The organism is Hafnia alvei (assembly GCF_964063325.1).
In the GTDB taxonomy this organism is placed as follows: Bacteria; Pseudomonadota; Gammaproteobacteria; order Enterobacterales; family Enterobacteriaceae; genus Hafnia; species Hafnia alvei_B.
The window spans coordinates 3,911,465-4,142,150 of the sequence record NZ_OZ061315.1 but is presented as its reverse complement, the minus strand read 5'-3'; the positions used below and the strand labels follow the sequence as shown (position 1 = coordinate 4,142,150).

The following is a 230,686-nucleotide window of genomic DNA, read 5'->3' as shown; positions in this document are numbered from 1 at the left end:
TCCTGCGGTGTTCATGAATCTGTACTACCTTTAATCCTGTAGTTGTTCTATCCAATGACAAACAACAAGGAGTGATTTATGAAAGCAATTAAAGCTATTACCGCAGCGATTCTGGTGAGTTCAGTATCTTTTGGCGCTTTGGCAGCAGAGGAAATCACTAAAGAAGAAGCCGCAAAATATACGAAAATTGGTACCGTAAGCACCACGGCAGAAACCACATCGCCCATGGATGCTAAAGAAGTCTTGTCTAAACTGGCAGACGAAAAAGGCGGTAAATACTACGTGATTATTGCTGGCCGTGAGCACGGCAAAATAAGCGCGATTGCGGAAGTATATAAATAGCCCAAGGCAGTACATATTCTCGAGCGGGGATTGTCCCCGCATTTCTTCTCTCACCATGTTGTCTATTTTTACTTCTGCTCGACCCACCGCTTCTCTGTTATTATGTGCGCCTATGAGTACAAGTCCGCTGGCGCTACGAGTCTATAATCGCGTTCAACAGCAAACTTGCTCCCCCTTATTTTTTGTCTGATTAGAGTAACCGTTGTGACCCAATCTTTTGCTTCCCTGACGCTGCCAGCGGCGCAGCTAGAAAACCTCGCTGAACTTGGCTATGCCTCAATGACCCCTGTGCAGGCCGCTGCATTGCCTGCCATTTTAGAAGGGCGTGACGTTCGGGCGCAGGCCAAAACCGGCAGCGGTAAAACAGCCGCTTTTGGTATCGGTCTGCTACAGCAGATTGACGTTACCCAGTTTACGACTCAGGCGCTGGTGCTGTGTCCAACGCGTGAGCTGGCGGATCAGGTCAGCAAAGAGCTGCGCCGCTTAGCGCGTTTCACCCAGAACATCAAAATTTTGACACTGTGTGGCGGCCAGCCAATCAGCCATCAGTTGGATTCATTGGTACATGCGCCACATATTGTGGTGGGTACACCGGGCCGTATTCAGGAACATTTGCGCAAGAAAAGCGTTAGTTTGGATGCGATGAAAGTGCTGGTGTTGGATGAAGCCGACCGCATGTTGGATATGGGCTTTGCCGATGCCATCGACGATGTGATCAGCTACACCCCAACTTCACGTCAAACCCTGCTGTTCTCTGCAACCTATCCGCAGGGGATTGAACGCATCAGCGCACGTATTCAACGTGAGCCTGTGAATATTGAAACCGGCGATGTTTCTGCGCTGCCAGATATCGAACAACAGTTTTATGAAACCTCACGCGGTGAGAAATTAGCGTTGCTCCAAGCGCTGCTGAGCAATCTGCAACCGGCATCATGCGTGGTGTTCTGTAATACCAAACGTGATTGCCAAGACGTCTACGAGGCGTTGTCTGGGCAGAATATTAGCGTACTGGCTCTGCACGGTGATTTAGAACAGCGTGAACGCGATCAGGTTCTGGTGCGTTTCTCTAATCGCAGCTGCCGTGTGTTGGTAGCAACCGACGTCGCCGCGCGTGGGTTAGATATCAAAGAGCTGGAAATGGTCGTGAACTACGAGCTTTCTTTCGATCCTGAAGTTCACGTCCACCGTATTGGCCGTACCGCGCGTGCAGGCCAGAAAGGCCTAGCCGTGAGCTTTGTGGCGCCATCAGAAATGGTGCGTGCTCATGCGCTGGAAGATTATATCGGCTTGAAACCGACTTGGTTGTCTGCGGATAAAATGATGGCATCACCGATGCAGCCATTGGAAGCTGAAATGGTGACGCTGTGCATCGACGGTGGCCGCAAGGCCAAGATCCGCCCTGGCGATATTCTGGGTGCATTGACCGGTGACGCAGGCCTTACCGCCGCCGACGTGGGTAAAATCGATATGTTCCCGATTCATGCCTACGTAGCTATTCGCAAAGCATCAGCTAAGAAAGCCTATAAGCAGCTTCAGGAAGGCAAGATCAAAGGGAAAAACTGCAAGGTTCGTATTTACAAGTAATCCGCCAATTCTCCTTTCTCGCCTCCCTTATCTGATGAGGGAGGCGAATATCCTCTTTTTATCTCTTTAACTCAGTCAATATCACTCTGGTGATAATTTCAGTCTTTATTAAATTAAACCGATAACCATTTTTCTGTCACTCTCGAAAAAAATTGCGCGCTGATAACTGCGACAGTTTAAAAATGTCCGTAATAAAAATATAAATACATTTCTTTTTACATAAAAGTAAAATAAAAACTATCAGGATGATAATGAGAACTCTCTCAACTCACTGCTGATGACTATCATTACGGAAAATAATGTCAGCGATCCTACGCCTGTAGGTTAGTGGCTACATCAATGCGGCTTTTGTCCTATATACATATAATAAACCTAGCTTTATTATGCGGAATGTTGCGTTTTATCTTGTCTGAAGAATTTCAAACAAGACGTAACTATTAAGAAAATCATTAAACATGTTTAATAAATATCACTTTTAAATCTCTCTATAAATGTTTCTAGTCTGTTACTGGAAATGAATGTGTATTTTAAATATCACTTCCAGTGTTTTTAATTATATTTATTTAAATGAAAGCTAAATGAATTTATTTTAGTTATTGTACTTCTGTTATTTAAGCAAATTATGACTTAATATATAAAAATAGATTATTAAAATCTAAACGCAGATTAAACAATTCTTTTAAAAAATAAATTCGCTATAAATAATCCCCGACTTACTTATTTTTTCACATAATATTCTTTCGTTTTGAATAAAAAACAATTAATTAGAATTTAATATCGTTTTTTGTGTTTTTTCAGATAATAAGATATAAATAACAAAAAAATCATTATAATGATTCAAATCCACCGCTAACGTGGTGGTTATTAAATGGTTGTGAAGCGGGTGCTGATAGCCATTTTGTACCTCTTTTATCTATATGATTGTGTATTTATCGCTAGGATGGCAGCCCGCTGAAATGGAATTCAACGACTGAACAGCTAAGACATACATCCCTCAATTATTGTGTTGCTGGCGTTGGCCAAGTTGCATTTTAATGGGAAGCATAAACTGCACGCACTTGTGCAATCCAATGTTTAAAAAATTCTAATGCATATATATGTATTAACAACCTGTATTGCGTTGGGGTTTTCTGTATGTGAAATATCATCTAATACAACGAGGAAAGGATGTTTAACTTACGTTTAATTATATGATTTGTAGGTCGATTTAGTCATGGGGATAATTATTCTAGTCACGTTCCCCATCAAGTTAGAAAGCCAATCAATATTAGCCGTTTATTGTTAATTTTCTTGAGTTATATATGAATAAAAGCAAACCCCCATCTGCCAGTGAAATAAAAATAGGTAAAAGATATATCCGCGCCATTGCACACCTGAATATTGGTATGCAGGTTGTATTCCCCTTGGCCCTGTCATTTACTCCGGTGATGGTCGCAAGAGCTGAAACAGAAGACAAAAAATTCCTCACGACCAGCGCCCCGGCGAAAACTATTCCCTACGTGTTACAGCCTGGGGATACGATTGCTCAGATAGCAGAAAAATATCAGCTCACCGTGGCACAGCTTAAAACGCTGAATCAATATCGAACCTTTGCCCACGGCTTTGAATCAGTGCGCGCTGGGGATGAGATCGACGTTCCCGTCCAATCCAAATGCATCGCCACTGATGCTGGCAGTGATGACAGCGCAGCACTGGCTCAGCGTGCCCAGCAGGCCGGTCACTTTTTACAAAACAATCCCAACAGCGACAGCGCGAAAGATTTGGCGCGCGGCCAAGCGTTGGGTGCAGCGAACAGCAAAGCGAATCAAGAAGTGGCCAGTTGGCTGAACGGCAAGGGAAAGGCGCGGGTAAAATTGGATGCCGACCGTGATTTCTCACTAAAAAACTCTGAGCTGGATGTGCTGTATCCGCTGTGGGAAAACAACGCCCATCAGGTGTTTACGCAGGGTTCGGTGCATCATACCGACAGCCGCAACCAGTCCAATCTGGGGTTGGGCTACCGCTATTTTGAAGGCACCTATTTGCTGGGCGCCAACACCTTCTTCGACCACGACTGGTCACGCAGCCACTCGCGTTTAGGCCTTGGTGCCGAATATCAACGCGATTTTCTCAAAGTGGCCGCCAACGCCTACGTACGTTTGACCAACTGGAAGAACTCACCGGACTTCGATAACTACGAAGAACGCCCGGCTAATGGTTGGGATATTCGTACTGAAGGGTATTTACCTGCCTATCCGGGCATCGGCGGTAAGCTGGTGTATGAACAGTATTATGGCGACCGCGTCGGACTGTTTGGTAAAGATAATCAGCAAAAAGATCCGGTAGCGGTGACGGCCGGCGTTAACTATTCACCTTTCCCGCTGATGAAGTTCAACGTCGATCATCGCATGGGAAAAAGCAATCAAAACGACACCCGCTTTGGCATCGATCTGAACTATGTGTTTGGCGCGCCGTTAGGTCAGCAGTTGGATAGCAGCCTGTTGGCCGCGAGCCGCAGCTTGGCCGCGAATCGTTACGACTTTGTCGAACGTAACAACAACATCGTGTTGGAATACCGCAAAAAAGAGAGCATCAGCCTCCGGTTAGCTTCGCAAATCAGCGGCTACAGCGGTGAAAGTAAATCGCTGGGCGTGTCGGTCAACAGCACCAACGGCGTTGAGCGCATTGAGTGGACCGCGCCAGAACTGCTGAGTCAGGGCGGGCAGATTGTTCAGGTTTCTGAGCAGCAGTTCAACGTGATCATTCCTGAATATCAATATGGCAGCGATGCTAACAACAGCTATATGGTGAGCGGCGTTGCCTACGATAAATCCGGCAATGCATCGCCAAAAGCGGAAAGCTTAGTGGTTGTTGCCTCGGCTGCGGTGAGTACGGTTAACAGCATGCTAACCCCGATGGAGCTACAGCTACCGAACGACGGTACCTCTACGGCTAGATTGACGCTGGTATTGCGTGATGCGAACAATCATCTCATCAGCGGTGTCGCTGATGATATTAAAACCACGTTAAGTCCCGTGGGTCGCGGCCAGCCAGATGTTACGGTGAGTGCTTTTAGTGAAGACATGACCCGCATGGGCACCTATAACGCCACCGTCACGGCGGGCGAAAATATGGGTGAATATAAAATTACGCCTGAAATCCATAATGCCAAACTTGCGTCAGCGACGCTGTATGTCGGCAGAGCACCGGTGATCAGCGGTTTAACCATGAGTGGCAAGCTGGCGTTAGGCGAGCAGCTATCGGGTCATTATCAGTTCGATAGCAACAGCGGCAATGCACAAGATGCCTCTCTTTACCAATGGGGCAATAAAGGGCAAACCACAGGGCTGAATGGCGCTGAGACCATCGTTACTTCAGGTAGCGTGCCGGGCTATACGCTGGTCGCCAGCGATGTTGGGCAGGTAAAAGAGCTGTCGGTTCAGGCGCGTAACGGGGTGGAAACCTTAGGGAATACGCTGACGGTCACTACGGCTCCGGGCAATAGCGGCAACAACACCGAGGGCGGTGGTGAAGGTGGCGTGATTGTTGATGAAACTGTAGCGCCAACCATCAGCAACGTGGCTATCAGCGGTAAGCTGGCGGTCGGCGAAGCACTGAGCGGCAGCTACACCTTTGCGGCCAACACGGGTAACTCAACCGATACTTCCGAGTACCAGTGGGGCGCCAAAGGCTCAACCGCCAACGCAGTAGAAAACGGCAACGGCAAAGCGATTAGCCAAAGCGGCGTAGTGCCAAGCTATACCATCGACAGCAGCGATGCGGGTCAGGTGCTGGAAGTTTCCGTCCGAGCGAAAAACGGTGCCGCTGTGTATGGCAACAGCGCCACGGTGGATACTGCGCAAACGGGCGGCGGCAACAACACCGAGGGCGGTGGTGAAGGCGGCGTGATTGTGGATGAAACTGTAGCGCCAACCATCAGCAACGTGGCTATCAGCGGTAGGCTGGCGGTCGGTGAAGCACTGAGCGGCAGCTACACCTTTGCGGCCAACACGGGTAACTCAACCGATACTTCCGAGTATCAATGGGGCGCCAAAGGCTCAACCGCCAACGCAGTAGAAAACGGCAACGGCAAAGCGATTAGCCAAAGCGGCGTAGTGCCAAGCTATACCATCGACAGCAGCGATGCGGGTCAGGTGTTGGAAGTTTCTGTGCGGGCTAAAAACGGTGCCGATGTGTACGGTAACAGCGCCACGGTGACCACCGCACAAACGGGCGGCGGCAACAACACCGAGGGCGGTGGTGAAGGCGGCGTGATTGTTGATGAAACTGTAGCGCCAACCATCAGCAACGTGGCTATCAGCGGCAAATTAGCAGTCGGTGAAGCACTGAGCGGCAGCTACACCTTTGATGCCAAGACCGGTAACCAAACGGATACTTCCGAGTACCAGTGGGGCGCCAAAGGCTCAACGGCGAGCGTAGTAGAAAACGGTGAGGGCAAAGCGATTAGCCAAAGCGGCGTAGTGCCAAGCTACACCATCGACAGCAGCGATGTGGGTCAGGTGTTGGAAGTTTCCGTCCGAGCTAAAAACGCTGCCGATGTGTATGGCAACAGCGCCACGGTAGACACCGCGCAGACTGGCGGTGGCAATAACACCGAAGGCGGCGACGGCAACGGCAGTATCACCGATGAGACCGCAGAACCGAGCATCAGCAACGTGGCTATCAGCGGCAAGCTGGCGGTGGGTGAAGCGCTGAGCGGCAGCTACACCTTTGATGCCAAGACCGGTAACCCAACGGATACTTCCGAGTATCAGTGGGGCGCCAAAGGCTCAACGGCGAGCGTAGTGGAAAGCGGTGAAGGCAAAGTAATCAGCCAAAGCGGCGTAGTGCCAAGCTACACCATCGACAGTAGCGATGTGGGTCAGGTGTTGGAAGTCTCGGTGCGGGCTAAAAACGCTGCCGATGTGTATGGCAACAGCGCCACGGTAAACACCGCGCAGACTGGCGGCGGCAATAACACCGAAGGCGGCGACGGTAACGGCAGTATCACCGATGAGCAGGCTGCACCAAGCATCAGCAACGTGGCTATCAGCGGCAAGCTGGCGGTTGGCGAAGCGCTGAGCGGCAGCTATGACTTTGATGCTAAGACCGGCAACCCAACGGATACTTCCGAGTACCAGTGGGGCGCCAAAGGCTCAACCGCAAGCGTAGTGGAAAGCGGTGAAGGCAAAGCAATCAGCCAAAGCGGCGTAGTGCCAAGTTACACCTTACAAAGCAGCGATGTGGGTCAGGTGCTGGAAGTTTCCGTCCGAGCTAAAAACGCTGCCGATGTGTACGGCAACAGCGCCACGGTAAACACCGCGCAGACTGGCGGCGGCAATAACACCGAGGGCGGCGATGGCAACGGCAGTATCACCGATGAGCAGGCTGCACCAAGCATCAGCAACGTGGCTATCAGCGGAAAGCTGGCGGTTGGCGAAGCGCTGAGCGGCAGCTACACCTTTGATGCCAAGACCGGTAACCCAACGGATACTTCTGAGTATCAGTGGGGCGCCAAAGGCTCAACCGCAAGCGTAGTGGAAAACGGCAACGGCAGCGCAATCAGCCAAAGCGGCGTAGTGCCAAGCTACACCATCGACAGCAGCGATGTGGGTCAGGTGTTGGAAGTTTCTGTGCGAGCTAAAAACGCTGCCGATGTGTATGGCAACAGCGCCACGGTAGACACCGCGCAGACTGGCGGCGGCAATAACACCGAAGGCGGCGACGGTAACGGTAATATCACCGATGAGCAGGCTGCACCAAGCATCAGCAACGTGGCTATCAGCGGCAAGCTGGCGGTGGGTGAAGCGCTGAGCGGCAGCTACACCTTTGATGCCAAGACCGGTAACCCAGCCGATACGTCCGAGTATCAATGGGGCGCCAAAGGCTCAACCGTAAGCGTAGTGGAAAACGGTGAGGGCAAAGCGATTAGCCAAAGCGGCGTAGTGCCAAGCTACACCATCGACAGCAGCGATGCGGGTCAGGTGCTGGAAGTCTCAGTACGGGCTAAAAACGCTGCCGATGTGTACGGTAACAGCGCTACGGTAGACACTGCGCAAACGGGTGGCGGCAACAACACCGAGGGCGGTGGCGAAGGTGGTGCGATCGTTGATGAAACGGCAGCGCCAAGCATCAGCAACGTGGCTATCAGCGGCAAGCTGGCGGTTGGCGAAGCGCTGAGCGGCAGCTACACCTTTGATGCCAAGACCGGTAACCCAACGGATACTTCCGAGTATCAGTGGGGCGCCAAAGGCTCAACGGCGAGCGTAGTGGAAAGCGGTGAAGGCAAAGTAATCAGCCAAAGCGGCGTAGTGCCAAGCTACACCATCGACAGCAGCGATGTGGGTCAGGTGCTGGAAGTTTCCGTCCGAGCTAAAAACGCTGCCGCTGTGTATGGCAACAGCGCCACGGTAAACACCGCGCAGACTGGCGGCGGCAATAACACCGAGGGCGGCGATGGCAACGGCAGTATCACCGATGAGCAGGCTGCACCAAGCATCAGCAACGTCGCTATCAGCGGCAAGCTGGCGGTGGGTGAAGCGCTGATCGGCAGCTACACCTTTGATGCTAAGACCGGTAACCCAACGGATACTTCCGAGTACCAGTGGGGCGCCAAAGGCTCAACCGCAAGCGTAGTGGAAAGCGGTGAAGGCAAAGCGATTAGCCAAAGCGGCGTAGTGCCAAGCTACACCATCGACAGCAGCGATGTAGGCCAGGTGTTGGAAGTCTCGGTACGGGCTAAAAACGGAGCTGATGTGTACGGTAATAGCGCCACGGTGAACACCGCACAAACGGGTGGCGGCAACAACACCGAGGGCGGTAATAATGGGGAAATTATTATTGAAGCAAGTAATTTCACTGTTAATCTTAGCAAAAGCAAAGTGCAAGTTGGTCAGTCAATAAATATGACGCTAAGTGCAGTAGATAAAAAAGGTGTTCCGCTACAAGGCATTACTTTTGATATCGAAGTATCAAGCGCTGCTAATCGTCAGGATAGAGCGGAAACTGCAACTCTGGAAATGAACGGTAAAAGTAGTACTACATTAATATCAAATAAGACTGATTCCGATGGACAGGTTGTTATTAATTTAACGGATCCTGATGGTAAAGGATTGCAGTATCAGTTGTCTGTAGCGACAGGCGATTTACCATCACAAAAGGCTGCAGTTACGTTTACTGTATTGACAAGTCCTGATTCTCAATACGCTAATTATTGGGGGCATATGTCTGACAGTATTACAGCAGGTGGTAAATCATTTAAAAGACCATACTTGTCATCTGAAGCTAACGATAGCAACAGTGTATCTGCTAACGGTGAATTATGGGCAACCATGAGGAACAATAATGCTCAAAGTTTCTGTGGTACAGGTAAACTCCCTACTCTAAGTAATTACCAATCAATATCAAATAGCGTAAATAATGTAAGTACAACATATGGATGGCCAGATAAATACTATTGGACCAGTACGAATAGGACTGATCAACCAACAAATCATTATCTAGTACAGATTAATTCTGGTAAGCAGGATACCAGTATGCCAGACACAAATTATTTGCCTTTCATTTGCTCGCAATAAATAAGGTGTAACGCCCGGTTGTTATTTTTCTACTTATGAAAAGCAATGTCTGGTGAATAAATCAGGCATTGCTTTAATAAAATAAAAAAACAGTAATATAAATGGTAATTATTTATTAAATATAGTTTTTATTTTTTTTGATGATAGGTGTTGTTCATTAGATTAAGTTACGTGTGATAACGTTTGTGACGAGGTGTGTTTATTTAATGCACATAGTTGATGTGTTATTTTTAGATCGTAATTTATAAGTGTTTTCTAGTAACTTCAAAATCGAATCTCAATTTTCTAAAAAATAAAATCAGAGGAAAGAGAATGAAATTATTTTTTTTGGCATTTATTATGCTTATAATAAATATCCCTTGCATTGCAAAATCTAATATTAACCTTGCCTTTCATATGGGACTCGGTGCCAATGGGTATTATGAAATTGGTGGCACTATGGAAAATAACAGCTCAGAAACGTTGCCATATAGCGCGGTGACTTATATCACAATTGATAAAAACTGTGTGCCAAGCGATGCGAAAATAGCGAATCTTGGCCCAATAAAAGCCAATGGCTCGTTGGAATTTAGGATCCCCGTTAAGGGCATATTATCCTCATACCGCATTTTAAGCGTATCGGCTTGGAATGATATGGGGGTTCCCGTCGATGTTGATGACAAAACGGCGGAGGTCATTAAAAGCCGAGATGCGGAGTTTATGAATAGCTGCAAGCTAAAACGCGCGGGCACTGTCCATTAATTGATACAATATGACACCTTATTATTCTAGAGTCATGGATCACTAAAGACGTCTTGTCTAAGCTGGCAGACCAGAAAGGCGGTAAATACTACGTGAGCATCGTAGGCTGTGTGCACGGCAAAATAAGCGCGATTGCGGATGTATACAAATAGCGTAAGGCTACAGCTACACTGCACGAATTCATTAGCAGGGATTGTCCCCGCATTTTATCTCTCATCACGCTGTCTATTTTTACCTCTGCTTTACCCACCGCTTCTTAGTTACTATGTTCGCCTATGAGTACAAGTTCACTGGTGCGACGAGTCTATAGTCGCGTTAAGCGGCCAACGGGCTCCCCCCTTATTTTTGTTTGATTAAAGTAGCCTGTGTGACCCCATCTTTTGCTTCCCTGACGCTGCCAGATATCGAACAACAGTTTTATGAAACCTCACGCGGTGAGAAATTAGCGTTGCTACAGGCTCTGCTGAGCAATCTGCAACCGGCATCATGCGTGGTGTTAATACCAAACGTGATTGCCAAGACGTCTACGAGGCGTTGTCTGGGCAGAATATTAGCGTACTGGCTCTGCACGGTGATTTAGAACAGCGTGAACGCGATCGGGTGTTGGTGCGTTTCTCTAATCGCAGCTGCCGTATGTTGGTGGCAACCTACTTCGCCGCGCGTCTCCTTTCTAGCCTCCTCCATTCACCAAGGAGGCTCGTCCCCCCATTTATTTCCTTCGTTAACCAAAAATCACTCTGGTTATAATTCTTGATTTTAATAAATAAATTGCTAATCGTTTTTCTCTCTCCAATCATAATGGTGGGATATGATTCACTATGTTTATATTTAAATATTATCTGTGACATAAAATAGAGTCATACTTATCTTTACGTAATGAAAAATGAATTTTCTCTGTATAACAGGCTTTACTCATAAGTATTAACGTTGGTTATTATCAATGCCGGAATTAGCATTTCTATTCTTACACCTGTAGGCCAATGGCTCCAGTGATGCTATGGCGTTCCTATATACACTTAATAATCCTAGGTTTATTATAAGTAATGTGATTTTTCTCGTGTGTTGTATGGATTTAAATGGTCGGTGTATTAGATAGATATGTCGCTAAATATGTACGTTAATTATGATTAAAAAATGATCATAGACCGTTTGTCAGTGAGGATTATCAATTAAAGATGTAGGAAATATATTACTTACAATAATTTACTTAAGACCATAATTTAAATGAAATCTAAATGCTAAATATTTTTTATTGTGATTTTATTATTTTTATAATATGAGAAATTAAATTTTAAATAGATTTATGAAATCTAAACGTTAATGAAACAACCCCCGTTAAAAAATAAATTCGATACAAACAATCCCCGATTTGCTTATTTTTTCAAATAATATTCTTTCATTTTGAATAAAAAACAATTAATCAGAATTTAATATCGTTTTTTGTGATTTTACAGATAATATAATCGCAATATCAAAAAAATCATTATAATGATCCGAAATCAACACTGATGTAGTGGTTATTAATTGATCTAGAACGGGGTATAGATGGCCGTTATGTTCAATATTTATCCATGTAATTATGCATTTATCGCTAGGATGGCAGCCCGCAAAAATGGAATTTCTTAACTAAGAAATCAAAGAATTCATCCCCCAATCAAATTGCTGATGGCGTTGGCTAACGCGATGGCATGAAATGGTTTTCGGTATTTATATTGAAAAGGGGATGGCACGTTTTCAAAAGGAGGTTGAAGACAGCGAAAAAATGGAATGCAATCTCGATAGGGGTGGGCCAAGTCTCGCTGTTTGACTCATTTTTATTATTGGACTCAGTTTGTTTTTTCATCGATAGAGTGACGCTCTGATGCGGAAAGTAGACTGATGTCCTCATGCAATCCAATGTTTAAACAATCCTAATGCGCATATATGTATTAACAACCTGTATTGCGTTGGGGTTTTCTGTATGTGAAATATCATCTAATACAACGGAGAAAGGATGTTTAGCTTACGTTTAATTATATGATTCGCAGGCCGACTGGGCCATTTAATTAGTTTTCTAGTGGTGATCTCCTTCAAGGTAGAAAACCAATCAATATTATTTGTTTATTATTAATTTTCTTGAGTTTTATATGAATAAAAACAAACCTCCATCTGCCAGTGAAATAAAAATAGGTAAAAAATATATCCGCGCCATTGCACACCTGAATATCGGTATGCAGGTCGTATTCCCGTTAGCTCTGTCATTTACTCCGGTAATGGTTGCTCGAGCCGAAACAGAAGACAAAAAATTCCTCGCGACCAGCGCCCCGGCGAAAACTATTCCCTACGTGTTACAGCCTGGGGATTCGATTGCTCAGATAGCAGAAAAATATCAGCTCACCGTGGCACAGCTTAAAACGCTGAATCAATACCGAACTTTTGCCCACGGCTTTGAATCAGTGCGCGCTGGGGATGAGATCGATGTGCCAGTACAGGCCAAAAATAGTGCTGCCGATAAGGCGCGTGATGACAGCGCTGCGTTGGCTCAGCGCGTCCAGCAGGCCGGTCACTTTTTACAAAACAATCCCAACAGCGATAGCGCGAAAGATTTGGCGCGCGGCCAAGCGTTGGGTGCAGCGAACAGCAAAGCGAATCAGGAAGTCGCCAGCTGGCTGAACGGCAAGGGAAAAGTACGAGTAAAACTCGATGCCGACCGTGATTTCTCATTAAAGAACTCTGAGCTGGATGTGCTGTATCCGCTGTGGGAAAACAATGCGCATCAGGTGTTTACGCAGGGCTCGGTACATCATACCGACAGCCGCAACCAGTCCAATCTGGGGTTGGGCTACCGCTATTTTGAAGGCACCTATTTGCTGGGCGCCAACACCTTCTTCGACCACGACTGGTCACGCAGCCACTCGCGTTTAGGCCTCGGTGCCGAATATCAGCGCGATTTCCTCAAAGTGGCCGCTAACGCCTATATGCGTTTGACCAACTGGAAAAACTCACCGGATTTCGATAACTACGAAGAACGCCCGGCTAACGGTTGGGACATTCGTACTGAAGGCTATTTACCTGCCTATCCGGGGATCGGCGGCAAGCTGGTGTATGAACAGTATTACGGCGACCGCGTCGGGCTGTTTGGCAAAGATAATCAGCAAAAAGATCCGGTAGCGGTGACGGCCGGCGTTAACTATTCGCCGTTCCCGCTGATGAAGTTCAACGTCGACCACCGCATGGGTAAAAGCAATCAAAACGACACCCGCTTTGGCATCGATCTGAACTATGTGTTTGGCGCGCCGTTAGGTCAGCAGTTGGATAGCAGCCTGTTGGCCGCGAGCCGCAGCTTGGCCGCGAATCGCTATGACTTCGTTGAGCGTAACAACAACATCGTGTTGGAATACCGCAAAAAAGACACCATCAGCCTCCGGTTGGCCTCGCAAATCAGCGGCTACAGCGGTGAAAGCAAATCGCTGGGCGTGTCGGTCAACAGCACCAACGGCGTTGAGCGCATTGAGTGGACCGCACCAGAACTGCTGAGTCAGGGCGGGCAGATTGTTCAGGTTTCTGAGCAGCAGTTCAACGTGATCATTCCTGAATATCAACATGGTAATGATGCCAACAACAGCTATGTGGTGAGCGGCGTTGCCTACGATAAATCCGGCAATGCATCGCCTAAGGCAGAAAGCTTGGTGATCGTGTCATCAGCGGCGGTGAGCATTCTTAATAGTACGCTCACCCCGATGGAGCTACAGCTACCGAACGACGGTACCTCTACGGCTAGATTGACGCTGGTATTGCGTGATGCGAACAATCACCTCGTCAGTGGTATCGCCGATGACATCAAAACCACGCTAAGTCCCGTGGGTCGCGGTCAGCCAGATGCCACGGTGAGTGCTTTCAGCGAAGACATGACCCGTATGGGCACCTATAGCGCCATCGTGACGGCGGGCGAAAATATGGGCCAATATAAAATCACGCCTGAAATCCATAATGTCAAAATTGCGCCAGCGACGTTGTATGTCGGCAGCACACCGGCAATCAGCGATTTGAGCATAAGCGGCAAGCTGGAGCTGGGTGAGCAGCTAACGGGAGACTATCAGTTCAATAATGGCGGCGGGCACCCGAAAGATATGTCTCTCTACCAGTGGGGCAATAAAGGGCAGACCGCAGGGCTGAATGGCGCTGAGACTATTGTTACTTCAGGCAGCGTGCCGGGCTATACGCTGGTCGCAAACGATGTTGGTCAGGTAAAAGAGCTGTCGGTTCAGGCGCGTAACGGAGTCGATACGTTGGGGAATATCCTGACGGTGACCTCTGAAAACGGCGGCGAAGGCGGCACGGTTATCGATCCAATGGCAGCGCCAAGCATCAGCAACGTGGCTATCAGCGGCGAGCTGTTGGTGGGTAAACAACTGAACGGTCGCTACACCTTTGCGGCGAATACCGGCGATACAACCGACCGCTCGGAATACCAGTGGGGCGTGGAAGGCTCCACGGCAAACGTGGTGGCGAACGAGAACGGCAGCGCGATTGAGCAAAGCGGCACCATCCCAAGCTACACGGTCCAAAGCAGCGATGCGGGTCAGGTACTGGAAATGTCGGTACGTGCCAAAAACGGTGCCAGCGTTTACGGCAACAGCGCCACGGTCACCTCAGTACCGGGTACTGACGGCAACGAAACCGATAAAGGGGGCCCCGGCGGCACGGTTATCGACCCAATGGCTGAACCAAGCATCAGCAACGTGAAGATCGACGGCGAGCTGTTGGTGGGTAAACAGCTGAACGGTCGCTACACCTTTGCGGCGAATACCGGCGATACAACCGACCGCTCGGAATACCAGTGGGGCGTGGAAGGAACGACGGCAGGTGTGATTGCGAACGAGAACGGCAGCGCGATTGAGCAAAGCGGCACCATCCCAAGCTACACGGTCCAAAGCAGCGATGCAGGTCAGGTACTGGAAATGTCGGTACGTGCCAAAAACGGTGCCAGCGTTTACGGCAACAGCGCCACGGTCACCTCAGTACCGGGTACTGACGGCAACGAAACCGATAAAGGGGGCCCCGGCGGCACGGTTATCGACCCAATGGCAGCGCCAAGCATCAGCAATCTGATAATTCGCGGCACGCTAAATTCCGGCCAAACTCTGAAAGGTAGCTACATCTTTGCGGCGAATACTGGAAATACGCTCGACAAGTCAGAATATCTATGGGGAACCGTGGGTACCACGAAAAGCCAAATTGAAAGTAATAAAGGCAAAGTGATTAGTAAAAGTGGCACATTGCCAGACTATGTTATTGCGAATACGGATGTGGGTAAGGTATTAGAAGCCACGGTGCGCGCGAAAAATGGCGCCAGCGTTATTGGTAATATTTCAACTGTGACGACTGCGCAAGCAGGCGGCGGTAATAATACTGATGATGGCTATAAAGGTCAGATAATTGATAAGTATCAATTTAACGTTGTTCCCGGTAATCGAACGCTAGGTGAAACGTTATCTTATCAGTTCTCGCTGAATGCCAAAGGACCTAATGGAACAAACGTTACCGTTCCTTATTCTGAAATAAAATGGAAAACAGAAAATAGCAGTGTTGCGACTGTAAATAGTTCAGGCGTTGTAACCGGTGTTAATGCTGGGAAAACAAATGTGGTGGCCTATGGGTTATATAAAAATAACGAGTTTGAGGCTAAAGCAGTGGTTACCATCACCGCATTGAAATATTCCCCGTATTATGGTGGAACAATAGCTGGCGATAAGAGCGGTAGTGATATTGTTACTCCCCCTGATTACATGATTTCTATGCAGTGCGGATTTGCGGTAGATAGCATGGGTGGCGTGGGTGGCACCGGGGGAAGTCCTCTTATTATCCGGAATGTGAGAGATGTAACGTCAATTACGGTGAAAACAGGTATTTCACGAGACTATGGTAACCGCACCGGTGTAGGTCAAATTATATATAAATATAAGAATGGCTCGCAGGAAAGTTGTGGTGAACAGCCTGCCTCAATTTATGACAACTTAACTACAAGCGTTTACAACATACCAAATGGCTACGTTTTACAGGGCTATGAGGTAAAAGGAAATGAGCTGGTTAATAGGGTTAGATTTGTTGTTTCTGAATCTGGAGAGTAAAAAAAGCTATTTTTAATTTCTAGTTTTATGTTTTAACTATAAAGTGCCTGATTTTTATCAGGCACTTATTTTGTTAAGTATCAATATTTATTTATTAGTAATAATGCTCTATTTAGGTAATGTTTATTGTTCATGGAAGCGTTCGGTGATTTATTGTTTTCCTACATGCGTAGGTGTTTGGTGGCATTCATATAGTTGCGCTCTCATATACTAATTGCTAGGTAAGAATTATCTTATGCTAAGCAAGTCTTTTTATTTTTTGTATGGCTATCACTTTCATTTTTATATTGATGGAGTGAAAAAACAATTTTGTTTTACGAGCTATCTCATTATTTTAAAAGTCATTATTGCTTAATTCGCATTGATTATCATTCTCTCCTATAGAGTTATTTATGAAAAACAAACCCCCATCTGCCAGTGAAATAAAAATAGGTAAAAGATATATCCGCGCCATTGCACACCTGAATATTGGTATGCAGGTTGTATTCCCCTTGGCCCTGTCATTTACTCCGGTGATGGTCGCAAGAGCTGAAACAGAAGACAAAAAATTCCTCACGACCAGCGCCCCGGCGAAAACTATTCCCTACGTGTTACAGCCTGGGGATACGATTGCTCAGATAGCAGAAAAATATCAGCTCACCGTGGCACAGCTTAAAACGCTGAATCAATATCGAACCTTTGCCCACGGCTTTGAATCAGTGCGCGCTGGGGATGAGATCGACGTTCCCGTCCAATCCAAAAGCATCGCCACTGATGCTGGCAGTGATGACAGCGCAGCACTGGCTCAGCGTGCCCAGCAGGCCGGTCATTTTTTACAAAACAATCCCAACAGCGACAGCGCGAAAGATTTGGCGCGCAGCCAAGCGTTGGGTGCAGCGAACAGCAAAGCGAATCAAGAAGTGGCCAGCTGGCTGAACGGCAAGGGAAAAGCGCGGGTAAAATTGGATGCCGACCGTGATTTCTCACTAAAAAATTCTGAGCTGGATGTGCTATATCCGCTGTGGGAAAACAATGCGCATCAGGTGTTTACTCAGGGCTCGGTACATCATACCGACAGCCGCAACCAGTCCAACCTGGGGTTGGGTTACCGCTATTTTGAAGGCACCTATTTGCTGGGCGCCAACACCTTCTTCGACCACGACTGGTCACGCAGCCACTCGCGTTTAGGCCTCGGTGCCGAATATCAGCGCGATTTCCTCAAAGTGGCCGCTAACGCCTACATGCGTTTGACCAACTGGAAAAACTCACCGGACTTCGATAACTACGAAGAACGCCCGGCCAACGGGTGGGATATTCGTACTGAAGGCTATTTACCTGCCTATCCGGGGATCGGCGGCAAGCTGGTGTATGAACAGTATTACGGCGACCGCGTCGGGCTGTTTGGTAAAGATAATCAGCAAAAAGATCCGGTAGCGGTGACGGCTGGCGTTAACTATTCGCCTTTCCCGCTGATGAAGTTCAACGTCGACCACCGCATGGGTAAAAGCAATCAAAACGACACCCGTTTCGGTATCGATCTGAACTATGTGTTTGGTGCGCCGTTAGGTCAGCAGTTGGATAGCAGCCTGTTGGCCGCGAGCCGCAGCTTGGCAGCGAATCGCTACGATTTTGTCGAGCGTAACAACAACATCGTGTTGGAATACCGCAAAAAAGACACCATCAGCCTCCGGTTAGCTTCGCAAATCAGCGGCTACAGCGGTGAAAGTAAATCGCTGGGCGTGTCGGTCAACAGCACCAACGGCGTTGAGCGCATTGAGTGGACCGCGCCTGAACTGCTGAGTCAGGGCGGGCAGATTGTTCAGGTTTCTGAGCAGCAGTTCAACGTCATTATTCCTGAATATCAATACGGCAACGATGCCAACAACAGCTATGTGGTGAGCGGCGTTGCCTACGATAAATCCGGCAATGCATCACCAAAAGCGGAAAGTATGGTTGTTGTTTCCTCGGCGGCGGTAAGTACGGTTAACAGCATGCTAACCCCGATGGAGCTTTAGTTACCGAACGACGGCCACTCAACGGCTGAACTGACGCTGGTGTTGCGCGATGCCAATAACCACCCGATCAGCGGCGTAGCGGGCGATATTAAAACCACGGTCAGCCAGTCTGGTCGTGCCCAGTCCGATGCTACAGTCAGCAGCTTCAGCGAAGATGTGAATCACTTGGGCACCTATAAAGCCACCGTCACGGCGGGCGAAACCATGGGGGAATACAAACTCACGCCTGAAATCCAGAACATCAAAATCGCCCCGGCGACGCTGTATGTGGGCAGAGCGCCGATGATCAGCGGCTTAACCATGAGCGGCAAGCTGGCGTTAGGCGAGCAGCTAGCGGGTCATTATCAGTTCGATAGCAACAACGGCAATACGCAAGATACTTCCCTTTACCAATGGGGGAATAAGGGGCAGACCACAGGGCTGAATGGCGCTGAAACTATCGTTACTTCAGGCAGCGTGCCGAGCTATACGTTGATCGCCAGCGATGTTGGGCAGGTAAAAGAGCTGTCGGTTCAGGCGCGTAACGGGGTGGAAACCTTAGGGAATACGCTGACGGTCACCACGGTTCCGGACGATAGCGGCAACGATACCGAGGGCGGCGACGGCAACGGCAATATCACCGATGAGCAGGCCGCACCAAGCATCAGCAACGTGGCGATGAGCGGCAAGTTGAACGTGGGTGAAGCGCTGAGCGGCAGCTACACCTTTGCGGCCAACACCGGTAATGCAACCGATACGTCGGAATACCAGTGGGGCGTGAAAGGTTCGACGGCAGATGTAGTCGCCAACGGCAGCGCCATCAGCCAGAGCGGCGTGATCCCAAGCTACACCATCGACGGCAGCAATGCGGGTCAGGTGTTGGAAGTGTCGGTACGGGCTAAAAACGGGGCTGATGTGTACGGCAACAGCGCCACGGTAGATACCGCACAAATCGGCGGTGGCAATAATACCGAAGGCGGCGACGGTAACGGCAATATCACCGATGAGCAGGCCGCACCGAGCATCAGCAACGTGGCGATGAGCGGCAAGTTGAACGTGGGTGAAGCGCTGAGCGGCAGCTACACCTTTGCGGCCAACACCGGTAATGCAACCGATACGTCGGAATACCAGTGGGGCGTGAAAGGTTCGACGGCAGATGTAGTCGCCAACGGCAACGGCAGCGCAATCAGCCAGAGCGGCGTGATCCCAAGCTACACCATCAACAGCAGCAATGCGGGTCAGGTGTTGGAAGTGTCGGTACGGGCTAAAAACGGGGCTGATGTGTACGGCAACAGCGCCACGGTAGACACCGCGCAAATCGGCGGTGGCAATAACACCGAAGGCGGCGACGGCAACGGCAATATCACCGATGAGCAGGCCGCACCGAGCATCAGCAACGTGGCGATGAGCGGCAAGTTGAACGTGGGTGAAGCGCTAAGCGGCAGCTACACCTTTGCGGCCAACACCGGTAATGCAACCGATGCGTCGGAATACCAGTGGGGCGTGAAAGGCTCAACCGCCAACGCAGTGGAAAATGGTGAGGGCAACGCCATCAGCCAGAGCGGCGTGCTCCCAAGCTACACCATCGACGGCAGCAATGCGGGTCAGGTGTTGGAAGTGTCCGTCCGAGCGAAAAACGGGGCTGATGTGTACGGCAACAGCGCCACGGTAGATACCGCGCAAATCGGCGGTGGCAATAATACCGAAGGCGGCGACGGCAACGGCAATATCACCGATGAGCAGGCTGCACCGAGTATCAGCAACGTGGCGATGAGCGGCAAGTTGAACGTGGGCGAAGCGCTGAGCGGCAGCTACACCTTTGCGGCCAACACCGGTAATGCAACCGATACATCGGAGTACCAGTGGGGCGTAAAAGGCTCAACGGCCAACGCAGTGGAAAACGGTGAGGGCAACGCCATCAGCCAGAGCGGCGTGATCCCAAGCTACACCATCGACGGCAGCAATGCGGGTCAGGTGCTGGAAGTGTCCGTCCGAGCGAAAAACGGGGCTGATGTGTATGGCAACAGCGCCACGGTAGATACCGCGCAAATCGGCGGTGGCAATAACACCGAGGGCGGCGACGGCAACGGCAATATCACCGATGAACAGGCTGCACCGAGCATCAGCAACGTGGCGATGAGCGGCAAGTTGAACGTGGGCGAAGCGCTGAGCGGCAGCTACACCTTTGCGGCCAACACCGGTAATGCAACCGATACATCGGAGTACCAGTGGGGCGTGAAAGGCTCAACCGCCAACGCAGTGGAAAACGGTGAGGGCAACGCCATCAGCCAGAGCGGCGTAGTGCCAAGCTACACCATCGACAGCAGCGATGCGGGTCAGGTGTTGGAAGTGTCGGTACGGGCTAAAAACGGGGCCGATGTGTACGGCAACAGCGCCACGGTAGACACCGCGCAAATCGGCGGTGGCAATAATACCGAAGGCGGCGACGGCAACGGCAATATCACCGATGAGCAGGCCGCACCGAGCATCAGCAACGTGGCTATCAGCGGCAAGTTGAACGTGGGTGAAGCGCTAAGCGGCAGCTACACCTTTGTGGCCAACACCGGTAATGCAACCGATGCGTCGGAATACCAGTGGGGCGCCAAAGGCTCAACCGCCAACGCAGTGGAAAACGGTGAGGGCAACGCAATCAGCCAGAGCGGCGTGATCCCAAGCTACACCATCGACGGCAGCAATGCGGGTCAGGTGTTGGAAGTGTCCGTGCGGGCTAAAAACGGGGCTGATGTGTACGGCAACAGCGCCACGGTAGATACCGCGCAAATCGGCGGTGGCAATAACACCGAAGGCGGCGACGGTAACGGCAATATCACCGATGAGCAGGCAGCACCGAGCATCAGCGACGTGGTCATGAGCGGCACGCTGAAGGTGGGCGAAGCGTTAAACGGCAGCTATACCTTTGCGGCCAACACCGGTAATGCAACCGATACGTCGGAATACCAGTGGGGCGTGAAAGGCTCAACCGCCAACGCTGTAGAAAACGGTGAGGGCAACGCAATCAGCCAGAGCGGCGTGATCCCAAGCTACACCATCGACGGCAGCAATGCGGGTCAGGTGTTGGAAGTGTCCGTCCGAGCGAAGAACGGGGCCGATGTGTACGGCAACAGTACGACGGTGAACACTGCGCAGACAGGCGACGGCAATAATACTACCGGCGGAGATGCTGGTAAGGTTATTGGGAGTCCCGCACTAAAAAATATTGAGGTTAATGGATATAATTTTGCTCTTAACAGCGGTTTTCCAACCATTGGTTTTAAAGGAGCTCAATTTACATTAAATATTGAATATGCATTGGCGGAGGAGTTCAACTGGGAATCAGATGCGTCATGGGTGTCGGTTAGTAATGGTGTCGTAAGCTTTATCAGTGAGGGGAATAAAAGTAAGGTTATCATCACGGGTACACCCAAGAGTGGTGCGGGAAATATAATTACATTTAGCTTTACGCTAAAAGAATGGTACATCAGCAAAGGTGAGTCACAAACCGTTAATTTTGATGACGCCAGCAAATACTGTAGTAGTAAAGGTTACATTGTACCTACTGCGGGGCAACTGACAGGTTCAGTCTCTTCGGATGGAACTCGCGGTACTCTTGGCGGGCTCTGGAGTGAGTGGGGGAATATTTTAGCATTCGACGCTGACTTCCCAAACCATTCTTGGACGGCTACGATTCCTCAAGCTGGATATTATAGTGCTGTTAACCTGTTCAATGGCGTCCTTGAACAATTGTCATCAGCGAGCTCGACTCAGGCAGTGTGTCAGCGCGATCTTTAATCTTTTGAGCTTATCTTCTCCCTTCGTTGAGCATAGGAGGGAGAACTTAGGGGGGGGTAGTGACAAGTTAATTCAGCTGAACTATCCAACTAAAAATTATTTTTAAATTTGATAACACCCAATGAAAATTCATCGGGTGTTATTCTTTTTGATGTTATATAGCGCCGCTATGTGACTGGTTAAAGGCTTTATGAAGCGATTTGCTAAGTGTTCAACCACTAAATTACTTTAATATGAAGCACTAAATAATGAGGAAAAATATGAAGGTTAAGTTTCTCTCAGCCCTGCTACTTACCACAAGTTTCACTTGTTTTGCTCAATCCGACGTTAATCTAGCCTTTCATATGGGGCTTGGTGCCAATGGGCATTATGAAATTGGTGGCACCATGGAGAATAATAGTTCAGAAACATTGCCGCATAGTGCAGTGACTTATATCACTATTGATAAAAACTGTATGCCAAGCAGTGCGAAGGTAGTCAATCTTGGTCCAATAAAAGCCAATGGAACGTTGGAGTTTAGGGTCCCCGTTGATGGTGTATTATCTTCATACCGAGTTTTAAGCGTATCAGCTTGGAATGATATGGGTGTTCCCGTCGATGTTGATGACAAAACGGCGGAGGTCATTAAAAACCGAGATGCGGAGTTTATGAATAGCTGCAAGCTAAAACGCGCGGGCGGCGCTCATTGATTGATAATTTATGACAAATTAAAAGGGAGTCCGCGTAATCACACGGACTCCCTTTATTGTTACAGAATAATGGTTCATTCATTAATTGTAGAACGAATTATATCTCGCGAAGAAGCAACCAAAAGCTATAAATTGAGTCACTGAGCAAAGTGAGCATAGTCGATACCTCTTTGGATAGCCCTTCCGGTAAATCAGGCAGAGTCATATTATCGTTTTTCTCCCCCGTTTTTAGCCGCTTAACTATAACGCCGATATTTTCTACATTTTGCTGGATAAAACATCCAATTTCGGGGTTAACAGGCGCGTTTTGCTGACACCAAAGCACCACCGAATCGGTATTGATCAGCATGCTTTTCGCCTGTTGTAGGATCTCCTGTAGTTTCTGGCAGGTTGCATCATGGGAACCTTCTGCTTTCATCCAAGTGGGCTCAAGGGCAATCTCGGTGGCTAAATCCTTACACCCTTTAAAGCTCACCATTAACGCGCCTCGTTTATCTTCGGCAGCATTTTTCATGGATAGGCTGGTTTTCATTAAATCCATTAGGCCAGCGAGTTTAAGCTGTAATACTTCGCCATTTCTTTCGGGCTTGATTAAGGTTTGAATCAGCCCTGCGATAATAATGCCTAGAATAACGCCGACAATTCTGTCGCGTACCTCGGTGAGATCGTTGACCGGCGTAAAACCATTGAGTACGGCGAGTGAGAAGGTCAGCAGCATTTGGATGCCAGCATAGCTAATATTCTCTGGGCCAGTGGCAACCCATGAACAAAGCATAAAGATAGGAACTGAAAGTAATAGCAGCCCAAATAGCGTGGTTAAATTTGGCAGAATAAAAACAATGGCAATCAGTGCCGCAATACTTCCGGCAATAGCACCTAATAAACGTAGCGTGATTTTTCGCTGCGTTTTTCCTAAACCGGGCTGGGCCACAACGAGGCAGGTCAGCATGATGGTGTGAATACCAAACCAGTCAGTGGCGGTATAAAAAATATAGCAAATCAGTGCGCTAAGTAATGTTTTTAATGCATAGGTAACATAGATTTTATTTGAGAATGCATCAGGAACGAAGAATGAGAAATTTTTCTTTGGGCTCGGGCTATTGTCGTAAGAGACATTTTTATTTTGATCGTAATTATTTATCACCTTTGCCATTTGGTTTAAGGTGACATTTTCAGCATTCGTATTGATGATCGTTGGTGTATGGCAAACTGAGGGAGTTTTTAAACAGGCTACCATACCTTCGCAAACAGACTTAATACTTAAGGCCGCGTCGCGGGCTTTGGGGTTAATCAATTCCACAGGCAAATGGCACGAAAGAGAGCGTAGTTCAGAAACCATTGTCACCATTGCTAACTGCGCCGTATGATCGTTGGAACTTAGTCGATCGCGGGATTTAGTATATTGCAGTAGTTTATACAGCGATTGTAAATCTTGCCCAATCGAGGCGAGGGTATTTTCTTTTCTCTTGAGTTCATTGCTAGGAGTTAAGAGATCCGCTATATGGTTAAGTTGCGATATAAGCGTTTTATTGAGTAATTTCTCCGGCTCTGAGGGAAGAAATAAAGCATTAATAATGAGAGTGACGGCAATGGCATAGCTCATCGCCACCCATACCCATAAAATGTTTCTGATGATTTCTTCTGAATCTGAGCTTACATCAACAAAGCTTTGTGAAAAAATAACGATTAGAGCAACTAAGTAGAATATCACGCCATATTTTGAGGCTCGCATCATAAATAGACTAATAAAAGCCACCAATGATGCCAGTAAAATGCGTAAAAAAGGCACGTCCCAAGTTATTTTTAAAATTAACAGCGACGCTGCTACGGCCAGCGCGATAGAAATAATAAAAAATAGGCCGGTGAGTTTGGTCACCACAATATTGGTTTGGGTGACAAAAAAGACCACGATAAGTGATAGCGCTAGATCGGGGATCTGTAACGTTTGGCTGAGAATAACCACAATGATACAGGCCACGGTGGTTCGCAGGATCTGATTTGCTCGGCCCGGATAAAACCCAAGCCCCTGATAAAATCGAGAGACGAAGAGGTCAAATGATTTCATTCTGATTTCCTCTAGGGTGCGGTATCTCGATAGACGATGGCAATCGCCGAGGCACCAACGCGAAATAGCGCAGGCTCTGGGTTATCGACGCGAATTTTGACAGGAAAGCGTTGGGATACATGCACCCAGTTGATGGTGCGTGCTACTGAAGGGAGGCCGTTGCTCACGCCGCCATCTTGGGGAGATACGCCGTAGCCTACGGAATCAACGCTGCCGCTAAAGGATTTACCGGTATCACCCATGACGTATATGCGCGCAGGAACGCCATTACAGACATTTTTTAGGTCGGTTTCACGAAAATTAGCCACCACATACCATGCTTGGGTATCAATGAGCGTCATTACCGACTGCTGCGGCGACGCATATTGCCCAATTGTGGTATTCAGGGACGTCACTCGGCCATCGAAAGGCGCACGAATTTCACTGTATTCAAGGTTTAATTGGGCTTTTGCGATATCCACGCAGACAACTTTACGCTGCGCAATGAGTGCATCTACGCTGCTTACCGCTGATTTGGCCTGTTCTACTTCGCTGCGAGAGGCTTTATACATAGCCTCGGCGCTATTTTTTGCCGTTCTAGCTTGATCAAACTCTTCCGCAGAAACGTATCCCTTGCCTTTAAGCGCCAATATACGTTGGTAGGTGCTGAGTGCCTGCAGGTAGTTCTCTTTGGCGCTGACTTCTTTCGCTGAAACGGCCTGAGCATTGTATTGCTGGGCATCAACGGTTCGCTGTGCGAGCTTTATTTGTTCATCTAAGGTAGCAAGCTGAGCGGTGCCAGATTCGATGGCATGTTCATAGGGTCTTGGGTCGATTTTAAACAGCAGATCGCCTTTGGAAACCAGTTGGTTATCTTTAACGGGGATCGTTACTATATGCCCTTCAATAACAGGAACCACATTAATGGTATCGGCATAGATATAAGCATCGTCAGTCTGTGGGGCTTCATCGATCTTTAACATCACAATGCATAGCGCAATTAGCGTTATTAATATGAGAAAAAAAATATAAAATTTATTCTTAAGGGACATTCTGTATTTCTCTTAATGGGTAAAAAATAATAACCAAGTCAACATTGCGCTGAGAGCGGTAACACAGGGATAGACAATCACGGCAGGCTCAAGCCAGCACTGGTGCTCTCCTTTTCTTAATATTGTGTGCATGAGTGTCATAGCGATAACGCCAATGCCTGAACATATCAGCCAGTCAGGAAAAGATGCGCCAAAGAGAACTATTGATGGTGCATAGGAACAACCAGTTAGAGAAAGAATAATACAAACTAAACCGATCGCTTTTGCTGAATGGAACTTGATCCATTTAGTCGCTAATTTCTGCATATAAATTTCTGCATAGGATTTTTCATAAAGTGACGAAGTGGCTAATAGAAATGAAACAGAAGAGATCCTTAAAGAATCTCCTCTGTAGATTATTTTATCGGGTGACTTAGTCTTTCAGTGCCCATATATAATATTGGCCATCTTTCAGCTCGGCACCCTCGAGTTCTTTTTCGAACCCTGGGAATTTTTTGCCCCATTGTGCAATGCTGTAAATATATTGCAGCCATGGTTGCTCAGTGGTGCCGAAGCTTTCGCCTGGCATCACGATCGGAATACCCGGTGGGTAAGGGATCACCCCAACGGCGGAAATACGTCCGGCAAGTCTATCAAGCGACAGTAATTCGCAGCGCCCAGCCATATGATCTTGGAAAGCGGCGCGAGGGAGTTTAACCGGCGTTGGGATATGGCTGAAGGCGGCTGCCTGAAGCTTATCCATCTGGCTGGTTTTCATGTAAGCAAACATCTCATCACACAGATCTTTCATGCCCATACCGGCATAGTTCTCAGCATGAGATGCGGCAAGATCGGGCAGACAGACCGACAGCGGCGTATTGCTGTCGTAGTGTTTTTTGAATTCGATAAGAACGTTGATCAGCGTTCCCCACTTGCCTTTGGTGATCCCCACGGAGAACAGACATAACACCATGAAATCTGTAGTGCGCGATGGAACGATGCCGTGCTGATACAGGAATGCGGTGACAACAGCGGCAGGAATACCGGTTTCCTGCATCTCACCGTTGTCGCCCATGCCTGGTACTAAAATGCCGGCTTTGATTGGGTCGAGCATGCACCAATCGTCTTCCAACTGTTCAAAACCATGCCAATTTTCGCCCGGACGAAGTACCCAGCACTCAGGATCGGTGGTGAGCTGTTCTTTAGACGCACTCATGAACGGCACTTTTTTGCCCGTTGCAGCATCAATCACGTCTGGCGCATTCCACGGAGAGAAGAACCATTCCCCTTTAGCGGCAAAGGCGGCGTGAACTTTGGCGAGTGCAAGACGGAAATCGACCGCCTCATCAATCACTTCCTGAGTCAGCGCTTCGCCTTGCTGGTCATCCATCATGGCTGCACCAATTTCATTGGCCGCGATAATGGCATACAGCGGTGAGGTGGTGGATTGCAGCATGTAAGACTCATTGAAACGCGAGTGTTCAATGGGTTTTTTGCCATTACGAATGTGAATGTAGGAAGCCTGAGAAAGCGCCGCTAAAAGCTTATGAGTCGACTGCGTAGCAAATACCGTTGGACCGGCTGCGTCATGCTCTGCAGGATTTCCACGCATCGCGAAACGATCGCGATAGAGTGGATTAAAGCGTGCATAGGCATACCAAGCTTCATCGAAATGAATAGTATCGACGCTCTCAGCCAGAAGATCTTGAGCCTGTTTTGCGTTGTAGCACATACCGTCGTAAGTACAGTTGGTGACCACGGAATAAACCGGTTTAGGGTCAACGGCAAGCTGTTTCAGTGGATGCGCATCGATTTTCTGCTGGATAGATTCTGGTTGGAACTGTGACTTAGGGATCGGCCCAATGATGCCAAAACGGTTACGTGTTGGAATGAAGAACACCGGGATCCCGCCGGTCATCACCAGCCCTTGCTCGATAGATTTATGACAGTTACGGTCGCAGAGCGCAAATTGGCCCTCTCCAACGACGGCTGACATGACGGCACGGTTAGAACCTGATGTGCCGTTCAGAACGGAATAGCTTTGGTGGGCTCCAAATACTCTGGCAGCATAGGCTTCGGAGTCTTTTATTGGGCCGCTGTGATCGAGCAGCGATCCAAGCGAATCACGTTCAATCCCGGTATCGGTACGGAAAAGATTTTCGCCGAAGAAATCAAGGAACTCACGACCAACCGCCGATTTGGTAAACGCGACACCGCCCTGATGACCGGGGGCAGCCCATGAATATTCAGGCGAGCCGTTGGTGTAGTTGAATAGGGCTTTTGTGAATGGCGGTAATAGCTGGTCGAAATATTTTTTGATTAACGCGATGCTGCGTGAAGCGATGAATTCTGCGGTGTCTTCTTGCATCCAGATAAATTCATTCGCTAACTCCATCGTTTCGAGCGTTAGCGTCTCGAGGCAGGCATGCTCTGCCATCAATAATACCGGCACTGTTTTATTTCGACGACGAACTTCTTGCAACAGTTTTAATGCTTGGCTGTGTGACTCAGTATCGTTCTCTTCAGAAGTCCAATCTACAAATACACAGCAAATAGAGGCGTCAGAGCTGATGCTGGCGATCCCATCGGTGTAGGTTGTTGCAATAACAACCGAGAGATTTCTTTCTTCTAGAGCCTCGATTAAATTACAGATAGCCTGTCCATTAGCGGTCTGTTTATTTGCAATGTTACTATTTACCACTAACACTTTACGTTTTTTGAGATGATTTAATTCAATCATTTTTAGTCCTATCTAGCTATTTATTAAATTCATTGTGTTCTTATTTTTTCGTGACCTAAAAATAATTAGGCCACGTAGTATTGCTATTCCGCCTGAGCGTCCAGTGGGAACGGATTTTTGTGTGTTCGGTTATAATTCAGAGCGTAAAGTGCGGTTACGATCATTAACGCAACAAACGACCACATAACCTCTTGTGCGCCGGAGCCAATAACAGCCCATATGCAATAAACAAAGGCAATAAATGTGATAAAGGTAAATAACCCTTTTTGATTCCCTAAGTGCCCGTGTCCAACCAGCAGCAATGCCGCGCAGGTGTAAAGATAAGGTACTAAGGTGAAAATAACGGATACCGAAGAGACGACACCAAATTGCGCTGCCGCATTAGGTGATATTGAGGCAACTTGGAATATTGTCATAAGTACGCCAAGTACAATCAGGCCTTGTACCGGAACGCCTTTTTTATTCACTTTGGCGAAAATCGGCGGGAATAGGCCATCGTCTGCGGCCGCTTTGGCGGTTTGGCTGGCAAGCAGCGTCCAGCCGCCCAGTGAGCCGAGACAGCCCGCTGCCGCACAGAATGTCACGATGGCGCCTGCGGTTTCACCCAATGCCATACGCGCGGCATCACCGAACGGGGATGTTGATACACGCAATGCCGCATTCGGGATCATACCCATGATGGCGGTGGTTGAGAGCACATAACAAACGGCGGCAATCAGAACACCACCGATAGTGGCGATCGGGACGTTTTTCTTCGGGTTTTTGACAACGGCGGCGGCAACGGACGCGCTCTCTACGCCGATAAATGACCATAGCGTTACGTTTAGAGTGCTTTGAATTGCGCCCAACGTACTTTTTCCGCTGACGTTCCACGCGGCCATATAGGTATCGCCGCTAAACCAGAACCAGCCAAAAATAGCAACTGACAGAATAGGAACCAGTGCTAACACCGTGGCCACAGCCTGCACACGCGTTATCATTTTGGCGCCGATAATGTTCAAAATAACGAAGAACCAGAGGACTAAAACGCAGGTCAGCGTCATGATCATGGGATCTTTTAGCGCAGGGAAGAAGTAGCTGAGATAGCCCACGCCGATAACAACCATCGCAATGTTACCGACCCAACAGGCTAACCAATACAGCAGGTTAGTTTGATATCCGATGAATGGGCCGAACGCTCGACGAGCATAGGCATAAGATCCACCAGGGCTTGCATCCAGCGAAGACATTTTGGCGTACACCATGGATAACGCTAAAGCACCGATGATGGTGACCAACCAGCCATAAATAGCGACGCCCCCTGTGGATGCTAGGTTTGCAGGAAGGAGAAAAACACCCGACCCCATGATATTGCCTGAAACCATTAAAGTGACAGGTATGAGCCCTACTTTATGTGAATCTGATTCAATTGCCATATATAAAACCTTAACGGATCCTATTTGTTTAATTAAATATTGGATGAACAACGTTATTTGAATGAGTATTAATATTATTAGTCATGATGGGGTTTATATTAAATCCTAACTAATATAAATAGACACAGCATTACATAGTGAATAAACGAACAGTTCATAATTGAAATTTATGCAAAAAACTATAGCGGTTGCAGGAGCATAAATATATAAGACTCGGCATTTTGCAAGAGTAGGTAGCGTCCTACGTATGTAGGCGTTAGATTGCGTATGTGTAAGATATATGCAGAAATAATGATAGTGAAATTGGTAGCTAAATAATTCAATGAGGAATATCGACGGTATAAACTAATGGTTTCATTTAGACGCTGTTTATTTTATTAGCATATAATCAACTCAAGTTTACATTCGCGCTATCTAGAACATATTGCTAATCTTAGGTTTATAAGATGACGCTATAGCGTGCTTCTTGTTTGTAATCAATGGGCCTTTCCAAGCAAAGCGAGTTCCTGTAAGGGATGTGTAAGGTTGCCTACATCAATAAAATGATCGAATGCTCACCACGGTAAACGTGATGGCCTCAGCCATGACAGAAATCGCTGTTGAGGTTTTTCGCTATATTTATCAATACAGTATGATTTACGTTTGAGGTGGTAATGGTGAGTGAAAATAACAAGTTGAGCGCGATAATTATAGACGATCATCCTCTGGCGCGAGTGGCAATCAGAAACTTGCTGGAAAATGACGACATCAACGTGATTGCTGAATCTGGAGATGGCGCGGAAGCTCTGCAGGTCATTAAAGAAATGCAGCCAGATATTGTCGTGGTCGATATTGATATCCCTGTTCTGAGCGGTATAGAAGTTGTCGAGAAGCTAAGACGACAGCAAAATAGCTGCATTATCGTGGTGGTTTCTGCTAAAAACGATCGCTTCTATGGCAAGCGTAGCGCTGATGCTGGGGCAAATGCGTTTGTGAGCAAGAAAAAGGGTATGTCTAATATTGTGGCAGCGGTAAAAGCTGCGCGTAATGGCTATAGCTATTTTCCTTTTTCACTAGATAGCTTTGTCGGTAAGTTAACGTCAGAGCAAGAAAAGCTGGATTCTTTATCAACACAAGAAATCAAAGTTATGCGCTATATTTTAAATGGCGTAGACAACATCCATATTGCCACTGAAATGAATATTAGCAGCAAAACGGTGAGTACTTACAAAAGTCGTTTGATGGAAAAACTGGAGTGTAAGTCTCTGATGGAGCTATTCAATTTATCAAATAGAAATAAGATTGGCTGACTTTATGCTACAACGAGCAATCAGACTTACGCTGTTTATCATTGCAACGTTATTCGTTGCTCAGGGTGCATCTGCTAACCAAGAGCCAGTAAGACTGGAGATTTTTAGTAACAGCGGCCCCATGCTCCCTAATCTCAAATTGAGTACTGCCGAGCAACTGTGGCTGGCGGAAAAAAAGACGCTTGTTATTGCCGTTTATTCTCCAGAATCGCCTCCGCTGATGTTGGATAGCTCTTCCGGCCGTTTCCGTGGCATGAATGCTGAATATCTGTCTTTGTTGCAGAGAGCGCTGGGTATTAACGTTAAGATTGACCACTATGAAAGCGAAAAACTTGCGCTAAATGCTGTCAAAGTTGGTAAAGCTGATTTGATGCTGACTTCGCTTAAAACCGGTTTTAACGCCACGGCACCTTTCGTTGCGTCCTTACCGATGATTAGCGCTTATCCGACCTTAGTCACCACCCAAAAAAATGTTATGCAACCGCTGCATACGGATAGTCCGGTAACCATTGCTATTGCAGAGGGTTATCCTAGCGAACAGTTTGTAAAAGCTTCATTTCCGAATGCTAAAATTCTTCACTATGAGACTGCGTATCAAGCGCTCGCCTCGTTATATAATGGAAAAAGCAACTATTTCATTGGTAATAATCTTGCCAGTGGCACGAGTATAATGCGTGATTTCCATCAGACATTAAGTATTATTAAATTCTGGCGTTCCTCGCCGATACATAATCAATTTATCGCTTTAGATACGCAATCACCTTTGATTCCTATTATCAATAATTTTTTAGGTGGCTTGACGAATCCTATTACAAATCATATTTCTCAGCCGTGGTTAGAAAGCGGTAATCCAGCGTTGTTAACAAAATCTTTATCATTAACACCTCAGGAACAGCGTTGGTTAGAGAAGCATCCTAAACTTAAAGTATTGATTAATCCATATTACGCGCCTTTTTCGCTATTAGATGAGAACAATGAAATAAGAGGTGTGACAGGGGATATCCTCAATCTTATTCATTTACAAACAGGGTTAGAGTTCGAAACTGTAACAGCTAATTCCAATACCGAAATGGTTGATAAAATGCTAAACGGTGATTGGAATATACTCCCTACGGCGACATATAGCCCTAGCCGTGAGGAGCTGATTTCATTTACTCATCCTATTATCACGACGCCTTTTGCCGTCGTGGTGAGAACCTCTGCTAGTAATGCTGAGCTGTCACCGGGGATGAAAGTGGCGGTGACAACGATGCATATTCTTACGGAAAAATTGCATACTAAATACCCTGGGATCGAACTTGTGCAGGTCGAAAATACCAGCCTTGGGCTTAATCTGTTGGCTGAAGGGAAAATTGATGCGGTCATATCAACGCAGCTAACCGCCCGCTATATGATAGACCATTATTATCCCAACCAACTCAAATATGAGATCATGGCGGATGAAGCCCCAGCCTTAGTCAGTTTTGCTGTTCCGCGTGGAGATCAAGAATTAAAGCAAATATTGAATAAGGCACTAGATAATATTCCACCTAAAACGATATTATTCATTTCGTCTAAGTGGGTTAAACTTCCTGATATCAAAATTGATACCTGGCATCTTTATAATAAGCAGTTTTATATTGTAATAACGCTGTCTGTTTTTATTATTTTAAGTTTCCTACTGTGGGGCGGGTATCTTTCACGAGAAGTACGCATGAGAAAACAATCTCAGGCGGATTTAGAAAACCAGCTTAGCTTTAGAAAAACATTATCTAATTCGATCCCTATACCGGTTTATACCATTTCTCTCGATGGTGAAGTTCAAAGCTATAACAGTGCTTTTATGTCATTTTTTTCAACTGACCAGAAAAATGTGACCTCTACATCTTTGTTTGATAGTCGTAATCCACTGTCTGATATTTTTTCGGTTCTTAACCGAGACATTCAAAATGGTCTGATCCCTGATAAGGTTATTGAGCACAGCATTATGCTGAACAATGGTCGAGAGGATCGCCATATTATTCATTGGATTACGCTTTGTGTTATGCCATCCGACAATGTTCTGCCAACGCTAATCTGTGGATGGCAGGATGTGACGGAATCGCGACAGTTGCTCGGCGCATTGCAAACTGAAAAGGATAAAGCGATTCAGGCTAATGAGGCGAAAAGTACTTTCTTAGCCAGCATGAGCCATGAAATTCGCACGCCTGTCAGCGCGGTGATGGGGTTTCTTGAATTACTCGCTCTCCATAACCAAAGTCCTGAAGAAGATAAAGAGTCTATCTCGTTGGCCTACGCCACGGCTCAGTCATTGCTGGGGCTAATCGGCGATATTTTAGATATGAATAAAATCGAGTCTGGGAGTTTTGAATTATCGCCAGAATGGGTCAATCTTGAGGTGCTGATTACGACGGTGATGAGAGGCTTCGAAGGTCTTGCCAAGCAGAAACAGCTCAAACTCACCTTTGTTAACCGACTGGTCAAAGGGGAGTATTTACGTCTAGATCCTCAGGCAACCAAGCAATTACTCTCCAATCTGCTAAGCAATGCCATAAAATTCACAGAACACGGTGGGGTTGAGGTCAGCGCAGAGTCCATCGCCACGCGTTCTGGCCAAACCCAGCTTATATTGCGTGTGACAGATACCGGTGCGGGCATTAGCCAAGAAGATCAGGAACGGCTCTTTAAGCCATACAGCCAAACCGAAACGGGTAAACAGCAGACAGGGTCGGGGTTAGGGCTTTTGATTTGTCGCGAGTTAGTGACGCGTATGAATGGAAAGTTGGGGTTGCTGAGTCAGGTTGGACAAGGGACAACGATGACGATCGATCTGGTAACGGCGGTATCTCATGAAGATATCATCAGCTCGGTTGAACTGCAGCCTGCGGTGTACCCAGCCAAGAAACTAAAAATATTAATCGTTGACGATCATCCGGTTAACCGTCTGCTGCTGCGTCGTCAATTAGATACGCTGGGATATAAAGTCGATGAGGCGAGCGATGGAAATGATGCATTAATTTTGATAAATGAACATAGCTATGACTTGGTGATAACAGATGTCAATATGCCGAATATGGATGGGGTTACCTTGACGCGTCATATTCGAGGCTTTGACAGCGATATCGTTATTTGGGGCTTAACTGCAAATGCCCAAGCGCAGGAAAAAGATCGATGCCTTGCAATTGGCATGAATGCATGTCTTTTCAAACCGATCAATTTACAACAATTGGCTTCCGCATTAGCCTCTGTGGGATCAGTAAATATGACTTATCAGCTAGACGAGCTTATTGATATTGCGACACTAAAATCGCTGGCATTAAATGATCCAAAATTAATGCAGCAGATGTTGGAACAATCGATGCTAGAAAATAATAAAGATTTCTTAGCTGCTCAGGAAGCCAAAATGGCGGGTGATTGGACCGCATTCAAAATGCATATGCATCGCATTAATGGCACTGCTCAAATTATTGGTGCGACTAAATTACAGGAATTAGCGGAAAAGTTAGAGAATCATTCAGTTGTTCAGACTGATGATTCTGTCATTGAACATGGAATGAAGCAGCTTGAAGTTGAGCTAAATCGCTTAAGAGAGGCGATTAACAGCTTTTCCCAAGCATGATTGACGCTTGTTTTTTGCGTCATATCTTATGCTTAAGTCGAATCGCGTGGAGACAGTGTTTTACTGCTTAGCCATTATTGCGTGATACGCTAAAAGGGTGCCCGCAGGCTTTGCAAAATGCGGCATCCTCATCATGACCCGTTTTATTACAATTCGAACACCTATGAGTGTGACGGCGGCGTTGCAACAGGTCTGTCATATGTGCCGTTAATACCCCAGTAGGTATGGCGATAATCGAATAGCCAATCAATATAAGAATGGATGCCAGACAGCGTCCTAACGCAGTATGAGGCGTGATATCGCCGTATCCTACCGTTGTCATTGTGACAACTCCCCAATAAACGGCAACGTGAAGGCTGGTAAAGCCATTTTCTGGCCCCTCGATGACGTACATAATCCCGCCAAATAAACACAGTTGGATAAAGACGAAAGTAAAAAATATCAATAACTTTTTGCGTATACCATAAATACTCTCCCACAGTAAATTGACTGACCCCATATAATGCATGATTTTAAATACACGTAATATTCTCATGACCCGTAGCATTCGCAAGAGCGTAAAATACTCACATGCAATATCAGGATATAATAATAAAATATAAAGAGGCAACGTGGTTACTACGTCTACGACCCCGAGAAAACTAAAAACATACGTGCTCATTCTCTTTTCAGATAACAGACGTAAAATATATTCCAAAGTAAATATTGCGGTAAACAAAACCTCAAGGATGAAATAGACGTTTTTTCCTGTAGGGATATTGTTATTAACCTCTGGGTCCGCTGACTCAAGGAAAATAAGAGCAACGCTTGCGATTGATATAGACATCCAAACCCACTCAGCTCTTTTTCCATGCTTAGTGTGAATGTCGAAAAGAAATGAATATAAATTCTGATGCCAACTGCTAGTTTGGTTATTTTTCATATGGTTATTTGTCGTCATGAATGGCTCTATCGGAATCGTTAAATTTTGGATAGAAGATGGAGCCATCGAATTCTTCCACCGGTTTCAACCGATTTGTCTATCGCGAGAAATAATGGCGTGTGATTTTAGCGATTCTTGTACAAGTTATAATTCAGCCGCTGGGCGAAGGATGCCGTCATCTTCTGACCTCGGACGCTGTTGCCCATGGCATCAAGCGGCGGAGAGAATGCCGCGATCCCCATCACGCCCGGAACTACCGTTAAAATTCCGCCACCGACGCCGCTCTTTGCCGGCAAGCCAACGGTATAAGCCCAATCGCCAGAACTTCCATACATCCCCTCCATGGTCATTTCAGCAAGAAGGAAAGGAACATTCGCTGCGGTTAATACTTTTTTCTGGGTAATTGGATTAATGCCGCCGGCGGCAAAAGTGGCCGCCATAGTTGCAAGCTCAACGGTGTTTACTAACGTTGAGCACTGGCGGGTATAAACATCACAGGCCTCCATGGGATCACAGTACATGGCATCTGCAGAATATAGCAGCCAAGCAATGGCTCTATTATGAAAGTTAGTGGTTTGCTCTGAGTGATTAAGCTCTTCGCACAGTGAGATCGGCGCTCCTGCCAGTTGCTGCTGAATATTAAGAATACGCTCCCACCGATGTTCGCTACTATTTGCGTTAAGAAGGCTCACGGTAGACATGGCGCCAGCGTTCACCAAAGGAGATAAGGGCTTTCCGCTATGCAGTTCCAGCGCAATAACTGAATTGAAGGGGAGTCCAGTAGGGTCTGCACCAATTTTGTTTTGTACCTCTGTTGGCCCAACGTCTTCGAGTGCTAAGGCAAGAGAACATACTTTGGAAATAGATTCTAAAGCAAACCGGAAGTCAGAATCTCCTTGAGACAGAATATCGCCATCAACGGTGACAATAGCCATTGAGGAGACGTTACTGGGGATGCTTGCTAAATAAGGAATATAGTTTGCGTTTTCTCCGCCCGCGAGTGTTGAAAATTGGGAGTACGCGTTCACTAATGCTTCTTGTACATTATTTAGAACCATAGTCATAAAGTTAACCCTATAGTGAAATATTTTAGTCTCTAAAGCGTAGGAAACGCCTAATAAATTAGGCGTTTAGGTGAGTTGTATTTATTTGAAGAAAAATACTAACTATTTGCTATCAATTTTCTTTTCGCTGCCAACGACAAAATGATGTGTTGAACGGGCACGTGGGTGCATGAAGAAATGACCCTCTGGTGCGTTGTGAGACTTGATAGGTACTAGCGTTGCATTGGTTGTTTTCCCTTTCTTAGTATGTAATGCATAAACGATGAAAGGAATGGACAATACAATGAGGAAGCTAACAACTAAGAGTTCAACGTAAACATCATTCGCCTCACCGCCCGGTAATGAACTTGGCGGGAAGAATGAAACAATGAAAGCAATTAATGAAATTGCCAGCCCAACCACGGCAATAAGAATTTTGAAGTTCTTGCCGCCAGGGATATGGAAAGCACGTTTTTTATCTGGTTGCTTACGGATTAATTGAATATAACCCAAGAACAGCATGAAGTAGCTGCAGAGATAAATAACCACCGTTAATGACAATGCGATTAGGAACGACATATTGCTGCCGCCACCGGTGTTTGTCAGAATAGTCAACGCGATGGTCGTAATAGCCAATTGAGAAATAACTAAAGCAACGGGCACGCCGTTCTTGTTCACTTTTGCAAAGCTTTTAGGAAGTATGCCCTTTTGTGCGGTGACGAACATACCTCGTGAAGGCCCGACGATCCAAGAAGCGACTTCGGCTAAAACACCCAACATCAGCAGTGCGGCAATGATACGCGTCGCCCATTCAAAGCCGGGGCCGTAATGTGAAATAAGCACGTTGAATGTCTGAACGACGCCGCTAGACAAGTTAATGTCATTATGTGGGATAACGGAAGCAACCGAAAGTCCGCCGATTGAGCTCAAGCAAATAGCAGCAATCATCAGCAGTATCATCGCAATAGGATAATCACGGCCTGGATTTTTCATTTCATTGACGTGAGTTGCTGATGCCTCAACGCCCATATAACTCAGAATAAAGGCAACGAATACCACTAATGTCCCGATCTGTGTGAAATCAGGGAAGAAGGTCGCCGTGCTCATTTCAATTTGTAAAGGTGCACCGCTCGCTAAGTAGCTAATAGCCAAAACAACCAGAATAAGAGCAGGGAGTAAAATACCCGCAAAGAAACCGATTTTCGCAATGCGGGCGGTATATTTTGTACCGCTGAATTGGGTAATGGCTAATGCCCAGAGGATAACTAATCCCGCTATGGTTTTTGTTATCGGATCTTCATTGAGTGCAGGCCATTTTAGAATGAAAGATAAAGCCCCCAAAATAAAGTACAGCATTGGGATAAAACCGACTGCAATTTGCAGATACCCAAATGAAATTGCTGCGAATCCCCAGCGTTCACCGAGGGTCTTAGATACCCAAGTAAAAACGCCGCCTTCTTCCCAACCTTCAACCGTGGCCATCTCTGCCGCGCACAGGCCTACGGGAATAAACCATAGAATACCGCCGAGTAGCAGGAAGAAGACTAAGCTAAACCCTGAGGTTGCAAAGGTGGGATATTCATATACTGCCATAACCATTGATGCCGTTATGGCAAAGAAGCCTAATAACGATAATTGGTTTGTTGCGGGGGAGGCTTTTATATTCGCCATTGTTATTTCCTTGAAACAACAATTACCCTCTCTATCCCGGATGGAATATATTTGTGAAAGGGCAGCTGTTGTCTATTAAATATAGGGAGGCCTAGATCATTTCAATCTAATAAAGTTACTGATTAAATAATCATAGGAAAAGCTAATAGAGTTTAACCGTGATTAAATCCACTGGCTTCTTTTTCAGACAGAGCATGGCTTACTGGGTGTTTTTCGAAATAATCCAGCGCCCGCTTCATATCATCAATCAATAGGCTACCGAGATCGCGGCTAACGCCATGTCGCACTAGGATGCGTTGTACCACAAGGTCTTCACGTTCAGCAGGCATGGAATAGGCCGGCACCTGCCAACCACGGCTGCGCAGTCTGTCTGCCAAGTCGTACAGGGTATAACCATTGGTTGATGCGTTGTCTTTAAGTTTCCAAGCAAGCGCAGGAATGCCTTTTTCACAATCACCATCAAAGATCATTTCGAATGGTCCAAGTTTTTCAATTTCTTGTGCCAAATATTGAGCCGTTGAATAGCAGGCATTATGAATTTTGGCATAGCCTTCACGGCCTAAACGCAAGAAGTTGTAATACTGCGCAATAATTTGACCGCCAGGGCGTGAGAAATTCAGCGCGAAGGTTGGCATGTCGCCGCCAAGATAGTTAACGTTGAAAATGAGTTCTTGAGGTAGGTCAGCCGCTTCACGCCACACAACCCAGCCAGTCCCGAGCGGAGCAAGTCCGAATTTATGGCCGGAAGCATTAATGGATTTTACGCGAGGTAGGCGGAAATCCCACTCAAGATCGGGTGCGCAGAATGGGGCCAAGAAGCCACCACTCGCACCATCGATGTGCATTGGGATATCCAGACCCGTCTCTTTTTGCAATTGGTCGAGGGCATCGTGAACCTGCTTAACAGGCTCATATTGGCACGTGAAAGTGACACCGAGCGTTGGCACGACACCAATTGTATTTTCGTCGACGCGCTTGAGGACTTCTTCTGGGCTCATAATGAGGCGGTCGCCCTGCAGCGGAATTTCACGCAGCTCAACGTCAAAATAACGAGCAAATTTATGCCAGCAAATTTGTACTGGGCCACAGATCAAGTTTGGCTTATCGGTTGATAGACCTAAAGCTGCACGCTTTTTACGCCACTGCCACTTAAGCGCTAATCCACCCAGCATGGCGGCTTCTGATGAACCGATAGTAGAACAGCCCAGCGTGGTTTCAGGTGTTGGAGAGTTCCAAAGATCGGCCAGCATATGCACACAGCGCGTTTCAATTTCGGCCGTCTGTGGATATTCATCTTTATCAATCATGTTCTTATCAATTGATAAATCCATTAGATCGCGAATTTCTTCATCAACCCATGTTTGGCAAAACGTTGCCAAGTTTTGACGAGAGTTGCCATCTAACATTAATTCATCACGAACCGCATTGAAAATATTACGAGGGTCATGCTCTTGGGCGGGGAACTTTGTTTTTGGTAGTGAGGTTGATAATTCAATGGAAGCGTAAACATCGTCTAGGCCATCATTGCATTTCAGCGTTTGTTTATTATTCATATATTACCTCTAAAAGGTTGATGTCATATTTAATCTAGATACTAGATTCACTCCAGTGACATGATTAAACATTATTATTGCTCTCAGTTTTATCAACGAAGATGTTCTTATTTTCGCCATGATAATATTTTGTTTAACGATGTAAGATAGGATTCCTGTAAATGAAGTCATATTCCTACACGCGTAAGATGTCGCCTTTAGTTTTAATTTTTATGCGCAAAATAGTCATTACCTAACAAAGGACCAGACACAAGAAGGTATTTTATCGTAGAGTTTATTCATTATGATTTCAGCTAACCGATGATCGGCTGCAGAGTAAAAAACGATGAGATCGCCTTGGCTGAGTTTGTAATTATTGGCTTCAATAACTTTCTCTAGTGTGTCTTTACATGTACAACGACGAAGCTGAAACAGCCAATCCTGCTTTGTTTTTTTCATGCTAACAATGCTCAAATTTGATTTATTATTCACGTGTAAATATTTTCAATGCTAAATTATTTTATAAGTTGATGAATGTTTTTTTGTTGTATCTACTTTGCATCGCATCTCCATGTGAGAGATACGCATTTTTTGTTATTCTTTAATAGTGGGTTATTTATGATGTCTTTTGTAAGATCTTTTATGTTTATCATATGAATCAGGTTATTGCATGATCTCTTAGCGGTGATGTACTCATGATCTGAATGTAGGGAGGGTATAAACATACAGCTGATAACAAATATATATATAATTTTCACAAAAATACCTTGTCGGATATAACTGGGTTGTCATATACGTTAGTATACGGTTCGGTATAGTGATGCGCATGTTTCGGCAACGGGTCGCAATGAATTTGTTTGCACTGAAAAAATGAAATTTATTAATTTAACGATGAGTTATTTTTATAATGTTAAATCAGAAGCCTCAAAGTAAATAAGCTACTATGGATAGGATAAACACCTTGAATTATATAGTCTATAGGGCTTGCTCTAGATAGGTGTAGTCTAAGGATTACATGTGTAAGATAATTCATAAAATAGTGATTTGAACGATGGTGTAAGATGTTTTTTTAGCGAGTAAATCTCTTTATTAATTTGTAAACTTTGCATAAACAGAGTCTTTTATTTATTTGAGTTTACAATTTAAAAATGTATTGTTCTTTCATCAATAACCCATCATTAATTACTTGAGGTTTTTATGAAAAAATCAATTCTTGTCGCCACTCTTTCTGCTGCGTTGTTTATTCCACTGAGCTCAAGCTTTGCTGCTAATGTGGAAGTGACACCTAAAGACATGAACTGTAAAGAGTTTCTTGACCTTAATCCTAAAGCTATGGCCCCAATTGCCTTCTTTATGCTTGATGATGTAACCGACTACAAAGGTGGTGATTCTGTTTCTTTGCGTGAATCTGCAGTGATTGCTGTGCCGCCGATGGTTGAATTCTGTAAGAAAAACCAAGATAAAAAAGTTTATGAATTCAAAAACAAATTACAGGATTTAGTTGTGCACTAAGATGTAATTCTAACGCCAAGCGCTAAGACTTCTTAGGCTTGGCGAATAATAACGCGCCTTGACTAAAATAAAGGGCGTAGCTAGCACCTGCTAAAATTCATCGACTTCTTATCTCCACCTTAAAAATCTTCCTCTATACTCTTCGGTGTGCATTTTTTTTACCACTCACAGTGGACCTCATTTGTGAGCATCGCGGCGATTCTGGAGGCAGAAGTGAACCCCTTACACGAAAAACTTAAGAAAAATGAATTCTTTAAAACCGGCTTTTTTGTTGCTGGTCAATGGCAGGACGCCTCGGATACCTATGAAGTCACCAACCCTGCAACGGGTGAAGTGGTAGCTAAAGTCGCCAATGCGGGGCAGAAAGAAACTCAGGCAGCGATTCGTGCCGCCAGCGAAGCGTTACCTGCATGGCGTAAAACAACGGCCAAGCAACGCTCTGAAATCCTACAGAATTGGTATCACCTGATCGTTGAAAATAAGCCATTTTTGGCCGAACTGATGGTGGCTGAACAAGGGAAGCCGCTTAAAGAAGCGCTGGGTGAGGTCGATTATGCCGCCAGCTTTATTCAGTGGTTTGCCGAAGAGGCGAAGCGTGCCAACGGTGAGATAATTCCGCCGGTGAAGCCGGGTTCGCGCATTTGGGCGACGCGTGAACCCGTTGGCGTCGTCGCCGCGATTACGCCGTGGAACTTCCCGTTAGCGATGCTAACGCGCAAATTAGGCCCTGCTCTTGCTGCGGGCTGTACCGGTTTGATCAAACCCGCCAATGAAACTCCACTGTGTGCCTTTGCACTGTTAGCGCTGGCACAGAAAGCCGGTGTCCCAGATGGCGTGTTGAACGCGGTATCGGGGGATACGCTGGCTATCAGCGACGTCATAATGGGCAGCAAAGATGTGCGTAAAATCTCATTTACCGGCTCAACGGGCGTGGGTAAAACCTTGGTGCGTAACGCCGCTGAAACCATGAAAAAGGTGTCGATGGAGTTGGGTGGCAATGCGTCCTTCATCGTTTTTGAAGACGCCGATTTAGATGCCGCAATTAAAGGTGTGATGGCAAACAAGTTCCGCAATGCGGGCCAGGTGTGCGTATGCATCAACCGTATTTATCTTCACGACAGCATTTACGATACGTTTGTGAGCCGTTTGGCCGATGAAGTGCGCAAGCTGAAAGTGGGTAACGGCATGGACGACGGTGTGAATGTCGGCCCGTTGGTGAGCGAGAAGGGCGTGGATAAAGTGGAGCAACACGTTAAAGATGCCTTAGAAAATGGCGGGAAAGTGATTGTGGGCGGACAGCGCCACGCGCTGGGCGGCAATTTCTTCCAGCCAACGCTGATTGCTGAAGCTAACGAAGACATGCTGATGGCATCGGAAGAGACCTTTGGCCCTGTTGCTGCTTGTTATCGTTTCAAAACTGAAGATGAAGTGATCAAACGTGCCAACGATACACCGTTTGGTTTAGCGGCTTATTTCTATACTCAGAATCTGTCGCGCGTGTTCCGCGTATCTGAACTGTTGGAAAGCGGGATGATCGGTATTAACGAATGCTCGGTCTCAACTGAACTCGCGCCATTTGGCGGGGTGAAAGAGTCTGGCTTGGGCCGTGAGGGTTCCACGCTGGGTCTGGAAGAGTTTATGGAAGTGAAAACGCTGCACCTCGGTAATCTCTAAATCCTGACGGGCGAACTGCGTGTGCTCACGTATTTCGCCCGCATAAAACAAAACCCCACGCTATTTTCCTATTTGTTCAATCTATACCTACTGGTGTTTCCTTATTCTGCGATTATGATAAGTACGAGGGCTGGTTGTTCAGTTCTGCGTAATCACGTGGATCACGCGGCCTAAATAAAAATGTGGGTTTCATCTGTGCTTCATTTTTCGCAATTATTTTAGTTAGATCCTTTATGCAATGGTTGGGTGAGGATGTATGGCAAAGCGTTTATGGACCGGATTACTGATTATTCTGGCATTGAGCGGGGTGGCTTTTCTTAACAGTCAGGCTGCCAACAGCAGTAGCAGTAATGAAGGGCAATCAGTTTCGACGTCAGAAGATATTGAGCAGCTTACCAAACAGGATCGTGTTATTAGCTATTTACGCGAACACCAACGACTGCCTAGTTTTTACATCACGAAAAAACAGGCGAGGGTGGAAGGATGGGAACCCAGCGCGGGAAATTTATGCAGCGTGCTTCCCGGCAAAGCGATTGGCGGCGATCGTTTTTCTAATCGTGAAAAACGCTTACCGCAAAAAGCAAAACGAGTGTGGCGAGAAGCTGATATCAATTATCGCTGCGGACATCGGCAGGCCGATCGGTTGATCTACTCTAATGATGGGCTGATTTACGTAACGCGAGATCACTATCGCAACTTTACTAAAATGGAGTGATCAGCATGAATAAAGTTAAGTTCGATTTTAGTCATATTGCCGATCTTCCGGCATTTTACCGCCAGTTTAGCCTAGCATTTTCTCTTGATAGTGAGTTTGGCAATAATCTTGATGCGCTCTGGGATGTGGTGACGGCGGGTATCAAACTACCGGTAGAGATTGAGTTCGTAAATTTTAACGGCCATAAAAAACGTCGCTTTGCCGCGCTGGTTCTGCTTTTTGAAGAAGCTGAAGAGGAGCTGGAAGGGGCGCTACGTTTTAATACGGCAGAAAAAAACCTTTAGGGCAAACATACATTCATTAGCAACTGCAGCAGTGCATCCTTCAAGCGGTCATCCGCTTGGCTGAAAGATGCACTGGCAGGGGCGCCATTACTCGCTTTCTTCAGACAGTTCGCGCAGGTATTGGAAAATCTGGCGGGCTGACTTAGGCGGCTTGTTGGTAGCCTTCTCTTTCTTCGCATTGCGGATCAGCGAACGTAGCTGCTGACGATCGGCCTGCGGATAGAGATCCAATACAATCGAAATTGCGTCATCGCCTTCATCAATCAAACGGTCACGAATTTGTTCCAGTTTATGGAACAGTGCGACCTGCTGGTTGTGACGGTTGTTGAGTTTATCTAGCGCAGTCTGGATTGGTTCTGGGTCACGTTGACGCAGCATTTTACCAATCAGCTGTAGCTGACGGCGGCGGCCTTCTTTTTTGATGCGCTGTGCTAGCTCAATGGCAGCACGCAGATCGGCGTCCAGCGGGATTTTATCCAGCGCGTTTTTGCCGAGATCGACCAGCTCTGCGCCAAGATCTTTCAGGGCTTCTGCATCGCGTTTGATCTCGCTTTTGCTGACCCAGATGATCTCGTCGTCTTCATCTTTATCAATGTCGTTTTCGGGTACTTCGTCTAACCAGTCTTCGTCTGGATGCTTCTGCATATCTGATTCCTTAAAAAAAGACGCTAATCCTATCAGGTTGTAGCGATTGTGCGAAATTGATCTCAGTTCCTGATAAACTCAGAGACAGCTAAGCTTTAGAAACTGGCACGTTAAGGTGCCTATCATAACGGCCTACGGCGATGATTGCGCCGGTGGTTTAATCCATTTCTGATAATTATGGCAGATTGATGAAAGTAATCACTCAGGTTGCAGAACAACGCAAGACGCTGGAAAACGCGGTTGCACAGGCGTTGGAACTGGCTAAAGTCGGTGCCGATGCCGCCGAAGTGGCCGTCACCAAAACCACCGGCATCAGTATTAGCACTCGTTTTGGCGAAGTTGAAAATGTTGAATTTAACAGCGATGGTGCTTTAGGCATCACCGTTTATCACCAGCAGCGCAAGGGGAGCGCGTCGTCGACTGACCTGAGCCCTGATGCGATTGCCCGCACCGTGCAGGCCGCGCTCGATATTGCGCGCTATACCTCTCCCGATCCGTTTGCTGGCCCGGCAGATAAAGAGCTGCTGGCGTTTGATGCGCCGGATCTAGATCTGTTCCACCCTGCCGAATTGGACGCGGAACGCGGCATTGAATTAGCGGCGCGTGCCGAGCAGGCTTCTTTGCAGTTTGACCCGCGTATTACGAATACCGAAGGCGGCAGCTTTAACAGCCACTATGGCATCAAAGTTTTTGGTAACAGCCACGGTATGCTGCAAAGCTACAGCTCCAGCCGTCATTCGCTTTCTAGCTGTGTGATTGCCGAGCACGAAGGTGATATGGAACGCGACTATGCATATACCATTGCGCGTGATATCAACGATCTGAAAACGCCTGAATGGGTTGGTGAGGAGTGCGCTCGCCGTACGCTTTCACGTTTAGCGCCACGTCGTCTGCCGACCATGGAAGCGCCGATCATGTTTGCTGCCGAAGTGGCTACGGGGCTATTTGGTCATCTCGTAGGTGCAATTAGCGGCAGCAGCGTTTATCGCAAATCAACCTTCTTACTCGATAGCCTTGGCAAGCAGATCCTGCCTGAATGGCTGACCATCAATGAACAACCGCATCTGTTGAAAGGAATGGCCTCTACGCCGTTTGACAGCGAAGGTGTGCGCACCGTGGAACGTAATATTGTCGAAAATGGTGTGTTACAGACTTGGCTGATGACCAGCTATTCAGCACGTAAGCTGGGTATGCAAAGCACTGGGCATGCGGGTGGTATTCATAACTGGCGTATCGCGGGCCAAGGTTTGGGCTTTGAGGATATGCTGAAGAAAATGGGTACCGGCTTCTTAGTGACAGAGCTGATGGGCCAAGGCGTGAGCGGTGTAACCGGTGATTATTCTCGCGGAGCGGCTGGTTTCTGGGTTGAGAATGGTGAAATCCAGTATCCAGTAAGCGAAGTGACGATTGCCGGTAATCTGAAAGATATGTGGTCGAATTTGGTCACCATGGGTGATGACATCGAACTACGCAGTAATATCCAGTGCGGCTCGGCGCTGCTGGAAGCGATGAAGATTGCGGGGGAGTAGGGTTTAGGGGCGATACAGAATTTGTTGTATTGATGATAGGTTTCGAACGCTAGTTAGCAAATATATCTCCATTTAAGTGCTGACGTGAGCGTCCGAGAAAAGGTTGCTAGCGCGCAACCTCTTCACTCTCGCGCTTTTTCCTGAGTTGTTTGGCCGACCGGTTTCGGAGCGTGCATCCCTGCACGCCCTCAACCTTTCACCATCATCCCTGATGGCGAATCTAAAATGTGCTTCATGGAACACTAAAAATACAAAACCGGTTATTTTTGTTTTTAAAGGTTAAGTCATGGTAGTTCGAGCAACGTCGACAGGATGTCGACGTTAGGTTTGGGGCCACCCGACTCGGACGCCTTCTAACCAAGTCATATGTGAAAGCCGTTACCGATAGGCGGTCGAAACCTTTCTCAAAATCTTCAAATTACGCACAATTACCCCGTCAATAAACGTAAATTCCTCTTTCATATCTTGCACATCCCGCCCCTACTCTCTATGTTGATAAACGTGAGCAAATGTTATCAATAAGTAAGGATAAAATAAGATGCGTAAAACATTACTGATGTTGGCAAGTGCGGCAATGTTGATGGGGAGTTCTTTGGCCTATGCAGCTGGAGAAGATGTGGGTGATGCAATGGATACCATCGCCAGCAACTATAAAACCGCGTTAAAGACGGATAACCCGCAAGAGTTTAAAAAAGCGCTGGAAGGCATGAAGGCAGGAGCTCAAGAAGCACAGAAGGGGACTCCGCCTAAGCTGGAAAAAGAGCCTGCTGATGGTGCAAAAATGACAGATTTTCGTCATGGGTTAGATATTCTGATTGGCCAAATCAACGATGCTGAGAAGCTCGCTGATGCAGGGCAGTTTGAGCAAGCGAAAGCCGCCGCTGAGAAATTTAAAGATACGCGCAACGCTTACCATAAGAAGTATAAGTAATTATGGCGCTGGGGATGCGTTGGGATGGGGTCGTGCGCGTCACCCATTGGGGCGTAGCGCTGGGCTTTTTGCTTAACCGCCTACATGTCACCAAGCCGGGCAGCGATTGGCATCAGGGGATTGGGCTTGCCGTGGCGAGCCTAGTTATCCTACGCCTGCTGTGGGGGCTGACGTTCGCCAAAGGCCCCGCGCGTTTGTCTGCCATCGTTCCAACGCCCTCATCTCTGAAGAACCATTTTCGCGAGCTGAAAATGCGAACTTCCCCAGCGGGGTTACATCATAATCCGCTAGGCGCTATTGGGATTTGGCTGTTCTGGATCTTGTTGCCACTGGTTGCACTCACCGGCTGGGCACAAGATACGGATTTCATCGATCTCTATCCGGTTGATGATTGGCATTATTGGTTAGTTAACGCTGTCACTGCGCTGGTTTGTGTGCATATTGTGGCGGTGATTGTGATGTCGATTTGGTTGCGTAAAGACTTGGTGCGCGCCATGTTGCCGGGTAAACGATGAGCGACTCTGTAAACGTCCAACCCTCTCTTCGAGTGATGAAAGGGTTGGCGTAGCGCGATGATTAAAGCTTCACGCTGTTAATCGAGTATTTGAAAGTGTCTGGCTTCAAGCTATCCAATTTTGTATCTCCAACCTGGGCTTGTGGATACATCAGGTAAGCCGCCTGATCTTGGGTACCTGGAAGTTTGAGGTCATGGGCATGGTTGTAGGCCATCCAGTTCATCTCCCAACCGCCAAACATCCAGTCGTTGGCTTTTTGTACCTTAGGATCGCTAAACGGTAGACCACCGGCTTGTTCTTCCAGCATCACTTTGCGCACATCGGCAGGATCGACCGGGATCCAACCATAACCTTCCATATAAAACTCCGCGCGGCAGTGCTGGGCTTTGGTGATATCGCCATCTTTGCCTAGGCTGTTAAAGCCCATGTCTGACTTACCTAAGCGCACGCCGTAGGCATCGCGAGCAGGAATACCAACCGAGCGCGCTAGCGCCACAAACAGCGCATTGATGTCGGCGCATTTACCGGAAAGATTACCGCTGTCGAGCATTTGCTTAACGTTACCGTCGCCGCAGCCCTGCGTTTTGGGATCGCGCTGGGTATTGGCCACCACCCAGTCATAGATCATTTTGGCGCGATCGATGTTGTTGTCGCCGCGTCCTTGAATGATTTTGTTGGCTGTTTTAGCCACGATGCCGTCGGTTGGTAAATAGCGCGTTGGCTGCAAATAGAGCGCCATTTCTTCTGCTGTTAGCTTAACGGGATTGGCCGGAGGGGTTTTAAGATCGATATGGCGATTGCGCGTGCTCACGCTTTGCGTCATGGTCACGCTATGTTGACCGGCGGTTGTGGTGGGCCAACTGACATGCAGCACCAGCGTATTATATGGCTTTATCAGCATCAGCTTGGCTTTGCCATCGTCTGATACTTTCCAATGCGGCGTTTGAGCCCGCTGGTAGTCGCCTAAGCGGGTAGCGGGCAATGGCAGCCACAGCTGCACCGCTTCGTTGGTGGCCGGAATATCGACCTGTGTTGTGACGCGATAGTGGTTCCAATCTTTGGTTTCATTTGCTGCGTTAGCGTGGCTAATGCCCATAAGGGCCGAGGCAATGAAAGGAGCGGCAGCGCTAAGGCGAAGAAAACGACGTCTGTTCATGAGTTTCCCAAATTTATGTTGTAGGAAAAGGAAGCCAGCGAGTCTGATGTGGCTTCCCTATTTTCATCCGCCGTTTCTGTTTGCCTGAAGCCAACCGCTAACCCAGCGAGGTGAGAGAGATATTTTACCCGTTAAAAATGATTACGAGCGGTGATGATTAACGATGATACTCACCGGCCGCTTCGGGCTGGTACTGTAATTCCAAGACTTCGATATGGGTTTTCTGGCCGTTTGGCAGTTCCCATGTAATGGCATCGCCTACGCGCAAGCCGAGTAATGCCGCGCCAATAGGTGCCATAACAGACAGCTGAGTCGCGCTGTCTTTCAGGCTCGCAGGATAAACCAGCGTGCGCACATGCTCTTCTTTGGAAGAGAGGTCGCGGAATTTCACCCGGCTGTTCATGGTTACCACGTCAGCAGGCATGTTTGCAGGGCTGAGCATTTCAGCGCGATCGAGCTCATTGTTTAATGCTTCAGCGACCGGCAGGCTGGCGAAAGCAGGCTGCTCAAGCAGCGTGTCTAAGCGGGCAGCATCGAGTTCGTTCAGAATAATGGCTGGTCGTGACATAGTTCTCTCCATGTAAGGTAGACAGGAGGCTTTCCTGTTCTTGTTGTCTTGTGTCAAAAGAAAACCCTCGCGCCCGTAAGCGCAAGGGTTCAGAGTTCTTCTAAATTTCTATAACGTGATAATAGATAGCTTGCCAGATTTTTAAAAGTGAGCTGTATCACGAATCGGACAGTCTATATCCGACGCATTGATAGTATCAAAATCTATCCGGGTTTATAACCTCTCAACTGTTTTTTCCTGATAAATCAGGGAATAAAATATTTTCCACTGCCGAACTTTAAACGAAATTTGAACTGGAAATGGCTTTTGGCATTAATTTCCAGTTTGAATTGGAAAAAGACCCTCTGCTCACTTTTATTTATCCGCTGTAGGGTACAAACATCAACAGAGATAACGCTCCGGTTGAAATGAATAATAGGGGAGAGAAGGCGTGGCAGAACAACAACTCTCAGTGGATGAGAAAAAAGTAGAATCAGAAACTAATACGACGCTTGAAAAAGTTGTCAGCCTGCTTACGGATAAAGGTATTTATCCTAATGACGTGCAAAAACAGATGTTATTTTCTCACGTTAAAGCCATGGTGTTACGTTCTCATACGGGTGAAGCATTACCTGAAGTCGATATTTCTCTCTTCGATGAAATTTCGCCTTTATCTCTAAATTTAGCAGAGCAGGTTGTTAGCTGGTTTAATAATCTGGCCTATGAAGAAGCGCATTTATTATCTGTCCACTTTGAAGTGGCCAAAGAAAACGAATTAAGTTGTGTAACGGGAGAATAATCATGACTGCAATTAAGGTGGTAATCGGTGATCGTCTGGGTAAAGGTCAGAAAGTGGGACAGGGTGTCGAAGCTGCTGGCGGTGTTGCAGTTGTCATCCCAGGGGTTGCGGCTGATATGAAGCTGGGCGACGTAATGAAGCAGGAAGAAGCGAATCTGGGGATCTCTTTCTGCGGCAGCGGCGGCGCTGGTGCAATTACGGCTCAAACTAAGCATGGTTACAAAGCAAAATACGGTATGCGTTCGGTTGAAGAAGGCGTAACCGCAATTAACGAAGGCTATAACGTGCTGGGTTTTGGTTTTATGGATAAAGAAGAGTTAGGCCAGAGATTAGTTGAAGCGTATGCCAAAAAATACGGTGGCTAATTTATGAAAGAAAATATCACGACGACGGTCTCCGTCAGTGGTAAAAGTGATACCAAGCAAAAAGCTTTTGCCGCCGCTTTAAGTAGCGTTCAGGGTGCATTACTGCGGGAATCCAAAAAAGTATTCCTGAGAATTGAACCAGTCTATATTAAAGTCATTAGGGCAGAAGAGAAAATAACGACCGAAAAGTTTCTTTTCTTTTTCTTGCCAAGAAAGAAATACCTCTATTCTGTAACCATTGACGTTACGGTAAATATGACAACGGTTGATACCGATAAAATTGATTTTAAATTAGCACCCTAAATATTTGATGCTGCGTCAAATATAACGGTATGTAACTACTCCAGTGTATTATCACAATAGGAGAATATTAATTATTTAATGTTCTCCTGTACTCCATCGTTTTCAGCATGCATGCCAAAAGCGGCAGTTTGAAAGACGACGGGTATATAACATTATAAGGAATATGCTGATGTTTCTAATTATCCTCCTGAAGTCGATTATTATCGGCGGATTGGTTGGCGTGGGGGTTGGCGCAGGGGCCGCGCGTATGTTTCATGCGCCCACGGTTCAGGGTATGGGGGCGTTCCGTACTTTAGGCGAGTTGAATTCCTGCGAAGGCGATCCGGCTTCCCACTTCTCTTTTGGCTTGGGCTTCTTCTTTAACGCCTGGGCATCTTCCGTTGCCGCCGGTGCATTCACGCAGGACGTCGATCACCGCATCATCCCTAACTGGGGTGCCGCTGTATTGTTGATGAAAAACCGCGACTTAGCTACCACCATGCACGACCCTAAAAAGATGGCGATTGCCTGCGGCATCATCGGTGTGATTGTGGTTGCCTTCCTGAACTCAACGGCTTCGGCGGTACCTGCCGCGTTGCAAATCACCGCGGTGAAAGTGCTGGTGCCTGCGGCGAACCTGCTGGTGAATACCGTGATGCCAGTGATTTTCTGGTTAGCTGCCATTGATGCAGGGCGTCGCTCTGGCTTCTGGGCCACGATTTTCGGTGGTTTGGCGCAGCTTATCATGGGGAACGCCGTACCGGGGTTGGTATTGGGCATCCTGATTGGTAAAGGCGTGGAGGAGAGCGGCTGGAACAAGGTTACTAAGATCATGATGGCGGTTATCGTGCTGCTGTTTGTGCTGAGCGGTTTCTTCCGTGGTTTCGACATGAAAATGCTGGAGTCCTTCCATCTTGGTGTGCCGTTCTGGTTAGACCAAATCCACAATACCCTTAGCGGCAAATAATCAGGCGGAGTACAGATAATGGACGAGAAATTAAAGAATAACTTCTGGTACGCCGACTGGTCATTCCCGATCTTTGTTGGCTTGCTCTCTGCCGGTGTGTTCGCCGGTACACATATGTACTACCTGTACGGCATTGGCGCATTTAACGAAGTGGCGTTTGTTTCCATGCTGCGTGCGGGCATCGATACGGGTTCTTACGGTGCGGTAGCGGCATTCGGGGCGAGCTTCCTGTTTGCCCGCATTATCGAAGGTTCCTTAGTGGGGATTTTGGATATCGGCGGTGCTATCCAAACCGGCGTCGGTTTGGGGGTTCCTGCACTGTTACTCGGGGCTGGCTTTGTTTATCCGGTAGAGAACTTTGGCGCTTCGCTGGCAACCGGCTTGGCGATTGGTTTAGCGATTGGCTATCTGATTATTCTGGCGCGTAAATTTACCATCAATCAGAGCAACTCAACCTACGGTGCTGACGTGATGATGGGCGCGGGGAATGCTTCCGGTCGCTTCTTGGGGCCGTTGATTATTCTGTCTGCGATTACCGCGTCGATTCCTATTGGTATCGGTTCACTGATTGGCGCTCTGCTGTTCTATCTCTGGCAGAAACCGATCACCGGTGGTGCAATTCTGGGTGCCATGATTTTTGGCTCAATTTTCCCAGTCGCGATTTAACCATTCAAATCTCCTCAATGCCCGCACCGTGGTGCGGGACATTCTTCACCTGAACTAAGAAGTAAGAAGGTGTGCGATGTACGATTTAATTATTAAACAGGGAAAATGTGCCGACGGCAGCGTGGTGGATATTGCTGTCAAAGAGGGAAAAATTGCGGCGCTAGGCTCGCTGGAACATAACGCGACGGCGGCTAAAACACTCGATCTGCAAGGCCGATATTTCATCAGCGCTGGCTGGATTGATTCCCATACCCACTGTTATCCCTCCTCTCCCATTTATAACGACGAGCCCGATCTGGTGGGTGTTTCCAGCGGCGTGACCTCCGTTGTTGATGCGGGAAGCACCGGCGCTGATGACATCGATGAGTTTTATCGCCTAACCCGTAACGCTAAAACCAACGTGTTTGCCTTTCTGAATATCTCCCGCATTGGTCTGCTGCGCCAAAATGAGCTGGGAGATATGAATGATATTGATGATGCGCTGGCGCACAAGGCGATTCGGGCGCACCAAGGCTTTGTGGTCGGTATTAAGGCGCGAATGAGCAGCAGCGTGGTGCAGCAAAACGGGATTCAGCCATTGGTTCGCGCCAAAGAAATTCAGGCCAATAACGGCGGTTTACCGCTGATGGTGCACATCGGTAACAATCCACCAAACCTCGATGATATTGCTGATTTATTGACTCAGGGTGACATCATTACCCACTGCTATAACGGCAAACCAAACCGCATTTTGACCCCAGAAGGGGAGTTACGCAGCGCGGTGAAGCGCGCGTTGGATCGCGGTGTTTTACTCGATGTGGGACACGGTAGCGCCAGCTTTAGTTTTGATGTGGCTGAAGTGGCTATCGCGCAGGGGATTTATCCGCACACCATTAGCTCTGATATTTACTGCAAAAATCGTATTAAGGGGCCGGTTTATAGCCTGGCCTACGTGATGTCTAAATTCCTGCTGGTAGGGCTCTCACTGCCACAAATTATCAATTGCGTCACTGCTAATGCCGCACAGGCGCTGCGCTTGCCAAATAAAGGCCGCTTAGCCGTGGGCTGCGACGCTGACTTTACGATTTTTGATGTGGTTGAGCAGGCGCAGGTTTATGCCGACTCAGAACAACAAAGCAGGAGCGGGCAAACCCTGATCCTGCCGCTGGCCGCCGTTGTGGCAGGGCAGCCAATGCTTACTCAGGATGGAGAATCCAGAAATGTCTTCTAATCAGTCTATCTATCAGAAATATAACCTGAAAACGGTGATCAATACTTCAGGCCGTATGACCATTTTGGGCGTGTCGACGCCGCGCGAAGATGTGGTTGAAGCCGTTAACTTTGGCCTGAATCACTATTTTGAAGTCAAAGATTTGGTGAACAAAACCGGTCGCTATATTGCTGATTTGCTTGGCGTGGAAGATGCGGTGGTGGTGTCTTGCGCTTCTGCGGGGATCGCTCAGTCGGTGGCTGCGGTAATCGTTAAAGATAATCTGTACCGTTTGGAAAACCTGCATGCGCATCCGCATGATGTTCCCAGCGAGATCGTAGTGCCAAAAGGCCATAACGTAAACTTTGGTGCGCCAGTGGGCACCATGGTGCAACTGGGGGGCGGTACGCTGCGCGAGGCGGGATATGCCAATGAATGCTCCCCAGCGCAGCTGGCTGCGGCAATTACGCCAAATACGGCCGCCATTCTGTATATCAAATCCCATCACTGTGTGCAGAAAAGCATGCTGAATGTGGCACAGGCCGCTGAAGTCGCGAAAGCTCACCAGCTACCACTTATTGTTGATGCGGCGGCCGAAGAGGATTTGCAGTGCTATTACCACATGGGCGCCGATCTGGTGATTTATAGCGGTGCTAAGGCGATTGAAGGCCCAACCAGTGGTTTAGTGATCGGTAAGCAGCAGTATGTTGAGTGGGTGAAGCTGCAGTCCAATGGGATTGGGCGGGCGATGAAAGTGGGTAAAGAAGGCATTCTTGGCCTGACTCAGGCCATCGCCAGCTATATGACTCTTGAAAAAGAGAGCGGCCAGCAGATGGTTGAAAAAATGACGGTGTTCATTGAGAACCTGAATTCACTCAACGGCGTACAGGCAAAAGTCGTTTGGGACAGCGCCGGTCGCGATATTGCGCGCACTGAAATCGCTTTCGATCATGCGGCATTAGGGATCAGCACGCAGGAGATCGTTGATCGTTTGAAGAACGGCGATCCCGCGATTTATTTCCGTGGCTATAAAGCTAACGAAGGAAAAATTGAAGTGGATGTGCGTAGCGTTAGCGCCGAGCAGCTGCATACCGTTTACCAATGTATTAAAGCATTGTTCTAATTAAGGGAGTTAACTGATGCAACTGACACCTAAATTTTATAAAAATCGTGTTTGCCTGAACGTGTTGGCGGGTTCTAAAGAGAACGCCCGCGAAATTTATGAGGCGGCCGAAGGCTATGTGCTGGTTGGGGTGCTATCGAAAGACTACCCTGACGTTTCTTCTGCCGTGGCGGATATGAAGGAATACTCAGCGCTGATTAATAATGCGCTGTCTGTGGGGCTGGGAGCCGGCGATCCTAACCAGTCGTTGATGGTGTCGCAGATTTCAGCGGAGGTACAGCCACAGCATGTGAATCAGGTATTTACCGGCGTGGGCACCAGCCGTGGAATGCTGGGGCAGAATGCATCCGTGGTGAATGGCTTAGTGTCGCCCACCGGAACGGTCGGACAGGTGAAAATATCTACTGGCCCGCTGAGCTGCCAAGGCCCCGGTGCGATTGTGCCTGTCGAGTCTGCGATTGCGCTATTACAGGATATGGGCGGCAGCTCGGTGAAATACTTCCCAATGGGCGGGTTGAAATGCCGTGCAGAGTTTGAGTATGTGGCTAAAGCCTGTGCGAAACAGAACTTCTGGCTAGAGCCAACGGGCGGGATCGATCTGGATAACTTTGAAGCGATCCTGAAAATTGCGCTGGATGCTGGCGTAGAAAAAGTGATCCCGCATATCTACAGTTCGATCATTGATAAAGCCTCGGGGAATACGCGTCCGCAAGATGTTGCACGGTTGCTTGGGATGGTGAAGAAGCTGGTGGGTTAGTCTTTTTTTGGCTGGGAGAGATAACTTCTCCCAGCCTCGCTCGTTGGCAGAAGGAAGAGCCGATCGAGAACCATTGAACCGCAGTGAGTGATCCCCTTTTCTGAGAAGGGATAGAGGGAGATAATTTTTTAAGGGTGTTTCAGCCGTTCTCTTTTTTCTCGCCGCGAAGTAATTCCGAATTCTGCCCGTTAGATCACATTACTTGCCTGTCTGCATCTGTTAGTGAACGATATAATTCCAATGCAACCATTCACCATATACCCGTCATACTTCAAGTTGCTTATGCGTTGGCTGCACCCGCTCACCCCAGTCACTTACTTGAGTAAGCTCCTGAGGATTCACGGGTTTGCCGCCTTCAAGCAACGTGAATTATTTTGGGTATATGATCTGATACATCAGTGTAAAGTTGGTCCATAAATTGCCTCTGCATATTTGGTTTTCTCTATGATTTTTTTGCGCAGGGTTGCGTCCATCAGTAAGTTAGCAGCGGTATTAGCATGATCTCATTTCCTTATCCTCGTTTAAATCAGGTATTTGACGCGCTTCTTGAGGAGACATTGCCTCAAGAAGAGTTAGCGCGGCGTTTTGCTGTCTCTACTCGAACCGTGCGAACCGATGTTACCGCGTTGAATGATATTCTGAGCCAATATGGTGCCGAGTTTGTGCATTTGCGGGGCAGCGGCTATCGATTAGACGTGCATGATGCCGACCGTTTTTCGCTACTACAGCAGCAAAGCCGAGCGACGCGAAGCGTTCCGCGCTCGGCAAAAGATCGTGTAACTCATCTATTGCTACGTTTTTTGGCACAGGGCGATCCAATCAAACTTGATGATGTGGCGGATAGCTGGTTTGTCAGCCGAGCATCGCTACAAAGTGATATGGCCGATGTGCGTGATATGGTGGGTAAGTACGGATTAACGATAGAAAGTAAGCCGCACTATGGCATGAAGCTGTTTGGTAGTGAGAACGCGGTGCGCGCCTGTTTGGCAAACCTGCTGTTTCAGTATCCTGCGGGCGACCCGCTGTTTGGTGAGCTGCGGGGCAAAGTATTGCCTGAAATTGATATTGCCCAACTGCGCGAACAGCTACACCTCACCATGCAGCAGTATCAAATCCGTTTAACAGATGAGGCGGAGCAGCAGTTGCTGATCTATTGCGGCATTATTTTGCACCGCATTCGCACCGGTTTTGTGTTAGAGGCGCTGGATGTTAGCGACGTTGAACCGGTGTTTACTCAGGCCGCGCGTGACGTTGCCCGTTACCTGGAAGAGCGATTTGGCTGCGGTATTCCTGAAACCGAAGCGGCCTATCTGAGCGTGCAAATTGCCGCCCGACGTATCACGGACGCCAGCAGCCTGCAAAATATCGACGGTGATGAAAACCACGCGCTGGTGAACCACATTCTTGATTTTATCAACGAGCATTATAACTACGATTTACGCGGTGATGAGCAACTGAGCAGCGATTTGCTATCGCATATTGCGACCATGATGACCCGTGCTAAGTACCAGATAAATATTCCTAACCCTCTGCTTGAGCATATCAAACAGCATTATCCGCTAGCGTACGATGTGACGCTGGCCGCGGTATCGAGTTGGGGAAAAAATATGCCCTATACCATTACCGATAATGAAATTGGCTATCTGGTTTTACATATTGGCGTGGGTTTAGAGCGGCATTATGACATTGGCTACGAGCGCCATCCGCAGGCATTACTGGTATGCGATTCTGGTATGTCTACGCTGCGCTTGCTGGAAACTAAGCTGAAACGTGAGTTTCCGCAGTTGATCGTCAATCAGGTGGATTCGTTAAGAGAGTATGAAAAGCTTGAACATATCGAAGAAGACTTTGTTATCTCGATGGTGAAAGTGCCTGAAAAGAATAAACCGATTGTGACCGTAGCCCCTTTCCCAACCAGTTTTCAGCTAGAGCAGCTAGCCAAACTGGTATTAGTCGATCGTACTAAACCTTATATGCTGGAAAAGTTTTTTGATGCGGCGCATTTCTGTATCTTGGATGAACCTGTTTCACAGGCTGATTTGTTTGCCCGAATTTGCCATCAGATCCAGCAGGAAGGGTATATCGACGCTGATTTCCATCCTTCGGTGGTTGAGCGTGAAAGCATTGTGTCTACGATGCTGGGCGAGGGCATTGCCTTACCCCATTCATTGGGATTGCTGGCCAAGAAAACGGTGATTTATACCGTGCTTGCTCCGCAAGGCGTGCGTTGGAGCGAGAACGAAACGGCGCATGTGATCTTCCTGCTCGCCATTAGCAAGCAGGATTACGAAGAGGCGATGGCTATTTACGACTTGTTCGTGACCTTTATGCGAGAACGCGCTGTAGGACGGTTATTGGCTAGCACTGACTTTGAACAGTTTAGGGCCATTGCGATGGATTGTTTGAGCCGCAGTTAATTCCATCCTATTGATAGAGTTGAATAAAAAAGCCTCTGCATGCAGAGGCTTTTAAATATAAAAATTTAACACTCAGTCTTCATCAAACCCGGCTTCAAACAACGAAATGACGGCTTCTAACGCTTTGTCTTCATCCGGCCCTTCGGCCTGAACCTCAATATGACCGCCTTGAGCAGAATCTAACATCAGAAGTGCGATAACGCTGCTGGCTTCAGCTTCAACGCCGCTTTCGTTACGCAGCAATACTTCAGCATCAAAGCCTTGAACCAGTTCAAACAATTTCATCGCTGGGCGAGCATGCATACCCAAACGGTTTTTGATTTCCACGGTTTGCTTTACGGTCATACAACGGGTGCCTATTTACGTTTTTCAAGCGTACGGTGGCGAGATTGCACGTTTTTCCCGCGTGAGCGGAAATAGTCTGCAAGCTGCTCCGCCACATAAACAGAACGATGTTTGCCGCCGGTACAGCCGATGGCTACCGTGAGATAGCTGCGGTTGTTGGTTTCCAGCATTGGCAGCCACTGTTCCAAATAGCTGCGTGTCTGATAAATAAAGTTATGCACTTCGGTATGACGATCCAAAAATGCAGCAACTGGTTTATCAAGGCCTGTCATTGGGCGCAGTTTGGGATCCCAGTGCGGGTTAGGCAGAAAGCGAACGTCGAAGACATAATCGGCATCAATGGGAATACCGTGTTTGAAGCCAAATGATTCAAATACCATCGTCAGCTCGCGCTCGCGTTTGCCAAGCAGGCGCGTACGCAGCATTTCAGCCAGTTCATGTACCGACATTTCGGACGTGTCGATAATAAGATCGGCGCGTGAGCGTAATGGCTCCAGCAAATCACTCTCTTCATCAATGGCGCTTTCGAGCGACAGATTTTTAGCTGAGAGAGGGTGCAGGCGACGGGTATCGCTGTATCGACGGATCAGCGTATTACGATCGGCATCTAAAAACAGCAGCTGCGGAGAGAAGCTGTCAGGCAGACTGTCCATCGCTATTTCCAAAACTTCTGGAGATTCTGGCATGTTGCGCACGTCAATACTGACGGCGGCGGAGGTTCCGCGATCGGCCAGAGAGCGAGCTAAATTTGGCAAGAGCTCAACGGGAAGATTGTCTACACAATAAAATCCCATGTCCTCAAGCGCACGTAACGCAACGGATTTCCCTGAACCGGAACGGCCGCTGACAATCATCAGCACCATGTCACAACTCCCCTTGAGTTCGGACAGCCGCATGGCTGTCTGTGGAAATTTGACCTCCCAAAGGAGGTCTATCACAAATTGTTATACCCAATGTAACGTGACGCAGCACATCCTGCCACTGTTTTGACAGCGTGCTAACGCATTATTCTGTAATGATTTTGTACAGCTCATCATCGCTTTGCGCGCTGCGTAGTTGGCGGCAGACGCCTTTATCGGCCAATTTCTGCGCCATGATAGCGAGTGTTTGTAAGTGGGTTTTGCATTGGTCTGCAGGGACCAGCAAGGCAAACAGCAGGTCAACGGGTTGATTATCGATAGCATCAAAGCTTATCGGCTGTTCTAGATGAATGAAAACCGCAATGGCTCGCAGGGTGTCTTCCTCAAGCTTGCCGTGAGGAATCGCAATGCCGTTGCCAATGCCGGTGCTCCCCATACGCTCACGCGTTAAGATCGCATCAAAGACGATCTGTGGTGGCAGGTTCAGCTGTGCAGCCGCCAGTTCGCTGATAATTTCCAGTGCGCGCTTCTTGCTGGAACAGTGAACTGCATTGCGTGTGCACTCCGGACTCAGTACGGAGGTTAATGGCATAGTTAAATCGTTACTCATCTCATCTTCTTCATTTAAATCAGACCAAAGGGCTGATTTTTCATGCTCCCCATGATGGCTTATCGGCCCGTTTCATGGAAGAAACAGGCCGATGAAGTCAGCAGGCGTTTAAACTATTTAAACGCTAGTGTTGTTTCAATTTGTCTTTATGTTTATTGAGCTGGCGCGCCAGTTTATCAACCAGAGTATCAATAGCAGCATACATATCTAGCTGCTCCGAGGTAGCATGCAGCTCACCGCCGTTAATATGTACCGTTGCTTCCGCAATGTGTTGGATTTTCTCCACGCTCAGTACGACATAAACCTGATTTATTCGGTCAAAATATTGCTCGAGCTTGCCAAATTTTGTGGTGACGAATTCGCGCAAAGCTTCGGTAATTTCGACATGGTGTCCGGTAATGTTGAGCTGCATAGTGTCTTCCTTCTCTGTTATGGTCAAACCAATTGTTTGCGTTGGTTTGACGGTGGGATGGACAAAGACTCTCGGTATTTCGCAACGGTACGTCTGGCAACCATAATACCCTGATCGGCAAGCAAGGTCGCTAGCTTGCTGTCGCTCAACGGTTTGGCAGGGTTCTCCGCCGCAACGAGTTTCTTCACTAGTGCACGGATCGCCGTTGAGGAAGCTTCGCCGCCATCTTCGGTGCTGACGTGACTTGAGAAGAAATATTTCAGTTCAAATATGCCTCGCGGGCTGTGCAGAAACTTCTGCGTTGTCACGCGCGAGATGGTGGATTCATGCATTTCGACCTGCTGGGCAATATCAGCCAGCACCATCGGCTTCATGAACTCAGCGCCATTATCAAAAAATGCCTGCTGCTGTTCTACGATACAGCGTGACACTTTCAGCAAGGTCTCATTACGGCTTTCCAGACTTTTAATCAGCCACTTCGCTTCTTGCAGATTGCTGCGGATGAACTGGGTATCGCTATCGCTTCGGGTTTGTGCGCCGAGCGAGACGTAATGCTGATTAATTTTGAGACGTGGAACGCTGTCCTGATTTAATTCAACGCCCCAACGGCCCTGATGTTTGTGCACCAAAACATCTGGGATCACGTAGTCGGATTCGCCGGTATTGATAGAAAGCCCTGGGCGCGGATCGAGCGTTTGGATCAGCTGCATCGCCGCTTTGAGGACATCTTCTTTTAGCTTAGTCGAACGCATCAGATTACGGAAATCGTGATTCGCTAAGAGATCTAAATGCTTATCAACAATGAGGCGTGCTTCGATAAGGAAAGGCGTTCCATCGGTGAACTGGGAGAGCTGAACCAGCAGGCAATCACGCAGATCGCGGGCGGCAACGCCAACGGGGTCGAAACGCTGTACGCGTTTAAGTACCGCTTCGACTTCATCCATCATGACGTGTTCATCGCCCATGCTCTCTAAAATATCGTCGAGAGAAGAGGTGAGGTAGCCAGTATCATCCACGGCATCGACGATGGCGGTGGCAATAGCCAGATCGGTATCGCTAAACGGGGTGAGTTCAACTTGCCACATTAGATAATCTTGCAGGGTCTGGGTAGTTTCCCCCTGATAGATCGGTAGCTCGTCGTCGCTGTAGTCCGTTCCTGTTCCTGATGGGGTGCCAGCCGTATAAATTTCGTCCCATGTGGCATCGAGAGGAAGTTCTTCCGGCATATCCGGCTGCTCTAGCTGTTCGCGTGTGTCCAGCTCTTCGTTGACTTCTTCCGTTGAAGTTTCGATTTCATCGTGAGTGTCATCTTGTTCAAGCAGCGGGTTGCTTTCTAATGCTTGTTGAATCTCTTGCTGAAGCTCTAGCGTTGATAATTGCAACAGGCGAATCGCCTGCTGCAGCTGTGGAGTCATCGCTAGCTGCTGACTTAGCCTGAGTTGCAAACCTTGCTTCATAATCGCGAGCTCATTTCCATTGGTGTAAGCAGAGTGCCTGCTAAACTAAAAAGAGTCCGGCCGCATGAAGACCACCGTGCGGTATACCCTGCACGATGGCGCAGAGTAAATATGACGCAAGATAGCCGCCGTTACAGACGGAATTCTTCACCCAGATAGACGCGTTTAACCTGCTCATCGGCCAAGATTTCAGATGGCGTACCATGAGCAATCAGGTTGCCCTGGTTCACGATATAAGCACGTTCACAAACGTCTAGCGTTTCACGCACGTTATGGTCGGTAATCAATACGCCCAAACCGCGGTCGCGCAGGTGTTCGATAATTTTTTTAATATCAATAACAGAGATTGGGTCAACGCCCGCAAAAGGTTCATCTAACAGGATAAACTTAGGATTTGCGGCTAGAGCGCGTGCAATTTCAACGCGGCGGCGTTCACCACCGGACAGCGATTGTCCGAGGTTGTCACGCAGATGAGCGATGTGGAACTCTTCCATTAGCTCATCGGCACGATCGGCACGCTGCTCTTTGGTTAGATCTTCGCGAATCTCTAACACGGCCATAAGGTTGTTATACACACTCAGGCGGCGAAAGATAGAGGCTTCTTGCGGTAGATAGCCGATCCCACGGCGAGCACGTGCGTGCAGCGGCAGCAGGCTGATGTCTTCATCGTCAATCTCGATGCGGCCCGCATCACGAGGCACGATACCAACAACCATATAAAAGGTGGTGGTTTTACCCGCACCGTTCGGCCCTAACAGCCCTACGATTTCGCCTGAGTTAACGGTGAGGCTAACATTTTCTACGACGCGGCGGCCTTTGTAGGCCTTGGCCAGATTTTCAGCAATTAAAGTTGCCATAACGAATTAGTTACTCTTGGTCTGTGAGGACTGACTAAACGGAGATTTACCCTGCGGCGCTGCAGGTTTGCTCTGCGGTTTCGATTTGGCTGGAGCTGCCGCCGGAGCTGCTTTGCCGCCTTTATCCTGCAACTGGGATGGGATCAGCACCGTGGTTACGCGCTTGCCTTTATCGCTAAAGGCTTCCATCTGCTGTTGTTTAACCAGATAGGTGATTTTGTCGCCTTTAATGCTGCTATCAACCTGTTTCAGGAAGGCATCGCCGGTCAGAATGACAAAGTCTTTATCCAGTTCATAACGCAGTTTCTGTCCATGACCACTCACCGGTTTGCCGTTGTCTTGCATCTGGTAGAAAGTGACGGGATTACCGTAACCTTCAACAACTTCTTTTCCTTGAGCACCGTTAGGACGGATCACCACAACTTTATCGGCGTTGATTTTGATGGTGCCCTGAGTCACGACCACATCACCGGTAAAGGTCACGGTGTTGCCTTGCATGTCCAAAGACTGCTGAGCCGAATCAATATGGATCGGTTGCTCTGTATCTCCGGTCAGTGCCAGCACAGGTGCGCTGGCTGCGATCAATGAACCGGCAATGATAAGGCTAAGGATTTTGTTGTTTGTTTTGAATTTCATAATAGGTTTTTACCTTGTCAATCAGCCTTGCGGATTTTTCCCGCATGTTCCCGCGCATCTTCAGACCATGGGAGGTGAAGTTTGACCCATAAAGAGTGACTTCATCATCAGAGCTGACGTCCTGAGTCACTAGATTTACCTGCGCATTATCGGTGGTAATCCTTTCCAATTGCGAGGTCGTCGTCAAACTGTTTACTTCAACGTTACCGTATAAATAAAGCATACGGTCATCGGTAAGTTTTGCTTTGTCAGCGCGAATAGACCAAGTCGGTTGAACGTCCTGATCGTAAGTCGTCAGCACCGGGTGGTTAAACCAACTGGTTTTATCCTCGGTGAAATGCTGAACATCTTCTGCTACCAGCTTATAGCTTAGTTTACCTGTCGGGTCATAAACCACGGTCAGAGTATGCTGGCTGCGGTAGGTCGGTTCCTGATTATTCACGGGGGTTAGCACGGTATCGGAATCATTTTCGGTGAGATTCCATCCAATTAGTGCCAATGCAATAACCGTTAATAGCAGGATGACCCAGCGTTTGGTTTTACTCATATTGATAGCCCTTTGGCCTCATCCAGCTTGTTCTGTGACTGGAGGATAAGGTCGCATAACTCACGAACTGCACCGCGCCCGCCTGCAATACGGGTAACATATTGAGCGCGCTGCAATAAAATAGGGTGCGCGTCTGCTACGGCAACAGAAAGTCCTACTTTGGCCATGACTGGCCAGTCGATCAAATCATCGCCAATGTATGCAACCTGATGAGGCTGCAAATTCAGATCGGAGAGAATTTTTTCAAAGGCAATCAGTTTATCAGATTGCCCCTGATATAGGTGTTCAATTCCCAACGTAGCCGCGCGGTCGGCGACTAATTTGGATTGACGACCGGTAATGATCGCCACATGAATGCCTTCGGTAATGAGACAGCGGATACCATAGCCATCGCGAACGTTAAACGCTTTTAGCTCTTCGCCATTGTTGCCCATGTAAATCAGACCATCAGATAGCACGCCGTCTACGTCGCAGATGACGAGACGAATATCTGCTGCACTGTCCATGATTTTACGGGCAACCGGGCCGTAACAGGTAGCGATATTCATACCTTGTTCACTCATTAATTTTTCACCTAAACGTTAAATCTTAAACCACGCCAGCGCGCAGCATATCATGCATATGAACGACGCCGATCAGTTGATCGCCATCAGCAACCAACAACGACGTGATATGACGAGCTTGCATCAGGTTTAATGCATCGACCGCTAAGGCGTTTGGACGAATACGAATTCCGCCAGATGTCATCACGTCGGCAATTTTCGCATTGTTTAAATCAACACCCAAATCAAAAATCCGGCGTAGGTCACCATCGGTGAAAATGCCTTCGATTTTCATCAAATCATCACAGATAACGGTTAACCCAAGGTTTTTGCGCGTGATCTCCAGCAGGGCATCGCGCAGTGAAGCATCACGGCTGACGTGCGGTAATTCGCTTCCGGTGTGCATGATGTCGCTGACGCGCAGCAACAATTTACGACCCAGCGCGCCGCCAGGGTGCGAAAGGGCAAAATCCTCAGCGGTGAAACCGCGCGCTTGTAGCAGGGCAACGGCGAGCGCGTCGCCCATCACCAACGTTGCGGTCGTGCTGGTGGTTGGCGCTAGCCCTAACGGACAGGCTTCCTGCGGGACTTTAACACACAGATGGATGTCTGACGCTTTACCCATTGAACTTTCAGGGTTATTTGTCATGCAGATCAGCTTAACTTTTTGGCGTTTTAGAACCGGAATTAGTGCTTGGATCTCGTGAGATTCGCCAGAGTTAGAAATCGCCAGCACGATATCGTGTGAGGTGACCATGCCAAGATCGCCGTGGCTAGCTTCGCCGGGATGCACAAAGAACGCCGGGGTTCCTGTGCTGGCGAGCGTGGCGGCAATTTTGCGGCCAATATGACCGGATTTGCCCATGCCCATCACGACAACTTTTCCCATGCAGGAAAGAATCGCCTCGCAGGCGTGGGTGAAGTCCTGATTAATATATTGATCTAGCTGTGCCAGTCCTTCGCGTTCAGTCTGAAGAACCTGCTTTCCCACATGCTGGAAATCAAATCCCGGCTGTAAATCCAAATGTGACATGTTTTTTTCTCACTCGATTCAGCGGTTTAATCGGTGGTACGTGAAATAAATCGGTACTCACCGTCTCGTACTTATTTAATACATACCCATCGGCTGATGCATGAACAGCAGCACGCCGTAGGCTACAAATCCGCAGAGCAGCAGCGCTCCGGCTGTTCGTCCAATTTTGTGCTTTCGTCTGATACACAAAGCAGTAAGCATCACGCTCACGCCAAGCATGACCCAGTAGTCGCGGCTAAAGGCGCTGGGATCGAATTGGATATCCCCCTGTGATATGAGGGCTGGAACACCAAGTACAATCAAAATATTGAAAATATTGGAGCCAATAATATTACCCAATACGATATCGTGCTCGCCTTTTATCGCTCCCGCGATGGACGTTGCGAGCTCTGGCAGGCTAGTGCCAATGGCGATAATGGTCAGGCCAATGACTAATTCACTCACGCCGAAATAACGGGCAATGACCGTTGAGTTATCAACGATTATCTTGGCCGACAGAGGCAAAATAATCAGTCCCAAGGCAATCCATAATAAAGCCACCGTATTGCTGGTATCCTTGGGAAGCTCTGCCATTTGCTCGTCGGTGAGCGGATCGTTGCTGTCGCGCATTGCCAGCCGTGCCATTTTTAACATCAGCCACATAAAAGCCGCAAAGGCGAGAATCAAAATGACGCCGTCTACGCGTGTTAGCTGATTATCATAAAGAACAAAACCGCACAGGATAGTTACGCCTAACATTAACGGCAGTTCGCGCCTGAGAATATCAGACCGAACTGAAAGTGGGCGTAATATCGCGGCACTGCCTAAAATAAGTAAGATATTCGCGATGTTTGAACCAATGACTGTGCCAACCGCGGTGTTTATTTGATTATTCATTACCGCGGTAAGGGAGACTGTCAGTTCGGGCAGGGAGGTACCTATCCCCACGATTGTCATCCCAATAATCATCGGCGGGACACCGAATGAGCGTGCTATAGCTGCGGCACCGTAAACTAAGCGGTCTGCGCCATAAACTAAAAGTATTAAACCAACGATCAACAATAGGGTGGCGAGCAGCATGCAGAGTCCTTTGTTGGGTATAATCCAGCGTTTTACAGGTTCTGTACCCGTCATACTTGAAGTTGCCTGTGTGTTGGCCGCATTCGTTTACCCGAATCACTTACACAAGTAAGCCTATCGGGATCCTCTCTCTTGCCGCCTTGATGCAACTCCAATGATTTTGGGTATAGTAAAAAACGTTAAGCGAAAAACCTATTTCCGAAGATCTGGCTTATCAAATGAGGCGGAAATTCTTGAAAATGAGCTACCGAGGCAGCGCTAAGCCATAACTATCGTGAATCTTAACAATTCTGACTGTCGGAGAGGGAAAAGTAAAACCCATGGCACCTTTAGCCAGAAAAACATGAGAATTATTTGCCAGAATGAGCCGGATAAGTCTGGTTTTAGCGTCGTAATCGCAAAATTGTTATAAATATAGCCAAAGTATTGGCGCGGTATTGGGGCAGAACGTGAGAGAATCCCGATCTTTGGAATACCGTTTGGAACGCGTGTGCTGTGAAACCTAATGCAGCTTCATGGATGAAGGCGAAAATCGCCATAAAATCAGTGCCATAAAGATGACTAAGAGAATCTTGCTCATGAATCAACAGGCAACAAATTTGGTGGAAATCAACGGCATGAGTTTTAGCCGTGGTAACCGGCAAATTTTTACCGATATTACGATGACCGTCCCGAAAGGAAAAATTACCGCCATTATGGGGCCTTCGGGGATCGGTAAAACAACGCTACTGCGTTTGATTGGCGGACAGATCCGCCCAGATAAAGGTGAAATCTGGTTTGATGGGCAAGATATCCCATCGCTTTCGCGCCATAAGCTGTTTGAAGCTCGCAAAAAAATGAGCATGCTATTTCAATCTGGCGCGCTGTTTACCGATCTGACCGTATTCGATAATGTGGCGTTTCCGCTGCGTGAACATACCCAACTGCCAGAATCGTTAATCCGCACGACGGTATTGATGAAATTAGAGGCGGTAGGGCTGCGTGGTGCCGGCAGTTTGATGCCGTCAGAGCTGTCGGGGGGGATGGCGCGCCGCGCCGCGCTAGCACGTGCTATTGCGCTCGATCCTGAAATGATTTTGTTTGATGAGCCTTTTGTTGGGCAAGATCCAATAACAATGGGTGTGTTGGTCAAATTGATTGATGAGCTAAATCACTCGCTGGGTATTACCTGCGTGGTGGTGTCGCACGACGTGCCTGAAGTACTGAGTATTGCGGATTACGCTTATATTGTGGCGGATCAGCGCGTTGTGGCTCAAGGTGGTTCAGCGGAGCTCAGCGGCAATAGCGACCCGCGAGTCCGACAGTTCCTTGACGGCATCGCGGATGGACCCGTGCCATTCCGCTATCCGGCTGGCGATTATCGCTCTGCGCTGCTTGGATTAGCCCCATTAGGATCAGGGAGTAAGTGATCTCATGCTGTTAAATGCGTTGGCGTCGTTTGGACGCCGAGGAATCAACGTCTGTGCTTCATTTGGGCGCGCAGGCTTGATGATGTTTAATGCCTTAATAGGTAAACCAGAATTTGCCAAGCAATGGCCGCTGCTGCGTAAGCAGCTGTACAGCGTTGGTGTGCAGTCTCTGCTGATCATTGTGGTTTCTGGTTTGTTTATCGGCATGGTGCTCGGTTTGCAGGGCTATCTCATCTTAACCACCTACAGCGCTGAGGCGAGTCTGGGCATGATGGTGGCGCTGTCGCTGCTACGTGAACTTGGGCCGGTTGTCACCGCGTTGCTGTTTGCGGGTCGTGCCGGTTCTGCGGTGACGGCTGAAATTGGTTTGATGAAAGCCACAGAGCAGATCTCCAGCATGGAGATGATGGCCGTCGATCCGCTGCGGCGTATCGTTGCACCACGCTTTTGGGCTGGCCTTATCAGCATGCCTTTGTTGACGGCGATTTTTGTGGCCGTTGGTATTTGGGGCGGTTCTGTGGTGGGCGTCGATTGGAAAAGCATTGATAGCGGTTTCTTCTGGTCCGCGATGCAGGGCTCGGTCGATTTCCATACGGATTTAGTCAACTGCATGATTAAGAGCGTGGTGTTTGCCATTACTATTATGTGGATTGCTTTGTTCAACGGATATGATGCGATACCCACCTCTGAAGGGATTAGTCGCGCGACCACGCGCACCGTCGTGCATTCGTCACTGGCGGTCTTGGGATTAGATTTTGTGCTGACAGCACTGATGTTTGGGAACTGATGCAATGCAAACGAAAAAAAGTGAAATTTGGGTTGGCGTATTCATGCTTATTGCGCTGTGTGCGGTGGTATTCCTGTGCTTGCAGGTGGCAAACGTTAAATCGCTGGGCAATGAGCCAACCTATCGTATCTATGCGACATTCGATAACATCGGTGGCTTGAAAGCACGTTCGCCAATCAAAATCGGCGGCGTCGTGATTGGACGCGTTGCGGATATTACCTTAGATCCTAAAACGTACCTGCCTCGCGTAGCGATGGATATCGACGAGCAATATAACCAGATCCCAGATACCAGCTCATTGGCTATTCGCACGTCAGGACTGTTGGGTGAGCAATTCTTGGCATTAAACGTGGGCTTTGAAGATCCTGAAATGGGAACGTCTATCCTTAAAGATGGCGGCATCATTCAAGACACCAAGTCGGCAATGGTATTGGAAGATTTGATTGGCCAGTTCTTATATAAGAGCGGCAACGATGACGCCAATAAGAAAGACAGCGCTTCGGATGACGCAGCTGCGCCAACTGAAGCTCCGGCAGCACATTAATTTAAGGGGATTTATTCATGTTTAAACGTATGTTAATGGTGGCACTGCTGGCGGTAGCCCCACTGGTTCCAACACTGGCAAATGCTGCCGTCGATCAGACAAACCCTTACAAGCTGATGGATGCCGCAGCTAAGCAAACGTTCGATCGTCTTAAAAACGAACAACCTAAAATCAAGCAGGACCCTAACTATCTGCGCACCATCGTACATGAAGAGCTGATGCCGTATGTGCAGGTCAAATACGCAGGCGCGCTGGTGCTGGGTCAGTATTATCGTGGTGCGACGCCTGCACAGCGTGACGCGTATTTCAAGGCGTTTCAGGCATACTTAGAACAGGCTTATGGGCAGGCTCTGGCGATGTATCATGGCCAAACCTACAACGTTGCTCCAGAGCGTGCTTTGGGCGATGCGACCATCGTGCCGATTCGCGTTACTATCATTGATCCGCAGGGGCGTCCTCCGGTTCGTCTGGATTTCCAATGGCGTAAAAACAGCCAAACGGGTAACTGGCAGGCATTCGACATGATCGCAGAAGGTGTCAGCATGATCACCACTAAACAAAATGAGTGGGCATCGATCCTGCGCCAGAACGGCGTTGACGGCTTAACCAAACAGCTGATCTCGTCTGCTCAACAGCCGATTACGCTGGACCAAAAATAATGACGCCGAATGTCCTGCAATGGCGTAGCGAAGAAGATACGCTCAAGCTGATTGGTATTCTCGATCGAGATTCACTGATGAGCTTTTGGGACGATCGCCACACGTTGCTTGAAGGTAAGAAACGTCTGGATTTAAGCGAGTTGGTGCGTGTTGATTCAGCAGGCCTTGCTATGCTGGTTCACGTGCAGAATACACCTGCTACCAGCGCTTCTCAGATTGTGATTACCGGTGTGAGCGAGCGTCTACGTACGTTGATTGCGCTCTACAATCTCAATGAGGTCCTGATCATCGATGGTGCTGAGTTAGCCTCCTAACCCAGTGCAATAATTAGGATTATTTCTAAAGCCCTCGATAACGATGCTATCGGGGGCTTTTCTTTGTTTAAGATAGAGCATATTTCCTCTAATATGGGCGGCTTAGTCCTTTTGGCTTAAAAGATCGTTTATGCCAAAACGATGTTCATATTTTTTCTTTATTCAATGATTGAGCGCCCATGGACAACAACGAAATTAAAGATGTGTTGATGAACGCATTATCCCTGCAGGAAGCCCATGTAACCGGTGACGGCAGCCACTTTCAGGTGATTGTTGTCGGCGAACAGTTTGCTGGTATGAGCCGTGTTAAAAAACAACAGACGGTGTATGCACCTCTGATGGAATACATTGCAGATAACAGAATTCACGCACTGTCGATCAAGGCTTTCACCCCTGAAGAATGGCAGCGCGATCGCAAGCTTAACGCGTTGTGATCCCAATACTCGCTATTACCGTTCGCGGTGATGGTTGTTTCAAATATTTAACTGAGATCGGTAATAATGGATAAATTTCGTGTGCAGGGGCCCACTCGCCTAAGCGGCGAGGTCACCATTTCTGGTGCAAAAAATGCAGCCCTGCCAATTCTTTTCGCCGCGCTGCTGGCGGAAGAGCCTGTAGAAATTCAAAACGTGCCGAAGTTGAAAGACATCGACACCACGATGAAACTGTTAAGCCAGTTGGGCGTGCGCGTTGAGCGTAACGGTTCTGTTCACGTCGATGCGAGTAACGTGAATGAACTGTGTGCTCCTTATGATCTGGTGAAAACCATGCGTGCCTCTATTTGGGCGCTGGGCCCGCTGGTTGCTCGCTTTGGCTATGGCCAGGTTTCTTTGCCGGGTGGTTGCGCGATTGGCGCTCGTCCCGTCGATTTGCACATCACCGGTTTAGAACAGCTGGGTGCAGAGATCAAGCTGGAAGAAGGCTATGTGAAAGCTTCCGTTGATGGTCGCTTGAAAGGCGCGCATATCGTTATGGATAAGGTGAGCGTTGGTGCCACCGTGACCATTATGAGCGCTGCTACGCTGGCTGAAGGCACAACGGTTATTGAAAACGCCGCGCGTGAGCCGGAAATCGTGGATACCGCGAACTTCCTGAACACGTTAGGGGCAAAAATCTCAGGCGCTGGTTCAGACCGTATCACCATTGAAGGTGTTGCGCGCTTGGGCGGCGGTGTTTACCGCGTGCTGCCAGACCGTATCGAAACCGGTACTTTCCTGATTGCCGCTGCGGTTACACGCGGTAAAATTATCTGCCGTAATACCCGTCCTGATACGCTGGATGCTGTTTTGGCGAAACTGCGTGAAGCGGGTGCAGATATTGAAACTGGTGAAGACTGGATCTCTTTGGATATGCACGGTGAACGTCCAAAAGCCGTTACCGTTCGTACTGCTCCGCATCCCGGTTTCCCAACCGATATGCAGGCTCAGTTCAGCTTGCTGAATCTGGTGGCTGAAGGTACCGGTGTTATTACTGAAACTATCTTCGAAAACCGTTTCATGCACATCCCTGAGCTTATCCGTATGGGCGCTCATGCTGAAATCGAAGGTAATACTGCGATTTGCTACGGCGTTGAGAAACTGTCTGGTGCGCAGGTAATGGCCACTGACCTGCGTGCGTCAGCAAGTTTGGTTATTGCTGGCTGCGTTGCGGAAGGTACCACTATCGTCGATCGTATTTACCACATCGACCGTGGCTATGACCGCATCGAGAACAAGTTAAGCGCCTTGGGCGCAAATATTGAGCGCGTAAAAGGCGAGTAATTTAGCCTACGCTTGAAAACAAAAACGCCATCTTTCGATGGCGTTTTTTTATGGCATTTTTTCGTTGCAGCGAAGGTTATCAATCGACGTTCGGAAACTCTTCGATGGTCACGCTTAGCGTCATGCGTTCACCGTTACGCATGATAATCACTGGTACTACCGTTCCAGGGCGAATTTCAGCCACCTGATCCATCGTTTCTGCCGCGCTGACCGCCGGTTTACCATCGACGTTGAGAACGATGTCGCCCGGCTGAATCCCTGCGTTAGCCGCAGGGCCATTAGCGGCCACGTCACGCACGATAATACCTTGAATACGCTCCATGGCATTGGCCTGCGGCTGATTGCGTGCAGGTGCAATTTCTCGCCCGCTCACGCCGATAAAGCCGCGAATAACGCGTCCATCGCGAATCAGCTTGGCCATGATCTTGGTAGAAAGGGCGGTTGGAATGGCAAAACCAATACCTTCGGGCGTTTCACCGTCGTTGCTTTTATCAAGCGATAGGGTATTGATCCCCACCAACTCACCCAGCGTGTTAACTAATGCACCGCCTGAGTTACCGTGGTTGATTGAGGCGTCGGTTTGCAAGAAGTTCTGATGCCCATAGGTGCTTAGCCCCACACGGCCGGTTGCGCTGATAATTCCTTGGGTTGTGGTTTGCCCAATGTTATAGGGGTTGCCGATAGCCAGTACTACGTCGCCAATGTGAGGAACGCGTTTCGGGTTGATGGTGATAACCGGCAGATTAGTCGCCTGAATTTTCAGCACGGCCAAATCGGTGAGCGTATCTGAACCGGCGAGCATAGCTTCAAAAACGCGACCGTCTTGCAGAGCGACCACGATTTGGTCTGCGCCGCTAACAACATGTTTATTGGTGAGTATATAGCCTCGGCTATCCATAATAACGCCAGAGCCTAGAGTTTTGATTGCTAAGCCATTGCTGCCCTGACCGCTATTATTCATGCTGCCGTTGTAAACGTTAACGACGGCGGGTGCAGCTCGTTTCACCGCAGAATTGTAGCTAATAGGTGCTTCTTCGAATGAGGCCGCTTTAAATAGCGAAAAAAGCCCGACCGGACGCAGTGATGGCACCGCAATCAGCAAAATGATGGCTACCACAAGCCCCAGAAAAACTGAGCGTAATATCTTAGTAAACATGAAGTTTCTGAAAGGGTAAGAAAAGATAGGCGAAGAATAACAGAGAAAATCGGGCACGGCACACGCCTATGCCCGATTTTTGTGCAGTTTTTGTTTAAATGACTCTTTTAGTGAAGTCGCATTTAGCGAATCAGTAGGTACAGGCTTTCACCGTTGCGTAATAAGTGCAACGCAATGACCGGTGGGTTTGCCGCCAGCGCCTTACGCAAAGAGGCGATATCACGAATACGTTCGCTGTTGAGACCAATGATCAGATCGCCTTTGTGCATGCCCATTTGTGCAGCAACAGAGCCTTTGGCGACGTCATCAATTTTAATTCCCGGCGTACCTTTCACATCGCCATCGCTCAGCGTTGCACCTTGAAGTGAAGGGCTGATGTTTTCTGCCTGGGTGGTGGTGACGCCGCTATTCTCCAGCGTTACCGGAATGGTTAACGGTTTACCGTTACGCAATAAACCGAGTTTTAGTACGGTACCCGGCGCGGCTGAGCCAATTTTGGCGCGCAGCTCGGCAAAGCTGCTTAGAGGATTGCCATCGAGTGCGGTAATCACGTCGCCTGCTTTAATACCGGCTTTTGCAGCAGCAGAGTTCGGCAAGACTTCGTTCACGAAGGCGCCACGCTGTGCGTCGAGTTTGAAGGCCTGAGCAAGGTCAGCCGTCATTTCTCGACCACGAATACCGAGAACGCCGCGTTTAACTTCGCCGTATTTGATCAGTTGAGCGCTTAGGCTTTGTGCCATGTTACTTGGGATCGCAAAACCAATACCGATATTCCCGCCGCCAGGTGCCAAGATTGCGGTGTTAATGCCGATCAGCTCACCGTTGAGGTTAATCAGGGCGCCACCGGAGTTACCACGGTTAATGGCAGCATCCGTTTGAATAAAGTTTTCCAGACCTTCGAGATTTAACCCGCTGCGACCCAATGCAGAAATAATGCCTGAGGTGGCTGTTTGCCCAATACCAAATGGGTTACCCACGGCAACGGCAAAATCACCCACGCGTAGTTTGTCTGAGTCTGCGATTTTTATCGCCGTCAGGTTTTTGGCGTCGGTGAGCTGAATTAGCGCGATATCCGATTGTTCGTCACGCCCAATCAGCTTGGCGGCGTATTCACGCCCATCGTTGAGCTGCACTTTGATGGTAGTCGCATTGCTGATGACGTGGTTATTGGTCAGCACATAGCCTTTGGCTGCATCAATTATGACGCCTGAACCTAAGCCTTCAAACTGACGTTCACCGCCTTTAGCCGCCGGCGTTGGTTTGGCATTTTGCATGCCTTCAACGTGGACGCTAACCACAGCTGGCAGCACTTTCTCCAACATTGGCGCTAAGCTTGGCACGCTTTGTCCAGCAACGATGGGCGGTAATGCGGCATTGGCGAACGGTGCGGATAACATTGTTAAGCCCATGCTTAAAGCAAGCGCACTGAGCAATAAAGATTTTTTCTTCATCATGGAATGTTTTCTCATGGTCTTCAAAAGGGTCAATGTGTCTTGGGCAAATTAATCCGGTGTGCTACTCAGAACGAACAGCGCGCATTAAGTTCCATATTATTCAGAATAACAAAGTGGGGATTAAGAAGAGTAATTAAAAGAGGTGACTATTATATCCGTCATAGCTCAAGTTGCAGATGCGTTAGCTGCGTTTTTTCACCCTAGTCACATAGTCAACTATGCTCCTAGGGATTCATAAACTTGCCGTCTTCCTGCAACTCGAACTATTTAGGCTATAGAAAAACAGCCACCGAATTGTGCTATACCCGTGAATTATTTTGGGTATATCTCTTATTTGTCGCGGCGCTCGGCGCGCAGTAATCCAGATGCACCATCGGAGTAATCACGTGGTGGGAACTCAACTGGAGCCTGATCGTTGTCCGCTTCGGTCAAACGGTAACGGAAAGGATTATCCTGCGGCGGCATATCTGGCAGCAGATTATTTGAGCTCTTCGCCATGTGCTGATACAGCTGGCGGTAGTCGCTCGCCATGTTATCCAGTAACTCGGCGCTGTGAGCAAAGTGGCTCACCAGTTCTTGACGATATTGCTCCAACTCGTTCTTACTCTTTTCGAGCTCGCTTTGCAGCACTTGCTGCTGGCGGAGTTTTCGGTTGCCGAAACGCATCGCTACCGCACCAATCACGATACCGACGACTAAACCAATAAGCGCATACTCCCAGGTCATGATGACTCCTATCTGTATATAGAATGTGCTTGCGTTTGCTATTTTACTTAGTAGGGATTCAACGACATATCCTACACATAAGCACACTATAACCGTTAACCTTACCTGAGTGGAATCCTGAAGGTGCATTGCTGAGAGGTTTACGGGCAAAAACAATTGCCGATACAAGACAAAAGTCACTTAACAGGCGACAATCGGTCGCTAAGCTGCACGAAAAGCAGCGTTTATGATTTTTAAAATTGTTTACAACTAATGATAAAAATTCAGTAGGGACCCTGTACCTAATGCCATCAAATCGCATAACGTCCGTAGTGACGCCAACCATGCTCTATCAACAGGCGCTCGATGCCGGAGACTACCAACCCGATGCCGTTCAGCGGCAAACCGTCGAGGCTCTAACCGCCATTCAGCAAGCGCTTATCGAGAGAGAACGGGTAACACCCTCCGTCGAAAGTCGAGGGTTGCGGGGGCGCTTGCAGAGCCTGTGGGGAAAATCTGCCGCCAAGCCGCAGGAACCGGTGCAAGGACTGTATATGTGGGGCGGCGTTGGGAGGGGCAAAACATGGCTAATGGATCTGTTTTTCCACAGCATTCCCAGCGAGCGTAAGCTGCGTTTGCATTTCCATCGCTTTATGCTGCGGGTACAAGAAGAGCTTGTCGCGCTGCAAGGGCAAGAAAACCCATTAGAAATCATTGCCGATGGTTTTAAAAATGAAGCGGATGTGCTGTGTTTTGATGAGTTTTTTGTGTCGGATATCACGGATGCTATGCTGCTAGGCACGCTGTTGCAGGCTCTATTTGCCCGTGGCATTACGCTGGTTTCTACTTCAAATATCCCTCCTGATAACCTTTATCATAATGGCTTGCAGCGCGCTCGATTTCTCCCCGCGATTGACCTGATTAAACGCTATTGCGCCGTAATGAATGTGGATGCGGGTATTGATTATCGTCTGCGCACGTTGACGCAGGCCGGGCTGTATTTTACGCCGATGACTGCCGAGACGCGGCAGAACATGGATGAAATGTTTGCCAAATTAGCAGGCAGCGTGGGGGAGATTAACCCGGTGTTAGAGATCAACCATCGGCCACTGCCTGCGCTTTGCAGCTCGGGAGGCGTATTAGCCGTCGAGTTCTCGGTTCTGTGCGAGGAGGCGCGTAGCCAGCTTGATTACATTGCGCTTTCGCGACGCTATCACACGGTCTTTTTACACCACGTGAAAAAAATGGACACGCTGAATGAAAATACGGCGCGCCGCTTCCTTGCGCTAGTGGATGAGTTTTATGAGCGTCATGTAAAACTGATCATCAGCGCGGAGCTGTCGATGTTCGAAATTTATCAGGGCGATCATTTGAAGTTTGAATATCAGCGCTGCTTGTCTCGTTTGCAGGAGATGCAAAGCGAAGATTATTTGCGCTTAGAGCATTTGCCGTAACGTTTTGTTTAAAAAACGCTCGCATCCGGTGTTGCTGTCTACCGGATGCAATCACAAAATCAATTTTAGCCCGAAAAATTATTCGATCTTTAGATTCTACTTCTCTATAATCTTGCGACCCCACGTTACAACGAAGTTTTTTTTCCCAAAAACTTTATGTGCCGGCATTGGCTATTCGAAGGGGTAGGTTTGCTGGACGATGGTCGTGTGAGCCTCTAATACATTTACTTTTTTAAACAGGTAAGCGTTTGGGTGTTCACCAACGTGTAACTTAAATTGGGTAAGCTTTTAATGAAAACTTTTACAGCTAAGCCAGAAACCGTAAAACGTGACTGGTACGTAGTTGATGCAGACGGCAAGACTCTGGGCCGTTTGGCTACTGAACTGGCTCGTCGCCTGCGTGGCAAGCATAAAGCGGAATACACTCCGCACGTTGATACTGGTGATTACATCATCGTTCTGAACGCAGAAAAAGTTGCTGTAACCGGCAACAAGCGTTCTGACAAGATTTATTACCATCACACCGGCCACATCGGTGGTATCAAACAAGCGACCTTTGAAGAGATGATTGCTCGCCATCCTGAGCGTGTCATTGAGATCGCGGTTAAAGGCATGCTGCCGAAGGGCCCGCTGGGTCGTGCTATGTACCGTAAACTGAAAGTTTACGCTGGTAACGAGCACAATCACGCGGCACAGCAACCGCAAGTTCTTGACATTTAATCGGGATTATAGGCAATGGCTGAAACTCAATACTACGGCACTGGTCGCCGCAAAAGCTCCGCCGCTCGCGTGTTTATCAAACCGGGCAGTGGTAAAATCGTAATCAACCAACGTTCTCTGGAACAGTACTTCGGTCGTGAAACTGCCCGCATGGTAGTTCGTCAGCCGCTGGAATTGGTTGATATGGTTGAGAAATTCGATCTGTACATCACCGTTAAAGGTGGTGGTACTTCTGGTCAGGCTGGTGCGATCCGTCATGGTATCACCCGCGCTCTGATGGAGTACGACGAGTCCCTGCGTGGCGAACTGCGTAAAGCTGGCTTCGTTACTCGTGATGCTCGTGAAGTTGAACGTAAGAAAGTCGGCCTGCGTAAAGCACGTCGTCGTCCTCAGTTCTCCAAACGTTAATGTTTTTCTGCTTCGGCAGAGCATTAATAGTAAAAGCCCGGCTTGCCGGGCTTTTTTGTATTTGCAAGCAGTCGAAAAACGCGGAAATTTACGTGTCGTAAACTTATTACGCCATGAAATAACCAACGCTTCCCCACAACACCGTCAAATTCTGTTAAACTGTCTCCCACTTTTGCGCCCTGTTATCCGTACAATTGTTGAGCAATAGAGGTACTAAATAGCCTAACCTGTTATTTATGCTTCATTTTTATTGCTTATACGGCTGTCAGGAGTGACAACAAATATCTGGATAGCGCTGCCCGATGGCGGCTATTCATACCGTTTTCTAGATAAACTTGGAGGTTTTCATGGCTGTCGCTGCCAACAAACGTTCGGTAATGACGCTGTTTTCCGGCCCGACCGACATCTTTAGCCATCAAGTACGTATCGTACTGGCCGAAAAGGGTGTCAGCGTCGAGATTGAGCAGGTTGAGATGGATAACCTGCCGCAGGATCTGATTGACCTCAACCCGTACCGCACAGTACCCACGTTGGTTGACCGTGAGCTGACTCTGTATGAATCCCGTATCATCATGGAATATTTGGACGAGCGTTTCCCGCATCCGCCATTGATGCCCGTTTATCCAGTTGCCCGTGGTGAGAGCCGTCTGATGATGCATCGCATCGAAAACGACTGGTATTCACTGCTGCACAAAATTGAAAAAGGTACTGCTCAGGAAGCTGATAACGCGCGTAAACAGCTGCGTGAAGAGCTACTGGCTATCGCGCCGGTATTTACTCAGAAGCCATTCTTCATGAGCGACGAGTTCAGCTTGGTTGACTGCTATCTGGCACCGCTGTTATGGCGTTTGCCGGTTCTAGGCATTGAATTGTCTGGCGCTGGTTCTAAAGAATTGAAAATCTATATGACTCGCGTCTTTGAGCGTGATGCATTCTTGGCTTCGATGACTGAAGCTGAGCGCGAAATGCGTCTGCATACCCGAGGCTAATCATGGAATTGTCTCAAATGTCGCCACGCCGCCCGTTCTTGCTGCGTGCCTTCTATGAGTGGTTGCTTGATAACCAGCTTACGCCGCACTTGGTGGTTGATGTTAACCGCCATGGCGTGATGGTGCCGATGGAGTTTGCGCGCGATGGTCAAATCGTATTGAACATTGCACCGCGCGCCGTTGGTAATCTTGAGCTGGGCGATGATGCCGTTCGCTTCAATGCGCGTTTTGGCGGCGTTCCTCGTAACGTCTACGTGCCTATCTCCGCAGTTATGGCGATTTACTCGCGTGAAAACGGGGCCGGTACGATGTTTGAGCCTGAACCTGCTTACGAAAACGAAATGCCGTTGATGTCGGTAGAAGACGATGAAACGACAAGCGAGCCGAGCATGACGGTGATTGATGGCAATTTGCCGGATATTCCCGTTGAGTCTGATGACGATGGCGATGAGCCAACGCCGCCGCCTCGCGGACGACCTTCATTGCGCGTTGTTAAATAGTAATGCTAAGTAACAGCGTTAAATAACAGCGTGAAGTCGGGTTGTTAAGTGAATGAAAAGCCAGTCATCTGACTGGCTTTTTTGTATCTGAAATCGGGCAAGGCTGTGGCGCTATGGCCAAATTATTTTGCTATGTCTAATGCTTTCATGGTGCGCATTTTGGTCTCTCTCGCCTGTTCTGGCGCGGTTTGAACTAGCAGCGTGTACAGTAAATCTAAGACGAATAACTGTGCCGTTTTAGTCCCAATCGAGTCTCCTTGCAGCGTACCTTGCCGATTACCGTTGATGAGGCTGAAATCGGCCACCGCGCTCAATGGAGAGCCTAAATTATGCGTTAGTGCGACGGTGGTTGCTCCGGCTTGTTTCGCTAACGTGAGCGCATGTACCGTTTCTGGTGAACTCCCCGAGTGGCTGATGGCAATCGCAACATCGCCAGCGTTGAGCAGCGTAGCCTGCATATACATGAAATGATTATTGGTCACGGCATCAACCCGTAGCCCAATACGCATTAGTTTATGTTTCATGTCTTCTGCTGTGATGCCCGATGAACCCACGCCAAAAATATAGACCGACTGGCTGTTTCTCAGCGCGTTAACCACCTGACTGACCTGATGCATATCTAATAAATTGAGCGTTTCAGACAACACGTTGTTGATCGTATTTTGGAGTTTTAAGCCAATGGTGTGTGCATCATCGCTATCTCCAATTTCAGCATCGAGCAACGGCGCATTGGCTTCAGGTTCTGCGGTGGCCAGCTCGATGGCCAAATCCATTTTGAAGTCTTGAAAGCCTTTATAGCCCAGCGTACGACATAAACGGATCACGGAGGCTTCGCCCGCCTGTGTTTCTCGGGCAAGTTCGGCGATGGAAAACTGCGTTACGCGTTGAGGGGAACGGAGAACATACTGCGCAATGCGCTGGGCAACACGAGTCAGGCTGTTTTGCATCGCACCTAAGGTGTCGAGGATTTTCCCCGGTTTAAGGCGAGGGGCTTGAGGCTGCATAAATTCCCTGTTTTCACCTGTTTAAGGCGATCGTGGTTGCGGAGAGTCGATGTGATAGAGCGTAGCAAGAGTGAGATGTTAAAAAAAGCGTGATGTAAACATAGGGGGGTATATATACACCACGCGGTCAAAGAGGAACCGTGGTCTTACTGCATTGTTATTATTATTTGGAAATCTCAGCGAGCAAGACAGCTTTGCCGCACTTTGATCACCGCTTTTTTAATCGTCTGCGATTGGTCTGTGATGCATCCCGGCTTATGCGGTTCTCCGGGGAGAAACACCGCAAACATGCCCGCTTGCATGTGAAGCGTTTGGCGCGGTTCCACCTTGCAGCACAGCTGATAGTCATCGTCTTCATGATAAGTATCGAGTTCTTGTCCTGAGTTGGTGGGCCCAAAATCTATACGCTCATTACCGCTAAGCAGGATTTGAATGTCAGCATAGTCGCGGTGCTGTTCGTAACGCTTGCTTTGCGCATCGGTGGTTTCAAAGGCCATCACATTGATAAAGATCTCATTGCCATCGATCTCATAGCGTCCGGGTTCTAGCGTTTCGGGCGCTAAGGCTAATGCTTGTTTTACGATCGCACATAGAGCGGCGGGGAGATCGGCCTGTTGGTCAATATCGGTTATTTTTCCCAAAATCATAAAGCCATCCTTTTAGTCTTTATTCAGGTTCTGTTCGGCAGCAAATAACGCGGCGCCAATCAGCCCAGCGTCATGTTTGTAGCGGGCAGAAAAAACAGGGAGATGAAACGGCGGTGGTAATAAGGCAAGGCCGTTCTCGACCTGCTGACGATAGCCCTGTGCCAAACCAACGCTGCCTCCTAAAACCACGCACTCCGTATCTAAAATAGCTTTAAGGTTTGCGATCAGCTGGCAAATAGCCTGAGCTGAATGGGCAATAAGCCGTTTGGCTTGAGGGTTGTCGTTTTGCGCGGCACTAAAAATCTGGCGTGCATCTTTTCCCTGCAACTCATTTTGAGCCGCGGCGGCGATGGCTCGGCCTGAAGCAATAGATTCCACACAGCCAATACGGCCACAACCGCAGCGAGGACCGTTTGGATCGGCCTGCGTGTGACCAATATGCCCTGCGAATGCGTGAGGGCCGGTTAGGAGCTGGCCGTCGATAATCACGCCGCCGCCGACGCCGGTGGAAACCGTAATAAAGGTGATGTGTTTAAATCTGTCTGCTAGATAGCGATATTCGGCCCATGCTGCGGCCTGCGCATCGTTTAGTACCGTGCAGGGAAGTGCGGTTAGCCGCTGCAGGGTTTGCTGAAGTGGAAACTGGTTTAGCCCACCGAGATTGTCGGGGTTGAGCGCCGTGAGTATACCGTTATTAATGATGCCGGTAGAGGCAACGGCGACGCTCTGTGCTTTACCTTGATAAGGCGCTACCAGCTGCGCCAACGCCTCTTCCAGAGCTAGAGGTGATGAACTGGCTGGGGTCGCGATTTCAAGACGCTGCGATATCTGGCTGTCTGCATCGATAAGCGCTGCGGCCAGTTTGGTTCCACCAATATCAATGGCGAGTATGTTCATCGTGCGCTCCGTCTAGCGTTTAACGGCGTGACTAAACCATTGGCAAATATGCTCAATACGCGTGATGGCTGACCCCACGGTAACGGCCCATGCTCCGTGTTCAACGGCTTTTCCGGCCAGAGCGGGGGAGTTGTAGCGCCCTTCGGCAATCACTCGACAGCCTGCATTGCTTAATGCTGACACCATAGCCAGATCCGGTTCTTCCTGTATGGTCGGGCCGGTATAACCGGACAGCGTGGTGCCAATAAACTCAACGCCTTTTTGCTGGCAGTTGAGGCCTTCCTCTACGGTTGAACTGTCTGCCATCGCCAATAAACCATGCTGGTGGATGCGTGCAATGAGTGCGTCGATATCAACCGGACGTGAACGGAAAGTCGCATCAAAGGCGATGATATCGGCTCCGGCCTCTGCCAGCGCATCGACGTCTTCGAGATAAGGGGTAATACGTACCGGTGAATCAACTAAATCGCGCTTGATGATCCCAATGATCGGCACCGCAATGTGCGGGCGCACGGCTTTCAGATTTTCAATTCCCTCAATGCGTATGGCAACCGCACCAGCGGATACGGCGGCTTGTGCCATGGCCGCGACGATCTCTGGGCGATCCATTGGGCTGTTCGGCACCGGCTGGCATGAAACAATCAATCCGCCCTGATCGCGTACGCGTTGTTCTAAATCGGTTAAGAGTGACATTCTGCTCCATCCTGAAAATTTTATTGAAGTTAAACTCCAAAATACAATATGAGATGGAGCCATACGGCTTCAAGCAAAAGGTGACTAAAACGTGAACAGCGTCATAAAGCCGGGGCAGAGAGAATAAAAAACGGAGCCGAAGCTCCGTTTCTATGATCTAAGAAGTTAACGTGCTTGCCCTGATCTTAAGCTCCACAGGCAATAGCTGTTGCTGTGGTTCATCAGGAGCATTGAGAAGCATCGCCACCGCTGCTTTTCCCAAGGCTGCCTTATCAATAGCCATCGTGCTTAGCGGCGGATTCCAACGCTGAGCACTATCAATATTGTCGAATCCAGCAATGGCGATATCTTCGGGAATTTTCATTCCCCTCTGTTGGCAATGGCTCATTACCGTCATTGCCGCGGCATCGTTATAGCAAAAGATGGCATCAGGTGCCGGAGAGAGGGAGAGCAAATCATCCAAGGCATAAACCAATGATGGCTCAAGCTCAATGAGAGGAGGGGCAATAATGTCATATTGTGGCGAAACCAGTACTCCCGCGTCATACAGCGCCTGACGATAGCCTCGTTCACGCTGGCGAATACTGTAGTGTGCAAGGCTACTGGCTAAGAAGGCAATACGCGTATATCCCTGTTCGAGAAGATGCTGGGTCATCTGATAGCCACCGCTAAAATTATCGGCGTTGATACAGCTAATTCCGGGTACACAATGGTCGATAATAACCAACGGTAGCGGCATTTTTTGCAAAACATCTACAATCTCAGGTTCGATAAAGCCGGCGCACAATAGGGCATCAGGGGCGTGTAGTCCAACCTGCTGAGAGACATCGTCGGTAGGACCTAGGGCCAGAAAACTCAGTGCAATTTCATGTTCGCGGCACGCATTCTCAACGGCTAACAATACCGGAGAATAGAAATTCAGCGCGCTAGTGGTGTTGTGCTGTCGGTGCAGGATAAATAATACGCGTTTAATTTTATCGTTGCGCAGTCGAGAGAAATCATAGCTAAGGCTCCGTGCCACAGACAAAATGCGTTCGCGAGTTTGCTCACTGAGCCCCGGTTGTCCTTTAAGCGCTCGCGAAACTGCACCGAGAGATACGTTGGCAGCTTCTGCGATATCTCTAACCCTAACCGACTTTGTCATTATTCTTGTCCTGCTTATTTATTGAAGTAGTGAACCTCGCCGGCGATTTGTGGCTAATGCGCTTGGCGGCCTATCCATGCGGCACCGCGTACACCGCTACTGTCTCCGTGCTGGGCCATTTTAACAGGGGTATTAAACGAGGTATTAAAAATATACTGACCAATTTTATCGGTGAGTCCCTGATAAATAAGCTCGACCTGAGAGAGGCCGCCACCGAGAATGATGACATCAGGATCGAAAATGTTCACTACCGAGGCTAATGCTCGCGCCAGTTGGTCTTGATAGAGTGCGAAATATGTCAGAGCCTCTGCATCCTGTTTATGTACTCGCTGGAAGAATTCAGCCGCCGATCCTGACTCTATGTTTGTCACCAAAGAAAACCTATTGGCTAATCCTGTGCCAGAAATAAAAGACTCAGTGCAATTCATCTGTCCACAATAGCAAGTAGCCGGAGCCCCATCTCGCTGAGGGTGATATCCGGGGAGCGGGTTGTGTCCCCATTCGCCGCCGTTGCCGTTATGGCCGCGTAAGAGTTGCTGATTGACGGTAAGTCCACCGCCACAACCTGTACCTAAAATTGCGCCAAATACGCTATTTCCATAACGTCCTGCACCGTCAATGGATTCTGATAGCGCAAAGCAGTTAGCATCGTTGTCCCAACCTATTTTTTGCTGCAAGTGTTTTTCAAGATCTGAGATTAAAGGCTGTTGATTTAAAACTAGGATATTAGAGTTTTTGAATAGTTTAGTTTCTCTATCTTCTGTTCCTGGTAAACAAATTCCGATGGAAAACTCATTCTTAAAATCTGAGCGAATGGTTTCAATAAGTTGGGTAATGGTTGTGAGAAAGCCTGAATAGCTGGATTTATCCGTGGCGATTCGCTGAGTAAATAAAATCTTTCCCTGCTGATCCAACATAACTGCTTCCGTTTTTGTTCCTCCAATATCGAGTCCTAAATTCAACATTTCTATCCCTCTATAGATATAAATTCATCGTGTTTATATTTTGTTTACTAAACATATATTTCGATGTTAATCGAAATTACCTGTCCTATTTCGATCAACTTACTGTGTTTTCGCAGATAGTAATACACCCAGTAGCGTTCAAAGTGATAGCTATCACAAATATAACACTTGGTTATTATTTTTGTTTACTAAACATTTTTTGGCGCTCATTCTGATTTTAATTATTGAAATCCCCATGATCCTAGAGGCGAGTATGAGCGATATTGAGTTTGATTATGAGCAAGTGGTTATGAGCATTATTGTGAATGCAGGGCAAAGTCGTAGCTGTGCATTTAGCGCTATTCAGGCGGCAAAAAGTGGCGACTTCGCACAGGCAAAACTCTTGCTCGTAGACGCTGAAAACTCACTACGTGAAGCTCATCAGGTACAAACCTATCTGATTGGTCAGGATGAAGGCCAAGGAAAAGTACCTGTTCATCTCATCATGGTTCATGCGCAGGATCATTTGATGAATGCGATTCTTACCAAGGAAATAGCGGGAGAATTAATTGATGTTCATCAGCAGCTCTCTGCATTAAAGGAGCGCTCTGTATGAATAATTCAGCCAAATTTTTAGCCTTCCCAAATGATTTTTGGTGGGGCAGTGCATGGTCCGCCGAGCAGGCAGAAGGGCGTGGTAACACGGGCAAAGGGCGTACCCAGTGGGATATGTCATGGGACAAGTACCCCAACCGCTTTTATCGTGGAATCAATACTGATGTCACCACCGACTTCTTTAACCGCTATCGCGAAGATATACAGCTGATGAAGGCGACGGGTCATAACTCTTTTCGGCTTTCAATTTCTTGGGCTCGAATGTTTCCGCAAGGAGATGGAGAGGTCTGCGCCGAAGCGGTTGCGTTCTATCGCGATCTGTTAGGAGAGATGAATCAGCAAGGAGTGAAGCCATTTGCCAACCTGTATCATTTCGATATGCCAGAGGCGATGATGCTAAAAGGTGGGTGGGAAAATCGCGACGTTGTTGATGCTTATGTGAATTTCTGTGATACCTGCTTCCGTGAGTTTGGGGATTTGGTCTATCACTGGTTTACCTTCAACGAACCATTAGGGCCCGTGTTAGGCGGATATATGGAGGATTTTCATTATCCGAATGTCGTTGATTTCAAACGTGGCGTGCAGGTTGCGTTTAATACTATTTTGGCAAGCGCCATGGCAGTACGGGCATTTAAAGCATATAGCTTAGAGAGCAAAATTGGCATTATCCTTAATTTAAGCCCAACGTATCCTCGCAGCGAAAATTTACTCGATTGCGAAGCGGCTGAATATGCCGATCTTTTCTATAACCGTAGCTTCCTTGATCCTTCCGTTAAAGGTACGTTTCCAACCAAACTGGTAGAAACGCTCAAGAAACATGACCTTATTCCAACTCATACAGCAGAAGATTTAAACATAATATCTGAGAATACGGTGCAGATTTTAGGCCTGAATTACTATGAGCCTCGCCGAGTCAAAGCGCGTACTTCGGCGGTAAACCCTCATTCGCCGTTTATGCCTGAATGGTATTTTGAAAGCTATGTGATGCCGGGGCGTAAATTTAACCCGCACCGTGGTTGGGAGATCTATGAGCAGGGTATTTATGATCTCTGTATCGATATTCGCGATAACTACGGCAATATCGAAGCTTTTATTTCTGAAAGTGGTATGGGCGTTGCGAATGAAGAGCGTTTTATCCAGAACGGTCAGGTTCAAGATGAATATCGTATTGGTTTTATTAAAAACCATTTAGCCTATTTACATCAGGCGATTGTCGATGGGTGCAATATCAAAGGTTATCACCTTTGGACATTTATTGACTGCTGGTCATGGATCAATACTTATAAAAATCGTTATGGATTAGTGGCGCTCGATCTTGATACCCAACAGCGCACGATTAAAAAAAGCGGTGAGTTTTATAAATTGCTCAGCGAGCGAAATGGTTTCGAGTTTGACGGACTTTACAACGATTTCTAAACGTAATGCGCCAAGGATAGATGATGAAATTTGTTGATAATGCTGTAATGGTCGCACAGCGTATTGGGGGACAGGTACACCTACGTTCCCTACGTGACGCGTTTGCCACGCTAATGCCTTTCTTTGTGCTGGCAGGGCTAATGGTATTAGTGAATAACACGCTGATAAAACCTGATGGCGTATTATCTGGTTTTATCAGCAACACATATTTAGCTCAGTGGCAGGAGGTCGGGAATTCAATTGTTAACGGTTCACTGAATTTTATTTCAGTGCTGATTGCGGGAGCTATTGCTTATCATCTTTGCCAAAACAAAAACTATGCCGATCCTATTGCACCAGTTTTGCTTTCCATTGCAACGGTCGTTATTTTTATGCCGGAAAGCATCCATCTCACTGACGTATTAACTAAACAAGGCGTAACGGTTACGGGCGGAATATCGTTTGCCTCAACCGGTTCTGCTGGCATGTTTGTTGGGATATTAACGGGGCTTGCCGTTACCTCCTTGTTTATTCGGTTAGCGGGTGCTAAGCGTCTGCAGGTTAATATTAGCGGTGATGCTATTCCACCAGCGGTGGTCCGTTCATTTAATACGCTGATCCCGATAATGTTAACGATGATTATTTTTGCGCTGTTTTCGTTTGCGGTAAAATCGCTCAGCGGAATGGATGTGAATACGCTGATAGCCACCATGATTCAGCAACCGTTAAAGTCGGTGACAACCAGCCTCCCCGGTTTTTTACTGATTACGACTATTGCTAATCTGTTCTTTTCTGTTGGGATACATCAGGGGGTTATTTCTGGAGCTGTGCTAGACCCTTTCCTGCTGAACAATATGCAGGAGAATACGCTGGCGTTTGCTAACCATCAGGAAATACCCAACATCATCTGTATGGCATTTAAAGATACGTTTGGTGTTATGGGAGGCTCGGGAAATACCATTGCTTTACTGATTGCTATTTTGCTCTTCAGTCGTAAACAGGATTACCGTGATATCGGTAAACTATCGACTGCTCCTTGTCTGTTTAACATTAGTGAGCCGATTATTTTTGGTTTACCGATTGTATTTAATCCAGCGTTGATTATTCCTTTTGTTTTGGCTCCGCTATTTAGTCTTACAGCCGCATATTATGCGACGGCATGGGGTTGGATTAATCATGTTACGGTGCAAATTCCATGGACGACTCCACCGATTCTGTCCGGTTTCTTAGCGACCGGAGGCGATTGGCGAGCGTCGGTATTACAGGCCGTCATTATTGTAATAACGGTATTCTTCTATCTTCCTTTCCTGAAGTTTGCTGAACGTGTAGCAATGGCTCAGGCAATGAAATCTTAATGAGGTTTTCGTGATGATTAAAATTATGTTGGTATGTAATGCGGGTATGTCCACCAGTATGCTGATGAGAAAAATGGAAACTGTAGCCCAAGAAAAAGGAATTGAGGCGGAAATCTGGGCGATCCCAGATGCGAAACTCAATGAAGAGTGGCAAAAAGCTGATGTGATTTTATTAGGGCCACAAGTGGGATATTTGAAATCACGTGTAGATACCATTACTGAAAAAACACGTCCTGCCGAAGTTATCCCTATGATGGATTATGGTCGAATGAACGGTGCTGGAGTATTAGAGCTGGCATTGAAGTTAGTGAACGCATAAATAACTTAGGCAAAAAAGAGGCGGGAGAATTCCCGCCTCTTCACGTTACACCTCTAGATAGTTCATGATCCCTTCAGCGGCTTTACGGCCTTCCGCAATGGCGGTGACCACTAAGTCAGAGCCACGAACCGCATCGCCACCGGCAAAAATTTTCGGATTGCTGGTTTGGAAGGCATTATTGCTGCCTTCTGGCGCCACGATGCGTCCCTGCGTGTCCAGAATCACATCGTGCTCGGCTAGCCAACTCATCGCGTGAGGACGGAAACCAAACGCCATCACCACGGCATCGGCATCCAGCACATGCTCAGAGCCCGCGATAGGCTGCGCGGTACGACGACCTGCAGCATCAGGTGAGCCCAGCTCGGTGCGTACCATTTTTACTCCGCAAACGCGGCCAGCGGCGTTGAGCTCAAGGCTTAACGGTTGCAGATTGAACATGAATTCCACGCCTTCTTCTCGCGCATTTTTTACTTCGCGCTTTGAGCCTGGCATGTTTTCTTCATCACGGCGGTAGGCGCAGGAAACCTGCGTTGCGCCTTGGCGAATAGACGTGCGCACGCAGTCCATGGCCGTATCGCCACCACCGAGCACGACCACGCGCTTGCCTTCCATGCTAACGTAAGGCTCTTCTTCCGTAGCGGCGTAACCCATCAGCTGCTTGGTATTCGCAATCAGGAACGGTAGCGCATCGAATACGCCGCTGGCGTCTTCGTTCTCCAGACCGCCACGCATCGATTGATAGGTACCCACGCCAAGGAAAACGGCATCGTATTCATTGAGTAAGTCGCTAATCTGCACATCTTTACCCACTTCCGTGTTTAAGCGGAACTCGATACCCATGCCGCTGAAGATTTCACGACGTTTGGTCATCACTTCTTTTTCCAGCTTAAAGGCCGGAATACCAAAGGTGAGTAGGCCGCCGATTTCTGGATGACGATCGAACACCACCGCCTGAACGCCGTTGCGGGCGAGGACATCGGCACAGGCCAGTCCAGCAGGGCCTGCGCCAATCACGGCAACGCGCTTGCCGGTTGGCTGCACGTGTGACATGTCAGGTTTCCAGCCCATGGCTAAGGCTTTGTCATTGATATAACGCTCAATGTTGCCAATGGTCACGGCGCCAAACTCGTCGTTTAAGGTGCATGAACCTTCACACAAGCGATCTTGCGGACAAACGCGTCCGCACACCTCAGGCAGGCTGTTGGTTTGGTGCGCCAGATCGGCGGCTTCCATAATCCGCCCTTCATTCGCCAGCTTCAGCCAGTTTGGAATGTAGTTATGGACCGGACACTTCCACTCACAGTATGGATTGCCGCACGACAGGCAACGATCGGCCTGCGATTTCGCCTGTGTTTCAGAAAAGGGTTCGTAGATTTCGACGAACTCGATCTTACGGATCTTGAGCGGTTTTTTTGGCGGATCTACGCGCTGTAGGTCAATAAATTGATAAACGTTCTGGCTCATATTCTTCTCCGCCCTTACTGCGCCTGTACCCGCAGCTCAGCTGCGGAACGGCTACGGTGACCTAACAGTGCTTTTACATCGCTGGATTTTGGTTTGATCAAAGCAAACTTTGGTGCCCATTCAGGCCAGTGCGCCAAGATCTCCTCGCCACGACTAGAGCCGGTCAGTTGCACATGCTCGGTGATTAAACCGCGCAGATGCTCTTCGTGGATTGCCAGCTGATCCATACTCAGCACTTCAACCAGTTCTGGGTTAACGCGTTTGCGGAATTCACCGTCTTCGTCGAGCACGTAAGCGAATCCACCGGTCATACCTGCACCGAAGTTGATACCGGTGCGACCCATGACGCAGACGATCCCGCCGGTCATGTATTCACAACCGTTATCGCCGATACCTTCAACCACGGTAATAGCACCGGAATTTCGTACCGCAAAACGCTCACCGGCGCGGCCTGCTGCAAACAGCTTGCCGCCGGTTGCGCCATACAGGCAGGTGTTGCCGATAATACTGGCCTCATGGCTACGGAAGGCAGAGCCCACCGGAGGGCGAACCACGATCTTGCCGCCCGCCATGCCTTTACCAACGTAGTCATTGGCGTCGCCCGTTAGCGTTAGCTCTACGCCGCCGGCGTTCCACACACCGAAGCTTTGACCGGCGGTGCCGGTGAACTGTGCCTTGATCGGATCGCTTGCCAGCCCTTGATCGCCATGTTGTTCAGCAATGGCACCAGACAGCGATGCGCCAACGGAGCGGTCGGTATTACGGATATCAAAGAAGACGGTTTTGCTTTGTTTGGCTTCGATATTGGCCTGAACCTGCGCTAATAGCTCTTTGTTGAGCAAGCCTTTATCAAATGATGGATTACTTTCGGTGCAGTACACCGCTTTACCCGGTTTAGGTTCTGCTGTTTTCAGCAGCGCAGACAGATCCAGCTTGTTTTGCTTAGCGGTGAAACCGTCGAGCTCAAGCAGCAGGTCGGTACGGCCAATTAGGTCGACTAAACGAGTGACGCCAAGCTCAGCCATCAGCTCACGGGTTTCGCGGGCGATGAACTGGAAGTAGTTAGCGACGCGCTCTGGCAAACCATGGAAGTGGTTGCGACGTAGTTTTTCATCCTGAGTTGCCACGCCGGTTGCGCAGTTGTTGAGATGGCAAATACGCAGGTATTTGCAGCCCAGCGCCACCATCGGCCCCGTACCAAAGCCGAAGCTTTCTGCTCCTAAAATTGCGGCCTTGATAATATCGACGCCGGTTTTTAGCCCGCCATCAACCTGCAACCGAATTTTATGGCGCAGACCGTTGGCCACTAACGCCTGTTGAGTTTCAACCAGACCCAGTTCCCACGGACAGCCTGCATATTTCACTGACGACAATGGACTTGCGCCCGTACCGCCATCGTAGCCCGCGATGGTAATGAGATCCGCATAGGCTTTAGCAACGCCGGTAGCGATAGTACCAACGCCGGGTTCAGACACCAGTTTGACGGAAATCAGCGCCTTTGGATTCACCTGTTTTAAATCGAAAATCAGCTGGGCCAAATCTTCGATAGAGTAAATATCATGGTGCGGTGGTGGTGAAATCAGCGTCACGCCGGGAACCGAATAGCGCAGTTTGGCGATATATGGCGTCACTTTGTCGCCCGGCAACTGGCCACCTTCGCCCGGTTTTGCACCCTGAGCGACTTTGATCTGAATAACGTCGGCGTTAACCAAATAAGCTGGGGTTACGCCGAAACGACCTGAAGCCACCTGTTTGATTCGGGAAACTTTATTGGTTTTGTAGCGCGCAGGATCTTCGCCGCCTTCACCGGAGTTAGAAAAGCCGCCTAAGCCATTCATCGCTTCAGCCAGTGCTTCATGTGCCTCTGGGCTCAGTGCGCCGATAGACATGGCAGCGGTGTCAAAACGCTTAAATAGCTCATTGGCTGGCTCAACGCTTTCGACGGGAACCGCATCACCTTTCGGCGTAATTTTTAGTAGATCGCGCAGCGTTGAAACTGGACGCTCGTTAACCAACTTGGCATATTTTTGGTAATCGCCGTATTCACCGCTTTGTACCGCAGCCTGCAGGGTGTTCACCACGTCAGGGTTGTACATGTGGTATTCGCCGTCGTGAACGTATTTCAGCAGTCCACCCTGATCCAACGGCTTACGCTTCAGCCATGCGCGTTTAGAGAGGTTTTGCAGATCCTGCTGGAAATCACTAAATCCGGCGCCGCCGATACGGCTAACCACGCCTGGGAAGCACAGGTTGCTGACGTCACGATGTAAGCCCACGGCTTCAAACAGCTTAGAGCAGCGATAGGAGGCGATCGTGGAGATCCCCATTTTCGACATGATCTTGTACAGACCTTTGTTGATGCCGTTGCGGTAGTTCAGCATCACGTCACGGTATTTTTTATCGATAGCGTGAGAGTCTGCCAGCTTAGCCAACGTTTCATAGGCTAAGTAAGGATAGATAGCCGTGGCACCAAAGCCTAATAGAACGGCAAAGTGGTGCGGGTCGCGTGCGCTGGCGGTTTCAACAATGATGTTGGCATCGCAGCGCAGATTTTTTTCGACCAAACGCTGTTGGATAGAACCCACCGCCATCGGCGCGGGTACCGGCAAGCGTTCTGCACTGATGTTTCTATCTGATAACACCAACAGTACGGCACCGTGGCGAACTTTTTGCTCGGCCTCTTCGCAGAGTGCATGAATAGCCTGCTGCAAATCGGTTTGCTGCGGATCGAACGTGAGATCAAGCGTATCTGCACGATAATGTTCGCTATCTTGCGTGGTGAGCTGGGTAAAGTCAGAGTACAGCAGGATTGGCGATTTGAAGTTCAAGCGATGAGCCTGACCTTCCGCTTCGCTAAACACGTTCATTTCGCGGCCAATGCTGGTGGACAGCGACATTACATGCGCTTCGCGCAGCGGATCGATTGGCGGGTTGGTGACCTGTGCAAACTGCTGGCGGAAATAGTCATAAATGATGCGCGGGCGGCTAGAGAGCACGGCAAACGGGGTGTCATCGCCCATAGAACCGGTGGCTTCTTGTCCGTTTTCGCCCAGCACGCGCAGGATTTGATCTAATTCTTCGCTGCTATAGCCAAACTGTTTTTGGAACGTTAGCAGCTCATCGTCGCTCAGTTCACGTTTGCCAACCTGATCGTCAGGCAGATCTTCAAACGGAACGAGGCGCTTAACGTTGCGCTCCATCCACTCTTTGTACGGGTGGCGGCTTTTTAAATCATCGTCGGTTTCGGCTGAATGCAGGATGCGCCCACTGCGGGTGTCGATGACCATCAGCTCGCCGGGGCCAACGCGGCCTTTTTCCAGCACTTCGTCTGGCTGATAATCCCAGATGCCCACTTCAGACGCGCAGGTGATGAGTTTATCTTTGGTAATGACATAACGAGCAGGGCGCAGACCGTTGCGATCGAGGTTGCAGGCGGCAAAGCGCCCATCGGACATTACGATACCGGCAGGGCCATCCCACGGCTCCATGTGCATGGAGTTGAAATCGAAGAACGCGCGCAGATCGGCATCCATATCGGGGTTGTTCTGCCATGCCGGTGGAACCAGCAAACGCATGGAGCGCACGATGTCCATCCCGCCGCTGAGCAGTAGCTCCAGCATATTATCCAACGAGCTGGAGTCCGAGCCAGTTTCATTAACGAAAGGCGCGGCGTCCTGAAGATCTGGGATCAGCGGAGTTTTAAATTTATAGGTTCTGGCGCGCGCCCATTGGCGGTTACCGGTGATGGTGTTGATTTCACCGTTGTGGGCCAGATAGCGGAACGGCTGAGCCAGCGGCCAGCGTGGAACGGTATTGGTGGAGAAGCGCTGGTGGAACAGGCAAATTGCCGATTCCAAACGCAGGTCAGCCAAATCGAGGTAGAAGCGCGGCAGGTCGGCGGGCATGCACAGACCTTTATAGATCGTCACCAAATTAGACAGGCTGCAAACGTAGAAGTCTTTATCCTCAATACGTTTTTCAATGCGACGACGAGCCACAAACAGACGACGCTCCATATCGCGTGGACGCCAGCCCGCAGGCGCGTTAACAAATATCTGTTCGATGCGAGGCATGGAGGAAAGGGCGATTTCGCCTAACACATCCTCGTTGATAGGAACCTCACGCCAGCCGATAACCGACAGCGTTTCGTTTTGTAGTTCTTCTTCAACAATCCGGCGGCTGGCACGGGCTTCATTTTCGTCTTGGCTGAGAAAGATCATGCCGACGGCGTAATTTTTGGCTAAACGCCAGCCACGCTCTTCGGCCACCATGCGGAAGAAGCGATCGGGTTTTTGCAGCAGCAGACCGCATCCGTCGCCGGTTTTGCCATCTGCCAAAATCGCGCCACGGTGTTGCATACGTGCGAGCGCATGGATCGCGGTACGGACGACTTTGTGGCTTGGCTCACCTTCTATATGGGCGATCAGACCGAAACCACAGTTGTCCTTTTCAAGGGATGCATCGTACAACATATCAGTGAACCTCCCCAGGCTCTGCATTACTAACCATCTTTACTGCGAGTGGGATAGTGCATAACCATTCGGCACGCGCATCCGCCTCGGCTATTGTTTACTTGGGATAAGCCCGCAAGCACTCAATAGCGTGTTTCGAGGGAGTCGTAAATGACTGCATAAAAATGACGAGACGTTAGCCCGTCTAGAAAAAATCGTTAAAAAAACATTTAGCTTCCAGCGGTCTTTCAACTTATCTAGAAAGAGTACGTAGGTCAAATGTGGGCATGCTCACACTTCAGAAGATGATATTCCCATGTAGTTATTTGATTTAAAATGGAAAACTGATGTTTTTCGCTGTTTCTGTAAGTCAAGCCAAGCCAAGAGAAATGTGAGCTGACTCACTGTAGTGCAAGGCTATTATTTATGCACCGTGCTAGAGCAATTCACTTTAATAGTGAATTATATTGTGAAATTAAGTTTTCACGTTGGTTATCACTATTTTTCATCTCAGCAACATCATTGTGTCAGTCGCTTGAAAATAATAAGAATTCTTTATTACCGGTGGTTTGAATTTATTATCATTAATAGTGATTTTTTATTCTTAACGGCGATGGGAAGGGGATTGATCTCTATCAGCGCAGGCTATCGCGGTATGCGATAGGATCTGCCCCCTCAGTTTTTTCGTGATGTGTACAGGCGACCTCCTAGATTATGCAGTTGCAGCAACTCGTGAATATGTTCGGTGCCGATCTTCAGCGCCGCTATGGTGAAAAAATTCATAAACTTACCCTTCATGGCGGTTTTAATTGCCCAAATCGTGACGGCACTTTAGGGCGCGGTGGCTGTACTTTTTGCAACGTCGCTTCTTTTGCTGATGAACAAATGCAGCGTCAGAGTATTGCTGAACAGCTTGCCGCGCAAGCGCGCAAGGTGAATCGGGCAAATCGTTACTTGGCTTATTTCCAGGCCTATACGAGTACTTATGCAGAGGTCTGTACGCTGAAGAACATGTATGAAGAGGCGTTGCAGCAGGCTGATATGGTCGGGATTTGCGTAGGGACCCGCCCAGACTGTGTACCGGAAAGCGTGCTGGATTTGCTGAGTGAGTACCGTGATAAAGGCTATGAGGTGTGGCTCGAACTAGGTTTGCAGAGCGCACAGGATAAAACGCTAAAACGCATCAATCGTGGGCATGATTTTGCCTGTTATCAAAAAACCACGCGAGCAGCGCGTGAGCGTGGTTTGAAAGTGTGTAGCCATCTGATTGTCGGTTTACCCGGTGAAGCGCAAGAGGAATGCATGCAGACGCTGGAGCGCGTGGTTGAAACCGGCGTGGATGGAATTAAACTGCATCCGCTGCATATCGTTACCGGCAGCACCATGGCGAAGGCTTGGCAGGCGGGGCGCTTGCGCGAGTTACCGCTGGAAGAGTATGTGAATATTGCGGGTGAAATGATCCGCCATACGCCGATGGATATTGTCTATCACCGCATTTCCGCCAGCGCCCGCCGTCCAACGTTGTTAGCACCGTTATGGTGCGAAAATCGTTGGACAGGAATGGTGGAGTTAAATCGCTATATGCTGGAGTTTGGGGGGCAGGCTTCAGGTTTATAACGTGAGCGTCTTTAGGGTTACTGTGTAATATTCCGCCCGCCTGTTCATACCGAGTTTCAATATCAGTGCTGTGTAGGCGTACGGGCAGAGACCACCAGCGCGTGGTCTCTGCACTCGCGCGCTTTTATCCGAGATGGCATCTTCGCGCCGGGTCGGCATGCGCCATCCTTGGCGCCTCCTCCCCTAACGCTAACATACTGTTAGCGTTGCTCTTTCTCCCAAAACTTAAACAAATAAAATCTTTTGAATTTGATTTTGACCTTTTCTGGCACGTTGTTTTTCAGCCGAATAGAGGAATGAAGGCTAGGATTCGCCGACAGGGACGTCGGCGAAAGAACGGAGGAGCCAGGATGGCGATTGCCGTTCGTTCCGTTAAAGCCGGAATGACGAGATGAGGGAACCTGCGAAGCAGGCTGAAAAACGGTGCCAAGCCGGGATGCAAGGCGGCGGCGATTGAGCCGCCTTGCTCGTACGCTTGCACTGTACTGATGCAAAAATTATGGCTTTTAAGCGTACGAAACCTTACACCGCTTAGGCAAAGTAGAACTTAACTTTTTGATATCCCATTTCAATCTCAGAAACCTCCCTTAACAATCGTTTTACGGTATGATTTAAAAGACCGTAATCCAAGGGAGTTGCACATGAAGCAAATTCGGGTATTAGCCCAATACTATGTCGATTTAATGGTAAAACTAGGGCTGGTGCGCTTTTCCATCCTGTTGGCTTCGGTGCTGGTTATATTAGCTATCGTGGTGCAGATGGCCGTAACGATGCTTTTGCGCGGGCAAGTTGAGAGTATCGACGTTGTCCGTTCAGTATTCTTTGGTTTACTGATCACGCCATGGGCCGTTTATTTTCTTTCCGTAGTCGTGGAGCAGTTGGAAGAGTCACGCCAACGCCTGTCTAAATTAGTGAATAAGCTGGAAGAGATGCGTTATCGCGATCTTGAGCTTAATCAGCAACTAAAAAATAATATCGTTCAACTGAACCAAGAAATTGCCGAGCGTGTGAAAGCTGAAGACGCGCGCTTACAGGTGCTTGATACCTTGCAGCACGAAATCGATCAGCGTGAACAAGCGCAGATTGAACTGGAACAACAGTCGGCGCTGCTGCGCTCTTTCCTTGATGCTTCGCCCGATCTGGTTTATTACCGCAATGAAAATGAAGAATTCTCTGGCTGCAACCGCGCCATGGAGCTGTTGACGGGGAAGAGCGAGAAACAGTTGATTGGCCTACAGCCGGGTGATGTTTACGATGAGGATATCGCCAAAAAAGTCATTGAGACCGATGAGAAAGTATTCCGCCATAACGTCTCGCTGACCTATGAACAGTGGCTAGTTTATCCTGATGGGCGCAAGGCCTGCTTCGAGCTGCGCAAAGTGCCGTTTTATGATCGCGTCGGTAAACGCCATGGCTTAATGGGCTTTGGCCGTGATATCACAGAGCGTAAGCGTTATCAGGATGCGCTGGAAAACGCCAGCCGCGACAAAACCACTTTTATCTCCACCATCAGCCATGAGCTCCGCACTCCGCTGAATGGTATCGTTGGCCTGAGCCGTATTTTGCTCGACACCGAGCTTAATCAAGAGCAGCTAAACTATCTCAAAACTATTCATGTGAGCGCCATTACCCTCGGCAATATTTTCAACGACATTATCGAAATGGATAAGCTGGAACGACGTAAGGTTCAGCTTGATAACCAACCAATAGATTTCACCGGTTTCCTCACTGACTTAGAGAACCTCTCTGGGCTGTTGGTGCAGCCAAAAAAACTGGATTTCACCTTAGAGCCACAGCCTAATTTACCGCATAAAATTTTGGCAGACGGCACACGCCTGCGCCAAATCCTATGGAATCTGATCGGGAACGCGGTCAAGTTTACTCAGAAAGGCGGCGTAAACGTAAAAGTATGGCGTGAAAACGATGGGAAACTGTTCTTTGAAGTGAAGGATAGCGGCATTGGTATTCCGCAGGATGAGCAAGATAAAATCTTTGCCATGTACTATCAGGTGAAAGATCAGAATGGTGGCAAACCTGCAACGGGCACCGGTATTGGTCTTGCAGTTTCCAAGCGTTTAGCGCAAAACATGGGTGGTGATATCGTGGTTCGCAGCACGCCGGGCGAAGGTTCATGCTTTACGCTCTCGATTGATGCGCCCGTGGTGGAAGAAGCGCTATCTCCACAGCCGGAAGATGCTGAGTTACCGCTGCCGGCGCTGCATGTGCTATTGGTGGAAGACATTGAATTAAACGTTATTGTGGCGCGTTCCGTGCTAGAAAAACTGGGCAACAGTGTGGATGTTGCGATGACGGGGCAACAGGCGTTGGATATGTTCACGCCGGGTGAATACGATCTGGTGCTGCTTGATATTCAGTTGCCAGATATGACGGGGTTGGATATCGCTCGCAATTTATGTGAGCACTATGATGATTTGCCACCGCTGGTGGCGTTAACTGCTAACGTGCTGAAAGACAAGAAAGAATATCTTGATGCTGGTATGGATGATGTATTGAGCAAACCGCTGTCGGTTCCCGCTCTAACCGCCATGATCAAGAAGTTCTGGGATGAGGCGCCGAAGGCTAAGGAGAAAAAGGTGGAGAGTAAAAAAGTGGCCCACAATACCGAAGACCTTTTAGATACTGACATGCTGCAACAGTACATTGATTTAGTCGGACCGCAACTCATCTATCAAAGCGTTGAGATGTTTGAAAAAATGATGCCAGGCTATTTAGCGGTTCTTGAGTCCAATATGACCGCTCGCGATGAGAAAGGCATTACCGAAGAAGGTCACAAAATCAAAGGCGCTGCAGGGTCTGTTGGTTTACGTCATTTACAACAGGTTGCTCAGCAGATTCAGACGTCATCATTGCCTGCATGGTGGGATAACGTTCAGGAGTGGGTTGATGAACTCAAACATGAGTGGCGTCATGATGTGAAAGTGTTGAGAGACTGGGCGGATAAAACGACCAAGAAATAGAAAAATGACCCCAGCCTAGGCTGGGGTGCGCAACGACTGCGCCAACACCAGGGAAACAGGGTGTCTACGCTTAAGTTTTTCTAAAGGTATTGCATTGAAGCAATTGCGTAAACATAACTTATGAGTTTCACGCGAAGCCGAACCAACATACCAACATGTTTTACTGCTTGTTAGTTGATTCATTAAAATGTGTGATGCAGCCTAGTGTTTCCTAATACAAACGTTTTAAGGATTGACTTAACTCTAGATAGTTACTAGGAAAATTCCAGTAAAAACGTTCCTTTGCATTGAGAAAAATCAAACTGTTAAATATTTCTAATGCTTAGCATGCATACCTTTAGCTTTGTTAAGTGTTGGGTAAATATGCTGAGTAACCATTTTTTGGAGAAAAAAATGAAAAAAGTCGGTGTGGTTTTGAGTGGATGTGGTGTTTTTGATGGTGCTGAGATTCATGAATCGGTTTTAACTCTGCTGGCCTTGGATCGCGCAGGTGCTCAGGTTTACTTTTTTGCTCCAGATAAACCTCAAATGCACGTGATTAATCACCTGACCGGTGATGAGAGCCACGAAAGTCGCAATGTATTAGTGGAGTCTGCGCGTATCGCACGAGGTGATATCAAACCGCTTTCCCAAGCTAACGCAGAAGAACTCGATGCGCTGATCGTTCCCGGCGGCTTCGGTGCAGCTAAAAACCTGAGTACGTTTGCCGTGCAGGGGCCGGAATGTTCCGTTGATGCCGATCTGCAACGATTGGTTCAGCAGCTGCATCAGGCGGGTAAACCGCTAGGCTTTATGTGTATTGCGCCAACGATGCTGCCTAAGTTGTTAGGCGTGCATACGCGTTTAACGATTGGCAACGATCCTGATACCGCTGAGGCTATTGATAAGATGGGCGGCGAACACGTTGTTTGTCCGGCGGATGACATCGTGGTTGATTTGGAGCAGAAAGTGGTCACAACACCTGCCTATATGCTGGCTAACTCTATCAGCGAAGCGGCGGTAGGGATTGATAAACTAGTTGCGCGGGTGCTGGAACTGACTGAATGAAGAAGCGACGCGGGCAGGGAAATAGCTTGCTGACACGGCTGCGTTTTTGGGCAGTCAAAGTGGTTCTCGCCGTGGTTGGTGTATGGGCTGCGGGGATTGTTATCTTTGCTTTTTTGCCGGTTCCATTTTCAGCGGTGATGGTTGAGCGCCAGTTGGGCGCTTGGCTTAGCGGCGATTTCGGCTACGTTGCCCATCAAGACTGGGTGCCGATGGATGAAATTTCGCCCTATATGGCGTTAGCCGTGATTGCTGCTGAAGATCAAAAGTTTCCACAACATTGGGGCTTTGATCTTGGCGCGATTGAATCGGTGATCGATGGTGGCGACAAAGGGGATAAGCCCGTGCGCGGCGCATCAACGATTTCCCAGCAAACGTCTAAGAATTTGTTTTTATGGGATGGCCGCAGTTGGGTGCGTAAAGGATTAGAAGCTGGGCTGACGCTGGGCACTGAAGTGGTATGGACCAAGCGCCGCATATTAACCGTTTATTTGAATATTGTGGAGTTTGGCCCCGGCGTTTTTGGCGTTGAAGAAGCCGCCAGACGCTATTTCCATAAACCAGCCAGCCGCCTTACTGCATCTGAAGCCGCTCTTTTAGCCGCCGTATTACCTAACCCGTATCGGTTTAGTGCCAAGGCACCTTCCGGCTATGTGTTACGCCGCCAGCAGTGGATTTTACGCCAAATGAGACAGCTTGGTGGCGAAGGTTATCTGAAGCAGAATAAGCTGTATTAAGATTGAGTTAACCTAATCGACAAATAAAAAACCCCGTCTCAACGGGGTTTTTTATTATTGTCTTTTTGACGTTACTTCAGAATGGTAAACGCCGTGGTGACATGTTTAACGCCGCTAACCTGGCTGGCGATTTTCGCCGCTGCTTGGCCTTCTTCCTGCGTTACCAAACCCAGTAGGAACACTTCACCATTTTCCGTCGTTACTTTGACGTTAGAGGATTTAACCGCATCGCTGGTTAACAGCTGAGAGCGAACTTTGGTGGTGATCCATGTATCGCTTGAGGCTGTGCCCAAGCTCACCGGTTTACCGGTACGAATTTCGTTGTAGACCGATGTTGCACCGTCAACGCCCATGGCTATCTGTTTAGCTCTGGCGCCGAGATCTGCTGTTGGTGCCTGACCCGTTAACAGAACGGTGCCTTGATAGGCGGTAGCAACAATACGCGCTTCTTTCTTCAACTGCTCATCTTTGCCTAGCGCATTCGATACGCGAGCTTCGAGCGTACCATCATCGACCTGTGTCCCTACGCTACGGGGATCGGTGGCGGTTTTCGTGGCCACAGCAGCACTACCAACAACGGCAGCAGCGATACATCCCTGAAGCAATAGCGCACTCATTACAATGAATGCGATAGGAAAACAGCGGGTGAACGGGGAACGCTTAGTCATCGAGACTCCTTCAAACATCCTGATGGGGGAACAACGTATTATCAATTAAGTCACAAAGGCAGTTGACCGTAAGCATATGCATTTCTTGTATGCGAGCACTACGGTGTGACGGGATGCGGATTTCCACATCCTGTTGGCCAAGTAAACCGGCCAGCTCGCCGCCGTCATAGCCTGTTAGTGCCACAATCGTCATATCGCGGGTTACCGCGGCTTCCACGGCTTTCACAATATCACGGCTATTTCCGCGCGTTGAAATTGCTAGGAGCACATCACCTGCATGGCCTAGTGCGCGAACCTGTTTGGCATACATTTCATCATGCAGCCGATCGTTGCCTATGGCAGTTAAGACCACGTTATCGGCATTTAGTGCAATTGCCGGTAAACTTGGGCGTTCGGTTTCATAGCGGTTAATCATGCTGGCGGCAAAATGCTGGGCGTTTGCGGCAGAGGTGCCGTTACCGCAGCAGAGAATTTTATTGCCGTTCAGTAATGACTGCACCAGCGTCATTGCTGCACGCGAAATAGCGTCAGGCAAGGCTTCAGCCGCAGCAATCTGAGTTTGAATACTTTCTGTAAAACAGCCTTTGATTCTTTCCAGCACGGTAAAATTGTCCATTGGTTCAAGGCGCGGCGGGCGAAATTATTCGGCCGCTGCAAATGCGTTTGGCAACCATTGTAACTGGCTACCGGTGATTGCCAAAACATCAAAGCGACAATCCGTGGTATCGAAGCTGCCACCGCGTTCTGCCAACCAGATTGCTGCACTGTGCAACAACCGGCGTTGTTTGGTGTAACTGACTGACGCAGCTGCGTCGCCATAAAGAGAGGTGCGGCGATAACGAACTTCAACGAAAACCCACGTTTCGCCATCGCGCATAATAAGATCTAACTCGCCGCCACGTAGCGTGACGTTGGCGGCGTAAAAATGAAGTCCGACACGTTCAAGGTATTGGCGCGCAATTATTTCATACTGCGCACCAATTTGGCGCCGGTCTACTTTTTTCCTACTTATTGCATCGGCACTATGCTTCCTGCACGGTACTGGAGCCATGGCAACTTCCTGTTGATGACGCAGTTGCTGTCCGCACTGAGAACACCGGTGGAGCCATTCAATTGGAAACCACCAATCTGACGCATCTGCGAGAAGTGATTTGCCAGCACCCAAGCATCGGCACCCATGGCATACAGGCGAACCAGAGAGTAGTCATTTTTGAACTGAGCAGCGGCTTGTTGCATCAAGGCAGGGTTACTACCCGCCAGCAATGGAATATCACTGAACTGCAGTCCGTCCATTTCTAAACGGAAATCAGGGCCAGAACCCGCTTGGTAGCTACGTGAGCTTGCATACAAGCCTAATCCGCTATGCGAACCGTTAGCCAGATCAATCATCGGCTTAATCAGCGTCAGTTCCGCAGGCGTAGCGATGATGTACACCGCATCGACTTTGCCGCTTGAGGTGGAAACTGCACCCGCATCAGCCGGAGGCGCTGGAATGGTTAAACCGGCAATGGTAACGGATTGGGGCTGGGAGGCTGAAGCAACCATGACAGGTTGCCCGGTCATGCGAATACCTGTACCGCCGTTAATCGACTGACGCAGCTCACCCGTTGAGCCAAAGCCCTGTTGTAAAACGGTTGAACCGCCCAGCTGTTGCCATTCTTGAGCAAAGGCTTTAGCCACGCGATCGCCTAATGCTCCACGCGGGGTCAAAATGAGCGGGTTGCGTTTGCCTTGATCCCAAATATGTTTAGCCGCATCGCGTGCTTCATTTTCAGGAGACAGCGCGAAGTAGCAGATATTGGGATTGTTTTGCACCTGTTCTGGCTGATTCAGCGCCAGTACGTTTAACGGTGTGCTGCCAGCGGATAACTGATCCACATTTTCTTTCAGCAGTGGGCCAACAACCAGCGTTGCACCATCCTGCTTGGCCTGTGCTAGCAGGGCAGGTAATGGCTGGGAGCTGGTGTCATACACTTTAATCTGCGCATTGCTGGCAGATGGCGGCACGATAGGTGCAACAGGCATGCCGTCGGCGTCGGTTTGCGCTGCTGCAGGCGTAGCTTCCGCTACGGGCGCAGCCCCACTGGTGCTGACTGCGCCGTTAGCGTTAGGGTCGGTGCTGGTTGGCTGGGCCGCGTTGGCATCGTCTGGGGCAGCCGCTGGCTGTGGCTGGCTTAGCGCGCTTTGGGTGATAGCACCGTTTTTCGCGGCGTTAAAACCTGCTTGGATCGCGTTAGCGAAAACCTGAGCCTGACCGTTTAGCGGTAACAGTAGGGCAACGCTTGAGGTTGAGGCCTGTTTAAAATTCAGCACGTTATCCAGCGCGGTTGGCAATACTTTGGAGGCCGGATTGTTTGGATAGCGAGTTTGCCAATCTTTGATCGCGGCTTTCAGCAGGCTTGGATCTTGCTTGTTGTCTTGATACAGACGCAGCAGATCCAGCCAGCCTTGCAGAATATTTTCGTCGGCGTTAATGACCAAACTATTCAGGTCGGCCTGCGTTAACTGAGTTAGTGCAGCCCAGGTGCCATTGATATTTTGCAGACGCTGTTTGTCATTGAGCAACGGCTCTTGAGCAATATAGGCGCGGATAACCGGCAATGAGGCTTTGCCTTGGCTGGCGTCGATAACCGCTTGGTAGTAGCGGGTCTTCTGGCTGTTAGAAAGCGAGTCGACGTCTAACTTGGCTAAAATCGCCGAGGTGTTAGGCATATTTTTTTGTGCGATGCTGAGCTCAGCGCTAACTAGCTGCTGTTCCTGACGTTGGACATCAGTTAGCTCTTGCGGTAGTTTGCCCAGCAATTCCGCCGCTTGTGGGAGCTTTCCTTCGCGGATCAGGGAACGAATGGCGAGTAATTGCCAGTCAGCCTTGTTATCATCGCTGCTCTGCTGCATTTGTTGCAGATAGTATTCGGATGAAGCCGTGGCTTCAGCCTGAATATTTGCCGCAGGCGTCTGTGGAGCTTGTCCCGAGCACGCAGCCATTAACATAGCGGCGAGAACTACGGGGATAATGCGTCCGGACTTGGTGCGGACAATGAGTGAGGAAAGCATACTGTATCCAGTGCAGTTTTTTCAAAGATGCTCAATATTAAATCGGTAAACCGGATGAAACAATGAATCAAGACGATCAAGCTGTAATTTCTGCTGCAACGCTGTATGTCGTTCCTACGCCAATCGGGAATCGCGGTGATATTACCCAGCGAGCGTTGGATACTTTGCAAGCGGTCGATTTGATAGCAGCAGAAGATACGCGACACACTGGCCTACTGCTACAGCATTTTGCTATTAATGCTCGACTATTCGCTTTGCACGACCATAACGAACAACAAAAAGCAGACCAGCTTATTGCAAAACTTCAAGAAGGTCAGAGTATTGCGTTGGTTTCTGATGCGGGTACGCCGCTGATTAACGATCCGGGCTATCATCTGGTTCGTCGCTGTCGTGAAGTGGGTATTCGCGTGGTTCCGCTTCCGGGTGCCTGTGCTGCCATCACTGCTTTATGTGCGTCTGGCATTGCGTCCGATCGCTTCTGCTATGAAGGCTTTCTGCCTGCGAAAACAAAATCGCGTAAAGACACGCTTCAGGCTTTGTTAGAAGAGCCACGCACGCTGATTTTTTATGAATCAACGCATCGCTTGATTGATAGCCTGAAAGATATGGTTGAAGTCATGGGGCGCGACCGCTACGTGGTGTTAGCGCGTGAGCTGACCAAGACGTGGGAAAACATCCACGGAGCCCCGGTGGGTGAGCTACTCGATTGGGTATTGGAAGATGATATGCGTCGCCGTGGTGAAATGGTGCTGATTGTCGAAGGCCATAAAGCCGATGAGGATGCGCTACCGGCCGATGCACTGCGAACGTTAGCACTGCTGCAAAAAGAGCTGCCGTTGAAAAAAGCCGCTGCTTTAGCCGCAGAAATTCACGGCGTGAAGAAGAATGCGCTGTATAAATACGCGCTTGAGAATGCAGAGGGTGACAAATAGGGCGTAATGCCCTATTATCCGCCGCGGAGTTGACTAGACAGTCGCCGCTTCATTGCCGTCCCCTTCGGGGAGACAGATGGAGGGGAGGAAAGTCCGGGCTCCATAGGGCAGGGTGCCAGGTAACGCCTGGGAGGCGCAAGCCTACGACAAGTGCAACAGAGAGCAAACCGCCGATGGCCCACGCAAGTGGGATCAGGTAAGGGTGAAAGGGTGCGGTAAGAGCGCACCGCGCGGCTGGCAACAGTCCGTGGCATGGTAAACTCCACCCGGAGCAAGGCCAAATAGGGGTTCACATGGTACGGCCCGTACTGAACCCGGGTAGGCTGCTTGAGCCAGTGAGCGATTGCTGGCCTAGACGAATGACTGTCCACGACAGAACCCGGCTTACCGGTCAACTCCCTCATTCGTTAAAAAGCCCCGCGAAGCGTATGCTTGGCGGGGCTTTTTGCATTCAGAGACTGAATTACGGTTTCTTCGGGGCTTTTTCCAATGTGTCAGGACTGTTGGTGGTAGAATCATCATCGTTTTGATCGTCAGGATCTTCTTCCACCGGCGTATTGGCCGTCAGTAAATAGGTTGATTGTTGCCAACGTGAACGACGCGTTTGCAGCAGTGAGCGCGCCAAGATAATGCCAATCGCCAGCGACAGTAACATCATCAGACGCAGTAGGTTCGTGGTGTTATCCACCTGCTGAGATTCCGTGGCTAACACATGCGTATCCAGCGTTAAGCGTAGAAAGCCAATTGGGCCATCCTTAGCTTTAATCATTTGCACGATTTGATGATTGAAATAGCTACCAGCGCGTTTTCCATCCAGCGCCAACCTGTCACGAACGGCCACCTTTTCGCCGGAGCGAGCGATCATGGTGCCATCAACGTCATACACACTGGCGTCTAAAATGCGACTATGCTCTGTCAGTCGATTCAGTATCTGAGTAATTTTCTCGCTGTCAGGATCGTCATTGCCGGTATTCATCAATGGGATGAGGCGATCGGAAACCTGTTCGGCCAGCGTTTGTGCCAGTTCTTCAACCTGCTCAGAACGCGCCATTTGGTGGCTCAAACTGAAATAGGATGCTCCCTGCATCAAAAGCACCAATAAGGCCAAACAAATCAGCACAATAGCGGTGCGGTGCAGCCTGAATTTAATTTTAGCCTTAACCATAGCTTGCCCTATAAGACGTTTATCACTTTATGTTGCCAGAAGCCTTACCGATAGGATAGCTTGATGCTCGGTTTTGTGGTGGCAAATGAAGTCTTCCAAGGAGTAGTTGTTATGCCAAACAGTCTGACTTATTGCGATTTGCCAGCAGAAATTTATCGCTGGCCGGGTTTACCCCTTTCTCTCAGCGGCGACGAAGTCATGCCGTTAGATTATCGCGCAGGTCATACCGGATGGCTTCTTTATGGACGCAATCTGGATAAGACCGCGTTATGTGCCTTCCAGCGCCGCCTTGGTGCTGCCATGGTGGTGGTGACCGCATGGTGTATTGAAGATTATCAGGTGATCCGTTTAGCGGGAAACCTGCCAACGCGTGCGAAAAAGCTGGCCGATGAGCAGGGGCTGGATATTGCTACGCTGGGTAAAATTCCGCATCTTCGCACACCCGGTTTGTTGGTTATGGACATGGACTCCACCGCGATCCAAATTGAATGTATTGATGAAATTGCTAAGCTGGCCGGTGTGGGTGAAGAGGTTTCTGAGGTTACCGAGCGCGCGATGCGCGGCGAGTTAGACTTTAAAGCCAGCCTGCGTGAGCGTGTCGGTAAGCTGAAAGATACCGATGTTTCGGTACTAGAAACGGTGCGCTCTTCGCTGCCGCTGATGCCCGGTTTGACGAGTTTAGTGCGTAAACTTCAATCGTTAGATTGGCATGTGGCCATTGCCTCCGGTGGTTTTACCTATTTTGCCGATCACCTGCGCGATCGTTTTGACTTGGTGGATGCGGTCTCCAATCATCTGGAAGTTAAGGATGGTAAACTGACGGGTAAAGTGATCGGCCCGATTGTAGACGCTCAGTACAAGGCTGAAACTCTGATAAAACTCGCCGAGAAATTGGAGATCCCGCTATCGCAAACCGTTGCGATTGGCGATGGTGCCAACGATTTAAAAATGATTCAGGCGGCGGGATTAGGCGTGGCGTTTCATGCGAAGCCGAAAGTTTATGCTCAGGCCTCGGTGGCTATTCGTCATGCTGATTTGATGGGCGTGCTGTGCGTGCTGAGTGCAAGTTTGAAGCACGAAGAGCGGTAATTTTCCTCTCTTCCAGTCTCCCCCTTGTTAGGGGGAGACGCATGCGGTGCGTTTTCTCCTTTCTCTTTTATGCAAAGGAGAGCGTTATTACCGTAAAGTCTGTATAAAAAAACAGTAATATTCTCCCATCTCCTGTTAGAATTCCCCCTATCAATTTGTGACTAAAACCGTTCTAGGAGTCTCCGTGGCGAAAGCAATTAAACGAGCCTTTGTCTGCAACGAATGTGGTGCTGATTACCCGCGTTGGCAGGGGCAGTGCAGCGCCTGTCAGGCGTGGAATAGCATTACTGAAGTACGCTTGGCGGCTTCGCCTGCGGTGGCGCGCGCAGAACGGTTGTCTGGTTATGCGGGCGATGCCGGCGTTAGCAAAGTTCAAAAGCTCTCGGATATCAGCCTTGAGGCGTTGCCACGCTTTTCAACCGGATTTGCTGAGTTTGACCGGGTATTAGGCGGCGGCGTGGTGCCGGGCAGTGCGATTCTGATCGGTGGTAACCCCGGCGCGGGGAAAAGTACGTTGCTGCTGCAAACCCTGTGCAAATTGTCTCAGCAAATGAAAACGCTGTATGTCACCGGGGAAGAGTCGTTGCAGCAGGTTGCGATGCGAGCGCACCGTTTGGGGCTGCCCACCGATGGCTTGAATATGCTGTCAGAAACCAGCATTGAACAAATTTGCCTGATCGCGGAACAAGAGCAGCCGAAGCTGATGGTTATCGACTCCATTCAGGTGATGCACATGGCAGACATTCAATCGTCACCGGGCAGCGTGGCGCAGGTACGTGAAACGGCAGCGTATTTAACCCGTTTTGCGAAAACGCGCGGTGTGGCTATTGTGATGGTGGGCCATGTAACCAAAGATGGCTCGCTGGCGGGGCCGAAAGTGCTGGAGCACTGCATCGACTGTTCCGTACTATTGGATGGGGATGCTGACTCGCGTTTTCGTACTCTGCGCAGTCATAAAAACCGTTTTGGCGCCGTGAATGAGCTGGGCGTGTTTGCCATGACAGAGCAGGGGCTGCGTGAAGTGAGCAACCCTTCAGCAATCTTCCTGAGCCGTGGCGAAGAGATTACCTCCGGCAGCTCTGTAATGGTGGTATGGGAAGGTACGCGCCCGCTGTTGGTTGAGATTCAGGCGCTGGTGGATACCTCGATGATGTCAAATCCTCGCCGTGTTGCGGTGGGGCTAGAGCAAAACCGTTTAGCGATTTTACTGGCGGTGTTGCATCGTCATGGTGGCTTGCAGATGGCGGATCAGGACGTTTTCGTCAACGTAGTGGGTGGGGTGAAAGTGACGGAAACCGGCGCAGACCTAGCGCTGTTGATGTCTTTAGTCTCTAGCCTGCGCGATCGTCCGTTGCCGCAAGATTTAGTGGTATTTGGTGAAGTGGGGCTGGCGGGAGAAGTGCGTCCGGTGACCAGCGGCCAGGAGCGTATTTCTGAAGCGGCAAAACATGGCTTTAAACGCGCCATCGTTCCACATGCCAATATGCCGAAAAAACCGTTGCCGAATATGCAGGTCTTTGGGGTGAAAAAGCTGTCCGATGCTTTGGATGTCTTGCAAGATTTATGATGATTACAGCGGCACTTGTGCTACTTTTGTTTAGTTAACTAAACCCGTCATGTTGAATTGTTTTGGGTATAAACAGGGGAAGCGCGAATGTCGCAGTTTGATTATCTAAAAACCGCCATTAAGCAAAAAGGCTGCACGTTACAGCAGGTGGCGGACGCTAGCGGAATGACCAAAGGCTACTTAAGCCAGCTGCTAAACGAGAAAATCAAAAGCCCGAGCGCGCAAAAGCTTGAGGCGATTCACCGCTTCCTCGATATCGAATTTCCGCGCAAGGTTAAAAGCGTCGGCGTGGTGTTTGGTAAGTTTTATCCCCTGCACACGGGCCATATCTATCTTATACAACGCGCATGTAGCCAAGTTGATGAGCTGCATGTGATTTTGTGCCATGACGAACCCCGCGATCGTGAGCTGTTTGAAAATAGCGCGATGTCACAGCAGCCTACGGTAAGCGATCGACTTCGTTGGCTGTTGCAGACCTTCAAGTATCAAAAAAATATTCGCATTCACTCCTTTGATGAACAGGGGATCGAGCCTTATCCCCATGGCTGGAAAGTGTGGAGCGATGGCATGAAGGCGTTTATGGCGGAAAACGGGATTACTCCGAGCGTGATTTACTCGGGTGATAGTCAAGATGCGCCGGTGTATCACGAGTTCTTTGGCATGGAAACCTTGCTGATTGATCCTGAACGTTCGTTTATGAATATCAGCGGTGGGCAAATCCGTCACGATCCCTTTCGCTATTGGGACTATATTCCTACCGAAGTGAAACCTTTCTTTGTCCGTACCGTGGCGATCCTCGGCGGTGAATCCAGCGGCAAATCGACGCTGGTGAATAAGCTGGCAAATATCTTTAATACCACCAGTGCTTGGGAATATGGCCGCGATTATGTCTTCTCACATCTTGGCGGCGATGAGATGGCGCTCCAATATTCTGACTATGACAAAATTGCCTTGGGCCACGCGCAATATATTGATTTTGCGGTAAAGTATGCGAATAAAGTGGCTTTTATCGATACTGATTTTGTTACCACTCAGGCGTTTTGCAAAAAATATGAAGGGCGTGAACACCCGTTTGTGCAGGCTCTGATCGATGAGTATCGCTTTGATCTGATTATTCTGTTGGAAAACAATACGCCGTGGGTGGCCGATGGCTTACGCAGTTTAGGAAGTTCGACAGAGCGCCGCGAATTTCAGGACTTGCTTGAGCAGATGCTGCGGAAAAATAATATGGAGTTTGTGCGTGTTGAATCCTCAGACTACGACGAGCGTTTTTTACGCTGCGTTGAGCTGGTGAAACAGATGTTGGGGGAGAGCGGTGAGCGCTCTTAGTCCGTTTAGGGGATAATGTCTGAGAGCCACATGACTTTATTATGTGACTTATTGTTATTAAGTATGTGTTTCTCCGACAAGAAGTATTCTTTATTTGAATAACTTCGTTTTTTATATTTAAATTTATAATGCTTAAGCGGCTTTATTCTGTGTTATCTATGGTTTGAATCTGTTTTGCGTTTTTTTTCTCATTGATTAATATGATTTTTTTAATGCGCCTAATAACCTTATTTGTATTATGTGTATTAACGACTTTATATAGACAAAAACATCTACGTTATTTCTCCTCTATTCCCTCGGCTTCTGCCCACTAACTAATTCAGCGGTGTGCTGTCATACATCATATTGAAACGGTCCATTTTAATTAATTGAGTTTCTGTGTTTGAGCGTGTGCAGTGATTAAGCGCAGCACAATACATTCAGAATGTTGATTTCTGGAGAGTCAGAATGAGTATGTCATTTAAACCGTCAGTGATTGCGCTGCTTTGTGGAGTGGGTGCGGTTGCCGTCGCGGGTACAGTATTAGTGAAAAATGGGTATATTTCGTGGCAACAGCCTCAGGTAGCACAGACTCAGTCTGAAGTGCCTACGCCAGCTGCCGCTACCAAAACCTTTACCCAGCCGCAGCTCGATCAACTGGTCGCGCCAATCGCGCTTTATCCTGACCCCGTGCTGGCTCAAATTCTGATGGCTTCTACTTATCCCTCTAACGTTGTTCAGGCGGTTCAATGGTCGCGCGACAATCCAAAGGTGCAAGGGGATTCAGCGGTTAAGCTGGTGGCGAATCAGCCTTGGGATCCTAGTGTGAAATCGTTAGTCGCATTGCCGCAGCTTTTAGCATTGATGGGACAAAATCCTGAGTGGGTGCAAAACTTAGGTGATGCCTTTTTAGCTCAGCCTGATGACGTGATGGATACCGTGCAGAAATTGCGACAGGCGGCACAGAAGAATGGATCGCTGACCTCAAATGCTCAGCAGAAGGTGATTATTCAACCGGTTAACACTGCCGCACACGGTGTCTCTAGCAAACCAACGACCGTGGTGGCCTCCCAGCCACAAACTATCATTATTGAGCCTGCTAACCCGCAGGTTGTATACGTACCCAGCTACAACCCGAATGTGGTGTACGGCACTTGGGCTACGCCTGCCTATCCGCCAGTATATCTACCGCCACCTCCGGGAGAGCAATTTACCAATGGTTTGGTTTCCGGTATCGGTTTTGGTGTCGGAGTGGCAACCACCTATGCTCTGTTTAGTAGCCTTGATTGGCATGATGACGATCACCACCATGATGATGACCACCATCACGACGACGACGATCATCACCATGACGACGGGCATCATGATGACGGCCACGGCGGGAATTACCATCAGGGTAATAACTACGTGAATAACAGTCATGTGAATATCAACGTTAATAACTATAACCATATTACCGGTGGGAACATCGGTGGGGCGACACAATGGCAGCATAATCCAGCTTATCGTGCCGGCGTGCCGTATCACGATCCGGCTACGTCGCAGCGATTCGTGTCCGGTGCAACTCAGGCCAATATAGGCAGTAATTCGGCCAATAAAATTGATCTTAGTTCGCTGCATACGCAAGGTGGGACATCGCCGGTTTTATCAGGACAGACCCATTTATCGGCTAGCCCAAACCTGATGTCCAGTGACCAGCGAGCTAACTTACATGGGGTTGATAGCGGGGCTACTCATATGACTAGTGCAGGCTTGCAGCGCCAAAATGCGGAATCTGTGCTGCATAATCGTACTGAATCATCAACGCCAGTACGCGCTCCTATAAATCAGCATGCTGCCGTAACCAGAAATGTCGCGGAACAGCGTGTTGAACATGTGAGTCAGCCTAATACTCAGCATGTTAACGCCCAGCAAAACCATATGTTGCAGAATGATTTTCAGCAGCAAGCTCGGCAGCAACCAGCTCGGCAAGAAATAGTGCCGCGGTTTAATCAGCAGCACGAGAATCTTTTCAGCGGTAACGCAGGTGGGGCGCCGAATTGGCATCCGCAGCAAGAACGTGGAAATCAAGGTCGCCCCATGATGCGCAGCCTGCCGGAACATAGCGTACCGGCGCATCCGATATTACCAGAACATAATAATTTGCAGGTGCATCAGCGCTAAAGAGTACGTCAAGCCTCTCCGTGGGGAGAGGCTTGATACTGTGAATTAAAACTCAATCACCATCTTGCCACGCATTCGGCCTTCGGCAACTTTGCTATGCGCCTTTTCCAAGTTTTCAATAGTGAAGCCGTGCAGCGTATCGCTGAGCGTGCCCTGCAATTTGCTCTCATCGACTAACTTAGCCACCTGCTGAAGAATTTTGCCTTGTTCAGCAATATCTGGCGTATTGAACATGCTGCGGGTGTACATGAATTCCCAATGCAGAGCCGCGCTTTTCATTTTTAAAGCAGATTGATCCAGCGGCTGGCTGTTTTCTACGATGGTACAGATTTGTCCTTGTGGGGCGATTAAGTCGCAGATCGCGGCCCAGTGTCCGTCGGTATCATTCAAACAGAAGATGTAATCGACCTGTTTGATATCGTGCTTGGCAAGCTCACCTTTTAGGTCATGCCAGTCAACGGTGAGATCGGCACCGCGATCGAGACACCATTGCGCAGACGAAGCATTTGAGGCCGTCGCAATCACTTTTACTTTTGCGTTTAATGCGGCAAGTGAAATCGCCAATGAGCCGACGCCGCCTGCGCCTCCGATGATCAGCAACGTTTTGTCGGCATCAGCATCTTGAACTTTTAAGCGTTCGAATAAGCCTTCCCAAGCCGTTAGCGTGGTTAATGGCATGGCTGCGGCCTGCGCCCAGTCCATGCTTTGAGGCTTATGTGAAACGATCCGTGAGTCGATCAGTTGCTGAGTGCTGTTACTGCCTGAGCGAGTTATGTCACCCGCGTACCAAACTTCATCTCCTACCTTGAATCCAGTGGCCTTGCTTCCAACAGCTAGCACCACGCCGCTGGCATCCCAGCCTAATACACGCGGCTGCTCCAACCCGTTTTTAATCAGGCTCTCACGTACTTTGGTATCAACCGGATTTATCGAGACGGCTTTAACATCGACCAGCAAATCATAATCAGCTGGAGCGGAGATTTGTGGGTGAATAACGGTGAATTCTTTCGGGTTAGAAGGATCGACGGCGATAGCGGTAATAGTCATGGTCAAGCTCCAAAAGTAGAAACTGCGTTGAATAAAGTTAGTGTAGTCGAGCTGTTTTCCGATGATAAGATGGACAATTATTAATGCAGTGTTCTTTTGTGACGAACAATGAGGCGAGATGTTTAATCAACTGCAGGACATGGCGCTGTTTGCGCTGGTGGTGGAGTGTGGAAGTTTTACGGCTGCCGCCCGGCGAGCTGGGTTACCTAAATCCAGCGTTAGTCAGCGAGTCAGTAATTTGGAGCGACAGCTTGGACTGCGGCTGCTAAACCGCACGACACGGCAACTCAATCTTACCTATGCAGGGGAGCGCTATTTGGTGCATTGCCGCGAAATGATCCAAGCCGCCGAGCGCGCCGATCTTAGCTTACAGCGCCTGAAAGAGAACCCTAGCGGACGCCTGCGGATCACTGCACCAGCGGGCATTGCGGTGACGCTATTGGCGCATGTGTGTAGTGATTTCCGCGCAAGTTATCCAGACGTAAGCTTGGAAGTTTACGTTTCGGACGTGATGAACGATCTGGTGCAAGATGGATTTGATGTCGCACTACGTACCGGGAAACCGCAGGATTCTTCGCTAGTGGGACGCCGCCTGGGATATTCTCCGCGCTATCTTTTGGCATCGCCGGTTTATCTTTCACGCTTCACGCCGCTTGAACATCCTAAACAGCTGGAACAGCACCAGTGTATCGCGCACCGTGCATGGCATGAATGGGTGTTACAGCGCAAAGGGGAGTTCTATCGTTGGGAACTGCCGATGGGCCATGCTGCCGATAATTTGCTGTATGTGCGGGAATGCCTATTGGCTGGGGCTGGGATCTCGCTACTGCCCGCATTTTTGTCGCAGGATTTGGTCGATCAAGAGCGTTTGGTGCGTGTATTGCCCGGTTGGGAAGCTGAGGGAAATGAGCTATATCTGGTTTATCCAAGTCGTAAGCTGAACTCGCCTGCGCTCGACCGCTTCATTGAGGTTGCATTAAGTCACCGCGCTTTTGCTCAATACAATCAGGCGCTACGCGATTAGTTGGCAGGCGATGAGAGATAAAAAAGGCTCCCTTTGACAGTAATATCGTTTACTAAAGCTCGATTTTAGGGGGAGCACACCGATGGGGTCGTAGCGGCGTAAGCCGCCGGAGCGCCCCGCGGTGTGGTAGACCCGTGTATCTCGATCTCTTGAACGACATTACTCCTTGATAGGAGCCTTAATCACAGAGACTAAAACTATTTAGTCATCTTTTTGTATTTAATACGGTGCGGTTCTAATGCTTCAGCGCCCAAGGTGCGTTTTTTGTATTCTTCATATTCGGTGAAGTTACCTTCGAAGAATTCAACTTTACCTTCATCCTGATAATCCAGAATGTGGGTGGCGATACGGTCAAGGAACCAACGGTCATGGGAAATAACCATCGCGCAGCCTGGGAATTCCAATAAGGCGTTTTCTAAGGCGCGCAGAGTTTCGATGTCGAGGTCGTTGGTCGGTTCATCGAGCAGCAACATGTTGCCGCCAACCTGCAGCAGTTTCGCTAAGTGCAGACGACCACGTTCACCACCGGACAGTTCGCCTACGCGTTTGCCCTGATCGACGCCTTTAAAGTTAAAGCGACCGACATAGGCACGGCTTGGCATCTCAAAGTTACCGATGCGCATGATGTCTTGGCCGTTAGAGACTTCTTCCCAAACGGTTTTTTTGTCATCCATGCTGTCACGGAACTGATCTACCGACGCTAGCACGACGGTTTCGCCGAGATCGATATTGCCGGAGTCAGGCTGTTCTTTGCCGGAAATCATACGGAACAGGGTAGATTTACCCGCACCGTTCGGACCGATGATACCCACGATGGCACCTTTCGGCAGCGCAAAGGAGAGGTCTTCAATCAGCAGGCGGTCGCCGTAAGATTTTGACAGGTTCTGAACTTCCAGCACTTTGTCACCCAGACGAGGTCCTGGTGGAATGAACAGTTCGCTGGTTTCGTTACGCTTTTGATACTCAACGTTGTTAAGTTCTTCAAAGCGAGCCAAACGCGCTTTACCTTTGGACTGACGGCCTTTCGCGCCCTGACGCACCCATTCCAGCTCTTTCTCGATGGATTTACGACGCGCAGCTTCAGCCGAGGCTTCCTGCGCCAAACGCTGATCTTTCTGCTCCAGCCAAGAAGAGTAGTTGCCTTCCCATGGAATACCTTCACCACGGTCAAGCTCGAGGATCCAGCCCGCAACGTTATCTAAGAAGTAACGGTCATGGGTAATCGCAACCACGGTGCCTTCATAGTCGTGCAGGAAGCGTTCCAGCCATGCCACGGATTCGGCGTCCAAGTGGTTGGTTGGTTCGTCGAGCAGCAACATGTCTGGTTTTTCCAGCAGCAAACGGCAAATTGCCACGCGGCGACGTTCACCACCTGAAAGATTAGCAATCTGTGCATCCCAAGCAGGTAAACGCAGCGCATCGGCGGCACGTTCTAGCTGATTATCCAAGTTATGGCCGTCGTGCGACTGAATAATCGCCTCCAACTCGCCCTGTTCTTTGGCTAACTTATCAAAGTCAGCGTCTGGATCGGCGTACAGCGCATACACTTCGTCCAAACGAGTCAGTGCGCGTTTCACTTCGCCAACGGCTTCTTCAACCGCTTCACGCACTGTTTGGTCTGGATTAAGTTTTGGTTCCTGTGGCAGATAACCTATTTTGATCCCCGGCTGTGGACGGGCTTCACCTTCGATTTCGGTATCAATACCGGCCATGATGCGCAGCAGCGTTGATTTACCGGCGCCGTTTAGGCCCAGAACACCAATTTTGGCTCCGGGGAAGAAACTAAGGGAAATGTCCTTCAAAATGTGACGCTTCGGCGGAACAATCTTGCCGACGCGGTGCATAGTATAGACGTATTGAGCCACGGCTATATACTCCTTGATTTATAAGGGTTTTACCTCAGTCTCACGGATTCATGGGACAGAGGCGGGGCATAAGCATTTAAATGACGTTCTGTCATTGGCGCGACAGGGCATTTTATGAAGGCGGAGTTTAGCCCGTTTTCGATTTTTATCCCAGCCATCGTCGCATGACAGGGGCGTTTAACGCGTAAATTTTGTAGGTTGAACTATGCAAATATAGGGCATTGGGTGCTTATTTCACCGTTCGGATAAATATTGAGTTAAGAATTTTCTTTCCTGTAGACCGCGTCCGCGTTGGTTTCTCCCCAAAATTACTACGGTTTATTCAAGAAGATTCAAAAATAGGTGTTGCTTATAAACCTAAGGCATGAGTAAATAGCGTCATCGGTTTGGAACACAGACCTTATGTGAAAGCAGTTTTAGTAAAGCAGTCCTCAGTTCAAGCGTTATCCTTAGATACCTCTTCTTCCGTGAGTCTCCTCCTAAGTGCACCCCATAAGCTAGCTCTGACGACGAACCTCGTTCGCTGCAATAATGTGGCTTAAAAAATTGAAAGGAAGTATCTAATGTCTAACAAAATGACTGGTTTAGTAAAATGGTTCAACGCTGATAAAGGTTTCGGCTTCATCTCTCCAGCTGATGGCAGCAAAGATGTATTCGTACATTTCTCTGCAATCCAGAGCGATAGCTACAAATCTCTGGACGAAGGTCAGACCGTTGAGTTCACTATCGAGAATGGCGCTAAAGGCCCAGCAGCAGCTAACGTAGTAGCGCTGTAATCTCTATAGTTTAGTATTGTTTACGATAGCGATGACGGCATAGACCTGAGCAGTTAAAGAATACTGAAAAGAAAAACCCGCCTTGAGCGGGTTTTTTTATGCCCAAAATTCACTATCCCTTTGTTTTCCATCCTCGGTTGTTTATGTTAGTGGCTAGGCAACCTAAACGTAAAAGTTGTGAAGAAAGGCAGGGGCTAACGGAATGCTCTGCTAAAATCGCTGTCTATGAGTGGTATCGGTTTAAAGCGAGGAAAGATGAGATGGTCATGGCGGACAATTGGCGTGCTTGGGGTATAGGTTTATGTTTAGTCGCTGTGTCCGGGAGCAGTTTTGCTGACTCTTTGGATGCTCAGCGTCAGCGTTATTTACAGGTAAAGCAGGCATGGGATAGCAATCAGATGATGACGGTCAATCAGCTGATGCCAACGCTGCGCGATTATCCGCTTTATCCTTATCTAGAATACCGCCAGCTGACTCAGGATCTCGGTCAGGCTACAACGATTGAGATTAAAGATTTTATTGCTCGCAATCCGACCTTGCCTCCCGCTAAATCATTGCCTTCTCGTTATGTGAATGAGCTTTCTCGTCGTCAGGATTGGACAGGATTGTTGGTGTTTAGCCCTCAGCCTCCCAAACCTATTGCGGCTCGCTGTAATTATTACTACGCCCAGTACGCAACGGGCCATCAGCAAATTGCATGGGATGGCGCTCGTGATATCTGGCTAAGCGGCCAATCACTGCCCACCAACTGTGACAAGCTGTTTGAGGCGTGGAAAGCATCTGGCGATCAGACGCCGCTGACCGTGCTTGAGCGCATGCGGTTGGCTCTGAAAAAAGGCAATAACGGGCTGGTGAGCTTCCTAGCCAAGCAGCTTCCGCCTGATTATCAAACCATGGGTGACGCACTTGCCAGCCTTCAGGCCGATCCTCGCAATGTCGAGGCATTTGCGCGTAGCGTGGGGCCAACCGATTTTACCCGCGACGCAACTGAAATCGCATTCTCCAGCTTGGCGCGTCAGAACGCTGATGAAGCACGTGCGATGCTACCAACGTTGGTGCGACTGCAAAAAATTGGCGATAAACAGCGTCAGGCCATGGAAGATAGTATTGCGTGGCGCTTGATGGGCAGTGACGCCACCACCGATGATATTCGGTGGCGAGATAATGTGATTAAAAATAGTAATAGCGCTTCACTGATTGAACGCCGTGTGCGGTTAGCTTTAGGAAACGGTAATAAGCAGGAAATCCGCACATGGTTGGCTTTATTGCCGCAAGAAGTGCGTAATAAAGACGAATGGCGCTACTGGAATGCGAGCGTCATGATTGAGGACGGCAAACGCAGCGAAGGTGAAAGCATTCTTCGTTCGTTGACTCAGCAGCGCGGATTCTATCCGATGGTGGCGGCTCAAAAACTGGGTATTACATATCCATTGCAGGTGGAGGTTGCGGATAAGCCATCTTCCAAGCTTACCAACGATCCTGCGATCGATCGTATCCGTGAACTGATGTATTGGAATATGGATAACACTGCGCGGAGCGAATGGGTTTCTCTCATTAGCAGTAAATCTAAACCGGATCAGGCGGCCTTAGCGCGTTATGCATTTGAGCAAAATTGGGCCGATCTCAGTGTTCAGGCGACGATCACCGCGAAGCTGTGGGATCATTTAGAAGAACGCTTCCCAATGGCGTGGCCGCAGCAGTTCCGTCAAGCAACAGAAGATAAAGGCATTTCTCAGTCCTATGCGATGGCCATCGCACGTCAAGAAAGTGCTTGGAATCCGAAAGCCCAATCTCCAGTAGGAGCTAGCGGACTAATGCAGGTGATGCCTAAAACGGCTGAACACACGGCGCAAATGTTTAATTTGAGCAACTACGTCAACAGCAGCCAACTGCTCGATCCTATTACCAACATTCAGATCGGCACCAGCTATCTGGAATATGTGTATCAGAGTTTGGGGCGTAACCGTATTTTATCGAGCGCAGCTTATAACGCGGGGCCATCTCGAGTCACTACGTGGCTCGGAAATACGGGTGGCCGCGTTGATGCAGTCGCCTTTATCGAGAGCATTCCGTTCTCTGAAACCCGTGGCTATGTGAAGAACGTTTTGGCTTATGATGCTTACTATCGTTACTTCATGAAGCGTCCAACCAAGATCCTGACCGATGCAGAATGGGAGCGCCGTTACTGATTTCTGTTCTGGATATCTTTGACTGCGCCAAGTTTATGGTATGCTGCCGTACTAGTTAATGAGTATTTTCTCACCAAGAGTATGGCAGCTAATCATGACAACGCGATCCCTGAATGATCCCGCGCTCAGCGCACAAGAGAATGATGACTGGCAACGCTTTGTTGAATTGCTACGGCAGGCGTTTGCCGAAGATTTGCAAGGCCCAATGCTACAGCTTTTTTTGACGCCGGATGAAAGAACAGCGCTGGCGACGCGGGTGCGAATTATCGAAGAGTTGATGAAAGGCGAGATCAGCCAGCGTGAGCTGAAAAGTCAGTTAGGCGCAGGCATTGCAACCATCACTCGCGGATCGAATAGTTTGAAAACGGCACCCGCAGACCTGAAACAATGGCTAGAACAGCAGTTACTGACAGATAAATAATACGGTGTTAAACGAATGACTATGCGATGGCTCGTTTGGGAGCCATCGTCAGACCGCTAGAGCATATAGCTAGGTGTATCGCTATTTTGTTTCTGCACGCTTCTGGAAGATTTCATTATGAAAAGGGACCAGAGCTAAAACTAACGCTTGGTGATAAACACTGGTGCGTGTCAGTACGCCGTTGGTAAAAACACCGATAGCGCCTTCGCGACGGCCGATATCATTTGTGCCTGTGATTGCCTTCATTTCGCTGCCTAAGGCTTTGCCTTCTGCGATACCTTGCAGGATAGATTCCGGCAGCATCAGGCTCGCTGAGCGAGATTCTCCACGCATATGATGGTTCTCAATCGTCATCCATGCGAAAGTCATATTCTCTTCAATACCTGCTTCGACACCGACCCAAAAATCAGCTTCAGGGCAAACTTGGCGTGCACACATCACTCTGTGGCGTGAGCCGGTTCGCGTTTCGTGATTTCCAATGGGTTGTTCGGGTACTCCGCTATTAACTTCAATGCCTTCAATGCGATACTGGTCATGACCAAAAACATCATCGAACGCCAGAGAAATAGCCTTAATTTTTGCGGGGTTGGTAGTTGCTGCGACAACATGGTACATATTATTTCCAGCTTCCTATTAGCGCATTTCTCGCAGTATACGGAAAAAGTACATGACACAGGTATATCTTATTCGCCACGGTGAAACCGAGTGGAACGCAGAACGCCGGATTCAGGGACAATCCAACAGTCCATTGACCGAGTTAGGAGAACTTCAAGCGCATCAGGTAGCGGCGCGTTTGAGCCAGATGGGGATCACGCATGTTATTGCCAGCGATCTGGGACGGACTCGCCAAACAGGGCAGGCCATCGCTGATGCCTGTGGATGTGAGCTTATCCTCGATCCGCGCCTGCGCGAACTGCATATGGGCGTATTAGAAGAGCGTTTGCTTGATTCCCTTTCCCCTGAGGAAGAGAAGTGGCGTAAGCAGATGGTTGATGGTACGCCAAATGCACGTATCCCAGACGGGGAAAGTATGGCAGAACTGGCCACACGCATGCGCGCTGCCCTGAATAGCTGCCTAGATTTACCTGAGGGAAGTCAGCCCGCGTTGGTGAGTCATGGGATTGCCTTGGGGGCGCTGTTAGGGACTATCTTAGGATTACCACCACACGCCGAGCGACGTTTGCGCCTGCGCAACTGTTCGTTATCGCGGGTAGACTATCAGCAAAGTCCTTGGCTGGCGCCGGGATGGGTCGTTGAAAGTGCAGGTGATATCCATCATCTGGATAGACCTGCACTTGATGAGATCCAGCGTTAACCTTCTTCGCGACGGGTCGGAATCAGATACTCGCAGCAGATATGTTTAGGTGGTCGCTGCGAGGAATCCGTTTGTGGATGGAATCGCTCGATATCGTAACCTTTACGACGCACCAAATTTAGCGTTGGCAATGTGGTTCCGTAAAGGTTCAAGATAAATTCTTGAAATCCTTCTGCCGGGCCGTTATAGCAAAACTGGGCATATTCACCGCCGAGAAGAGTTATAGACTGCACTTCTTTAGTGACATCAAGCGGTAAATGCTCAATCTCCAGCGCAGTGGTATACAACACTTCTTGCTCGTCGTCTTTATCCAAACTTGGGCGAGAGTGGTGTAAGCCATATAGAACCGGCGGGATGTTTTTCACATCGTGCAGGAAATCGTGCCAGAACTGGCTACGCAGTTCGGTACGGACTTTACTAATTTGCTCCAACGTACAGGTATAACATTGTGTGATGCCGACTAATGATATGCTTGGCAATGTTATAAACTCAGGTTGAATCAAATTGCTTAGACCGAGACGAATCGGTGGGCACATTCCGTAAGCATGCCAATCTTCCGCACGGCGATAAAGCGCAGGAGTTTGATTAAACTGCTTCTTAAAGGCGCGAGTGAAAGTCTGTTGCGAGTCAAAACGGTATTGCAGTGCGATATCTAAAATTGGGCGACTGGTCAATCGCAGTGCCACGGCGGCCTTAGATAAACGGCGTGCGCGTATATAGGCCCCAATGGCTTGACCAGTGACTTCTTTGAACATTCGTTGCAGGTGCCATTTAGAATATCCCGCTTTGGCTGCGACGTTATCGAGCGATAGTGGTTGGTCTAGGTGTCCTTCCAACCAGCTTAACAGGTCACGAATAATACTGGCCTGATCCATATAGCATCCTCAAAAGCAGTAATGATCGTATACAGCAACTAAACGGCATAATAGCAATTTTTTGCGCCTTAAACTTATATTAAGGTTTTTTCAGCGCAAAGAGTGCTATGCAGGTGTGAGCCGTGCTGTAAGATTTAGATCTTTTATATAGTATGTAATTGCGTTTGTTTTATTAATAACTGGCGTGATTATAATTATCCGAGGTACTTAGGTGAACAAATTTTTTGTAGGGTTATGTTTCACAATGACTGCGATGCTTTCTGCCGCTCACGCAGAACAGATCGGTTCAGTTGATACAGTGTTTAAAATTCTGGGGCCTGACCATAAAATTGTGGTTGAGGCATTTGACGATCCAGACATTAAAAATGTGACCTGCTACATCAGCCGAGCTAAAACGGGCGGCATTAAAGGTGGCTTGGGATTAGCAGAAGATACTGCTGATGCCGCGATCTCTTGCCAGCAAGTAGGGCCAATCGCAATAAGCGAAAAGATCAAGAATAAGAAATCTGATGGAGAAGTTGTTTTCCGTAAACGCACTTCATTGGTGTTTAAAAAACTACAGGTGGTCCGTTTTTACGATCCTGCTCGCAACGCTTTAGTCTATCTGACGTATTCCGACAAAGTTGTGGATGGTTCTCCGAAGAACGCCATCAGCGCAGTGCCTATCATGCCTTGGGCTACTGCCGAGACAAGCGTTCCAGCTGCCGCTGCGGCACAGTGATTTAACGTTGAATCATTTAGTAACAAAAAGGCCGACATTGCTGTCGGCCTTTTTCATTCTCTAACAAACGACCCTAGCGTTTGATTCGAGCCAGTAAGAAATCTTCGATTTCACCGGTTTTAATCATTTGTTTGTCGCCGCTGCGGCGATGCTTATATTCAATTTCATCGCTGTCGAGATTACGGTCACCGATAACGATGGTATGCGGTACACCAATTAGCTCCATATCGGCAAACATCACGCCTGGACGCTCTTTGCGGTCATCCATAATCACGTCGATACCTTTAGCGCGCAGGCTATCGTACAGAGATTCCGCCAGATCTTTCACGCGGAAAGATTTATGCATATTCATTGGCAGAATAGCGACTTGGAACGGTGCAATAGCGTCTGGCCAGATAATGCCACGGTCGTCATGATTCTGCTCGATAGCGGCGGCAACAACGCGTGTTACCCCAATTCCGTAGCAGCCCATTGTCATTAACTGGTTACGGCCATCTTCACCTTGGACAGTGGCTTTCAAGGCTTCGGTATATTTAGTGCCGAGCTGGAAGATATGGCCAACTTCGATACCGCGTTTGATCAGCAAGGTGCCTTTGCCATCTGGGCTTGGATCGCCTGCAACCACGTTACGGATATCCGCAACCTGTGGCAACGGCAGATCGCGCTCCCAGTTGATGCCAAAGTAATGTTTACCGTCAATGTTTGCGCCTGCGCCGAAATCACTCATCATGGCAACGGTGCGATCAACCACTACTGGCACAGTCATATTGATTGGGCCTAAAGAACCTGGGCCCGCGTTAACAACCGCACGAATTTCAGCTTCGGTTGCAAACGTCAGTGGGCTGGCAACCATTTCCAGTTTTTCAGCTTTTACTTCGTTCAGTTCGTGATCGCCACGAACCAGAAGAGCAACTAACGCATGACCGCTCTCTTTGGTGGCATGAACCAGCAGAGTTTTAACGGTTTTTTCAACCGGCAGATTAAACTGCTCGGTTAATTCAGCGATGGTTTTGGCGTTTGGTGTATCAATGATACGCAGCTCTTCCGTTGGCGCAGCGCGTTCACCTTTAGGTGCCACGGCTTCAGCCAATTCGATGTTTGCCGCATAGTCAGATTCATTGGAGAAGATGACATCATCTTCACCGCTTTGTGCCAACACTTGGAATTCGTGGGAAGCGCTACCGCCAATAGAGCCGGTATCCGCTTGAACTGGACGGAAATCCAAATCCATACGGCTAAAGATTTTGTTATACGCAGCAAACATCTTGTCGTAGGTTTCTTGCAATGATTCCTGAGAGGTATGGAAAGAATAAGCATCTTTCATCAGGAATTCACGCGAACGCATGACGCCAAAACGTGGGCGAACTTCATCACGGAATTTGGTTTGAATCTGGAAGAAGTTCAGTGGCAGCTGCTTATAAGAGCTGATCTCATTGCGCACCATATCGGTGATAACTTCTTCGTGGGTTGGACCCAATACAAATGGACGTTCGCCGCGATCGACGAAGCGCAGCAGCTCAGGGCCATACTGTTCCCAACGACCGCTTTCCTGCCACAGATCCGCAGGCTGAACTACGGGCATGGACACTTCGATTGCGCCGGCGTTGTTCATCTCTTCACGGACGATGTTTTCAACTTTTTTCAGAACACGCAAACCGGTAGGCATCCAGGTATAAAGACCTGAGGCCAGTTTGCGGATCATACCGGCACGTAGCATCAGTTGGTGACTGATAACTTCGGCGTCGGCTGGAGTCTCCTTCAGAGTGGAGAGCAGATATTGGCTTGTACGCATGTGTATTGTTCCGTTAGAACGCAATATGTATCAGACCGTCGGGAAAGGCGGCCAAAATAAAGAAAAGTGGCTTAGTTTACCAGCGACGGCGAGTTGTCAAAAGAGAAGGGCATGAAATTCTAGACTGAATTCAGGTCGATCACTTCGGTTATGCCATTTTTCACCTGCCAACGCACGTTAAAATCGAGCAGATGCACGGCATAAATGCGATCTTCGCGCTCTCCTTTGCGGTAGGCCGGACGAGGATCCTGCGCCAGCACCTGTTGGATAAATCGCTGCAGATGAGGATAGCGCTGCTGGTGTTGTTGAATTTGCTGCTGAGCAATGTCCGAGAAACTAACGGGCATATCTGCTTGAGGTGCGTCTTGAGCGAAACCACCGCGAGCCTGAGGCTGGCTTTCAGCAAAAGGCAGGTAAGGCTTGATATCGATGATTGGCGTGCCGTCGACCAAGTCGAGGCTGCCCAGCGTCAATATCACTTTGCCGCCTTTGGTATCGATAGATTTTAGCTCAACTAACGACATGCCAATTGGATTAGGGCGAAACGTGGAACGTGTGGCGAAAACGCCCATGCGTGCATTTCCCCCTAAGCGTGGCGGGCGAACCGTGGGGCGCCATCCACCTTCCATCGTTTGATGAAAGACAAAAACGATCCACAAATGGCTAAACTCTTCGAGGCCACGTACCGCTTCGGGCTGGTTGTAAGGTGCAACAAGCTCCAGCTCGCCGCCTCCGTCCTCAATGAGCCCAGGCTGTCTAGGGATGGCAAATTTCTCTTTATAAGGAGAGCGAATAATCCCGATCGTATCGAAGGTAAACTGACTCATTGCTTGGAAACGTTTAGCGCAGAACCTTTACACACCGCTTGTTGGTAGCAACCTTGCACATCGGTGACCACTTGGCATTGATGTAGTAACACCGCATTTGCTTTCATGGTTGAAGCTTTAATCTGCATACGCTTGCGCGCCGTAGCCAGATTCGGTGGCGAATCTTGCTCTGTTGCTTGGCAAACACTGCCTGCCACTTCACCTAAATCACGGAAAGGTTTGCCCACCAAGTCTTCGGCATTGTCATACACTTTTACCGGACGCGGTTTCGGCTGGGTCGGCTTGGTGGTTTTTGTTGTGCTTACCTGTGCTTTTGCCGGTTGAACGGGCGTTGTATTTTCTGATTTCGAGTGCAGTAAAGAACAACCGGACAAAGCCAAAGTGGCAGCGAGCAAGCATAAAGGTAATGCACGCATAAATGTTTCCTGATTTTTATAAAAGTGAGTGCTATTGAATCAAGGTATGACAGAAATGACAAGACGGGCAATCGCCCGTCTTGAAGATATTACGTACTATAACTGCGAGAGGCAATTACCAGCCTTTAACTGCGCCACCGTTAAAGATTTTATTGGCAGCGTTGTAAACTTCATCAGACTGATAAGCCTGAACGAATTTCTTCACGTTCTCTGCATCTTTATTGTCTTCACGAGCCACGATCAGGTTTACGTATGGAGAATCTTTATCCTCAACGAAGATACCGTCTTTGGCTGGAGTCAGGCCGATTTGGCTTGCATAGGTAGTGTTGATAACCGCCAGAGCAATTTGCGCATCGTCCAGTGAACGTGGCAATTGTGGTGCTTCCAGCTCAACCAGCTTCAGTTTTTTCGGGTTCTCGGTCACGTCCAACACGGTTGGCAGTAAGCCAATGCCGTCTTTCAGTTTAATCAGACCCACTTTTTGCAGCAGTAACAGTGAACGGCCAAGGTTAGTTGGGTCGTTTGGTAAGGCAACCTGAGAGCCATCTTGCAGTTCGCTCAGAGATTTGATTTTCTTCGAGTAGCCCGCAATTGGGTAAACGAAGGTGCTACCGACTGGAACCAGTTTGTAGCCACGATCTTTGATTTGCTGATCCAGATAAGGTTTATGCTGGAAAGCATTCGCATCAATATCGCCTTTGCTCAAGGCTTCGTTTGGCAGAACGTAGTCGTTAAATGTAACCAGCTCAACGTCCAGACCGTATTTGTCTTTGGCAACTTTCTGTGCAACTTCGGCAACCTGCTGCTCTGCCCCGACAATAACGCCCACTTTAATATGATTTGGATCTTTTTCTTCCTGACCACAGCCCGCCAGCGCCAGAGAACCCAGAAGTGCGCCAACGACAGCAATCGACTTAAACTTTAATGACATACCCTTATCCTTCTTTTGACTTGTTCTTGAGACATTGTTGTTGAGACGTTGTTTTGAAACATCGTTTGGCGCGCCATAGCGAGCGCCGTTTTTATTATTAGACTGCTTTATTTGCGGCTGACCGCTTTAACAATGCGATCGCCACTAAACTGGATCAGATACACTAAAATCACTAACAATACTAATACCGTATTCATCACGGTTGCGTTATATCCGATATAACCATACTGATAACCAATCTGTCCTAGACCGCCAGCACCGACTGCGCCGCCCATTGCTGAGTAGCCAACCAAGGTAATCAATGTGATGGTTGCCGCATTGACCAAGCCTGGAAGCGCTTCTGGCAATAAGATCTTGTTGATGATTTGCAGCGGCGTTGCGCCCATGGCTCGTGAAGCTTCAATCAGCCCTGTCGGGATTTCCAATAGCGCATTTTCGACCATGCGAGCAATAAACGGTGCTGCGCCAACGGTCAATGGCACTAATGCTGCCTGCAAACCGATAGACGTTCCTACGATGACGCGGGTAAAAGGGATCATCCATACCAAGAGAATAATGAACGGTATGGAACGGAAGATGTTAACCAACGCGGAAAGCAGGTTATACAGCTTGGCGTTTTCCCAAATTTGTCCCGGACGCGTTATATAAAGAAGCACGCCGACGGGGAGACCGATAACAAAACCAAAGAAGCCGGATACAAAGGTCATGACGACGGTTTCCCAAATGCCTCGGCCCATTAACCACATCATTGCCTCAGACATAACCCAGTACCTCTACTTTTACCTGATGAATCTTGAAAAACTCAATAGCAGATAACGCATCCGCGTCATCACCGTGCAGCTCGGCTAACATCACGCCAAATTTAACGCCGCCGGCATAATCCATTTGAGAACTTAAAATACTGATATCGACATTAAAACGACGAACAGCCTGAGAGATTAACGGTGCGTCGACGGACTGGCCGGTAAATTCAAGGCGCAACAGCGGCTGCGTATCAGGTTTACGATCTGGCGTCATGCGAGCAGCGAAATCGTCTGGAATATCTAAATGCAGTGTGGAATGAATAAACTGCTGCGCGAGTGGTGTTTTTGGATGGGAGAACACTTCGCCAACGGTGCCTTGCTCAATCAGTTGGCCATCGCTAATTACGGCTACCTGATCGCAAATGCGCTTCACTACATCCATTTCGTGAGTGATTAGGAGAATTGTCAGACCCAAACGGCGGTTAATGTCTTTCAGCAGTTCCAGAATGGAGCGCGTGGTTGCAGGATCAAGCGCGCTGGTGGCTTCATCACACAGCAGGACTTTTGGGTTGCTGGCTAATGCACGCGCAATTGCCACGCGCTGTTTTTGCCCGCCAGACAGGTTTGCGGGATAGGCATCTCGTTTATCGCTTAGGCCGACCAAATCTAATAGCTCACTGACGCGACGCGTGATTTCACTACGCGGCGTGTTATCTAATTCCAACGGCAGAGCGATGTTCCCTGCAACAGTTCGCGATGAGAGCAAGTTAAAGTGCTGGAAGATCATGCCGATCTGACGGCGCGCTTTGGTCAATGCGCTTTCAGAAAGTGCAGTCATGTCCTGATCGCCAACCAAAACGGTACCGCTGGTTGGGCGTTCGAGCAGGTTTACGCAACGAATCAGTGTACTTTTACCGGCACCGGATGAACCGATGACGCCATAAATTTGCCCGGCAGGGACGTGTAATGACACGTCAGACAGCGCTTTAATCTGGCGCTGACCCTGCTGAAAAACCTTGGTGATATTTGTAAGTTTAATCATTTTTATATTTTTACTTTTGGTGTTGCCCGTGGCAGATAAAAAGCAAACTTTGGGAAAGCCCAAAGTATTGAACTGGATGTTAAGGCGTCTAGACGTCTAAGTCAACAGATGTCGAGTGCGCTTGAGGCTCTCCCTTTCATGTAAATCGTGCGATACTGAGGGCATCTAACGCCATAAGGAGTGAATATCTGTGGCCCAGCTTGTTCCCGCAATTTTTTTAGATCGTGATGGCACGATTAACGTCGATCACGGATATGTCCATGAAAGCGATAACTTCCAGTTTATAGATGGCGTCATTGACGCCATGGCTGAGCTGAAAAAAATGGGGTATGCCTTAGTATTGGTCACGAACCAGTCCGGTATTGCTCGCGGTATGTTTACCGAAGATCAGTTTATGCATCTCACCGAATGGATGGATTGGTCTTTGGCGGATCGCGGCGTTGATTTGGACGGCGTTTATTACTGCCCGCATCACCCCGAGGGAAGTGTAGAAGAATTTCGTCAGGTATGTGATTGCCGCAAGCCACAGCCTGGTATGCTGTTATCCGCTAAAGAAGAGCTAAATATCGATATGAGTGCTTCTTATATAGTAGGCGACAAAATAGAAGACCTACTCGCGGGTGAAGCGGCTAGCGTGGGGACTAAAGTATTGGTTCGCAGCGGTAAACCCGTGACCCCAGAAGCTGAGGCCAAGGCGGATTTAGTGATTAAGAGCCTTGCTGACTTGCCAAAAGCGATAAAACAGCGGGTTTAGTGCACTAAATGGCTGAAAATAAGCCAAACAGAAAAAAAAGTGTAATTAGGGGTTGTCAGCCCGCGAGAACTCCCTATAATGCGCCTCCATCGACACGGAACATGTGAATCACTTCACACCGTATCGGCGGTTTCGATAAGAAATCGCAAGAGAAAAAATCCTGAAATTTAGGGTTGACTCTGAAAGAGGAAAGCGTATTATACGCCACCTCGAGTTAGCAAGCTTAGTCTCCTAACTCACTGCTCTTTAACAATTTATCAGACAATCTGTGTGGGCACTCACAAGACAATATCTAACGTCCTCGGACGATAAAATATTAAAGTCTTGAAGAGTGACCAAGCAGTAATTCATTTAGTGAATTATTACGAAAGTTAATTTTCGAGCATCGCTTAACTTGTTTAAGCAAATCAAGCTTTTAATTGAAGAGTTTGATCATGGCTCAGATTGAACGCTGGCGGCAGGCCTAACACATGCAAGTCGAGCGGTAGCACAAGAGAGCTTGCTCTCTGGGTGACGAGCGGCGGACGGGTGAGTAATGTCTGGGAAACTGCCTGATGGAGGGGGATAACTACTGGAAACGGTAGCTAATACCGCATGACGTCTTCGGACCAAAGTGGGGGACCTTCGGGCCTCACGCCATCAGATGTGCCCAGATGGGATTAGCTAGTAGGTGGGGTAATGGCTCACCTAGGCGACGATCTCTAGCTGGTCTGAGAGGATGACCAGCCACACTGGAACTGAGACACGGTCCAGACTCCTACGGGAGGCAGCAGTGGGGAATATTGCACAATGGGCGCAAGCCTGATGCAGCCATGCCGCGTGTATGAAGAAGGCCTTCGGGTTGTAAAGTACTTTCAGCGAGGAGGAAGGCATTGTGGTTAATAACCGCAGTGATTGACGTTACTCGCAGAAGAAGCACCGGCTAACTCCGTGCCAGCAGCCGCGGTAATACGGAGGGTGCAAGCGTTAATCGGAATTACTGGGCGTAAAGCGCACGCAGGCGGTTGATTAAGTCAGATGTGAAATCCCCGAGCTTAACTTGGGAACTGCATTTGAAACTGGTCAGCTAGAGTCTTGTAGAGGGGGGTAGAATTCCAGGTGTAGCGGTGAAATGCGTAGAGATCTGGAGGAATACCGGTGGCGAAGGCGGCCCCCTGGACAAAGACTGACGCTCAGGTGCGAAAGCGTGGGGAGCAAACAGGATTAGATACCCTGGTAGTCCACGCTGTAAACGATGTCGACTTGGAGGTTGTGCCCTTGAGGCGTGGCTTCCGGAGCTAACGCGTTAAGTCGACCGCCTGGGGAGTACGGCCGCAAGGTTAAAACTCAAATGAATTGACGGGGGCCCGCACAAGCGGTGGAGCATGTGGTTTAATTCGATGCAACGCGAAGAACCTTACCTACTCTTGACATCCAGAGAATTTAGCAGAGATGCTTTAGTGCCTTCGGGAACTCTGAGACAGGTGCTGCATGGCTGTCGTCAGCTCGTGTTGTGAAATGTTGGGTTAAGTCCCGCAACGAGCGCAACCCTTATCCTTTGTTGCCAGCGAGTAATGTCGGGAACTCAAAGGAGACTGCCGGTGATAAACCGGAGGAAGGTGGGGATGACGTCAAGTCATCATGGCCCTTACGAGTAGGGCTACACACGTGCTACAATGGCATATACAAAGAGAAGCGAACTCGCGAGAGCAAGCGGACCTCATAAAGTATGTCGTAGTCCGGATTGGAGTCTGCAACTCGACTCCATGAAGTCGGAATCGCTAGTAATCGTAGATCAGAATGCTACGGTGAATACGTTCCCGGGCCTTGTACACACCGCCCGTCACACCATGGGAGTGGGTTGCAAAAGAAGTAGGTAGCTTAACCTTCGGGAGGGCGCTTACCACTTTGTGATTCATGACTGGGGTGAAGTCGTAACAAGGTAACCGTAGGGGAACCTGCGGTTGGATCACCTCCTTACCTAAAGATAGCGTTAAGTGCAGTGTCCACACAGATTGTCTGATGAAGAATAACGAGCAGAATACCTTTATATAGGCTTGTAGCTCAGGTGGTTAGAGCGCACCCCTGATAAGGGTGAGGTCGGTGGTTCAAGTCCACTCAGGCCTACCAAATTCTTACTCATACTGCGTTGTCGTCACGCCTCGTTTGCAACAGCAAACTTCGCATGACTCCGCCTTGTCTGAGAAAGAATTAAACTCTTCTATGAGTGGTAATGTATAAAGGTAAACTGTTGACTGTATGGGGTTATAGCTCAGCTGGGAGAGCGCCTGCCTTGCACGCAGGAGGTCTGCGGTTCGATCCCGCATAGCTCCACCATTACTTTTATTTTTAATAAGTATTCAGTCTCAAAAACATACTTCAGAGTGTATTGGAAACAGTATGCTGCGAAGTATTTTGCTCTTTAACAATCTGGAACAAGCTGAAATTTGAAAGCTTAAGCAACTGTGAGAATGACGTCTGTTTATTCAGACTCAAACACTGACACAGTTTGCATTAAGCAGTCTCTCAATTTTTTGCAATCTTGAATGCTGTCTTGAACCGGTTCGTAACCGCGTTCACTAAAAAGACACCTTCGGGTTGTGAGGTTAAGTGACTAAGCGTACACGGTGGATGCCTAGGCAGTCAGAGGCGATGAAGGACGTGCTAATCTGCGATAAGCGTCGGTAAGCTGATATGAAGCGTTATAACCGACGATTTCCGAATGGGGAAACCCAGTGTGATTCGTCACACTATCGTTAAGTGAATACATAGCTTAACGAAGCGAACCAGGGGAACTGAAACATCTAAGTACCCTGAGGAAAAGAAATCAACCGAGATTCCCCTAGTAGCGGCGAGCGAACGGGGAACAGCCCAGAACCTTAATCAGCGTATGTGTCAGAGGAACGGTCTGGAAAGTCCGGCGATACAGGGTGATAGCCCCGTACTTGAAAATGCATATGTTGTGAGTTCGATGAGTAGGGCGGGACACGTGACATCCTGTCTGAATATGGGGGGACCATCCTCCAAGGCTAAATACTCCTGACTGACCGATAGTGAACCAGTACCGTGAGGGAAAGGCGAAAAGAACCCCGGCGAGGGGAGTGAAATAGAACCTGAAACCGTGTACGTACAAGCAGTGGGAGCCTCTTTTATGGGGTGACTGCGTACCTTTTGTATAATGGGTCAGCGACTTATATTTTGTAGCAAGGTTAACCGAATAGGGGAGCCGTAGGGAAACCGAGTCTTAACTGGGCGTCAAGTTGCAAGGTATAGACCCGAAACCCGGTGATCTAGCCATGGGCAGGTTGAAGGTTGGGTAACACTAACTGGAGGACCGAACCGACTAATGTTGAAAAATTAGCGGATGACTTGTGGCTGGGGGTGAAAGGCCAATCAAACCGGGAGATAGCTGGTTCTCCCCGAAAGCTATTTAGGTAGCGCCTCGTGAACTCATCTTCGGGGGTAGAGCACTGTTTCGACTAGGGGGTCATCCCGACTTACCAACTCGATGCAAACTACGAATACCGAAGAATGTTATCACGGGAGACACACGGCGGGTGCTAACGTCCGTCGTGAAGAGGGAAACAACCCAGACCGCCAGCTAAGGTCCCAAAGTCATAGTTAAGTGGGAAACGATGTGGGAAGGCATAGACAGCCAGGATGTTGGCTTAGAAGCAGCCATCATTTAAAGAAAGCGTAATAGCTCACTGGTCGAGTCGGCCTGCGCGGAAGATGTAACGGGGCTAAACTATGCACCGAAGCTGCGGCAGCGACACTTAGGTGTTGTTGGGTAGGGGAGCGTTCTGTAAGCCGTTGAAGGTGGCCTGTGAGGGTTGCTGGAGGTATCAGAAGTGCGAATGCTGACATAAGTAACGATAAAGCGGGTGAAAAACCCGCTCGCCGGAAGACCAAGGGTTCCTGTCCAACGTTAATCGGGGCAGGGTGAGTCGACCCCTAAGGCGAGGCCGAAAGGCGTAGTCGATGGGAAACAGGTTAATATTCCTGTACTCGGTGTTACTGCGAAGGGGGGACGGAGAAGGCTAGGCTATCCGGGCGACGGTTGTCCCGGTTTAAGCGTGTAGGGGGAAAGCATTGGTAAATCCGTGCTTTTATCAACCCTGAGGCGTGATGACGAGTCACTACGGTGATGAAGTAGTTGATGCCAAGCTTCCAGGAAAAGCCTCTAAGCTCTAGGTAACATTGAATCGTACCCCAAACCGACACAGGTGGTCAGGTAGAGAATACCAAGGCGCTTGAGAGAACTCGGGTGAAGGAACTAGGCAAAATGGTGCCGTAACTTCGGGAGAAGGCACGCTGGCGCGTAGGTGAAGTCCCTTGCGGATGGAGCTGAAGCCAGTCGAAGATACCAGCTGGCTGCAACTGTTTAATAAAAACACAGCACTGTGCAAACACGAAAGTGGACGTATACGGTGTGACGCCTGCCCGGTGCTGGAAGGTTAATTGATGGGGTCAGCCGCAAGGCGAAGCTCTTGATCGAAGCCCCAGTAAACGGCGGCCGTAACTATAACGGTCCTAAGGTAGCGAAATTCCTTGTCGGGTAAGTTCCGACCTGCACGAATGGCGTAATGATGGCCAGGCTGTCTCCACCCGAGACTCAGTGAAATTGAACTCGCTGTGAAGATGCAGTGTACCCGCGGCAAGACGGAAAGACCCCGTGAACCTTTACTATAGCTTGACACTGAACATTGAGCCTTGATGTGTAGGATAGGTGGGAGGCTTTGAAGCGTGGACGCCAGTCTGCGTGGAGCCAACCTTGAAATACCACCCTTTAATGTTTGATGTTCTAACTCCGGTCCCTAATCGGGATTGAGGACAGTGTCTGGTGGGTAGTTTGACTGGGGCGGTCTCCTCCTAAAGAGTAACGGAGGAGCACGAAGGTTAGCTAATCACGGTCGGACATCGTGAGGTTAGTGCAATGGCATAAGCTAGCTTGACTGCGAGAGTGACGGCTCGAGCAGGTACGAAAGTAGGTCATAGTGATCCGGTGGTTCTGAATGGAAGGGCCATCGCTCAACGGATAAAAGGTACTCCGGGGATAACAGGCTGATACCGCCCAAGAGTTCATATCGACGGCGGTGTTTGGCACCTCGATGTCGGCTCATCACATCCTGGGGCTGAAGTAGGTCCCAAGGGTATGGCTGTTCGCCATTTAAAGTGGTACGCGAGCTGGGTTTAGAACGTCGTGAGACAGTTCGGTCCCTATCTGCCGTGGGCGTTGGAAGATTGAGAGGGGCTGCTCCTAGTACGAGAGGACCGGAGTGGACGCATCACTGGTGTTCGGGTTGTCATGCCAATGGCATTGCCCGGTAGCTAAATGCGGAAAAGATAAGCGCTGAAAGCATCTAAGCGCGAAACTTGCCTCGAGATGAGTCTTCCCTGAGACCTTGAGTCTCCTAAAGGAACGTTTAAGACTAAGACGTTGATAGGCTGGGTGTGTAAGCGTAGCGATACGTTGAGCTAACCAGTACTAATGATCCGTGAGGCTTAACCTTACAACACCGAAGGTGTTTTAAGACGCAGAGACGCGAAAACACAAAGAGTAGGCTTGTGAACAGATTGGTTTGTATGGCTAGCTGTAGAAATACAGAGAGCGGTACAAATAACAGAATATGCCTGGCGGCGATAGCGCGGTGGTCCCACCTGACCCCATGCCGAACTCAGAAGTGAAACGCCGTAGCGCCGATGGTAGTGTGGGGTCTCCCCATGCGAGAGTAGGGAACTGCCAGGCTTTAAATAAAACGAATAGGCCATCCGAAAGGATGGCCTTTTTGTTTTATTTGAATTTTGTCGGTAAGCGTCTCGATAGAGTAGGACAACATCGTCGGGAACGATGTTGAACAACGCGTAGCGTTGGCCCGAAGGGCGAGTATCAGGATGAGACGAGTATTGTAGGGAACTGTTAAACGTTATCGAAAGAACCTCAGTCGAAAGACTGGGGTTTTTTGCTATGGGGAATTTGAACTCGAATACATGAAATGTATTTTGTGATGCAGAAATCTATCTATTATCGTCATTGTCATGCCAGTTCCTAGAGTAATTATATACTAAGTCACTTATATATTAATAACGAGAAGTTAAAACCTTTAATAGCGCTTAGATTATTATCTGGCTGTCTTAATAATTAGGAAAAGGTATTTACCATAGAAGAAGTCAGACTATTCTAGATATAAAAAAACCTCCCAGAAGGAGGCTCTTATCTTATTAAAGAATTCGGCTTATTAGTCTATCAATACGAATTCTGCGTAGTCTTCTAATCAGCTTACGGACTTTCAGAGGGTACTGCTGAATAGTTTCAAGCTCAAGATAGCTACGAACGACGTGGGTATTAGTGCGGATGCACTCCAACTCTTTCTGACGCTGTTCATGCAGCTGATGCTTAGGATCGTGGATAAGTATTGCGTTCTCAAGATCAAGACGCCAGGCGCGCGGATTTAGGTTATTTCCCGTAATCAACTGCCATTGGTCATCAATCCACATCCCTTTTAAATGATAAGTATTGTCTTCATCTTTCCATAGCCGAACGGTCAATTGTCCATTGTCGACGAAACGCTGTAGGCGGCTCATGAAACGGCGAAGGTTTATTTCATAAAGATAAGGTAATGCACCGATGATCTTGAATGGTTCATCTTCTGGAATATAGAAGTCATTTGCCTTCTTATCACCCACAATAATTTCAACCTGTTTCCCTTGGCGTAATAAATAAATAATATTACGAACCAATAGTGCAGGCATGTTGAAATAAGGTGTACATAGCGTGACTTTCTCTTCAGTGCTGCACATTAAGTGATGAATCGTTTTATTCAGAACGCTATGTTTGCCTAGCCCCGCTAATGGCGTCACCGCTAATTCATCGTTGCCAGCTATTGCCGCAACATCGTAGCCACAGCTGCGTAAACCATGGCGGAATTGGCGTGTTTCATTACGAATTTCAGGACTTTTCGGGCGATCGTCACGATCGAGCCGTTGAACTGCGGGATCGGTCAGAAGCTTATTTTGTATGTAAGCTGACATGGTATCAGCTAAACGACCGTTCTGGATGAAGTGATAGCGGTCATAACGATACTTATCATGACGATGAAGATATACATCGTTCAGACTTGCACCGCTGTAAATCACTCGGTCATCAACAATAAACCCTTTCAGATGCAAAACGCCCAGCGCTTCACGGGTATTAACCGGAACACCGTAGACAGGCACAGATACACCAGGGTGCTGATCGGCCATAGCGCAGTACCAATCAGCGTTTGTATTTGTCGCCGCGGCGCCAATACGTCCACGTTGTGCACGATGCCAATCGACGAGAACGTAGATTTCTAAATCTGGATGCTGCTGCTTTGCGCTATACAAGGCATTGAGGACATCGCGTCCGCCGTCATCGTTTTCCAGATACAGCGCCGTGATGTAAATACGGCGAGAGGCGTTAGAAATCGCGTCAATTAACGCCAGACGAAAAGCCTCTGGCGTAAACAGCGTCTGTACATCCTCAACTGTCTGGGGAAGTTTTGGCAGTTGTGCAAGGTGTTGTTGATGTTTCGTTCGTTTAAATTTAGACAACATCACAGTGCGCTTCTTCTCTCATCATTGTGTAGCAAAACGCTACATACAGTTATATTAGCCTATGGAATCGGGCGATAATAACACTACTTTCCATCTATTGCGTATGTTTTGCCTCGATTTGTCGCCACCCTCTCAGCAAAATTCCGTTTAAACCGGCAATGAATTGTTCAGTGGCAAGCGCAAATTGACGATGCCGTCTTCAATTTGTATATCGACCTGAAATCCCAGTTTTTTAGCGAGTCCAATCATTCCCTGATTGTTTGGCATAGTTATACCTACTAGCCTTTCAAGCCCGTGCTGAGTTGAATAAGCGATCATCTTACCTAAAAGCGTCTTTCCAAGTCCTAAACCGTTACTGTCTGAGCGAACCAATACGGCAAATTCGGCTTCGAGATTGTCTGGGTCGGATAGTGCGCGCGTTACCCCTATGATTGCATCTTTACCTTGTTCCTGAATAACGGCCACGAAAGCCATTTCTCGGTCGTAATCGATTTGAGTCATTTTAGCGAGGTCTTCATGCGTAAATTCATTGATCTCGCTGAAGTAACGGTAGTACAAATCCTCTTTGGTCACTTTCTGAATGAACTGCTGTAGTAAGGGTTCATCTTCAGGGAGGATGGGGCGCAGCAAGCAAGTCACTCCGTTTCTCAACGTCACTGGCTCTTCAAGATGCTGAGGGTAGGGGCGTATGGCGAGCCTATTTTCGGCTAAACCGGAGAACGGGGTGAGCTGGAGTGACACGTCCAACAGCGTGAAATCTTCAGCAGAGGCCAGAACGGGATGGATATCTAATCGGCTTATTTCTGGGCAGTCGACAATGAGATCGGAAACCTGCACTAGCAACTGACTAAGCCCGTCAATATTAAGTGGCTGCAATGGACTTCGGCTGCGGATTTTACCACCTTTGATCGCCTGCATAATCAGATATCGCGCCAAGGTCATATTTAGCGGCGGTAAAGCAACGGCAGCGTCGTGCTCTGGATTCCAAGCTCCTCCGCCTTCACCCAGCATTATAAGCGGTCCAAATACGGGATCTTGTTCGACTAACACCCGTAGCTCTTGAGCGCCTGCTCGGTTAGCCATGCTTTGAACTAATAGGCCGTGAATGCGCGCCTGAGGAAATGAATGCTTCACGCGATCGATAATGGCATTTGCCGCTTGCTCTACCTCGGCTGCGTTGCGCAGATAGAGCATGACACCCTGTACATCCGACTTATGCGGGATATCAGGTGAGCGGAGCTTTAATGCAACCGGATAGCCAACCTGTTCAGCGATATGTACGGCCTCAGTACTGTCGTTGGCAATCCATGTTGGCAATGTTTGTAAGCCGTAACTGGATAGAATTGATCTGACTTCGTGTGTATCGAGGTGGTAGATCTCTTCTTTTAGCGCTTGCTGGATAAGGTCGTGAGCCTGAGTCGTATTCGCGGTGAGATCGGCCGGCAACGCTGGTGTTTCCATGAGTTGACGCTGGTTGCGGCGATATTCAACCATATGCATAAAGGCAGTAATCGCGCCTTCAGGCGTTCTATAAGTAGGAATACCCGCTTCGCTAAATAACCTGCGCGCTTCTTGCGATGAATATTCGCCGCTCCAGTTGGTAAGCACAGAAATACGTTTACCACGCGGATGCTGTTTTAGCGTTTGAATCACTATTTCGGCCGTTGTGGTCGCTGGTGCCGCTGCGCTCGGTGCATGGATAATTAAAACCGCATCATAGCTGTGGCTATCGAGTAACGTGTTGATGGCTGATTGATAGCGGGCAGGTGTCGCATCATCACGTAGATCGATTGGGTTCTGTAGATACACATCGTCCGGCATTTTACTGCGCAACGCGGTGAAAGTGTCTTCATCTAAGGTGGCGAGCTTCCCATTACGCCGCAGCAGTTCATCCACCGACATGGCAGCAGGTGCCGCACCATTGCTGATGATAAGGATTTTTTCTCCGCGTAGCGGATGCATGTGGCTGAGTGTTTCTACCGCAGAGAAAAGCTCATGCGTATCTTGCACGCGTAGCAGGCCTGCGCGTTGGATCGCGGCATCATAGGCCACATCTAACCCTTGTACGCTGTTGAGTAGCTGCTGCGCCTGCGGGCTGCGGCCACTCTTGATGACGAGTATGGGTTTATTTCTTGATGCGCTACGTGCGGCTGACAGAAAACGTCGCGCATCATGCAGATGCTCTAAGTAGATCAGGATTGCGCTGGTTTTGCTGTCTCGAGCGAGAAAATCTAGAAGATCGTCCACGTCGATATCCAAGCTGTCACCCAAGGCGATAAAAAGAGAAAAGCCTATTTCTCGCTGTTGAGCCCAATCTAAAATCGTGTTTGAAACGGCTGCTGATTGAGAAATAAAGGCCAGTTTGCCGGGAAGAATCGGCACCGGTGAAAAGCTGGCGTTTATTTTTTGCCATGGAGCCAAAAGGCCCAAGCTATTTGGCCCTAATAAACGGACGTTGTGCTGCTGGGCACAGGCTTTTAACTCGGCAGATTGGGCGCTTGGCGATGAAAGCACAATGGCCGCTCGGCATCCTTTATCACCTAATGAGGCGATAATCTCTAAGTTGCGCTGGGCGTTGACGCACAGGATCGCCAAGTCTGGGGCAAAAGGCAGGGATTCGATATCAGCATAGGCCAGTACGCCGCACACGGCCTGATAACGAGGAGTCACGGGAAAAATAGGCCCAGAAAATGCTCCTTTAAGCAGGTTCTGCATCATTAAGTGGCCGTTACGCCCAATTTTATTTGATGCGCCTATCACGGCGATAGACTTCGGACGTAACAACGATTCCAGACTGCGCTGACTCATAGCTAAAACTCCTTGCCGAAGCAGATAGCCTGAGTCTAATGCCTCTAGATATTTTCTGCAGTGACCTCTTCACGGTGATGAGGCTTGCCTAGCAAATATTGACGGCGAAAATAGCTAAAGTGTTGTTGTAGCCCCTGAGCGGCTTCGTAATCGCCCGCGATATCTAATAGTGCAGCTGCAACTTCAGCGGTGCAGTGCTGCTCGTCACGGGCTGATTCCCGTAGCGTATAGTCACTCTCAAGCTTAGTTTCTAAAGAGAATACGGGGAACTTGTCGAGATAAGGGCTCTTACGGAACATCTTTGTCGCCTCACGCCAGGTGCCGTCGAGCATGATAAATAACGGCGGCTTAGCCAAACTATCCTGCGGCAAGACGGATACGGCACGTTCAGGCGCGTAGGAGCCGGGGAAGACCACATAAGGCTGATAGTTAGGATCGTTTAATAGCGCCAGTAGTTTTGGATCAACTTCGGTTCTGGCCCATTGAAAAGCCGCTGTTTCCGGTAATACATCGGCAATCAAACGCCCCGTGTTGCTAGGCTTCATCGGCTCGGTATCATACATCATCAGACAAAAGCGACTTTTAGCCGATTGGGTAGAAATGGTGTCGCACAGGCAGCGAGTTTCAGGGAGTAAGCAACGCTGGCAGCGCGTTACGCGTCCTCCGCGAGTGAGAAAGGGTTTGGTCGCTTTAGCAAGACGGAGCTCGCGCAGGCGCAATACGGCGTTAGGGGACATCGACTTCTCTGATGAGGCAAAAGCGCTATTTTAAACAAGCAGACGGATAGGGTACAGCGGCGAAAGGGAAAAAAGAAAAGCCCAGCATCATGCTGGGCTTAGAATCGGGTTTATGCTTTTGCAGCAAGCTGTTCATTCAGCCAGCTATCAAAAGGTGCTTTTGGCATTGCGCCACTCAGCATGTCTACCAGCTGACCATTTTGGTACAGCATAATGGTTGGAATGCTGCGAATGCGGAAACGTGCGCTAAGTTCCGGTTCTGCTTCGGTATTGACTTTCACACAGCGGATCTGGCCTGCGCGCTCTTCAGCGACATCTTCAAATACCGGAGCAAAACCCTGACACGGTCCGCACCATGGCGCCCAGAAATCAATAAGCACCGGTTGGTCGTCTTGCAGGATTTTATCCAGCGTGGCTGAAGTCGCATTAATGACCTCGCCATCGAACAACTCATGACCGCAGCGACCGCATTTAGCCTGATCCTCAATGCGCTCTTCTGGTAAACGATTGGTAGTTTGGCAGGACGGACAAACGGTATTCATGGGCAACCTCGGTATTGGGGATAAAAAGTCCGCGCTTTTCACTGTAAAAGCAACGTTATTGTTTAAATTATGTTAAGCATTATCGTATGCAGGGATATTAATCACAATCAGGTTTCTTCAATGGTTATAATAGATATCAGCTTTTGTCGAAGCTTATATACCCGTCATATTTCAAGCTGTATGTGCGTTGGCTGCGCTTAATCACCCGAATTACTTACCTGTGTAAGCTTATCGGTACTCTTTATCTTGCCGCCTTCCCGCAACTCGAATTATTTTGGGTATAGCTTAGTGGTCACACATCAGGTAATCTTCGCGCCCTGCGCGTTGGTGGAGATAGCAATGAACGATTCTTTTAATGGCAAAAATGGCAAGGTCAAAGTGATGTACGTCCGCAGCGAGGACGACAACAAAGACCGTGACCAAAAATCACGTCCGGAAGGTAAAGGGCGTCAAGGTGAACGAGGTGGTCGTCAGGGCCGTAGTGCTCAGGATGGAGACCGTCGCAACGATCGCCGTGGTGGCCAAGGCCGTAGCCAGGAAAACGATCGCTCTCGCCGTCCTGCTGGTGCGAACCGCAGTGAAGGTCGTAGCGAAGGGCGTAATGAAGGCCCTTATGATCGTTCGCCTTGGAAAACGGTATCTCGTGCTCCAAATGAAGAAGATAAGCCCGATCATGGCGGTATCGCCGGTAAGAGCTTTATCGATCCTGAGCAACTGCGTCGTCAGCGCGCTGAAGAAACCCGTGTTTACGGTGAGAATGCCTGTCAGGCGCTGTTTGCCAGCCGTCCTGATGCCATTGTTCGTGCATGGTTTGTTCAGTCTGTAACGCCACGCTTCCGTGAAGCGCTACGCTGGATGGCGGCAAATCGTAAGGCCTATCATGTTGTTGATGATGAAGAGCTGACGAAAGCCTCAGGCACTGAACATCACGGCGGCGTTTGCTTCCTGATTAAAAAGCGTAATGGCCTCGATGCTGCTACTTATCTGAAAACAGCTGCGGATACCGATTGTGTATTGGCGCTGGAAGATGTGGGTAACCCGCATAACCTAGGCGGCATCATGCGTACCTGTGCGCACTTTGGCGTGAAAGGTTTGATGGTGCAGGATGCTTCGATGCTGGAGTCCGGTGCAGCAGTACGTACCGCAGAAGGCGGCGCAGAGCACATTCAGGCGATTGATGCGGATGGTTTTGATAGCGCGCTGGATGAGTTCCGTCGCGCGGGTTACACCATCGTAACCACTTCTAGCCATAAAGGTACAACGCCGCTGACCAAGGCTTCATTGCCGAAGAAAATGGTGTTGGTATTAGGCCAGGAACGTGATGGTCTGTCTGAAACCGTGATGCAGAAAGGTGATTTAAGCCTGTCTATCGGCGGTACGGGTCAGGTCGAAAGCCTGAACGTTTCCGTTGCTACCGGTATTTTACTGGCAGAATGGTGGCGTCAAAACGCGTAATGCGTTGGATGCCAGCCATACTTCAGGCTGTATGAGAAAGCGGGGCTAGCCCCGCTTTTTTGTGCCTGCTATTCGCACATAAATAAAAATCGTGAAACGACAGATAAGCAAAAGGCCGGATAATCCGGCCTTTTTGTGTATATGCGAATGGAAAATTACTCTTCCAGATCGCCACAGAAGCGATAGCCTTCACCGTGGATGGTCGCGATGATTTCCGGGGTATCTGGCGTAGACTCAAAGTGCTTACGAATACGACGGATTGTCACGTCAACGGTGCGGTCATGTGGTTTCAGCTCACGGCCGGTCATTTTCTTCAGCAACTCTGCGCGGGACTGAATTTTGCCCGGGTTTTCGCAGAAGTGCAGCATGGCGCGGAATTCGCTGCGTGGTAGCTTGTACTGTTCGCCGTTAGGGCTCACCAGTGAACGGCTATTGATGTCTAGCTCCCAACCGTTGAAGCGATAGCTCTCAACCAGTTTACGCTCTTCTGTGCCACCACCGAGGTTCATGGTGCGGGACAGCAGGTTGCGAGCACGGATGGTCAGCTCACGTGGGTTGAATGGCTTGGTGATATAATCATCGGCGCCGATTTCCAGCCCAAGGATTTTATCCACTTCATTGTCGCGGCCGGTCAGGAACATCAGCGCTACATTTGCTTGTTCACGCAGCTCGCGAGCCAACAACAGGCCATTTTTACCAGGCAGGTTGATATCCATGATAACCAGATTGATGTCGAATTCAGACAGGATCTGGTGCATTTCTGCGCCATCATTGGCTTCATGAACGATATAACCTTCCGCCTCAAAAATACTTTTAAGTGTGTTTCGAGTGACGAGTTCGTCCTCGACGATAAGAATGTGCGGGGTCTGCATGTGTTTGCTACCTAAAATTGCCAACAAAATAGAAATAGGGAAGTACAGTAGTCTTGATTCCTAAAACACCAAATCGAGAGTGTGGCTGTTTCGATGATGTAACAACATAGAGATTCAATAGACTAAGGTACGTAAACTCGTTCTTGATGCACTTTCCATCAACGTCAACAACATCGCTAGGTTGGTCAGGGGATGTTACTCCCTACAGCCCCGGTGGTGCCAAAAGCGGCGCACATCCTAACCCTATTAACAGCAATATAACAGCACACACCGCAATTGCCATCCAACAAAACTACGCTTTGTTGACATATATCAAATCCAATTGTAGCACGTTAACAGATTTGTGAAAAACACTTACAAGTATGTGAGCTGGATAATGAAGTTAAGTGAGTTTGTTCATGATTAAGCTCGGGAAAATCTCATATCGTAGCTAAACTTTATTCTATATTTATGGATAATTTAATTAATTGATTATAAGAATGAATTTACTGAATTTGTGCCAAATAGCTTAGTCTTAGAATGTTTTTTGATTAAAATGCCCTTTTCCTTTTTTATCTAATAGAAAAGTCCGTGTTTTTGTTAAATAAATGTAACTTTACGGCTAATGGAAAAACCCTCGCGAGCAGGATAAAGTGTGCACCTGTTTATTATTAATTGTTAAAAATCGGGCATTTCTATGCAAATTCATATCGTACTGGTTGCTCCAGCCAGACCAGAAAATATTGGCGCTGCGGCAAGAGCGATGAAAACCATGGGATTTTCATCGCTACGAATTGTTGATAGCCAAGCATACCTAGAGCCCGCCGCTCGCTGGGTTGCTCACGGTTCCGCTGATATTCTGGATAATGCCCAGCATTTTGACACGCTAGAAGCCGCATTGGCTGATGTGGACTTCACCGTTGCCACCACGGCAAGAAGTCGTGCCAGATTTCACTACTATTGTTCGCCATCCGAGCTCACTAGCATCTTGCATGAAAAGCAGAGCTGGACATCCAGCTGTGCGCTGGTCTTTGGACGTGAAGAGTCTGGGCTATCAAATGAAGAATTAGCCTTGGCGGATATTTTAACCGGTGTGCCAATGGTGGCCGATTATCCTTCGCTCAACTTGGGGCAGGCCGTGATGGTTTTCTGCTATCAGCTATCGTCATTAGTTCAGAACAGTGTGGAGCCAGAGGCACTGGCCGAAGAGAATCAACTGGTGGCACTGCGCCAACGTGTGCACCGTCTATTGGGAACGCTTGATGTTGCCGATGATCAAAAACTCACCGACTGGCTCGATCAGCGCCTTGGGTTACTCGCGCAGCGTGATACTTCTATGCTTCACACCTTGCTGCATGATATTGAAAAAGTGTTGAAAAAATAGCCTGTCGAATAAAAAAACTGAAAACGACGATTGCTCGGTAAAGGCAGATAAATTTCTCTTAGATGACGTGCGCTAAAAGTGTGACTCAACGCACTTTTGCTGATGTGATGTTTTTCTACAGGTTTTTATGCTGTCTAGGTTATCGAAATGTTGCTGGTTAAAAACAGAATTTCGTTGACTTAGTTTTGCCTTTGCTTTAACCAATATAGGGCAGACACAAGAATTTATTGGACAGACAGAGATGCGTATTAGTTTTTATAACTACAGCCTGAATACCACAACAATTATTACCACCACCGATACGACATGTAACGGGGCGGGCTGACGCGTACAGAAAAAGAGAAAGAAAAAAGCCCGCACCTAAACAGTGCGGGCTTTTTTTTAAGCCTAATTCGGGAGAGTGTGACAAATGCGAGTGCTGAAATTTGGTGGTACTTCAGTGGCGAATGCAGATCGATTTCTGCGCGTTGCTGACATATTAGAAAATAATGCCCAACAGGGACAGGTTGCGACCGTGCTGTCTGCACCGGCCAAAATCACCAACCATCTGGTCGCGTTGGTTGAGAAAACCATTGCAGGGCAAGAGATACTGCCCAATATCAGCGACGCTGAGGCTATCTTTGCCGATTTGCTGACGGGGTTGCAGCAGGCCCAGCCCGGTTTTGACTTTGGGCGTCTGAAGCAGGTGGTTGACGCTGAGTTTGCTCAAATCAAACAGGTTCTTCATGGAATTTCGCTGTTAGGGCAATGCCCAGACAGCGTGAATGCGGCAATGATTTGTCGCGGTGAAAAGCTCTCGATTGCCATTATGGCCGAGCTGTTAAAAGCGCGTGGCTATGGCGTAACCGTCATTAATCCAGTTGAAAAGCTATTGGCGCATGGCGGTTATCTTGAATCAACCGTTGATATTGCGGAGTCGACTCGACGTATCGCCGCCGACCCTATTCCAGCCGATCACATGGTATTGATGGCGGGTTTCACTGCGGGTAACGACAAAGGTGAGCTGGTGGTGTTAGGCCGCAATGGTTCTGACTACTCTGCCGCAGTGCTTGCCGCCTGTTTACGCGCGGACTGCTGTGAGATCTGGACTGACGTCGACGGCGTCTATACTTGCGACCCGCGCACCGTTCCCGATGCAAGGCTGCTTAAATCGATGTCGTATCAGGAAGCCATGGAACTTTCCTATTTCGGGGCCAAAGTTCTTCACCCTCGCACCATCTCTCCTATCGCCCAGTTCCAAATTCCCTGCTTAATCAAAAACACCGCCAACCCTCAAGCGCCGGGAACGCTTATCGGACGTGAAAGTGGATCTGACGGCGTGCCGGTGAAAGGGATCACTAACCTGAACAACATGGCGATGATTAACGTTTCAGGTCCGGGGATGAAAGGCATGGTCGGCATGGCGGCGCGCGTGTTTGCCGTTATGTCACGCAGCGGTATTTCGGTGGTGCTGATCACGCAATCCTCTTCGGAATACAGCATCAGTTTCTGTATCCCGCAGGGCGAGCTGGATCGCGCACAGCGGGCGCTGAATGAAGAGTTCTATCTGGAGCTGAAAGACGGTCTGTTGGAAGCGCTGGATGTGACCGAGCACTTAGCGATTATCTCCGTGGTAGGCGATGGTATGCGCACCATGCGTGGTATCTCCGCAAAATTCTTCTCGGCTTTGGCCCGCGCTAATATCAATATTATTGCGATTGCGCAGGGCTCTTCCGAACGCTCGATTTCCGTCGTTGTCAGCAATGACTCGGCCACCACGGCCGTGCGCGTCAGCCATCAGATGCTGTTCAATACCGATCAGGTTATCGAAGTCTTTGTTATTGGCTCCGGTGGCGTGGGCGGGGCTCTGCTAGAGCAGATCCACCGCCAGCAGACATGGCTGAAGAACAAGCATATCGATCTACGCGTTTGCGGCATTGCGAATTCCCGCGCGCTTTTAACCAATGTGCACGGCATCGATCTTGCCCGCTGGCAGGATGAGTTGGCCGATGCCAAAGAGCCGTTTAATCTTGGCCGCCTGATTCGTTTAGTGAACGAATATCATCTGCTAAATCCGGTGATTGTGGATTGCACATCTAGCCAAGCCGTCGCCGATCAGTACGCTGATTTCCTCAGTAACGGTTTCCACGTCGTGACGCCAAACAAAAAAGCCAACACCGGTTCAATGAACTACTACCATCAACTGCGTCAGGCTGCCGCAGGATCGCGCCGTAAATTCCTCTACGACACCAACGTAGGCGCGGGGCTGCCGGTTATCGAAAACTTGCAGAATTTGCTGAGTGCGGGTGATGAGCTCGTTCAGTTTTCAGGAATTTTGTCGGGCTCGCTGTCGTTTATTTTTGGCAAGCTTGAAGAAGGAATGTCGTTATCCGCCGCAACGCTGGAAGCTAAAAAACTGGGCTATACCGAGCCCGATCCGCGCGATGATCTTTCGGGGATGGATGTGGCGCGTAAACTTCTGATTTTGGCGCGCGAGGCGGGCCATGTTATGGAGTTAGATGATATCGACGTGGAATCCGTGCTACCTGCTGATTTTGATGCTACCGGTGATACTCCATCATTTTTGGCACGTTTGCCTCAGTTGGACGATCTGTTTGCGGCACGTGTGGCTAAAGCACGTGAGAATGGTGCGGTATTGCGCTACGTTGGACAAATTGTCGACGGTCGCTGTCAGGTCAAAATAGTCGAAGCGGATGGCAACGATCCGCTTTATAAAGTGAAGAACGGTGAGAACGCGTTGGCGTTTTACAGCCGTTATTACCAGCCAATTCCGTTAGTTCTGCGCGGCTATGGTGCAGGTAATGACGTCACTGCAGCCGGTGTATTTGCAGATTTGCTGCGCACCTTGTCATGGAAGTTGGGAGTTTAATATGGTTAAGGTTTATGCACCGGCCTCAATTGGGAATGTGAGCGTGGGGTTTGACGTGCTGGGTGCAGCTGTTTCGCCGGTCGATGGCCAGTTTCTTGGCGACTGCGTGAGCGTTGAAGCCGCTGATGTTTTTAGCCTAACGTCTAAGGGCAGCTTTGTGAACAAGCTCCCAAGCGATCCCAAAGAAAATATCGTCTATCAATGCTGGGAGCGTTTTTGCCAAGAGATAGGCCATGAATTACAGGTCTCCATGGTGCTGGAAAAGAACATGCCGATTGGTTCAGGGCTCGGTTCTAGCGCCTGTTCGGTGGTCGCGGCGCTGATGGCGCTGAATGAATTTGCTCAGCAGCCACTCGACCAAACCCAGCTATTGGCGCTGATGGGCGAAATGGAAGGGCGTATTTCAGGCAGCGTGCATTATGACAACGTGGCCCCGTGCTACCTCGGTGGCCTACAGCTGATTTTGGAAGAGAACGGTATTATTAGCCAAACCGTTCCCTGCTTTGATGACTGGTTCTGGGTTATGGCTTATCCGGGTATTAAAGTCTCGACCGCCGAAGCGCGGGCTATTTTACCGGCGCAGTACCGCCGCCAAGACTGCATCAGCCATGGACGTTATCTAGCCGGATTTATACATGCGTGTCATACCCGCCAACCGATTTTAGCGGCTAAGTTAATGCATGATGTCATTGCCGAGCCTTACCGTACTCGCCTGTTACCTGGGTTTGCTCAGGCTCGTCAGGCCGCTCACGATATTGGGGCTTTGGCCTGTGGAATTTCGGGCTCAGGTCCAACGCTGTTTGCCATCTGCGATCGCCAAGATACCGCGCAGCGCATGGCGCAATGGCTGAAAGAAAACTATCTGCAAAACGACGAAGGTTTTGTTCACATTTGCCGTCTGGACAATGCAGGCGCACGACGACTGGGATAACGCATGAAACTTTATAATCTGAAAGATCATAACGAGCAGGTCAGCTTTGCGCAGGCAATTAAACAGGGGTTGGGCAAAAATCAGGGGCTATTCTTTCCTTTAGAACTGCCAGAGTTTGAGCTGACCGAAATTGACAGCTTGCTGAAACAGGATTTTGTGACCCGCAGCGCGAATATCTTATCCGCCTATTTGGCGGATGAGTTTGCTCCGGAGGTCATCCATGATCGCGTGAAAGCGGCTTTTGCTTTCCCTGCGCCGGTTGCACAGGTGGAACCGGATATTGCTGCACTTGAGCTATTTCACGGGCCAACGTTAGCGTTTAAGGATTTCGGCGGGCGCTTTATGGCGCAGATGCTACAGGAAGTGGCGGGCAATGAGCCTGTCACTATTCTGACTGCCACCTCCGGTGACACCGGCGCTGCGGTGGCCCACGCATTTTACGGCTTAGAGAACGTACGCGTTGTCATTCTCTATCCCCAGGGGAAAATCAGTCCGTTGCAGGAAAAACTGTTCTGCACGTTGGGTGGAAACATCCAGACGATTGCTATCGACGGTGATTTTGATGATTGTCAGGCGCTGGTCAAACAAGCCTTTGATGATGAAGAGCTTAAAAACGCGGTTGGGCTGAACTCTGCTAACTCAATCAATATCAGCCGCTTGCTGGCTCAGATCTGCTACTACTTTGAAGCCGTAGCGCAACTGCCTCAAGAAGCACGTAATCAGCTGGTGGTTTCTGTACCTAGCGGTAACTTTGGTGATTTAACCGCCGGTTTACTGGCGAAATCTTTGGGATTACCGATTAAACGTTTTATTGCGGCGACTAACGCGAACGACACCGTGCCGCGCTTCCTTGCCACCGGTGAGTGGCAGCCGCATAACACCGTGGCGACGCTATCGAATGCGATGGACGTCAGCCGCCCAAATAACTGGCCGCGGGTTGAAGAATTATTCCGTCGTAAGATATGGCAGCTCAAAGAACTGGCTTATGGGCATGTTTCTGATGACGTGACGCGCCAAACGGTGCGCGAAATGGCACAGCTTGGTTACATCTCTGAGCCTCATGCGGCAATTGCCTATCGTGTTTTGCGTGATACCCTGCAGCCGGGGGAGTTTGGCCTGTTCTTAGGTACTGCACATCCGGCGAAGTTTAAAGAAGTCGTCGATGAGATTTTAGCCAGCGATCTGCCTTTGCCAGCCGAACTGGCAGAACGCGCCAATTTGCCTTTGCTCTCGCATCAAATGGCAGCGGATTTCGTTCCGCTTCGCGCTTTTATGATGCAATGGGCAAAGTAACCACTTGAAAATGAGTGATAAAAAACCGGCAAAAAGATAATACCGTTTACTTAAGTCCGATTTTAGGGGGAGCACACCGATGGGGTCGTAGCGGCGTAAGCCGCCGGAGCGCCCCACGGTGTGGTAGACCCGTGTATCTCGATCTCTTGAACGAACGACGTTAGGCGATAAGCCGGTTTTCTTTTTTACGCTTCGTGGCGTTTAAAAATAAGCTCGCTGCCTGATTTATACGGCTTCTCATCTTCGAAGAAATACCCTTCTAAATTGAAATCTTTCAGCTGTTCAGGTTTGGTTAACTGATTTTGAATGATAAAGCGGCTCATCAGGCCGCGCGCCTTTTTGGCGTAGAAACTGATAACTTTAAATTTGCCGCCTTTCTCATCTAAAAATACCGGCTTAATTAGCTGTCCATCTAATTTGGCGGGTTTTACGGCTTTAAAGTATTCATCAGACGCAAGGTTAATCAGCACGTTATCGCCTTGTGCTTTCAACTGCTGATTTAGTTTCTCGGTGAGCAAATCGCCCCAGAAACTATACAAATCATTGCCTTTGCCGTTATGCAATTTAATGCCCATCTCCAGACGATACGGCATCATCAGGTCGAGTGGCCGAAGCAGGCCGTACAGGCCAGAAAGCATGCGTAGATGCTGCTGAGCAAAGTCGAAATCTTGCTCGCTAAAGTCTTCGGCTTGCAGCCCCGTATAAACGTCACCCTTAAAGGCCAGAATTGCCTGACGTGCATTTTCAGGCGTGAAATTTGGCTGCCATTCGGCAAAGCGTGCGGTATTCAGCCCTGCTAGCTTATCGCTGATTTTCATCAGGCTGCCAATCTGTGCCGGTGTTAATTCACGGCAATATTGCATCAGCTCGGCAGAGCGATCGAGCAGTTCAGGTTGAGTAAAGCGCGTTGTTGCCAGCGGGCTTTCATAATCCAGCGTTTTGGCAGGTGAGATAATAATCAGCATGGATTGATCCTGTTATGAGAGTTGGCCACTAATGTAACAAATTTAAGATTGAGAAGGGATTAATCAGTGTGATAGGGGCATCGTATTACATCGACGCCCCCTATTTTTCGGGGAACTACTCAGATTTCGGTTTATCCCAAATGCCTGGTTCAACCTGCTGCTGAATTTCAGGATATTGGCTGATATCAAAGGTCGGCAAGCGCCCGATACTGCGCTGGTGGTTATAATCTTTGGCCAATTTCAGCGCTACACCGGAGAGCAGTAAAATTGCGATCAGGTTAGTGATTGTCATCATTGCCATGGAAAGATCGGCCATCTTCCATACCAACGGCAATTCGGCGAGCGTACCGAACATCACCATGCCCAATGTACAACAGCGGAACAGTATTAGACCGGCGGGATGGTTGTGCTCAAGAAAAACCAGATTGCTCTCGGCATACGAATAGTTGGCGATAATCGACGTAAAACCAAAGAAAAAGATGGCAGTCGCAATAAAGGTAGACGCCCAACCCCCCACCGAGGACGCCAGCGCTCGCTGGGTGAGCTCAATCCCGCTAATACTGCCCGGCGCGTGGTCTAATGCACCTGATGAAAGAATAATTGCCGCCGTGGCGCTACAGATAACCAGCGTATCGATAAAAACACCGAACATCTGCACATAGCCCTGTGATGCCGGATGCGGTGGATATGGCGTTGCAGATGCTGCGGCATTAGGCGCAGATCCCATACCGGCTTCGTTTGAAAATAGGCCGCGCTGGATACCTTGCGTCATGGCCTGTGCGATACCATACCCCACTGCGCCAGCGGCCGCTTCCTGCAAGCCGAAAGCGCTTTTGAATATCAGTAAAAGGACGTCGGGCATGCGGCTCAGGTTGTGCCCAACCACCCAGAATGCCAGCGCCAAATAGGCGATAGCCATAAACGGCACGATCAACTCTGCTGTTTTGGCAATTGAGCGCAATCCGCCAAAAATGATAGCGCCGCTGAACAAAACTAAAGCGATACCGGCATACTGTGGCTTAAGGCCGAAGGCAACGGCGGTGGCCTGAGCAATAGAGTTAGACTGTACGGCGTTAAATACCAAACCAAATGCGATGATTAAGAAGATCGAAAATAGAACGCCCATCCACCGCATACCGAGCCCTCTCTCCATGTAATAGGCGGGGCCGCCACGGTAGTTTCCCTGATCGTCTTTGGTTTTGTATAACTGCGCCAAGGTGCTTTCGATAAAAGAGGTTGCCATGCCAATCACGGCAACTACCCACATCCAGAAAACGGCTCCGGGGCCACCTGCGGTAATTGCAATGGCGACGCCGGTTAAGTTACCGGTGCCAACGCGGGCGGCAAGGCTGGTACATAACGCCTGAAAGGAAGAAATGCCTGAGCTGTCGGCCTTATTACTGTTTTTTAAAACCGAAAACATATGGCCGAAATGACGAAACTGAATGAATCCGGTTCGAATAGTGAAAAAGATCCCTGTGCCGATCAAAAGGTAGATCAGCACCGATCCCCACAATATGTTGTTGATAAAGCTAATTAGATCCGTCAAAACGCTCTCCTAGTGTTCAATAACATCGCGTAACTGCATAAAAGCACAACGAAAATTTCACCGAGCCGATAATATTTTTATGGTGACAACTGGGCTTTGGTGTTGCGCAACTCGCGCAAATTTTGAGGCTGAAAAACGGCAAGAATGTAGCATAAGTTTGAAAAACGATGACGGTTTATTCTCATTTCCGCCTGTGTACTGTTTTTAGCGAAGCCGAAAACGGTTGCCTGCTGTTTCTGCACTAGAACCGATAAAAGTGATAGGTTTTATGACGAGTTTAGTGCATTGCGCAACAGTGGATGCGTGTTATTATCAGCTACAGGCACGTCATAAACCGCCAACAGTTCATGCACAATGGCGTTATTCACTTGAGAATATCCGTGTTATAGCTCAAAAAGTGACAAGCAAAACCATTGCTGCATCAATTCTGGTTTTATGCACCAATAATGGAAACGCTAAAAATGACCGATAAACTGACATCCCTACGCCAGCTGACCACCGTTGTGGCCGACACCGGCGATATCGCTGCAATGAAGTTGTATCAACCACAAGATGCAACTACCAACCCTTCTCTGATCCTGAATGCAGCACAAATTCCTGAATACCGTAAGCTGATTGATGAAGCGATTGCTTGGGCGCGCAGCCAGAGCAGCGACAAAGCTCAGCAGGTTGTGGATGCTTCAGATAAGCTGGCCGTCAATATCGGTCTGGAAATTTTGAAACTGGTCCCAGGCCGCATCTCTACCGAAGTTGATGCGCGCATGTCTTACGACACCGAAGCTAGCGTTGCTAAAGCTAAACGTCTGATCAAAATGTATAACGATGCTGGCATCAGCAACGATCGCATCCTGATCAAACTGGCTTCAACCTGGCAGGGTATCCGCGCTGCGGAGCAGCTGGAAAAAGAAGGCATTAACTGTAACCTGACGCTGCTGTTCTCCTTCGCTCAGGCGCGTGCTTGTGCTGAAGCAGGTGTATACCTGATTTCTCCATTTGTTGGCCGCATCCTTGACTGGTACAAATCAAATACCGACAAGAAAGAATATGCGCCAAACGAAGATCCAGGCGTTGTATCCGTCACCGAAATCTACGAATACTACAAACAGCACGGCTATGAAACCGTGGTTATGGGCGCAAGCTTCCGTAACATGGGCGAGATTCTGGAACTGGCTGGCTGTGATCGTCTGACCATCGCTCCAGCGCTGCTGAAAGAGCTGTCTGAAGCACAGGGCGACGTTGAGCGTAAACTGAGCTACACCGGTGAAATCAAAGCGCGTCCAGCACGTCTGACCGAAGCTGAGTTCTACTGGCAGCACAATCAGGATCCAATGGCGGTTGATAAACTGTCTGACGGTATCCGCAAGTTTGCCGTAGACCAAGGCAAACTGGAAAAAATGATCGCTGACCTGCTGTAATCAAGCCGTTCAGTTCATGAAACCAGCCCTAGGGCTGGTTTTTTTACATTTAAATAACACTAAAATATTCCCCTCACTTTAGATATGAATAAAGTTGTTTTACTTCATCATCTTAAATAAGTCTCTCTAATTATCCTTGCTTATGAATGTAAAATGATTGTGTATTGTTGATCACAAAAAATAAACATTTATGCTTTTTTATACGCAATTTTCCAAAATGTAGATATTTTTAAATTATGGCTACGAAATGAGCATGTCTGGAAATTGCTCTGCCGATAATAATTTTCTGCAATGAGGATACTTTCTGATGAATGCGTTAACCGCCGTAAAGCAGGATATCTCTGAAGCTAAAACCAAAGGGCAAGGCTTTACCGTTCGCCCATCGGCACAGTCGCCACGCATGCTTGAACTCAATTTCGATGCTGCTACCACGCAACGCTTTTTAGAGCAGGTGGCTGAATGGCCCGTACAAGCGCTGGAGTACAAATCATTCCTGCGTTTTCGCGTGGCTAAAATCCTTGATGAACTCTGCGGGAACCAGCTTCAGCCATTGCTGCTCAATACCATTCTGGCGCGAACTCAAGGTGCCTTACTGATCGGTGCTGAGGGTATCGATCACGTCGAGCAGGCAGATGAGATGGTCAAAATTGCTACTGCGGTGGCGCATCTAATCGGGCGCTCCAACTATGACGCTATGAGCGGCCAGTTCTATGCCCGTTTTGTAGTGAAAAACGTCGATAGTTCAGATAGCTACCTGCGTCAGCCTCACCGCGTATTAGAGCTGCATAACGATGGCACTTTCGTGGATGAAGTGACTGACTATGTGCTGATGATGAAAATCGACGAGCAGAATATGCAGGGCGGCAATTCCCTATTGCTGCATCTGGATGACTGGGAGTCATTAGATAACTATTTCAGCCACCCGTTGGCTCGTCGCCCAATTCGTTGGACTGCGCCGCCAAGCAAGAACGTTACCCAAGATGTTTTCCATCCGGTATTTGATGTCGATGGGCAAGGGCGTCCGGTGATGCGCTATATCGATCAGTTTGCTCAACCGAAGGATTTCGAAGAGGGCAACTGGCTGAGTGAGCTTTCAGATGCGCTCGAAGGCAGCCGCAATATCGTTTCGGTTCCGGTTCCGGTCGGCAAATTCCTTTTGATTAATAACTTGTTCTGGCTGCATGGCCGCGATCGCTTCACACCGCACCCAGAACTGCGCCGTGAACTGATGCGTCAGCGCGGATATATCAGCTATTCCACCTCGCATTATCAGGCTGGGCAATAAGCCTCGGCTTCATTTGTTATTAACCGAGCGTGCTCTCGTTAGAACCAGAGAGCACGCAAGAGAGTTTGAGGAAGGAATGAGCCGGATGTATGACTTTGTGATCGTTGGCGGTGGCATCATTGGGATGTCGACTGCCATGCAGTTGATCGGCGTCTATCCAGATGCCCGCATTGTATTGCTGGAAAAAGAGGGCGGCCCTGCGTGCCACCAGACCGGCCACAATAGCGGTGTGATACATGCAGGTGTTTATTACACGCCCGGTAGTTTAAAAGCCAAATTCTGTTTGGAAGGTAATCGAGCGACGAAAGCCTTTTGTGATGAAAACAATATTCGCTATGACACCTGCGGGAAAATGCTGGTGGCAACGTCCGAGCTAGAAATGCAACGTATGCGCGCGCTATGGGATCGCACTGAAGCTAACGGCTTAGAGCGTTATTGGCTGAGCGCGGAAGAGCTTCATGAGCGCGAGCCCAACATCGTTGGGCTTGGCGGTATTCTGGTACCCTCCAGTGGGATCGTCAGCTACACCGAAGTCACAACGGCAATGTCAGATCGTTTCCGCGCCGCCGGTGGCGAGATCGTCTATCACGCGGAAGTTACCGCGCTGCGGGAGCATGCTCAGGGCGTGATCGTCACAACGACGGCGGGTGATTATGAAGGATCTAACCTGATCACCTGTTCAGGGCTGATGGCAGATCGTTTGGTGAAAATGCTGGGTGTCGATCCCGGCTTTATTATTTGTCCATTCCGTGGCGAATATTTCCGTTTAGCGCCGCAGCATAATCATATTGTGAACCATCTCATTTATCCGATCCCCGATCCGTCGATGCCGTTTTTAGGCGTGCACCTGACTCGCATGATCGACGGCAGCGTGACCGTGGGGCCGAACGCTGTGCTGGCATTTAAGCGCGAAGGCTATCGCAAACGTGATATTTCGCTCAGCGACACGCTCGAGATATTCGGTTCTTCCGGTATTCGTAGCGTGATGCGGCAAAACCTCAAGTCCGGTCTGGATGAGATGAAAAATTCTCTGTGCAAAAGCGGCTATCTCAAACGCGTACAAAAGTATTGCCCAAGCTTGACCAAACAGGATCTTCAGCCCTATCCCGCAGGCGTGCGTGCTCAGGCCGTTTCGCCCGACGGCAAACTGATTGATGATTTTCTGTTTGTGACCACCGCTCGCAGTATCCATGTTTGCAACGCGCCTTCACCGGCAGCGACTTCGGCGATCCCGATTGGCACGCATATTGTAGGCAAAGTTCAGGCGCTACTGGCAGGACAAACCCATAACGGCCGCACCTTAACCGCGGCAATTAACGATAAGCCGTCTTTGGCCACCGTATAAACGTCATCTAATAACAAAAGCTAATTTACTGATGAATAAGGAATTCGCTATGCAACTTAACGACCCAACGCTTTTTCGCCAGCAGGCCTTTATTCAAGGAAAGTGGTGTGATGCAGAAAGTAAGAAAACTATTGAAGTGACAAACCCCGCTAATGCTCAGCTTTTGGGCACCGTGCCCAAAATGGGGGCAAATGAAACGCGCATGGCGATTGAAGCGGCCAATCAGGCATTGCCTGCATGGCGTGCGTTAACGGCCAAAGAGCGTGCGACGATCCTGCGTCGCTGGTTCGATCTCATGATGGCTAACCAAGACGATCTCGCCAAGCTCATGACGCTGGAACAGGGCAAACCGTTGGCTGAGGCCAAGGGGGAGATCGCCTATGCCGCCTCTTTTATTGAGTGGTTTGCCGAAGAAGGCAAACGCATTTATGGCGATACCATTCCAGGTCATCAGGCAGACAAACGCCTTATCGTGATCAAACAGCCGATTGGCGTTACCGCTGCGATCACCCCGTGGAACTTTCCTGCGGCAATGATCACGCGCAAGGCAGGGCCTGCGCTTGCCGCTGGCTGCACCATGGTGCTTAAACCCGCGAGCCAAACGCCGTTTTCAGCGTTGGCACTTGCGGAGTTGGCCCAGCGCGCAGGGATCCCAGACGGCGTATTTAACGTGGTGACCGGCTCGGCCAGCGAAGTGGGAAATGAGCTCACGGGTAACCCGCTAGTGCGCAAACTCTCGTTTACCGGATCGACCGAAATTGGTCGTCAGCTGATGCAACAGTGCGCCAAAGACATCAAAAAAGTTTCGCTGGAGCTGGGCGGGAATGCGCCATTCATCGTGTTTGACGATGCTGATTTGGATAAAGCGGTTGACGGTGCGCTGGCTTCTAAGTTCCGTAATGCGGGGCAAACCTGCGTGTGTGCTAACCGCCTTTATGTTCAGGATGGGGTTTATGACGCTTTTGCTAAAAAACTGCAGGCTGCGGTTGAAAAACTTACGTTGGGCGATGGTTTAGCGCAGGGCGTAACAACGGGCCCGCTGATTGATGAAAAAGCGGTGGCGAAAGTGAAAGAGCACATTGAAGACGCGCTATCGAAAGGGGCTCGCATTATTACCGGCGGCCAGCCGCACGATTTAGGCGGTAATTTCTTTCAGCCCACCATTTTAGTGGATGTTCCTGCGAACGCTAAAGTTGCCAAAGAAGAGACTTTTGGCCCGCTGGCTCCGCTGTTTCGTTTTAAAGATGAAGCCGATGTGGTTGCGCAGGCCAATGATACCGAATTTGGCTTGGCGGCTTATTTTTATGCGCGCGATCTCAGCCGCGTATTCCGCGTTGGCGAAGCGCTGGAGTACGGCATCGTGGGGATCAACACCGGCATTATTTCGAATGAAGTTGCGCCTTTTGGCGGGATCAAAGCCTCAGGCCTGGGCCGCGAAGGCTCGAAGTATGGCATCGAAGATTATCTCGAAATCAAATATATGTGCATCGGCTTGTAAATAGAACTGACCTTACTTTTTAACACCAACAGAGCGGCATCAGCCGCCTACCCGAATACTGAGAGGACACCTGATGAGCACGAATAAAGAACTGATGCAGCGCCGTAGTAACGCCATTCCACGCGGCGTGGGGCAGATCCATCCTATTTTTGCCGAGCGAGCAGAAAACTGCCGCGTATGGGACGTCGAAGGGCGTGAATATCTGGACTTTGCAGGCGGGATTGCGGTTCTAAATACGGGCCATTTGCATCCAAAAGTGGTGGCTGCGGTTGAAGCTCAGCTGAAAAAACTGTCGCATACCTGTTTCCAAGTGTTGGCCTACGAACCGTATTTGGAACTGTGCGAAATCATGAACAAGCGCGTTCCGGGTGATTTTGACAAAAAAACTCTGCTGGTGACGACAGGCTCTGAAGCGGTAGAAAACGCGGTGAAGATTGCCAGAGCGGCCACCAAGCGCAGCGGAACCATCGCTTTTAGCGGTGCTTATCATGGGCGTACTCATTACACCTTATCGTTGACCGGCAAAGTAAACCCTTACTCGGCAGGCATGGGGTTAATGCCGGGGCACGTGTTCCGCGCTTTGTATCCTTGTGAATTACACGGTGTCAGCGACGATGATGCCATCGCCAGTATTCATCGCATTTTCAAAAACGACGCTGCGCCTGAAGATATTGCTGCCATCGTTATCGAACCGGTGCAGGGGGAAGGGGGATTCTATTCAACGTCGCCTGCCTTTATGAAACGCCTGCGCGAACTGTGTGATGAGCATGGGATCATGCTGATTGCCGATGAAGTGCAAAGCGGAGCAGGGCGTACCGGAACGTTGTTTGCGATGGAGCAGTTAGGTGTTGCTGCCGATCTCACTACCTTTGCGAAATCTATTGCGGGTGGTTTCCCTCTCGCAGGCGTAACAGGCAAAGCCGAAATTATGGATGCCATTGCGCCGGGCGGGCTGGGTGGAACCTATGCCGGTAGCCCAATTGCCTGTGCGGCAGCCTTAGCGGTGCTTGAAACTTTTGATGAAGAAAATCTGTTGCAGCGCGCCAACGATGTGGGACAGAAGCTGAAAGATGGCCTGCTCAATATCGCAGAAACTCATCCAGAAATCGGTGATGTGCGTGGTCTTGGCGCGATGATTGCGATTGAACTGTTCGAAAACGGCGATGTGCATAAACCGAATGCCAAACTGACGGCAGAAGTGGTTGCGCGTGCGCGTGATAAGGGGCTCATCCTGTTGTCATGCGGGCCGTACTATAACGTGCTGCGTATTCTGGTTCCGCTCACGGTGAGTGACGCGCAGATCAAACAGGGTCTGGATATTATCGCCGAATGTTTTACCGAGGCTAAGAAAAACTAAGCGCAACGAGGTGCTTGTGGTTACGCGAGTAGCACCCGTCATAAAGGAAGTCTGATGGCTAAATAATAACAATGCGCGTGCTCCGGCGCGGGAATGCCGGAGCGCTCTCCCTAAGTGCAAAACTTTCGAGAGGGTTCGAATTATGGGTCAGATTACAGAAACAAACTCGCTGGGAGGCGGGCTGAAGTCCCGCCATGTCACCATGCTGTCCATTGCAGGTGTTATCGGCGCTAGCCTATTTGTTGGCTCAGGCGTTGCGATTTCACAGGCGGGGCCAGCGGTATTACTGTCTTATCTTTTCGCTGGTTTGCTGGTGCTGTTGATTATGCGCATGCTCGGTGAAATGGCGGTGGCGTCGCCGGATACCGGCTCCTTCTCAACCTATGCCGAACGATCTATTGGCAAATGGGCAGGGTATACCATTGGCTGGCTTTACTGGTGGTTCTGGGTTTTGGTGATCCCTCTGGAAGCCAATATCGCCGCCATCATTCTTAACTCGTGGCTACCTGTAGTGCCTATCTGGCTATTTTCATTACTCATTACTTTGGCACTAACCGGTAGTAATTTGCTTAGCGTTAAGAACTACGGTGAGTTTGAATTTTGGTTGGCGCTGTGCAAAGTGATCGCCATTCTGGCCTTTATCGTGGTGGGGGCTATTGCCATCACCGGGTTTTATCCGCATGTTCAGGTCAGCGGCGTGTCTCGGCTATGGGATCACGGCGGCTTTATGCCAAATGGCTTTGGGGCAGTGATCAGCGCCATGTTGATCACCATGTTTTCTTTTATGGGCGCGGAGATCGTAACGATCGCGGCGGCTGAGTCAGATACCCCAGACAAGCATATTGTGAGGGCGACCAACTCCGTGATTTGGCGTATTGCGATCTTCTATCTGTGCTCGATCTTTGTGGTGGTGGCGTTGGTTCCTTGGAACGCACCGGAGCTGAAAACCGTAGGATCTTATAGCTCGGTGCTGCAGCTGCTACATATTCCGCATGCCAAATTGATCATGGACTGTGTGATCCTGTTGTCCGTCACCAGCTGTTTGAATTCGGCGCTGTATACCGCTTCGCGTATGCTCTATTCACTGAGCCACCGTGGTGATGCGCCCGCTTTTATGGGCAAAACCAACCGCAGTAAAACGCCTTACGTGGCGGTTTTATTGTCAACCGGCGCGGCGTTTTTGACCGTCATTGTTAACTATTACGCTCCCGCCAAGGTGTTTAATTTCCTGATCGCCAGTTCTGGCGCAATCGCTTTGCTGGTGTATTTAGTGATTGCGGTTTCTCAGCTGAGAATGCGTAAGATCCTGTTAACGCAGGGCAACGAGCTCAAGCTTAAAATGTGGCTATATCCCTATCTAACATGGACGGTGATCCTGTTTATCACCTTCGTGTTAGTGGTGATGATGTTTAGGCCAGAACAGCGTATCGAAGTGGTTTCAACCGTGCTGTTGGGCATTGGTATCATTTGTACTGTGCCGATCATGACGCGTTGGAAGGCGCTGTTTGAGTGGCAAAAACAGCCTCAGCAGAGTTTGAGGTAACGAAGGGGCTTGCTAATAATCTTGATGCGCCGGTTTGGTCAGTACTGAAACGGCGCATTTTCGTATAAGAGATCCTGCAACTTTGGTAGGTTATTCTTTTTGCTTCGTGGCTATTTGGGAGCTATGCCTATGACCGCCTCTTTACCTTATTCCACGTTTGACGGTTATCAATGGCTGAAAAGAGACATCATCCGCGGTATCTATCAGCCGGATGAAAAGTTACGCATGAGTCTGTTGACGAGCCGCTATGGGCTGGGCGTTGGCCCGCTACGCGAGGCGCTTTCACAGCTGGTGGCAGAACATCTGGTGACGGTGGTTAGCCAAAAAGGCTATCGCGTTGCCTCGATGTCGCAGGCCGAATTGCTCGATATTTTTGATGCTCGAGCCAATATGGAATCGATGCTGGTGCAGTTGGCGATTGAGCGCGGCAAAGACGATTGGGAGGCTGAGATCCTCGCGCGTTCTCATATGCTCGCCAAACTAGAGGCCAGTGATGCCAGCGAAGATTTGCTGGATGAATGGGATCAACGCCATCAGGCATTTCACACGGCGATTGTTGCCGGATGCGGCTCGCAATACCTGCTGCAAATGCGAGCCAGACTGTTTGATCTCGCGGCGCGCTACCGCTTCATTTGGCTGCGAGAAACCGTGCTTTCCGTGGAGATGCTAGAGAATAAACATCATGAGCATGATGAACTGGTGAAGGTGATTTTGGCTCGTGATGGAAAGCGCGCCGGTGAGCTGATGCGGCAGCATTTGCTCACGCCGATACCGATTATTCGGGAGGCAATGGGGGGGAAGGGGGCATAAGTGTTTTAGATATGGGGTAAGTTACGTCCGCCTAAAACACTGAGCTTCACATTTAAATCGTGCAGGCGTCCGACGAAAGGTTGCTAGCGCAATCTCTCAATTACTCATGCTTGAATATTTTTATATTGGGGTAAGTTACGTCCGCCTAAAATACTGAACTCTACATTTAAACCGTGCAGGCGTCCGTGTTAGGGGGCCAATCGCCGCCCCCTAACAACCCGGCTTGGCACCGTTCTTCAGCCTGCTTCGCAGGTTCCCTCATCTCGTCATTCCGGCTTTAACGGAACGAGCGACAATCGGCATCCATGCCTCCGTCGCTCTTTTGCCGACATCCAGTCGGCAAATCCTAGCCTGCATTCCTCAATTCGGCTAAAGAACAACGTGCCAGATAAGGTCAAACCCAAAAGACAAAAGACAAAAACTTTATCTGTTTTTTTGTTTAAGTATTGGGAGAAAGAGCAACGCTAACAGGATGTTAGCGTTAGGGGAGGAGGCGCCAAGGATGGCGCATGCCGACCCGGCGCGGAGATGGCGTCTCGGATAAAAGCGCGAGGATTGAAGGGGCGCGCGCTGGCGCCCCTCATCGGACGCCTTCATTGATGTATCAATGGTGTTCGGTATAAATCGGCGGACGAAACCTTACACCGTATTCGCATGCGTGTCTGACGGACGAAACCTGACACAGCATTCGCATGCGTGTCTGACGGACGAAACCTTACACCGTATTCGCATGCGTGTCTGGCGGACGAAATCTTACAGAGTATTCGCATGCATGCCTGAAGGAAGAAACCTGACATTTATGCAATCCAGATAACTCCTGTCACCAGTGCTTGCCACTTCTCCCTCCACAGTTTATTCCGAATCTTTGATTCACAAACCAGACAGATCTACCGTAACTCTTATACTTGGTTAATCGTTCTCTAAGAGGAATTCGCTATGTGGAAAAAACAATTTGCCGCCGTTTTTCTAGATATGGATGGCGCTCTTTTGGATTCAGGTAACCATGCTCAGCAGGTGTGGATGCAGTGGGCGCAGCAACACGGCATTGATGGGGCATTGCTGGGAGAACAGGTTCATAGCCAACGTGTGCAGGAAATTGTGCGCCGTTTAGCCCCTCACCTAGATACCCAGCAAGAGGTGAATGCGTTGGAGGCGGCGTTGTTGCAAATGACCCAGCGTCATCGAAGCCAATTACAGCAAGGTGTTTCTGAGCTGCTACAGGCGCTAGGCGAAACGCCGTGGGGCGTGGTGACGCAGTCTCATCGTGCACGCGCCGAAGCGCAGTTGCAGCAGGCCGGTATGCAGCGTCCACCGTTGATGGTGGGAGCCGAGCAGGTATCAAGCGGTCGGCCCGATCCAGAACCTTACTTACTCGCCGCCAGTTTTTACGGCGTAGATCCGCGTGATTGTCTCGTTTTTGAAAGCGATGAGGCTGGAATTAAAGCCGCTCAGGCCGCAGGAATGACGGTTATTGCCATCACCAATCGCCATCAACGGCATCATTTACAGCGTGCAGATGTGGTTATTAGCGGCTGGCGTAGTATTATTCTGCATCCCCAGCGTCAAGGAATAGTCATAGAGGTAGTTGCATGAATGCATTGCGTATAGGTCTGGTCTCGATTTCCGATCGTGCTTCCAGCGGTGTTTATCAGGATAAAGGTATTCCAGCTTTACAAGAGTGGTTGGAGCAAGCGCTCACCACGGAATTTACGCTGGAAACGCGGTTAATTCCCGATGAACAAGTCATGATCGAGCAGACTTTGTGCGAGCTGGTTGATGAAATGGGCTGTCACTTGGTGCTGACCACCGGTGGCACCGGCCCTGCTCGCCGCGATGTGACGCCGGATGCAACGTTAGCAGTCGCCGACCGTGAAATGCCGGGCTTTGGCGAACAGATGCGCCAAATCAGTTTGCACTATGTACCGACGGCGATTTTGTCGCGCCAGGTGGGCGTGATCCGCAAGCAGGCGTTGATCATCAATTTGCCGGGGCAGCCTAAGTCGATCAAGGAAACGCTGGAAGGCGTTAAGGATGAAAGCGGAAAGCCGATTGTGCACGGGATTTTCGCTAGCGTGCCTTATTGCATTCAGCTATTAGACGGGCCGTATGTAGAAACCGATCCGCGCGTAATAGCAGCTTTTCGTCCTAAAAGTGCGCGTCGCGAAACAATCGACTGAAATTGAACTCATTGCGGCATAAGATTCAGTACGACTAGCCAGTCACCCAGTAACGTTATATTAATTATTTTGCATTACAACTTTGTAACACTAAGCCGTGATGCCGGTTTATAACCACACAACATCGCAAAATAATATGAAAAATAACGTACTGGGCTGGATCTTATGGAACAAAATCATAATCGCCGTTTAAATCGGCAGGACTACAAGACTTTGACGTTGGCAGCCTTGGGCGGCGCGTTAGAGTTCTACGACTTCATCATTTTTGTGTTCTTCGCGGCGGTTGTCAGCGATCTCTTCTTCCCAGTCGATATGCCTGAGTGGCTGCGTCAAGTGCAGACCTTCGGGATTTTTGCTGCCGGTTATCTGGCTCGTCCGCTTGGTGGGATCATCATGGCGCACTTTGGTGACAAAGTCGGGCGCAAAAAAATGTTCTCCCTGAGTATCTTGCTGATGGCATTGCCAACGTTGGCGATGGGGATGCTGCCGACTTATCAAAGTATTGGTATTGCCGCACCGCTACTGCTGCTGCTGATGCGCGTGCTTCAGGGCGCGGCGATTGGTGGTGAAGTGCCGGGCGCTTGGGTATTTGTGGCCGAGCATGTGCCGCGCAAACGCGTTGGATTTGCCTGCGGCACCTTAACCGCGGGATTAACCGCCGGTATTTTGTTGGGATCGCTGGTGGCCACCTTGCTCAATACGGTAATGAGCCAAGACGCTATTTTGGCCGGTGGCTGGCGTATTCCGTTCTTCTTAGGTGGGATCTTTGGCCTGTTTGCCATGTACCTGCGTCGCTGGTTACAAGAAACACCGATTTTTATCGAAATGCAGGCGCGTAAGGCGTTAGCCGAAGAGATGCCGTTGAAAACGGTGGTGAAAAATCATCGCACCGAAGTGGCTATTTCAATGCTGCTCACGTGGCTGTTGTCGGCCGGTATTGTGGTGGTGATCCTGATGACGCCAACCTATTTGCAAAAACAGTTTGGCATTTCACCGGCGCTGGCATTACAGGCTAACTGCTTGGCGACGATAGCGCTGACGATTGGCTGCGTGATTGCTGGGCGTTTAATTGATCGCTTTGGCGCGAGCAAAACCTTTATCGTTGGCAGCCTATTTTTAGCCGTGTGTAGCTGGACGTTTTACCACTCTGTAGCCGCTGGCGTAAGCGCCGAGCAGTTATTCTTGGGCTATGCGTTGGCCGGATTCAGCGTGGGTATTGTGGGCGCAGTGCCTTATGTCATGGTAAGAGCGTTCCCCGCCGAGGTACGTTTCAGCGGAATTTCATTCTCCTATAACGTGGCCTACGCCATCTTCGGGGGATTAACGCCAATTTTTGTTACGCTAATTATGAAAGTGACGCCGATGGCTCCGGCATATTACGTGTTGGCGCTGTCACTGGTTGGATTGCTGCTGGGGCTTTATTTACAGCGTGATTTAAACAGTGAGGCTCATGCTGAAAATAAGCCGTTAGTGCCATCGGGGCACTAAGAACACAGCTAAATCATTATCGTAAACGCTCTGCCGCCTTGGCAGGGCGTTTTTGCTTAGGGTAAACATCACGCTTTCAACATTCCTGCTTGCTTAGCCGTCTCTCTTTTCCTATGTTATGCTTCAAGCGAACTTTCTCTTATCAGCCCAGTGGGTTTATTGAAATATCATAGACTTCCTGCGATTGGATTTATCACTGACGGAACCAGCCAGAACGTTAATTTATGAGCACATCAGACGATCGTCCTGTTGAAAATTCTGAAGCCATCGGGCATGCAATGCGCCGACGCCCAGTACCTCGTAAAAAGCTGTCTGATGTGGTTGAAGAAGAGTTAGAACAAATGATCCGTCGGCGTGAGTTTGCAGAAGGTGAGCAGTTGCCTTCAGAGCGTGAACTGATGGCCTTTTTTAATGTGGGTCGACCCTCCGTGCGAGAGGCGCTGGCCGCGCTAAAGCGCAAAGGGCTGGTGCAGATTAATAACGGCGAACGCGCTCGTGTTTGTCGCCCATCCGCAGATACCATCATTTCTGAACTTTCAGGCATGGCCAAAGACTTTCTCACCAAGCCTGACGGTATCGCTCATTTTGAGCAGCTGCGTTTGTTCTTTGAGTCCAGCTTAGTGCGCTATGCCGCTGAATTTGCCACCGATGAGCAGATTGCGCGCTTGGGCAAAGCGTTGGAAATGAACAGCCAGTCGCTTGACGATAACGATCTGTTCATTCGATCCGATATCGAATTTCATCGCGAGCTTGCGGAGATCCCCGGTAATCCGATCTTCATGGTTATCCATGTGGCGCTGTTGGATTGGCTAATTGCCGCACGCCCCACGGTGTCGCTGGCAGAATTACACGCCCACAATAATATAAGCTATCAGCAGCATATCGAAATTTATCAAGCGATCTGTAAGCGAGATCCTGACGCTGCGGATAAGGCTCTCAAATCCCATCTCAATAGCGTTTTTGCTGCCTATTACCCTGCCAAAAAATAACGATCTTTTTATTCCTTGTCGAGAATGGTCGAAACGAGATCTTCTTCATCTTTAATCTTGTAAGAAGATCTTCTTCACCCTGCTTTATCTGAGATTGATCACATATCAAAGCGAATATCGCCTTAGTTCGTTTTTTAGTCTGGTATAACAGGTATAAAGGTATATCTTTGTGTTTATCAAATAAACAAATCAGAGGGTCTTATGTCGAAAAATCTCCATGGGGTGATGCCTGCGTTACTGACGCCGTTTAATCCACAACAGCAGTTGGATATCCCCAGCCTGCGTCGATTGGTACAGTTCAATATTGCTCAGGGCGTAGATGGCCTCTATGTGGGAGGGTCTACCGGCGAAGCATTTATCCAAAACTTGCAGGAGCGTGAGCAGGTATTAGAAGCCGTGGCGCAGGAAGCCAAAGGTAAGCTGACGCTGATTGCCCACGTGGGTGGGATCAGCACGCATGAAAGCCAGATCTTGGCGGGCGCGGCAAAACGCTATGGCTTTGACGCCGTATCTGCCGTGACGCCGTTCTATTATCCGTTCAGTTTTGGCGAACACTGCGATCACTACCGCGCCATCATCGACGCGGCTGAAGGATTGCCGATGGTGGTATATAACATCCCGGCATTAAGCGGCGTGAAGCTTTCACTCGATCAAATCTCAACCCTGATTACCTTGCCTGGCGTTGCGGCGTTGAAACAAACTTCCGGTGATTTATATCAGATGGAGCAAGTCCGTCGGGCGCATCCAGATAAAGTGATTTACAACGGCTATGATGAAATTTTCCTGTCAGGGCTGTTAGCCGGTGCGGATGGTGGGATCGGTAGTACCTATAACGTGATGGGCTGGCGCTATAAGGGCATTATGCAAGCCCTGAAAGAAGACAATATTTCTCAGGCTCAGTTACTGCAAACCGAGTGTAATAAAGTGATTGATGTGCTGATTAAAGTTGGCGTGTTCCGTGGATTGAAAACGATACTGCATTATATGGATGTTGTTGATACGCCGATTTGTCGTAAACCTTTTGCACCGGTTGAAGAGCAATATTTGCCTGAGCTTCGCCAATTAGCCGCACAGCTGAGTGCAGAAAGAGCAGCACAATAACGCTGAACTTATTCTTATGCCTGTTAATTTCAAGATGTGGGCCATCGGCTTCATCTTGAAATTTCAGGTATATCGAAAAAACTCTTACCCTACGATATAGAGCGCGGGCAATTTATAGACCTTAAATAATTAGACCTGCGCCGGGAGTGCTTTATGAATAACACTACCCAAGATCTTCCGTGGTACCGACATATCAGCAAGTCACAATGGAAAGCGTTTTCAGCCGCGTGGATTGGCTATTTGCTTGATGGTTTTGATTTTGTATTAATCGCTTTAGTACTAACTGAAATCCAAAGTGAATTTGGATTAACCACCGTGGAAGCGGCAAGCCTTATTTCAGCCGCTTTTATATCCCGATGGTTTGGCGGGTTATTATTAGGTGCCATGGGCGATCGCTACGGACGAAAATTAGCGATGATCACCAGCATCGTTTTATTTTCCGTAGGCACATTAGCCTGTGGTTTTGCTCCCGGTTTCACCACCATGTTTATTGCTCGACTCATGATTGGCATGGGCATGGCGGGCGAATATGGTTCTAGCGCAACCTATGTGATCGAGAGTTGGCCAAAACATTTGCGTAATAAAGCCAGCGGCTTTTTGATCTCAGGGTTTTCCATCGGGGCCGTTATTTCAGCGCAAGTATATAGTGTGGTTGTACCTGAATGGGGTTGGCGTGCGCTGTTCTTTATAGGTATTTTACCGATTATCTTTGCGCTTTGGCTGCGTAAAAATATTCCTGAAGCTGAAGATTGGGAAAAGAAATTTGGTGATAAACAACCAGTGAAAACCATGGTGGATATTTTATACCGTGGCCCGCGCAAAGTGCTGAACGTCATGATGACCGTTACTGCATCGTTAGCGCTCTATTTATGTTTTACCGGAGATATTGGTAATCCATTTATTATCACGGTACTTGGTTTGATTTGCGCGGCTATCTTTATCAGTTTTATGGTGCAAAGCAGCGGCAATCGTTGGCCAACGGGCGTGATGCTCATGGTGGTCGTGTTGTTTGCCTTCCTTTACTCATGGCCGATTCAGGCACTGCTGCCAACCTATTTAAAAACTGAGCTGTTATATGACCCATCCACCGTGGCGCATATCCTGTTCTTTAGCGGATTTGGTGCAGCGGTTGGCTGTTGTGTCGGTGGTTTTCTCGGTGATTGGTTGGGGACGCGTAAAGCCTATGTCTACAGTTTGCTGCTTTCCCAGCTTTTAATTATCCCGGTATTTGCTATCGGTGGCGGAAGTTTGTGGACGCTGGGCATTCTGTTGTTCCTACAACAAATGTTAGGGCAGGGGATTTCTGGGATTTTGCCTAAGCTGATTGGTGGATATTTTGATACTGAACAGCGCGCGGCGGGGCTTGGTTTTACCTATAACGTTGGGGCACTAGGCGGAGCTTTAGCACCGATTCTTGGCGCAACGATAGCTCAGCGTTTGGATCTGGGTACAGCGCTGGCTTCGCTTTCCTTTAGCCTGACCTTTGTCGTTATTCTGCTGATTGGTTTGGATATGCCATCGCGCGTGCAGCGCTGGATTAAGCCGGAAGGAATAAGAACGCATGATACGATTGATGGAAAGCCGTTTAGCGGTGCTATTGGGCGTACGGCAAAGAAAGTTTTAGCTGTGCCGGTTCCGCATAAGTAATTTCATATAAATCATGATGATAAAAAAAAGCCCCGTATTCATTACGGGGCTTTTTGTTTTCTCGCGTTCTTTATATCAAGAAACGCGCTGAAGATTACAGCTCAGCAGGATGTGCGTTGGCTTTCGGGCATTTGCATTCGCCGATTGGTAGCACGGTGCGTCCAGCCTGTTCGTTGATCACTTCAGCCATGGCTAAGTAGATTGCGCTTGCGCCACAAACGATGCCTTCAAAACCAGCAAAATGCAGAACCGCTGCGTTGCCGGTGATGTTGCCGTAGGCCAACAGGAAGAACAGCACGGTCAGGCTCGCAAATACGAATTGCAGAACGCGGTTAGCACCCAAAGTGCCGCAGAACATAAACAGGGTGAAGATGCCCCACAGCGCCAGATAGGTGCCGAGGAAGCTTGCATCGCTGGCATCGGCCAGACCCATTTTTGGCAATACCAGAATACCGACCAAAGACAGCCAGAAAGCGCCATAGGACGTGAATGCGGTTAAACCGAAAGTATTGCCTTTTTTGTACTCAAGCAGCCCAGCTAAGATCTGAGCAAACCCTCCAAAGAAAATCCCCATAGAGATAATCACGGAAGTTAGAGGGAAAAAGCCTGCGTTGTGCAGGTTCAGCAAGACGGTGGTCATCCCGAAGCCCATCAGGCCTAAAGGACCGGGATTCGCCAACTTGTTGGTGTGCATAGAGCCTCTGTAATAAGAGAAGTTTAATGTAGAAACAAATAATCCAATGAAATTGATGTTGATATTTATATATTCAGCGTCAATTAATTAAGCATGGAAATTCATTGGTACGTGCTCGAGAACACAATGGGTTATGGCATTGTGGCTGTTTTCAACGATCGAGCGCGCGGCATAATAATGAGGAGTTGGAACATAAACAATGATCTTGTAGGTTAAAAAATCATATTTTTTTTAATCTCCCCCCTTGTTGTCCGCTTGAGCGACCCCATCTTACTTACAACGCAGTTGGTTACCGAGTAACCCTGTTTTAATTCAAGCTGTATGAGCCTTGGCCGCAACTTGAATGATTTAGGGAGTAGGTAGAAAAAAAGGCGGTTGAAAAGCAAAATATCGCCCCCACCTACGGTAGCAACGAGATTAATAACAAAATTCTTAGTGGAGATGTTCGATGGGCAAAATTATTGGTATCGACCTGGGTACAACTAACTCTTGTGTAGCTGTAATGGATGGAACTACCGCACGTGTGCTGGAGAACGCCGAGGGCGACCGCACCACTCCTTCTATTATTGCTTATACTCAGGACGGCGAAATTCTGGTTGGTCAGCCAGCAAAACGTCAGGCTGTGACTAACCCGCAAAACACTTTGTTTGCGATCAAGCGTTTGATTGGTCGTCGTTTCCAAGACGAAGAAGTTCAGCGCGATAAAGGCATCATGCCTTTCGGTATCGTGGGCGCTGACAACGGCGACGCATGGGTCGAAGTTAAAGGTCAGAAAATTGCTCCACCACAGATTTCTGCTGAAGTTCTGAAAAAAATGAAGAAAACAGCAGAAGACTTCTTGGGTGAGCCAGTAACCGAAGCGGTTATTACCGTTCCTGCATACTTCAACGATGCTCAGCGTCAGGCAACGAAAGATGCTGGCCGTATCGCAGGTCTGGAAGTAAAACGTATCATCAACGAACCAACCGCTGCTGCTTTGGCATACGGTTTGGATAAAGAAGTCGGCAACCGCACTATTGCCGTTTACGACTTGGGTGGTGGTACTTTCGATATCTCTATCATTGAGATCGACGAAGTTGACGGTGAAAAAACCTTCGAAGTTCTGGCAACCAACGGTGATACCCATCTGGGTGGTGAAGACTTCGACAGCCGTCTGATCAACTATCTGGTTGACGAATTCAAGAAAGAACAGGGCATGGATCTGCGCAATGATCCGCTGGCGATGCAGCGTCTGAAAGAAGCTGCTGAAAAAGCGAAAATTGAGCTGTCTTCTGCTCAGCAGACCGACGTTAACCTGCCGTACATCACTGCAGATGCGTCTGGTCCAAAACACATGAACATCAAAGTGACCCGTGCAAAACTGGAATCACTGGTTGAAGATCTGGTTAACCGTTCTATGGAACCACTGAAAGTGGCTCTGAAAGACGCAGGCCTGTCTGTTTCTGACGTACAGGACGTTATCCTGGTTGGTGGTCAGACTCGTATGCCTATGGTTCAGAAGAAAGTTGCTGATTTCTTCGGTAAAGAACCACGTAAAGACGTTAACCCAGACGAAGCAGTGGCTATCGGTGCTGCGGTTCAGGGCGGTGTATTGACCGGTGAAGTGAAAGACGTTCTGCTGCTGGACGTTACCCCTCTGTCTCTGGGTATCGAAACCATGGGCGGCGTGATGACTTCACTGATTTCGAAGAACACCACGATCCCAACTAAGCACAGCCAAGTGTTCTCAACCGCTGAAGACAACCAGTCTGCCGTGACTATTCACGTCATTCAGGGTGAGCGTAAGCGTGCTGCGGATAACAAATCTCTGGGTCAGTTCAACCTAGATGGTATCCAGCCTGCACCACGCGGTATGCCGCAGATCGAAGTCACCTTCGACATCGATGCCGACGGTATCCTGCACGTGTCTGCTAAAGACAAAAACAGCGGTAAAGAGCAGAAGATCACCATCAAGGCTTCTTCTGGTCTGAACGAAGAAGAAATCCAGAAAATGGTTCGTGATGCCGAAGCTAACGCTGAAGCTGACCGTAAGTTTGAAGAGCTGGTACAGACTCGTAACCAAGCCGATCAGCTGGTTCACGGTACTCGCAAACAGTTGGAAGAAGCGGGCGATAAACTGCCAGCAGAAGACAAAACTGCGATCGAAGCTGCTTTGGCTGAGCTGGATACTGCAGCGAAAGGCGAAGATAAAGCTGACATCGAAGCGAAAATCCAGACTCTGGTTCAGGCTTCAAGCAAACTGTTAGAAATGGCTCAGCAGCAGGCTCAGGCCGGTGGTGCTCAGCAGGCAGATACCAGCGCTCAGAAAGATGACGACGTGGTAGATGCTGAATTCGAAGAAGTGAAAGATAAAAAATAATCGCCCTTAGCGGGCTAGGTAAAGACGGTAGTGGTTAACCATTAAGCGTCGTTACTATTAACCGGCACGGGCGTCGAGGAAACTCAACGCCCGTGCAGTTATGTTAAGGGCAGGATAGAAAATGGCGAAAAGAGACTATTACGAGGTTTTGGGCGTATCCCGCGACGCGGAAGAGCGCGAAATCAAAAAGGCTTATAAGCGCCTAGCGATGAAGTTTCACCCTGACCGCAATCAGGAAAAAGACGCTGAAGAAAAGTTTAAAGAGGTTAAAGAAGCCTACGAAATCTTAACCGACGCGCAGAAACGTGCAGCCTACGATCAATATGGTCATGCAGCCTTCGAGCAAGGTGGCATGGGCGGCGGTGGCGGCGGATATGGCGGCGGCGGTGCAGACTTCAGCGACATCTTTGGTGACGTGTTCGGCGACATCTTCGGCGGCGGTCGCCGTCAGCGTGCGACCCGTGGTGCAGATCTCCGTTATAACATGGAGCTGACGCTGGAAGAGGCGGTGCGCGGTGTGACCAAAGAAATTCGCATTCCAACCTTGGTTGAGTGCGAAGTTTGTCACGGCAGCGGCGCGAAAAAAGGCACTGAGCCTGTCACTTGTCCGACCTGTCATGGTGCAGGTCAGGTACAGATGCGTCAGGGCTTCTTTACCGTGCAACAGCCGTGTCCACACTGTCACGGCCGTGGTCAGATTATCAAAGACCCATGCAACAAATGTCATGGACATGGCCGCGTAGAGAAATCTAAAACGCTGTCGGTGAAAATTCCTGCGGGCGTTGATACCGGTGATCGTATCCGTTTAAGCGGCGAAGGTGAAGCCGGTGAGCATGGCGCTCCAGCGGGTGATTTGTACGTACAGGTTCAGGTTAAAGCGCACCCAATCTTCGAACGTGAAGATAATAATCTGTTCTGTGAAGTACCAATCAACTTTGCGATGGCTGCACTTGGCGGTGAGATTGAAGTTCCAACGCTGGATGGTCGCGTTAAGCTGAAAATCCCTGCTGAAACTCAGACCGGCAAGATGTTCCGTATGCGGGGCAAAGGCGTTAAAACTGTACGTGGTGGAAGTCAGGGCGACCTGCTGTGCCGCGTTGTGGTTGAAACACCGGTTAACCTGAACGAGAAACAGAAACAGCTGCTGCGCGAACTGGAAGAAAGCTTCGGTGATTCTTCGAGCGCGAATAACAGCCCGCGATCTAAAAGTTTCCTCGACGGTGTAAAGAAATTCTTCGACGATTTAACCCGTTAAGATTTTCTTTTAAAATAAGCAGTTAATAAAAATCCCCGCCTAATACGTGGGGATTTTTTTACATTATTGTGTGACGAAACTCATAAATAACTCGGTTTTTCCTACGTTAATAGCGCTTATAAACTACTTTTGCCGAAATAAAGTAATCCGTAAACTAACTGCATTAATTCGTTCTCTCGCCCATTATTAACGAATGTGTGTAAGGAGTTTCTGAGAGTGACTATGGTAACCCGTGCAATCCGCCAGTTTCTGCGCCTTGAGGCCGCTGGCGGTATTATTCTCATCATGGCCGCAATTGTGGCTTTAGTATTGGCAAACAGCCCACTGCACGATCTCTATCAGCAGTTCTTAAACTCACCGGTTCAGTTCCGTTTTATGGCGTTGGATATCAATAAAACTCTGCTGCTATGGGTGAACGATGGCCTGATGGCGGTATTCTTTTTAGTGGTAGGGCTAGAGGTTAAGCGTGAACTGATGTGCGGTTCTCTTGCCAGCCGCGAGCAAGCTATTTTCCCAGCTATTGCCGCGTTAGGCGGAATGTTTGCACCCGCGTTGATTTATCTCGCGTTTAACCATGCCGATCCTGTGACGAGCCAAGGCTGGGCAATTCCTGCGGCAACGGACATTGCTTTTGCTTTAGGCGTTATGGCTTTGCTGGGGAATCGCGTTCCAACCAGCTTGAAGGTGTTTCTGCTGGCGTTGGCCATTATCGATGACTTAGGCGTTATCGTTATTATCGCGCTGTTTTATACCCATGAGGTTTCTCTGCCTGCTTTGGGGGTTGCCGCAGCATCCATTGCGGTGCTGGGATATCTTAACTGGCGCGGCGTTGGCAAAACCTCGGTCTACCTGCTGGTCGGTGCGGTGCTGTGGACTGCGATTTTAAAATCAGGCGTTCATGCCACCTTGGCCGGCGTTATTGTTGGCTTTATGCTGCCGATTAAAGCGAAAAACGGTAAGCGCCCGGCTGAAAAATTAGAGCACAGCCTGCATCCGTGGGTGGCGTATTTGATTCTGCCATTGTTCGCTTTTGTGAATGCTGGCGTATCTCTACAGGGTGTTTCGTTGGAAAATCTGACGGGCATTCTGCCTTCCGGAATTATGCTGGGCCTGTTTATTGGGAAGCCGCTTGGGATCTTCCTGTTTAGCTGGGTGGCGGTAAAAATGGGCGTGGCTCGTTTACCAGAGAACATTAACTTCCAGCATATTTTTGCCGTTTCGGTGCTGTGTGGTATCGGCTTTACGATGTCTATCTTTATTGCTTCGTTGGCGTTTGCTGGTGGAGCGCCAGAGCTGGCAACGTATTCAAGATTAGGCATTTTGCTGGGGTCTACTGCGTCGGCTGTTGTGGGATATATGCTTTTGAGTCGCGTGCTGCCACGCCGAGCGGCGGTCGAGAATTCATAAGTATTCTTGGGCGCTCTTATTGAAAATGGAGCGCCTTTTGTAATCTGGCTCCCGTTGGGGAGGCTTCATCATAGGTGCTTAGTGGTTTTAGTGGCAAGATAAGTCATACGCCGCTGCGCCTTCTTGGTCGCACTGTTTGTGCCGCCTTTTGGATTTAAATACCGCAGCAATGTTCGCATCGTTTTTCACTATGCGAAAGGGAATAGGAGAGCACTATCGTGCGTCTGGCACATATCAATTTTAACCACCTGTATTATTTCTGGCAGGTTTGCAAAGAAGGGTCTGTCGTCGGCGCAGCTGAAGCGCTGTTTTTAACGCCGCAGACGATTACCGGACAGATTAAAGCCTTAGAAGAACGCTTGGGCGGAAAGCTATTTAAGCGTCAAGGCCGCGGATTAGTGCCTTCTGAGCTAGGACAGTTGGTTTTTCGTTATGCCGACCGCATGTTTATGCTTAGCCAAGAAATGCTCGACATTGTGAACTACCGCAAAGAATCCAACATGCTCTTTGACGTTGGCGTTGCCGATGCGCTGTCTAAACGCTTGGTCAGCCAAGTATTGGAAACCGCGGTTGCCGATCACGAGCAAATTCATTTGCGCTGCTTTGAATCCACACATGAAATGCTGTTGGAACAGCTAAGCCAGCATAAGCTGGATATGATTTTATCGGATTGTCCGGTGGATTCTAGCCAGCAAGAAGGGCTGTTCTCGGTAAAGCTGGGTGAGTGTGGCGTGAGTTTCTACTGTCGCCAGCCGTTGCCTGAGCAGCCGTTTCCTGCCTGCCTTGAGCAACGTAAGCTATTGATCCCAGGCCGTCGAACCATGTTAGGACGTAAATTATTAAACTGGTTCAATAGCCAAGGGCTACAGGTGCAGATCCTCGGCGAGTTTGATGATGCGGCTTTGATGAAGGCGTTTGCTCAATTCCACGATGCTATTTTTGTTGCGCCGTCGATTTATGCACAGGATTTATACGCGAACGACTCAGAAAACATCAAGGAAGTGGGGCGGATTGATAACTTGCAGGAAGAGTATTACGTGATTTTTGCCGAGCGAATGATTCAGCATCCGGCGGTACAGCGTGTCTGTAACAAAGATTTCTCAGCGTTGTTTAGCCGATAGGCGCCTTAGTTGAGATGTAACGTTGAGACGTAAAAAAACCGGCCTAGGCCGGTTTTTTTCAAAGCTTTCAACGTAAAGCAATTACTGCATTGCGTTGATTTGCGCTACCAAGTTTGACTTATGGCGTGCAGCTTTGTTTTTGTGGATCAGGCCTTTACAAGCCTGGCGATCCACGATTGGTTGCATTTCGTTAAATGCGTTTTGTGCAGCGGCTTTATCGCCGGTTGCAATCGCCGCGTATACTTTCTTAAGGAAAGTACGCATCATGGAGCGACGGCTAGCGTTGTGCTTGCGGCGCTTCTCAGATTGTACGGCGCGTTTCTTAGCTGATTTGATATTAGCCAAGGTCCAACTCCCAAAATATTCTATGAGGACAATTCAAAGGCCGAGAAATATGCCTTTTTAGCCCTCTGTTGTCAATGGATTTGTGCAAATAAGCGTCGCTTGTACGAACGACACTTTCGCGTTGTGATGGCGCGGGATTTTACCAGCTTTGTCCCTTGGAATACACCCTTTCGAGAGTTTTTTCCTGTGCGGTTGCTGATTATATCAGCGTTTGCAATAAAAGCGCAGGTTTATACCCCAGCATCTTGAAAGGCGATGGGGTGAGTAACGGATATGATTTTATCGAAAGACAAATAGAGTGGTAGAAATCATGCGTAATGTATTTAACCGGCGGCTTATCTCCGGTATGGTGGCAGAATCCCTTTAAACTCTCTAATCGCTGGTTAACCTTAGTCTCTGTACAAGGTATAATCCGCCGATTTCCACTGTTTTGAGCCTGATATGGAGCTAATTCGCGGCATTCACAATCTACGGGCGCGCCACCATGGCTGCGTGCTGACGATCGGTAACTTCGATGGTGTGCACCGCGGTCATCAGGCCTTGCTGGCCCGTTTGAAGCAGGAAGGGAAGCGCTTGGGGCTGCCCGTCATGGTGATGATCTTTGAGCCCCAGCCGTTAGAGCTGTTCAGCGCAGATAAAGCGCCGGCTCGCCTGACTCGGTTACGCGATAAATGTCACTATCTGGCAGAAGCAGGAGTTGATTATCTCCTGTGCGTACGTTTTAACCGTGATTTTGCGGCGAATTCAGCTCATGACTTTGTTAAAAAGTTACTCGTTGAAAAGCTCGGCGTAAAATATTTGATGGTCGGTGATGATTTTCGTTTTGGCGCTGGGCGTCAGGGCGACTATGAGTTGTTGAAACAGGCCGGGGAACAGTTCGGCTTTACCGTGACCAACTCTGACAGCTTTTGCGAAGGGAATAAGCGCATTAGCAGCACCGCCGTTCGACAGGCATTGCAGGAAGATAAGCTTGAACTCGCGGAAAGCCTTTTGGGCCATCCATACAGCATTTCTGGGCGCGTTGTGCACGGTGATGAAGTTGGGCGCACTATTGGTTTTCCAACCGCCAACCTACCGTTGAAACGGTTGGTTGCACCGGTAAAAGGCGTATACGCCGTTGATGTTTATGGGTTGGGAGCAACACCGTTGCCCGGTGTGGCTAATATTGGTACCCGCCCAACAGTCGCTGGCATACGTCAGCAGCTAGAAGTTCATCTACTGGATACCACGATGGATCTCTATGGACGCCACATTGATGTGGTGCTCCGCGCAAAACTGCGCAATGAACAGCGTTTTGCTTCGCTTGATGCACTTAAGCAACAAATCGCCAATGATGTGGTGACGGCCCGGGAATTCTTTGGGCTGGCGACACCGGTTTAATCTATATACATATGCCCAAAGTCATAAAAGCTGCATGAGCAGCTTATTGAGCCAAGGGGATAGCCGAAAACGGAACCGAGAATCGAATGAGTGATTATAAGAATACCCTGAACTTGCCGGAAACAGGGTTCCCGATGCGCGGCGATCTCGCCAAGCGCGAACCTGGCATGCTGCAACGTTGGTATGAGCAGGATCTGTACGGGATTATCCGTAACGCGAAGAAAGGCAAGAAAACTTTCATTTTGCACGATGGCCCTCCTTATGCGAACGGCAGTATTCATATTGGTCACTCAGTAAATAAGATTCTTAAAGACATTATTATTAAGTCCAAAGGCCTGAGCGGTTTTGACTCACCGTACATCCCAGGCTGGGACTGCCACGGTCTGCCGATTGAGCTGAAAGTTGAGCAGCTGATTGGTAAGCCAGGCGAGAAATTCAGCGCCGCTGAGTTCCGTGCTAAATGCCGTGAATACGCCGCCGAACAGGTTGAAGGCCAAAAAGCTGATTTCAAACGTCTGGGCGTGCTGGGCGATTGGGATCATCCTTACTTGACGATGGCGTTTGATACCGAAGCTAACATCATCCGTGCGCTGGCTAAAATCGTTGATAACGGCCACCTAATGAAAGGTGCTAAGCCGGTTCACTGGTGCCCAGACTGTGGTTCTTCACTGGCTGAAGCCGAAGTTGAGTACTACGACAAAACCTCTCCGTCTATTGACGTGCGCTTTGCCGCGGTCAATAAGAACGAAGTATTGGCTAAATTTGGCGTTAAAGAAGCCGAAGGCAACGTTTCTGTTGTTATCTGGACCACCACACCGTGGACAATGCCAGCTAACCGTGCGGTTTCATTACATCCTGAATTCGAATACCAACTGGTTCAGGTTGACGGCGAATGCCTGATTTTGGCGGCTGATCTGGTTGAAAGCGTGATGAAGCGCGCCGGTATTACGTCTTGGACCGTGCTGGGAAGCTGCAAAGGTGCCGATCTGGAACTGATGCGTTTCCAACATCCATTCATGGGCTTTGATGTGCCTATCGTTCTGGGCGAGCACGTTACGCTTGAAGCCGGTACAGGTGCGGTACATACCGCGCCGGGTCATGGCCCAGATGACTATGTCATCGGTCAAAAATATGGTTTGGAAACCGCAAACCCAGTCGGCTCGAACGGTTGCTATTTGAAAGGCACCTTCCCAGGTCTGGATGGTTTGTTTGTATTCAAAGCCAACGACGTTGTGGTTGAGCTGCTGAAAGAGCACGGCGCTTTGCTGCACGTTGAAAAAATGAATCATAGCTATCCATGCTGCTGGCGCCATAAAACGCCGATCATTTTCCGTGCGACCCCGCAGTGGTTTATCAGCATGGATCAGAAAGGGCTGCGTAAACAGTCTCTGGCTGAGATCGACGAAATTGAACAGGTTGGCCTGAAAGAAAACGGTATGAGCGGCTGGATCCCTGCATGGGGTAAAGCACGTATCGAATCAATGGTGGCAAACCGTCCTGACTGGTGTATCTCTCGTCAGCGTACGTGGGGTGTGCCAATGTCGATGTTTGTGCATAAAGACACTCAGGAACTGCATCCGCGTACCATCGAATTGATGGAAGAAGTGGCGAAGCGCGTTGAGAAAGACGGTATTCAAGCTTGGTGGGATCTGGATCCAAAAGATATTTTGGGCGCAGACGCTGACCAGTATGAAAAAGTGCCAGATACCTTGGACGTATGGTTTGACTCCGGTTCAACCAGCTTCTCCGTGGTTGATGCACGCCCTGAATTCCATGGCAACACCGCAGATATGTATTTGGAAGGCTCTGACCAGCATCGTGGTTGGTTTATGTCTTCTCTGATGATTTCTACCGCGATGAAAGGCAAAGCGCCTTACCGTCAGGTACTGACTCACGGCTTCACCGTTGATGGTCAGGGACGCAAAATGTCCAAATCTATCGGTAACACCGTGAGCCCTCAGGATGTGATGAACAAACTGGGTGGCGATATCCTACGTCTATGGGTGGCTTCTACCGACTACACCGGTGAAATCGCGGTTTCAGATGAAATTCTGAAGCGTTCTGCCGACTCTTATCGTCGCATCCGTAACACCGCACGTTTCTTGTTGGCTAACCTGAACGGCTTCGACCCGAAACAGCACATGGTGAAACCTGAAGAGATGGTAGTTCTGGATCGCTGGGCGGTAGAGCGTGCGATGGAAGCACAGAAAGAAATTCTGGTTTCCTATGAAAACTATGATTTCCACGAAGTGGTTCAACGCCTGATGCAGTTCTGCTCGGTTGAGATGGGTTCCTTCTATCTGGATATCATCAAAGATCGTCAGTACACCACCAAAGCCGACAGCATTGCGCGTCGTAGCTGCCAGACTGCGTTGTTCCACATTGCCGAGGCACTGGTTCGCTGGATGGCACCGATCATGTCCTTTACCGCCGATGAACTGTGGGGCTACTTGCCGGGCGACCGCGCCGAGTATGTTTTCACTGAAGAGTGGTATCAGGGCCTGTTCGGCTTAGGCAACGCGGAGTCTATGAACAACGAGTTCTGGGCCGAGCTGCTGAAAGTACGTGGTGAAGTGAACAAGGTCATTGAGCAGGCACGTAACGACAAACGCGTAGGCGGCTCTTTGGAAGCCAGCGTAACGCTGTATGCGGATGACGATTTGATCGCCAAACTGAACAGCCTAGAAGATGAACTGCGCTTCGTGCTGATCACCTCTGCGGCTCAGGTTGAACCATTGGCAAACGCACCGGCAGACGCCGTACAAAGCGATGTGCTGAAAGGTCTGAAAGTTGCGTTGCTCAAGGCTGATGGTCAGAAATGTCCTCGCTGCTGGCACTTCTCTACCGAGATTGGTCAGAATGCTGAGCATCCAGACCTGTGCCCACGTTGCATTACGAACGTTGCCGGTCACGGCGAAAAACGTAAGTTTGCATAATGGCTGACGCGATGAAACGACCAATAATGTCTACGGGACTGCGCTGGCTTTGGCTGGTGCTTGTCGTGTTAGTGATTGATTTAGGCAGCAAGTATTTAATTTTGCAGGACTTCGCCTTGGGTGAAACCAAAGCACTGCTGCCATCGCTAAATCTACACTATGCACGCAACTACGGCGCCGCTTTCAGCTTCTTGGCTGACAGCGGTGGCTGGCAGCGCTGGTTCTTTGCCGGTATCGCCATCGCCATCTGCGTGGCGTTGTTAGTGATGATGTATCGCTCTCGGGCGACACAAAAACTCAATAACATCGCCTATGCGCTGATTATCGGTGGGGCACTGGGCAATCTGTTTGATCGTCTGTGGCATGGTTTTGTTGTCGATATGATCGACTTCTACGTGGGAGATTGGCATTTTGCCACCTTCAACCTAGCTGACTCGGCGATCTGTATTGGCGCAGCACTCATTGTTTTGGAAGGTTTCCTTCCCGCGAAGAAAAAGGGATAGCAGGTATGACTCAGCAAGTGCAAAGCAACAGCGCAGTGTTAGTGCATTTTACCTTGCAGTTAGAGGATGGCACGCAGGCCGAGTCAACGCGCAGCTGCGGCAAACCTGCGTTGTTCCGTTTGGGCGATGGCAGTTTATCCGACGCGCTGGAAGAGCACTTGCTGGGACATCAGGCGGGCGATAAGTTCCAGTTCACCTTGCAGCCGCAAGACGCGTTTGGTGAAAATAGCCCCGATTTGGTTCAGTTCTTTACCCGCCGTGATTTCGCCGACGTTGGCGTGCCGGAAGCGGGAACCATTATGATGTTCACTGGCCGAGACGGCAGCGAAATGCCGGGTATCGTGCGTGAAGTTGCTTGTGACTCAGTGACCGTTGATTTTAACCATCCGCTTGCGGGACATCCGGTAACCTTTGATGTAGAGGTGTTGGAGATTGACCCGCAGCAGGGAGACGTTGATGCAAATCCTGCTGGCTAACCCGCGCGGCTTCTGCGCGGGTGTCGACCGAGCCATTAGTATCGTTGAACGCGCGCTAGAGATTTATGGTGCGCCGATTTATGTTCGTCATGAAGTGGTACATAACCGCTATGTGGTCAACAGCCTGCGCGAACGCGGGGCGGTGTTCATTGAAGAAATCAGTGAAGTGCCCGATAACACGATTCTGATTTTCTCGGCTCACGGTGTATCCCAAGCCGTTCGCGCCGAAGCTAAAGCGCGTAATCTCACCATGCTCTACGATGCGACCTGTCCACTGGTCACTAAAGTACATATGGAAGTTGCGCGTGCTAGCCGTAAAGGAACCGAGGCCATTTTGATTGGCCATGCGGGGCATCCAGAAGTTGAAGGCACGATGGGGCAATACAATAATCCTGAGGGTGGGATGTATTTGGTTGAGTCGCCGGAAGACGTTTGGAAGCTGCAGGTGAAAAATGAAAATAACCTGTGCTTTATGACTCAGACCACGCTTTCCGTGGATGATACGTCAGACATCATTGATGCTCTGCGTGAGCGATTCCCTAAGATTGTCGGCCCGCGTAAAGATGATATCTGTTATGCCACCACCAACCGTCAGGAAGCCGTGCGCAACCTTGCTAGTGAGGCTGAAGTGGTGTTGGTGGTAGGGTCGAAAAACTCATCCAACTCTAACCGCTTGGCAGAACTGGCCCAGCGTGCAGGTATCCCCGCATTTTTGATCGACTCGGCGGAGGATATTCGCGAAGAGTGGCTGAAAGATGTGAAGCGTATCGGCGTCACCGCAGGTGCTTCAGCCCCTGATATCTTGGTTCAAGACGTGATTAAACGCCTTCAAGCGTTAGGCGGCGAAGGTGCCGTTGAGATGCAAGGGCGTGAAGAAAACATCGTCTTTGAAGTGCCTAAAGAATTGCGCGTGGATGTGAAAGTGGTTGACTAACCTTCAACCATTTGAGTGCATGAGAATATAATATTGTCAATGCCTGATGAGTTTCATCAGGCATTTTTTTATCTTTTTTATCGTAGAAAAACTCAAAAAACAGAAAGCAAAAAATATTCGATGAGCCGTTGTAAAAACGATACTGCTTTACGAACTGAAATATCACCGCGTGATGTTAGGTATTCAATATCTAAGATTTAATCAGTTCAATAAAATCAGCATGATCGTTGATCTGCATAATTTGGTTTTTATCACAGGCATTTAATGTAAAAGCCAAATAACTGAATATCTGTAACTCGTGGGTTGCGGTAGGATTAGTACAGGTAAGTAGCACGTGATAAACCCATTCGCCATTGAGCATAAGCGGCATGGCTAGACGGACAAATACGGCGAAAAATGATTTTTTATCTGCGCTGATGCAGTGTGGAATCGCGATGTGATTCACAATCAAATTTTCGCCTTCTGTTTCTCGCTGATAAATACGCTCGGCATCCGCTTTGCTGATGATTTTTCGGCGTTCCAACAGTTGGCAAATGCTGCTAATGATACTAAGCCAACTTTGGTTCGGCGCATTGTCATAGCTAAATGCAGGCTCGGCAGGAATAAACTTATTTAGATTGTTACGGATGGTGATATGACTAATATAATCTTTAATTTTCTTAATTCCAGATTCGGAAATGATACTTTTTAATGTGATAGTTTTAATATCAACGAGTTCTGGAAGTCTGTTTTGGCTGTTATTGATGATTAAAATTGGGGAGGTATCATTAAGCAATGCATAAAGTTCATTGACATCGTTGACGATAAACACTGTTGTGTCGGCGATTTCACGTTCAATTGCCATTCGGTTAATGTTAGCGATAGCATATTGAGAGGAAAATAAAATTATTTTTTGTTCAACCCTATTTTGTCTTTCAATAGCACAAGAAAAATAAAGCCCAATAAGGTCGATGTCGAAAATTTCCACACCAAAGTGTTCTTTTATTTTGCTGACTAACTGGATGCTTAAATCAAAAGCTACGGGGTATGTGGCTTTAATATGATTAATACTACTATTTCTATAGTCGGGTAAATAGTCAGGATAGGCAGCATAGCGAGATATATGTTGGCTGAGGTCGTTAATAAGCTCATTATCTACAAAACCTTCGCGGTGCTGTAGACAGAGTGAATGTAATAGCGGTTGTAACGTGGTAGGACTAATCCGCGACTGATTTTGCTTTAAAATATTAATCACGTTTGTGGCGCACTCCACAAGCGCATAAGTTATAGGCAGATCGGCGGCAGCATAGATCTGTGAATAATAGGGATCTTGCGTAGTGCCAGCGGTAGTTTCACGTGGCATGTGATATACAGCGAGCAGCAGGCTTGCCAAATACTCACCGTTCTTATAATGATAGTCGATGTGAGGCTGAACACGCTCAGCTGCTGCGCTCATCGCACGATAACTCTCGAGCGTGCTTTTGAGCAACGGGCAGACTTCGGCCGGATTCTTTTTTATCAGATTTGCTAAAATAAGCGTTTTTTTTAGCAGTGGTTCATCAATGTAATGACCTGCATTTGGTTTAGAGCTAATACACAATGATTTTTCATAACGTGCTCTGAGCTGATTAACTTTTTCAGCCACAATTGTCGCTGGCAGTTTTAGGATATTTGCAAAGCCAGACAGCGTGACGTAGGGCTGGGTTAATAGTTCAAGAAGAATTCTGTCATCGTTATCATGCTTGCTTAACGCACGGTAAAACGCCTCACGTTCTAATATGTCTAGTGTATAACCTATACTATTGAGTGGAGAGCGTATGATAGCTGCTGAACCTAGTGTGAAATTAATGTAGTCGATATCACGCATAATAGTGCGTGTGGAAACGTTTATTTTTTTAGCCAACGCTAAACCGCTTATATTTTGGTGTTCCAATATATCAATGATGGTTAACTGGCGGTTATTTAGCATAGAGTATCGGCTTGGTTATTTATCTAATGTGTTTAAATAGCGGTTAAAAGAAAGATCTCTGCATGAGATCTTTCACGCTGTGCTAAAGATAGCGGCTCAGTTCTAAATGTTTTGCTGCATTATAATTCTGCAAGAATTCATTTAAAATTTGGCTGAGGGCGCGATAGTCCTGAATGGAAATCATCGATGAGTTGGCATGCAGGTAGCGCGTAGGTAAGCATAACGCGACAACGGGGCGACCACCACCCATTACGTTATAGCGGCCAGCGTCGGTAGCACCCGTTTTCATAGTGCATACTTGTAGTGGTTGTTGTGCAGTTACCGCGCAAGATTTTATTTCTGCCGTGAGTTTCTGGTGAGGGAAATAACGTTTATCAAACAGCATCACAGCGGGGCCTGCATCTAGGCGAAGCGGAAATTTGATGGTGTTGATACCGGGAATATCTCCTGCAACCGCAGTATCTATCACGATGACTATGTCTGGTTTGATTGTTTCAGCAGAGGCCTGAGCACCGCGTAGCCCCACCTCTTCTTGTACTGTAGCAACTGAATATAGCGTGATATCTGGATTACTGACTTGTTTAAACAGCTCTACAGCTAATGCGCATCCCGCGCGATTATCCAATGCTTTAGCCAAAACGCGGTTTGCCCCTAATAAACTATAGTTTGGCTCAGGGCAGATAAAGTCCCCCACCGCAATGCCCATAGCTTCGACTGCTTTGGCGGATGAAGCCCCAACGTCAATAAACATGTCGTCGAGTTCAATCGGGCTTTGCTTCTGTTTTTCGTTCAAGGCATGTGGAGCGATAGAGCCAACGATACCGAGTATTTTATTTCCGCTGCGGGTGCGGATTTGCATTCGGTGGTTAAGCATCGATTGATTCCACCATGAACCGATGGTGTCGAAGTAAAGATAGCCTTCATTGCTGATAAACTTCACCATCATGCCGACTTCGTCCATGTGAGCGACAATCGCCACCTTTGGCCCTTTGCTACCTTTTTTAGCAATAAAACTGCCCAAACCATCGAAAGTGATTTCATCGGCGTGATCTTGCAACTCGTGATGCAAAATTTCACGGATCTCGTGTTCATCACCGCTCACGCCATGTGCGTTGCATAGGGTTTCGAGCAGTGCCGTGCTGAGCGGATTTATGTTCATGTCACACCTTTAAATTTGTTATTTGTTTGGCTGCCTGACGCTTCAGCCATGCACCTTTCAGTACCACGATAAGAAAAATGTTAAGTGCTAATCCGCAAGCTAAAACCAAATAGAACGATAATCCCGGTGACATCAGCCCAATCAGCGGATCAAAAATGCCTAATCCAGGCGCTAATCGTTTAATACCAAATGCAATGACTAGCATGCCGGTTATGCCACCGCTCAGCGTATTGGCGGTGATCATCGGTAGCGGAGCAGCAAGTGCGTAGGGGATCGCGGGTTCAGTCGCCACGGTTGCACCTACCACAATGGCACTGCCAGCGGCGTCTCTTTCCTGTTGAGTAAACAGTTTAGGGGTGATAAACGTAGCCAGTCCTGCGGCCATCGGTGGCATTAGTGCCACCACGCCGACAATCGCATACCAGTCGTAAATATGTTTGTCCAACAGCGAGAAGCAGAAAAACCAGGCTGTTTTATTGATTGGGCCACCCATATCAAAAGCCAGCATTGCACCGACGAGGAATGCGGCCAATAGCTTCATGGAGGTTGGAATCGTGTTTAGGAAATGCAGTAGATAATCCATCATGCTGCCCATAACTGGGCCGATGATGTAATAAGTTAGGATGCCAAAAACTAGCAGCGTAACAAATGGGATTAACATTGAACCCAGCAGAGGTTGCAGCGCTTTGCCCAACTTTACCCTGCGGAAGTATTTCACAAAGTATCCGATACTTAGACCTAAAATCACCGCGCCGAGAAAACCCGCGCCGGATTGCGTACCTAATAGCGCATTGTCGTTTGCCAAATAGCACACTAAGAAAGCCGGTGCGAAGGCAGGTTTATCGCTGATCGAATAGGCAATGTAGGCACCCATTATCGGGATCATAAATTTAAACCCGAGGTAGCCGATTGACTCCATCACCCACGTAAATGACGGGGAGCCCTTGGTCATGTCGTGATAGGGCAAGCCGAGTTGGACCAGCATATTTGCTACAGCAACCAATAAACCCCCGCCGATGACAAACGGTAGTGCGGCTGAAACACCAGCCATCAGGTGGCTCATCAGGCTGTCCGGCTCAACATCCTGCTTGCCTAGGCGTACTGCGCTTTCCATGCCCAAAAGCAGTGAATTCTGTTCCAACTGTTGATAGATCTGGTCAATGTTTTTTAGCGCCTGCGAGATCTTTATTTCAAATACTTTTTTGCCTGCAAAGCGTTGGCGATCTTCTTCGCTCAAACCACGGCCGATAGCTAAAATTACATAGTCTGCGGCATGGATTTCATCCGGCGTGAGGCGATTTTCAACCCCGCTGGAGCCTTGGGTTTCAACCTTTATTTGATAACCTAATTCTCGGGCTTTATTTTCTAATGCTTCAGCAACCATGTAGGTATGCGCGATACCCGCTGGGCAGTTGGTGATAGCGACTATCTTCAGAGCAGTTTCCATTGTTCTGTCCTTGACGGCGATAGGATTAAGCTAGGGTCGCGTTCAGTAATGTGACAATACCTGCGCTATCTAGGCTTTTTATCTGCGCAATAAAATCAGGGTAAATTACCTTGCGGCACAGCTTAGATATCATGCCTATCTGCTCGCTGGCACTGGTCTGGGGAACACCTAAGCAGATCCAACACGATGCTAGTTCACCGTCTTCGGCCTGCCAGTCCACGCCTTGGGCGCTTCTAGCAAATAACACAAAAGGCTGGTGAACAACCGCAGATTTGCCATGAGGAATAGCGACACCGCAGCCAAAACTGGTGGAGGACTCTTTTTCTCTTAGCAACAAGGTTTGTAGATAGCGGGCTTGATCGTTCACGAATCCTCGTGCGACAGCCATTTGACTGAGTGATTTCAGCACCGCGTATTGGGTATTTCCACTGATGTTCAGATCAATGTCTGCGTAGGTAATAAGCGCCAAAGTGCCCTCCTTATGCGAGTTATGCGGGCAATACGAATGCGATACGTAAATATAATAAGGCGCATGGCGGAAAGGAGTAACGGCGAAGATGTCATTGAGAGGGTGACGTTTTCGCCGTCAATGGTGGCTAAAAATTGCGAGCAGTTTCACATTGTGCTGTGACCGTATTACGGTTTACTACACGCTTCCACCGCACGGATCACCATTTGATAGCCAGTGCAGCGGCATAGGTTTCCTGCTAATCCTCGGCGAATTTCTTCATGAGTTAACGGGCGGGACGGGTGTTTGGCGAGCAGCGCCGTGGTTGCCATCACCAGACCCGGCGTGCAGAAGCCACACTGTACGGCACCGGCATTCACATAGGCCTGCTGTACCTGCGAGAGTTGGCCGTTTTTTACTTCACCTTCGGCGGTGCTGATACGTTTTCCATCGGCCCATACGGCGAGGTATAAACAGCTATCGGTTGCGACGCCGTCGATAAGCACGGTGCAGGCTCCGCATTCTCCTACCCCACAGCCCTGTTTCACGCTGGTTAGCCCTTCATCTCTAAGAAGCTCCATCAACGACAGCGCGGGAGAAATCGTAAAGGGATAACGCTTTCCATTTATTTCACATTCAATATCAACCCAATGCTTACGATTCATGCGATTTTACCTCCAGCACGTTCGACGGCGAGTGAAATAGCACGCTGAGCCAAGGTGCGAATAAGATGCAGGCGAAACGATTTTTCTGCGCGCCATGATGAACGCGGAGAAACATCCTGAGCTACGGCTTCACAGATAGCCGCCAGCGTTTGTTGATTCAGCGGTTGGCCAATGGCGCTTTGCTCGGCATATGGGCAGCGAATAGGTGTAGGTGCTGCAACGCCATAGGTGAGACGTAGATCGGTGAAGCGGCCTTGAGCGATGCGGCATACCGCCGAACAGCCAATCGTGGCGATATCCATTGCACCGCGCATGGCGTATTTAATGTAGCTGCTGCCAATATCTTGGTAATACTCAGGCGCAAAATAGAAGGCAACCACAATTTCGCCTTGCTGTAGCGCGACTTTTCCAGGACCCGTGTGGAAACCTTCGATAGAGCGCCGATAACAACCGTGAGCGGTCGCAATTTCTAGTTCAGCTTTCAGCGCCAAGGTGGGAGATGCTGAGTCCGCGCTTGTTGCTCCGTTGCAGATATTGCCGCCATAGGTCGCAACGTTACGTACCTGAGGGCCCGCTATTGTTGCCGCTGCCTCGGCAAGCAGTGGCAGATGCTGCTGAATTAGCGGATGTTCAATGAGTTCAGTAAAGGTGGTTGCCGAGCCGATCCGTAAATGATGATGGCGATCGATGCCGATCCCCTTTAACTCGGGTAAATCATGAACATCAACAATGTGGCGGTATTTGGGGTTTAGGTGATGAAGCTGGATCAGCACATCGGTGCCGCCGGCTAAAAGCCGTGCTTGTGGATATTCAGTGAGTAGCTCACAGGCATGCAGCACGCTGCGAGCACGGTAGTAGTTTTCGATATCGTACATGATTACTCCCTGATGAGTCCGGCCTGAACGAATTCAGCAAACAGCGTTTTAGGCGTGATGGGCAGCGTGTTGATGGAGATGCCGGTTGCCATACGAATAGCGTTTCTAATTGCGGGAGCGGGCGAGATAATTGGCGGTTCGCCGAGCGCCTTATGCCCGTACGCTGACTGAGGTTCATAGGTTTCAACAAATGCACAGTCCAGATCGGGCAGATCCATAATGGTGGGGAATTTATAATCCAACAGGTTTGGATTACGGACTACGCCGGTTTTCTCATCAATGATCATCTCTTCGAATAAAGCCCAGCCGATCCCCATGCCCATCCCTCCATGCACTTGGCCTTCGGCAAGCTGTGGGTTAAGAATTCGGCCTGAATCATGCAGGTTGATAATCTTGTTGATGGTGACTTTACACAGTGGAATATCGACGCTGAGATCGACAAACGTGCAGCCAAAAGCCGGTGGGTTAGTGGTGGTTTTATGGGATATTTCAGCTAGGAGCTGGGCGCCGATTTCCTGATGATAATAAGCGTGCATCGAAACTTCCGCCACGCTCATGAGCACCATCTCAGGCTGGGCTGCCATCACGACATTTCCGTTGAGTAACGTGAGTCCCCACTGTGGCTGGTGGCTAATTAATTCGGCATGAGCCAGTATTTTACTGCGTAATTCGCTTGCCGCCTGCATCACCGCAGGCGCGGCAACATAGCTTTGCCGAGACGCAAATGCCCCGGGATCGTAGGCCGTGATATCGGTGTCTTGGGTGGATATCACGCGAATATGTTCAAAGGGAATACCTAACGTTTCGGCGGCCATCTGGGCGAAAACGGTATCTGAACCTTGGCCGATCTCCGTGGCGCCAATTTGCAGGTTTACCGTGCCGTCTTGGTTGAGCAACATGCGGGCTCCCGCAATTTCAACGCCGACGGGATAGGTGTTAGAACCGTAGCTGAAACATGCGACGCCGATGCCGCGGCGCAGATCGCCAGTTTGATTTTGGCAGGCGGCTTTACGGGCGTTCCATTCGAACAGATCGCGCCCTTTTTCAAGGCATTCAATAAGTCCTGCGCTATAAATCTTTTTGTGGTTAACCGGATTGATATCACCGCTGCGTGCGGCATTAAGCAAACGTACATCGACGGCGTCGAGTGACAGTTTTTCTGCCGCGTCATCTAATAAGCATTCAAGCGCAAAAGCCACCTGCGGCGCGCCATAGCCACGCATGGCGCCTGCGGCAGGATAGTTTGAATAATGCGTAAGAGCAGAATAGCCGAAGGCGCTACGGGGATAGAGATAGCTGATTTTGTTGGCACCGGCGGAAGCGATGGAATGCCCGTGCGAAGCATAAGCGCCCGTGTTTGACAGCACGTCCAACTGATAGCCCGTTAATATACCGTCGTGATTAAGTCCCAATTCCGCGTCGATACTAAAGGCATGACGCGTGCGTGAAGCAAAAAAACACTCTTCACGGCTGAGTTCGACCTTCACCGGAATGCCACCCATCTTTTGGGTGAGAAAGGCGGCCATTGGTTCTTCGAGTACGTCCTGTTTATTGCCGAACCCACCGCCGATATAGGGTTTTATCACGCGTATGTTTGACCAAGGCATACCTAGTGCTTGAGCGACGGTGCGACGCACGATCTGTGAGATCTGGGTGCTGGACACAATCACAATGTGATCCGGCTGTTCCATGTAGGCGAAACAGGTCACGCCTTCCATATGGCAGTGCTGGATCACCGGCGTTTGAAAATGTGCAGAAAGCTGCAGATCGGCCGATGAAATCGCTTCTTTAGGCTGATTCGCGCTGATATCACTTTTTTTCAGCGTATTCCCTTCTGGATGAATCAGCGGGGCATCTTGTGCTAAAGCGCCCTGCGCCGTGGTTATCACCGGCAGCTCTTGATACGCCACCTCAACCAGCGCGGCGGCTCGTTCTGCGGTTAGTGCATCACGCGCGACCACAATCGCGACACCGTCGCCATAATGGCGCACATGCTGGGTGAGTAGCTGACGATCGGCAACGTCTCGCTTAGCGGGCTCCAGTGACCAAGCATGTCCCGCGGTGGGAAATCGTAATTCAGGCACGTCTTGATAAGTAAATACGGCTTCAACACCCGGCAAAGCCAGCGCCGCATAAGTATCAATGGCCGTGACGTAAGCGTGGGCGAGAGGGCTACGTACATATTTGGCGTAACGCATGCCGTGCATTTGATGATCGTCGGTGTAGCGAGCGTGGCCGGTAACCTTAGCTTCAGCGTCCACCCGCTTGAGTGGGGATCCTAACGACATAGCTTTCTCCTTAGAGGAGCTTGGGATTTTTAATTTGAATGAAGTGAATCGTCGGAATATATAAATCAGCACCAAAGCAGCAAGATGCACGCCATAAGGCGTTGAGCGGTAAGGTGATTGGTGGAAACGTGAAGGGGATCGAGCGTTTTTTCTTAGATGAATTACAGAATGTGATGGCTGAAGGTGGCATGACGGCGATGGAGAGCAGATGACTATCAAAATGGGAATCTTGGTATCAAATTGAGATCGAAGTTATCGTAATGAAATGCTTAGTCTCTTTGCGCTAACTGATTGGTTTTGCATGATTATGCGTAAGCTGATTTTTTGTTCTTAACGTGCATCGACGCGTTTTTTTAGTGCGTAAAACTGATGATAATCGGCGTTAATCGCAAATTTCTAATTACCGTGTATTTACTCTGGCAGTGAGGGAGAAGAGTCGTTAACCTGAAACTAACATTGTAAGCCTTTGGCTATCTTGCTGAGTGAAATTAGCCGAGTGAAATTAAATAATTAAGAGAGGGAAGATGTCTAATTCTCATATCCGTATTGCTATCGCCGGTGCCGGTGGCCGCATGGGAAGACAGTTAATTGCTGCGGTTGCAAATGCAGAAGGTGTGGTGCTCGGTGCTGCTTTTGAACGTGAAGGCTCTTCATTGCTAGGCGTAGATGCAGGTGAGTTAGCGGGTATTGGCCAAACAGGCGTAAAAGTCAGCTCAAGCCTACAGGATGCCGCCGCTGGCTTTGATGTTTTGGTCGACTTTACGCGCCCAGAAGGTACGTTAGCGCATTTAGCATTCTGCGTATCTCAACGCAAAAATATGGTGATTGGTACCACTGGTTTTGATGATGCGGGTAAAGCCGCGATCAACAAAGCGGCTGAATCTATTGGCATTGTGTTCGCTGCCAACTTTAGCGTTGGGGTTAACGTGATGCTCAAGCTGCTAGAGAAGGCGGCAAAAGTGATGGGGGATTATACGGATATCGAAATCATTGAAGCCCATCATCGTCATAAAGTTGATGCGCCGTCTGGCACGGCTTTAGCCATGGGAGAAACCATTGCTCAGGCGTTAGGGCGCGATCTGAAAGAGTGTGCGGTATATGCCCGCGAGGGATACACCGGAGAGCGCGACCCTAAGAGTATCGGCTTTGCCACTATTCGCGCGGGCGATATTGTCGGTGAGCACACCGCGATGTTTGCCGATGTGGGGGAGCGAATCGAGATTACTCACAAAGCATCAAGCCGCATGACGTTTGCTAGCGGCGCTGTGCGAGCTGCTGCATGGGTAGGCAATCAGCCTATTGGTCTTTACGATATGGGTGATGTTCTTTCTCTCAATGAACTCTAAGAAAAAACAGTAATCACTGGTTTTTAATTTGTTTTTTAAAATTAAAAATACAATGGATAACAATGCGTTATCCATTTTTTTTATGTTAATGTTGGCTTTGGTTGTATTTTTCCATGAGTGTCTTGTTAGTCGCCTTATTTTACTTTTTATTAACCTGAGTGGAAACTGTGATTGACCTTTGCAGAGGAAAATTGCATCATAAACCTATTGCCGCTAATTCACGACACTGGCAACCGTTTTCTATTTTCAGTTAACATCTATTTTTAGCGACTTCGTTGTAAAATCTCTCCTTAAGCCTTAAAAAATACAAAAAAATCATCTTTTCAGGTAGACAAGCATTCACCACGTCTTTAGAATGCGCGCAATTTGCCGGAAATTAGTCAAGAAGGCAGTTTTTTGCATTGATTTAGATCGAATGATCTGCATTAATATGCAAATAATGTGACTGAATATTCTTTGGAGGGTGTTTTGATTAAGTCAGCTATATTGGTTCTGGAAGACGGAACCCAGTTTCACGGTCGGTCGATTGGTGCAGATGGATCGGCGGTGGGCGAGGTGGTCTTCAATACGTCAATGACCGGTTATCAAGAAATCCTCACTGATCCTTCCTATTCCCGCCAGCTAGTCACTCTTACTTATCCCCATATCGGCAATGTCGGCACTAACGCCTCTGATGAAGAATCCTCCGCTGTTCATGCTCAAGGCCTGATAATTCGCGATTTGCCTCTGATTGCTAGTAACTACCGCAGCACCGAATGCCTCTCTGATTACCTCAAACGTCACAATGTTGTGGCTATCGCCGATATCGATACCCGCAAACTGACGCGCTTGCTGCGTGAAAAAGGTGCTCAGAATGGCTGCATCATCACCGGTAGCATTGACGGCACGCTGCCAGATGTTCAATTGGCGCTGGAAAAAGCGAAAGCGTTCCCAGGCTTAAAAGGTATGGATCTGGCAAAAGAAGTCACTACCCGCGAATCTTATGCTTGGACGCAAGGCAGTTGGACGCTGATGGATGATTTACCTGCGGCGAAAGAAGAGTCAGAGCTGCCATTCCACGTTGTTGCCTATGACTATGGCGTGAAACGCAACATCCTGCGCATGCTGGTTGATAGAGGCTGTCGCCTGACGGTGGTTCCGGCGCAAACGCCGGCAGAAGATGTGTTGAAGCTCAATCCTGATGGTATTTTCCTATCCAACGGTCCCGGTGACCCGGAGCCGTGTGATTACGCTATTCGCGCCATTAAAACCTTCTTAGACACAGACATTCCGGTCTTTGGTATCTGCTTGGGCCACCAACTTTTGGCGCTGGCCAGCGGAGCCAAAACCATCAAGATGAAGCTCGGCCATCATGGCGGCAACCATCCAGTGAAAGACCTCGATAAAGACATCGTGATGATTACTGCGCAAAACCACGGTTTTGCCGTTGATGGCGATAATCTGCCAGATACGCTGCGCGTGACGCACAAGTCCCTGTTTGACCACACGGTTCAAGGGATTCACCGCACAGATAAAGCCGCGTTTAGCTTCCAAGGCCACCCAGAAGCAAGCCCTGGGCCGCACGATGCTGCGCCGCTGTTTGACCACTTTATCGATTTGATTCAGACCCACCGCGACACAATGACAAGAACAGCCAAATAATCAGGAGCAATAAATAAAATGCCAAAACGTACTGATATAAAAAGCATCCTGATTCTGGGCGCAGGCCCGATTGTTATCGGCCAAGCATGTGAATTTGACTACTCGGGTGCGCAAGCGTGTAAAGCGCTGCGCGAAGAAGGTTACCGCGTCATTTTGGTGAACTCGAACCCCGCGACCATTATGACTGACCCAGAAATGGCCGATGCGACCTATATCGAGCCGATTCACTGGGAAGTGGTGCGCAAAATCATCGAAAAAGAGCGCCCTGATGCCGTTCTGCCTACCATGGGTGGCCAGACCGCACTGAACTGTGCGCTTGAGCTAGAGCGCGAAGGGGTGCTGGCAGAGTTTGGCGTAACCATGATTGGTGCGACCGCTGACGCCATCGATAAAGCCGAAGATCGCCGCCGTTTCGATATCGCGATGAAGAAAATTGGCCTCGACACCGCACGCTCAGGCATCGCTCACACCATGGAAGAAGCCTTAGCCGTCGCGGCTGACGTTGGTTTCCCATGTATTATTCGCCCTTCATTCACCATGGGCGGCACCGGCGGCGGTATTGCGTATAACCGTGAAGAGTTCGAAGAGATTTGCGAGCGTGGTCTGGATCTCTCCCCCACCAAAGAGCTGCTGATTGATGAGTCGCTGATTGGTTGGAAAGAGTACGAGATGGAAGTGGTGCGTGATAAAAACGACAACTGCATCATCGTTTGCTCAATTGAAAACTTCGATGCGATGGGCATTCATACCGGCGACTCCATCACCGTAGCACCGGCCCAAACGCTGACTGACAAAGAATATCAAATCATGCGTAACGCCTCGATGGCGGTGCTGCGTGAAATCGGCGTAGAAACCGGTGGTTCTAACGTGCAGTTTGCGGTGAACCCGAAAAATGGCCGCCTGATCGTCATTGAAATGAACCCGCGCGTGTCGCGCTCTTCTGCGCTGGCCTCTAAGGCCACAGGTTTCCCAATTGCGAAGGTCGCAGCCAAACTGGCGGTGGGTTACACCCTTGATGAGCTGATGAACGACATCACCGGTGGTCGTACTCCGGCTTCGTTTGAACCGTCTATCGACTACGTTGTGACCAAAATTCCTCGCTTTAACTTCGAGAAATTCGCGGGCGCGAACGACCGTCTGACCACCCAAATGAAATCTGTCGGCGAAGTAATGGCGATTGGCCGCACTCAGCAAGAATCTTTGCAGAAAGCTCTGCGTGGTTTGGAAGTAGGCGCAGCAGGCTTCGATCCTAAAGTGAGCCTCGATGACCCAGAAGCGCTGACTAAAATTCGTCGCGAGCTTAAAGATGCAGGCGCTGAGCGTATTTGGTACATCGCCGATGCTTTCCGTGCTGGCCTGTCCGTTGACGGCGTGTTCAACCTGACCAACATTGACCGCTGGTTCTTGGTGCAAATCGAAGAATTGGTGCGCTTGGAAGAACAGGTTGCCGAAGTAGGGATTAATGGCCTGAGCCATGCGTTCTTACGCCAACTGAAACGCAAAGGCTTTGCTGACGCTCGTTTGGCTAAGCTGGCTGGCGTGGCGGAAACTGAAATTCGCAAACTGCGCCACAAGTACAATCTGCATCCGGTTTATAAACGTGTGGATACCTGCGCGGCAGAATTTGCCACCGATACGGCCTACATGTACTCCACTTATGAAGAAGAGTGCGAGTCGAATCCAAACAGCGACCGTCCGAAAATTATGGTGCTGGGCGGTGGTCCAAACCGTATCGGCCAGGGTATTGAGTTCGACTACTGCTGTGTGCATGCATCTCTTGCGCTGCGTGAAGACGGTTACGAAACCATCATGGTGAACTGTAACCCTGAAACCGTTTCTACCGACTACGATACCTCTGACCGTCTGTACTTTGAGCCGGTTACGCTAGAAGACGTGCTGGAAATTGTGGCGGTAGAAAAACCACAGGGCGTTATCGTGCAGTACGGCGGTCAGACGCCGCTGAAACTGGCTCGTGCATTAGAAGCCGCCGGTGTGCCGGTTATCGGTACCAGCCCAGATGCGATTGACCGCGCTGAAGACCGTGAGCGTTTCCAGCAGGCCGTTGTGCGTTTGGGCTTAAAACAGCCCGCTAACGCCACGGTTTCAACCATCGAGCAGGCGATTGAGAAGGGCGCTGTCATCGGTTATCCGCTGGTTGTTCGCCCATCCTACGTGCTGGGTGGCCGCGCAATGGAAATCGTGTATGACGAAATCGACCTGCGCCGTTACTTCCAAAATGCGGTGAGCGTGTCTAACGATGCGCCGGTGCTGCTGGATCACTTCCTCGATGATGCGGTTGAAGTTGATGTTGATGCAATCTGCGACGGTGAGCGCGTATTAATCGGCGGCATTATGGAGCACATTGAGCAGGCGGGCGTTCACTCCGGTGACTCGGCATGTTCACTGCCAGCTTATACGCTGAGCCAAGAAATTCAGGACGTGATGCGCGTACAGGCTGAAAAACTGGCGATGGAGCTCGGCGTTCGTGGGTTGATGAACGTGCAGTTCGCGGTTAAAGATAACGAAGTGTATCTGATTGAAGTGAACCCGCGTGCAGCACGTACCGTACCGTTCGTGTCTAAAGCGACGGGAGTTCCGCTGGCGAAAGTTGCGGCGCGTGTGATGGCCGGTCAGACGCTGGCACAGCAGGGCGTGACTAAAGAAGTTATCCCGCCGTACTACTCGGTGAAAGAAGTGGTGCTGCCATTCAATAAATTCCCTGGCGTTGACCCAATCTTAGGGCCTGAGATGCGCTCAACCGGCGAAGTGATGGGTGTTGGCCGCACCTTTGCGGAAGCTTTCTCTAAAGCGATGTTAGGCAGCCAGTCTAAGGTGAAAACGCCGGGGCGCGCGCTGCTGTCTGTACGTGAAGGCGACAAACACCGCGTGGTTGATTTGGCGGCAAAACTGCTGAAGCAGGGCTTTGAGCTGGATGCGACCCACGGTACCGCAATCGTGTTGGGCGAAGCAGGGATTAATCCACGCTTGGTCAACAAGGTGCATGAAGGGCGTCCTCATATTCAAGACCGTATCAAAAACGGTGAGTATTCCTATATCGTGAACACCACCGCAGGTCGTCAGGCGATTGAAGACTCCAAGCTGATTCGCCGCAGTGCGCTGCAATACAAAGTGCATTATGACACCACGCTGAACGGTGGTTTTGCGACTGCGATGGCGTTGAACTCCGACCCAACCGAGCAGGTTACGTCGGTGCAAGAAATGCACGCGCGCTTGAAAGGATAATATCGGCGCCAAAAATTTCTGCGTTGAAATGCTAAGCCTGACTTCGGTCAGGCTTTTTTTTGACTAATTTTTTCTTCATTCCAAAAAACTTGAGCAACTTGTTAAAAATTTTCGGATTTTATTTGTTTTTAAAACTGTCATGCTATGTCGTAGAAAATTCCCTAAGTTTTTTGATGCCTAACCGATTAATATTCCTGTTAGCACCGCTTGCATTGCTGCCATGACATCAATATTTGGGTCTAAGATAAATTAAGGCTTTCGCACAACGAGAAACGCATGATCCTGATTATATACGCCCATCCTTATCCTCGGCATTCGCATGCCAATAAGCGTTTGTTAGACGCCGTTATCGATATTCCTGAGGTTGAAGTTCGCTCACTGTATGAGCTCTATCCTGATTTCAATATTAACGTTGCTGCCGAGCAGCAGGCGTTGAGTCAGGCCGATCTGATTATCCTGCAACACCCGATGCAGTGGTACAGCATGCCTCCGCTGTTAAAACTGTGGATCGATAAAGTTCTGGAACACGGCTGGGCTTATGGACATAACGGCAAAGCGTTAGAGGGAAAAGATTTTATGTGGGCGGTAACCACCGGTGGCAACGATCATCATTTTGATTTAGGCGACCATCCGGGCTTCCCGATTCTTTCTCAGCCGATTCAGGCAACGGCAGTTTATTGCGGCATGAACTGGCTGCCATATTTTGCTGAACATAATACGTTTTCATGCGACGAAGCGGCGTTAGCTCGAGCCAGTGAAAGCTATCGTCGGCGTTTAATCAACTATATTGCGCTTCATCCGCAGGCAGAATTACCGGCATCCGACGTTGAGGAGCCAGCGCATGGATAACCACGGCATGATGATTGAAGGGCTGATTTATCTCGGCTCTGCGGCGCTGTTTGTGCCGATTGCGGTGCGTCTTGGTTTGGGATCGGTGCTGGGGTATTTGATTGCCGGCTGCATTATTGGCCCGTGGGGGCTAAAGCTGGTTTCAGATGCGGAGTCCATTCTGACTTTCGCCGAAATCGGCGTGGTCTTGATGCTGTTTGTGATTGGCCTTGAACTTGATCCTAAGCGCCTTTGGACGCTACGCGCCTCGGTATTTGGCGGTGGCAGTATTCAAATGATCGGCTGTGGACTGGTATTGAGCCTGTTCTGCTATTTGCTGGGGCTGAGTTGGCAAGTGGCTATCTTGATTGGTTTAACGTTGGCTCTTTCTTCTACCGCCATTGCGATGCAGGCGATGAACGAGCGCAACTTGACCCCGTCGCCGATTGGTCGCTCATCCTTTGCCGTTCTGCTATTCCAAGATATTGCAGCGATACCGCTGGTGGCGATGATCCCTCTGCTGGCAAGCAGCGGGGCAACGACCACCATGGGCGCATTTGCGCTGTCAGCGGCGAAAGTGGTTGGTGCTTTAGCTATCGTTATTTTGCTTGGCCGTTACGTGACTCGTCCGCTGCTGCATTTCGTGGCGCGTTCAGGCATGCGTGAAGTTTTCAGCGCCGTGGCGTTATTTCTGGTGTTTGGATTTGGCGTGCTGCTAGAAATGGCCGGTATGTCGATGGCGATGGGGGCATTTTTAGCCGGTGTGTTGCTGGCTAGCTCTGAATATCGACACGCGCTGGAAAGCGACATTCAGCCGTTTAAAGGACTGTTGTTGGGGTTGTTCTTTATCGGCGTAGGGATGTCGATTGATTTTGGCACTTTGTTTAGCCATCCGTTGCTGATTGCTACGCTGTTGTTTGGATTCTTAATCCTAAAAGCGGCTTTGCTGTGGCTAGTTGCACCGATTCTTGGCGTACCGCGCAAGCAGAGAACGCTGTTTGCGGTGCTGTTAGGACAGGGCAGTGAATTTGCATTTGTGGTGTTTGGTGCGGCTCAAATGGCCGGGGTATTACCCGGTGAGTGGGCAAAATCATTAACGCTGGCGGTTGCGCTTTCCATGGCAGTAACGCCGATCCTGCTGGTGATATACACGCGCATGGAGAAAAACGTTAAACAGGATGAACGCCCGCAGGACATTATTGATGATGACAATGCTAGCGTGATCATCGCCGGTTTTGGTCGATTTGGTCAGATTGCGGGTCGTTTGCTCTTAGCCAATGACGTGCACACGGTTGTACTGGATCACGATCCTGACCATGTTGAAACGCTGCGTAAGTTTGGCATGAAAGTTTTTTACGGCGATGCGACCCGCGTTGATCTGCTGGAGTCGGCGGGCGCTGCGAAAGCAAAAGTGTTGATTAACGCCATTGATGACGTGGATGCCAATCTGCAGTTGACCGAGTTGGCGCAAGAACATTTTCCGCATCTGAAGATTGTCGCGCGCGCGCGCGATGTCGATCACTACTATCAATTGCGGCAGCGCGGCGTGGAGTTCGTTGAACGAGAGCTGTTTGAAGGCTCGCTGCGTGTAGGGCGTAATGTACTGGAACATTTAGGCTGCGGTGCCTACGAGGCTCGCGAAAAGGCAGATATTTTCCGTCGTTATAACCTGCGTATGCTGGAAGAAACGGTGCCAAACTACGAGGATGCCGAATTCCGTCTTGCCAGTTTGCAGCGGGCTAAAGAGATGCTGAGTCAGGCGATTGAGCAGGATAAGGCGCGCTTAACCATTGCCCAGCAAAGCGGCTGGCGCGGAAGTATTGACGGCAAATCTCCCGATCTTGACCCTATGGTCACCATCCACGAAGAGGATGTGCCAGAACTGCAAAAAGACGCTTAACCTTTTCGCCCTCTTTCATGTACGGAAAGAGGGCGTTTAGCCTTAGCTTAAGGCCACTTTCAGACCTAACCCAATCAGCATCACACCTAAAAGGCGGTCGATGATCTTTTGTGCTTTTGCCAGCGCTAGTCGAACAGGCGCGCTTTGAATCAGCACAACCAGCATTGGCCACCAAATGAAAGATAAACCTAAAATTATCCCCGCATACCACAGTTTTTCACCCACGCCTGAGTTAACCTCTAATACCTGAGTGAATACCGCCAGAAAGAATAATGTCGCCTTAGGATTGAGTAAGTTACACAAATAGCCTTGTAAGAATGCGCTTTTGAGGCTGACTTGCTGAGGTGTTTGGTTATCGACGTTTATCTTGCTGCCGCCACGGGAAAAGAGGGCATGAATGCCAATCCAGACTAAATAGGCAGCACCGGCATATTTCAGAATATTAAACAGCCACGGTGTGGTGGTTATCACCACGGCCAGACCAGCGACACAATACGACATATGGGTTGCTACGCCGCCGATCACGCCAAGTGCGGTCATCATGCCGGCCTGACGCCGATATCGTGCGGCATTTTTGATCACTAAGAAGAAATCGGGGCCGGGCGATAACATCCCCAGCGTTGCGATAGACGCAACAAACAGCGTGGTTTCAAACATGATGAGATCCGTGGTGAGAAAAAATAATAACGCCTCTATGAGGCAAGGACATCACCTCTATTGGGGTTATTGAAGCAATATGATAAGAATATGAAAGCACTATTTTTAATCGAAAAATGAACGCATAACAACCAAAAAAATCAGGAAAAACCATGGATGTGGACTCTCATAAGCAGAGGGAAATAACCCGGCTCTGTATACAATGTGCCCTTTTTTTGTTGCAGCACGGCGCAGAAAGCATGCTGGTCGAACAGCTTTCATCTCGGTTAGGCATTGCACTTGGCGCTGAAAGCGTTGAAAGCTCAATCTCGGCAAACGCGGTGGTGTTGACGACGATCATTGATGGTCACTGCATGACATCAACGCGCAAAAATGTGGATCGCGGGATCAATATGCACGTTGTGACCGAGGTTCAACATATTGTGATTATGGCTGAGCACCATTTGTTGGATATCAAAGATGTGCACCGGCGTTTTGAGCATATCAAGCCGTTACGCTATCCGCGCTGGTTACTGGTTTTGATGGTTGGACTTTCCTGTGGGTGTTTCTGCAAACTCAACGGTGGCGGTTGGGATGGTTCTTTGGTGGCATTTATTGCCAGCGCCGTGGCGATGTATGTGCGGCAGGTACTGACCCAGCGCCAAATGCATCCGCAGATTAACTTCTGTATCACTGCTTTTGTTGCCACCACGGTATCGGGCTTACTCATCCAATATGACCCATTTAAAGAAACCTCCACCATCGCTATGGCGGCGAGTGTTTTGCTACTGGTGCCCGGTTTCCCTTTGATTAATGCCGTGGCGGATATGTTCAAAGGGCATGTGAATACCGGCTTGGCTCGCTGGGCAATGGCGTCGTTATTGACGCTGGCGACCTGTATTGGCGTGGTGATGGCGATGTCGCTGTGGGGGCTCAGAGGATGGATATAATCGATTTATTGTTGGCATTGTTGCAGGACATGGTTTTAGCCGCAGTGCCTGCCGTAGGTTTTGCGCTGGTATTTAATGTTCCCGTCCGTGCGCTACGCTACTGTGCATTACTGGGGGCTATTGGTCACGGTTCACGCATGTTGATGATGCACTTTGGGATAAACATCGAGTGGGCAACGCTAGGCGCCGCGATATTGATTGGAGTGCTGGGGATTCAGTGGTCACGTAGGCTGCTTGCTCATCCTAAGGTGTTTACCGTCGCCGCCGTGATCCCTATGTTCCCTGGGATCTATGCCTACACGGCGATGATTTCCGTGGTGAAAATTTCGCACCTTGGCTTTAGCGATGCGCTGTTTGAAACCATGGTAACCAATTTCCTAAAAGCGTCGTTTATTGTGGGGGCGCTTTCCATCGGCCTATCTCTTCCGGGACTGTGGTTATATCGCAAACGTCCAAGCGTCTAGTTTGTGTGAGTCTAAGAGGCGAAAAATCGAAGTAGAAATGCTGTTTTATCTGAGAGTTAGTTTAAGTGGGTGTAAATGACTCTATCTGGCTATCGACACCCGTTAACCCTTTACTTATAGTGTGCGCAATTTTTCTACTTGATAGGATCGACCAACATGTATATCAGCCTAATTGCTGCGCTTGCAGCAGATCGTGTTATTGGTATGGAAAACGCGATGCCGTGGCATTTACCGGCCGATCTCGCGTGGTTTAAGCGTAATACTTTAGATAAGCCCGTTATTATGGGACGCAAGACGTTTGAATCTATTGGCCGACCTCTGCCTGGGCGTCACAATATCGTACTAAGCAGCCAGCCGGGCAATGATGACCGCGTGACATGGGTTGCTTCACCCGAGGCTGCAATTGCCGCTGCGGGTGATGTTGAAGAGGTAATGGTTATCGGTGGTGGCAGTATTTATTCCCAGTTCCTGCCGCTGGCTCAACGGATGTATTTAACGCACGTTGACGCTGAAGTGGGCGGAGATACCTACTTCCCAGACTATGAACCTGATGAGTGGGAAACCTCATTTAGCGAATTTCATGATGCCGACAGCGCAAACTCTCACGGCTATTGCTTTGAGATCTTGCATAAGCGCTAAGTAACCGCATGATAAAAAAAGCCCGCATATGATTGCGGGCTTTTTTGTTTTGAAATCATAGCACGCTAATTATGCCGACTCTTCTATCGATTTAATACGCAGAGAGGGCTGAGTGAAATACTGTTTGTCTTCCCAGCGAAGCATGGTTAACTCACCTCCCCAACAGCATCCAGTATCCATCGCATAGACCTGCGGCGGAGTGCCTTTTCCTTCCAGTGATGCCCAATGTCCGAAGGCGATTGAGTAACCTTCATCTAATACTTTGCTAGGCAAATTAAACCATGGCTTTAGCGGTGAGGGCGCTTCGCCCGGCGCATCTTTGCAGATCATATCCAGCTCGCCACCCGGAAAACAGTAACGCATACGCGTTAAGGCGTTGGTTGAAAAACGCAGACGTTGTAATCCGGTGAGGCCATCAATCCAGCTGTTTGGCATATCGCCATACATCGCGTTTAAAAACAGCGGATAGCTGTCGCTGCTTAGCACGGCTTCAACTTCTCGCGCACAAAGCTGCGCGGTCTCTATGTCCCACTGAGGGCTGATACCCGCGTGCGCCATCACCAGCTTTAGCTCGTTATCAACCTGAAGTATGGGCTGGCGCCGTAGCCAATTAATCAGACTATCGGCATCGGGGGCGTCGAGCAGCGGGGTAATCTTATCTTTCGGCTTGTTGCGACTAATGCCTGCATACACGGCGAGAAGATGCAGATCGTGATTCCCTAGCACCATCCGAACGCTATCGCCCAGCGACTGTACATAGCGGAGAACTTCCACCGAGTCTGGGCCACGAGCCACCAAATCTCCGGTTAGCCACAGCGTGTCTTTAGCCGGATCAAAATCAACCTGCGCCAATAAAGAACGAAGCTCTTCATAGCAACCGTGGACATCGCCAATCAATAATGTAGACATAGATGAGTCAGTTTTGCTCAGTTAATGAGTGTCGGGATAGCTAAACGAAATACGGGTATGGCGATACGAAATTCCTGACCGGCATGATCGATCATTTCATAATGTCCTTCCATGGTGCCGCAAGGCGTTTCAATAATGGCTCCACTGGTATATTGGAACTCATTATTGGGCAGAATGAGCGGCTGTTCGCCAATCACGCCTTCGCCCTGAACTTCAGTCTGACGCCCGTTACCGTTGGTAATCAGCCAGTAACGTCGTAGGAGCTGCACATTGAATCGTCCAAGATTCCTAATAGTGATGGTATACGCGAAAACAAAACGCTCTTCATCGGGAAGAGATTGGGTTTCTGCATAGGCACTTTGTACCTGAATACACATACGAGGTGAATCAATCATGATGTACGGCTCCCGTTATGACGTTGTCAGCGAGACCTATACCCTAACTGATAAACAGAGAGGGTATATTGCACAACTATTCTGCTGATTTCTCACACAGCCAGTTGGCAAGTTTGCAATAGTTCTCGACAGAGATGTTCTCTGCACGCAGGGCAGGATCGATACCCAACTCGGTCAATTGTTCTGGCGTGAACAGATGGCCCAAGCTATTGCGCACGGTTTTGCGGCGCTGATTAAAAGCTTCTGTGGTGATACGGCTAAGTACGCGGATGTCTTTGACCGGATGCGGAATCGTCGCATGAGGGATCAAACGAACCACGGCTGAGTCCACTTTTGGTGCTGGACGAAACGCCGTTGGCGGAACTTCCAGTACAGGAATAACCTGACAGTAGTATTGCGCCATAACGGTCAAACGACCATAGGCTTTACTGTTCGGTCCTGCAACCAAACGGTTCACCACTTCTTTTTGCAACATGAAATGCATGTCGCTGATAGCTCCAGTATAGGTGAACAGATGGAACATCAACGGCGTTGAAATGTTGTATGGCAGATTACCAAATACGCGTATCGGTTGACCCAGTTCACGTGACAGCTCGCCAAAATCAACGGTCATCGCATCTTGCTGACGAATGTTAAGCTTGCTGCTGATAAACGGATGGGTTGCTAGTCGCGCGGCTAAATCACGGTCGAGTTCGATAACCGTCATCTTGTCCATGCGGTCGGCAACAGGCTCGGTTAAAGCACCCAAACCGGGGCCGATTTCAACCACGGCTTGGCCTGGCATTGGATGGATAGCGGACACAATGCTGTCGATCACATATTGATCGGTCAGGAAGTTTTGTCCAAAACGTTTACGAGCCAGATGGCCTTGGTGAACTCTGTTATTCATTACTGTTATTTATCATTTTAATAGCGAGATTTAATGCTGTTCTGAAACTACCCACATCAGCGATGCCAGTAGCAGCCAGATCCAGCGCGGTGCCGTGATCGACGGAGGTGCGAATGAACGGCAGCCCCAACGTAATATTCACAGCGCGGCCGAAGCCTTGGTATTTTAGCACCGGTAGGCCTTGATCGTGATACATCGCCAAAACGGCATCGGCGTGTTCCAGATACTTAGGCTGGAATAGCGTATCAGCGGGCAGGGGCCCAATCAGGTGAATACCCTTTTGACGCAGTGACTCAAGCGTTGGAATGATCACATCAATTTCTTCACGTCCCATATGACCGCCTTCACCCGCGTGGGGATTAAGGCCACAGACGTAAATTTGCGGTTCATTAATACCAAATTTGGTACGTAAATCATGATGAAGGATCGTGATAACTTCAGTCAGCGTTTGTGGCGTAATCGCCGCCGGCACATCAAGTAGTGGAAGATGGGTAGTGGCTAATGCAACGCGCAACTCTTCCGTCGCCAACATCATCACCACACGATTGCGATGGCTACGTTCAGCGAAGAACTCTGTATGGCCAGTGAAAGGCACGCCCGCGTCGTTAATAATGCCTTTGTGAACCGGACCGGTAATGAGCGCTGCGAATTCGCCGCTCAGGCAGCCATCACACGCTCGCGCCAGCGTTTCAACCACGTAGGCACCATTATTGGCATCAAGCTGCCCTGGCAACGTTTTACCGTGCAGCGTGATTGGCAGAATAGTGAGCGTTTTTTCTGCCTGTGCCTGCGCGGGGGCATCAGGCTGATATTCTCGCAGCGCAAGCGGCAGTTGCAATAACGCGGCACGTTCAAGCAACAAAGCCGGATCGGCGCACACTACCAGCTCAGCAGGCCAAGCCTGTTGAGCAAGAGCGATAACCAAATCCGGCCCCACCCCGGCAGGTTCACCGGGGGTTATAACGACACGAAACGTGTCATCTGTATGATTACTGGGCATTGCTACCATCAATAATTTTTACATAAGCGCTGGCACGCTCTTCCTGCATCCAAGTCTGTGCTTCTTCCGCAAACTTGCGGTTGAACAGCATGCGATATGCGCGATCTTTCTGTGCATCATCGGTGCGGTCAACTTGGCGCGTATCCATCAGTTGAATCAAATGCCAGCCAAATGAAGAGTGAACCGGAGCGCTTAGCTCGCCTTTTTGCAGCTTCATTAACGCATCGCGGAAAGCAGGATCGTACATGGTTGGAACTGCCCAACCGAGGTCACCACCTTTCAGCGCGGAACCTGGATCCTGAGAGATAGCGCGAGCAGCTTCATCAAAGGTGATCTGCTTGCTCTTAATTTGCTGAGCAATGTCCTGCAGTTTGGCTCGAGCCTGATCGTCGGTCATTACCGGAGAAGGGCGCAGCAAAATATGGCGAGCGTGTACTTCGGTTACAGACACATTAGCCTGACCGCCACGAACGTCATTCACTTTTAGAATATGGAACCCAACGCCAGAGCGGATTGGACCAATGATGTCACCTTTTTTAGCCGTTTGCAGTGCAGCCGCAAACAGTGAAGGCAGTTCTTGAATTTTTCCCCAGCCCATTTGGCCGCCTTTCAGCGCCTGAGAGTCTGCGGAATAACTGACTGCCATCTTGCCAAAATCAGCACCTTTGTTCAGTTGATCAGTCAACTGACGAGCCTGTTGTTCTGCGTCGTCCACCTGCTGCTGCGATGGGTTTTCCGGCAGAGCAATCAGGATGTGGCTGAGATTAAGCTCGGTATCAGCACCGTTCTGCGATCCAACCTGTTTAGCTAACGCTTCAACTTCTTGCGGAAGGATAGTCACGCGGCGGCGAACTTCATTGTTACGAACTTCAGAAATAAGCATCTCTTTGCGGATCTGCTCACGATAGGTTTTATAGTTAATCCCATCGGCGGCCAAACGGCTGCGCATCTGATCCATCGACATGTTGTTTTGCTGAGCAATGTTACCAATTGCACGATCGACGTCAGCATCGGTCATATTGATGCCCATCTTTTTCGCCATCTGCAACTGGATGTTATCCATGATCAGACGCTCAAGGATCTGGTGACGTAGCGTGGCATCATCAGGCAGTTGCTGACCGGCTTCACGCGCGTTCAGTTTTACGGATTGCATCAGACCATCGACGTCACTTTCCAGCACCACACCGTTATCAACCACAGCGGCTACTTTATCAACGACTTGAGGGGCTGCAAACGCAGTGTTGGCACAGAATGCTACACCGAGTATCAGCGTTCTCCAGTTCTTCATACCTTTTCCATTTATCCAATCCGCATCGCTGCGGGTTAATGTCAAAACTCTGCTTTTACTAATCGAGCTACAACTAGGTAGTGATTAGACCACAAAAATCGCAAAATGTTAGAAAGCACGCTGGTAAGGCAAGATACCTTTTTGCAGCATGTCTGCCGTACCCAAGCTGTAATTCGTGCCCAAACCACGCAGTGCGAAGGTGAACGAGAACTTGTTGTCGTACTTACTGTTTGGCTGCGAGGAGGTGGAATCCCATGAGGTAATTTTACGCTCGTAGTTTACACCAACAGACCAGCAACAGGTGTTGTATTGAAGGCCGACCAGTGAATCCGCGGTTTGATTCGCATTGGTGTCGTAGTAATACGCCGCCACTAACGCCCAGCGATCTGCGACAGGAATACTCCCCGTTGCGCCCACTTGGCTAATCCCTTGGTTATACAGATCGTTATTGGCATATTGCGGGATCATCGCCGTAACATACTCAGGGCTGGCGTAGCGATAGCTGAACTGGACCATTGTCTCAGCATCTTTACGATACTCCATGACCGCATCGCCTAGCGCTACGTTGTTTAGGCGGGTGTCATACTGCAAGCCACCACGGATGCCCCAGTGATCGGTAATTTTCCAGTAAGAATCACCAGCCCAAACGAGGCTGCCGGTGTCTTTGTCTTTATCGGTAGATAGGGTTTCATCACCGGTACGTGAGCGTTCGAAGTAGTAGATTTGTCCCAAGGATGCGTTAAAACGTTCGACCAGCGCATCATCATAGACACGCGTGGTTAAACCGGTCGACATCTGGTTGGCTGAGGCAATACGGTCCAAACCACTGTAGATACGGTCACGGAACAGGCCGGTATAGTCCATCTGCAGCAGCGTTGAGTCATAAACGCCGATTTCGCTTTGATCGCGATACGGGATATACAGGTACTGAGCACGAGGCTCCAGCGTTTGGGTATAGCCTTCTGCCCAATCCATGTCGCGATCGAAGGTGACTTTTCCGTCAACTTTCAACTCTGGCATAACGCGATTTACCGAATCTTTAAGATCGCTAAAGTTGCTGTTGTTATCTGGCAGCGTCTGTTGGTAGTGAGTTGCCAATAGCTTGGTTTCGGTATTCACACTGGCCCAGCCGTTTGACCAAGGAAGGTCAAGGGTTGGTTCGAAGTGATAACGATCGGCTTCAGGCTGATTATCGCTTTCGTTAGTGAATTTAACTGCTTGGCCATATAAATGCAGGTCAAACGGTCCGATATCGTTTTTATAGTAGTTCAAATCTAACTGTGGTTCGGCACGGTAAGAGTTTGAGTTACCGGCATCAGCAAACACTTGGAACTGCGTGGTGGATAGCTTCGCATTCCAGTTTTGCTCAGCATAGCCCACGCTGAATTTTTGCGTTGCGTAGCCATCTGTGCTGGAACCGTGGGTCGAATCCAGATCGTTAAAGTAGTAAGGATCGCTTACTTTGGTGTAGTCGACGTTGAATCGCCACACCTTGTTCATCACGCCGCTGTGCTGCCAGTAGAACAACCAGCGTTTTTTATCTTTTTCCGCGTCAGAGATATTGTTTTTATCCAGACGGTCATCGGCGTACTGTTTGTCTTTGTTTAACCAGTCCAGCTCCATCAAGCCGGTACCCGCCACGGTTAGATAGCGGAACTCGTTCTGCAGTTGCAGACCGCGGTTTTCCATGTAGTGTGGGGTAATGGTGGCATCGACCTGAGGGGCGATGTTCCAATACCATGGCAGGCTAAACTCAACGCCGTCGTTGCTGGAGTATTTAAAATCGGGTAGCAAGAAGCCGGAGCGACGTTTGTCACCGATTGGGAGCTGCAGATAAGGGCTGTAGAAAACCGGAACGGGGCCTATTTTAAAGCGCGCGTTCCAAATTTCCGCCACTTCTTCCTGCCGATCCTGAATGATTTCAGAACCTGCAACGCTCCAGCTATTATCGCCAGGCAAACAGGACGTAAAGGTCCCGTTTTCTAAAATGGTGTAGCGGTTCTCGGCGCGGGTTTTCATTAAATCCGCCGTGCCTCGACCTTGGCGACCGACGAACTGATAATCACCCTGCCACACGTTAGTGTCTTTGTTATTCAGATTTGACCACGCGTTCGGGCCTTTCAGTTTGACCTGATTATCTGAATAGTTAACGTTGCCGGTTGCAGTGACCGTGCGCAGCGGATCGGGTTTATCTTTAAGAAACTTCTGATCGAGCTGAACCTGATCGGCTGTCAGCGTGCTATTACCCTGCTCAATGTTCACGTTTCCGCTGAACACCGCATTATCTGGATAATTTGCGTCGCTTTTATCGGCTTGAATATGCACCGGTAAATCATTTGGATTGCCGGATACCAGTGGTTTGTTATACATAGGCACGCCGAGCAAGCATTGCTCAGCAAGATCGGCCAGAGCGTTCTGGCTATATAGTGCCGACCAAACCAAGGTGGCAACCAGTGTTGGAATACTTTTTTTCATACGCGGTTTCAGAAGTTCCGTCATCAGAGGCGTCGAGCAGCGAACGGTCAGAGACTATATCACCCCTAAGCGTTGCGCTAGTGTTAAATTGACGCATTCTTGGTTGCTGTCGTTAGGCGTCAGAATAAATGACAGGTATGATAAAGCAAATTATGTCCCTCGGCATGATGAATTGAGGACGATATGCAGTATTGGGGTAAATTAATCGGATTAGTTCTTGGTCTAATGTCAGGAACAGGCTTTTGGGGCGTTGTGTTAGGGCTACTTATTGGCCATATGATAGACAAGTCGCGTCAGGTGAGAAGTAGTGGCTACTTTTCTAACCAAGCGCAGCGACAGGCTCTATTTTTTAGCACAACGTTTCAGGTGATGGGGCATTTAACCAAGTCAAAAGGGCGTGTAACCGAAGCAGATATTCACGTTGCCAGTGCGCTGATGGAAAGAATGCAGCTGCACGGTGCGGCAAGAACGGCGGCGCAGCAGGCGTTTCGCGAAGGTAAGCAGGCTGATTTCCCCCTGCGTGAAAAGCTGCGAGAATTGCGCAGCATCTGCTTTGGGCGTGTCGATCTCATCCGTATGTTCTTGGAGATCCAACTGCAGGCCGCATTTGCCGATGGTTCCTTGCATCCGAATGAGCGTGCAGTGCTGTATGTGATCGCCGAAGAGCTTGGCTTCTCTCGCATTCAGTTTGATCAGTTCCTGAGCATGATGGAGGGTGGGCGCCAGTTTGGCGGTGGCTACCAGCAACAAGGACAGTATCAGCAGCAAGGCGGATACGGTGGCGGCTATCAGCGCCAAACGGGGCCAACGTTAGCGGATGCTTGCAAAGTGTTAGGTGTTAAGCCGAACGACGACGCCACGACGATCAAACGAGCGTACCGCAAGCTGATGAGCGAGCACCATCCAGATAAACTGGTAGCGAAAGGTTTGCCGCCGGAAATGATGGAAATGGCCAAACAGAAAGCGCAAGAGATTCAGGCCGCTTACGATTTAATTAAGAAGGAAAAAGGATTCAAGTAATCCTTTAGCCGATAAAAAGCCCGCAATAGATTACTGCGGGCTTTTTTATGTCGATTTACGCGTTCAGCGAGACAGCGTGATACGTCTCATCCTCGCAGCGAAAAATCGCCGATGTTTCACCGTCAACCCACCATTGCGACAGTTCAGGCTCGGGACAGCATAGCCGAATACTCAATCCGCAGCCGCTGCTCAGCTGGCGTGGAATATCTGCGACTTTAAATTCCACGTTTTGTGCCTGAAGCCGTTTTTTCAAACGTACAACCCCTAGCGTGCTGTGGAACAAAAAAAGATATTCATCCTCCATGCAGGCCTCTCTTTTTCTGCCGTCTACCGAGGAGCGCAGCGCCTAATGCCCCTGCAAACTGAGCATCAGGGTGCGTTTTTACCTCGGTGTCTAGCGCTTCACTAAGATGCAGGCGAAACGCGTCACAATGGCTTACGCCGCCGGTAAATAAAATCGTCGGGCGCACGCCGAGTCGGCCAATAAAGTTGGCGCTGCGGCGTGCCATAGCATAAACGATGCCGGATAAAATAGACTCAGGCGCCACACCGGCAGAACGCAGGCTGATGACTTCTGACTCGGCGAATACCGTACACATGCTGGAAATTGGATGTGGAGCTACGCCGGTAACCAGTTTATCCAGCAGACTGACCTCAGTCCCAAGCGTGCGGGATATCACTTCGAGAAAGCGCCCGGTCCCCGCGGCACACTTATCGTTCATCAGAAAGTCAGTGAGGCTTCCATCCGTATCCAGATGGATAACTTTGCTGTCTTGCCCGCCAATGTCGATAACCGTATGAGCGTTAGGACACAAAAAACGCGCACCTACGCCATGGCAGGTAATCTCTGTCACCTGCTTATCGGCGTAGTCCACCAAGGCGCGTCCGTAGCCGGTGAGCGTGAGTATGGGTCGTTCACTTAGATCTGCACTCAGCTGTAACCACGCCTCATCAATCGTGTCCTGCGGGCGAAACGACGTGGGCCCGAGAAAACGGCGCAGGATCTCACCGCCGTTAGCGTGGCTCATTAAGATCCCTTTGGTGGCCGTAGATCCAGAATCTATGCCAATACTTAAACTCACGCGCTGCTCCTCACATCATTTCGATAAACGCACTCACGCGAGTATTAAGCTGGCCAATATCCGAGTTGGAGTAGTCCGTTTCGATTGCCATGTAAGGAATATCATGTTGCTGGCGCACATGCCGTTTGATGGCAAGAGACTCCACCGCGTAGGTATGGCAGGCCTGAAGAATAACGTCGATAACGCCGTCGGCCTGATACTCGTCAATCATCTGGCTAAGCAGATTCAGGCGCTGGGTATTGGGGGAAATGCACGAACAACCAATCGCCAGATATTTGTCGGTCAATGCGTCGTACACGTCGCCTTCTTCGCTAACCTGCATTTCAGTGGCTTTCGCGCCGGTGCAGTTTTCGTAACCCACCACCCAACCACCGTTTTCTTCTATGGCGCGAACCACTTTTTCTGCCGCGCCGCCGATTGGGCAGCCAGTTATCAAAATGCGTGGTCGTGGCTCAAGGCGTTTGCCTTGCTCATATTCCTGCCGCACTTTTGCTGTTAAGGCGTTGAGTTCGTCGATCAGCGCATTTTTATCGAATTTGAAGGTGGCGCCGTATACGACCTTAAGGATCTCTACCCCAGAAAGTGCGGGAGGATTAAGCTGGCCCAAACGATAAAAAGAGGACAGCGCTGCACGTTCTTGGTTTTTTAGCGCAATAGCTGCACGCAGATCGTGCTCGCTAATTTTACGGCCAAACTGCTGTTCAAGCGTGCTCTGTAACCGCAAAATCTCAGCGCGCCATAGCGCACGTGAAGCGTCATCGCTGGCGCTGTTCGGCAGTTGCATCACATGTACCGGTTTGAACTCAGCCATGTACTCATACATTTTTTTCTTTCCGTCGCAGGTAGTTTCTCCCACAACCAGATCTGAAAAATAGAAATAGGGACATTTATCCGTTTTGCCAAACCCGTAGCTGCTCTTGATCAGCGGGCAGAGATTACGCGGCAGATCTTTCTCTGCTTCTTCAATGGTTTCATCGCTGGTTGAGCAAAGTGAAACCACCACCGCGCCGGCGGCTAAGGCAATTTCTTGTGGCATAAAGGTGCAATAGGTGCCCACCAGCGGGATGTTTTGTTCTTTGAGTTCTAAAACGGTGAGAAATCCCTGACGGCGTGCGTCGGAGAAGCTATCGAAAATGGCGGGTAATTCATTGATGAGTGACATGGCTATTCCTTCCCCGGACCCGGGCGAACGATGATTTAGGGTTTAGATAGAAAACTTACGGTCACGATGTACCGTAGAAAAACTAAACGATCGCAGGGGACTATAACCTTAAGAAGGTAATGGTTATAGGAGGTGGCTCACAGAGCCACCTTATTGGGAAAGGCTTTAGAAATCAGGCTCGCAGCTAAAATGCATCGCGGTGCCAAACTCAGGATGGGTAATACGCAGTTCTTGAGCGTGCAGCTGAAGGCGTGGAGCCATCGCTTTGGCTTCGGGATGTGCGTAAAACTTATCACCGAGAATAGGATGGCCTAGCGCCAGCATGTGTACACGCAGCTGGTGTGATCGACCAGTGATGGGCGTCAGTTTCACTCGCGTGGAACCATCGGCATCGCGGCTTAGGACCAGATAACCGGTTTGCGCCGATTTTCCGTGCTCAAAGCACACTTTCTGCTTAGGCCGATTGGGCCAATCGCAGATCAAAGGTAAATCGATCAGGCCTTCATCATGCTCCATATGACCCCATATGCGGGCAATATAGCTTTTCTTCGGCTCGCGTTCGCGGAACTGGCGCTTAAGCTCGCGCTCGGCGGCTTTCGTCAGCGCAACGACCATAACGCCGCTGGTCGCCATATCTAACCGATGCACCGATTCGGCTATGGGGAAATCAGCCTGAACGCGGGTCATCACGCTGTCCCTGTGCTCTTCAGCACGCCCCGGAACAGACAGCAACCCGCTTGGCTTATTAACCACGATGATATGCTCATCTTGATATAAAACATGCAGCCAAGGCTCACGTGGGGGATGGTATTCCCCCAGCGGCGGCGTTCCCCCCGACAGCGCAGGATCTACGCCGCCGGCGACCGGATTGATTAGGGTATTATGGAGCACGGGAGTCGTCATTATTGATGAGACACCACAATGAGGCGAATCGCATCCAAACGCCAGCCGGCCTGATCCAGGTTCTCTAGCACCTGACGGCGGTTGAATTCCAGCGTTTCCAGCTCGTCATCACGAATGTTCGGGTTAACGGCTTTCAAGGATTCCAAGCGCGCCAGTTCAGCGCTGAGTTTTTCGTCGGCTTCACGTTTCGCTTCGTTGATGAGCGCAGTCGCTTGCTCGCCAATCAGCGCCTCGCCTGCTTGCAGCATGGCGTGGACGTTCGGCTGAACGGCGTTCACCAGCTTGCTCGAAGTGTGGCGGTTGATGGAGTTCAACTGACGGTTAAAGCTCTCAAACTCAACCTGAGCGGCTAAGTTGGTGCCTTTCGCGTCCAACAGCATACGTACCGGCGTTGGCGGCAAGAAACGGGTCAGTTGCAGGTGTTTCGGTGCCTGAGCTTCCACCACGTAAATGGCTTCTAACAGCAGCGTGCCCACTGGCAATGCCTTGTTTTTCAACAAAGAAACTGCGCAGCTACCGGTATCGCCAGACAAGATCAGATCCAAGCCGTTGCGAATAATCGGATGTTCCCAGCTAATAAACTGTGCATCTTCGCGTGACAGAGCCTGTTCACGGTCGAAGGTGACGGTGCAGCCATCCTGCGGCAGACCTGGGAAATCAGGCACCAGCATATGTTCTGACGGCGTCAGGATAATCATGTTGTCGCTCTGATCGTCCTGATTGATACCCACGATATCAAACAGATTCAGCGCAAAGTTCACCAAGCCAACGTCGTTATCCTGATCGGCAATGGCTTCAGCCAGTTCTTGCGCGGCTTCGCCGCCGTTTGAATGCATTTCTAACAGGCGATCGCGGCCCTGTTCCAGTTGAACTTTCAGAGTATCGTGCTGAGTGCGGCACTCTTTGATGAAGTCATCAAAACCGTCCAACTGAGACGGTGCAGCCAAATAGCCCAGTAGCGTTTGATAGCTGCTGTCATAGATGGTGCGTCCGGTTGGGCAGGTATGCTCAAACGCATCCAGACCTTCGTGATACCAGCGAACCAAGACCGACTGCGCGGTGTTTTCTAGGCAAGGAACGAAAATCTTGATGTCGTGATTCTGGCCAATACGGTCCAGACGGCCAATACGCTGTTCCAGCAGATCAGGGTTGAACGGCAGGTCGAACATCACCAGATGGTGAGCGAACTGGAAGTTACGCCCTTCAGAGCCGATTTCGGAACACAGCAATACCTGTGCGCCATCTTCCTGCGAAGCAAAATAGGCCGCCGCACGGTCGCGTTCAATAATGGTCATGCCTTCGTGGAATACCGCACCGCGAATTGCTTCGCGCTCGCGCAGTACCTGTTCCAAATTGACTGCCGATGCCGCCTGAGCGCAAATCACCAGCACTTTCTCATCGCGATGTGAGGTCAGGAAATTCATCAGCCATTCAACGCGTGGATCGAAGTTCCACCACGTGGCATTTTCGCCTTCAAATTCTTGGTAAATACGCTCTGGATACAGCATATCGTTGGCGCGCGCTTCAACCGTTTTTTTGCTGCCCATAATACCGGACACTTTAATCGCGGTTTGATACTGCGAAGGCAATGGCAACGTGATCTGATGCAGTTCGCGCTGCGGGAAGCCTTTCACGCCCTGACGGGTATTACGGAACAGCACGCGGCTGGTGCCGTGGCGATCCATCAGCATTTTGACCAGCTCATTACGGGCGTCAACGCTGCCGGTGCCGCCAGCGTTAGCCGCTTTCAGCAATGGCTCAATATCTTGCTCGGCGATCATTTCGCTCAGCATATTGAGCTCTTCGTTGGTCAGATGACCATCGTTGAGCAGCAGCGTCACCGCGTCGGCGACCGGACGATATTTCTGCTGTTCGCTGACAAACTCTTGATAGTCATGGAAACGGTTTGGATCGAGCAGGCGCAGGCGGGCAAAGTGGCTCTCTTGGCCTAATTGCTCTGGGGTGGCGGTTAACAGCAGCACGCCGGGGATATGCTCGGCTAATTGCTCGATCACTTGGTATTCGCGGCTTGGCGCGTTTTCGCTCCATGCCAAATGGTGTGCTTCATCGACGACTAACAGATCCCATGCGGCATCTGCCATTTGCTCTAAGCGCTGACGGTTGCGGCGCACAAAGTCCAGCGAGCAAATCACCATCTGTTCGGTTTCGAACGGGTTGGTTGCATCCAGCATGGCTTCGGCGTAGCGAGCATCGTCAAACAGCGAGAAGCGCAGATTGAAGCGACGCAGCATTTCTACCAGCCACTGATGCTGCAAGGTTTCTGGAACCACAATCAGGATACGCTCAGCGCGACCCGCCAGCAGTTGCTGGTGGATGATCATCCCGGCTTCAATGGTTTTACCCAAGCCCACTTCATCGGCGAGCAGAACGCGAGGCGCGTGGCGCTGACCCACTTCATAAGCGATATGCAGCTGATGCGGGATCAGGCTGGCGCGCATGCCACGCAGGCCGCTCCACGGAAGGCGGAACTGTTCGCTTTGATATTTGCGCGCACGGAAACGCAGCGCAAAGCGATCCATACGGTCGATTTGTCCGGCAAACAAGCGGTCTTGAGGTTTGCTGAAGGTTAGTTTGCTATCGAGCAATACTTCGCGCATCACAACGTTAGCTTCTTCAGTATCCAATCGGGTGCCGATATATGTCAGCAGACCATTTTCCTCTTTGACTTCATCTATCTTTAGCTGCCAGCCATCGTGGCTGGTGATAGTGTCACCCGGATTAAACATGACGCGGGTAATTGGGGAGTCATTACGTGAGTAAAGGCGGTTTTCGCCGGTCGCAGGGAAAAGCAATGTCACCATGCGGGCGTCGATCGCCACAACGGTTCCTAATCCTAATTCGCTTTCCGTATCGCTGATCCAGCGTTGACCTAAGGTAAATGGCATAGATTATCGACTCAACTTTTATGTATTGAACACTGATGATTGAACAACTACTGCATGGGCAGCAGGCGCTGCCGTGGGTAAGTGATTTTCACTTGGCCTACATTATTAGCGATAGCGGGCCGCTTCGTTGCTTGAATTAAGCAATGAAGTAAATGTTTTAACTGAGGGAAGGGCGCTATGTTAAAGGATGAAGGCGCTTTCGTCACCCCCAAACATGGAATTGTCTTAACTAAAATAACCCGAGCTGGCCTGCGACCAGCGTGGTGAAGTCATCCTGCATGAACGGCAAAATAGCGTCGGCAACCGGTTGTAGCTGACGTGAAAGGTAATGATCGTAGTCAATAGGGGCGCGTTGGCGCTCTAATGGCTCAGGGCCTGCGGTGGTAATCACATAGCTAATCCAACCGCCGTTTTGATACTGCAATGGACGATTAAGCTCACGATTGTAGTCATCGGCAATTTTCGCCGCTCGCGCGTGTGGGGGAACATTACGCTGATATTCACTTAGTTTACGTCTTAACCGTTTGCGATAAACCAACCGATCGTCAAACTCGCCCGCTAACAGGCGCTGGGTGTAATCGCGGATAAATTCTTGGTAAGGCTGGTTTTTAAATATGCGCGCATACAGCTCTTGTTGAAATTGCTGCGCCAGCGGCGTCCAGTCACTACGCACGGTTTCCATGCCTTTGTACACCATTTCGTCGCCTTTCAGACCCGCATAGCGCTTTTTGCTGCCAAGTTCGGCACCGCGAATGGTCGGCATTAAAAAGCGCCGATAGTGGCATTCATATTCCAATTCTAACGCGCTGTCTAAGCCATATTCGGCTTGCAGGTGATCTTTCCACCATTGGTTTATGAGGGCGATCAGGCGTTGTCCGATAGCTTCAGCCTGTTTTTCATCGTGCGCATAATTGAGCCACACAAAAGTTGAATCCGTATCGCCGTAAATCACCGGATAGCCCTCTGCTTCAATCAACTCTCGCGTGCGGCGCATAATCTCATGGCCACGCATCGTTATGGATGATGCGAGGCGTGGATCGAAGAATCGACATCCGCTTGAACCCAATACGCCGTAAAACGCATTCATAATAATTTTGAGCGCCTGAGAGAGCGGGGCGTTTTTTTCGCGCTTAGCGGCCTCGCGGCCTTGCCATATTTGGCTCACGATATCCGGCAAACAGTGCTGCTCGCGGGCAAACCGTGCGCCGCGAAAACCGGCGACGGAGTGTTCATCGTCAGGCTGGCGCAGGCCCTCGATAAGCCCAACGGGGTCAATTAAGAAGGTACGAATAATCGAGGGGTACAGGCTTTTATAATCTAGCACCAGCACAGAATCATACAGGCCGGGGCGCGAATCCATCACGAAGCCACCGGGGCTGGCCTCTTCGGGTAAATCGCCTTGATTCGGTGCGACAAAACCGACGCGGTGCATGCGTGGTAAATAAAGATGCGTGAACGCGGCAACTGAACCGCCGTTGCGATCGGCATTTAAGCCCGTGACCGTGGCGCGTTCGAGCAAAAATGTCATCAGATGGGTATGCTCGAATATGCGGGTGACGAGTTCGCAGTCTTTCAGGTTGTAGTGTGCCAGCGCGGGTTTATCTTCGCGGAATCGACGATCGATTTCAGACATTCGGCTGTAGGGATCGTCCATCGCCTTCCCTTCGCCTAACAGCGTTTGAGACACATTTTCTAAGCTGAAAGAGGGGAAATTCCAAAACGCGCTTTTTAGGGCTTCAATGCCGTCGATAATCAGGCGTCCGGTGGCAGCGGCGAAAAAGTGTCCTTGTTTAAAGCCATGCTCGCGCCACTCTAGCGCATCGCCCCCGCGGCCTAAACGCAAGGGAACGCCGTAACGCTCGGCGTGTTTTTGTAGCACGCGCAGATCAAACTGGATCAGATTCCAACCGATGATGGCATCAGGATCGTAATGCGCCATCCACTGATTTAAGGCTTCGAGCAACAGTGGGCGACTGTTCACGTAAACCAGATCGAAATCGAGCTGGCTAGCCTCTCCATTTTCAGGGCCCAACATATACACCACGCGCTGGCCGCAGCCATGCAGACCGATGGAATAAAGCTCGCCGTGCATGGTGGTTTCAATATCTAACGATACCAGCTTAAGCGTTGGGCGATAGCTGGGGTTCGGTTTTAGCTGCGTATTGCGCCAAACGCCTTGTGCATCCTGCTGGCCTGAAAACCACACCGGCGCGCAGATAAAACGCTCCATCAAATAGCGATCTGGCGGGCGGATATCCGCTTCATACAGCGTCATGCCTTGTTCCTTGAGGGTTTTCTCAAGGTTCATTAATTGGCGATAGCTACGGCAATAAATCCCCACGACGGGACGCTGATGAAAATCCTTCATCGGCAGCGGTTTTATCTCAATATTGCGCTCGTTTTTCAGCACCTTCTCTGCCTGTGGTAGCTGCTCTGCGGGTAAAAAAGCGACGACTTGTTGCGGCGCAATAGAGACTTTCTGTGGGCCGTTATCTGTCGCCAGCCACAGCTCCACCGACACGCCAGCCGGTGTATCCCGCCAATGACGGGTGAGGACGAAGCCTTGCTGTGGGGTATTTGCCATCGCGGTGATTTTTACCGATTAGGTTGCTGAGAACATAGCTAGTATGAGTATTTATACAGTGGTTGTCTATGATGGAGGGTGATGCATTTTATGGACGTTTTTAGTTTGGTGTAAGGTTTCGTCCGCTTATAGGCATCGAACTTCACAGTGACATTGTGCAAGCGTCCGAGCAAGGCGGCTCAGTCGCCGCCGCCTTGCATCCGGGCTTGGCACCACCTTCCAGCCCGCTGCGCGGGTTCCCTCTCTACAAACTATGGGTTTAACCGCACCGTCGCAGAGGCGCTCCCGGCGCCCCTACGACTCTCGCCACATCCCTGTGGCTCGTGCTGACCCGTCGTTTTTCGTTCGGCTGTACGGTAACGTGCCGGAGAAGGTCAACGGCCATAACTAAAAGCTAAAAATCCAAAGCTAAAAGAGTTGATGGGCAATATTATCTTTTGACGTTGACCTGATGTGGCACGTTGTCCTTCAGCTGAATTGAGGAATGCAGGTTAGGATTCGCCGACAGGGATGTCGGCGAAAGAACGGAGGAGCCAGGATGGCGATTGCCGTTCGTTCCGTTAAAACCGAAATGACGAGATGAAGGAACCTGCGTAGCAGGCTGAGGGACGGTGCCGAGCCGGGTCGCTAGGGGGCGGCGGTGAGCCCCCTAGCACGGACGCCCGCACGATTTTGATATTAGCACCGATGCGTTAGGCGTACGTAACATCACACAGCACCTATACTCATTAAGTTACTCATTTGTAAATAAACGTTTATCCCGGCAATGATAGGTTGACGGCAAACGGTCGGCTCCGCAAAATCGCTGGCTCATTATTTCCGGTGGAAGAATTATGGAAGCGTACCTGCAACACTTGGTGACCCAATCGGTAACCTACTCTCTGATCGCCGTGTTTTTAGTGGCGTTTTTGGAGTCTTTAGCATTGGTCGGGCTGCTTTTACCAGGTACGGTGATGATGGCAACGCTGGGCGCATTAATTGGCAGCGGACAGGTGAATTTCTACTATGCGTGGGGTGTGGGGATTCTGGCGTGTTTTGCCGGCGATTGGGTCTCCTATTTTATTGGCCGCGCTTTCAAAGATCCGCTCCATCGCTGGTCATTTATCAAGAAAAACAAAGCGCTGCTTGATCGAACCGAACATGCTCTCCATCGTCATAGCATGATGACGGTGCTGATTGGCCGTTTCGTTGGCCCAACGCGGCCGGTTGTACCGATGGTGGCGGGCATGCTGGCACTGCCGCCACGCAAATTTATTCCACCTAATATTATTGGCTGTATCACGTGGCCGCCGGTGTATTTCCTGCCGGGGATCTTAGCCGGTGTCGCGATTGATATACCGGCAGGCAGCGGTAGCACGTTATTCAAAGTGTTATTGGCGTTGGTAGTGGTTTCGATTTGGATTGCGGCGTGGCTGAGTTGGCGCTGGTGGCGAGAGGGCAAACGCTCGGCGGATAAACTGTCTCAGTGGCTTACACCGTGGCGTCTACGTATTGCAGCCGTTGCCATGTGGATCGCCGCCGTAGTGAGCTTTGTGCTGATGCATAATCACCCGCTGATGCCAATTTATCGTTCGCTGCTGTGGAAGGTGGTGCAGTTTTAAGACGGCGCTACCGCCCCAACAACGCCGCAGCCGCCGGATCTTTTCCATCTAACAGGTCTTGAGTGGTGCCATCATAGGCAATGCGCCCATCGGCAACCAATAATGTACGTGTGGCGATACGTGCGGCGTCATCAAGATTATGTGACACCATCAGCAGGGTGAGATTTTGCTCTGAACAAACCTGATCTAATAGCTGTAGCATTTCTCCTCGCAGCGCGGGATCGAGCGCGGAGAAAGGTTCGTCGAGCAGTAAAATAGGCTGGTCGCGTAACAAACAGCGTGCCAGTGCGGCGCGCTGGCGTTGACCGCCGGAAAGCTGCGACGGCAATCGCGGTAGGCAATCAAGAATTCCCACCTGCTGGGCAATTTCATTCAGGCGCTTTTTCTGCGCGCCATTTAGGCGTAATCCCGCATCTAACCCCAACCCCAGATTTTGCTCAATGCTCAGATGAGAGAACAAATTGTTCTCTTGGAACAGCATCGATACCGGGCGTTTGGAAGGCGGCGTACTGGTGTGATTCACGCCATCTAACGTTACTGTGCCTTTATCGGCCATCAAAAAACCAGCAATCAAGGCCAGCAGTGTACTTTTGCCCGCGCCGCTTGGGCCCAAAATGGCAACGCGTTCTCCGGCGGAGATGCTAAGTGAAAAACGCATCGGCTGATGCTCATAGATATAAGTGAGATCGTTCAGCGTAATCATGATTTATCTCGCCCCGGAAGACGTTCCAGCAGAGTGAAAAGTAAGAAGCACAGGATCAGCAATAACAGCGCGGTGACCGCACCGTCTTGGCTACGATAGGCGCCGATTTGCTGATACAGGTAGAAAGGCAGCGTACGGAATTGCTCGTTGCCGAACAGGGCAACTACGCCAAAATCGCCTAAGGACAGCACGCAGGCAAACGCCATGGCTTGAGAAAGCGGGCGTTTGAGTGCGCGCAGCTCTATCAGCCTTAATCGGTTGAATCCCTGAATTCGCAGCGATAGACAGAGCGGATTGTAGCGCTCGGCCAAATCGCGCATAGGGTTTTCTAACACTTTAAGCGCGTAGGGAATGGCCATTAATGCGTTGGTTAAAATCACCAGTCCATAGGCCGATTGTGGAATGCCAATAGTATCGGTTAGCAGTAAAAAGAAGCCTGTTGCGAGCACGATACCGGGCATGGCTAATATCAGCATTCCGGTCAGTTCCATGCCTTGTCCTAACCAGCGACGCTGGCGTAGCAGAAGTTCACGGCTGCTCCATAGCAACATCATCGTCAGCGTTACGGCCAGCAGGCCTGCGCCTAACGCAATTTTGAGCGAGGTGAATGTGGCCTGCCATAGCACGGGTTGAGTCAGTACGCTGGCAAACGCATGATTCGCGCCGTCTGCTATCACCGCCAGCAGCGGGGGAAGGATAAGCAACAGCGCACAGAAAATCACGCCGCTATCCAGCAATCGCGCCGCCACGTTATCGACGGGATTACGCCATTTCAGCGCTCGCGTATGACCAACAGGCAGGATGCCGCTAAGCTTTTGACTCAGCAAAACTAAACCCAAACAGCACAACAGTTGCAGTATGGCCAGCAGTGCGGCGCGGCTGAGATCGTAGTCGTAGCTTAAAGCCTGATAGATCGCCAGCTCGATGGTGGTTGCCTGCGGGCCGCCGCCGAGAGAAAGCACGGTGGCAAAGCTGGCGAAACACAACATGAATATCAGCGCGCCGGCGGGCAGAATTTGGCGGCGTAGATAAGGCCATTCAACAAAACGGAACTGTTGCCAATTGCTCATGCCAAGCTGGGCGGCTAGTTGGCGCTGTTCGGTCGGAATATTTTCTAAGGCCTGAAGTAGTAAACGTGCGGCGAGCGGCAGGTTAAAGAAAATATGTGCCAGCAAAATGCCCTGTAAGCCGTAGGGCGAAAAGGTGTAATCAAGGCCGAGAAACTGACAAATCTGTGCCAGCCAACCCTGTCTGCCATACACGCTGAGGATCCCAAAGACCGCGACCAGCACGGGCAATACCAGCGTCATGGCGCACAGGCGTAGCAATAGCTGACGGCCTAAAAAGCGACGGCGAAACAGTGCCCGAGCCAGCAAAATAGCCGGTAGAACCGAGCAAACGGCGGAGAGAAACGCCTGCCAGAAGGTGAAGCGAATAACGTGCCACAGATAATCGTCTTGCCACAGGCTACGCCAATCCGACTCTGGCGCATGGCGCCAGAGTGCACCAAATGATGCCGCTGCGATGGCAATAATTACCATTGCAGCGAACAATCCAGGGATTAACCAGAACGGAATTAACGGCTGACGGCGGCTTGCCATGAGCGGATCCATGTTGCGCGGTTTTCAGCCACTTCGGCAGGCGTAAATTCTAAGGCTTTTGCTGGAACTTTCAGCTGTTCAAAACCCGCAGGCAGCGTGGTTTTAATCACCGGATACATCCAGTTGCCGGTTGGCATTTCGTTCTGGAAAGCTGGAGTGGTAATAAACTGCATAAATTTCTGTGCTAGCTGCGGTTGCTTGCTACCGGCGAGCTGAGCCGCAACTTCTACCTGTAAGTAGTGGCCTTCGCTAAATTCGGCGGCTGCGTAGTTATCTTTTTTCTCTTCGATAATGTGATACGCCGGCGACGTGGTGTAGCTCAGTACCAAATCCGCTTCGCCTTTCAAGAACAGGCCATAGGCCTCACTCCATCCCTTGGTCACCGTCACGGTTTTCTTCGCCAGTTTTTGCCACGCCTGCGGAGCGTCGTTGCCGTAAACCTTTTGCATCCAAAGCATTAAGCCTAAACCCGGCGTGCTGGTGCGCGGATCTTGATAAATCACTTTCCATTTCTCAGGACCATCGACCAGCTGTTTCAGACTGGTAGGCGGGTTTTTCAGCGTGTTTTTGTTGTAAACGAAAGCGAAATAGCCGTAGTCATAAGGCACAAAGGTTTTATTCTGCCAGCCACCGGGAACGGTGAGCGACTGAGTATCGACTTCGCTAGGTACAAACAGGCCGGTTTTTTCGGCGGCTTGCACTAAATTATTGTCCAACCCCAATACTACGTCGGCGCTGCTTTTTTTGCCTTCCATGCGAACTCGGTTAAGCACCGAAACGCCGTCTTCCAGCGCCACAAACTTCAGCTCGCAGCCACACTCTTTTTCAAACGCCGCTTTAACCTTCGGGCCAGGGCCCCATTCAGCGGCAAAAGAATCGTAGGTATAAACAGTGAGAACGGGTTTATCAGCGCTGTGAGCCAACATAGGTGCGGCGATCAGCATTAAGGCAGGAATCAATCGTTTCAACACTTTGCACTCCGTGAGTTAAGTCAGGTCGCAAAGGTCTTTGAGCAAGCGTGGGTACACTCTCAAATCCCTCCGCCGGTGTTAGCCGGATCAGGTTCGACGGGTATCTCTCAGCAAAAACGTGCTGCGCAGGCGTTGATCCGATGTCGGGTAGTGCTCAGAATCCTCACATACTTTGTGTATGCTCCGGTTCTTCCGCGCTGGCCGACACCAGCTGAACGCAGCTCGCGACGTTTTTAGATCGGCGATGGAAATTGCCGGTCTATTTTTTTGCACCCCGTTGAGAACAGGGCGCTATTGTAAAGAGAGCGTCTGTTATTAGAAAGGATTAATAACGTTACCGAGGTTTTTCACAACCGGTGGAAACGGTTAATTCATGCACATGACTGTCCGTGGGAAGCTCCGGTGGGGAGAACCACGCGGATTTGAAATCGAACCAGCCGAGCGTATTCATTCGTACACCGCGCATGCTGTGCTGCCCGTGTAGTTTTAGCCAATGATGGAATAGGGGGTGAAGCTGATGTTCCTGCACCAAGCGTTGGCACCATTCGGCCATGGGTAGGGCATTGCTGCGCCATCGGCTGGCGTCTTGCTGTAGATCACCGCTGAGACAGTACTGGAGCAAGGGGAGTTCATAGAGCATTGAAAATACGGAAAACTCTAGCGGCAAATAGAAATTAGCACTGCCGACCCAGAGATCGCTTTGCGCATCGCCTTCGTGCCAGCGACTGTAGCTTATCTCCTGCATGGTAAGCTCAACGCCATATTCGGCCAGCAACGGCTTAAGCGCTAAATAGATAGCGTGGAATTCTGAATGCTTGGTGTAGACCGTTAATGTTAAATGAGTGAGATGCTCGGGTTTTTTATTTTCACTGATCAATAAATTATGGTGCCAGCGCGGTAGGATGCCGTAGGCCGGTGACCAGTAACGTTGATGAATTTTTCCGGCTTTATTGAGCAGGGCAATCGGCGTCATGACCTGACAGAGCCATTCGCGCACCGCCGGATCGGAGGTCAACGGCGAACGTTGGTCGAACAGCATAAAGTAGCAGCCTTCTTCCAAGCGGCTTTCCAGCTCATCTTTACCCGTATCGTCGGATTGGAGCTGCACGCCTGCGTGTACCAATTCTTCTGAAATTTCAGGCAGAACCCAGATGTTAACTTCGTCAATCAGCGCACGGAAACCAAAGTAGTCGTCGTAAGCACGGATTTTCAGCTGTGTCTGCGTGTTGCGCACCACCTGATAAGGACCGGTGCCGATAGGCGAGCGCGTGAAGTTCGGTAGTGATTGCCATTCGTGTGGCAGGATCATGGCGCTGACGCTGCCCAGCAGCCACGGTAGCCATGCATCGGGCGTGCTTAAGTGGATGTCGATGACGTAAGGGTTGGGTGAGGTAATTGTTTTTAAATGTGAAAATAGCGGCTGATCGCGCAAACGCTCGAGCGATTGGATAACGTCGATCATTTCGAGTTCGCGGCCATGATGGAAACGGATCGCGGGACGTAGATAGAAGCGCCAGTGCAGGGGCGTAATTGCCTGCCAGTGATGGGCAAGATCGGATTCTAGTTCCCCATTTTCCTCATTTAGCTGGGTAAGTCCGCTGAAGATTTGGCGCGCCAAATGGGTTTCAGAGCGGCGCATTGGCGTTCCGGGGAGCAGATTAAACAACGGGCGATAGTAAAGAATGCGCAGAATATGCTTACCTTGGCGGAAGCTTCGGCCTAGCTGGGAGAGTAGCATTTGGCGTACTGAGCTGCGGTCGCCCACCAGTTGAACCAGTTGCTCAATATGATCCTGTTCCAGCAACTCCTCTGCGCGTAGCTGCTGTACCTGAAGGCCCGTTGACTGGAACGTTAGCGTTGAGCGCTTTCCTCGGCCAGACTCGGCCTGCCAATGCAGCCAACCCTGTTGTTGCATTGAGTTTAATAAGGTTCTGACATGACGACGTGAACAACTTAGCGTTTCTGCAAGCTCGCCCAGCGTGGTTTCCGCAGACTGGCCTTTGAAGCTTTGCCATAAACGTATGAACTGATGTTGTAATCGCGATGTCGCCATAAAAGAGGAACCTTTTTAGGTAAAGCTATCAATTTTTCTTTCCCTATATTACGCAGATAATTTCAGCAGATGAAAGAGAAAGAGGTGAGTAATCATTTGTCTCTCCGACATCAAAGAGTGTTTCTGAGTAATGGTGCTTTTCACCGACCAGCAGGTTTGCCTGCTGGTTTTTTTATATCCGTGTTCTGTTATCGTACGACACGCCGTATTTGCTCATGCCAGCTTAGGAAATCAGGATGACCTCTTTGTTGACTGCCCGCCGCCGAATTAACCCTATCTACGCCGCGTTTCTTATTGTTGCCTTTCTAACGGGGATTGCGGGCGCGCTTCAGGCTCCCACGCTGAGCTTATTTTTGACGACCGAGGTTAAGGTTCGCCCCCTGTGGGTTGGGCTGTTTTATACCGTCAATGCGATCGTCGGGATCGCGGTGAGTTTCCTACTGGCCAAACGATCCGATCGTCAGGGCGATCGCCGTAAACTGATTATGTTTTGCTGCGCTATGGCGGTTGGAAACTGCCTGCTATTCGCTTTCTGTCGCAGTTATTTGCTGCTGATTTCTGCCGGGGTATTTTTAGCCGCGCTGGCGAATACGGGAATGCCACAGATTTTTGCCTTGGCGCGTGAATATGCCGATCGTTCGGCAAGCGAAGTGGTGATGTTTAGCTCGGTGATGCGTGCGCAGCTTTCCTTGGCATGGGTTATTGGCCCGCCGTTGTCGTTTATGCTGGCGCTGAACTACGGCTTTACGCTTATGTATTTGATTGCCGCAGGCGTATTTGCGCTGGCGATCGTACTGGTAGCGTTGATGTTGCCGTCGATGCCGCGCACCGAAAGCGTGGGCGAAGCGGTCGTTATCCCGACCAACGCGTTTGGTGACAAGAATGTGGTTCTGCTGTTCATATCCTCCATGCTGATGTGGACCTGCAACACCATGTATATTATTGATATGCCGCTGTATATCACGCAAGATCTCGGCCTGCCTGAGAATTTGGCTGGTCTGCTGATGGGTACCGCTGCGGGTCTAGAGATCCCCGCCATGATTCTGGCGGGCTACTACGTGAAACGCTTTGGTAAACGTAACATGATGCTGTTTGCGGTGGCGGCCGGTATCTTGTTTTATGCGGGTTTGGTGCTGTTTAAATTTAAGCTGGCGCTGATGGTATTACAGCTATTTAACGCCGTTTTTATTGGCATTATTGCCGGTATCGGCATGCTCTATTTTCAGGATTTGATGCCGGGTAGGGCGGGCAGCGCGACTACCTTATTTACCAACAGTATTTCAACCGGTGTGATTATGGCGGGTGTTCTGCAGGGGGCATTAGCTGAAACTGTGGGACATCATGCGGTTTATTGGCTGGCGGCGGCGCTGGCGATTATGGCCCTAATTTTGTGTTCTCGTGTACGAGAGGCCTAGTTTGAGATTTAGGGTCGTATGAAAATGCGATCCTATTTAACTGCTAAGAAAATAACCAATTTGTCGTTTTTTGATACTGCGCAACGCCTTAGCCGAGCTATTCAGATAGCGTTAATGCAAGTGCATAGGCGTTACCTGCAAACAAAACATTTCAATTCACCTTGCCTGCGCACTAAACTCCTCTGCTTTTATTTATCTCCACCGGTACGGAGATGCCGACTCACCTAGGAAGAGTTGATAATAATATGGGTAAATTAACACCGCTAAAGCCTATACCTTCTCTAATTTCCATCGCCATCGCCCTGATTATCTGGTTTGTCATTCCCGTGCCTGAAGGCGTGAGCCCCAATGCATGGCATCTGCTTGCGCTATTTGTGGGTACCATCGCCGCTATCATCGGTAAAGCGATGCCGATTGGCGCGGTATCAATAATTGCTATTGCCTTAGTTGCGCTGACGCAGGTGACCAATCCGGGCAAACCCACCGCGGCTTTGGATGATGCGCTGAGTGGTTTTTCCAACCAGCTGATTTGGTTAATCGGGATTTCCATCATGATATCGCTCAGCCTGAATAAAACCGGGCTTGGGGCACGTATCGGTTACTATTTCATTTCGCTGTTTGGTAAGAAAACGTTGGGCATTGCCTATGCGTTGGCGTTGGCAGAAACCACGTTAGCGCCGGTAACACCAAGTAACACCGCGCGCGGTGGCGGCATCATTCACCCTATTATGAAGTCCATTGCCGACAGTTTTGGTTCGAAGCCAGAACCGGGCTCCACGCAGAAGATTGGTCGATACCTGGCACTGGTGAATTACAACATTAACCCGGTTACATCGGCGATGTTTATTACCGCCACGGCGCCAAACCCATTGATTGTAAATTTATTGCTGAAAGGCACTGGCTCAACGTTTGAACTCACATGGTCAATGTGGGCGATTGCTGCCTTGGTGCCGGGGATAATCTCTCTGTTGGTGATGCCGTTGATTGTTTACTGGCTATATCCGCCAACCATCAAACGAACGCCCAACGCGCCGCGCTTTGCCAAAGATAAGTTGGCGGAGCTTGGGAGTATTTCGTTAGCAGAAAAAATCACGCTAGGGGTATTTGCGTTATTGCTGTGCCTTTGGGCGGGAATACCTGCATTCCTTTTCGGCAGTGCGTGGGTGGTTAATCCAACCACGGCGGCGTTTATCGGGCTGGCGATCCTCTTGGCGACCGGCGTTCTAAGCTGGGACGACGTGCTGAAACACAAAGGCGCTTGGGACACGGTGGTGTGGTTTGCCGCGCTGGTGATGATGGCAACCTATTTAGGCAAGCTGGGCTTGATCAGCTGGCTTTCACAAAGCGTTGGCAATGCCATTTCTCATCTCGGTATGGGATGGGTAGGCGGGATGATCTTGCTGACGTTGGTTTATGTCTATTCGCACTACTTTTTTGCTAGCACCACGGCGCACATCACCGCGATGTTCGCCGCATTCTTCGCTGCGGGTCTGGCACTGGGCGCGCCGCCTGCCTTGTTAGGTTTAGTGCTGGCGTTTTCTTCATCATTGATGATGTCATTGACGCACTATGGTACGGGCACTGCGCCGATTATCTTTGGTTCGGGCTACGTAACTTTGGGCGAGTGGTGGAAAACCGGATTTATTCTCAGCGTAGTGAACCTACTGATTTGGATTGTGATCGGAAGTTTGTGGTGGAAGTGGTTGGGGTATTGGTGATGAGTGAATTTTAGTTCCTCCACAGCACCCCACCCTAACCCTCCCCTTCGCAGGGGAGGGAACCGTTTCGTGATGTAATCTCGATCTAATTCTCCCTCTGGTAAGGGGGCGCTTGGTGGGGTAAGTAAGGGATTAAATTAGCGCAAAAACTCCGGTAATTTTTCCTCATAAGCAGATATAGCCGCTTCGTGCTGTAGCGTCAGACCAATGCTATCCAAGCCATTCATCATGCAGTGGCGGCGGAAACTGTCTAGCTCGAACTTATAGGTTTTGCTTCCCGCATGAACGGTTTGCGTTTCCAGATCGACGGTAAACGATATTTCGGGGTTGGCTTTGACCTGTTCAAACAATTCATCGACTTCGGATTCGCTTAGCGTGACGGGCAACAGCTGATTGTTAAATGAGTTGCCGTAGAAAATGTCTGCGAAGCTTGGCGCAATCACCACTTTAAAGCCGTAATCGGTTAATGCCCATGGGGCGTGCTCGCGTGATGAGCCACAGCCGAAGTTTTCGCGCGTCAGTAAGATGCTTGCGCCTGTGAATGCAGGCTGGTTCAGGATGAAATCAGGGTTAGGTTGCTGGCCTGCATCGTCTAAAAAACGCCAGTCGTTAAACAGATGCTGACCAAAGCCGGTACGGGTGACCTTCTGTAAAAACTGCTTAGGGATAATCGCATCGGTGTCGACGTTCGCGGCGTCCAAAGGAACAACGATGCCGCTGTGCTGAATAAATTTAGCCATGAGTAGTGCTCCTTATCAGACCGCTGCGGTCGCTAATTCACGAATATCGGCAAAGTGCCCGCTTACTGCGGCGGCGGCGGCCATTGCAGGGCTGACCAGATGCGTACGGCCACCGCGGCCTTGGCGGCCTTCAAAGTTACGGTTGCTGGTGGATGCGCAGCGCTCGCCTGGATTCAGACGATCGTTGTTCATCGCCAAGCACATTGAGCAACCCGGTAAACGCCATTCAAAACCGGCCTCGATGAAAATTTTATCCAGACCTTCGGATTCCGCCTGTGCTTTCACAGGACCTGAACCCGGAACCACAATGGCTTGCACGCCGTTGGCAACCTTACGCCCTTTGGCGATAGCCGCAGCGGCACGTAAATCCTCGATGCGTGAGTTGGTGCACGAGCCGATAAAGACCTTGTCGATGGCAACGTCGGTCAGCTTAACTCCGGC

Annotated in this window: 182 protein-coding genes, 2 tRNA genes, 3 rRNA genes, 2 other RNA genes, 4 pseudogenes and 1 other annotated feature (1 of these 194 only partly in view); of the genes and pseudogenes, 108 read left to right on the top strand and 85 right to left on the bottom strand. The window is 49.3% G+C overall.

What is annotated here, in order from left to right; translation table 11 throughout:
* The first annotated feature begins 78 nt into the window (after positions 1–78).
* The 10 genes and pseudogenes from AB3Y96_RS19290 to AB3Y96_RS19245 all read left to right on the top strand — a co-directional run bounded on the left by AB3Y96_RS19290 (position 79) and on the right by AB3Y96_RS19245 (position 22,784).
* Complete coding sequence (locus AB3Y96_RS19290) at positions 79–342, top strand: YdgH/BhsA/McbA-like domain containing protein (RefSeq protein ID WP_040046064.1); 264 nt, start codon at positions 79–81, stop codon at positions 340–342.
* A gap of 189 nt (positions 343–531) precedes the next feature.
* Positions 532–1,926: an ATP-dependent RNA helicase DbpA gene (gene dbpA, locus AB3Y96_RS19285; protein WP_181875442.1), complete on the top strand. Its 1,395-nt coding sequence runs from the start codon at positions 532–534 to the stop codon at positions 1,924–1,926.
* Positions 1,927–3,227: 1,301 nt separating this feature from the next.
* On the top strand, positions 3,228–9,482 hold the full coding sequence (locus tag AB3Y96_RS19280) for an inverse autotransporter beta domain-containing protein (protein ID WP_367299976.1): 6,255 nt from the start codon (positions 3,228–3,230) through the stop codon (positions 9,480–9,482).
* A 312-nt stretch (positions 9,483–9,794) separates the two neighbouring features.
* The gene (locus AB3Y96_RS19275) at positions 9,795–10,223 is read left to right on the top strand and encodes a hypothetical protein (protein WP_367299975.1); all 429 of its coding nucleotides are present in this window, start codon (positions 9,795–9,797) and stop codon (positions 10,221–10,223) included.
* 53 nt (positions 10,224–10,276) lie between these two features.
* Positions 10,277–10,375 (top strand): annotated as a pseudogene (locus tag AB3Y96_RS19270) (DUF1471 domain-containing protein); the annotation flags it as partial.
* A 245-nt stretch (positions 10,376–10,620) separates the two neighbouring features.
* Positions 10,621–10,892, top strand: a pseudogene (locus AB3Y96_RS19265) (helicase-related protein); the annotation flags it as partial.
* Positions 10,893–12,349: 1,457 nt separating this feature from the next.
* The gene (locus AB3Y96_RS19260) at positions 12,350–16,333 is read left to right on the top strand and encodes an inverse autotransporter beta domain-containing protein (protein ID WP_367299974.1); all 3,984 of its coding nucleotides are present in this window, start codon (positions 12,350–12,352) and stop codon (positions 16,331–16,333) included.
* Positions 16,334–16,725: 392 nt separating this feature from the next.
* Positions 16,726–18,327: an inverse autotransporter beta domain-containing protein gene (locus AB3Y96_RS19255; RefSeq protein WP_367299973.1), complete on the top strand. Its 1,602-nt coding sequence runs from the start codon at positions 16,726–16,728 to the stop codon at positions 18,325–18,327.
* A gap of 18 nt (positions 18,328–18,345) precedes the next feature.
* A pseudogene (locus AB3Y96_RS19250) lies at positions 18,346–22,095 on the top strand (beta strand repeat-containing protein); the annotation flags it as partial.
* Between the two features lie 260 nt (positions 22,096–22,355).
* Entirely contained in the window at positions 22,356–22,784 is a 429-nt protein-coding gene (locus tag AB3Y96_RS19245; protein WP_367299972.1) for a hypothetical protein, read from the top strand.
* A 97-nt stretch (positions 22,785–22,881) separates the two neighbouring features.
* Here AB3Y96_RS19245 and AB3Y96_RS19240 read toward each other — a convergent pair whose 3' ends face one another.
* The 5 genes from AB3Y96_RS19240 to adiC all read right to left on the bottom strand — a co-directional run bounded on the left by AB3Y96_RS19240 (position 22,882) and on the right by adiC (position 30,014).
* Positions 22,882–24,849 (bottom strand): FUSC family protein, encoded by a 1,968-nt coding sequence (locus AB3Y96_RS19240; RefSeq protein ID WP_367299971.1) that lies wholly within the window; start codon positions 24,847–24,849, stop codon positions 22,882–22,884.
* Between the two features lie 11 nt (positions 24,850–24,860).
* Entirely contained in the window at positions 24,861–25,880 is a 1,020-nt protein-coding gene (gene mdtN / locus AB3Y96_RS19235) for a multidrug transporter subunit MdtN (protein ID WP_367299970.1), read from the bottom strand.
* A gap of 12 nt (positions 25,881–25,892) precedes the next feature.
* Positions 25,893–26,186: a YtcA family lipoprotein gene (locus tag AB3Y96_RS19230; protein WP_072308493.1), complete on the bottom strand. Its 294-nt coding sequence runs from the start codon at positions 26,184–26,186 to the stop codon at positions 25,893–25,895.
* 106 nt (positions 26,187–26,292) lie between these two features.
* Positions 26,293–28,599, bottom strand: a complete 2,307-nt coding sequence (locus tag AB3Y96_RS19225) for an Orn/Lys/Arg decarboxylase N-terminal domain-containing protein (RefSeq protein ID WP_367299969.1) — start codon at positions 28,597–28,599, stop codon at positions 26,293–26,295.
* 83 nt (positions 28,600–28,682) lie between these two features.
* Positions 28,683–30,014, bottom strand: coding sequence for an arginine/agmatine antiporter (gene adiC, locus AB3Y96_RS19220; RefSeq protein ID WP_072308495.1), 1,332 nt, complete (start codon positions 30,012–30,014; stop codon positions 28,683–28,685).
* A gap of 674 nt (positions 30,015–30,688) precedes the next feature.
* On the opposite strand from adiC, the gene evgA reads away from it, so the two are divergent.
* A complete protein-coding gene (evgA, locus tag AB3Y96_RS19215) occupies positions 30,689–31,303 on the top strand; it encodes an acid-sensing system DNA-binding response regulator EvgA (protein WP_072308538.1) in 615 nt (204 codons plus the stop codon).
* A gap of 4 nt (positions 31,304–31,307) precedes the next feature.
* Positions 31,308–34,901, top strand: a complete 3,594-nt coding sequence (locus AB3Y96_RS19210) for a response regulator (protein ID WP_367299968.1) — start codon at positions 31,308–31,310, stop codon at positions 34,899–34,901.
* A 67-nt stretch (positions 34,902–34,968) separates the two neighbouring features.
* On the opposite strand, the gene AB3Y96_RS19205 is transcribed toward AB3Y96_RS19210, so the two are convergent.
* The 5 genes from AB3Y96_RS19205 to hha all read right to left on the bottom strand — a co-directional run bounded on the left by AB3Y96_RS19205 (position 34,969) and on the right by hha (position 40,528).
* Positions 34,969–35,889 carry an ion transporter gene (locus AB3Y96_RS19205; RefSeq protein ID WP_367299967.1) on the bottom strand — a complete coding sequence of 307 codons (921 nt, stop codon included), beginning with the start codon at positions 35,887–35,889 and terminating at the stop codon, positions 34,969–34,971.
* A 59-nt stretch (positions 35,890–35,948) separates the two neighbouring features.
* Positions 35,949–36,887: a glutaminase A gene (gene glsA / locus AB3Y96_RS19200; protein WP_367299966.1), complete on the bottom strand. Its 939-nt coding sequence runs from the start codon at positions 36,885–36,887 to the stop codon at positions 35,949–35,951.
* Positions 36,888–36,989: 102 nt separating this feature from the next.
* Positions 36,990–38,537 carry a glutamate:gamma-aminobutyrate antiporter gene (gene gadC / locus AB3Y96_RS19195; protein ID WP_072308497.1) on the bottom strand — a complete coding sequence of 516 codons (1,548 nt, stop codon included), beginning with the start codon at positions 38,535–38,537 and terminating at the stop codon, positions 36,990–36,992.
* A gap of 152 nt (positions 38,538–38,689) precedes the next feature.
* On the bottom strand, positions 38,690–40,090 hold the full coding sequence (locus AB3Y96_RS19190; protein ID WP_072308498.1) for a glutamate decarboxylase: 1,401 nt from the start codon (positions 40,088–40,090) through the stop codon (positions 38,690–38,692).
* Between the two features lie 228 nt (positions 40,091–40,318).
* A complete protein-coding gene (hha, locus tag AB3Y96_RS19185; protein WP_072308499.1) occupies positions 40,319–40,528 on the bottom strand; it encodes a hemolysin expression modulator Hha in 210 nt (69 codons plus the stop codon).
* 738 nt (positions 40,529–41,266) lie between these two features.
* Here hha and AB3Y96_RS19180 point away from each other — a divergent pair.
* The 4 genes from AB3Y96_RS19180 to AB3Y96_RS19165 all read left to right on the top strand — a co-directional run bounded on the left by AB3Y96_RS19180 (position 41,267) and on the right by AB3Y96_RS19165 (position 44,254).
* A complete protein-coding gene (locus AB3Y96_RS19180; RefSeq protein WP_072308500.1) occupies positions 41,267–41,581 on the top strand; it encodes an HdeA/HdeB family chaperone in 315 nt (104 codons plus the stop codon).
* A gap of 213 nt (positions 41,582–41,794) precedes the next feature.
* Complete coding sequence (locus tag AB3Y96_RS19175) at positions 41,795–43,255, top strand: NAD-dependent succinate-semialdehyde dehydrogenase (RefSeq protein ID WP_367299965.1); 1,461 nt, start codon at positions 41,795–41,797, stop codon at positions 43,253–43,255.
* A 256-nt stretch (positions 43,256–43,511) separates the two neighbouring features.
* Entirely contained in the window at positions 43,512–43,970 is a 459-nt protein-coding gene (locus AB3Y96_RS19170) for a ribonuclease domain-containing protein (protein WP_072308501.1), read from the top strand.
* A gap of 5 nt (positions 43,971–43,975) precedes the next feature.
* Complete coding sequence (locus tag AB3Y96_RS19165; protein ID WP_072308502.1) at positions 43,976–44,254, top strand: barstar family protein; 279 nt, start codon at positions 43,976–43,978, stop codon at positions 44,252–44,254.
* A gap of 87 nt (positions 44,255–44,341) precedes the next feature.
* On the opposite strand, the gene yjgA is transcribed toward AB3Y96_RS19165, so the two are convergent.
* Entirely contained in the window at positions 44,342–44,899 is a 558-nt protein-coding gene (yjgA, locus tag AB3Y96_RS19160) for a ribosome biogenesis factor YjgA (protein WP_072308503.1), read from the bottom strand.
* Positions 44,900–45,087: 188 nt separating this feature from the next.
* Here yjgA and pmbA point away from each other — a divergent pair, with 188 nt between their 5' ends.
* The 3 genes from pmbA (at position 45,088) to AB3Y96_RS19145 (ending at position 47,874) form a co-directional block, all read left to right on the top strand.
* Positions 45,088–46,428, top strand: a complete 1,341-nt coding sequence (gene pmbA / locus AB3Y96_RS19155; protein ID WP_072308504.1) for a metalloprotease PmbA — start codon at positions 45,088–45,090, stop codon at positions 46,426–46,428.
* 538 nt (positions 46,429–46,966) lie between these two features.
* Positions 46,967–47,359, top strand: a complete 393-nt coding sequence (gene cybC, locus AB3Y96_RS19150) for a cytochrome b562 (RefSeq protein ID WP_046459780.1) — start codon at positions 46,967–46,969, stop codon at positions 47,357–47,359.
* Between the two features lie 14 nt (positions 47,360–47,373).
* A complete protein-coding gene (locus AB3Y96_RS19145; RefSeq protein ID WP_168780229.1) occupies positions 47,374–47,874 on the top strand; it encodes a cytochrome b/b6 domain-containing protein in 501 nt (166 codons plus the stop codon).
* Positions 47,875–47,935: 61 nt separating this feature from the next.
* On the opposite strand, the gene AB3Y96_RS19140 is transcribed toward AB3Y96_RS19145, so the two are convergent.
* Positions 47,936–49,030 (bottom strand): transglutaminase-like domain-containing protein, encoded by a 1,095-nt coding sequence (locus tag AB3Y96_RS19140; RefSeq protein WP_367299964.1) that lies wholly within the window; start codon positions 49,028–49,030, stop codon positions 47,936–47,938.
* Between the two features lie 157 nt (positions 49,031–49,187).
* Entirely contained in the window at positions 49,188–49,598 is a 411-nt protein-coding gene (rnk, locus tag AB3Y96_RS19135; RefSeq protein WP_025801109.1) for a nucleoside diphosphate kinase regulator, read from the bottom strand.
* A 430-nt stretch (positions 49,599–50,028) separates the two neighbouring features.
* On the opposite strand from rnk, the gene AB3Y96_RS19130 reads away from it, so the two are divergent.
* The 9 genes from AB3Y96_RS19130 to AB3Y96_RS19090 all read left to right on the top strand — a co-directional run bounded on the left by AB3Y96_RS19130 (position 50,029) and on the right by AB3Y96_RS19090 (position 58,142).
* Positions 50,029–50,376, top strand: a complete 348-nt coding sequence (locus AB3Y96_RS19130; RefSeq protein ID WP_072308507.1) for a transcriptional regulator — start codon at positions 50,029–50,031, stop codon at positions 50,374–50,376.
* A 2-nt stretch (positions 50,377–50,378) separates the two neighbouring features.
* On the top strand, positions 50,379–50,741 hold the full coding sequence (locus AB3Y96_RS19125; protein WP_367299963.1) for an SFCGS family glycine-rich protein: 363 nt from the start codon (positions 50,379–50,381) through the stop codon (positions 50,739–50,741).
* Positions 50,742–50,744: 3 nt separating this feature from the next.
* A complete protein-coding gene (locus tag AB3Y96_RS19120; RefSeq protein WP_367299962.1) occupies positions 50,745–51,044 on the top strand; it encodes a DUF4312 family protein in 300 nt (99 codons plus the stop codon).
* 169 nt (positions 51,045–51,213) lie between these two features.
* The gene (locus tag AB3Y96_RS19115) at positions 51,214–51,990 is read left to right on the top strand and encodes a DUF4311 domain-containing protein (protein ID WP_025801113.1); all 777 of its coding nucleotides are present in this window, start codon (positions 51,214–51,216) and stop codon (positions 51,988–51,990) included.
* Between the two features lie 18 nt (positions 51,991–52,008).
* Entirely contained in the window at positions 52,009–52,656 is a 648-nt protein-coding gene (locus AB3Y96_RS19110) for a DUF4310 family protein (protein ID WP_367299961.1), read from the top strand.
* A 76-nt stretch (positions 52,657–52,732) separates the two neighbouring features.
* Positions 52,733–53,866 (top strand): amidohydrolase/deacetylase family metallohydrolase, encoded by a 1,134-nt coding sequence (locus AB3Y96_RS19105; RefSeq protein ID WP_367299960.1) that lies wholly within the window; start codon positions 52,733–52,735, stop codon positions 53,864–53,866.
* The gene (locus AB3Y96_RS19100) at positions 53,856–54,968 is read left to right on the top strand and encodes a DgaE family pyridoxal phosphate-dependent ammonia lyase (RefSeq protein WP_367299959.1); all 1,113 of its coding nucleotides are present in this window, start codon (positions 53,856–53,858) and stop codon (positions 54,966–54,968) included. Before AB3Y96_RS19105 ends, AB3Y96_RS19100 begins: the two co-directional genes overlap by 11 nt.
* A 16-nt stretch (positions 54,969–54,984) precedes the next feature.
* Positions 54,985–55,725 carry a 2-dehydro-3-deoxy-phosphogluconate aldolase gene (locus tag AB3Y96_RS19095; protein ID WP_367299958.1) on the top strand — a complete coding sequence of 247 codons (741 nt, stop codon included), beginning with the start codon at positions 54,985–54,987 and terminating at the stop codon, positions 55,723–55,725.
* Between the two features lie 497 nt (positions 55,726–56,222).
* Entirely contained in the window at positions 56,223–58,142 is a 1,920-nt protein-coding gene (locus AB3Y96_RS19090; protein ID WP_072308513.1) for a transcription antiterminator, read from the top strand.
* Positions 58,143–58,214: 72 nt separating this feature from the next.
* Here AB3Y96_RS19090 and npr read toward each other — a convergent pair whose 3' ends face one another.
* The 11 genes from npr to AB3Y96_RS19035 all read right to left on the bottom strand — a co-directional run bounded on the left by npr (position 58,215) and on the right by AB3Y96_RS19035 (position 66,500).
* Complete coding sequence (gene npr / locus AB3Y96_RS19085) at positions 58,215–58,487, bottom strand: PTS phosphocarrier protein NPr (RefSeq protein ID WP_025801118.1); 273 nt, start codon at positions 58,485–58,487, stop codon at positions 58,215–58,217.
* Between the two features lie 11 nt (positions 58,488–58,498).
* Positions 58,499–59,350 (bottom strand): RNase adapter RapZ, encoded by an 852-nt coding sequence (rapZ, locus tag AB3Y96_RS19080; RefSeq protein WP_072308514.1) that lies wholly within the window; start codon positions 59,348–59,350, stop codon positions 58,499–58,501.
* Positions 59,351–59,492: 142 nt separating this feature from the next.
* On the bottom strand, positions 59,493–59,957 hold the full coding sequence (gene ptsN, locus AB3Y96_RS19075; RefSeq protein ID WP_025801120.1) for a PTS IIA-like nitrogen regulatory protein PtsN: 465 nt from the start codon (positions 59,955–59,957) through the stop codon (positions 59,493–59,495).
* Positions 59,958–60,081: 124 nt separating this feature from the next.
* Entirely contained in the window at positions 60,082–60,369 is a 288-nt protein-coding gene (gene hpf / locus AB3Y96_RS19070; protein WP_040047149.1) for a ribosome hibernation promoting factor, read from the bottom strand.
* Between the two features lie 23 nt (positions 60,370–60,392).
* Positions 60,393–61,826 (bottom strand): RNA polymerase factor sigma-54, encoded by a 1,434-nt coding sequence (gene rpoN / locus AB3Y96_RS19065; RefSeq protein ID WP_367299957.1) that lies wholly within the window; start codon positions 61,824–61,826, stop codon positions 60,393–60,395.
* A 131-nt stretch (positions 61,827–61,957) separates the two neighbouring features.
* On the bottom strand, positions 61,958–62,683 hold the full coding sequence (gene lptB / locus AB3Y96_RS19060) for an LPS export ABC transporter ATP-binding protein (protein WP_025801123.1): 726 nt from the start codon (positions 62,681–62,683) through the stop codon (positions 61,958–61,960).
* A 6-nt stretch (positions 62,684–62,689) separates the two neighbouring features.
* Positions 62,690–63,319: a lipopolysaccharide ABC transporter substrate-binding protein LptA gene (gene lptA, locus AB3Y96_RS19055; RefSeq protein ID WP_367299956.1), complete on the bottom strand. Its 630-nt coding sequence runs from the start codon at positions 63,317–63,319 to the stop codon at positions 62,690–62,692.
* A complete protein-coding gene (gene lptC / locus AB3Y96_RS19050) occupies positions 63,288–63,866 on the bottom strand; it encodes an LPS export ABC transporter periplasmic protein LptC (protein ID WP_072308516.1) in 579 nt (192 codons plus the stop codon). The genes lptA and lptC overlap by 32 nt, the downstream gene beginning before the upstream one ends.
* A complete protein-coding gene (gene kdsC, locus AB3Y96_RS19045) occupies positions 63,863–64,429 on the bottom strand; it encodes a 3-deoxy-manno-octulosonate-8-phosphatase KdsC (RefSeq protein ID WP_072308517.1) in 567 nt (188 codons plus the stop codon). The genes lptC and kdsC overlap by 4 nt, the downstream gene beginning before the upstream one ends.
* Before the next feature lie 25 nt (positions 64,430–64,454).
* On the bottom strand, positions 64,455–65,441 hold the full coding sequence (gene kdsD / locus AB3Y96_RS19040; RefSeq protein ID WP_040047151.1) for an arabinose-5-phosphate isomerase KdsD: 987 nt from the start codon (positions 65,439–65,441) through the stop codon (positions 64,455–64,457).
* 75 nt (positions 65,442–65,516) lie between these two features.
* A complete protein-coding gene (locus AB3Y96_RS19035; protein WP_367300346.1) occupies positions 65,517–66,500 on the bottom strand; it encodes a calcium/sodium antiporter in 984 nt (327 codons plus the stop codon).
* 578 nt (positions 66,501–67,078) lie between these two features.
* On the opposite strand from AB3Y96_RS19035, the gene mlaF reads away from it, so the two are divergent.
* The 7 genes from mlaF (at position 67,079) to murA (ending at position 71,973) form a co-directional block, all read left to right on the top strand.
* Positions 67,079–67,909, top strand: coding sequence for a phospholipid ABC transporter ATP-binding protein MlaF (gene mlaF, locus AB3Y96_RS19030; protein WP_072308543.1), 831 nt, complete (start codon positions 67,079–67,081; stop codon positions 67,907–67,909).
* Positions 67,910–67,913: 4 nt separating this feature from the next.
* Positions 67,914–68,696 (top strand): lipid asymmetry maintenance ABC transporter permease subunit MlaE, encoded by a 783-nt coding sequence (gene mlaE, locus AB3Y96_RS19025; RefSeq protein WP_025801130.1) that lies wholly within the window; start codon positions 67,914–67,916, stop codon positions 68,694–68,696.
* A gap of 4 nt (positions 68,697–68,700) precedes the next feature.
* On the top strand, positions 68,701–69,240 hold the full coding sequence (gene mlaD / locus AB3Y96_RS19020; protein WP_367299955.1) for an outer membrane lipid asymmetry maintenance protein MlaD: 540 nt from the start codon (positions 68,701–68,703) through the stop codon (positions 69,238–69,240).
* A gap of 17 nt (positions 69,241–69,257) precedes the next feature.
* Positions 69,258–69,899: a phospholipid-binding protein MlaC gene (mlaC, locus tag AB3Y96_RS19015; RefSeq protein WP_072308519.1), complete on the top strand. Its 642-nt coding sequence runs from the start codon at positions 69,258–69,260 to the stop codon at positions 69,897–69,899.
* Positions 69,899–70,213 (top strand): lipid asymmetry maintenance protein MlaB, encoded by a 315-nt coding sequence (gene mlaB, locus AB3Y96_RS19010; RefSeq protein WP_072308520.1) that lies wholly within the window; start codon positions 69,899–69,901, stop codon positions 70,211–70,213. The genes mlaC and mlaB overlap by 1 nt, the downstream gene beginning before the upstream one ends.
* Positions 70,214–70,392: 179 nt before the next feature.
* Positions 70,393–70,647 carry a BolA family iron metabolism protein IbaG gene (gene ibaG / locus AB3Y96_RS19005; protein WP_008815209.1) on the top strand — a complete coding sequence of 85 codons (255 nt, stop codon included), beginning with the start codon at positions 70,393–70,395 and terminating at the stop codon, positions 70,645–70,647.
* A 66-nt stretch (positions 70,648–70,713) separates the two neighbouring features.
* Positions 70,714–71,973 (top strand): UDP-N-acetylglucosamine 1-carboxyvinyltransferase, encoded by a 1,260-nt coding sequence (murA, locus tag AB3Y96_RS19000; protein WP_040047153.1) that lies wholly within the window; start codon positions 70,714–70,716, stop codon positions 71,971–71,973.
* A 79-nt stretch (positions 71,974–72,052) separates the two neighbouring features.
* Here murA and degS read toward each other — a convergent pair whose 3' ends face one another.
* The 3 genes from degS to zapG all read right to left on the bottom strand — a co-directional run bounded on the left by degS (position 72,053) and on the right by zapG (position 75,309).
* Positions 72,053–73,129 (bottom strand): outer membrane-stress sensor serine endopeptidase DegS, encoded by a 1,077-nt coding sequence (gene degS / locus AB3Y96_RS18995; RefSeq protein WP_072308522.1) that lies wholly within the window; start codon positions 73,127–73,129, stop codon positions 72,053–72,055.
* A gap of 122 nt (positions 73,130–73,251) precedes the next feature.
* The gene (locus tag AB3Y96_RS18990; RefSeq protein WP_367300345.1) at positions 73,252–74,580 is read right to left on the bottom strand and encodes a Do family serine endopeptidase; all 1,329 of its coding nucleotides are present in this window, start codon (positions 74,578–74,580) and stop codon (positions 73,252–73,254) included.
* Between the two features lie 333 nt (positions 74,581–74,913).
* Positions 74,914–75,309, bottom strand: coding sequence for a Z-ring associated protein ZapG (gene zapG / locus AB3Y96_RS18985; RefSeq protein ID WP_072308523.1), 396 nt, complete (start codon positions 75,307–75,309; stop codon positions 74,914–74,916).
* A gap of 284 nt (positions 75,310–75,593) precedes the next feature.
* On the opposite strand from zapG, the gene zapE reads away from it, so the two are divergent.
* The 5 genes from zapE to sspB all read left to right on the top strand — a co-directional run bounded on the left by zapE (position 75,594) and on the right by sspB (position 79,359).
* On the top strand, positions 75,594–76,742 hold the full coding sequence (gene zapE, locus AB3Y96_RS18980) for a cell division protein ZapE (RefSeq protein ID WP_367299954.1): 1,149 nt from the start codon (positions 75,594–75,596) through the stop codon (positions 76,740–76,742).
* Between the two features lie 291 nt (positions 76,743–77,033).
* The gene (gene rplM, locus AB3Y96_RS18975) at positions 77,034–77,462 is read left to right on the top strand and encodes a 50S ribosomal protein L13 (RefSeq protein ID WP_004091281.1); all 429 of its coding nucleotides are present in this window, start codon (positions 77,034–77,036) and stop codon (positions 77,460–77,462) included.
* Positions 77,463–77,477: 15 nt separating this feature from the next.
* The gene (gene rpsI / locus AB3Y96_RS18970) at positions 77,478–77,870 is read left to right on the top strand and encodes a 30S ribosomal protein S9 (protein WP_025801139.1); all 393 of its coding nucleotides are present in this window, start codon (positions 77,478–77,480) and stop codon (positions 77,868–77,870) included.
* A 347-nt stretch (positions 77,871–78,217) separates the two neighbouring features.
* Entirely contained in the window at positions 78,218–78,859 is a 642-nt protein-coding gene (gene sspA / locus AB3Y96_RS18965; protein ID WP_004091284.1) for a stringent starvation protein SspA, read from the top strand.
* A gap of 2 nt (positions 78,860–78,861) precedes the next feature.
* On the top strand, positions 78,862–79,359 hold the full coding sequence (sspB, locus tag AB3Y96_RS18960) for a ClpXP protease specificity-enhancing factor (protein WP_072308525.1): 498 nt from the start codon (positions 78,862–78,864) through the stop codon (positions 79,357–79,359).
* A gap of 122 nt (positions 79,360–79,481) precedes the next feature.
* Here the strand turns inward: sspB and AB3Y96_RS18955 are convergent, their stop codons facing one another.
* From AB3Y96_RS18955 to AB3Y96_RS18930, 6 genes are all read right to left on the bottom strand, one after another.
* On the bottom strand, positions 79,482–80,363 hold the full coding sequence (locus AB3Y96_RS18955) for a MurR/RpiR family transcriptional regulator (protein ID WP_367299953.1): 882 nt from the start codon (positions 80,361–80,363) through the stop codon (positions 79,482–79,484).
* 176 nt (positions 80,364–80,539) lie between these two features.
* Positions 80,540–81,010, bottom strand: coding sequence for an N-acetylneuraminate anomerase (nanQ, locus tag AB3Y96_RS18950; protein ID WP_367299952.1), 471 nt, complete (start codon positions 81,008–81,010; stop codon positions 80,540–80,542).
* Between the two features lie 12 nt (positions 81,011–81,022).
* On the bottom strand, positions 81,023–81,907 hold the full coding sequence (locus AB3Y96_RS18945) for an N-acetylmannosamine kinase (RefSeq protein ID WP_367299951.1): 885 nt from the start codon (positions 81,905–81,907) through the stop codon (positions 81,023–81,025).
* 12 nt (positions 81,908–81,919) lie between these two features.
* Positions 81,920–82,600 (bottom strand): N-acetylmannosamine-6-phosphate 2-epimerase, encoded by a 681-nt coding sequence (locus AB3Y96_RS18940; protein WP_367299950.1) that lies wholly within the window; start codon positions 82,598–82,600, stop codon positions 81,920–81,922.
* A gap of 157 nt (positions 82,601–82,757) precedes the next feature.
* Positions 82,758–83,744, bottom strand: coding sequence for a LacI family DNA-binding transcriptional regulator (locus tag AB3Y96_RS18935; RefSeq protein ID WP_072308530.1), 987 nt, complete (start codon positions 83,742–83,744; stop codon positions 82,758–82,760).
* A gap of 53 nt (positions 83,745–83,797) precedes the next feature.
* On the bottom strand, positions 83,798–84,706 hold the full coding sequence (locus AB3Y96_RS18930) for an ROK family protein (RefSeq protein WP_175421601.1): 909 nt from the start codon (positions 84,704–84,706) through the stop codon (positions 83,798–83,800).
* 256 nt (positions 84,707–84,962) lie between these two features.
* Between AB3Y96_RS18930 and AB3Y96_RS18925 the strand changes: the two genes are divergently transcribed.
* The 4 genes from AB3Y96_RS18925 to AB3Y96_RS18910 are packed head-to-tail and all read left to right on the top strand — an operon-like array spanning position 84,963 to position 88,372.
* Positions 84,963–85,304, top strand: coding sequence for a PTS lactose/cellobiose transporter subunit IIA (locus AB3Y96_RS18925; RefSeq protein ID WP_247650281.1), 342 nt, complete (start codon positions 84,963–84,965; stop codon positions 85,302–85,304).
* The gene (locus AB3Y96_RS18920) at positions 85,301–86,719 is read left to right on the top strand and encodes a glycoside hydrolase family 1 protein (protein WP_367299949.1); all 1,419 of its coding nucleotides are present in this window, start codon (positions 85,301–85,303) and stop codon (positions 86,717–86,719) included. The genes AB3Y96_RS18925 and AB3Y96_RS18920 overlap by 4 nt, the downstream gene beginning before the upstream one ends.
* Positions 86,720–86,739: 20 nt before the next feature.
* Positions 86,740–88,053: a PTS transporter subunit EIIC gene (locus tag AB3Y96_RS18915; RefSeq protein ID WP_072308533.1), complete on the top strand. Its 1,314-nt coding sequence runs from the start codon at positions 86,740–86,742 to the stop codon at positions 88,051–88,053.
* A 13-nt stretch (positions 88,054–88,066) separates the two neighbouring features.
* Complete coding sequence (locus AB3Y96_RS18910; RefSeq protein ID WP_072308534.1) at positions 88,067–88,372, top strand: PTS sugar transporter subunit IIB; 306 nt, start codon at positions 88,067–88,069, stop codon at positions 88,370–88,372.
* A 45-nt stretch (positions 88,373–88,417) separates the two neighbouring features.
* On the opposite strand, the gene AB3Y96_RS18905 is transcribed toward AB3Y96_RS18910, so the two are convergent.
* Positions 88,418–89,836: a glutamate synthase small subunit gene (locus tag AB3Y96_RS18905; protein WP_072308535.1), complete on the bottom strand. Its 1,419-nt coding sequence runs from the start codon at positions 89,834–89,836 to the stop codon at positions 88,418–88,420.
* A 14-nt stretch (positions 89,837–89,850) separates the two neighbouring features.
* Positions 89,851–94,308, bottom strand: coding sequence for a glutamate synthase large subunit (gene gltB / locus AB3Y96_RS18900; RefSeq protein ID WP_367299948.1), 4,458 nt, complete (start codon positions 94,306–94,308; stop codon positions 89,851–89,853).
* 693 nt (positions 94,309–95,001) lie between these two features.
* Here gltB and AB3Y96_RS18895 point away from each other — a divergent pair.
* The 4 genes from AB3Y96_RS18895 (at position 95,002) to mtgA (ending at position 100,663) form a co-directional block, all read left to right on the top strand.
* Positions 95,002–95,904 carry a TIGR01212 family radical SAM protein gene (locus tag AB3Y96_RS18895; protein ID WP_367299947.1) on the top strand — a complete coding sequence of 301 codons (903 nt, stop codon included), beginning with the start codon at positions 95,002–95,004 and terminating at the stop codon, positions 95,902–95,904.
* Between the two features lie 641 nt (positions 95,905–96,545).
* Positions 96,546–98,882, top strand: a complete 2,337-nt coding sequence (gene arcB / locus AB3Y96_RS18890; protein WP_072309126.1) for an aerobic respiration two-component sensor histidine kinase ArcB — start codon at positions 96,546–96,548, stop codon at positions 98,880–98,882.
* Between the two features lie 393 nt (positions 98,883–99,275).
* Positions 99,276–99,929: an isoprenoid biosynthesis glyoxalase ElbB gene (gene elbB, locus AB3Y96_RS18885; protein ID WP_072309127.1), complete on the top strand. Its 654-nt coding sequence runs from the start codon at positions 99,276–99,278 to the stop codon at positions 99,927–99,929.
* Complete coding sequence (gene mtgA / locus AB3Y96_RS18880) at positions 99,926–100,663, top strand: monofunctional biosynthetic peptidoglycan transglycosylase (RefSeq protein ID WP_367299946.1); 738 nt, start codon at positions 99,926–99,928, stop codon at positions 100,661–100,663. The genes elbB and mtgA overlap by 4 nt, the downstream gene beginning before the upstream one ends.
* 71 nt (positions 100,664–100,734) lie before the next feature.
* Here mtgA and dolP read toward each other — a convergent pair whose 3' ends face one another.
* Genes dolP through AB3Y96_RS18860 form a run of 4 tightly spaced genes read right to left on the bottom strand, consistent with a single transcriptional unit; the run spans position 100,735 to position 104,385 of the window.
* The gene (gene dolP, locus AB3Y96_RS18875) at positions 100,735–101,331 is read right to left on the bottom strand and encodes a division/outer membrane stress-associated lipid-binding lipoprotein (protein WP_072309129.1); all 597 of its coding nucleotides are present in this window, start codon (positions 101,329–101,331) and stop codon (positions 100,735–100,737) included.
* 10 nt (positions 101,332–101,341) lie between these two features.
* A complete protein-coding gene (gene diaA / locus AB3Y96_RS18870) occupies positions 101,342–101,932 on the bottom strand; it encodes a DnaA initiator-associating protein DiaA (RefSeq protein ID WP_072309146.1) in 591 nt (196 codons plus the stop codon).
* Between the two features lie 39 nt (positions 101,933–101,971).
* Complete coding sequence (locus tag AB3Y96_RS18865) at positions 101,972–102,382, bottom strand: YraN family protein (RefSeq protein WP_072309130.1); 411 nt, start codon at positions 102,380–102,382, stop codon at positions 101,972–101,974.
* On the bottom strand, positions 102,340–104,385 hold the full coding sequence (locus AB3Y96_RS18860) for a penicillin-binding protein activator (protein WP_367299945.1): 2,046 nt from the start codon (positions 104,383–104,385) through the stop codon (positions 102,340–102,342). The genes AB3Y96_RS18865 and AB3Y96_RS18860 overlap by 43 nt, the downstream gene beginning before the upstream one ends.
* Positions 104,386–104,447: 62 nt before the next feature.
* Here AB3Y96_RS18860 and rsmI point away from each other — a divergent pair, with 62 nt between their 5' ends.
* Both rsmI and rnpB read left to right on the top strand, forming a co-directional pair.
* On the top strand, positions 104,448–105,317 hold the full coding sequence (gene rsmI / locus AB3Y96_RS18855) for a 16S rRNA (cytidine(1402)-2'-O)-methyltransferase (RefSeq protein WP_040046162.1): 870 nt from the start codon (positions 104,448–104,450) through the stop codon (positions 105,315–105,317).
* Between the two features lie 25 nt (positions 105,318–105,342).
* Positions 105,343–105,720, top strand: an RNA gene (gene rnpB / locus AB3Y96_RS18850) — RNase P RNA component class A.
* A 60-nt stretch (positions 105,721–105,780) separates the two neighbouring features.
* Here rnpB and AB3Y96_RS18845 read toward each other — a convergent pair.
* Positions 105,781–106,482, bottom strand: a complete 702-nt coding sequence (locus AB3Y96_RS18845) for a YtjB family periplasmic protein (protein WP_072309132.1) — start codon at positions 106,480–106,482, stop codon at positions 105,781–105,783.
* 111 nt (positions 106,483–106,593) lie between these two features.
* Here AB3Y96_RS18845 and serB point away from each other — a divergent pair, with 111 nt between their 5' ends.
* The 4 genes from serB to AB3Y96_RS18825 all read left to right on the top strand — a co-directional run bounded on the left by serB (position 106,594) and on the right by AB3Y96_RS18825 (position 112,609).
* Positions 106,594–107,571: a phosphoserine phosphatase gene (serB, locus tag AB3Y96_RS18840; protein ID WP_072309147.1), complete on the top strand. Its 978-nt coding sequence runs from the start codon at positions 106,594–106,596 to the stop codon at positions 107,569–107,571.
* Positions 107,572–107,755: 184 nt separating this feature from the next.
* Positions 107,756–109,138, top strand: coding sequence for a DNA repair protein RadA (gene radA / locus AB3Y96_RS18835; protein ID WP_046459233.1), 1,383 nt, complete (start codon positions 107,756–107,758; stop codon positions 109,136–109,138).
* 87 nt (positions 109,139–109,225) lie between these two features.
* Positions 109,226–110,467 (top strand): multifunctional transcriptional regulator/nicotinamide-nucleotide adenylyltransferase/ribosylnicotinamide kinase NadR, encoded by a 1,242-nt coding sequence (gene nadR / locus AB3Y96_RS18830; protein WP_046459232.1) that lies wholly within the window; start codon positions 109,226–109,228, stop codon positions 110,465–110,467.
* Positions 110,468–110,914: 447 nt separating this feature from the next.
* Positions 110,915–112,609: a DUF3300 domain-containing protein gene (locus AB3Y96_RS18825; RefSeq protein ID WP_367299944.1), complete on the top strand. Its 1,695-nt coding sequence runs from the start codon at positions 110,915–110,917 to the stop codon at positions 112,607–112,609.
* A 45-nt stretch (positions 112,610–112,654) separates the two neighbouring features.
* Here the strand turns inward: AB3Y96_RS18825 and AB3Y96_RS18820 are convergent, their stop codons facing one another.
* Complete coding sequence (locus AB3Y96_RS18820) at positions 112,655–113,656, bottom strand: zinc-binding alcohol dehydrogenase family protein (RefSeq protein ID WP_367299943.1); 1,002 nt, start codon at positions 113,654–113,656, stop codon at positions 112,655–112,657.
* Between the two features lie 118 nt (positions 113,657–113,774).
* Between AB3Y96_RS18820 and AB3Y96_RS18815 the strand changes: the two genes are divergently transcribed.
* Positions 113,775–114,680 carry a LysR family transcriptional regulator gene (locus AB3Y96_RS18815; protein ID WP_367299942.1) on the top strand — a complete coding sequence of 302 codons (906 nt, stop codon included), beginning with the start codon at positions 113,775–113,777 and terminating at the stop codon, positions 114,678–114,680.
* Positions 114,681–114,877: 197 nt separating this feature from the next.
* On the opposite strand, the gene ettA is transcribed toward AB3Y96_RS18815, so the two are convergent.
* Positions 114,878–116,545: an energy-dependent translational throttle protein EttA gene (gene ettA / locus AB3Y96_RS18810; RefSeq protein WP_038502471.1), complete on the bottom strand. Its 1,668-nt coding sequence runs from the start codon at positions 116,543–116,545 to the stop codon at positions 114,878–114,880.
* Between the two features lie 563 nt (positions 116,546–117,108).
* Here ettA and cspA point away from each other — a divergent pair.
* The 3 genes from cspA to trpR all read left to right on the top strand — a co-directional run bounded on the left by cspA (position 117,109) and on the right by trpR (position 119,931).
* Complete coding sequence (gene cspA / locus AB3Y96_RS18805; RefSeq protein WP_025801164.1) at positions 117,109–117,321, top strand: RNA chaperone/antiterminator CspA; 213 nt, start codon at positions 117,109–117,111, stop codon at positions 117,319–117,321.
* Between the two features lie 260 nt (positions 117,322–117,581).
* Entirely contained in the window at positions 117,582–119,510 is a 1,929-nt protein-coding gene (gene sltY / locus AB3Y96_RS18800; RefSeq protein WP_367299941.1) for a murein transglycosylase, read from the top strand.
* Between the two features lie 94 nt (positions 119,511–119,604).
* Complete coding sequence (gene trpR / locus AB3Y96_RS18795; RefSeq protein WP_043489340.1) at positions 119,605–119,931, top strand: trp operon repressor; 327 nt, start codon at positions 119,605–119,607, stop codon at positions 119,929–119,931.
* 81 nt (positions 119,932–120,012) lie between these two features.
* On the opposite strand, the gene yjjX is transcribed toward trpR, so the two are convergent.
* Entirely contained in the window at positions 120,013–120,546 is a 534-nt protein-coding gene (gene yjjX / locus AB3Y96_RS18790; RefSeq protein ID WP_367299940.1) for an inosine/xanthosine triphosphatase, read from the bottom strand.
* Between the two features lie 52 nt (positions 120,547–120,598).
* On the opposite strand from yjjX, the gene gpmB reads away from it, so the two are divergent.
* The gene (gpmB, locus tag AB3Y96_RS18785) at positions 120,599–121,246 is read left to right on the top strand and encodes a 2,3-diphosphoglycerate-dependent phosphoglycerate mutase GpmB (protein ID WP_072309139.1); all 648 of its coding nucleotides are present in this window, start codon (positions 120,599–120,601) and stop codon (positions 121,244–121,246) included.
* On the opposite strand, the gene robA is transcribed toward gpmB, so the two are convergent.
* Positions 121,243–122,121, bottom strand: a complete 879-nt coding sequence (robA, locus tag AB3Y96_RS18780; protein ID WP_367299939.1) for an MDR efflux pump AcrAB transcriptional activator RobA — start codon at positions 122,119–122,121, stop codon at positions 121,243–121,245. The two genes, gpmB and robA, sit on opposite strands and share 4 nt — an antisense overlap.
* Positions 122,122–122,365: 244 nt before the next feature.
* Here robA and creA point away from each other — a divergent pair, with 244 nt between their 5' ends.
* Positions 122,366–122,842 carry a protein CreA gene (creA, locus tag AB3Y96_RS18775; RefSeq protein WP_072309141.1) on the top strand — a complete coding sequence of 159 codons (477 nt, stop codon included), beginning with the start codon at positions 122,366–122,368 and terminating at the stop codon, positions 122,840–122,842.
* 73 nt (positions 122,843–122,915) lie between these two features.
* Here the strand turns inward: creA and proS are convergent, their stop codons facing one another.
* From proS to metN, 6 genes are all read right to left on the bottom strand, one after another.
* Positions 122,916–124,634, bottom strand: coding sequence for a proline--tRNA ligase (gene proS / locus AB3Y96_RS18770; RefSeq protein ID WP_025801171.1), 1,719 nt, complete (start codon positions 124,632–124,634; stop codon positions 122,916–122,918).
* Positions 124,635–124,753: 119 nt separating this feature from the next.
* Positions 124,754–125,461: a tRNA (N6-threonylcarbamoyladenosine(37)-N6)-methyltransferase TrmO gene (gene tsaA / locus AB3Y96_RS18765; RefSeq protein ID WP_072309142.1), complete on the bottom strand. Its 708-nt coding sequence runs from the start codon at positions 125,459–125,461 to the stop codon at positions 124,754–124,756.
* Positions 125,458–125,877 carry an Rcs stress response system protein RcsF gene (gene rcsF / locus AB3Y96_RS18760; protein ID WP_367299938.1) on the bottom strand — a complete coding sequence of 140 codons (420 nt, stop codon included), beginning with the start codon at positions 125,875–125,877 and terminating at the stop codon, positions 125,458–125,460. The genes tsaA and rcsF overlap by 4 nt, the downstream gene beginning before the upstream one ends.
* Positions 125,878–125,992: 115 nt before the next feature.
* Positions 125,993–126,808: a MetQ/NlpA family lipoprotein gene (locus AB3Y96_RS18755; RefSeq protein ID WP_025801174.1), complete on the bottom strand. Its 816-nt coding sequence runs from the start codon at positions 126,806–126,808 to the stop codon at positions 125,993–125,995.
* Positions 126,809–126,915: 107 nt separating this feature from the next.
* A complete protein-coding gene (locus tag AB3Y96_RS18750; protein WP_072309144.1) occupies positions 126,916–127,569 on the bottom strand; it encodes a methionine ABC transporter permease MetI in 654 nt (217 codons plus the stop codon).
* On the bottom strand, positions 127,562–128,593 hold the full coding sequence (gene metN / locus AB3Y96_RS18745; protein WP_367299937.1) for a methionine ABC transporter ATP-binding protein MetN: 1,032 nt from the start codon (positions 128,591–128,593) through the stop codon (positions 127,562–127,564). Before metN ends, AB3Y96_RS18750 begins: the two co-directional genes overlap by 8 nt.
* Before the next feature lie 190 nt (positions 128,594–128,783).
* Here metN and gmhB point away from each other — a divergent pair, with 190 nt between their 5' ends.
* From gmhB to rrf, 6 genes are all read left to right on the top strand, one after another.
* Positions 128,784–129,347, top strand: coding sequence for a D-glycero-beta-D-manno-heptose 1,7-bisphosphate 7-phosphatase (gene gmhB, locus AB3Y96_RS18740; protein ID WP_367299936.1), 564 nt, complete (start codon positions 128,784–128,786; stop codon positions 129,345–129,347).
* A gap of 416 nt (positions 129,348–129,763) precedes the next feature.
* Positions 129,764–131,306: ribosomal RNA gene (locus AB3Y96_RS18735) — 16S ribosomal RNA — on the top strand.
* 73 nt (positions 131,307–131,379) lie between these two features.
* Positions 131,380–131,456 (top strand) — tRNA-Ile (locus AB3Y96_RS18730).
* A gap of 131 nt (positions 131,457–131,587) precedes the next feature.
* Positions 131,588–131,663, top strand: a tRNA-Ala gene (locus AB3Y96_RS18725).
* Between the two features lie 267 nt (positions 131,664–131,930).
* Positions 131,931–134,839: ribosomal RNA gene (locus tag AB3Y96_RS18720) — 23S ribosomal RNA — on the top strand.
* A 120-nt stretch (positions 134,840–134,959) separates the two neighbouring features.
* Positions 134,960–135,075: ribosomal RNA gene (gene rrf, locus AB3Y96_RS18715) — 5S ribosomal RNA — on the top strand.
* Together the 16S, 23S and 5S rRNA genes with 2 tRNA genes alongside form the textbook arrangement of a ribosomal RNA operon.
* A 473-nt stretch (positions 135,076–135,548) precedes the next feature.
* Here the strand turns inward: rrf and pssA are convergent.
* The 4 genes from pssA to trxC form a co-directional block, all read right to left on the bottom strand.
* Positions 135,549–136,904 (bottom strand): CDP-diacylglycerol--serine O-phosphatidyltransferase, encoded by a 1,356-nt coding sequence (gene pssA, locus AB3Y96_RS18710; protein WP_072309623.1) that lies wholly within the window; start codon positions 136,902–136,904, stop codon positions 135,549–135,551.
* 147 nt (positions 136,905–137,051) lie between these two features.
* Complete coding sequence (locus AB3Y96_RS18705; RefSeq protein WP_367299935.1) at positions 137,052–139,712, bottom strand: bifunctional acetate--CoA ligase family protein/GNAT family N-acetyltransferase; 2,661 nt, start codon at positions 139,710–139,712, stop codon at positions 137,052–137,054.
* A gap of 44 nt (positions 139,713–139,756) precedes the next feature.
* Positions 139,757–140,449, bottom strand: a complete 693-nt coding sequence (locus AB3Y96_RS18700) for a tRNA-uridine aminocarboxypropyltransferase (RefSeq protein WP_367299934.1) — start codon at positions 140,447–140,449, stop codon at positions 139,757–139,759.
* A 110-nt stretch (positions 140,450–140,559) separates the two neighbouring features.
* Positions 140,560–140,991 carry a thioredoxin TrxC gene (gene trxC, locus AB3Y96_RS18695; RefSeq protein WP_025801390.1) on the bottom strand — a complete coding sequence of 144 codons (432 nt, stop codon included), beginning with the start codon at positions 140,989–140,991 and terminating at the stop codon, positions 140,560–140,562.
* 339 nt (positions 140,992–141,330) lie between these two features.
* On the opposite strand from trxC, the gene AB3Y96_RS18690 reads away from it, so the two are divergent.
* A complete protein-coding gene (locus AB3Y96_RS18690; protein WP_072309626.1) occupies positions 141,331–142,446 on the top strand; it encodes a tRNA/rRNA methyltransferase in 1,116 nt (371 codons plus the stop codon).
* 155 nt (positions 142,447–142,601) lie between these two features.
* Here the strand turns inward: AB3Y96_RS18690 and arcA are convergent, their stop codons facing one another.
* On the bottom strand, positions 142,602–143,318 hold the full coding sequence (arcA, locus tag AB3Y96_RS18685) for a two-component system response regulator ArcA (protein ID WP_004089205.1): 717 nt from the start codon (positions 143,316–143,318) through the stop codon (positions 142,602–142,604).
* Positions 143,319–143,439: 121 nt separating this feature from the next.
* Between arcA and AB3Y96_RS18680 the strand changes: the two are divergent.
* The 6 genes and pseudogenes from AB3Y96_RS18680 to thrC form a co-directional block, all read left to right on the top strand.
* Positions 143,440–143,579, top strand: a pseudogene (locus AB3Y96_RS18680) (hypothetical protein); the annotation flags it as partial.
* A gap of 415 nt (positions 143,580–143,994) precedes the next feature.
* A complete protein-coding gene (locus tag AB3Y96_RS18675) occupies positions 143,995–144,681 on the top strand; it encodes a tRNA/rRNA methyltransferase (RefSeq protein ID WP_367299933.1) in 687 nt (228 codons plus the stop codon).
* 241 nt (positions 144,682–144,922) lie between these two features.
* The gene (gene thrL / locus AB3Y96_RS18670) at positions 144,923–145,006 is read left to right on the top strand and encodes a thr operon leader peptide (protein WP_131020755.1); all 84 of its coding nucleotides are present in this window, start codon (positions 144,923–144,925) and stop codon (positions 145,004–145,006) included.
* Positions 144,942–145,065 (top strand) — a sequence feature (Thr leader region). (Overlaps the previous gene by 65 nt.)
* 25 nt (positions 145,066–145,090) lie before the next feature.
* Positions 145,091–147,550 carry a bifunctional aspartate kinase/homoserine dehydrogenase I gene (gene thrA / locus AB3Y96_RS18665; RefSeq protein WP_367299932.1) on the top strand — a complete coding sequence of 820 codons (2,460 nt, stop codon included), beginning with the start codon at positions 145,091–145,093 and terminating at the stop codon, positions 147,548–147,550.
* 1 nt (position 147,551) lies between these two features.
* Positions 147,552–148,481 carry a homoserine kinase gene (thrB, locus tag AB3Y96_RS18660; RefSeq protein ID WP_367299931.1) on the top strand — a complete coding sequence of 310 codons (930 nt, stop codon included), beginning with the start codon at positions 147,552–147,554 and terminating at the stop codon, positions 148,479–148,481.
* 3 nt (positions 148,482–148,484) lie between these two features.
* A complete protein-coding gene (thrC, locus tag AB3Y96_RS18655; RefSeq protein ID WP_367299930.1) occupies positions 148,485–149,774 on the top strand; it encodes a threonine synthase in 1,290 nt (429 codons plus the stop codon).
* A gap of 185 nt (positions 149,775–149,959) precedes the next feature.
* Here thrC and yaaA read toward each other — a convergent pair whose 3' ends face one another.
* Both yaaA and AB3Y96_RS18645 read right to left on the bottom strand, forming a co-directional pair.
* The gene (yaaA, locus tag AB3Y96_RS18650; RefSeq protein ID WP_367299929.1) at positions 149,960–150,739 is read right to left on the bottom strand and encodes a peroxide stress protein YaaA; all 780 of its coding nucleotides are present in this window, start codon (positions 150,737–150,739) and stop codon (positions 149,960–149,962) included.
* A 115-nt stretch (positions 150,740–150,854) separates the two neighbouring features.
* On the bottom strand, positions 150,855–152,288 hold the full coding sequence (locus tag AB3Y96_RS18645; RefSeq protein ID WP_072309632.1) for a sodium:alanine symporter family protein: 1,434 nt from the start codon (positions 152,286–152,288) through the stop codon (positions 150,855–150,857).
* Positions 152,289–152,749: 461 nt separating this feature from the next.
* On the opposite strand from AB3Y96_RS18645, the gene tal reads away from it, so the two are divergent.
* The 13 genes from tal (at position 152,750) to AB3Y96_RS18580 (ending at position 168,943) form a co-directional block, all read left to right on the top strand.
* Positions 152,750–153,703, top strand: coding sequence for a transaldolase (tal, locus tag AB3Y96_RS18640; RefSeq protein WP_025801399.1), 954 nt, complete (start codon positions 152,750–152,752; stop codon positions 153,701–153,703).
* A gap of 307 nt (positions 153,704–154,010) precedes the next feature.
* Positions 154,011–154,988, top strand: a complete 978-nt coding sequence (gene glaH / locus AB3Y96_RS18635; RefSeq protein ID WP_367299928.1) for a glutarate dioxygenase GlaH — start codon at positions 154,011–154,013, stop codon at positions 154,986–154,988.
* An 85-nt stretch (positions 154,989–155,073) separates the two neighbouring features.
* The gene (gene lhgO, locus AB3Y96_RS18630; protein WP_367299927.1) at positions 155,074–156,333 is read left to right on the top strand and encodes an L-2-hydroxyglutarate oxidase; all 1,260 of its coding nucleotides are present in this window, start codon (positions 155,074–155,076) and stop codon (positions 156,331–156,333) included.
* Positions 156,334–156,382: 49 nt separating this feature from the next.
* A complete protein-coding gene (gene gabD, locus AB3Y96_RS18625) occupies positions 156,383–157,831 on the top strand; it encodes an NADP-dependent succinate-semialdehyde dehydrogenase (protein WP_367299926.1) in 1,449 nt (482 codons plus the stop codon).
* Positions 157,832–157,904: 73 nt separating this feature from the next.
* Positions 157,905–159,188, top strand: a complete 1,284-nt coding sequence (gene gabT / locus AB3Y96_RS18620) for a 4-aminobutyrate--2-oxoglutarate transaminase (RefSeq protein WP_040045431.1) — start codon at positions 157,905–157,907, stop codon at positions 159,186–159,188.
* 142 nt (positions 159,189–159,330) lie between these two features.
* On the top strand, positions 159,331–160,731 hold the full coding sequence (gene gabP, locus AB3Y96_RS18615; RefSeq protein ID WP_367299925.1) for a GABA permease: 1,401 nt from the start codon (positions 159,331–159,333) through the stop codon (positions 160,729–160,731).
* A 129-nt stretch (positions 160,732–160,860) separates the two neighbouring features.
* Positions 160,861–161,541, top strand: a complete 681-nt coding sequence (csiR, locus tag AB3Y96_RS18610; RefSeq protein WP_367299924.1) for a DNA-binding transcriptional regulator CsiR — start codon at positions 160,861–160,863, stop codon at positions 161,539–161,541.
* 936 nt (positions 161,542–162,477) lie between these two features.
* A complete protein-coding gene (locus AB3Y96_RS18605; RefSeq protein ID WP_367299923.1) occupies positions 162,478–163,134 on the top strand; it encodes an HAD family hydrolase in 657 nt (218 codons plus the stop codon).
* The gene (gene mog, locus AB3Y96_RS18600) at positions 163,131–163,718 is read left to right on the top strand and encodes a molybdopterin adenylyltransferase (RefSeq protein WP_367299922.1); all 588 of its coding nucleotides are present in this window, start codon (positions 163,131–163,133) and stop codon (positions 163,716–163,718) included. Before AB3Y96_RS18605 ends, mog begins: the two co-directional genes overlap by 4 nt.
* A 165-nt stretch (positions 163,719–163,883) precedes the next feature.
* A complete protein-coding gene (locus tag AB3Y96_RS18595) occupies positions 163,884–165,206 on the top strand; it encodes an MFS transporter (protein WP_367299921.1) in 1,323 nt (440 codons plus the stop codon).
* 224 nt (positions 165,207–165,430) lie between these two features.
* Positions 165,431–166,195 carry a transcriptional regulator NanR gene (locus AB3Y96_RS18590; RefSeq protein ID WP_367299920.1) on the top strand — a complete coding sequence of 255 codons (765 nt, stop codon included), beginning with the start codon at positions 165,431–165,433 and terminating at the stop codon, positions 166,193–166,195.
* Between the two features lie 201 nt (positions 166,196–166,396).
* Positions 166,397–167,296 carry an N-acetylneuraminate lyase gene (nanA, locus tag AB3Y96_RS18585; protein WP_367299919.1) on the top strand — a complete coding sequence of 300 codons (900 nt, stop codon included), beginning with the start codon at positions 166,397–166,399 and terminating at the stop codon, positions 167,294–167,296.
* A 153-nt stretch (positions 167,297–167,449) separates the two neighbouring features.
* Positions 167,450–168,943: an MFS transporter gene (locus tag AB3Y96_RS18580; protein ID WP_367299918.1), complete on the top strand. Its 1,494-nt coding sequence runs from the start codon at positions 167,450–167,452 to the stop codon at positions 168,941–168,943.
* 94 nt (positions 168,944–169,037) lie between these two features.
* Here the strand turns inward: AB3Y96_RS18580 and satP are convergent, their stop codons facing one another.
* On the bottom strand, positions 169,038–169,637 hold the full coding sequence (satP, locus tag AB3Y96_RS18575) for an acetate uptake transporter (protein ID WP_072309999.1): 600 nt from the start codon (positions 169,635–169,637) through the stop codon (positions 169,038–169,040).
* A 448-nt stretch (positions 169,638–170,085) separates the two neighbouring features.
* On the opposite strand from satP, the gene dnaK reads away from it, so the two are divergent.
* The 4 genes from dnaK (at position 170,086) to nhaR (ending at position 175,779) form a co-directional block, all read left to right on the top strand.
* A complete protein-coding gene (gene dnaK / locus AB3Y96_RS18570; protein ID WP_040045422.1) occupies positions 170,086–171,996 on the top strand; it encodes a molecular chaperone DnaK in 1,911 nt (636 codons plus the stop codon).
* 121 nt (positions 171,997–172,117) lie between these two features.
* Positions 172,118–173,251: a molecular chaperone DnaJ gene (gene dnaJ, locus AB3Y96_RS18565; RefSeq protein ID WP_367299917.1), complete on the top strand. Its 1,134-nt coding sequence runs from the start codon at positions 172,118–172,120 to the stop codon at positions 173,249–173,251.
* Between the two features lie 222 nt (positions 173,252–173,473).
* Entirely contained in the window at positions 173,474–174,658 is a 1,185-nt protein-coding gene (nhaA, locus tag AB3Y96_RS18560; RefSeq protein WP_367300344.1) for a Na+/H+ antiporter NhaA, read from the top strand.
* 218 nt (positions 174,659–174,876) lie between these two features.
* Entirely contained in the window at positions 174,877–175,779 is a 903-nt protein-coding gene (nhaR, locus tag AB3Y96_RS18555) for a transcriptional activator NhaR (protein WP_025801416.1), read from the top strand.
* An 81-nt stretch (positions 175,780–175,860) separates the two neighbouring features.
* On the opposite strand, the gene rpsT is transcribed toward nhaR, so the two are convergent.
* Positions 175,861–176,124 (bottom strand): 30S ribosomal protein S20, encoded by a 264-nt coding sequence (gene rpsT / locus AB3Y96_RS18550; protein WP_008814663.1) that lies wholly within the window; start codon positions 176,122–176,124, stop codon positions 175,861–175,863.
* Between the two features lie 441 nt (positions 176,125–176,565).
* On the opposite strand from rpsT, the gene ribF reads away from it, so the two are divergent.
* From ribF to ispH, 5 genes are all read left to right on the top strand, one after another.
* Positions 176,566–177,504 (top strand): bifunctional riboflavin kinase/FAD synthetase, encoded by a 939-nt coding sequence (gene ribF / locus AB3Y96_RS18545; RefSeq protein ID WP_025801417.1) that lies wholly within the window; start codon positions 176,566–176,568, stop codon positions 177,502–177,504.
* Between the two features lie 86 nt (positions 177,505–177,590).
* Complete coding sequence (ileS, locus tag AB3Y96_RS18540; RefSeq protein WP_367299916.1) at positions 177,591–180,440, top strand: isoleucine--tRNA ligase; 2,850 nt, start codon at positions 177,591–177,593, stop codon at positions 180,438–180,440.
* Between the two features lie 11 nt (positions 180,441–180,451).
* Positions 180,452–180,943: a signal peptidase II gene (lspA, locus tag AB3Y96_RS18535; RefSeq protein ID WP_072310086.1), complete on the top strand. Its 492-nt coding sequence runs from the start codon at positions 180,452–180,454 to the stop codon at positions 180,941–180,943.
* Positions 180,944–180,948: 5 nt separating this feature from the next.
* On the top strand, positions 180,949–181,419 hold the full coding sequence (fkpB, locus tag AB3Y96_RS18530) for an FKBP-type peptidyl-prolyl cis-trans isomerase (RefSeq protein WP_367299915.1): 471 nt from the start codon (positions 180,949–180,951) through the stop codon (positions 181,417–181,419).
* Positions 181,400–182,353 carry a 4-hydroxy-3-methylbut-2-enyl diphosphate reductase gene (ispH, locus tag AB3Y96_RS18525; RefSeq protein WP_072310003.1) on the top strand — a complete coding sequence of 318 codons (954 nt, stop codon included), beginning with the start codon at positions 181,400–181,402 and terminating at the stop codon, positions 182,351–182,353. Before fkpB ends, ispH begins: the two co-directional genes overlap by 20 nt.
* A gap of 190 nt (positions 182,354–182,543) precedes the next feature.
* On the opposite strand, the gene AB3Y96_RS18520 is transcribed toward ispH, so the two are convergent.
* The 7 genes from AB3Y96_RS18520 to xdhA form a co-directional block, all read right to left on the bottom strand.
* A complete protein-coding gene (locus tag AB3Y96_RS18520; RefSeq protein WP_367299914.1) occupies positions 182,544–184,301 on the bottom strand; it encodes a putative frv operon regulatory protein in 1,758 nt (585 codons plus the stop codon).
* An 82-nt stretch (positions 184,302–184,383) separates the two neighbouring features.
* Entirely contained in the window at positions 184,384–185,460 is a 1,077-nt protein-coding gene (locus AB3Y96_RS18515) for a peptidase (RefSeq protein WP_072310005.1), read from the bottom strand.
* A 1-nt stretch (position 185,461) separates the two neighbouring features.
* Complete coding sequence (locus AB3Y96_RS18510; protein ID WP_072310006.1) at positions 185,462–186,907, bottom strand: PTS fructose-like transporter subunit IIBC; 1,446 nt, start codon at positions 186,905–186,907, stop codon at positions 185,462–185,464.
* Positions 186,908–186,932: 25 nt separating this feature from the next.
* Positions 186,933–187,376 carry a PTS fructose transporter subunit IIA gene (locus AB3Y96_RS18505; protein WP_072310007.1) on the bottom strand — a complete coding sequence of 148 codons (444 nt, stop codon included), beginning with the start codon at positions 187,374–187,376 and terminating at the stop codon, positions 186,933–186,935.
* A 167-nt stretch (positions 187,377–187,543) separates the two neighbouring features.
* Positions 187,544–188,020 carry a xanthine dehydrogenase iron sulfur-binding subunit XdhC gene (gene xdhC / locus AB3Y96_RS18500; protein ID WP_072310008.1) on the bottom strand — a complete coding sequence of 159 codons (477 nt, stop codon included), beginning with the start codon at positions 188,018–188,020 and terminating at the stop codon, positions 187,544–187,546.
* On the bottom strand, positions 188,017–188,895 hold the full coding sequence (gene xdhB / locus AB3Y96_RS18495; protein WP_072310009.1) for a xanthine dehydrogenase FAD-binding subunit XdhB: 879 nt from the start codon (positions 188,893–188,895) through the stop codon (positions 188,017–188,019). The genes xdhC and xdhB overlap by 4 nt, the downstream gene beginning before the upstream one ends.
* Before the next feature lie 2 nt (positions 188,896–188,897).
* Positions 188,898–191,183: a xanthine dehydrogenase molybdenum-binding subunit XdhA gene (xdhA, locus tag AB3Y96_RS18490; RefSeq protein WP_367299913.1), complete on the bottom strand. Its 2,286-nt coding sequence runs from the start codon at positions 191,181–191,183 to the stop codon at positions 188,898–188,900.
* A gap of 524 nt (positions 191,184–191,707) precedes the next feature.
* On the opposite strand from xdhA, the gene dapB reads away from it, so the two are divergent.
* The 5 genes from dapB (at position 191,708) to kefC (ending at position 200,141) form a co-directional block, all read left to right on the top strand.
* Positions 191,708–192,529: a 4-hydroxy-tetrahydrodipicolinate reductase gene (dapB, locus tag AB3Y96_RS18485; protein WP_367299912.1), complete on the top strand. Its 822-nt coding sequence runs from the start codon at positions 191,708–191,710 to the stop codon at positions 192,527–192,529.
* A 468-nt stretch (positions 192,530–192,997) separates the two neighbouring features.
* The gene (gene carA / locus AB3Y96_RS18480) at positions 192,998–194,170 is read left to right on the top strand and encodes a glutamine-hydrolyzing carbamoyl-phosphate synthase small subunit (protein WP_367299911.1); all 1,173 of its coding nucleotides are present in this window, start codon (positions 192,998–193,000) and stop codon (positions 194,168–194,170) included.
* A gap of 18 nt (positions 194,171–194,188) precedes the next feature.
* Positions 194,189–197,413 carry a carbamoyl-phosphate synthase large subunit gene (carB, locus tag AB3Y96_RS18475; RefSeq protein WP_072310013.1) on the top strand — a complete coding sequence of 1,075 codons (3,225 nt, stop codon included), beginning with the start codon at positions 194,189–194,191 and terminating at the stop codon, positions 197,411–197,413.
* Between the two features lie 276 nt (positions 197,414–197,689).
* Positions 197,690–198,262: a glutathione-regulated potassium-efflux system oxidoreductase KefF gene (gene kefF / locus AB3Y96_RS18470; protein ID WP_025801428.1), complete on the top strand. Its 573-nt coding sequence runs from the start codon at positions 197,690–197,692 to the stop codon at positions 198,260–198,262.
* Positions 198,255–200,141 carry a glutathione-regulated potassium-efflux system protein KefC gene (gene kefC / locus AB3Y96_RS18465; protein WP_025801429.1) on the top strand — a complete coding sequence of 629 codons (1,887 nt, stop codon included), beginning with the start codon at positions 198,255–198,257 and terminating at the stop codon, positions 200,139–200,141. The genes kefF and kefC overlap by 8 nt, the downstream gene beginning before the upstream one ends.
* Before the next feature lie 42 nt (positions 200,142–200,183).
* Here the strand turns inward: kefC and AB3Y96_RS18460 are convergent, their stop codons facing one another.
* Positions 200,184–200,798, bottom strand: coding sequence for a LysE family translocator (locus AB3Y96_RS18460; protein WP_072310015.1), 615 nt, complete (start codon positions 200,796–200,798; stop codon positions 200,184–200,186).
* 152 nt (positions 200,799–200,950) lie between these two features.
* Here AB3Y96_RS18460 and AB3Y96_RS18455 point away from each other — a divergent pair, with 152 nt between their 5' ends.
* The 3 genes from AB3Y96_RS18455 to folA all read left to right on the top strand — a co-directional run bounded on the left by AB3Y96_RS18455 (position 200,951) and on the right by folA (position 202,830).
* Positions 200,951–201,727, top strand: coding sequence for a threonine/serine exporter ThrE family protein (locus AB3Y96_RS18455; protein WP_072310016.1), 777 nt, complete (start codon positions 200,951–200,953; stop codon positions 201,725–201,727).
* Positions 201,727–202,191 (top strand): threonine/serine exporter, encoded by a 465-nt coding sequence (locus tag AB3Y96_RS18450; protein WP_175421628.1) that lies wholly within the window; start codon positions 201,727–201,729, stop codon positions 202,189–202,191. Before AB3Y96_RS18455 ends, AB3Y96_RS18450 begins: the two co-directional genes overlap by 1 nt.
* 156 nt (positions 202,192–202,347) lie before the next feature.
* Positions 202,348–202,830, top strand: a complete 483-nt coding sequence (gene folA / locus AB3Y96_RS18445) for a type 3 dihydrofolate reductase (RefSeq protein ID WP_040045409.1) — start codon at positions 202,348–202,350, stop codon at positions 202,828–202,830.
* 69 nt (positions 202,831–202,899) lie between these two features.
* Here folA and apaH read toward each other — a convergent pair whose 3' ends face one another.
* The 6 genes from apaH to lptD all read right to left on the bottom strand — a co-directional run bounded on the left by apaH (position 202,900) and on the right by lptD (position 209,810).
* Positions 202,900–203,739: a bis(5'-nucleosyl)-tetraphosphatase (symmetrical) ApaH gene (gene apaH, locus AB3Y96_RS18440; protein ID WP_072310019.1), complete on the bottom strand. Its 840-nt coding sequence runs from the start codon at positions 203,737–203,739 to the stop codon at positions 202,900–202,902.
* Between the two features lie 17 nt (positions 203,740–203,756).
* Positions 203,757–204,134 carry a Co2+/Mg2+ efflux protein ApaG gene (apaG, locus tag AB3Y96_RS18435; RefSeq protein WP_367299910.1) on the bottom strand — a complete coding sequence of 126 codons (378 nt, stop codon included), beginning with the start codon at positions 204,132–204,134 and terminating at the stop codon, positions 203,757–203,759.
* Positions 204,135–204,210: 76 nt separating this feature from the next.
* Positions 204,211–205,023 (bottom strand): 16S rRNA (adenine(1518)-N(6)/adenine(1519)-N(6))-dimethyltransferase RsmA, encoded by an 813-nt coding sequence (rsmA, locus tag AB3Y96_RS18430; protein WP_367299909.1) that lies wholly within the window; start codon positions 205,021–205,023, stop codon positions 204,211–204,213.
* Positions 205,016–206,023 (bottom strand): 4-hydroxythreonine-4-phosphate dehydrogenase PdxA, encoded by a 1,008-nt coding sequence (gene pdxA, locus AB3Y96_RS18425; protein WP_367299908.1) that lies wholly within the window; start codon positions 206,021–206,023, stop codon positions 205,016–205,018. The genes rsmA and pdxA overlap by 8 nt, the downstream gene beginning before the upstream one ends.
* Complete coding sequence (surA, locus tag AB3Y96_RS18420) at positions 206,013–207,311, bottom strand: peptidylprolyl isomerase SurA (RefSeq protein WP_072310022.1); 1,299 nt, start codon at positions 207,309–207,311, stop codon at positions 206,013–206,015. Before surA ends, pdxA begins: the two co-directional genes overlap by 11 nt.
* Before the next feature lie 108 nt (positions 207,312–207,419).
* Positions 207,420–209,810: an LPS assembly protein LptD gene (gene lptD, locus AB3Y96_RS18415; protein ID WP_367299907.1), complete on the bottom strand. Its 2,391-nt coding sequence runs from the start codon at positions 209,808–209,810 to the stop codon at positions 207,420–207,422.
* Positions 209,811–209,969: 159 nt separating this feature from the next.
* Here lptD and djlA point away from each other — a divergent pair, with 159 nt between their 5' ends.
* The gene (gene djlA, locus AB3Y96_RS18410) at positions 209,970–210,806 is read left to right on the top strand and encodes a co-chaperone DjlA (protein WP_072310024.1); all 837 of its coding nucleotides are present in this window, start codon (positions 209,970–209,972) and stop codon (positions 210,804–210,806) included.
* A gap of 55 nt (positions 210,807–210,861) precedes the next feature.
* Here the strand turns inward: djlA and AB3Y96_RS18405 are convergent, their stop codons facing one another.
* The 6 genes from AB3Y96_RS18405 to AB3Y96_RS18380 form a co-directional block, all read right to left on the bottom strand.
* Positions 210,862–211,110, bottom strand: coding sequence for a DUF3343 domain-containing protein (locus AB3Y96_RS18405; RefSeq protein ID WP_072310025.1), 249 nt, complete (start codon positions 211,108–211,110; stop codon positions 210,862–210,864).
* Complete coding sequence (locus tag AB3Y96_RS18400) at positions 211,100–211,888, bottom strand: acyl-CoA dehydratase activase (protein WP_367299906.1); 789 nt, start codon at positions 211,886–211,888, stop codon at positions 211,100–211,102. The genes AB3Y96_RS18405 and AB3Y96_RS18400 overlap by 11 nt, the downstream gene beginning before the upstream one ends.
* Before the next feature lie 10 nt (positions 211,889–211,898).
* Positions 211,899–213,050: a double-cubane-cluster-containing anaerobic reductase gene (locus AB3Y96_RS18395; RefSeq protein ID WP_367299905.1), complete on the bottom strand. Its 1,152-nt coding sequence runs from the start codon at positions 213,048–213,050 to the stop codon at positions 211,899–211,901.
* A 165-nt stretch (positions 213,051–213,215) separates the two neighbouring features.
* Positions 213,216–213,869, bottom strand: coding sequence for a bifunctional tRNA pseudouridine(32) synthase/23S rRNA pseudouridine(746) synthase RluA (rluA, locus tag AB3Y96_RS18390; RefSeq protein ID WP_072310087.1), 654 nt, complete (start codon positions 213,867–213,869; stop codon positions 213,216–213,218).
* An 83-nt stretch (positions 213,870–213,952) separates the two neighbouring features.
* The gene (gene rapA, locus AB3Y96_RS18385) at positions 213,953–216,859 is read right to left on the bottom strand and encodes an RNA polymerase-associated protein RapA (RefSeq protein ID WP_367299904.1); all 2,907 of its coding nucleotides are present in this window, start codon (positions 216,857–216,859) and stop codon (positions 213,953–213,955) included.
* Positions 216,860–217,088: 229 nt separating this feature from the next.
* Positions 217,089–219,443 (bottom strand): DNA polymerase II, encoded by a 2,355-nt coding sequence (locus AB3Y96_RS18380; RefSeq protein WP_367299903.1) that lies wholly within the window; start codon positions 219,441–219,443, stop codon positions 217,089–217,091.
* Between the two features lie 833 nt (positions 219,444–220,276).
* Between AB3Y96_RS18380 and AB3Y96_RS18375 the strand changes: the two genes are divergently transcribed.
* Positions 220,277–221,044 carry a DedA family protein gene (locus AB3Y96_RS18375; RefSeq protein WP_072310030.1) on the top strand — a complete coding sequence of 256 codons (768 nt, stop codon included), beginning with the start codon at positions 220,277–220,279 and terminating at the stop codon, positions 221,042–221,044.
* 7 nt (positions 221,045–221,051) lie between these two features.
* Here AB3Y96_RS18375 and thiQ read toward each other — a convergent pair whose 3' ends face one another.
* The 3 genes from thiQ to thiB are packed head-to-tail and all read right to left on the bottom strand — an operon-like array spanning position 221,052 to position 224,319.
* Positions 221,052–221,747 carry a thiamine ABC transporter ATP-binding protein ThiQ gene (gene thiQ, locus AB3Y96_RS18370; RefSeq protein ID WP_367299902.1) on the bottom strand — a complete coding sequence of 232 codons (696 nt, stop codon included), beginning with the start codon at positions 221,745–221,747 and terminating at the stop codon, positions 221,052–221,054.
* Complete coding sequence (gene thiP, locus AB3Y96_RS18365) at positions 221,744–223,348, bottom strand: thiamine/thiamine pyrophosphate ABC transporter permease ThiP (protein ID WP_367299901.1); 1,605 nt, start codon at positions 223,346–223,348, stop codon at positions 221,744–221,746. Before thiP ends, thiQ begins: the two co-directional genes overlap by 4 nt.
* The gene (gene thiB, locus AB3Y96_RS18360) at positions 223,324–224,319 is read right to left on the bottom strand and encodes a thiamine ABC transporter substrate binding subunit (RefSeq protein WP_367299900.1); all 996 of its coding nucleotides are present in this window, start codon (positions 224,317–224,319) and stop codon (positions 223,324–223,326) included. The genes thiP and thiB overlap by 25 nt, the downstream gene beginning before the upstream one ends.
* 165 nt (positions 224,320–224,484) lie before the next feature.
* Here thiB and AB3Y96_RS18355 point away from each other — a divergent pair.
* Positions 224,485–224,560: non-coding RNA, sX9 sRNA (locus AB3Y96_RS18355), on the top strand.
* Positions 224,561–224,653: 93 nt separating this feature from the next.
* On the opposite strand, the gene sgrR is transcribed toward AB3Y96_RS18355, so the two are convergent.
* Positions 224,654–226,372: an HTH-type transcriptional regulator SgrR gene (gene sgrR, locus AB3Y96_RS18350; protein WP_072310034.1), complete on the bottom strand. Its 1,719-nt coding sequence runs from the start codon at positions 226,370–226,372 to the stop codon at positions 224,654–224,656.
* Positions 226,373–226,608: 236 nt separating this feature from the next.
* Here sgrR and AB3Y96_RS18345 point away from each other — a divergent pair, with 236 nt between their 5' ends.
* Positions 226,609–227,787 (top strand): sugar efflux transporter, encoded by a 1,179-nt coding sequence (locus AB3Y96_RS18345; protein ID WP_367299899.1) that lies wholly within the window; start codon positions 226,609–226,611, stop codon positions 227,785–227,787.
* A 245-nt stretch (positions 227,788–228,032) separates the two neighbouring features.
* Entirely contained in the window at positions 228,033–229,505 is a 1,473-nt protein-coding gene (locus tag AB3Y96_RS18340) for a DASS family sodium-coupled anion symporter (protein WP_072310036.1), read from the top strand.
* Between the two features lie 137 nt (positions 229,506–229,642).
* Here AB3Y96_RS18340 and leuD read toward each other — a convergent pair whose 3' ends face one another.
* Positions 229,643–230,245 (bottom strand): 3-isopropylmalate dehydratase small subunit, encoded by a 603-nt coding sequence (gene leuD / locus AB3Y96_RS18335; RefSeq protein ID WP_367299898.1) that lies wholly within the window; start codon positions 230,243–230,245, stop codon positions 229,643–229,645.
* Positions 230,246–230,260: 15 nt separating this feature from the next.
* Positions 230,261–230,686: the 3' portion of a 3-isopropylmalate dehydratase large subunit gene (gene leuC / locus AB3Y96_RS18330; RefSeq protein WP_367299897.1), read on the bottom strand. It continues 987 nt past the right edge of the window; the window shows 426 of its 1,413 coding nt (coding positions 988–1,413); the start codon falls outside the window, past its right edge; its stop codon occupies positions 230,261–230,263.

What these genes read in the sequence shown, in the direction of transcription:
- yjgA (WP_072308503.1), bottom strand. Translation starts at nt 44,899, where the DNA reads ATGCAGAAGCATCCAGACGAAGACTGGTTAGACGAAGTACCCGAAAAC.
- hha (WP_072308499.1), bottom strand. Translation starts at nt 40,528, where the DNA reads ATGAAAAAAACAAAGCAGGATTGGCTGTTTCAGCTTCGTCGTTGTACA.
- AB3Y96_RS18690 (WP_072309626.1), top strand. Translation starts at nt 141,331, where the DNA reads ATGAACGATTCTTTTAATGGCAAAAATGGCAAGGTCAAAGTGATGTAC.
- AB3Y96_RS19190 (WP_072308498.1), bottom strand. Translation starts at nt 40,090, where the DNA reads ATGAATAATAAACAAACGCTGAAATGCAATGATGGCCTAGACGATGTT.
- AB3Y96_RS19280 (WP_367299976.1), top strand. Translation starts at nt 3,228, where the DNA reads ATGAATAAAAGCAAACCCCCATCTGCCAGTGAAATAAAAATAGGTAAA.
- nhaA (WP_367300344.1), top strand. Translation starts at nt 173,474, where the DNA reads ATGGTAACCCGTGCAATCCGCCAGTTTCTGCGCCTTGAGGCCGCTGGC.
- satP (WP_072309999.1), bottom strand. Translation starts at nt 169,637, where the DNA reads ATGCACACCAACAAGTTGGCGAATCCCGGTCCTTTAGGCCTGATGGGC.
- gadC (WP_072308497.1), bottom strand. Translation starts at nt 38,537, where the DNA reads ATGGCGAATATAAAAGCCTCCCCCGCAACAAACCAATTATCGTTATTA.
- AB3Y96_RS18605 (WP_367299923.1), top strand. Translation starts at nt 162,478, where the DNA reads ATGTGGAAAAAACAATTTGCCGCCGTTTTTCTAGATATGGATGGCGCT.
- AB3Y96_RS19145 (WP_168780229.1), top strand. Translation starts at nt 47,374, where the DNA reads ATGCGTTGGGATGGGGTCGTGCGCGTCACCCATTGGGGCGTAGCGCTG.
- AB3Y96_RS19255 (WP_367299973.1), top strand. Translation starts at nt 16,726, where the DNA reads ATGAAAAACAAACCCCCATCTGCCAGTGAAATAAAAATAGGTAAAAGA.
- AB3Y96_RS19205 (WP_367299967.1), bottom strand. Translation starts at nt 35,889, where the DNA reads ATGGCTCCATCTTCTATCCAAAATTTAACGATTCCGATAGAGCCATTC.
- murA (WP_040047153.1), top strand. Translation starts at nt 70,714, where the DNA reads ATGGATAAATTTCGTGTGCAGGGGCCCACTCGCCTAAGCGGCGAGGTC.
- AB3Y96_RS19105 (WP_367299960.1), top strand. Translation starts at nt 52,733, where the DNA reads ATGTACGATTTAATTATTAAACAGGGAAAATGTGCCGACGGCAGCGTG.
- AB3Y96_RS19115 (WP_025801113.1), top strand. Translation starts at nt 51,214, where the DNA reads ATGTTTCTAATTATCCTCCTGAAGTCGATTATTATCGGCGGATTGGTT.
- ileS (WP_367299916.1), top strand. Translation starts at nt 177,591, where the DNA reads ATGAGTGATTATAAGAATACCCTGAACTTGCCGGAAACAGGGTTCCCG.
- lptC (WP_072308516.1), bottom strand. Translation starts at nt 63,866, where the DNA reads ATGAGTAAAACCAAACGCTGGGTCATCCTGCTATTAACGGTTATTGCA.
- dolP (WP_072309129.1), bottom strand. Translation starts at nt 101,331, where the DNA reads ATGACTAAGCGTTCCCCGTTCACCCGCTGTTTTCCTATCGCATTCATT.
- lptD (WP_367299907.1), bottom strand. Translation starts at nt 209,810, where the DNA reads ATGACGGAACTTCTGAAACCGCGTATGAAAAAAAGTATTCCAACACTG.
- glsA (WP_367299966.1), bottom strand. Translation starts at nt 36,887, where the DNA reads ATGACTATGGTTCTAAATAATGTACAAGAAGCATTAGTGAACGCGTAC.
- sspB (WP_072308525.1), top strand. Translation starts at nt 78,862, where the DNA reads ATGGAATTGTCTCAAATGTCGCCACGCCGCCCGTTCTTGCTGCGTGCC.
- pssA (WP_072309623.1), bottom strand. Translation starts at nt 136,904, where the DNA reads ATGTTGTCTAAATTTAAACGAACGAAACATCAACAACACCTTGCACAA.
- npr (WP_025801118.1), bottom strand. Translation starts at nt 58,487, where the DNA reads ATGACCGTAAAGCAAACCGTGGAAATCAAAAACCGTTTGGGTATGCAT.
- AB3Y96_RS18935 (WP_072308530.1), bottom strand. Translation starts at nt 83,744, where the DNA reads ATGACAAAGTCGGTTAGGGTTAGAGATATCGCAGAAGCTGCCAACGTA.
- thrC (WP_367299930.1), top strand. Translation starts at nt 148,485, where the DNA reads ATGAAACTTTATAATCTGAAAGATCATAACGAGCAGGTCAGCTTTGCG.
- surA (WP_072310022.1), bottom strand. Translation starts at nt 207,311, where the DNA reads ATGAAGAACTGGAGAACGCTGATACTCGGTGTAGCATTCTGTGCCAAC.
- glaH (WP_367299928.1), top strand. Translation starts at nt 154,011, where the DNA reads ATGAATGCGTTAACCGCCGTAAAGCAGGATATCTCTGAAGCTAAAACC.
- AB3Y96_RS19090 (WP_072308513.1), top strand. Translation starts at nt 56,223, where the DNA reads ATGATCTCATTTCCTTATCCTCGTTTAAATCAGGTATTTGACGCGCTT.
- dapB (WP_367299912.1), top strand. Translation starts at nt 191,708, where the DNA reads ATGTCTAATTCTCATATCCGTATTGCTATCGCCGGTGCCGGTGGCCGC.
- AB3Y96_RS18915 (WP_072308533.1), top strand. Translation starts at nt 86,740, where the DNA reads ATGATGAAATTTGTTGATAATGCTGTAATGGTCGCACAGCGTATTGGG.
- AB3Y96_RS18395 (WP_367299905.1), bottom strand. Translation starts at nt 213,050, where the DNA reads ATGTCACTCATCAATGAATTACCCGCCATTTTCGATAGCTTCTCCGAC.
- yjjX (WP_367299940.1), bottom strand. Translation starts at nt 120,546, where the DNA reads ATGTACCATGTTGTCGCAGCAACTACCAACCCCGCAAAAATTAAGGCT.
- rsmA (WP_367299909.1), bottom strand. Translation starts at nt 205,023, where the DNA reads ATGAATAACAGAGTTCACCAAGGCCATCTGGCTCGTAAACGTTTTGGA.
- AB3Y96_RS18955 (WP_367299953.1), bottom strand. Translation starts at nt 80,363, where the DNA reads ATGCAGCCTCAAGCCCCTCGCCTTAAACCGGGGAAAATCCTCGACACC.
- AB3Y96_RS19095 (WP_367299958.1), top strand. Translation starts at nt 54,985, where the DNA reads ATGCAACTGACACCTAAATTTTATAAAAATCGTGTTTGCCTGAACGTG.
- kefF (WP_025801428.1), top strand. Translation starts at nt 197,690, where the DNA reads ATGATCCTGATTATATACGCCCATCCTTATCCTCGGCATTCGCATGCC.
- AB3Y96_RS19120 (WP_367299962.1), top strand. Translation starts at nt 50,745, where the DNA reads ATGAAAGAAAATATCACGACGACGGTCTCCGTCAGTGGTAAAAGTGAT.
- tsaA (WP_072309142.1), bottom strand. Translation starts at nt 125,461, where the DNA reads ATGAGTCAGTTTACCTTCGATACGATCGGGATTATTCGCTCTCCTTAT.
- AB3Y96_RS19230 (WP_072308493.1), bottom strand. Translation starts at nt 26,186, where the DNA reads ATGCAGAAATTAGCGACTAAATGGATCAAGTTCCATTCAGCAAAAGCG.
- AB3Y96_RS19275 (WP_367299975.1), top strand. Translation starts at nt 9,795, where the DNA reads ATGAAATTATTTTTTTTGGCATTTATTATGCTTATAATAAATATCCCT.
- AB3Y96_RS19210 (WP_367299968.1), top strand. Translation starts at nt 31,308, where the DNA reads ATGCTACAACGAGCAATCAGACTTACGCTGTTTATCATTGCAACGTTA.
- mlaD (WP_367299955.1), top strand. Translation starts at nt 68,701, where the DNA reads ATGCAAACGAAAAAAAGTGAAATTTGGGTTGGCGTATTCATGCTTATT.
- gpmB (WP_072309139.1), top strand. Translation starts at nt 120,599, where the DNA reads ATGACACAGGTATATCTTATTCGCCACGGTGAAACCGAGTGGAACGCA.
- xdhC (WP_072310008.1), bottom strand. Translation starts at nt 188,020, where the DNA reads ATGAATCGTAAGCATTGGGTTGATATTGAATGTGAAATAAATGGAAAG.
- tal (WP_025801399.1), top strand. Translation starts at nt 152,750, where the DNA reads ATGACCGATAAACTGACATCCCTACGCCAGCTGACCACCGTTGTGGCC.
- AB3Y96_RS18580 (WP_367299918.1), top strand. Translation starts at nt 167,450, where the DNA reads ATGAATAACACTACCCAAGATCTTCCGTGGTACCGACATATCAGCAAG.
- metN (WP_367299937.1), bottom strand. Translation starts at nt 128,593, where the DNA reads ATGATTAAACTTACAAATATCACCAAGGTTTTTCAGCAGGGTCAGCGC.
- AB3Y96_RS18755 (WP_025801174.1), bottom strand. Translation starts at nt 126,808, where the DNA reads ATGTCATTAAAGTTTAAGTCGATTGCTGTCGTTGGCGCACTTCTGGGT.
- thiQ (WP_367299902.1), bottom strand. Translation starts at nt 221,747, where the DNA reads ATGATTACGCTGAACGATCTCACTTATATCTATGAGCATCAGCCGATG.
- AB3Y96_RS18825 (WP_367299944.1), top strand. Translation starts at nt 110,915, where the DNA reads ATGAGTATGTCATTTAAACCGTCAGTGATTGCGCTGCTTTGTGGAGTG.
- AB3Y96_RS18705 (WP_367299935.1), bottom strand. Translation starts at nt 139,712, where the DNA reads ATGAGTCAGCGCAGTCTGGAATCGTTGTTACGTCCGAAGTCTATCGCC.
- fkpB (WP_367299915.1), top strand. Translation starts at nt 180,949, where the DNA reads ATGACTCAGCAAGTGCAAAGCAACAGCGCAGTGTTAGTGCATTTTACC.
- mlaF (WP_072308543.1), top strand. Translation starts at nt 67,079, where the DNA reads ATGAATCAACAGGCAACAAATTTGGTGGAAATCAACGGCATGAGTTTT.
- AB3Y96_RS18910 (WP_072308534.1), top strand. Translation starts at nt 88,067, where the DNA reads ATGATTAAAATTATGTTGGTATGTAATGCGGGTATGTCCACCAGTATG.
- AB3Y96_RS18595 (WP_367299921.1), top strand. Translation starts at nt 163,884, where the DNA reads ATGGAACAAAATCATAATCGCCGTTTAAATCGGCAGGACTACAAGACT.
- djlA (WP_072310024.1), top strand. Translation starts at nt 209,970, where the DNA reads ATGCAGTATTGGGGTAAATTAATCGGATTAGTTCTTGGTCTAATGTCA.
- AB3Y96_RS18675 (WP_367299933.1), top strand. Translation starts at nt 143,995, where the DNA reads ATGCAAATTCATATCGTACTGGTTGCTCCAGCCAGACCAGAAAATATT.
- gltB (WP_367299948.1), bottom strand. Translation starts at nt 94,308, where the DNA reads ATGTTGTACGATGCATCCCTTGAAAAGGACAACTGTGGTTTCGGTCTG.
- pdxA (WP_367299908.1), bottom strand. Translation starts at nt 206,023, where the DNA reads ATGCCCAGTAATCATACAGATGACACGTTTCGTGTCGTTATAACCCCC.
- thrA (WP_367299932.1), top strand. Translation starts at nt 145,091, where the DNA reads ATGCGAGTGCTGAAATTTGGTGGTACTTCAGTGGCGAATGCAGATCGA.
- arcB (WP_072309126.1), top strand. Translation starts at nt 96,546, where the DNA reads ATGAAGCAAATTCGGGTATTAGCCCAATACTATGTCGATTTAATGGTA.
- cybC (WP_046459780.1), top strand. Translation starts at nt 46,967, where the DNA reads ATGCGTAAAACATTACTGATGTTGGCAAGTGCGGCAATGTTGATGGGG.
- AB3Y96_RS18455 (WP_072310016.1), top strand. Translation starts at nt 200,951, where the DNA reads ATGGATGTGGACTCTCATAAGCAGAGGGAAATAACCCGGCTCTGTATA.
- AB3Y96_RS18820 (WP_367299943.1), bottom strand. Translation starts at nt 113,656, where the DNA reads ATGACTATTACCGCTATCGCCGTCGATCCTTCTAACCCGAAAGAATTC.
- AB3Y96_RS18905 (WP_072308535.1), bottom strand. Translation starts at nt 89,836, where the DNA reads ATGAGCCAGAACGTTTATCAATTTATTGACCTACAGCGCGTAGATCCG.
- AB3Y96_RS18380 (WP_367299903.1), bottom strand. Translation starts at nt 219,443, where the DNA reads ATGGCAAATACCCCACAGCAAGGCTTCGTCCTCACCCGTCATTGGCGG.
- AB3Y96_RS19140 (WP_367299964.1), bottom strand. Translation starts at nt 49,030, where the DNA reads ATGAACAGACGTCGTTTTCTTCGCCTTAGCGCTGCCGCTCCTTTCATT.
- trxC (WP_025801390.1), bottom strand. Translation starts at nt 140,991, where the DNA reads ATGAATACCGTTTGTCCGTCCTGCCAAACTACCAATCGTTTACCAGAA.
- degS (WP_072308522.1), bottom strand. Translation starts at nt 73,129, where the DNA reads ATGTTTACTAAGATATTACGCTCAGTTTTTCTGGGGCTTGTGGTAGCC.
- AB3Y96_RS18510 (WP_072310006.1), bottom strand. Translation starts at nt 186,907, where the DNA reads ATGGAAACTGCTCTGAAGATAGTCGCTATCACCAACTGCCCAGCGGGT.
- lhgO (WP_367299927.1), top strand. Translation starts at nt 155,074, where the DNA reads ATGTATGACTTTGTGATCGTTGGCGGTGGCATCATTGGGATGTCGACT.
- AB3Y96_RS18920 (WP_367299949.1), top strand. Translation starts at nt 85,301, where the DNA reads ATGAATAATTCAGCCAAATTTTTAGCCTTCCCAAATGATTTTTGGTGG.
- mdtN (WP_367299970.1), bottom strand. Translation starts at nt 25,880, where the DNA reads ATGTCCCTTAAGAATAAATTTTATATTTTTTTTCTCATATTAATAACG.
- AB3Y96_RS18700 (WP_367299934.1), bottom strand. Translation starts at nt 140,449, where the DNA reads ATGTCCCCTAACGCCGTATTGCGCCTGCGCGAGCTCCGTCTTGCTAAA.
- elbB (WP_072309127.1), top strand. Translation starts at nt 99,276, where the DNA reads ATGAAAAAAGTCGGTGTGGTTTTGAGTGGATGTGGTGTTTTTGATGGT.
- AB3Y96_RS19225 (WP_367299969.1), bottom strand. Translation starts at nt 28,599, where the DNA reads ATGATTGAATTAAATCATCTCAAAAAACGTAAAGTGTTAGTGGTAAAT.
- ispH (WP_072310003.1), top strand. Translation starts at nt 181,400, where the DNA reads ATGCAAATCCTGCTGGCTAACCCGCGCGGCTTCTGCGCGGGTGTCGAC.
- AB3Y96_RS18940 (WP_367299950.1), bottom strand. Translation starts at nt 82,600, where the DNA reads ATGTCACTCTTAACCGATTTAGAACAACGCGTACGCGATCAGGGCGGA.
- proS (WP_025801171.1), bottom strand. Translation starts at nt 124,634, where the DNA reads ATGCGTACAAGCCAATATCTGCTCTCCACTCTGAAGGAGACTCCAGCC.
- AB3Y96_RS18515 (WP_072310005.1), bottom strand. Translation starts at nt 185,460, where the DNA reads ATGAACATAAATCCGCTCAGCACGGCACTGCTCGAAACCCTATGCAAC.
- mlaE (WP_025801130.1), top strand. Translation starts at nt 67,914, where the DNA reads ATGCTGTTAAATGCGTTGGCGTCGTTTGGACGCCGAGGAATCAACGTC.
- AB3Y96_RS19125 (WP_367299963.1), top strand. Translation starts at nt 50,379, where the DNA reads ATGACTGCAATTAAGGTGGTAATCGGTGATCGTCTGGGTAAAGGTCAG.
- rnk (WP_025801109.1), bottom strand. Translation starts at nt 49,598, where the DNA reads ATGTCACGACCAGCCATTATTCTGAACGAACTCGATGCTGCCCGCTTA.
- mlaC (WP_072308519.1), top strand. Translation starts at nt 69,258, where the DNA reads ATGTTTAAACGTATGTTAATGGTGGCACTGCTGGCGGTAGCCCCACTG.
- rplM (WP_004091281.1), top strand. Translation starts at nt 77,034, where the DNA reads ATGAAAACTTTTACAGCTAAGCCAGAAACCGTAAAACGTGACTGGTAC.
- AB3Y96_RS18405 (WP_072310025.1), bottom strand. Translation starts at nt 211,110, where the DNA reads ATGGAGGATGAATATCTTTTTTTGTTCCACAGCACGCTAGGGGTTGTA.
- csiR (WP_367299924.1), top strand. Translation starts at nt 160,861, where the DNA reads ATGACCGCCTCTTTACCTTATTCCACGTTTGACGGTTATCAATGGCTG.
- AB3Y96_RS19100 (WP_367299959.1), top strand. Translation starts at nt 53,856, where the DNA reads ATGTCTTCTAATCAGTCTATCTATCAGAAATATAACCTGAAAACGGTG.
- gabD (WP_367299926.1), top strand. Translation starts at nt 156,383, where the DNA reads ATGCAACTTAACGACCCAACGCTTTTTCGCCAGCAGGCCTTTATTCAA.
- AB3Y96_RS18340 (WP_072310036.1), top strand. Translation starts at nt 228,033, where the DNA reads ATGGGTAAATTAACACCGCTAAAGCCTATACCTTCTCTAATTTCCATC.
- rpsI (WP_025801139.1), top strand. Translation starts at nt 77,478, where the DNA reads ATGGCTGAAACTCAATACTACGGCACTGGTCGCCGCAAAAGCTCCGCC.
- adiC (WP_072308495.1), bottom strand. Translation starts at nt 30,014, where the DNA reads ATGGCAATTGAATCAGATTCACATAAAGTAGGGCTCATACCTGTCACT.
- creA (WP_072309141.1), top strand. Translation starts at nt 122,366, where the DNA reads ATGACTGCGATGCTTTCTGCCGCTCACGCAGAACAGATCGGTTCAGTT.
- rsmI (WP_040046162.1), top strand. Translation starts at nt 104,448, where the DNA reads ATGAATCAAGACGATCAAGCTGTAATTTCTGCTGCAACGCTGTATGTC.
- xdhA (WP_367299913.1), bottom strand. Translation starts at nt 191,183, where the DNA reads ATGTCGTTAGGATCCCCACTCAAGCGGGTGGACGCTGAAGCTAAGGTT.
- AB3Y96_RS19110 (WP_367299961.1), top strand. Translation starts at nt 52,009, where the DNA reads ATGGACGAGAAATTAAAGAATAACTTCTGGTACGCCGACTGGTCATTC.
- AB3Y96_RS19165 (WP_072308502.1), top strand. Translation starts at nt 43,976, where the DNA reads ATGAATAAAGTTAAGTTCGATTTTAGTCATATTGCCGATCTTCCGGCA.
- apaH (WP_072310019.1), bottom strand. Translation starts at nt 203,739, where the DNA reads ATGTCTACATTATTGATTGGCGATGTCCACGGTTGCTATGAAGAGCTT.
- kdsD (WP_040047151.1), bottom strand. Translation starts at nt 65,441, where the DNA reads ATGTCACATTTGGATTTACAGCCGGGATTTGATTTCCAGCATGTGGGA.
- AB3Y96_RS19260 (WP_367299974.1), top strand. Translation starts at nt 12,350, where the DNA reads ATGAATAAAAACAAACCTCCATCTGCCAGTGAAATAAAAATAGGTAAA.
- AB3Y96_RS18865 (WP_072309130.1), bottom strand. Translation starts at nt 102,382, where the DNA reads ATGGCTCCAGTACCGTGCAGGAAGCATAGTGCCGATGCAATAAGTAGG.
- arcA (WP_004089205.1), bottom strand. Translation starts at nt 143,318, where the DNA reads ATGCAGACCCCGCACATTCTTATCGTCGAGGACGAACTCGTCACTCGA.
- mog (WP_367299922.1), top strand. Translation starts at nt 163,131, where the DNA reads ATGAATGCATTGCGTATAGGTCTGGTCTCGATTTCCGATCGTGCTTCC.
- lspA (WP_072310086.1), top strand. Translation starts at nt 180,452, where the DNA reads ATGAAACGACCAATAATGTCTACGGGACTGCGCTGGCTTTGGCTGGTG.
- AB3Y96_RS18815 (WP_367299942.1), top strand. Translation starts at nt 113,775, where the DNA reads ATGTTTAATCAACTGCAGGACATGGCGCTGTTTGCGCTGGTGGTGGAG.
- AB3Y96_RS19035 (WP_367300346.1), bottom strand. Translation starts at nt 66,500, where the DNA reads ATGCTGCTCGCCACCCTATTGTTGATCGTTGGTTTAATACTTTTAGTT.
- AB3Y96_RS19245 (WP_367299972.1), top strand. Translation starts at nt 22,356, where the DNA reads ATGAAGGTTAAGTTTCTCTCAGCCCTGCTACTTACCACAAGTTTCACT.
- dnaK (WP_040045422.1), top strand. Translation starts at nt 170,086, where the DNA reads ATGGGCAAAATTATTGGTATCGACCTGGGTACAACTAACTCTTGTGTA.
- robA (WP_367299939.1), bottom strand. Translation starts at nt 122,121, where the DNA reads ATGGATCAGGCCAGTATTATTCGTGACCTGTTAAGCTGGTTGGAAGGA.
- nadR (WP_046459232.1), top strand. Translation starts at nt 109,226, where the DNA reads ATGTCGCAGTTTGATTATCTAAAAACCGCCATTAAGCAAAAAGGCTGC.
- AB3Y96_RS18945 (WP_367299951.1), bottom strand. Translation starts at nt 81,907, where the DNA reads ATGAACATACTCGCCATTGATATTGGTGGAACCAAACTGGCCGCAGCG.
- rcsF (WP_367299938.1), bottom strand. Translation starts at nt 125,877, where the DNA reads ATGCGTGCATTACCTTTATGCTTGCTCGCTGCCACTTTGGCTTTGTCC.
- ribF (WP_025801417.1), top strand. Translation starts at nt 176,566, where the DNA reads ATGGAGCTAATTCGCGGCATTCACAATCTACGGGCGCGCCACCATGGC.
- thiP (WP_367299901.1), bottom strand. Translation starts at nt 223,348, where the DNA reads ATGGCAAGCCGCCGTCAGCCGTTAATTCCGTTCTGGTTAATCCCTGGA.
- rpoN (WP_367299957.1), bottom strand. Translation starts at nt 61,826, where the DNA reads ATGAAGCAAGGTTTGCAACTCAGGCTAAGTCAGCAGCTAGCGATGACT.
- sgrR (WP_072310034.1), bottom strand. Translation starts at nt 226,372, where the DNA reads ATGGCGACATCGCGATTACAACATCAGTTCATACGTTTATGGCAAAGC.
- sltY (WP_367299941.1), top strand. Translation starts at nt 117,582, where the DNA reads ATGGTCATGGCGGACAATTGGCGTGCTTGGGGTATAGGTTTATGTTTA.
- AB3Y96_RS18925 (WP_247650281.1), top strand. Translation starts at nt 84,963, where the DNA reads ATGAGCGATATTGAGTTTGATTATGAGCAAGTGGTTATGAGCATTATT.
- pmbA (WP_072308504.1), top strand. Translation starts at nt 45,088, where the DNA reads ATGAAAGTAATCACTCAGGTTGCAGAACAACGCAAGACGCTGGAAAAC.
- AB3Y96_RS18590 (WP_367299920.1), top strand. Translation starts at nt 165,431, where the DNA reads ATGAGCACATCAGACGATCGTCCTGTTGAAAATTCTGAAGCCATCGGG.
- kdsC (WP_072308517.1), bottom strand. Translation starts at nt 64,429, where the DNA reads ATGAGTGAACAAGGTATGAATATCGCTACCTGTTACGGCCCGGTTGCC.
- ibaG (WP_008815209.1), top strand. Translation starts at nt 70,393, where the DNA reads ATGGACAACAACGAAATTAAAGATGTGTTGATGAACGCATTATCCCTG.
- AB3Y96_RS19240 (WP_367299971.1), bottom strand. Translation starts at nt 24,849, where the DNA reads ATGAAATCATTTGACCTCTTCGTCTCTCGATTTTATCAGGGGCTTGGG.
- folA (WP_040045409.1), top strand. Translation starts at nt 202,348, where the DNA reads ATGTATATCAGCCTAATTGCTGCGCTTGCAGCAGATCGTGTTATTGGT.
- kefC (WP_025801429.1), top strand. Translation starts at nt 198,255, where the DNA reads ATGGATAACCACGGCATGATGATTGAAGGGCTGATTTATCTCGGCTCT.
- AB3Y96_RS18860 (WP_367299945.1), bottom strand. Translation starts at nt 104,385, where the DNA reads ATGCTTTCCTCACTCATTGTCCGCACCAAGTCCGGACGCATTATCCCC.
- serB (WP_072309147.1), top strand. Translation starts at nt 106,594, where the DNA reads ATGCCAAACAGTCTGACTTATTGCGATTTGCCAGCAGAAATTTATCGC.
- AB3Y96_RS18375 (WP_072310030.1), top strand. Translation starts at nt 220,277, where the DNA reads ATGGAAGCGTACCTGCAACACTTGGTGACCCAATCGGTAACCTACTCT.
- ptsN (WP_025801120.1), bottom strand. Translation starts at nt 59,957, where the DNA reads ATGAGTAACGATTTAACTATGCCATTAACCTCCGTACTGAGTCCGGAG.
- zapG (WP_072308523.1), bottom strand. Translation starts at nt 75,309, where the DNA reads ATGACCTGGGAGTATGCGCTTATTGGTTTAGTCGTCGGTATCGTGATT.
- yaaA (WP_367299929.1), bottom strand. Translation starts at nt 150,739, where the DNA reads ATGCTGATTATTATCTCACCTGCCAAAACGCTGGATTATGAAAGCCCG.
- carB (WP_072310013.1), top strand. Translation starts at nt 194,189, where the DNA reads ATGCCAAAACGTACTGATATAAAAAGCATCCTGATTCTGGGCGCAGGC.
- AB3Y96_RS18520 (WP_367299914.1), bottom strand. Translation starts at nt 184,301, where the DNA reads ATGCTAAATAACCGCCAGTTAACCATCATTGATATATTGGAACACCAA.
- AB3Y96_RS19180 (WP_072308500.1), top strand. Translation starts at nt 41,267, where the DNA reads ATGAAAAAATCAATTCTTGTCGCCACTCTTTCTGCTGCGTTGTTTATT.
- mlaB (WP_072308520.1), top strand. Translation starts at nt 69,899, where the DNA reads ATGACGCCGAATGTCCTGCAATGGCGTAGCGAAGAAGATACGCTCAAG.
- AB3Y96_RS19170 (WP_072308501.1), top strand. Translation starts at nt 43,512, where the DNA reads ATGGCAAAGCGTTTATGGACCGGATTACTGATTATTCTGGCATTGAGC.
- leuD (WP_367299898.1), bottom strand. Translation starts at nt 230,245, where the DNA reads ATGGCTAAATTTATTCAGCACAGCGGCATCGTTGTTCCTTTGGACGCC.
- rapA (WP_367299904.1), bottom strand. Translation starts at nt 216,859, where the DNA reads ATGCCATTTACCTTAGGTCAACGCTGGATCAGCGATACGGAAAGCGAA.
- cspA (WP_025801164.1), top strand. Translation starts at nt 117,109, where the DNA reads ATGTCTAACAAAATGACTGGTTTAGTAAAATGGTTCAACGCTGATAAA.
- lptB (WP_025801123.1), bottom strand. Translation starts at nt 62,683, where the DNA reads ATGGCAACTTTAATTGCTGAAAATCTGGCCAAGGCCTACAAAGGCCGC.
- thrB (WP_367299931.1), top strand. Translation starts at nt 147,552, where the DNA reads ATGGTTAAGGTTTATGCACCGGCCTCAATTGGGAATGTGAGCGTGGGG.
- apaG (WP_367299910.1), bottom strand. Translation starts at nt 204,134, where the DNA reads ATGATTGATTCACCTCGTATGTGTATTCAGGTACAAAGTGCCTATGCA.
- zapE (WP_367299954.1), top strand. Translation starts at nt 75,594, where the DNA reads ATGCCATCAAATCGCATAACGTCCGTAGTGACGCCAACCATGCTCTAT.
- hpf (WP_040047149.1), bottom strand. Translation starts at nt 60,369, where the DNA reads ATGCAGCTCAACATTACCGGACACCATGTCGAAATTACCGAAGCTTTG.
- AB3Y96_RS18460 (WP_072310015.1), bottom strand. Translation starts at nt 200,798, where the DNA reads ATGTTTGAAACCACGCTGTTTGTTGCGTCTATCGCAACGCTGGGGATG.
- gabT (WP_040045431.1), top strand. Translation starts at nt 157,905, where the DNA reads ATGAGCACGAATAAAGAACTGATGCAGCGCCGTAGTAACGCCATTCCA.
- gabP (WP_367299925.1), top strand. Translation starts at nt 159,331, where the DNA reads ATGGGTCAGATTACAGAAACAAACTCGCTGGGAGGCGGGCTGAAGTCC.
- trpR (WP_043489340.1), top strand. Translation starts at nt 119,605, where the DNA reads ATGACAACGCGATCCCTGAATGATCCCGCGCTCAGCGCACAAGAGAAT.
- lptA (WP_367299956.1), bottom strand. Translation starts at nt 63,319, where the DNA reads ATGAAATTCAAAACAAACAACAAAATCCTTAGCCTTATCATTGCCGGT.
- nanQ (WP_367299952.1), bottom strand. Translation starts at nt 81,010, where the DNA reads ATGATTTTGGGAAAAATAACCGATATTGACCAACAGGCCGATCTCCCC.
- nanA (WP_367299919.1), top strand. Translation starts at nt 166,397, where the DNA reads ATGTCGAAAAATCTCCATGGGGTGATGCCTGCGTTACTGACGCCGTTT.
- AB3Y96_RS18990 (WP_367300345.1), bottom strand. Translation starts at nt 74,580, where the DNA reads ATGAAGAAAAAATCTTTATTGCTCAGTGCGCTTGCTTTAAGCATGGGC.
- thrL (WP_131020755.1), top strand. Translation starts at nt 144,923, where the DNA reads ATGCGTATTAGTTTTTATAACTACAGCCTGAATACCACAACAATTATT.
- AB3Y96_RS18345 (WP_367299899.1), top strand. Translation starts at nt 226,609, where the DNA reads ATGACCTCTTTGTTGACTGCCCGCCGCCGAATTAACCCTATCTACGCC.
- AB3Y96_RS18845 (WP_072309132.1), bottom strand. Translation starts at nt 106,482, where the DNA reads ATGGTTAAGGCTAAAATTAAATTCAGGCTGCACCGCACCGCTATTGTG.
- xdhB (WP_072310009.1), bottom strand. Translation starts at nt 188,895, where the DNA reads ATGTACGATATCGAAAACTACTACCGTGCTCGCAGCGTGCTGCATGCC.
- dnaJ (WP_367299917.1), top strand. Translation starts at nt 172,118, where the DNA reads ATGGCGAAAAGAGACTATTACGAGGTTTTGGGCGTATCCCGCGACGCG.
- sspA (WP_004091284.1), top strand. Translation starts at nt 78,218, where the DNA reads ATGGCTGTCGCTGCCAACAAACGTTCGGTAATGACGCTGTTTTCCGGC.
- AB3Y96_RS18750 (WP_072309144.1), bottom strand. Translation starts at nt 127,569, where the DNA reads ATGTCTGAGGCAATGATGTGGTTAATGGGCCGAGGCATTTGGGAAACC.
- rapZ (WP_072308514.1), bottom strand. Translation starts at nt 59,350, where the DNA reads ATGGTGCTGATGATTGTCAGCGGCCGTTCCGGTTCAGGGAAATCCGTT.
- AB3Y96_RS18895 (WP_367299947.1), top strand. Translation starts at nt 95,002, where the DNA reads ATGCAGTTGCAGCAACTCGTGAATATGTTCGGTGCCGATCTTCAGCGC.
- mtgA (WP_367299946.1), top strand. Translation starts at nt 99,926, where the DNA reads ATGAAGAAGCGACGCGGGCAGGGAAATAGCTTGCTGACACGGCTGCGT.
- AB3Y96_RS19290 (WP_040046064.1), top strand. Translation starts at nt 79, where the DNA reads ATGAAAGCAATTAAAGCTATTACCGCAGCGATTCTGGTGAGTTCAGTA.